Annotated in this window: 175 protein-coding genes and 10 pseudogenes; 128 read left to right on the forward strand and 57 right to left on the reverse strand. The window is 67.3% G+C overall.

What is annotated here, in order from left to right; genetic code table 11:
* From BJF87_RS22765 to BJF87_RS22780, 4 genes are all read right to left on the reverse strand, one after another.
* Positions 1-397: hypothetical protein (locus tag BJF87_RS22765; protein WP_075862664.1), on the reverse strand; the 397-nt coding region annotated here is incomplete at its 3' end.
* Between the two features lie 100 nt (positions 398-497).
* Positions 498-2027: an AMP-binding protein gene (locus BJF87_RS22770; RefSeq protein WP_006358686.1), complete on the reverse strand. Its 1530-nt coding sequence runs from the start codon at positions 2025-2027 to the stop codon at positions 498-500.
* On the reverse strand, positions 2024-3145 hold the full coding sequence (locus tag BJF87_RS22775; RefSeq protein WP_006358685.1) for an acyl-CoA dehydrogenase family protein: 1122 nt from the start codon (positions 3143-3145) through the stop codon (positions 2024-2026). The genes BJF87_RS22770 and BJF87_RS22775 overlap by 4 nt, the downstream gene beginning before the upstream one ends.
* 26 nt (positions 3146-3171) lie before the next feature.
* Positions 3172-4377: an acyl-CoA dehydrogenase family protein gene (locus BJF87_RS22780; protein ID WP_035754638.1), complete on the reverse strand. Its 1206-nt coding sequence runs from the start codon at positions 4375-4377 to the stop codon at positions 3172-3174.
* A gap of 145 nt (positions 4378-4522) precedes the next feature.
* Here BJF87_RS22780 and BJF87_RS22785 point away from each other — a divergent pair, with 145 nt between their 5' ends.
* The 13 genes from BJF87_RS22785 (at position 4523) to BJF87_RS22845 (ending at position 17732) form a co-directional block, all read left to right on the forward strand.
* On the forward strand, positions 4523-4717 hold the full coding sequence (locus BJF87_RS22785) for a ferredoxin (RefSeq protein WP_006358683.1): 195 nt from the start codon (positions 4523-4525) through the stop codon (positions 4715-4717).
* Between the two features lie 83 nt (positions 4718-4800).
* Positions 4801-5691 (forward strand): 3-oxoacyl-ACP reductase, encoded by an 891-nt coding sequence (locus tag BJF87_RS22790; RefSeq protein ID WP_006358682.1) that lies wholly within the window; start codon positions 4801-4803, stop codon positions 5689-5691.
* A gap of 63 nt (positions 5692-5754) precedes the next feature.
* Positions 5755-6519, forward strand: a complete 765-nt coding sequence (locus BJF87_RS22795; protein ID WP_075863978.1) for an ABC transporter permease — start codon at positions 5755-5757, stop codon at positions 6517-6519.
* Positions 6520-6522: 3 nt separating this feature from the next.
* Positions 6523-7374 carry an ABC transporter permease gene (locus BJF87_RS22800; RefSeq protein WP_075863979.1) on the forward strand — a complete coding sequence of 284 codons (852 nt, stop codon included), beginning with the start codon at positions 6523-6525 and terminating at the stop codon, positions 7372-7374.
* Between the two features lie 57 nt (positions 7375-7431).
* On the forward strand, positions 7432-8553 hold the full coding sequence (locus tag BJF87_RS22805) for an MCE family protein (RefSeq protein WP_075863980.1): 1122 nt from the start codon (positions 7432-7434) through the stop codon (positions 8551-8553).
* On the forward strand, positions 8546-9604 hold the full coding sequence (locus BJF87_RS22810; protein WP_006358679.1) for an MCE family protein: 1059 nt from the start codon (positions 8546-8548) through the stop codon (positions 9602-9604). Before BJF87_RS22805 ends, BJF87_RS22810 begins: the two co-directional genes overlap by 8 nt.
* A complete protein-coding gene (locus BJF87_RS22815; protein ID WP_006358678.1) occupies positions 9601-10824 on the forward strand; it encodes an MCE family protein in 1224 nt (407 codons plus the stop codon). The genes BJF87_RS22810 and BJF87_RS22815 overlap by 4 nt, the downstream gene beginning before the upstream one ends.
* 2 nt (positions 10825-10826) lie before the next feature.
* Positions 10827-12086, forward strand: coding sequence for an MCE family protein (locus tag BJF87_RS22820; RefSeq protein ID WP_035754644.1), 1260 nt, complete (start codon positions 10827-10829; stop codon positions 12084-12086).
* Positions 12083-13378: an MCE family protein gene (locus BJF87_RS22825; RefSeq protein ID WP_006358676.1), complete on the forward strand. Its 1296-nt coding sequence runs from the start codon at positions 12083-12085 to the stop codon at positions 13376-13378. Before BJF87_RS22820 ends, BJF87_RS22825 begins: the two co-directional genes overlap by 4 nt.
* Positions 13378-14817 carry an MCE family protein gene (locus BJF87_RS22830; RefSeq protein ID WP_006358675.1) on the forward strand — a complete coding sequence of 480 codons (1440 nt, stop codon included), beginning with the start codon at positions 13378-13380 and terminating at the stop codon, positions 14815-14817. Before BJF87_RS22825 ends, BJF87_RS22830 begins: the two co-directional genes overlap by 1 nt.
* On the forward strand, positions 14814-15740 hold the full coding sequence (locus BJF87_RS22835) for a hypothetical protein (RefSeq protein ID WP_006358674.1): 927 nt from the start codon (positions 14814-14816) through the stop codon (positions 15738-15740). The genes BJF87_RS22830 and BJF87_RS22835 overlap by 4 nt, the downstream gene beginning before the upstream one ends.
* On the forward strand, positions 15740-16402 hold the full coding sequence (locus BJF87_RS22840; RefSeq protein WP_006358673.1) for a hypothetical protein: 663 nt from the start codon (positions 15740-15742) through the stop codon (positions 16400-16402). Before BJF87_RS22835 ends, BJF87_RS22840 begins: the two co-directional genes overlap by 1 nt.
* A gap of 406 nt (positions 16403-16808) precedes the next feature.
* Positions 16809-17732, forward strand: a complete 924-nt coding sequence (locus BJF87_RS22845) for a hypothetical protein (RefSeq protein ID WP_006358672.1) — start codon at positions 16809-16811, stop codon at positions 17730-17732.
* A 40-nt stretch (positions 17733-17772) separates the two neighbouring features.
* Here the strand turns inward: BJF87_RS22845 and BJF87_RS22850 are convergent, their stop codons facing one another.
* The 4 genes from BJF87_RS22850 to BJF87_RS22865 all read right to left on the reverse strand — a co-directional run bounded on the left by BJF87_RS22850 (position 17773) and on the right by BJF87_RS22865 (position 21201).
* The gene (locus BJF87_RS22850) at positions 17773-18501 is read right to left on the reverse strand and encodes an FABP family protein (protein WP_042377536.1); all 729 of its coding nucleotides are present in this window, start codon (positions 18499-18501) and stop codon (positions 17773-17775) included.
* A 281-nt stretch (positions 18502-18782) separates the two neighbouring features.
* The gene (locus BJF87_RS22855) at positions 18783-19088 is read right to left on the reverse strand and encodes a DUF1416 domain-containing protein (protein WP_006358670.1); all 306 of its coding nucleotides are present in this window, start codon (positions 19086-19088) and stop codon (positions 18783-18785) included.
* A 5-nt stretch (positions 19089-19093) separates the two neighbouring features.
* Positions 19094-19933, reverse strand: coding sequence for a sulfurtransferase (locus tag BJF87_RS22860; protein ID WP_006358669.1), 840 nt, complete (start codon positions 19931-19933; stop codon positions 19094-19096).
* A gap of 410 nt (positions 19934-20343) precedes the next feature.
* On the reverse strand, positions 20344-21201 hold the full coding sequence (locus BJF87_RS22865) for a DUF2993 domain-containing protein (RefSeq protein ID WP_035755843.1): 858 nt from the start codon (positions 21199-21201) through the stop codon (positions 20344-20346).
* 207 nt (positions 21202-21408) lie between these two features.
* Here BJF87_RS22865 and BJF87_RS22870 point away from each other — a divergent pair, with 207 nt between their 5' ends.
* The 6 genes from BJF87_RS22870 to pstB all read left to right on the forward strand — a co-directional run bounded on the left by BJF87_RS22870 (position 21409) and on the right by pstB (position 27302).
* The gene (locus tag BJF87_RS22870; RefSeq protein ID WP_006358666.1) at positions 21409-22212 is read left to right on the forward strand and encodes a response regulator transcription factor; all 804 of its coding nucleotides are present in this window, start codon (positions 21409-21411) and stop codon (positions 22210-22212) included.
* Positions 22213-22216: 4 nt separating this feature from the next.
* Positions 22217-23098, forward strand: a complete 882-nt coding sequence (gene mshD / locus BJF87_RS22875) for a mycothiol synthase (RefSeq protein ID WP_006358665.1) — start codon at positions 22217-22219, stop codon at positions 23096-23098.
* Positions 23099-23339: 241 nt separating this feature from the next.
* Complete coding sequence (gene pstS / locus BJF87_RS22880; RefSeq protein ID WP_006358664.1) at positions 23340-24413, forward strand: phosphate ABC transporter substrate-binding protein PstS; 1074 nt, start codon at positions 23340-23342, stop codon at positions 24411-24413.
* A gap of 156 nt (positions 24414-24569) precedes the next feature.
* Positions 24570-25598: a phosphate ABC transporter permease subunit PstC gene (gene pstC / locus BJF87_RS22885; protein WP_006358663.1), complete on the forward strand. Its 1029-nt coding sequence runs from the start codon at positions 24570-24572 to the stop codon at positions 25596-25598.
* Positions 25599-25600: 2 nt separating this feature from the next.
* Positions 25601-26500 (forward strand): phosphate ABC transporter permease PstA, encoded by a 900-nt coding sequence (gene pstA / locus BJF87_RS22890; RefSeq protein ID WP_006358662.1) that lies wholly within the window; start codon positions 25601-25603, stop codon positions 26498-26500.
* 25 nt (positions 26501-26525) lie between these two features.
* Positions 26526-27302 carry a phosphate ABC transporter ATP-binding protein PstB gene (pstB, locus tag BJF87_RS22895; protein WP_006358661.1) on the forward strand — a complete coding sequence of 259 codons (777 nt, stop codon included), beginning with the start codon at positions 26526-26528 and terminating at the stop codon, positions 27300-27302.
* Positions 27303-27363: 61 nt separating this feature from the next.
* Here pstB and BJF87_RS26355 read toward each other — a convergent pair whose 3' ends face one another.
* The 6 genes from BJF87_RS26355 to BJF87_RS22920 all read right to left on the reverse strand — a co-directional run bounded on the left by BJF87_RS26355 (position 27364) and on the right by BJF87_RS22920 (position 33997).
* A complete protein-coding gene (locus BJF87_RS26355) occupies positions 27364-27513 on the reverse strand; it encodes a hypothetical protein (RefSeq protein ID WP_164905310.1) in 150 nt (49 codons plus the stop codon).
* Positions 27514-27680: 167 nt separating this feature from the next.
* Positions 27681-28343 carry a phosphate signaling complex protein PhoU gene (gene phoU / locus BJF87_RS22900; protein ID WP_042377541.1) on the reverse strand — a complete coding sequence of 221 codons (663 nt, stop codon included), beginning with the start codon at positions 28341-28343 and terminating at the stop codon, positions 27681-27683.
* Positions 28344-28449: 106 nt separating this feature from the next.
* Entirely contained in the window at positions 28450-30714 is a 2265-nt protein-coding gene (locus BJF87_RS22905; protein ID WP_006358658.1) for an LCP family protein, read from the reverse strand.
* Positions 30715-30889: 175 nt separating this feature from the next.
* Positions 30890-32047 (reverse strand): tRNA dihydrouridine synthase DusB, encoded by a 1158-nt coding sequence (gene dusB, locus BJF87_RS22910; RefSeq protein ID WP_127963798.1) that lies wholly within the window; start codon positions 32045-32047, stop codon positions 30890-30892.
* A gap of 68 nt (positions 32048-32115) precedes the next feature.
* The gene (locus tag BJF87_RS22915; RefSeq protein WP_042377544.1) at positions 32116-33108 is read right to left on the reverse strand and encodes an acyl-ACP desaturase; all 993 of its coding nucleotides are present in this window, start codon (positions 33106-33108) and stop codon (positions 32116-32118) included.
* Between the two features lie 337 nt (positions 33109-33445).
* Positions 33446-33997, reverse strand: a complete 552-nt coding sequence (locus BJF87_RS22920) for a nuclear transport factor 2 family protein (RefSeq protein WP_006358655.1) — start codon at positions 33995-33997, stop codon at positions 33446-33448.
* 116 nt (positions 33998-34113) lie between these two features.
* Between BJF87_RS22920 and BJF87_RS22925 the strand changes: the two genes are divergently transcribed.
* From BJF87_RS22925 to BJF87_RS22935, 3 genes are all read left to right on the forward strand, one after another.
* Positions 34114-36003 (forward strand): protein kinase domain-containing protein, encoded by a 1890-nt coding sequence (locus BJF87_RS22925; RefSeq protein ID WP_035755860.1) that lies wholly within the window; start codon positions 34114-34116, stop codon positions 36001-36003.
* Entirely contained in the window at positions 36003-36839 is an 837-nt protein-coding gene (locus BJF87_RS22930) for a fibronectin type III domain-containing protein (RefSeq protein ID WP_006358653.1), read from the forward strand. Before BJF87_RS22925 ends, BJF87_RS22930 begins: the two co-directional genes overlap by 1 nt.
* 121 nt (positions 36840-36960) lie before the next feature.
* On the forward strand, positions 36961-38361 hold the full coding sequence (locus tag BJF87_RS22935; RefSeq protein WP_006358652.1) for a wax ester/triacylglycerol synthase family O-acyltransferase: 1401 nt from the start codon (positions 36961-36963) through the stop codon (positions 38359-38361).
* 4 nt (positions 38362-38365) lie between these two features.
* Here BJF87_RS22935 and BJF87_RS22940 read toward each other — a convergent pair whose 3' ends face one another.
* From BJF87_RS22940 to BJF87_RS22955, 4 genes are read right to left on the reverse strand one after another with little or no spacing between them, the layout of a single operon-like run.
* Complete coding sequence (locus tag BJF87_RS22940) at positions 38366-40399, reverse strand: NAD(+) synthase (RefSeq protein ID WP_006358651.1); 2034 nt, start codon at positions 40397-40399, stop codon at positions 38366-38368.
* Positions 40400-40447: 48 nt separating this feature from the next.
* Positions 40448-41272: an ammonia-dependent NAD(+) synthetase gene (nadE, locus tag BJF87_RS22945; RefSeq protein WP_006358650.1), complete on the reverse strand. Its 825-nt coding sequence runs from the start codon at positions 41270-41272 to the stop codon at positions 40448-40450.
* 44 nt (positions 41273-41316) lie between these two features.
* Positions 41317-41811: a histidine phosphatase family protein gene (locus BJF87_RS22950; RefSeq protein ID WP_006358649.1), complete on the reverse strand. Its 495-nt coding sequence runs from the start codon at positions 41809-41811 to the stop codon at positions 41317-41319.
* Entirely contained in the window at positions 41808-42095 is a 288-nt protein-coding gene (locus BJF87_RS22955) for a hypothetical protein (RefSeq protein ID WP_006358648.1), read from the reverse strand. Before BJF87_RS22955 ends, BJF87_RS22950 begins: the two co-directional genes overlap by 4 nt.
* Positions 42096-42210: 115 nt before the next feature.
* On the opposite strand from BJF87_RS22955, the gene BJF87_RS22960 reads away from it, so the two are divergent.
* A complete protein-coding gene (locus BJF87_RS22960) occupies positions 42211-43083 on the forward strand; it encodes a DMT family transporter (RefSeq protein WP_035755857.1) in 873 nt (290 codons plus the stop codon).
* Positions 43084-43123: 40 nt separating this feature from the next.
* Here the strand turns inward: BJF87_RS22960 and BJF87_RS22965 are convergent, their stop codons facing one another.
* Entirely contained in the window at positions 43124-43567 is a 444-nt protein-coding gene (locus BJF87_RS22965; protein WP_006358646.1) for a flavodoxin domain-containing protein, read from the reverse strand.
* Between the two features lie 276 nt (positions 43568-43843).
* Here BJF87_RS22965 and BJF87_RS22970 point away from each other — a divergent pair, with 276 nt between their 5' ends.
* The 3 genes from BJF87_RS22970 to mmsB are packed head-to-tail and all read left to right on the forward strand — an operon-like array spanning position 43844 to position 47495.
* The gene (locus BJF87_RS22970) at positions 43844-45376 is read left to right on the forward strand and encodes a CoA-acylating methylmalonate-semialdehyde dehydrogenase (protein WP_006358645.1); all 1533 of its coding nucleotides are present in this window, start codon (positions 43844-43846) and stop codon (positions 45374-45376) included.
* Between the two features lie 14 nt (positions 45377-45390).
* Positions 45391-46566 carry an acyl-CoA dehydrogenase family protein gene (locus BJF87_RS22975; protein WP_035755828.1) on the forward strand — a complete coding sequence of 392 codons (1176 nt, stop codon included), beginning with the start codon at positions 45391-45393 and terminating at the stop codon, positions 46564-46566.
* A 59-nt stretch (positions 46567-46625) separates the two neighbouring features.
* A complete protein-coding gene (gene mmsB / locus BJF87_RS22980; RefSeq protein ID WP_006358643.1) occupies positions 46626-47495 on the forward strand; it encodes a 3-hydroxyisobutyrate dehydrogenase in 870 nt (289 codons plus the stop codon).
* A 68-nt stretch (positions 47496-47563) separates the two neighbouring features.
* Here mmsB and BJF87_RS22985 read toward each other — a convergent pair whose 3' ends face one another.
* Entirely contained in the window at positions 47564-48433 is an 870-nt protein-coding gene (locus BJF87_RS22985) for a type IV toxin-antitoxin system AbiEi family antitoxin domain-containing protein (RefSeq protein ID WP_006358642.1), read from the reverse strand.
* Positions 48434-48533: 100 nt separating this feature from the next.
* Positions 48534-49037: a MarR family transcriptional regulator gene (locus BJF87_RS22990; RefSeq protein ID WP_005201490.1), complete on the reverse strand. Its 504-nt coding sequence runs from the start codon at positions 49035-49037 to the stop codon at positions 48534-48536.
* Between the two features lie 826 nt (positions 49038-49863).
* Between BJF87_RS22990 and BJF87_RS22995 the strand changes: the two genes are divergently transcribed.
* Together BJF87_RS22995 and BJF87_RS23000 are read left to right on the forward strand one after the other, a co-directional pair.
* Positions 49864-68157: an amino acid adenylation domain-containing protein gene (locus BJF87_RS22995; protein ID WP_075863981.1), complete on the forward strand. Its 18294-nt coding sequence runs from the start codon at positions 49864-49866 to the stop codon at positions 68155-68157.
* Between the two features lie 101 nt (positions 68158-68258).
* Positions 68259-69242: a hypothetical protein gene (locus BJF87_RS23000; protein WP_230461835.1), complete on the forward strand. Its 984-nt coding sequence runs from the start codon at positions 68259-68261 to the stop codon at positions 69240-69242.
* A 78-nt stretch (positions 69243-69320) separates the two neighbouring features.
* Here BJF87_RS23000 and BJF87_RS23005 read toward each other — a convergent pair whose 3' ends face one another.
* Complete coding sequence (locus tag BJF87_RS23005; RefSeq protein WP_006358639.1) at positions 69321-69962, reverse strand: TetR/AcrR family transcriptional regulator; 642 nt, start codon at positions 69960-69962, stop codon at positions 69321-69323.
* Between the two features lie 219 nt (positions 69963-70181).
* Between BJF87_RS23005 and BJF87_RS23010 the strand changes: the two genes are divergently transcribed.
* The 9 genes and pseudogenes from BJF87_RS23010 (at position 70182) to BJF87_RS23050 (ending at position 81225) form a co-directional block, all read left to right on the forward strand.
* Positions 70182-71738: an amino acid permease gene (locus BJF87_RS23010; protein WP_075863982.1), complete on the forward strand. Its 1557-nt coding sequence runs from the start codon at positions 70182-70184 to the stop codon at positions 71736-71738.
* A 167-nt stretch (positions 71739-71905) separates the two neighbouring features.
* Positions 71906-72754, forward strand: coding sequence for an urea amidolyase associated protein UAAP1 (locus BJF87_RS23015; protein ID WP_006358637.1), 849 nt, complete (start codon positions 71906-71908; stop codon positions 72752-72754).
* A 29-nt stretch (positions 72755-72783) separates the two neighbouring features.
* The gene (locus BJF87_RS23020) at positions 72784-73452 is read left to right on the forward strand and encodes an urea amidolyase associated protein UAAP2 (protein ID WP_006358636.1); all 669 of its coding nucleotides are present in this window, start codon (positions 72784-72786) and stop codon (positions 73450-73452) included.
* Positions 73453-73505: 53 nt separating this feature from the next.
* Complete coding sequence (locus BJF87_RS23025) at positions 73506-75560, forward strand: 5-oxoprolinase/urea amidolyase family protein (RefSeq protein ID WP_035755822.1); 2055 nt, start codon at positions 73506-73508, stop codon at positions 75558-75560.
* Positions 75557-77227, forward strand: coding sequence for an allophanate hydrolase (gene atzF / locus BJF87_RS23030; RefSeq protein ID WP_075863983.1), 1671 nt, complete (start codon positions 75557-75559; stop codon positions 77225-77227). Before BJF87_RS23025 ends, atzF begins: the two co-directional genes overlap by 4 nt.
* Positions 77228-77458: 231 nt before the next feature.
* Positions 77459-79236: pseudogene (locus BJF87_RS23035) on the forward strand (hypothetical protein).
* Between the two features lie 180 nt (positions 79237-79416).
* Entirely contained in the window at positions 79417-79611 is a 195-nt protein-coding gene (locus BJF87_RS23040; protein ID WP_006358632.1) for a hypothetical protein, read from the forward strand.
* A gap of 182 nt (positions 79612-79793) precedes the next feature.
* Positions 79794-80677: pseudogene (locus BJF87_RS23045) on the forward strand (DUF3558 family protein).
* Positions 80674-81225, forward strand: coding sequence for a DUF3558 domain-containing protein (locus BJF87_RS23050; protein WP_006358630.1), 552 nt, complete (start codon positions 80674-80676; stop codon positions 81223-81225). Before BJF87_RS23045 ends, BJF87_RS23050 begins: the two are co-directional and overlap by 4 nt.
* Before the next feature lie 45 nt (positions 81226-81270).
* On the opposite strand, the gene BJF87_RS23055 is transcribed toward BJF87_RS23050, so the two are convergent.
* Positions 81271-82104, reverse strand: a complete 834-nt coding sequence (locus BJF87_RS23055) for an acyl-[acyl-carrier-protein] thioesterase (protein ID WP_035755815.1) — start codon at positions 82102-82104, stop codon at positions 81271-81273.
* Positions 82105-82204: 100 nt separating this feature from the next.
* On the opposite strand from BJF87_RS23055, the gene BJF87_RS23060 reads away from it, so the two are divergent.
* The 5 genes from BJF87_RS23060 (at position 82205) to BJF87_RS23080 (ending at position 87898) form a co-directional block, all read left to right on the forward strand.
* Complete coding sequence (locus tag BJF87_RS23060; RefSeq protein WP_075863984.1) at positions 82205-83893, forward strand: FAD-dependent oxidoreductase; 1689 nt, start codon at positions 82205-82207, stop codon at positions 83891-83893.
* Between the two features lie 2 nt (positions 83894-83895).
* The gene (locus tag BJF87_RS23065; RefSeq protein WP_005201455.1) at positions 83896-85173 is read left to right on the forward strand and encodes a glycosyltransferase family 4 protein; all 1278 of its coding nucleotides are present in this window, start codon (positions 83896-83898) and stop codon (positions 85171-85173) included.
* The gene (locus tag BJF87_RS23070) at positions 85160-85888 is read left to right on the forward strand and encodes a class I SAM-dependent methyltransferase (protein ID WP_006358627.1); all 729 of its coding nucleotides are present in this window, start codon (positions 85160-85162) and stop codon (positions 85886-85888) included. The genes BJF87_RS23065 and BJF87_RS23070 overlap by 14 nt, the downstream gene beginning before the upstream one ends.
* Positions 85885-86940, forward strand: coding sequence for a prenyltransferase (locus BJF87_RS23075; RefSeq protein ID WP_035755810.1), 1056 nt, complete (start codon positions 85885-85887; stop codon positions 86938-86940). Before BJF87_RS23070 ends, BJF87_RS23075 begins: the two co-directional genes overlap by 4 nt.
* A 100-nt stretch (positions 86941-87040) precedes the next feature.
* Positions 87041-87898, forward strand: coding sequence for an LLM class F420-dependent oxidoreductase (locus BJF87_RS23080; protein ID WP_035755807.1), 858 nt, complete (start codon positions 87041-87043; stop codon positions 87896-87898).
* 7 nt (positions 87899-87905) lie between these two features.
* Here BJF87_RS23080 and BJF87_RS23085 read toward each other — a convergent pair whose 3' ends face one another.
* Positions 87906-88508: a TetR/AcrR family transcriptional regulator gene (locus BJF87_RS23085; RefSeq protein ID WP_006358624.1), complete on the reverse strand. Its 603-nt coding sequence runs from the start codon at positions 88506-88508 to the stop codon at positions 87906-87908.
* Between the two features lie 184 nt (positions 88509-88692).
* Here BJF87_RS23085 and BJF87_RS23090 point away from each other — a divergent pair, with 184 nt between their 5' ends.
* The 3 genes and pseudogenes from BJF87_RS23090 to BJF87_RS23100 all read left to right on the forward strand — a co-directional run bounded on the left by BJF87_RS23090 (position 88693) and on the right by BJF87_RS23100 (position 91791).
* Entirely contained in the window at positions 88693-90084 is a 1392-nt protein-coding gene (locus tag BJF87_RS23090) for an NAD(P)/FAD-dependent oxidoreductase (RefSeq protein WP_187346538.1), read from the forward strand.
* Positions 90081-91037 carry an alpha/beta hydrolase gene (locus BJF87_RS23095; RefSeq protein ID WP_075863986.1) on the forward strand — a complete coding sequence of 319 codons (957 nt, stop codon included), beginning with the start codon at positions 90081-90083 and terminating at the stop codon, positions 91035-91037. Before BJF87_RS23090 ends, BJF87_RS23095 begins: the two co-directional genes overlap by 4 nt.
* Positions 91034-91791, forward strand: a pseudogene (locus BJF87_RS23100) (SDR family NAD(P)-dependent oxidoreductase). The gene BJF87_RS23095 and the pseudogene BJF87_RS23100 overlap by 4 nt, the downstream one beginning before the upstream one ends.
* A gap of 25 nt (positions 91792-91816) precedes the next feature.
* Here BJF87_RS23100 and BJF87_RS23105 read toward each other — a convergent pair.
* Positions 91817-92509, reverse strand: a complete 693-nt coding sequence (locus BJF87_RS23105; protein WP_035755798.1) for a class I SAM-dependent methyltransferase — start codon at positions 92507-92509, stop codon at positions 91817-91819.
* Between the two features lie 49 nt (positions 92510-92558).
* Here BJF87_RS23105 and BJF87_RS23110 point away from each other — a divergent pair, with 49 nt between their 5' ends.
* The 7 genes from BJF87_RS23110 to BJF87_RS23140 all read left to right on the forward strand — a co-directional run bounded on the left by BJF87_RS23110 (position 92559) and on the right by BJF87_RS23140 (position 100258).
* Positions 92559-93533: an NADPH:quinone oxidoreductase family protein gene (locus BJF87_RS23110; protein WP_035755796.1), complete on the forward strand. Its 975-nt coding sequence runs from the start codon at positions 92559-92561 to the stop codon at positions 93531-93533.
* 58 nt (positions 93534-93591) lie between these two features.
* Positions 93592-93861 carry a DUF2277 domain-containing protein gene (locus tag BJF87_RS23115; protein ID WP_075863987.1) on the forward strand — a complete coding sequence of 90 codons (270 nt, stop codon included), beginning with the start codon at positions 93592-93594 and terminating at the stop codon, positions 93859-93861.
* 120 nt (positions 93862-93981) lie between these two features.
* On the forward strand, positions 93982-94350 hold the full coding sequence (locus BJF87_RS23120; protein ID WP_075863988.1) for a hypothetical protein: 369 nt from the start codon (positions 93982-93984) through the stop codon (positions 94348-94350).
* Positions 94350-96749 carry a hypothetical protein gene (locus BJF87_RS23125; protein ID WP_035755847.1) on the forward strand — a complete coding sequence of 800 codons (2400 nt, stop codon included), beginning with the start codon at positions 94350-94352 and terminating at the stop codon, positions 96747-96749. Before BJF87_RS23120 ends, BJF87_RS23125 begins: the two co-directional genes overlap by 1 nt.
* A 112-nt stretch (positions 96750-96861) precedes the next feature.
* On the forward strand, positions 96862-97503 hold the full coding sequence (locus BJF87_RS23130; protein ID WP_262339126.1) for a hypothetical protein: 642 nt from the start codon (positions 96862-96864) through the stop codon (positions 97501-97503).
* 265 nt (positions 97504-97768) lie between these two features.
* On the forward strand, positions 97769-99505 hold the full coding sequence (locus tag BJF87_RS23135) for an ABC transporter substrate-binding protein/permease (RefSeq protein WP_230461971.1): 1737 nt from the start codon (positions 97769-97771) through the stop codon (positions 99503-99505).
* A gap of 3 nt (positions 99506-99508) precedes the next feature.
* Positions 99509-100258 (forward strand): amino acid ABC transporter ATP-binding protein, encoded by a 750-nt coding sequence (locus BJF87_RS23140; RefSeq protein WP_006360327.1) that lies wholly within the window; start codon positions 99509-99511, stop codon positions 100256-100258.
* A 4-nt stretch (positions 100259-100262) separates the two neighbouring features.
* Here the strand turns inward: BJF87_RS23140 and BJF87_RS23145 are convergent, their stop codons facing one another.
* The 4 genes from BJF87_RS23145 to BJF87_RS23160 form a co-directional block, all read right to left on the reverse strand.
* A complete protein-coding gene (locus tag BJF87_RS23145) occupies positions 100263-101063 on the reverse strand; it encodes a FadR/GntR family transcriptional regulator (RefSeq protein ID WP_006360326.1) in 801 nt (266 codons plus the stop codon).
* Positions 101064-101238: 175 nt separating this feature from the next.
* A complete protein-coding gene (locus BJF87_RS23150; protein WP_035753463.1) occupies positions 101239-102159 on the reverse strand; it encodes an amidohydrolase family protein in 921 nt (306 codons plus the stop codon).
* A gap of 46 nt (positions 102160-102205) precedes the next feature.
* Positions 102206-103198 (reverse strand): alcohol dehydrogenase catalytic domain-containing protein, encoded by a 993-nt coding sequence (locus BJF87_RS23155; protein WP_035753466.1) that lies wholly within the window; start codon positions 103196-103198, stop codon positions 102206-102208.
* A 4-nt stretch (positions 103199-103202) separates the two neighbouring features.
* Complete coding sequence (locus BJF87_RS23160) at positions 103203-103844, reverse strand: PaaI family thioesterase (protein WP_035753467.1); 642 nt, start codon at positions 103842-103844, stop codon at positions 103203-103205.
* Between the two features lie 194 nt (positions 103845-104038).
* Here BJF87_RS23160 and BJF87_RS23165 point away from each other — a divergent pair, with 194 nt between their 5' ends.
* The 4 genes from BJF87_RS23165 to BJF87_RS23180 are packed head-to-tail and all read left to right on the forward strand — an operon-like array spanning position 104039 to position 109128.
* Entirely contained in the window at positions 104039-104836 is a 798-nt protein-coding gene (locus BJF87_RS23165) for a 1-acyl-sn-glycerol-3-phosphate acyltransferase (protein ID WP_035753469.1), read from the forward strand.
* A gap of 21 nt (positions 104837-104857) precedes the next feature.
* Positions 104858-106507 (forward strand): AMP-binding protein, encoded by a 1650-nt coding sequence (locus BJF87_RS23170; RefSeq protein WP_075863989.1) that lies wholly within the window; start codon positions 104858-104860, stop codon positions 106505-106507.
* A gap of 3 nt (positions 106508-106510) precedes the next feature.
* Positions 106511-107959: a wax ester/triacylglycerol synthase domain-containing protein gene (locus BJF87_RS23175; protein ID WP_075863990.1), complete on the forward strand. Its 1449-nt coding sequence runs from the start codon at positions 106511-106513 to the stop codon at positions 107957-107959.
* Positions 107956-109128 carry an alpha/beta hydrolase family protein gene (locus BJF87_RS23180; protein WP_075863991.1) on the forward strand — a complete coding sequence of 391 codons (1173 nt, stop codon included), beginning with the start codon at positions 107956-107958 and terminating at the stop codon, positions 109126-109128. Before BJF87_RS23175 ends, BJF87_RS23180 begins: the two co-directional genes overlap by 4 nt.
* Positions 109129-109154: 26 nt before the next feature.
* On the opposite strand, the gene BJF87_RS23185 is transcribed toward BJF87_RS23180, so the two are convergent.
* The 5 genes from BJF87_RS23185 to BJF87_RS23205 form a co-directional block, all read right to left on the reverse strand.
* Positions 109155-110507: an alpha/beta hydrolase domain-containing protein gene (locus BJF87_RS23185; protein WP_035753476.1), complete on the reverse strand. Its 1353-nt coding sequence runs from the start codon at positions 110505-110507 to the stop codon at positions 109155-109157.
* Positions 110504-110893 (reverse strand): carboxymuconolactone decarboxylase family protein, encoded by a 390-nt coding sequence (locus BJF87_RS23190; RefSeq protein WP_035753484.1) that lies wholly within the window; start codon positions 110891-110893, stop codon positions 110504-110506. Before BJF87_RS23190 ends, BJF87_RS23185 begins: the two co-directional genes overlap by 4 nt.
* Positions 110890-111771, reverse strand: a complete 882-nt coding sequence (locus BJF87_RS23195; RefSeq protein WP_006360316.1) for an NAD(P)-dependent oxidoreductase — start codon at positions 111769-111771, stop codon at positions 110890-110892. The genes BJF87_RS23190 and BJF87_RS23195 overlap by 4 nt, the downstream gene beginning before the upstream one ends.
* The gene (locus tag BJF87_RS23200) at positions 111768-112508 is read right to left on the reverse strand and encodes an SDR family oxidoreductase (protein WP_006360315.1); all 741 of its coding nucleotides are present in this window, start codon (positions 112506-112508) and stop codon (positions 111768-111770) included. The genes BJF87_RS23195 and BJF87_RS23200 overlap by 4 nt, the downstream gene beginning before the upstream one ends.
* Before the next feature lie 92 nt (positions 112509-112600).
* Positions 112601-114067: an aldehyde dehydrogenase gene (locus tag BJF87_RS23205; protein ID WP_035753614.1), complete on the reverse strand. Its 1467-nt coding sequence runs from the start codon at positions 114065-114067 to the stop codon at positions 112601-112603.
* A gap of 64 nt (positions 114068-114131) precedes the next feature.
* Here BJF87_RS23205 and BJF87_RS23210 point away from each other — a divergent pair, with 64 nt between their 5' ends.
* From BJF87_RS23210 to BJF87_RS23245, 8 genes are read left to right on the forward strand one after another with little or no spacing between them, the layout of a single operon-like run.
* The gene (locus BJF87_RS23210; RefSeq protein ID WP_075863992.1) at positions 114132-114713 is read left to right on the forward strand and encodes a TetR/AcrR family transcriptional regulator; all 582 of its coding nucleotides are present in this window, start codon (positions 114132-114134) and stop codon (positions 114711-114713) included.
* On the forward strand, positions 114713-115957 hold the full coding sequence (locus BJF87_RS23215; protein WP_006360312.1) for a cytochrome P450: 1245 nt from the start codon (positions 114713-114715) through the stop codon (positions 115955-115957). Before BJF87_RS23210 ends, BJF87_RS23215 begins: the two co-directional genes overlap by 1 nt.
* A complete protein-coding gene (locus BJF87_RS23220) occupies positions 115957-116793 on the forward strand; it encodes an SDR family oxidoreductase (RefSeq protein WP_006360311.1) in 837 nt (278 codons plus the stop codon). Before BJF87_RS23215 ends, BJF87_RS23220 begins: the two co-directional genes overlap by 1 nt.
* Positions 116790-118157, forward strand: coding sequence for a cytochrome P450 (locus BJF87_RS23225; RefSeq protein ID WP_006360310.1), 1368 nt, complete (start codon positions 116790-116792; stop codon positions 118155-118157). The genes BJF87_RS23220 and BJF87_RS23225 overlap by 4 nt, the downstream gene beginning before the upstream one ends.
* Positions 118157-118354, forward strand: a complete 198-nt coding sequence (locus BJF87_RS23230; RefSeq protein ID WP_006360309.1) for a ferredoxin — start codon at positions 118157-118159, stop codon at positions 118352-118354. The genes BJF87_RS23225 and BJF87_RS23230 overlap by 1 nt, the downstream gene beginning before the upstream one ends.
* A gap of 11 nt (positions 118355-118365) precedes the next feature.
* A complete protein-coding gene (locus tag BJF87_RS23235) occupies positions 118366-118911 on the forward strand; it encodes a nuclear transport factor 2 family protein (protein WP_035753617.1) in 546 nt (181 codons plus the stop codon).
* Between the two features lie 6 nt (positions 118912-118917).
* On the forward strand, positions 118918-120186 hold the full coding sequence (locus tag BJF87_RS23240; protein WP_006360307.1) for a hypothetical protein: 1269 nt from the start codon (positions 118918-118920) through the stop codon (positions 120184-120186).
* Positions 120183-121076: an SDR family NAD(P)-dependent oxidoreductase gene (locus BJF87_RS23245; RefSeq protein WP_035753491.1), complete on the forward strand. Its 894-nt coding sequence runs from the start codon at positions 120183-120185 to the stop codon at positions 121074-121076. Before BJF87_RS23240 ends, BJF87_RS23245 begins: the two co-directional genes overlap by 4 nt.
* Before the next feature lie 13 nt (positions 121077-121089).
* Here BJF87_RS23245 and BJF87_RS23250 read toward each other — a convergent pair whose 3' ends face one another.
* The 5 genes from BJF87_RS23250 to BJF87_RS23270 form a co-directional block, all read right to left on the reverse strand.
* Positions 121090-122082 carry an NAD-dependent epimerase/dehydratase family protein gene (locus BJF87_RS23250; protein ID WP_006360305.1) on the reverse strand — a complete coding sequence of 331 codons (993 nt, stop codon included), beginning with the start codon at positions 122080-122082 and terminating at the stop codon, positions 121090-121092.
* Positions 122079-123134, reverse strand: a complete 1056-nt coding sequence (locus tag BJF87_RS23255) for a phosphotransferase family protein (RefSeq protein ID WP_006360304.1) — start codon at positions 123132-123134, stop codon at positions 122079-122081. Before BJF87_RS23255 ends, BJF87_RS23250 begins: the two co-directional genes overlap by 4 nt.
* The gene (locus tag BJF87_RS23260) at positions 123131-124213 is read right to left on the reverse strand and encodes a TIGR03857 family LLM class F420-dependent oxidoreductase (protein ID WP_006360303.1); all 1083 of its coding nucleotides are present in this window, start codon (positions 124211-124213) and stop codon (positions 123131-123133) included. The genes BJF87_RS23255 and BJF87_RS23260 overlap by 4 nt, the downstream gene beginning before the upstream one ends.
* A 4-nt stretch (positions 124214-124217) precedes the next feature.
* Entirely contained in the window at positions 124218-125807 is a 1590-nt protein-coding gene (fadD1, locus tag BJF87_RS23265) for a fatty-acid--CoA ligase FadD1 (RefSeq protein WP_006360302.1), read from the reverse strand.
* A gap of 231 nt (positions 125808-126038) precedes the next feature.
* A complete protein-coding gene (locus BJF87_RS23270) occupies positions 126039-126500 on the reverse strand; it encodes a hypothetical protein (RefSeq protein ID WP_006360301.1) in 462 nt (153 codons plus the stop codon).
* Positions 126501-126603: 103 nt separating this feature from the next.
* Between BJF87_RS23270 and BJF87_RS23275 the strand changes: the two genes are divergently transcribed.
* From BJF87_RS23275 to BJF87_RS23300, 6 genes are all read left to right on the forward strand, one after another.
* Complete coding sequence (locus BJF87_RS23275; protein WP_075863993.1) at positions 126604-127545, forward strand: PaaI family thioesterase; 942 nt, start codon at positions 126604-126606, stop codon at positions 127543-127545.
* 190 nt (positions 127546-127735) lie between these two features.
* A complete protein-coding gene (locus tag BJF87_RS23280) occupies positions 127736-128539 on the forward strand; it encodes a TIGR03084 family metal-binding protein (RefSeq protein WP_075863994.1) in 804 nt (267 codons plus the stop codon).
* A gap of 60 nt (positions 128540-128599) precedes the next feature.
* Positions 128600-129763 carry an acyl-CoA dehydrogenase family protein gene (locus BJF87_RS23285; RefSeq protein ID WP_035753498.1) on the forward strand — a complete coding sequence of 388 codons (1164 nt, stop codon included), beginning with the start codon at positions 128600-128602 and terminating at the stop codon, positions 129761-129763.
* 47 nt (positions 129764-129810) lie between these two features.
* Entirely contained in the window at positions 129811-130983 is a 1173-nt protein-coding gene (locus BJF87_RS23290) for an acyl-CoA dehydrogenase family protein (protein WP_006360297.1), read from the forward strand.
* Between the two features lie 10 nt (positions 130984-130993).
* Positions 130994-131638, forward strand: a complete 645-nt coding sequence (locus BJF87_RS23295; RefSeq protein ID WP_006360296.1) for a TetR/AcrR family transcriptional regulator — start codon at positions 130994-130996, stop codon at positions 131636-131638.
* 112 nt (positions 131639-131750) lie between these two features.
* Complete coding sequence (locus BJF87_RS23300) at positions 131751-133823, forward strand: FUSC family protein (protein WP_006360295.1); 2073 nt, start codon at positions 131751-131753, stop codon at positions 133821-133823.
* Between the two features lie 37 nt (positions 133824-133860).
* On the opposite strand, the gene BJF87_RS23305 is transcribed toward BJF87_RS23300, so the two are convergent.
* Both BJF87_RS23305 and BJF87_RS23310 read right to left on the reverse strand, forming a co-directional pair.
* Positions 133861-134979 carry an NDMA-dependent alcohol dehydrogenase gene (locus BJF87_RS23305; protein ID WP_006360294.1) on the reverse strand — a complete coding sequence of 373 codons (1119 nt, stop codon included), beginning with the start codon at positions 134977-134979 and terminating at the stop codon, positions 133861-133863.
* 50 nt (positions 134980-135029) lie between these two features.
* Complete coding sequence (locus BJF87_RS23310; protein WP_006360293.1) at positions 135030-136526, reverse strand: aldehyde dehydrogenase family protein; 1497 nt, start codon at positions 136524-136526, stop codon at positions 135030-135032.
* A gap of 258 nt (positions 136527-136784) precedes the next feature.
* Here BJF87_RS23310 and BJF87_RS23315 point away from each other — a divergent pair, with 258 nt between their 5' ends.
* On the forward strand, positions 136785-137936 hold the full coding sequence (locus BJF87_RS23315; protein WP_006360292.1) for an HPP family protein: 1152 nt from the start codon (positions 136785-136787) through the stop codon (positions 137934-137936).
* 29 nt (positions 137937-137965) lie between these two features.
* On the opposite strand, the gene BJF87_RS23320 is transcribed toward BJF87_RS23315, so the two are convergent.
* Positions 137966-139636 carry a sigma-54-dependent Fis family transcriptional regulator gene (locus BJF87_RS23320; RefSeq protein WP_035753501.1) on the reverse strand — a complete coding sequence of 557 codons (1671 nt, stop codon included), beginning with the start codon at positions 139634-139636 and terminating at the stop codon, positions 137966-137968.
* A gap of 68 nt (positions 139637-139704) precedes the next feature.
* Between BJF87_RS23320 and BJF87_RS23325 the strand changes: the two genes are divergently transcribed.
* The 9 genes from BJF87_RS23325 to BJF87_RS23365 all read left to right on the forward strand — a co-directional run bounded on the left by BJF87_RS23325 (position 139705) and on the right by BJF87_RS23365 (position 148620).
* Complete coding sequence (locus BJF87_RS23325) at positions 139705-140580, forward strand: exodeoxyribonuclease III (RefSeq protein ID WP_035753502.1); 876 nt, start codon at positions 139705-139707, stop codon at positions 140578-140580.
* Positions 140581-140743: 163 nt separating this feature from the next.
* Entirely contained in the window at positions 140744-141349 is a 606-nt protein-coding gene (locus BJF87_RS23330; protein ID WP_035753503.1) for a hypothetical protein, read from the forward strand.
* A gap of 81 nt (positions 141350-141430) precedes the next feature.
* Entirely contained in the window at positions 141431-141997 is a 567-nt protein-coding gene (locus BJF87_RS23335; protein WP_262339128.1) for a class I SAM-dependent methyltransferase, read from the forward strand.
* Between the two features lie 102 nt (positions 141998-142099).
* On the forward strand, positions 142100-142903 hold the full coding sequence (locus BJF87_RS23340; RefSeq protein ID WP_006360287.1) for a hypothetical protein: 804 nt from the start codon (positions 142100-142102) through the stop codon (positions 142901-142903).
* 408 nt (positions 142904-143311) lie between these two features.
* The gene (gene rpsL / locus BJF87_RS23345) at positions 143312-143683 is read left to right on the forward strand and encodes a 30S ribosomal protein S12 (RefSeq protein WP_004020596.1); all 372 of its coding nucleotides are present in this window, start codon (positions 143312-143314) and stop codon (positions 143681-143683) included.
* A gap of 6 nt (positions 143684-143689) precedes the next feature.
* On the forward strand, positions 143690-144160 hold the full coding sequence (gene rpsG / locus BJF87_RS23350) for a 30S ribosomal protein S7 (protein WP_005199940.1): 471 nt from the start codon (positions 143690-143692) through the stop codon (positions 144158-144160).
* A gap of 86 nt (positions 144161-144246) precedes the next feature.
* Positions 144247-146352: an elongation factor G gene (gene fusA / locus BJF87_RS23355; RefSeq protein ID WP_006360286.1), complete on the forward strand. Its 2106-nt coding sequence runs from the start codon at positions 144247-144249 to the stop codon at positions 146350-146352.
* Positions 146353-146462: 110 nt separating this feature from the next.
* Positions 146463-147653 carry an elongation factor Tu gene (tuf, locus tag BJF87_RS23360; protein ID WP_035753504.1) on the forward strand — a complete coding sequence of 397 codons (1191 nt, stop codon included), beginning with the start codon at positions 146463-146465 and terminating at the stop codon, positions 147651-147653.
* A gap of 220 nt (positions 147654-147873) precedes the next feature.
* On the forward strand, positions 147874-148620 hold the full coding sequence (locus BJF87_RS23365) for an alpha/beta fold hydrolase (RefSeq protein ID WP_035753618.1): 747 nt from the start codon (positions 147874-147876) through the stop codon (positions 148618-148620).
* On the opposite strand, the gene BJF87_RS23370 is transcribed toward BJF87_RS23365, so the two are convergent.
* On the reverse strand, positions 148617-149555 hold the full coding sequence (locus BJF87_RS23370) for an oxygenase MpaB family protein (RefSeq protein WP_006360283.1): 939 nt from the start codon (positions 149553-149555) through the stop codon (positions 148617-148619). The two genes, BJF87_RS23365 and BJF87_RS23370, sit on opposite strands and share 4 nt — an antisense overlap.
* A gap of 100 nt (positions 149556-149655) precedes the next feature.
* On the opposite strand from BJF87_RS23370, the pseudogene BJF87_RS23375 reads away from it, so the two are divergent.
* From BJF87_RS23375 to BJF87_RS23420, 10 genes and pseudogenes are all read left to right on the forward strand, one after another.
* Positions 149656-150641: pseudogene (locus BJF87_RS23375) on the forward strand (o-succinylbenzoate synthase).
* Between the two features lie 93 nt (positions 150642-150734).
* Positions 150735-152072 carry a cytochrome P450 gene (locus BJF87_RS23380; protein ID WP_075863995.1) on the forward strand — a complete coding sequence of 446 codons (1338 nt, stop codon included), beginning with the start codon at positions 150735-150737 and terminating at the stop codon, positions 152070-152072.
* A gap of 5 nt (positions 152073-152077) precedes the next feature.
* Positions 152078-152725 (forward strand): TetR/AcrR family transcriptional regulator, encoded by a 648-nt coding sequence (locus BJF87_RS23385; RefSeq protein WP_075863996.1) that lies wholly within the window; start codon positions 152078-152080, stop codon positions 152723-152725.
* 75 nt (positions 152726-152800) lie between these two features.
* Entirely contained in the window at positions 152801-153700 is a 900-nt protein-coding gene (locus BJF87_RS23390) for an SDR family oxidoreductase (protein ID WP_075863997.1), read from the forward strand.
* 14 nt (positions 153701-153714) lie between these two features.
* Positions 153715-154308, forward strand: coding sequence for a hypothetical protein (locus BJF87_RS23395; protein WP_075864025.1), 594 nt, complete (start codon positions 153715-153717; stop codon positions 154306-154308).
* Positions 154305-154814, forward strand: coding sequence for a hypothetical protein (locus BJF87_RS23400; protein ID WP_075863998.1), 510 nt, complete (start codon positions 154305-154307; stop codon positions 154812-154814). Before BJF87_RS23395 ends, BJF87_RS23400 begins: the two co-directional genes overlap by 4 nt.
* Positions 154814-155500 (forward strand): hypothetical protein, encoded by a 687-nt coding sequence (locus tag BJF87_RS23405; RefSeq protein WP_075863999.1) that lies wholly within the window; start codon positions 154814-154816, stop codon positions 155498-155500. Before BJF87_RS23400 ends, BJF87_RS23405 begins: the two co-directional genes overlap by 1 nt.
* A complete protein-coding gene (locus tag BJF87_RS23410) occupies positions 155497-156060 on the forward strand; it encodes a hypothetical protein (RefSeq protein ID WP_035753521.1) in 564 nt (187 codons plus the stop codon). The genes BJF87_RS23405 and BJF87_RS23410 overlap by 4 nt, the downstream gene beginning before the upstream one ends.
* 69 nt (positions 156061-156129) lie before the next feature.
* Complete coding sequence (locus tag BJF87_RS23415) at positions 156130-157335, forward strand: NAD(P)/FAD-dependent oxidoreductase (RefSeq protein WP_035753523.1); 1206 nt, start codon at positions 156130-156132, stop codon at positions 157333-157335.
* Positions 157336-157340: 5 nt separating this feature from the next.
* Positions 157341-158087 carry a DNA alkylation repair protein gene (locus tag BJF87_RS23420; RefSeq protein ID WP_075864000.1) on the forward strand — a complete coding sequence of 249 codons (747 nt, stop codon included), beginning with the start codon at positions 157341-157343 and terminating at the stop codon, positions 158085-158087.
* 4 nt (positions 158088-158091) lie between these two features.
* Here the strand turns inward: BJF87_RS23420 and BJF87_RS23425 are convergent, their stop codons facing one another.
* The 3 genes from BJF87_RS23425 to mftR all read right to left on the reverse strand — a co-directional run bounded on the left by BJF87_RS23425 (position 158092) and on the right by mftR (position 160332).
* On the reverse strand, positions 158092-158481 hold the full coding sequence (locus BJF87_RS23425; RefSeq protein ID WP_084813255.1) for a DoxX-like family protein: 390 nt from the start codon (positions 158479-158481) through the stop codon (positions 158092-158094).
* A 36-nt stretch (positions 158482-158517) separates the two neighbouring features.
* The gene (locus tag BJF87_RS23430) at positions 158518-159576 is read right to left on the reverse strand and encodes a ferredoxin--NADP reductase (protein ID WP_035753527.1); all 1059 of its coding nucleotides are present in this window, start codon (positions 159574-159576) and stop codon (positions 158518-158520) included.
* 126 nt (positions 159577-159702) lie between these two features.
* Positions 159703-160332 (reverse strand): mycofactocin system transcriptional regulator, encoded by a 630-nt coding sequence (mftR, locus tag BJF87_RS23435; protein ID WP_075864001.1) that lies wholly within the window; start codon positions 160330-160332, stop codon positions 159703-159705.
* 160 nt (positions 160333-160492) lie between these two features.
* Between mftR and mftA the strand changes: the two genes are divergently transcribed.
* The 5 genes and pseudogenes from mftA to BJF87_RS23460 all read left to right on the forward strand — a co-directional run bounded on the left by mftA (position 160493) and on the right by BJF87_RS23460 (position 164555).
* Positions 160493-160600, forward strand: coding sequence for a mycofactocin precursor MftA (gene mftA / locus BJF87_RS23440; RefSeq protein WP_035753529.1), 108 nt, complete (start codon positions 160493-160495; stop codon positions 160598-160600).
* A complete protein-coding gene (mftB, locus tag BJF87_RS23445; protein ID WP_075864002.1) occupies positions 160600-160959 on the forward strand; it encodes a mycofactocin biosynthesis chaperone MftB in 360 nt (119 codons plus the stop codon). The genes mftA and mftB overlap by 1 nt, the downstream gene beginning before the upstream one ends.
* A 69-nt stretch (positions 160960-161028) precedes the next feature.
* Positions 161029-162318, forward strand: coding sequence for a mycofactocin radical SAM maturase (mftC, locus tag BJF87_RS23450; RefSeq protein ID WP_035753532.1), 1290 nt, complete (start codon positions 161029-161031; stop codon positions 162316-162318).
* 93 nt (positions 162319-162411) lie between these two features.
* Positions 162412-163610, forward strand: a pseudogene (gene mftD / locus BJF87_RS23455) (pre-mycofactocin synthase MftD).
* A 132-nt stretch (positions 163611-163742) separates the two neighbouring features.
* Complete coding sequence (locus BJF87_RS23460; protein WP_075864003.1) at positions 163743-164555, forward strand: mycofactocin-coupled SDR family oxidoreductase; 813 nt, start codon at positions 163743-163745, stop codon at positions 164553-164555.
* Positions 164556-165041: 486 nt separating this feature from the next.
* Here BJF87_RS23460 and BJF87_RS23465 read toward each other — a convergent pair whose 3' ends face one another.
* Complete coding sequence (locus BJF87_RS23465; protein WP_075864004.1) at positions 165042-166151, reverse strand: CaiB/BaiF CoA-transferase family protein; 1110 nt, start codon at positions 166149-166151, stop codon at positions 165042-165044.
* 178 nt (positions 166152-166329) lie between these two features.
* Here BJF87_RS23465 and mftE point away from each other — a divergent pair, with 178 nt between their 5' ends.
* The 6 genes from mftE (at position 166330) to BJF87_RS23495 (ending at position 171706) form a co-directional block, all read left to right on the forward strand.
* Positions 166330-167040, forward strand: a complete 711-nt coding sequence (mftE, locus tag BJF87_RS23470) for a mycofactocin biosynthesis peptidyl-dipeptidase MftE (protein WP_075864005.1) — start codon at positions 166330-166332, stop codon at positions 167038-167040.
* The gene (mftF, locus tag BJF87_RS23475) at positions 167037-168638 is read left to right on the forward strand and encodes a mycofactocin biosynthesis glycosyltransferase MftF (RefSeq protein WP_075864006.1); all 1602 of its coding nucleotides are present in this window, start codon (positions 167037-167039) and stop codon (positions 168636-168638) included. The genes mftE and mftF overlap by 4 nt, the downstream gene beginning before the upstream one ends.
* A gap of 35 nt (positions 168639-168673) precedes the next feature.
* Positions 168674-170011 (forward strand): mycofactocin system GMC family oxidoreductase MftG, encoded by a 1338-nt coding sequence (gene mftG / locus BJF87_RS23480; protein WP_075864027.1) that lies wholly within the window; start codon positions 168674-168676, stop codon positions 170009-170011.
* A 135-nt stretch (positions 170012-170146) separates the two neighbouring features.
* Positions 170147-170578, forward strand: coding sequence for a PPOX class F420-dependent oxidoreductase (locus tag BJF87_RS23485; protein ID WP_075864007.1), 432 nt, complete (start codon positions 170147-170149; stop codon positions 170576-170578).
* Between the two features lie 12 nt (positions 170579-170590).
* The gene (locus tag BJF87_RS23490; RefSeq protein WP_075864008.1) at positions 170591-170839 is read left to right on the forward strand and encodes a hypothetical protein; all 249 of its coding nucleotides are present in this window, start codon (positions 170591-170593) and stop codon (positions 170837-170839) included.
* A gap of 3 nt (positions 170840-170842) precedes the next feature.
* Positions 170843-171706: an LLM class flavin-dependent oxidoreductase gene (locus tag BJF87_RS23495; RefSeq protein WP_075864009.1), complete on the forward strand. Its 864-nt coding sequence runs from the start codon at positions 170843-170845 to the stop codon at positions 171704-171706.
* 91 nt (positions 171707-171797) lie between these two features.
* On the opposite strand, the gene BJF87_RS23500 is transcribed toward BJF87_RS23495, so the two are convergent.
* From BJF87_RS23500 to BJF87_RS23515, 4 genes and pseudogenes are all read right to left on the reverse strand, one after another.
* Complete coding sequence (locus tag BJF87_RS23500) at positions 171798-173426, reverse strand: NCS1 family nucleobase:cation symporter-1 (protein ID WP_075864010.1); 1629 nt, start codon at positions 173424-173426, stop codon at positions 171798-171800.
* 158 nt (positions 173427-173584) lie between these two features.
* Positions 173585-174276, reverse strand: a pseudogene (locus tag BJF87_RS23505) (GntR family transcriptional regulator).
* Between the two features lie 8 nt (positions 174277-174284).
* A complete protein-coding gene (locus tag BJF87_RS23510; protein ID WP_075864011.1) occupies positions 174285-176198 on the reverse strand; it encodes a prolyl oligopeptidase family serine peptidase in 1914 nt (637 codons plus the stop codon).
* Positions 176195-177994, reverse strand: a complete 1800-nt coding sequence (locus BJF87_RS23515) for an N-acetylglutaminylglutamine amidotransferase (RefSeq protein ID WP_035753573.1) — start codon at positions 177992-177994, stop codon at positions 176195-176197. The genes BJF87_RS23510 and BJF87_RS23515 overlap by 4 nt, the downstream gene beginning before the upstream one ends.
* Positions 177995-178245: 251 nt before the next feature.
* On the opposite strand from BJF87_RS23515, the gene BJF87_RS23520 reads away from it, so the two are divergent.
* From BJF87_RS23520 to BJF87_RS23535, 4 genes are all read left to right on the forward strand, one after another.
* Positions 178246-179511, forward strand: a complete 1266-nt coding sequence (locus tag BJF87_RS23520; protein WP_139319579.1) for a hypothetical protein — start codon at positions 178246-178248, stop codon at positions 179509-179511.
* A 114-nt stretch (positions 179512-179625) separates the two neighbouring features.
* Positions 179626-179955, forward strand: coding sequence for a hypothetical protein (locus BJF87_RS23525; RefSeq protein WP_139319580.1), 330 nt, complete (start codon positions 179626-179628; stop codon positions 179953-179955).
* 3 nt (positions 179956-179958) lie between these two features.
* Positions 179959-181215 carry a hypothetical protein gene (locus BJF87_RS23530; RefSeq protein ID WP_075864012.1) on the forward strand — a complete coding sequence of 419 codons (1257 nt, stop codon included), beginning with the start codon at positions 179959-179961 and terminating at the stop codon, positions 181213-181215.
* Complete coding sequence (locus BJF87_RS23535) at positions 181212-181490, forward strand: hypothetical protein (RefSeq protein ID WP_035753582.1); 279 nt, start codon at positions 181212-181214, stop codon at positions 181488-181490. Before BJF87_RS23530 ends, BJF87_RS23535 begins: the two co-directional genes overlap by 4 nt.
* Here BJF87_RS23535 and BJF87_RS23540 read toward each other — a convergent pair.
* Positions 181483-181959, reverse strand: a complete 477-nt coding sequence (locus tag BJF87_RS23540) for a hotdog fold domain-containing protein (RefSeq protein WP_075864013.1) — start codon at positions 181957-181959, stop codon at positions 181483-181485. The genes BJF87_RS23535 and BJF87_RS23540 overlap by 8 nt on opposite strands.
* Before the next feature lie 405 nt (positions 181960-182364).
* Here BJF87_RS23540 and rpsJ point away from each other — a divergent pair, with 405 nt between their 5' ends.
* The 16 genes and pseudogenes from rpsJ (at position 182365) to BJF87_RS23615 (ending at position 192550) form a co-directional block, all read left to right on the forward strand.
* Positions 182365-182670 (forward strand): 30S ribosomal protein S10, encoded by a 306-nt coding sequence (rpsJ, locus tag BJF87_RS23545; RefSeq protein ID WP_003938093.1) that lies wholly within the window; start codon positions 182365-182367, stop codon positions 182668-182670.
* A 19-nt stretch (positions 182671-182689) separates the two neighbouring features.
* Positions 182690-183345, forward strand: a pseudogene (rplC, locus tag BJF87_RS23550) (50S ribosomal protein L3).
* The gene (gene rplD / locus BJF87_RS23555; protein WP_035753588.1) at positions 183345-184034 is read left to right on the forward strand and encodes a 50S ribosomal protein L4; all 690 of its coding nucleotides are present in this window, start codon (positions 183345-183347) and stop codon (positions 184032-184034) included. Before rplC ends, rplD begins: the two are co-directional and overlap by 1 nt.
* Position 184035: 1 nt before the next feature.
* On the forward strand, positions 184036-184341 hold the full coding sequence (gene rplW / locus BJF87_RS23560; protein ID WP_005194638.1) for a 50S ribosomal protein L23: 306 nt from the start codon (positions 184036-184038) through the stop codon (positions 184339-184341).
* Positions 184342-184371: 30 nt separating this feature from the next.
* Positions 184372-185208, forward strand: a complete 837-nt coding sequence (gene rplB / locus BJF87_RS23565; RefSeq protein WP_035753589.1) for a 50S ribosomal protein L2 — start codon at positions 184372-184374, stop codon at positions 185206-185208.
* Between the two features lie 17 nt (positions 185209-185225).
* Positions 185226-185507, forward strand: coding sequence for a 30S ribosomal protein S19 (gene rpsS / locus BJF87_RS23570; RefSeq protein ID WP_004020551.1), 282 nt, complete (start codon positions 185226-185228; stop codon positions 185505-185507).
* Positions 185507-185917 (forward strand): 50S ribosomal protein L22, encoded by a 411-nt coding sequence (gene rplV, locus BJF87_RS23575; RefSeq protein ID WP_005194644.1) that lies wholly within the window; start codon positions 185507-185509, stop codon positions 185915-185917. The genes rpsS and rplV overlap by 1 nt, the downstream gene beginning before the upstream one ends.
* Before the next feature lie 2 nt (positions 185918-185919).
* Positions 185920-186725: pseudogene (gene rpsC / locus BJF87_RS23580) on the forward strand (30S ribosomal protein S3).
* A 3-nt stretch (positions 186726-186728) separates the two neighbouring features.
* A complete protein-coding gene (rplP, locus tag BJF87_RS23585; protein ID WP_004020548.1) occupies positions 186729-187145 on the forward strand; it encodes a 50S ribosomal protein L16 in 417 nt (138 codons plus the stop codon).
* The gene (gene rpmC, locus BJF87_RS23590) at positions 187145-187378 is read left to right on the forward strand and encodes a 50S ribosomal protein L29 (RefSeq protein WP_005194647.1); all 234 of its coding nucleotides are present in this window, start codon (positions 187145-187147) and stop codon (positions 187376-187378) included. The genes rplP and rpmC overlap by 1 nt, the downstream gene beginning before the upstream one ends.
* The gene (rpsQ, locus tag BJF87_RS23595) at positions 187375-187665 is read left to right on the forward strand and encodes a 30S ribosomal protein S17 (protein ID WP_006360249.1); all 291 of its coding nucleotides are present in this window, start codon (positions 187375-187377) and stop codon (positions 187663-187665) included. The genes rpmC and rpsQ overlap by 4 nt, the downstream gene beginning before the upstream one ends.
* A 149-nt stretch (positions 187666-187814) precedes the next feature.
* Complete coding sequence (locus tag BJF87_RS23600) at positions 187815-189062, forward strand: sensor histidine kinase (protein WP_075864014.1); 1248 nt, start codon at positions 187815-187817, stop codon at positions 189060-189062.
* Positions 189059-189580 carry a hypothetical protein gene (locus tag BJF87_RS27030; protein ID WP_262339129.1) on the forward strand — a complete coding sequence of 174 codons (522 nt, stop codon included), beginning with the start codon at positions 189059-189061 and terminating at the stop codon, positions 189578-189580. Before BJF87_RS23600 ends, BJF87_RS27030 begins: the two co-directional genes overlap by 4 nt.
* A gap of 2 nt (positions 189581-189582) precedes the next feature.
* Positions 189583-190161, forward strand: a complete 579-nt coding sequence (locus BJF87_RS27035) for a hypothetical protein (protein WP_262339130.1) — start codon at positions 189583-189585, stop codon at positions 190159-190161.
* A gap of 41 nt (positions 190162-190202) precedes the next feature.
* Positions 190203-191408: a sensor histidine kinase gene (locus BJF87_RS23610; protein WP_230461830.1), complete on the forward strand. Its 1206-nt coding sequence runs from the start codon at positions 190203-190205 to the stop codon at positions 191406-191408.
* Complete coding sequence (locus BJF87_RS23615) at positions 191405-192550, forward strand: hypothetical protein (protein ID WP_075864016.1); 1146 nt, start codon at positions 191405-191407, stop codon at positions 192548-192550. The genes BJF87_RS23610 and BJF87_RS23615 overlap by 4 nt, the downstream gene beginning before the upstream one ends.
* A 10-nt stretch (positions 192551-192560) precedes the next feature.
* Here BJF87_RS23615 and BJF87_RS23620 read toward each other — a convergent pair whose 3' ends face one another.
* A complete protein-coding gene (locus BJF87_RS23620; RefSeq protein WP_075864017.1) occupies positions 192561-192947 on the reverse strand; it encodes a GNAT family N-acetyltransferase in 387 nt (128 codons plus the stop codon).
* Between the two features lie 4 nt (positions 192948-192951).
* Positions 192952-193089: pseudogene (locus tag BJF87_RS27040) on the reverse strand (phosphoribosyltransferase); the annotation flags it as partial.
* Between the two features lie 230 nt (positions 193090-193319).
* Here BJF87_RS27040 and BJF87_RS23630 point away from each other — a divergent pair.
* Positions 193320-194234, forward strand: a complete 915-nt coding sequence (locus tag BJF87_RS23630; protein WP_075864018.1) for a polysaccharide pyruvyl transferase family protein — start codon at positions 193320-193322, stop codon at positions 194232-194234.
* Positions 194235-194355: 121 nt separating this feature from the next.
* Here BJF87_RS23630 and BJF87_RS23635 read toward each other — a convergent pair whose 3' ends face one another.
* From BJF87_RS23635 to BJF87_RS27270, 3 genes are read right to left on the reverse strand one after another with little or no spacing between them, the layout of a single operon-like run.
* Positions 194356-195201 carry an ABC transporter permease gene (locus BJF87_RS23635; RefSeq protein ID WP_187346539.1) on the reverse strand — a complete coding sequence of 282 codons (846 nt, stop codon included), beginning with the start codon at positions 195199-195201 and terminating at the stop codon, positions 194356-194358.
* On the reverse strand, positions 195198-195989 hold the full coding sequence (locus tag BJF87_RS23640) for an ABC transporter permease (RefSeq protein WP_075864020.1): 792 nt from the start codon (positions 195987-195989) through the stop codon (positions 195198-195200). Before BJF87_RS23640 ends, BJF87_RS23635 begins: the two co-directional genes overlap by 4 nt.
* Positions 195986-197575 (reverse strand): ATP-binding cassette domain-containing protein, encoded by a 1590-nt coding sequence (locus BJF87_RS27270; protein ID WP_084813256.1) that lies wholly within the window; start codon positions 197573-197575, stop codon positions 195986-195988. The genes BJF87_RS23640 and BJF87_RS27270 overlap by 4 nt, the downstream gene beginning before the upstream one ends.
* Before the next feature lie 544 nt (positions 197576-198119).
* Here BJF87_RS27270 and BJF87_RS23650 point away from each other — a divergent pair.
* From BJF87_RS23650 to BJF87_RS23670, 6 genes and pseudogenes are all read left to right on the forward strand, one after another.
* Positions 198120-206147 (forward strand): amino acid adenylation domain-containing protein, encoded by an 8028-nt coding sequence (locus BJF87_RS23650; RefSeq protein ID WP_139319583.1) that lies wholly within the window; start codon positions 198120-198122, stop codon positions 206145-206147.
* A gap of 263 nt (positions 206148-206410) precedes the next feature.
* Entirely contained in the window at positions 206411-210013 is a 3603-nt protein-coding gene (locus BJF87_RS23655; RefSeq protein WP_262339131.1) for an amino acid adenylation domain-containing protein, read from the forward strand.
* Positions 209896-211155 (forward strand): annotated as a pseudogene (locus tag BJF87_RS23660) (amino acid adenylation domain-containing protein); the annotation flags it as partial. The gene BJF87_RS23655 and the pseudogene BJF87_RS23660, both read left to right, overlap by 118 nt.
* A 63-nt stretch (positions 211156-211218) precedes the next feature.
* The gene (locus BJF87_RS27045) at positions 211219-211602 is read left to right on the forward strand and encodes an acyl carrier protein (RefSeq protein WP_262339132.1); all 384 of its coding nucleotides are present in this window, start codon (positions 211219-211221) and stop codon (positions 211600-211602) included.
* Positions 211497-211763 (forward strand): hypothetical protein, encoded by a 267-nt coding sequence (locus BJF87_RS27275; RefSeq protein WP_396246872.1) that lies wholly within the window; start codon positions 211497-211499, stop codon positions 211761-211763. The genes BJF87_RS27045 and BJF87_RS27275 overlap by 106 nt, the downstream gene beginning before the upstream one ends.
* Positions 211646-213098, forward strand: a 1453-nt coding sequence (locus BJF87_RS23670; protein ID WP_158037588.1) for a condensation domain-containing protein, incomplete at its 3' end; no start/stop codon positions are given. The genes BJF87_RS27275 and BJF87_RS23670, both read left to right, overlap by 118 nt.

Here is a 213098-nt window from a genome sequence, read left to right on the forward strand (position 1 = left end):
CCTCCTCGCTCGTCGAGCTCGCGGTGATCCCGTCCATGAGCTCGATAGCTTTTCCCATGATCTCTTGAATGGCTTCGGCCTGTTCGACCTTCTTCTTCAGCCGTTGATTCTCGGCGCGTAACCGCGCCAACTCGGCTCGTTCCTGAGCATCCACGCGGCTCGATCCCTTCGACTTCAGCGCTGCCGACACCATCGACGCCTCAAAGTCTCCCCGATCACGCGAGTGCAACCAGCCCCGCACCGTGGCCCGCGACAGACCGTGCTCGCGCAGCAACCGGGCTCGGCCACCGCGTTCCAACGTTGCCGCATCCCACAACTGCAGGAACTCGACCTTGAAACCGAGTGGATACGACCGCTGCCCACGAGGAGTACGGCCGACCTCGACACTGATAGTCATCACCCATTCCGATCCCCACACACCCCGCCAGGTGTCTCACAAACAGCCTGACAGGATGCGTTAGCGAGGGGCGGGTTTACGGAAAAGGGGAGGGTTTGCGTCAGGGGCGGTAGGCGCGACCGTCACGAACCCACGTCGGCGGGGTGGGGTCCGACGCGAGCAGTCGCTTCACGGTCTTGAACGTCGCAGTCTCGGGAAGCGATTCGACGATCCGCACACGGTGCGGCCATTGCTTCGGGCCGAGATCGTCCTGCGCGGAGAGGAACTCGGCGAAGTCGTCGGGGTTCAGGCTTCCGTCTACGACGACCACCGCCTCGATCTCGTCGCCGATCTCCACCGGAACCCCGTGCACCGCGGCCTGTCGGATCGCGGGATGCCGCAGCAGGATTCGTTCGATGGGCCCGGTGCCGAGGTTCTCGCCGTCGACGCGCAGCCAGTCACCGAGTCGGCCGGCGAAGTGCAGGTAGCCGTCGTCGTCGACCCAGGCCAGGTCGCCCGTGTGGTAGATGCCGCCGTGCATGCGTTCGGCGGTGGAATCGGGATCGTTGTAGTAGCCGGCGAACAGTCCCGGCCCGGAGGAGTTCACGATCTCGCCGATCACACCGGTCGGCACGGGTTGTCCGGTCTCGACGTCGACGACGGCCGTCGGTTCACGCAGGGGACCCAGCGCGTCGTGCGGGGTGTCCGGCGTACGCGTGATGGCGACACCGCCTTCGGTGGAACCGAATCCGTCGACGACGCGGCAACCGAACCGCTCGGCGAATCGCTTCCGGTCCACCGCCGACGCCTCGTTGCCGTACATGATCCGCAGTGAACTCGATGCGTCGTCGGGATGCGGGTCGGTGGCGAGGATGTAGTTGAGGGGCTTGCCGACATAGTTGGCGTAGGTCACGCCGTAGCGGTGGAGGTCGGCGACGAAGCCGCGCGCGGAGAAGCTGCGGCGCAACGCGATCGACGCACCGCTGGCCACTGCCACACTCCAGCCCGCGATCATCGCGTTCGAGTGGAACATCGGCATCGACAGATAGACGACGTCGTCGGCGCCGATCTCGAAACGCTCGGCGAGCATCGGTCCGCTGACCGCGAAGGTGCGATGGGTGCAACGCACGGCCTTCGGATCGCCGGTGGTTCCCGACGTGAAGATCAGCATCAGCAGATCGTCGGGTGAAGCCTCGGCAAGCGGCGCCGCAGCAGCGGCAGAGACCGCCGACGACCACTCCCGCCCGTCGACGTCGACGACGCGGACATCGCCGAGGTCGACGTCGGTCAGCAACTCGCGGGTGTCGTTGCCGTACAGCACGATCTGGCAGTCGGCGCGTGCGACATCGGCCGCGAGCGCGGCTCCTCGGCGGGTCGTGTTCAATCCGACGAGGACGAATCCGTGCCGTGCCGCGGCCGCGAACAGGGCGGCGAATTCTGCTGTGTTGGAGAGCAGTACGCCGACGTGTGGAGGTCGCTCCGGCGACAACCACTCGAGCAGGACGCCGGCCCGGACCGCGGCATCGTCCAGATGACGCGCCCAGGGGGTGAATTCGTCCTCGAAGTGCACACCGCGATCGGTCACGGCGGACAGGTCGGCCAGCAGGCCGGCGACCGTGGACCGCTGGGTCACGGCTCCCGAGACGCTCACGCCGGGGTGGCGGCCAACTCGGTGCCGATGGCGCGCACCGACGCGGTCGCCGAACCGTAGGCGAACTCGTTGTGCTTGGCGCGCAGGAAGTACCGGTGGACCGGGTGGCTGGTGTCGAGGCCGACGCCGCCGTGGACGTGCACCGTCGTGTGCGCGACCCGATGACCGGCTTCAGCGGCCCAGAACTTGGCGGTGGCGATCGCATTGTTGATCTCACCGGCATTGTCCGAGTTGGCCAGCAGCCAGGCGGCCTGCGTGGTGGTCAGGGCGAGACCCTGGGCATCGATGTACCCATCGGCCAGACGCTGGGCGACGGCCTGGAACGAGCCGATCGCGCGACCGAACTGCTCACGCTCACGGGCGTATTCGGCGGTCAACTCGAGTGCGCGCCCCACCACGCCCGTCTGCTCGGCGCTGCAGGCCAGCGTCACCCGGACCCGAAGCGCGTCGGCCACGTCCGAACCCGCCAGCACGGCGTCGGAATCGACGGGAACGTCGGCGAACTCGACGTGTGCGGTGGGGATCAGGCCGGTCGCCGGGGTGGCGGTGATCCGGATGCCTTCCGCGGTGGTGGGAACCGCCACCACGACGACTCCGTCGGGGCCGGTTGCGTTGACCAGCAACAGATCCGCTGCCTCGGCGTAGGGCACGCCGACCTTGACGCCGGACAGTCGGGAGCCGTCGGAGGAGAGCGTCGTGGTGGGGGAGTCGGTCGGCGAACCCAGGTCCTCCTCGATGGCCACCGACACGACGAGACCACCCGACGCGGCGGACGCCAGCACCCGGTCGCGCAGACCGGACGAACCGTGTGCGGCGATCACGGGCAGCGCGGCCACCGCGTGCTGGCCGAACGGCACCCGTGCGAGCACCCGGCCGAGTTCGGTTGCGACGAGGGCGTTCTCGATGACGCTCAGGTCGCCACCGGCATCGCCGACGGCCGCCGACGACAGTTCGAGTCCCAGCAGACCGGCGCTGCCTAGTTGCTGCCAGAGATCGGAGTCGATCGGCGCGCGGGTCGACTCGAGGTCGGCGACGCGTTCGGGCGTGCTGACGGAGGTGGCGATGTCGCGGGCCAGGCCGCGGACGTCGTCACCGGATTCGGGGAGGGAGAAGTCCATGGTGGAGAGCCTTTTCGAGGGTGGGGTCAGCGACGCTGGTGCGGCAGGCCGAGGGCGAGCATGGCGATGATGTCGCGCTGGATCTCGTTGGTGCCGCCACCGAAGGTGAGGATCAGCGAGGTGCGCTGGAAGCGTTCGAGGCGACCGTTGATGTGGGCGCCGGGGCTGCCGGCGCGCAGCGTCGCGGCCGGGCCGACGACTTCCATGAGCAGGCGGTAGGCCTCGGTCGCGAACTCGGTGCCGTACACCTTGGTCGCCGAGGCGTCGGCCGGCGACGGCGCGCCGCCGGAACTGGCCGCCGAGGCGATCTTCCAGTTGATGAGCTTGAGGAACTCGACCTTCGCATGCACCCGGGCCAGGTTCTGCTGAACCCACGGGGCGTCGATGACGCGTTGGCCGTCGCCGGTCTTGGTCTGCTGCGCCCAGGCGATCGTCTCGCGCAGAGCGGTCTGGATCGGTGCCGCGCTGCACAGCGCGACCCGCTCGTTGTTGAGCTGGTTGGTGACCAGGGGCCAGCCGCCGCCCACCTCGCCGACCACCGACGATGCCGGCACCCGCACGTCCTGGTAGTAGGTGGCGCTGGTGTCGACCCCGGACATCGTGTGCACCGGCGTGTAGCTGAAGCCCTCGGCGGTCGTCGGCACGATGAGCACCGAGATGCCCTTGTGCTTCTTGCCGCCCTCCTGCAGCGTCGACGGGTCGGTGCGGCAGGCGAGCCAGATGTAGTCGGCGTACGGGACCAGGCTGGTCCACATCTTCTGGCCGTTGATCACGTAGTCGTCGCCGTCGCGGACCGCGGTGGTGCGCAGGGCGGCGAGATCGGTACCGGCGCCCGGCTCGGAGTAGCCGATGGAGAAGTGCAACTTGCCCGCGGCGATGCGCGGCAGGAAGAAGGACTTCTGCTCGTCGGTGCCGTAGTGCATGATCGTCGGCGCCACGGAGTTGATGGTCAGGAACGGTACGGGCGCACCCGCGATGGCGGCCTCGTCGGTGAAGATCAGCTGATCCATCATCGAACGGTTCTGGCCGCCGAACTCGGTGGGCCAGCCCAGGGCGAGCCAACCGTCGGCGCCCATCTGCTCGACGACGTCGCGGTAGGCGTCACCCTCGCCGAGCTCGCCACCGTCGCCGCCGGACAGAGCGGCCCGGCGGTCCTCGGTCATCAGGTTCGAGAAGTACGCGCGGAGCTCCCGCCGGAGCTCGGACTGTTGATCGGTATAGGCGATTCGCATCGAAACTCCATGGGTGGGTGGCTAGCGTCCGGACCCCGCTTGTGGTCAAGTTATGGGGGTAAGGCTCGTCTAGTTTCTGAAACACGTTCTAACCTGTTCTGGCAGCCCCGTCAACAGGCGACGAGCCGGTGAGGAGAAGGTTCTGATGCGTATCAAGGCAGATTTCGACCTGTGCGAGTCCAATGCCATCTGTGTGGGGATGGCGCCGGACTTCTTCGACCTGGACGATGACGATTACCTGGTCATTCTCCAAGAAGAGATCCCCGCGGACCGCGTCGAGGAACTGCGACAGGTGGCGGCGAACTGCCCCAAGTCCGCCCTCACGGTCGTGGAGGACTGACCCAGCTGGAACTCCCGTTCGGTTCCATCCGACGGGGAATCATGCTAGAACAGGTTCTAGTTTCAGCTCAGGAGGAATGTCGGGTGGGTTACTCGTTGGACGGTCGCGTCGCGGTCGTCACCGGTGCAGGTGCAGGTCTCGGGCGGGCGGAGGCCATCGGCCTCGCGGCGGAAGGTGCCACGGTCGTGGTGAACGACCTTCCGGCAGCGCTCGATTCGAGTGATGTCATCGACACGATCACGTCGGCCGGTGGCCGCGCGGTCGCCGTCGGGGGTGACATCAGCGACTCGTCCACCGCCAGTGCCATCATGGCCGCGGCCACCGAGCAGCTCGGCTCACTCGACATCGTCGTGAACAACGCAGGCGTGGTCCGCGACAAGATGCTGTTCAACATGACCGACGACGAGTGGGATCTGGTCATCCGCGTTCACCTGCGGGGCCACTTCCTGCTCAATCGCAATGCGGCGTCGCACTGGCGTGCGGCGTCGAAGGCCGCTGGTGGCCCGGTCTACGGCCGGATCATCAACACCTCCTCGGAGGCCGGGCTGCTCGGCCCCGAGGGACAGGCCAATTACGGTGCCGCCAAGGCCGGCATCACCGCGCTCACGCTGTCCGCGTCGCGAGCACTCAAGCGTTACGGCGTCCGCGCCAACGCCATCTGCCCGCGTGCGCGGACCGCGATGACCGCGGACGTCTTCGGAGACGCGCCGACCGACGGCGTCGATCCGCTCGATCCAGCACATGTGGTCCGGCTCGTGAACTACCTCGCCGGACCCGATTCCGACGGCGTCACCGGCCAGGTGTTCGTCGTATACGGCCCCAAGGTCACCCTCATGGCGGCGCCCACGATCGACGAGGTGTTCACCGCCGACGGCGACGCATGGTCTTCCGACGACCTCGCCAAGACCCTGACCGGCTATTTCGCCGACCGCGATCCGGGACGCACGTTCTCGGCGAGCGCTCTGGTCAACTGACCATTTCGTCAGGTTTCTGCGTGATAGGTTTCGCGATGGTGCGAGGGTGAAGGGGGTCCGCTGGTGCTGAGCAAACTGGCCACGCCCCTTGGGGGGATCGGCGATTTCGTGGCACTCGGCGTCGAATCGGCGCGCGAGTTGTTCCGTCGTCCGTTTCAGTGGCGGGAAACAGTAGAACAATCGTGGGCGATCGCCCGTGTCTCGATGGTGCCGACGCTGCTCGTCGCCATCCCCTTCACGGTGCTCGTCAGCTTCACGCTGAACATCCTGCTGCGCGAGATCGGCGCGCAGGACCTGTCCGGTGCCGGCGCGGCCCTGGGCACCATCACCCAGATCGGCCCGATCGTCACCGTGCTGATCGTGGCGGGTGCGGGTGCCACCGCCATCTGCGCCGACCTCGGTGCGCGCACCATCCGCGAAGAGATCGACGCGATGAAGGTGCTGGGCATCAACCCGATCCACCGGCTCGTCGTGCCGCGCATCGTGGCGTCGACCGGCGTCGCGTTGCTGCTGAACAGCCTCGTGTGCACCATCGGCATCGGCGGCGGCTTCATCTTCTCCGTCTATCTGCAGGACGTGAACCCGGGCGCCTTCGTGGCCAACCTGACGCTGCTCACCGGCTTCGGTGAGCTGATGATCTCCATGGTCAAGGCCGCCTTGTTCGGCCTCTTCGCCGGCATGGTCGGCTGTTACCAGGGACTCAACGTCAAGGGAGGCGCGAAGGGTGTCGGCGACGCCGTCAACGAGACCGTCGTGTACTCGTTCATGGCGCTGTTCGTCGTCAACGTCGTCGTCACCGCGGTCGGACTCAAAGCGACGGCGGGCTGAGCAATGGTACTTCCTTTCACCACCCGCTTCCGGACCGCGCGCGTCGCGGTGAAACGCGCCGGCGAGGACTGGGACCAGATCGGCGATCAGGCACTGTTCTACTGGGACAGCGTCGTGTCGATCCCCCGTGCCGTCAGGCAGTACAAGAAGGAGACCCTCCGGCTCATCGCCGAGATCTCCATGGGTACCGGTGCGCTCGCCATGATCGGCGGCACCGTCGTGGTGGTCGGCTTCCTGACGCTGTTCACCGGCGGCACCATCGCCGTCCAGGGATACAGTTCGCTGGCCAACATCGGTGTCGAGGCGCTCACCGGCTTCTTCTCGGCCTTCATCAACGTGCGCATCGCGGTGCCGGTGATCTCCGGTATCGCCCTCGCGGCGACCATCGGTGCCGGCGCCACCGCGCAGCTCGGCGCCATGCGGGTGTCGGAGGAGATCGACGCCCTCGAGACGATGGCCATCTCCTCGATCCCGTACCTCGTCAGCACCCGCATCGTCGCCGGCCTCATCGCGATCATCCCGCTCTACGCACTGGCCTCGCTCGCCTCGTTCCTCGCGAGCCGCTCGGCGACGGTGTTCCTCTACGGACAGTCGCCGGGTGTGTACGACCACTACTTCGACACCTTCCTGATCCCGTCGGACATCCTCTGGTCCTTCGTGCAGGCGATCTGTATGGCGGTGGCGGTCATGCTCATCCACACCTACTACGGCTACAACGCCTCCGGCGGTCCCGTCGGCGTCGGCGTCGCGGTCGGCAACGCGGTGCGTGCCTCGCTGGTCGTGGTCGTCGTCATCACCCTGCTCACCTCCCTCGCCATCTACGGCGCGGACGGCAAGTTCAACCTGGCGGGCTGAACCATGAGCAGAAAACAAGAACGCACACGGACCACCCGTCGCCTGGCGGCAGTCGCCATGGTCGCGACGCTGCTGTTCCTGATCATCGGCGCCAGCGCATCGTTCCTCGGCGCGTTCAAGGGCACCCAGCAGGTCACGCTGGTCGCCCCGCGCGCCGGTCTGGTGATGAACCCCGACGCCAAGGTCAAGCTGCGCGGGGTCGAGGTCGGACGCGTCGGCAAGATCGAGGAACAGGGCGGCAACGCGATCCTCACCCTCGACATCGCGGACGATTCGATGTCGAAGATCCCGGGCAACGTGGTCGCCGATATCAAGTCCAACACCATCTTCGGTGCCAAGGCCGTCAACTTCTTCGTACCCGGTGAAGCCGAGGGCGAGCTCAAAGCGGGTGCGGAGATCCCGGCCGACCGCGTGGTCGTCGAACTCAACACCGTCTTCCAGCAACTCGTCTCGGTGCTCGCCGACCTGCAGCCGGAGAAGCTCAATGCGACGCTCGGCGCAGTCGACACCGCGCTGTCGGGTCAGGGAGAGGACATCGGTGTGGCGCTCGAGCAGCTGACCACCCTGTTGGGCAAGACCAATCCGCATCTGCCGGCGCTGAACCGGCTGTTCCGCGAGGGCGCGACGGTCACCAACGTCTACGCCGACTCGATGCCCGACCTGATGCGCACCGTCGACAACTTCACCACCGTCGGGAACACGTTGGTGGACAACACCTCCAACCTCGACGCGCTGCTGATCAACGCCACCGGGATGGCCAACACCATCGACGGCGTCATCGCACCGACGAAGAAGACCCTCATCGGTGCGCTGTCGGATCTGAATCCCATTGCGGCGCTGCTCGGTTACAACTCGCCGGGCATCAAGTGCTTCCTCACCGCGGGCGCCATCGCCTCCGAGGTCGCCGCGCCGTTCATGGGCGGCCGCAACGGTATGCTGATGCTCGACGCCGGTCTGCTGCCCGGTAGGGACCCCTACGCCTACCCGTACGACCTGCCCGAGGTCGGGGTCGAGGCACCGCCCACCTGTGCGGGTGGCCTGTCCGACCCGGGCACCACCGATCACGCCCCGTTCTTCGTGGGCGACAATGCACCTCAGCCCTACCAGCCCAGGACCGAGCCGAAGGCGAACTCGAAGAAGCTGTTCCAGATCTTGTTCGGGGAGCCGCCCCGTGGATAACCGCGCACGCGCATTCCGCGCGATCCTCATCAAGCTCGGCGCGTTCACCGTGGTGATGATCCTGGTGTTCGTCGCGCTGGTCGTGGTCTTCAGCCGCTACCGCTCCGGGGCGTCGAACGAGTTTTCCGCGGTCTTCACCAGTGCCTCGGCCATGAAGTCGGGCAGCAAGGTCAAGATCGCCGGCGTCGAGGTCGGGGCCGTCGGCGACGTGGGGCTGAACCGTGCCAACGAGGCAGTGATCACCTTCTCCGTCGACGAGCAGTACCCGCTCCCGAAATCCGTTCGGGCACTGATCCGTTACGAGAACCTCACCGGTGACCGCTATCTCGAGCTCCAGCAGGGGGCCGGCGACACCTCGACCTTCCTCGGCGGCGGCGCGCAGATCCCGGTCACCCAGACCGAACCGGCGCTCGATCTCGACAAGCTCGTCGGTGGCTTCAAGCCGCTGTTCCGCACCCTCAACGCCGACGAGGTCAACGCGCTCACCAGCTCGCTGATCGCGGTGTTCCAGGGACAGGGCGGGGCGCTGAACACCCTGCTGTCCAACACCGCGTCGTTCACCGATGCCCTCGCCGACCGGGATCAGCTCATCGGTGACGTCATCGACAACCTGAACACCACGCTCGCGACGCTCGACGGCGACCGCGCGGGACTCGACACCAGCGTCGACCTGCTGCAGCAGCTGGTGACCGGGCTCGCCGAGCAGAAGGGCACGATCGGCAACGCTCTCACGCAGACGTCTCGGGTCACCAACGGTCTCTCCGACCTCCTCTCGACGACCCGGCCCACGCTGCAGTCGATGGTCACCAACACCGGCCGGGTGTCGGAGGAGCTGCTGGCTGCCGAGCCGTTCGTCCGGAACCTGCTCACGCGCCTGCCGGAGGACTACAAGACCCTGTCCAACCTCGGTTCCTACGGGGCGTGGCTGCAGATCTACTTCTGCCGCCTGCGTCTCCTGCTCCCCGCACCCGGTGGGCAGACGATCATCTACACCTCGAACAACGTGATGGGTGACACCACCCGTGCGGGCGGAAGGTGTGACGGCTCATGAGCCTTCCCTTCGGCGGCATGTTCTCCAGCCGCAGAACAGAATCGGACCAGGCCGACATCGCGCGCGAGGAGAAGCACGGCGGACGCACCCGCGCCCAGGTCGGTGTCATCGGCATCGTCGTCATCGCCTTGGTGGTCATCACCGCGATGCAGATGGACAAGCTGCCCTACCTGGCGCCCATCAGCACCTACAGCGCGTACTTCGACGACGCCGGCGGGTTGGCCAAGGGCGACATCGTGTCGGTCTCCGGTGTGCAGGTGGGGACGGTCGAGGGCATCGAACTCGCCGGCACCGACCAGGGCACCAAGGTGAAGGTGTCCTTCCGGATGGACGACACCATCGAGATGGGCGACGAGACACAGGCCGCCATCCGCACCGAGACCGTGCTGGGCCGCCGCAACCTGACGGTCATCCCGCACGGCGGCGAACGCATCAAACCGGGCGGATCGATCACGCTGGGCAACACCATCGCGCCGTACTCGCTGCAGGACGCGCTCGAAGGTGCCACCGACACGATCTCCGGAACCGACACCGACCAGCTCAACACCGCGCTGAACACCCTCACGGTCACCTTCTCCGAGACCCCGGATCAGGTGCAGGGCGCGGTCGACGGCGTCGCCCGACTGTCGAAGGCCGTCGCCGACCGCGACGACGAACTCCGGGCCCTGCTCGCCAAGGCCAACCAGGTCAGCAAGATCGTCGGGGACCGCAACGACCAGATCAACCGACTGCTCATCGACGCCAACGCACTCGTCGGCGAGATCGAGATGCGCCGGTATGCGCTCGATCAGCTGATCAAGGGGATCGGCGACGTCACCACGCAGCTGCGCGGCTTCATCGCCGAGAACAACGCCCAGCTGACACCGGTGCTCGAGAAGTTCGACCGCGTGGCGAACATCCTCACCGACAACGAGAAGAACCTGAAGGAGACGATCGACCGGTTGGGTCCGTTCGCCAACACCCTCGGTGAAGCCGTCGCATCCGGTCCCAACTTCGATTCCCTGGTCGGCCTGAACACCTTCGGCGACTACACCGCCATCTTCCTGAACGCGCTGCGCGGCCGGTACCCGCAGGTCTGGCAGTCGCTGATGTACTCGGCTTTCCCGCTGATCCCGGACAACTACAAGCTGGGCCCGCCGGACAACACCGACACCCCGCGCGGTCCGCTGCCGTCCCCGACCTATCCCAAACCGGCACCGACCACGAGAGGAGGACGGTGACCATGACCATCGGACGCAAAGTCCTGCTCGGCGTGCTCGCCGTCGTGCTCGCCATCGCCCTGGTCGTCGTCGGGCGGACGGTCTTCCTGAAGTCCACGACCAACACCTTCACCGCCTACTTCGGCTCGGTCGCCAGCCTCTACGAGGGCGACCCGGTGCGGGTGCTGGGCGTCAACGTCGGCAGCGTCTCGAAGATCACGCCGCGCGAGAACGACGTCAAAGTCGAACTGCGCGTGGACAAGAGCATCGACATCCCCCAGGACGCGAAAGCGGTCATCGTCGCGCAGAGCCTGGTGTCGGGGCGGTTCCTCCAGCTGACCCCGGTCTACTCGGGCGGACCGACCATGCCCGACGGCCACGACATCCCGATGGATCGCACCGCCGTCCCGATGGAATGGGACGACATCAAGGCCCAGCTCACCAAGCTGACCGAGGCAATCGGTCCGGAGGGACCGGATCAGGGCTCGGCGGCCAAGGCGGTCAACGTCTTCGACGAGAACCTCGCGGGCAACGGTGCCGCGATCAACAAGTCGATCCGTGAGGTGTCCGATGTGATCGGCACCCTCGCGGCCGGACGCGGAGATCTGTTCTCGACCATCCAGAACCTGCAGAAACTGACCGATGCCCTCGCGGGCAGTCACGAGCAGCTCGTGCAGTTCAACGGCCGGATCGCCTCGGTCAGTTCGGTTCTCGCCGACAACACGACCGAACTCGACGAGGCGCTCAAGGGTCTGGACTCGGCCATGACCGACGTACAGGTCTTCATCGACACCAACAAGGATTCGCTGTCGTCGTCGGTGGAGCGTCTGGCGTCGACGACCAAGATCGTCGCCGACAAGAACGAGCAGGTCGAGGGTGTGCTGCACTCCGCACCCAACCAGCTCGCGAACTTCTACAACATCTACAACCCGCTCTCCGGTTCCCTGTCGGGTGTCTTCGGCCTCGCGAACGGCACCAACCTGATCACGCTGCTCTGCGGCTCGATGGATGCCACCAACCGGCCGGGGACGTCCAAAGTGGACATCGACAAGTGTGTGGAGATCCTCGCGCCGGTGCTGTCGTCGATCTCGATGAATTACCCGCCGTTCCTCGCCAACCCGGTGCAGGGAGCGAATGCGTTGCCGAGCCAGCTGCAGTACCAGAACGCGGACGTGAAGGCCCGCGCCCAGGCCGGTGTGCGTCGCATCGACAACGAGACCCGGCGGGACAACGCCGGCTCTCCGCTCGGAAACCTGCTGGTGCCGTTCGGGGGTGACCGATGATGTCGTCCCGCCTGCGGGGCGGACTCGCGGCGGGCGCGGTGGCGCTCACGACGCTGCTCGCCGGATGTTCCTTCGACGGACCGAATTCGCTGCCCGTCCCCGGTGCGGCCGGAACCGGCAGCGGGTCGTACCAGATCACCGCGCTCATCCCGTCGGCCGCAGGCCTTGTCAACAACGCACCGGTCCTCATCGACGACTCGACCGTCGGCAGCGTCGGCGACATCGAGGTCCAGGACTGGAACGCACTCGTGACGATCCGCCTCAACGAGGGCGTCATCATCCCGCGCGGATCGCATGTGATGGTCGGGATGACCAGCGTGCTGGGGTCGACGCACCTCGAGATCGTCCAGCCCGCCGAACCGGAGGGCGGACGCCTAGAAGAGGGCGACGAGATCCCGCTGACCAAGTGCCCCGAGCAGTCCAACATCGTCACCGATCCGAAGGTGCCGGCGGTGCCCGACATCAACGCCGCACAACAGGTTGCGGCCTGCACCTACCCCAGCACCGAACAGGTACTCAGCTCGCTGTCGGTGGTCCTCAATGGCGGCGGACTGTCGCAGGTCGGCGACATCGTGCACGAGATGAGCGAGGTGTTCGGCGGACGCGAGGACCAGATCAAGAAGCTCATCCCGCGACTGAACACCCTCGTCGCGGATCTGGATGCGCAGAAGGACAACATCATCCGCGCCACCGAAGGACTCGATCGGTTGTCCCGCACGATGAACGAGCAGAAGGACACAATCGAACGCGCACTCGACGCCAGCCCGCAGATCCTGCAACTGCTCGTCGACCAGCGTCAGCAGTTCCTCGACACCCTCGCCTCGGTGTCGAAGCTGTCGAAGACCGCCAACGACATCCTCGACGCCAACACCGAGGACATCGTCACGATCGTCGAGGGTATCGAACCCGCCCTCGACCAGCTGCAGGCCTCGGGACCGGCGATGACGCAGTCGCTGAACATCCTGCTGACCTTCCCGTTCTACGAGCCGACCATCCGGACGATCGTCAAGGGCGACTTCGTGAACTCCGACCTCGTACTCGATCTCACGGTGGACCGCCTGAGCGAGACCATGTTCGCCAGCCTCGGCGTCACCGGACCCGAAGGCGTCTTCGGTAAGCCGGCCGGTGCGGCCGCCCGCGGACTCAATCCGTTCACCGCGCCGCTGATCCCCGGCGGGGAAAAGCTCCCGGACACCGCGGAACCGGTTCCGGCGAACCTCATCCCGCCGGTGCAGGTGCCTTCGCCCACCGCCCCGCCGACGGTGCCCGCCGATCAGAAGGGCGGCCGCTGATGAAGATCACCAGATTCGTCCGGATGCAGCTGATCATCTTCTCGATCGTCACCGTGGTCGCGATGGTCGTGATGGCGCTGTTCTACATCCGCATCCCGTCGATGTTCGGCGTCGGCAGTTATCGCGTGCAGCTGAACATGGAGACCAGCGGCGGGCTGTACCAGAACGCCAACGTCAGCTACCGCGGCGTCTACGTGGGCAAGGTCGACTCGGTGAAGCTCACCGACGACGGCGTGCAGGCCACGCTCGTCATCGACTCCGGCACCGACATCCCAGCATCGGCCAAGGCATCGGTACGCAGCGTCTCCGCGATCGGCGAGCAGTTCGTCGAGTTCACCCCGAACCCGGATCCGCCTGCCGATGCCCCGACCGGTTACCTGCACAACGACTCCGAGGTCACCGTCTCCGAAGTGCCCGTGGAGATCTCGACGATGCTGGACCAGGCCGATGCGCTCCTGAAGGAGATCGGCGACACCAAACTCCGCTCGCTCGTCGACGAGGCCTTCGTCGCTTTCAACGGCACCGGTGAGTCGCTGCAGCGCCTCCTCGATTCGATGACCCTGTTCATCGGCGAGGCCAACAAGAACACCGACACCACGATTTCGTTGATCGAACAGGGTGCACCTCTGCTGGGCACACAGTCCCGCACGGCCGACGACATCCGGGCGTGGACCCGCAACGTCACCGCGTTCACCGATCAGCTCCGGGCCGACCGCCCCGAGATCGGCGACATCCTCCGCAAGGGACCGTCGACGACGTCGAAGGCGCAGGACCTGTTCGAATCGCTCGGCGGGTCATACCCGCTGCTGGTGTCGAACCTGGGCACGATCGCCCACACCCAGGTGGTCTACCTGCCGAACTGGAAACAGATCCTGGTGCTCTACCCGCGCCTGATCAACTCGTTGATCACCGCCCTGAACACCGGCACCAACAACTTCGGGCCGAACGTGAACTTCTCCCTGAGCTTCCAGGACCGGCCAGGGTGCAACATCGGCTTCCTGCCCAAGGAGGAGTGGCGGTGGCCGTCCGAACAGACCGCTCGCGAGCTGCCCCCGGGCATGCTGTGCCGCGTCCCGCAGAACTCCAACATCGCCGTGCGCGGCGCCCGCAACTACCCCTGTGCCGAGTTCCCCGGCCGCCGTGCGCCCACGCCGGCGGAATGCCGGACCGGGTACAAGCCGAACCCCGGCTCGGTGGATCCCTTCCAGAACGGCCTGCCGTTCGGCCTGAAATGGGAGCCCGCGTCCTCCGGTACCGTGACACCGGGCACACCGAAGGACTTCGAGGCAGAGCCTGCGGTGTACGCCACGACATACGATCCGGAGTCGGGCAACTTCATCGGACCCGACGGCAAGACGTACAACGCCGGCACGGGGCGTGAAGGGCAGGGACAGAGCAGTACATGGCAGACGATGATCAGCGGGACGGTCAGTCCGTGACCCCTGAGGGCACCGGCACCACCACCCCGGTCACCAGGAACCCGACCGACACCACACCGAACCGCACCGGCTCCACCGACCGTCGGGCGGCCAAGCGTCCGGTCCGATCGGCACCCATTCGCCGCGGCCGCTCGGGGGGAAAGAAGCCGTCACAGCGCTCAGCGGCAACCCCGGTGACCGAGACGGCCGTCGAGGACACAGCCACCCCCAATGCAGCCGCCCCGGATGCCGTGGAGACCCCGGCCGACCGGAACGCGGAGACCGCGACCGGTGCGGTGTCGCTCACGAAGCCGGACGCCGGGGAGGAGATCGCCCCCGATCCGTCAGAGGTCGAGAAAACCGTCAGCTACCGGGAGCGGCGTCGCAACCGACTGGCGTCGAAGACCCCGGAGAAGACGGGCAAGGGCAAGGTCCGCTACCGCGGCTCCGGCCGGCGGTCGTCGCGGACCGTGGTCGGCGTCGTCGTCGGGATCGTGCTCATCGCCGTCTGCGCGGTGGCGTCGGTGGTGTTCGCCCTCGGCATCGCCCGCCAGGACCAGCAGAACGACCTGCGGGCCGAGTACTCGGCATTCGCCTCGCAGGTGTTGATCAACCTGACGAGCATGAACCCCGACACCGTAGACCAGACACTGAAATCGGTGCAGGACGACACCTCCGGCAAGGTCAAGCAGGAGGTCCAGAACAACATCCAGCAGGTCGCCTCGCTCGTCCGCGACGGGAAGCTCGAGACCAAGTCGATCATCCTCAGCTCGGCGGTCACCAAGTCCGAACCCGACGAGGGATCGGTGATCATGGTGTTCGGCTGGCATCAGCAATCGCTCGACGGCCAGACCCCCGCCCAGGACAAGGTGTTCCGCTGGCGCGTCGACATGACCCGCATCAACGGTGAGCTGAAGATGACCGACTTCGAGTGGGTGGCGTGATGGCCGACAAGAAGCCCGGAACCGACAAGGGACGCCTCGGACTGATCGTGCTCACGGTGCTCGTCGTCGCGGCTCTCGCGGCCACCGCGTTCCTCGGCTACCGGTACATCGAGGGTCGATCGGTGGAGGATGCGCGCGAGTCCTCGCTCGCCGCCGCACGCGACTACGCGAACACCATGTTCGGCTACAACGCCGAGAACGTCAGCGACCACATCGACCAGTCCATGAGCGTGCTGACCGGCCCGGCCAAACCCGAGTACACCAAACTGATCACCGAGAACAACCTCGCCGCGGAGGTCCGCAAGCAGCAGGTCGTGTCCGAGGTGACCATCCAGGACGCCGGCGTGGTCACCAACACCGCCGACACCTCGAACGTGCTGATCTTCATGAACCAGTCGGTCACCCGCGGTCAGAAGGAACTCGTCAGCATCAACCCGTCACGGCTGACCTTCAACATGGAACTCCAGGGTGACCGCTGGATGATCAACAACATCGAGGTCATCACCGACGACACCTTCCGCTCCAAGCTCGAGGTCGTCGAGTCCCTGCCCCCGGACGCCAAGCCGTTGCCCGGGCAGTCACCGGCCCCGTCTCAGGCGCCGTCCGCACCGCCCGCGGCTCCGGCCCCCGAATCGGGCGCACCCGCGGTTCCCGTGCCCTGACACTCCTCCGAAATCCCGTTGCGGGACGCCGGAATCGGGCGTACTTTCGCGGGTACACAGGGAAGGAGGTGGTCTGATAGTGATATCTCATCGGACATGTGAGGTGACCATCCGTTAGCAGCTGACCGTGTGGCATTCGTGTCGCCGGAGGTGGATCCCCGCCTCGTCAGCGCCGACGAATACCAGGTGGTCACCCGGCCCCCGCATCCCGACCCGGTCCGGTCGGCACGAGGCTCGTATGAGCGATGCGGGGGCCGTTCCATGTCCGGGCATCGTGTCCGGACATTGTCGTTCGGGTGGTGGACTACTCGAGAGTTCGGGGTGCGGGCGTTATGAACCGGAGCAGTCCGGCGATGTACCTGTCACGAATACCTGCCACAGGGGACACCCGCCCGAGGAGAGAACGATGGTCGCCACGAACGCAGTCCGCGAACAGTCGGTCGGTCCTGGTCTCGGAGGTGCTGTCGCCGACGACGCCGCTGCTCGCGACGGCCGGTGGGACGATCTGTACTGGGGTCCCGGCGATCCCGACTTCGGAACCACGACGCCGCCCCGCTTCACCTTTGCCGACCCCCACGAGGCCGGACTCTTCCATGCCGACGACGAACACGTGTCCATCCACAACCGGGGTGCCGGCCCCGCGGCCGCGCTGATCTTCTTCGTCGACGGCCGCGTCGAGCTCCGGCGTCTCGGACCCGGCGAGATGATCATCCTGCCCGACGAGGATTCGTTCACCTACGTGCAGGCGCCTCGACGCGCCGACGGTCGTCCGATGGTCTATGGCGGGGTGTGGGTCCAGCAGGGGAAGGCGAGGCCGGTGACCATCCCGATCCCGACCGAGCGGGAGTTCCTCGCTCAGCGTTACCTGACCCCGTGGAGCACGGATTGGGTCGGCGGACTCGCCGGCTGCCGCCTACGGGACCCGGCGGAGGATCGGATCTCATACCAATACCGGTCCGGTGGAACGACTTTCACTGTTCGCAATGCCGGCGACAGCTGGGTTGCGGTCGTTCATCGGGCCGGGACGGAGTACAGCGTCGTCGAATGTGGTCCGCGTGAGCGGGTCGACTTCCCGGTCTCCCCGCACTCAGCGCAGAGCGACGTGTTCTCGGTGGTGGGACAACGGCAGACCGGTTCGCCCGGACGTGGCCCCTACGTCTCGGCGTCGGGAACCGTGCACCCCGGATGGGCGGGTCGCCCCGGAGCCGCCACGGCATACGGATCGGTTGTGGTCATGCTCGGATCGCTGGTGTACAGCGCGCTACCGAAGCGCAACCTGTACGTGGCGTTCTCGGATCGCCGACGCGGCTGCAGCCGGGTGCATCGCTGAGCGACGCCCAGGAAGCGCGTCGAGAAGAGTGCGGCCGGGCTCAGCCGACGTGGCGTCGTAGTTTGGCCGACAGTCGGGGGAAGAGGTCACCGTCGGTGCCGACCCGTTCTTCGACGTAGGCGAGGTCGCCGTCGGGAACCAGACCGTAGAGCCGCTTGGCACCGCCGGCGCGACGTCCGGACTGGGACTTGATGACGACGTCGGTCGCAAGTTCCCACGAGGTCTGATTGAGAGGCGTGCCGTAGAAGAGTTCGACCGACCCTTCGGCGTGGGCGAGGAGCAACTCGATGGTGTCGTCCTCACCGATGCGCCAGAATCCCGATTCGCGAAGGTCGGGCCGCACGAAGGCGGCGTCGTCGTCGATGACCCACGAGCGGGACTCCCAGGTGAGGAAGTTCTGGCCGTCGTGCGAGACGACGATCTGCTGCGCGAAGTGGTAGTCGGTGTCGGCGTCGACGTCGTGGCCTTCGCCCTCGCCGCGCCATACACCGACCAGCGGCAGCAGTGCCAGCAGGCCGGGATGGAGGTCGGCGCCGAGACGGAGGTTCGCGGTGTCCGCGGGCAGCGGGAGGTCGTCCCACGTAGGGATGTTGCGCTCACGGCTACCGGACTCGACGGCGCGTGCCTCGGCCTGGTTGATCGCCTCGTCGCCTGAGCGATGGGCGCCACCGTCGGCGACGACACCGTCGCCAGAAGGCACACCGTCCCCGGAGGAGGCGGCGCCGACTGGCTCGTTGCCGGCGTCACCGGCTCCCGGGTGGGACGTCACGACTCGTCGGTGACCAGGCGGTAGAGGGTGTAGACACCAAACCAGGTGATCAGCACGGCGGCCAGGATCAGCAGGATTTCGAAGAAGAGGACCACGACGCAAATTCTAACCCGGGGATGTCCGGGAAGTTCAGGGGGTCACCCTTCGAAACGCTTCGCTCCTCAGGGGACGGAAGGGGTGGACACCCACCCCTTCCAACCCTCGGAAACGACGAACCCGGTCACCGCAATGCGGTGACCGGGTTCGTCGTGGGGTGTCAGACGCCCACGATCAGGATTGCATCACTTGGAGACGATGATGTCCTGCTCGTGGATGCCGGGACCCTCGGGGCTGATCGACGCATCGCCGTTGCCCACGGAAGACAGGGCGCGAACCGTCCAGGTTCCGGGAGCGGCGAAGAACCGGAAGTCACCGGTGGGCGAGGCGACGACCTCGGCGGTGAATTCACCGGTCGAATCGAGCAGACGCACGAAGGCGCCGGCAACCGGGTTGCCCGAGCCGTCGGTGACCTGTCCGGTGAGGACGGTCTCCTTCTCCACGTCGACGCCCGCAGGCAGCTTCTGTCCCTGCTTGGGTGCAGCACACATAGTTGTTACTTTCCTTCTCCGAGTTCGATCGGGGCGCCGACCAGCGAGCCGTACTCGACCCAGCTTCCGTCGTAGTTCTTGACGTTCTTCTTGCCGAGCAGCTCGGTCAGCACGAACCAGGTGTGGCTCGAGCGCTCGCCGATGCGGCAGTACGCGATGGTCTCGCGGCTGTCGTCGAATCCCTTGTCCGCGTACAGAGCGGTGAGCTCCTCGTCGGACTTGAAGGTGCCGTCCTCGTTCGCGGTGGTCGACCACGGGATGTTGATGGCGCCGGGGACGTGGCCACGCTGCTGCGCCTGCTCCTGCGGGAGGTGCGCCGGCGCGAGGATCTTGCCGGAGAACTCGTCAGGGCTGCGCACGTCGACCAGGTTCTTGGTGCCGATGGCGTCGATGACCTCGTCGCGGAACGCGCGGATGCTCAGGTCGGGCGAGGAGGCCTTGTACTCGGTGGCCGGACGGGTGACCGCATCCGAGGACAGCGGACGGCCGTCGAGCTCCCACTTCTTGCGGCCGCCGTCGATCAGCTTGACGTCGTTGTGGCCGTACAGCTTGAAGTACCAGTAGGCGTAGGCCGCGAACCAGTTGTTGTTGCCGCCGTAGAGGATCACGGTGTCGTCGTTGGCGACGCCACGCTCGGACAGCAGCTTGGAGAAGCGGTCGGCGTCGACGAAGTCGCGACGGACGCCGTCCTGCAGATCCTGCTTCCAGTCGAGCTTGATCGCGCCCGGGATGTGGCCGCCATCGTAAGCCGAGGTGTCTTCGTCGACCTCGACGAAGACCGTGTTGTCGGCGTTGAGGTTCTGCTCAGCCCACTCGGCGCTGACCAGGACGTCGGAACGTGCCATGTCTGGTTCCTTTCGGATGAATAACTGGTGATGGATGGATCGGATGGTGCGGAATAGCGGCGAGGCGCGGACGGCGCCCGCGGCTCTGTCTGTGATGAACGAGGAGGCGCATGGAGAAGACACTCAGGCCTCGGGAGAAACGCACCCCGTCGTCATCGGCGGTGCGCATGGCGCGGCTGCGGGGCAGCGCTTGTCATGGCACACCGTCAGCGGTGCGTGCGACAGCAACAATCGGCGACACGACAGAAGTCGATCGCCCGGCGACGTGTGAGCATGTACTCACGGCGCTGTTGCATGCCAACGAGGGTACAACAGTGCCGAACAGAGTCCGAAACCCCGGGTGGATTGCACTCTGACCTGCGAGAAAAGGCTGCGAACGGAATGTGCGCGAGTCTGGTCGCGGCGTCGGGTCAGAACCGGTCCGGACGCACGTCGGTGACGCCCGATTCGGACACCAGCTGGACGTCACCGCCGAAGCTCTCCGCGCGCTGGGCGACGAGCCCCCAGGCCATCGGGAGTCGGGGGAGGACCATGCTGAACCGGTCGAGCACGGCCGCGCGCATGTCCTCGCCGACATCGGCGTCCACGTGACGTTCGGGTCCGGTGTAGAAGTCGGTGGCCCGGATCTGCAGCGCACCGTTGGTCACCGAGAGGTCGACCGCGACGCTGACTCGAACCTTCGGACCGGTGTATGCCGACGCGGACGGCGGATCGTCGGCGTCGAGGCCGTCGTCGGGCGGCAGTGCCACCGTCCCGGTGAAGACGACCCCCTCCGACCGTGAGACGACCCCGTCCTGGGGGCCACCGCTGCCGGCCTTCCCGTCGGGGCCGGGCGTGCTGACGGTCAGGTCGGTGATGTGCAGATACCGCGCGAGGGTGACCGCATCGAGGCGGGTGTAGGCCGAGATCGAGTCGGTGTGCAGAACATCACTCGCGGAGAAATCGCCTCGTCCGGGACCCCGGAATCGGCCGAGTACGGCGCCGAGTTCGCCGCGACAGACGCCGCGTACGGGTTCACAACCCGGGAGTTCGACGCCGCGGGCGGCGATCGTCGCTCCCGAGTACTCACCGTTCGCGGCCTGCGTGAGAAAGGGGAACCCGGCGAGCGTGACCTCGGGATCGAATGGGACGCGGGGGGATTCGGCGAGGGCCCGGGACAGTCGGTGTTCGCCGCGGATTGCCGCGCCGACGTCGACGAGAAGCGCGGCCGCTGCGGCGACGACCGCCACGGTCACCGCCACGACGAGGATCTTCCGCATGCCCGGCATATCGGACGACCACCCTCCCCGTCATCTGCAGCGTTGCCCCGGCCGGCTTGTTAACAGCGAAGTGCGGCGGTGGCGCTATTCTGTCATCTATCTCGCACACGTTGGTAAGGCAGCGTAAACAATCCTCGGTGACGTGTGCGTAGTCGTTCACAGCGTGGTGAGCAGATCGGAAGGTCCGGGACGGGACGAACGAGATCGGAGTTCTAGGTGGATCTCTTGTTGTTGACGGCCGACCCCAATCCGGAGTCGGTCCTGCCGTCGCTGTCGCTGCTCGCCCACAACGTGCGTGTCGCTCCGACGGAGGTGTCCTCCCTCATGGAGGCGGGCAACGCGGATGTGGCATTGGTCGATGCGCGCGCAGACCTCGCTGCGGCGCGGGGACTGTGCCGACTGTTGGGTAGCACCGGTTCGTCGGTGCCGGTGGCGGCTGTACTGACCGAGGGTGGGCTGGTCGCGGTCAATGCGGACTGGGGCATCGACGAGTTCCTGCTGCCGGGTACGGGGCCGGCGGAACTCGACGCGCGATTGCGTCTGCTGGTGGCACGCACCCGTGGCGTGGCGGCAGAGGAGACGTCGGGCAAGGTCACGCTGGGGGAGCTGGTCATCGATGAGGGGACGTACACCGCGCGACTGCGTGGACGTCCCCTCGACCTCACTTACAAGGAGTTCGAACTCCTGAAGTACCTGGCGCAGAACGCGGGTCGCGTGTTCACGCGCGCCCAGCTGCTCCAGGAGGTGTGGGGGTACGACTTCTTCGGTGGCACACGCACGGTCGACGTGCACGTGCGTCGTCTGCGTGCCAAGCTCGGCAGCGAACACGAGTCGCTCATCGGTACGGTTCGCAACGTCGGATACAAGGCGGTGCGGCCGACGCGCGGCCGGGCATCGGCTGCCGAAATCGCGGACACGGCGGAAGGTGTTGCGGCGGATGTCGACTCGGCCGACTTCGACCACGATCTCGACGGACCCGATCCCTTCGACGAGGAGTTCAGTGCCAGCGCCGGAAACTGACGAGATGCAGGTACGACGAGGCGCCGCTCCGGCGGAGGTGGCCGCCGAAGCGCACCGCATGGTGTGTGCGGCGACGTCCGCCGACGGTGTCGGACCGCTGTCGGACGACGCGGTCAAAGCGATTGACGCAGCACCGGATTCGCCTGTCGTCCACGTGTGGTCGAAGGGTGCCTACGCGAACATCGTGCCCGGTCGTGACGGCGAGCCGTCGATGATCGAGGTGGTCGTCGACCCGGAGCGGCGACGGCGGGGGCTGGGCCGATCGTTGCTCGACACCGCGTTCGCCGCGGCGCGACAGGACGGCCTCGAGGCGCGGGTGTGGGCGCACGGCGATCTTCCCGGTGCGGTGGTCCTCGCCTCGGCGATGGGGCTGCAGAAGCGTCGGGAACTGCTGCAGCTACGACGCCCCGTCGGGGAGGGACACGAACTCCCCGAGCTGGCAGTCGATCCGGGACTCACACTCCGGACCTACGCCGGGCCGGCGGACGATGCGGAGATCCTGCGCGTCAACAACGCCGCCTTCGACTGGCATCCCGAACAGGGCGGCTGGGAGCTGGATCAGATCACCGAGCGGGTTGCGGCCGACTGGTTCGACCCGGAGGGTCTCTTCCTGGCGTTCGACACCGAGGACCCGACACGGCTTCTCGGCTTCCACTGGACCAAACAACACGACGCCGATCTCGGCGAGGTGTACATCGTCGGCGTCGATCCGCAGGCTCAGGGGCGCGGGCTCGGTCGGCTGCTGACGCTGGCCGGACTCCACCACCTCGCACAGCGTGGTGTCGCCGAGATCAACCTCTATGTCGAAGGCGACAACACGGCGGCGTTGCACACGTATGAACGCCTGGGCTTCACCAGGTTTGCCGTCGACGTCGCCTACGGCTGAGTCGCGATCTCCCGCGCGCGGTGCTGCGCTGTGTGCTGATGCCGACCGTTCCGTAGCGCAGATCACTCCGGGGCGGGGTGCCGAGGTCACGGAGATATCCGCACCGGACTGCCTTGGTCGGTTCACCTGTCGTTCACCTTCTGGCGGGGATTCGGCCACCCGGCGCGCATAGCTTTCCCTTCGGACACTCCGGACACCCGAGCCTCGGGACGGAGCACGAGACGGAAAGGCAACACCTGCGGTGAGAATCAAGCGGAACGGCGCTCTGGCGGCGGTGTCGACGATCGCGGCATTGACCCTGGTGACGGCGTGTGGTGGGGGAGACACCCAGACGGTGAGTGGAGAGGGTTCCACTGCCCAGCAGAAGGCCATGGAGCACTTCAGCCAGATCCTCTCGGACGACAGCGACATCGTCCTCGACTACACCGGCAGCGGCTCCGGTGACGGCATCAAGAAGTTCATCGCCGGCGACGTCGACTTCGCGGGTTCGGACTCGGCCCTGAAGGGCGACGAGATCACCCAGGCCAAGGAACGCTGCAACGGTAACGATCCCTGGCATCTGCCGCTGGTCGTCGGACCGGTTGCGATCGCCTACAACCTCGAGGGCGTCGACAACCTCAAGCTCGACTCCGCCGTGATCGCCAAGATCTTCAACGGCAAGATCACCAAGTGGAACGATCCGGCGATCGCCGCACTCAACCCGGGTGTGCAGCTGCCCGGTGGCGACATCGTCCCGGTCTACCGCTCCGACAGCTCGGGCACGACCGACAACTTCCAGCGGTTCCTGCAGAACTCGGCGCCGAACGACTGGCCGTATGAGCACAGCAAGGAGTTCGCTCCCAAGAACGTCGGTTCGGGTGCGTCCAAGTCGACCGGAGTCGGTGACACCGTCAAGAAGACCCCCGGCTCGATCACCTACGTCGAGTGGGGCTTCGCCACCGAGAACGACCTCGGCGTCGCCGACATCGACTTCGGAGCAGGTCCGGTGGAGCTGAACGCCGCCAGCGCCGGCAAAGCCCTCGACGAGCTGGCCTTCAAGAACCCGGACAGCAAGGACCTGGTCGTCGACACCGACGCGCTGTTCGCGTCGAAGGCCCCGGGTGCCTACCCGCTGCTGCTGACGCCGTACTCCATCGTCTGCTCGGCGGGCTACTCCGACGATGCGACCAGCACCACCCTCAAGGACGCGTTCACGAAGATCCTCGGCGACGGCCAGACCGGCCTCGAGGAGATCGGCTACGTGCCGGTGCCGCAGAACTTCAAGGCCAAGCTGCAGGGCAGCATCGACGCGCTCGCCGGCAGCGGCAACGCCTGACGTGACACAACTGAACAGCGCGTGCGGGGCCGCCACGGTTTGCGGCCCCGCACGCGCGGTTGACACACTGACACGACTCTTCGCGTGTTGCACGGACTGTGAGCGGTGGACCGGGAAGTGGCCCCAATGACCAGAGCGGAAGCACAAGAGGGACGCATGACGTCGCTGAGCAAAGAGGATGGCGCGGTCTCGCCGGATTCGGACGGGCCGGCCCTTCACGGGCCGCCGGACGGAGCCGCACCCGGCGGCCTGGATTCGGCCGCCCGTCACCGCGTGGCCGACCAGGTCTTCCGCACCCTGGCGGTCGGTTCGGGATTCGTGGTCTCGCTCGTCATCGGACTCATCGCACTGTTCCTCCTCGCACAGGCCGCCCCGTCGCTGGCGAAGAACGAGGAGAACTTCTTCACCTACACCGGTGACTGGATCACGAGCGGCAGCCAGCTCGCATTCGGCATTCCGCAGCTGTTCTACGCGACGGTCGTCGTCGCCGTCATCGCTCTCCTGATCGCGATGCCGGTCGCGCTCGGGATCTCGATCTTCCTCACCGAGTACGCCCCCAAGCGCCTGGTCGGACCGATCACCTACACCGTCGACCTGCTGGCCGCGGTGCCCTCGATCGTGTACGGCCTCTGGGGCATCCTCGTTCTTGGTCCGGCGTTGGTCCCGGTGAACGAGTGGCTCGTCGGCCACCTCGGCTTCCTGCCGTTCTTCCAGCAGCCCACGCAGGTCGCGAACATGTCCACCGGCGGCACGCTGCTCACCGCGGGCATCGTGCTCGCCGTCATGATCCTCCCGATCATCACCGCGGTCACCCGCGAGGTCTTCATGCAGACGCCGAAGGGTCACCGCGAGGCGGCCCTCGCGCTCGGCGCGACGAAGTTCGAGGTCGTGAAGCTCGCGGTGCTCCCGTTCGGCTTCTCCGGCTACATCTCCGGGTCGATGCTCGGCCTCGGTCGCGCGCTCGGCGAGACCATGGCGCTGCTGCTGATCATCTCCACGGCCGGCCCGATGAACTTCAACCTCATGGAGAGCGGCGAGACCTTCGCGACCAAGATCGCGAACAACGCGGCCGAGTTCGACTCGCCCGCCAAGACCGGCGCCTACATCTCCGCCGGCCTCACCCTCTTCGTCCTGACCTTCGTCGTCAACGCCGCCGCCCGCGCGGTCGTCGCCGGAAAGAAGTGACCATGACCGTCACCACCTCGTCGCCCACGGCCGACCCGGTAAAGAAGCCCTCGGGCTTCACCCCGCTGGCCAAGCGTCGGCGCCTCACCGATCACGTCGTGCGCGTGACCGTCATCGCCGCGCTGCTCGTCGCGCTGGTGCCCCTGGTGTGGCTGGTCTCGACACTGGTCATCCGGGGCATCGAACCGCTGCTCGACATCGACTGGTGGACGCTGCCGGAACGCAAGGGCGGCGCCGCGAACGCCATCGTCGGCACGCTCATGCAGACCGCGCTGGCGGCCGTGATCTCGATCCCGCTCGGCATCTTCGTCGCCATCTACCTCGTCGAGTACGCCACCAAGAAGTCGGTGCTGGCCCGGGTCACCACCTTCATGGTCGACATCCTCTCCGGTGTCCCGTCGATCGTGGCGGCCCTGTTCGTCTACGCGGTCTGGCGCACCACCCTCGGCCTCCCGCGCTCCGGTTTCGTCGTGGCGATCGCGTTGGTGCTGCTGATGGTCCCGCTGGTGGTCCGCGCGACCGAGGAGATGCTCAAGATCGTCCCGCAGGACCTGCGTGAGGCGTCGTATGCACTGGGCATCCCGAAGTGGAAGACCATCGTGAAAATCGTGCTGCCGACGGCACTCTCGGGAATCGTGACCGGCGTGATGCTGGCCATCGCCCGCGTGATGGGGGAGTCGGCACCCGTGCTCATCCTGGTCGGCTCGACGCGAGCGATGAACTGGAATCCCTTCGACGGCAATCAGGAATCGCTACCGCTGATGATGGTGCAGCAGTACAACAACGGGCCCGGCGCCTTCGACAAGGTCTGGGGCGCGGCCCTGTGCCTGGTCATCCTCGTGGCCATCGTCTACTTCGGGGCCAAGATCGTCTCGAAGATCTTCGCGCCCAAGACCTCCTGAACACCTCTGTAGAAACGGAAAAGTCATGGCGAAGCGCCTCGACATCAAAGACCTGAACATCTACTACGGCGACTTCCACGCGGTGAAGGACGTGACCCTCGAGGTGCCGCCGCGCTGCATCACCGCCTTCATCGGCCCGTCCGGCTGCGGCAAGTCGACGGTGCTGCGCACCCTCAACCGCATGCACGAGGTCACCCCGGGGGCGTACGCCGAGGGCAGCGTGTTGCTCGACGGCGAGGACATCTACGGGCGCAACGTCGACCCGGTGAGCGTCCGGGCCACGATCGGGATGGTGTTCCAGCGGCCCAACCCGTTCCCGACGATGTCCATCAAGGACAACGTGGTCGCCGGTCTGCGTTTGCAGGGCGTGCGCAACAGGGCCGAGCTCGACGAGGTCGCGGAGCGCAGCCTGCGTGGTGCGAATCTGTGGGAAGAGGTCAAGGACCGCCTCGACAAGCCGGGCGGCGGCCTGTCCGGCGGTCAGCAGCAGCGCCTGTGCATCGCGCGGGCCATCGCGGTCTCGCCCGATGTGTTGCTGATGGACGAGCCGTGCTCAGCGCTCGACCCCATCTCGACCCTCGCGATCGAGGACCTGATGGGTGAACTCAAGAAGGAGTACACGATCGTCATCGTGACCCACAACATGCAGCAGGCCGCGCGCGTGAGCGACCAGACCGCTTTCTTCAACCTGGAGGGCGTCGGCCAGCCCGGGCAGCTCGTGGAGATCAGCGACACCGAGACGATGTTCTCGAATCCGTCGAAGAAGGCGACCGAGGACTACATCTCGGGTCGTTTCGGCTAGATCTGCGGCGATTTCACTCCGACAGGGTCCTTCCCGCCACGGGAGGGGCCCTGTCTGCATCTCACATGTTGATCAGAAGGATGACGAGCAGAGCGGCGAGCGAGGCGATGACACCGAGGTAGGTGATGATCTGCCGGCGGTGAGCGGCGGCCGCGGCGTCCTCGTCGGTCATCGCATTGAAGTCGGGTTCGATCGGCTGATGCTGGCCCATGCCCGCCACCATAACGGGGACCTGTGTGGCTGCGAAATCGTTTCCGGGCACAAACGGCCCCAGATGTTCACTGATATGAAGAGAGGCCGAGTTCAGTTCGTCGAACTGAATTCTCGGCCTCTCGAGATGTGTGCCCTCGCTCGCCCCGGGGAGGTGAGCGAGGAAGATCACCCGACGTTCTGGAACTGCTCGGGCGTCTTGCCGGTCGCGGTGAACACCACCCGGCGACCGATCAGCACGGCGTGATCGGCGAAGCGTTCGTAGTAACGGCCGAGCAGGGTCACATCGACGGCGGCGGCGACGCCGTGCTGCCATTCGCGGTCCATCAGGACGGTGAACAGGTGGCGGTGGAGGTCGTCCATCGCGTCGTCGTCCTCCTGCAGGCGCAGCGCGGCCTGGGGATCGCGGGTCTCGAGGACCTCGTGAGCGCTCTTCGCGAGGGTCACCGCGAGCCGGCCCATCTCCGCGAAGTACCCGTTGACCTCCTCGGGGAGGGCCTTCGCGGGATGGCGTCGACGGGCGACCTTGGCGACGTGCAGGGCCAGCGCGCCCATCCGGTCGGCGTCGGCGACGATCTGGAAACCGCTGACGACGCCGCGGAGGTCCCCGGCGACGGGCGCCTGGAGTGCGAGAAGGGCGAAGGACTGCTCCTCGGCGCGGGCCGACAACTGCGTCATCCGCTCGGCGTCGCCGATGACCTCTTCGGCAACGGCGAGGTCGGCTTGCAGCAGTGCCTGGGTGGCTCGCGACATCGCGGTGCCCGCGAGTTCACACATCTCACCCAGGACGTGGGTCAGCGCCTCGAGTTGCTCTTGGTAGGCGGTACGCATGTTCCCAGGATACGTCGGGAATCGGTCCAGCCCGCCCACGGCCGATGAACGCAGCGTGAACGCCCGGTGCAGAACCTTCGATGTCGGTTCGTCCGGACCGGCCGGACTAGGTGCAGGTGGTGTCGCCCGCGTTGGTGACGGCGAGGTCGTTGGGCAGGTCACCGGAGTTCTCGGCCGGCGCGAGCTGCTCGACGTTCACTGTGGCGCCGGCGTCGGGCACCGACCCCAGCTCGCCGGTGAAGTCGGACCCGAGGATGAGTTCGACACCCGACTTGACCGTCCGGTCGAGCTGGATCTCGGCGCCGGGGAACATCGCGGCCAGCGTGGCGGCCGCGTTCTGCTGTCCCGGGCCGTACCGCACGACGGTGTCGTCCCGGTCCTCCGACGCGTCGGCGACGCCGCGGACGTCGAAGCCGTACGGGGTGAGCTGCTCGGAGACCTCGGCGGCCAGACCGGTGGTGGAGGTGCCGTTGAGCACGCGGACACCGACGTTGCCGGGGTTCTGCGCGGTGGCGTTGATCCGTCCCGGGGTCTCGGTCGAGTTCCGCGAACTCGGAGCCCGTGAGGGGGCCTTCGATGTCGGCTTCTTCTTCTCGACCTTCTCACCGGGCAGTGGGAGGTCGTCGATGATCGCGTTGAAGATCGCGTCGATGTCGTCGGTGCGCGGGATCTCGTTGTTCTGACCGTCCTCGGAGGTGCCGGAGGTGGGGATGGTCAGGAAGGAGACGCGGCCGGCCTCGATGCCCTGCATCGACTCGGCGAGATTGATCAGCGACTGGGTGTCCACACCGTCGACGTAGCTGTACTCGATGAAGGTGTTGACGATGCTGTTGAGCTTGTTCGGGTTGGACAGCACGTTGCCCGACAGTGTCGACCGCAGCAGCGACGACATGAACAGCTGCTGGCGCTTGATGCGGCCGTAGTCGCCGTTGCCCTCCGAGGCGATGTTGCGGGCGCGGACGTAGTTGAGCGCGCGGCGACCGGTCAACTTCTGCTTGCCGGGCTTACGGAGGATGTGGCCGATCTCGTAGTCGTAGAGCGGGACGGTCGAACAGACCTCCACGCCACCGATCGCACGGACGACCTTCTCGAAACCGTAGAAATCCATGCCGATGAAGTGGTTGATGTTGAGACCACTCATCTGGGTGATCACGCGGACCAGGCACTGCGGGCCGCCGTAGAAGTAGACGCTGTTCAGCTTCACGCCGGTCTGTGCCGGCATCTCCGCGCCGTACTCACCGGATTCGTTGTCCCACGAGTTGCAGGCGGGCTGGTCCACTTGGAGATCGCGCGGAAAGGACACCGCGACGACGCGCTCGCGGTTGGCCGGGACGTTGACCAGGATGACGGTGTCCGAACGCGCACCCTCGGCGTCGGCAGTGGTTCCCGCACCCACCTTCGCGTTGTTGCCGCCGCGCGTGTCGGTGCCGACGATCAGGTAGGTCTCGTCACCGTTCTGGGCGTCTTTGTTGCGGATGTTCTTGTCTTCGGCGTCGACGGCGGTGACGTTGCGCCAGTTGCCGTTCCACGACTGCAGGTAGTTCCAGACGAAACCGGTGCCGACCAGGGCGGTCACACACGCGATGGCCACCAGGATGCGTCCGGTGGCGGTGGTCTTGCGGACGAGTGAGCCGCGGCGGTCGCCGTCGCCGCGTCCCGGATGGCGGCGAGGGGTCTGGCGGAGTTGCAGCGGACCGGTCAGGTCGGGGGTTCGTTCGAGCGGTTCACGCCGGGCGGGCGGCTCGCTCGGGGTGGCGGGCGGCACCATGGCGTCCTGGGCGCGCGACTCCTCGATGGCCCGCTTCGCGGTGGCCCGGTCCGACAGGTCGGGTGCGGGGTCGCCGGGCTTGTCACCGATCGTGGGGATCTTCTGGGTGACGTCGTTGCCGAAGTGATGGATCTCGGTGGGACGATCGTCGCCCGCGGGCTGGCCCCGGTCGCTCCGTCCGAGCGGGGGACGCGGGGGCGGGACCTGGTCGGGTTGCGCCGGGTCGAAGCGACGCGACCGGCCGCGGGTGGTGGGCGGGATGGACGCGGATCGACCGGCCGGGGGTGCCTGGTCGGGGGCGTCGGCGCGGGAACGTCCACGACGCGGGGTGTCGGTCGGAGGTGTCCGCGGCTCCTCCGCGTTCATCTGCTCCATGAGCTCGCGGACGGTCAGACGCGTCCGCCCGCGGACGAAACGATCGCTGGCACGCGGTTCACGGAGACTCGGGTGCGCACTCGACGCGGAGGCATCCTGGGCGCGTGGTTCCAGCGGGGGACGGCGGTCGTTCGCATCGTCCGGGCGCCCGGCACGACGGCCACGACGAGACCTGTTGGCCTCGTCCCCCGCCTCCGGTTCGTCCGGGCCCGATGTCCAACGACTCAATGCACGTTCCTCATGCCCCGAGGTCTACAAAGCGCCAACCGCGCGTCGGGGCTGGTCGACGCGGTGCGCACGCACGTACGGACCCGGCAGGCCGGGACCTCCGCGCCATCTTACTGATCACACCTGAGAAGAGGCCTCAGCCAGAGGTGCGTTGTGACGGTTTTCGCAGAACGTGTCAGCCGCCGGAGTGCATGATCTCCGCGCCGGCGGGCACGACGTCCTCGTCGGGATCGTCGAGCCAGCCGTCGGGCAGCGCGACCTTCGCCGGCGAACCCTGACGGCCTCGCGGACCGTGGCCGTCGCTGGGGAACGGCGCGTCGGCGGGCAGTTCGGACAGCAGTTCCCGTAGCTCGTCGACGCTGCCGACGAGTGCCATCCGCCGCCGGATCTCCGAGCCGGCCGGGAATCCCCGCAGGTACCACGCCACGTGCTTGCGGATCTCGCGGCAGCCCTTCATCTCCCCGTGGTGGTCGACGAGCAGCTGGCAGTGCCGGACCATGATCTCGGCGACCTCGCCCAGGTTCGGAGGAGTGGGTGCGTCGAATCCGTTGAGCTCGGCGGCGAGTTCGGCGAACAGCCACGGGCGTCCGAGGCAGCCGCGGCCGACGACGACACCGTCGCAGCCGGTCCGGTTCATCATCGCGACAGCGTCGGCGGGCTCGAAGATGTCACCGTTGCCCAGGACCGGCACCGAGGTGACGTGCTCCTTCAGACGGGCGATCTCGTTCCAGTCGGCCTCGCCGGAGTACCGCTGTGACGCGGTCCGGGCATGCAGGGCGACCGCCGCGGCACCCTCCTCGGCGGCGATGCGGCCGGCGTCGAGGTGCGTGCGGTGGTCGTCGTCGATGCCGATGCGGAACTTGACGGTGACCGGGATGTCGGTGCCCTCGGTGGCCCGGACGGCAGCCGCGACGATCTTGCGGAACAGCGTCCGCTTGTAGGGGATGGCCGAGCCACCGCCCTTCCGTGTCACCTTGGGCACGGGGCAGCCGAAGTTCATGTCGATGTGGTCGGCGAGGTTCTCGTCGACGATCATCTTCGCGGCCTGGTAGGTGTACTCCGGATCGACGGTGTACAGCTGCATCGACCGCGGGTTCTCGTCGGGTCCGAAGGTCGTCATGTGCATCGTGACCGGGTGGCGTTCGACGAGCGCCCGGGCGGTCACCATCTCGCAGACGTAGAGCCCGGAGACGGTACCGGTGCGTGCGAGTTCGAGCTCACGGCACAGGGTGCGGAACGCGACATTGGTGACCCCGGCCATCGGGGCGAGGACGACGGGGCTCGCCAGCTCGATCGAGCCGATGCGCAGCGCAGAACCGGCGCCTTCGGTGATCGAAGGCGCCGGGCTGTCGCTGCTCCCTGAGGTGTGAGCGGAGCGAGCCTCGAAGGGGAGGGTCGTGCTCAGGATGCCTGCTGCTCCCGCTTCTTGGCCTCGCGGGCGAGCGAACGATCGCGCATCTCCTCGAAGCGGATGGTGTCCTTCTCGAGCTGCTCGAGGAAGGCGGCCAGCTCCTCGCGGACCTTCTCGCCCTCGGCGGTGAAGTCGTCGCGCTCGAAGACGTTCCACTTGCGCAGAACCGGCATGACGACCTCTTCGAGGTGCTGACGGAGGTCGTAGATGCCGTGCTTGGCCATCAGCACGCCGTGGCGACGGAAGTTGGGCATACCGGCGCCGGGCATCTGGAAGTTGGTCACGATGTCGGTGACCGCGCGCAGCGTCTGGTCGGGGGCGATGTCGAAGCCCGCGCCGCAGATGTTGCGGTAGAAGATCATGTGCAGGTTCTCGTCGGCCGCGATGCGCTGCAGCATCTTGTCGGCGATCGGGTCGTTGCAGGCCTTGCCGGTGTTGCGGTGGCTGACGCGGGTCGCGAGTTCCTGGAAGGTCACGTATGCGACCGAGTGCAGGAGGCCGAGCTCGTCGGCGTGCTCCTCGCGTTCGTCGACGCGACCTGCGGCCGCCAGCATCGGGTCGTAGCCGTTGGTCATGTGGATCATCCGGGCCTCTTCGAGGGCGACCGGATCGACACCGCGGGTGACGACGAGGTAGTCGCGCATGACGATGCCGTGACGGTTCTCCTCGGCGGTCCAGCGACCGACCCAGTGGCCCCATGCGGAGTCCATCGAGAAGTTGTCGGCGATGACGCGGTGGTACGAGGGCAGGTTGTCCTCGGTCAGCAGGTTGGTGATCATCGCGGCCTTGGCGACCTCGCCGAGCTGCGACTGCTCGGGGTCGTAGTCGACGCCACCGAGGGCGGCGAAGTTGCGGCCCTCGTCCCACGGGACGTAGTCGTGCGGGTTCCAGTCCTTGGCGATCTTCAGGTGACGGTTGACGTTGTCCTCGGCAACCGGGGCGAGCTCCTTGAGAAGCTCGAGTTGCGTCAGCTCGCGTGCCATATAGATGTCCTCCGAAACGGTGTCCGCGTGTGTCGTACGTGTGTCGTCTTCTTCTCACGCCTCGCGGCGGTGCCACGAGTGTGTTCGCGACGTCGTCGTGGGCGGGTCCCGCCCACCCGGGCGGACCTTTGATGGTCTCGGACGCGCGGCGCGCAGCCCTACCCCCACTGGTCAAAGCTCTAGCCTACGGCACTCGGGACTGCGTCCCAAGTCCGTCTGTGATGCTGTCGTGTCCTGATGGTGCCGACGTTACGAACGCGCCCGGTGGTGTCGGTCACGGTCGTCGTGGCCGGCCGCCCGGCGGTCTCGTCGCAGGTGGGCAGGGTCCCTGCCGGTGTCAGTCCTTGCTGCGGGGCCGGGCGAAGAAGGCGCCGGTGGTCGTCATCCACTGTTCGGCGGCCTCGTCGAGGTTGCCGAATTCGCGGGCCTTCTCACACCACCGCATCGCCGCCCGGCCGAACTCCATCGGGTTGTAGACGTCTTCCTCCTTGTTCCACAGGCCGTCGCCCGCATAGGTGAGGATGGTGATGTTGGTGGCGGTGATGAGGCTCTGGTCGCCGGGGTCGCGCATCGGGTTGTCGACCTCGCAGATCACCCGGCTCGTCGGGGCGTCGACGACGTGCCACAGCGAAGGAAACGACGTCATGTGGCTGCCGGGGAAGGCCGTCATGGTGCGCCAGGCCCAGGCCCGGATCTCCTCGCGGCCCCGCATCGTGCCCAGCGCGTGCTCTACGAAGTCGGCGTCCTCGGTGAACATGTCGGCGTAGCGGTCCCAGTCTCCGCCGGCCGCGACCTCGGCGACCGTGCGCTGGAACCCTGCAAACGCCTCGTTCAGTTCGTCGGCGCTGAAGGTCCCGGTGGTGTCGGTGACTTTCTCGGTGGATTTCATCGTCGCCGATCCTAGGGTTCGGATGGTGTCCTCCGGCCGCGTTTCGCGACACTCGGTAGCATTCGGTGCCTACGCATCCGCCCGAAGGCATGGGTGCAAGGGCCGATGAGGACGACATGTACCAGGTAGGGGACCTGATCGCGGGGTACCGCGTCCTCGACGTGCTCGGACGAGGCGGCATGGGCGACGTCTACAAGGCGGCCCATCCCCGGCTCCCACGGTCGGACGCTCTCAAGGTCCTGCGGTCGGGTCATGCCACGGACCCGGTCTTCCGCGCCCGGTTCGAGCGGGAGGCCGACATCGTCGCGCCGTTGCACCATCCCAATGTCGTGACCGTCTACGACCGCGGTGTCTTCGACGGGCAGCTCTGGATCGCGATGGAGTACGTACCCGGTATCGACGTCGCGCGGATGCTCGCGGCCGACTCGCCGCTCGACCCCCGGCTGGCGTGCACGATCGTCACCGGGGTGGCGGCCGGACTCGACGCCGCCCACCGTCGCGGGATCATGCACCGCGACATCAAACCCGCCAACATCCTCGTCACCCCCGGCGTCGGTGGCGGTCCCGGCAACACCGGGTCGCTGCCCCCGGAGGCGGTGAAGGTCACCGACTTCGGCATCGCGCAGGTGCTCGACGAGGTCACGAACCTGACCGGCACCGGCATCACGATCGGGACGATGCACTACGCGTCGCCCGAGCAGATCGAGGGTCGCCGAGTCGACGCCCGCAGCGACATCTACTCGCTCGGGGCGACCGCCTACGAACTCCTGACCGGTGCACCGCCTTTCGACTCCCCGTCGTTGCACGGCCTGATGACTGCGCACATGTACCACGAGCCGCCGGCGGCGAGCAGTCGCAACGGGGCGTTGCCGACCGCGGTCGACGGGGTGCTCGCACGGGCGATGGCCAAGAACCCCGACGACCGGTATCCGGCCGCGGGTGAGTTCGCCGACGCCCTCCGCGATGCCTTCGACACCCGCCAGACCCTCGTCGGGTCGGGTCTGCAGCCGACTCCCGGTGGCTATCGGTCTTCTTCGGGGCAGGCCCCGGTGGCGCCGGCCACCGGACACCCGACATCGTCTGCGGCGCCTCATGATCAACCGACCGATCCGACGACCCGAGCGCGATTGGGGCCACCGCGGAGCGTCTCGGCAGAGACCCTGCACGGATGGTCGCCCGCGCCCGCCGCGGAACCGGCCCGGCCGGCCCGCCGTGGTGTCGCCACGGTGGTCGCGATCGGGGCGTCGCTGGCGCTGATCGCCGGAATCCTCGGTGCCGGAGCGGCATTCGTGAGCACCTCCGCGGGGAATCTGGAGACCCCCAGTCCGCCCGATGCGGAGGTGTCGACGACGGCGGTCGAACTGTCCTGGAGCCACGTCGACGATGCGACGAACTACGTGGTCACCCAGAACGACGAGGTGATCTACTCCGGTCCGGGCACCAAGTTCACCGCGCCGCGTCCCGTACCGGGGACCTACACCTATCAGGTCGCCGCGCAGGACGAGGACGGCCGGACCTCCGAGTTCTCCCGCAACTCCGAGGCGGTCGACGTCTTCATGACGTGGGGCGAACTGCAACCCATCGCCGACCTCTACCACGACCTGGTGCCGGCATCACCGTTGAGCACCAACGGTTTCGACGGCATGCGGTGCTGGGGCGAGGACGGCGACCTCGCGTTCGAGTCGTCCAAGCGCACGGTCTGGTGCACCCGCTACCTCGACGAGGAGGCCAAGAACGCCGACTACCAGGTGATCATCGACGTGTACGACACCCCCGAGGAGGCGCGGGCCGCGGCCGACGTGACCGCGTACAACCTGCGCGGGACCGGTTACACGACGGCCCAGGGCCACACCGGCACGCTGTATCTCTCGGACAAGCAGCGCGATCAGGGGCAGGCCATCCTCGCCCACGACACCGGTGACCGCGCGAAATCGGTTGTGTGGGTAGTGGTTCCCGGCAAGACGGCCGCAGCCGCGGCCGATCTGCTGAAGAGGCTGCCGATCTGATGGCGCAACCGGTCACCACCCAGCCCGCGGGGCCGCCCACCACCCCGCCGCGTACGCCGACCCTGCGGCCGTGGACCATCGCGTTGATCGTCCTCGCCGTGCTGTTGACGGCGGTCGGCTCGTTCTTCTCCGTGCGGGCGTTCACCAGCGTCGACGTGCCGGACACGCCCACCGGTCTGACACTCGACGCCGGTACGGGACGCCTCGTCGCGACCTGGGAACCGGTTCCGGGGGCGACGGGTTATCAGCTCGTCCGCGACGACGGGTTCGTCGTCTACCGCGGTACGGAGACCGAGGTCCTCGACGCGGCCGTGCCCGCGGGTGAGCACACCTACCGGGTGGCCGCACTGGACGGGAACGCCGTCTCGCCGCCGAGCCCGCCGCAGTCGGTACGGACCGGCGCGAGCTGGGGTGTCTACGCGCCACTCGTCGAGCAGTTCCCCGAACTCCTCCCGCAGACGCCGGACACCGCCGCGAAGTGGAACGACACCGAGTGCGTCCGCCGATACGCCGGTGGCCGCGACGAGGTCGGCCCGTCGGAGACCGGAAACGGCAAGGTGCGCACCGTGTTCGTGGTGCGCTGTGCCGCCGGGGCCGTCGACCGCCCCTTCGGCGTGTTCTGGTTCGCCTCGAGGGATGCGCTCAACGCCGAGTACTCCCGGTCGTCGGCGACCTCGCGTCCGGTGCGGTGGAGGCACGGCACCGGCCTGATCGACGAGAACGGTCGCGGCGTCTTCAAGATCACCGACGACCCGGCCCGGGAACTGGCGATGATCGTGGTGTTGCAGACCCCCGCCCAGAACGTCCTCGAGATGGTCGATTCGATGCCGATCTGAGTCCTCCTCGAGGGGATCGGTGGCAACCTGGACGAGCGACTGAGACGAACACACATCCGGGGTCTCCCGCGTGCGGCATGATGGCGTGGGGGCCCGGGGCCGGGACGGAAAGGCTGGTGTCATGCAGCGGTTGAGTGGTTTGGATGCGTCGTTCCTCTACCTGGAGACCCGCAGCCAGCTGATGCACGTCATCGGTCTCGTGGAGATCGATCCGAGCACCATGCCGGACGGGTACGACTTCGCCAAGCTGCGTGCGGAGATGGAGCGGCGCGTCGCCGCGATCCCGGCCTTCCGCCGCAAACTCGACAACTCCGTCTTCAACATCGACCACCCCGTGTGGATCGAGGACGAGGACTTCGACATCGAGCGTCACGTCCATCGGGTGGCCGTGCCCGCACCGGGCGGTGCCGGTGAGGTCGCCGAACTGTGCGGTCATCTCGCCGGTCAGACCCTCGACCGGGGCAAGCCGCTATGGGAACTGTGGATCATCGAGGGACTGTCCAACGGCCGTATCTGCGCGATGCTGCGCATGCACCACGCCGGCACGGACGGTGTCACCAGCGCCGAGATGCTCGCCCAGATGTGCACCCTCACACCGGAACCACCTGAACTCGACTCGTCGAAGATCCGCGAGTCGGCCGGTCCGCCGTCGCGCGCGACGATCGCCGCGACGGGGGCGCTCAACTACTTCGTCCAGCGCCCGCTGGCGATGGCCAAACTGCTGCCGCGAACGGTCAGCGTGCCGGTCGGGTGGCTGCGCCGCGCCCAGCACCAGTCGGCCATGCCCGCTCCGTTCATGGCGCCCCGGACGCGGTTCAACTCGACGATCACGCCCCATCGCAGCATCGGCCTCAGCCAACTGTCGCTCGACGACGTCAAGCGGGTGAAGAACCACTTCGGGGTGAAGATCAACGACGTCGTCCTGGCCTTGGTCGGCGGTGCGCTGCGCACCTACCTTCTCGAACACGACGAACTGCCCGACAAACCGCTCGTCGGGATGGTGCCGGTGTCGGTGCACGATGCCGACGAGAAAGATCTCGTGGTCGAGGGGACCAACAAGGTGACCGGGATGTTCACCCAGTTGCCCACCGACATCGAGGATCCAGTGGAGCGACTCGAGAAGCAGGCGGAGTTCAGCCGTACGTCGAAGGAACACCACGCCGAGATCGACGCCAACATCCTGCGATCCTGGGCGCAGTTCGCGCCCGGGACCACGTTGTCGACGGCGATGAAGGTCTACGGCAACCGGAAGCTGGCGTCGGCGCATCCGCCGATCTTCAATGTCCTCGTGTCGAACGTCGCCGGTCCCGACTTCCCGTTGTACTTCCTCGGTTGTCGGGTCACCGCGGTCTACCCGCTCGGACCGATCTTCCACGGACTCGGCCTGAACATCACGGTGTTCTCCGCCGACGGGAACCTCAACATCGGCATCCTGGCGTGCACCGATCAGACCCCCGACCCGTGGGAGATCGCCAACGCGTTCGACGATCAGCTCAAGCAGCTGCTCGCCGCCTGCGACTGAACGTCTACTCTCCCCGTCCGCCCGCGAGCTGGTCCAGCCAGACGCGTGCGGACGCGTCGGACGGCGACCGCCAGTCGCCGCGGGGCGACAACGAACCGCCCGAACCGATCTTGGGGCCGTTGGGCATCGCGGTGCGCTTGAACTGGTTGCCCATGAAACGCTTCAGGAAGACGCCGAGCCAGTGCTCGATGGTCGCGGCGTCGTACTCGTTGCGCTTGTCCTCGACGAGCAGCTCCGACCACGGCCCGCTCGAGCGGTCACCCCAGGCCTGCCGGGCGAGGTAGACGACCTTGGTCGGCCGGTACCCGAATCGAGTGACGTGGTAGAGGAAGAAGTCGTGGAGCTCGTACGGCCCGACGGTGTCCTCGGTGGACTGGATCTTGCCGTCGTCGCCGGCCGGGACGAGCTCGGGGGAGATGACGTCGTCGAGGATCTCGGCGAGCACCTCGGTGGTCTCCGCCGAATGGTGGCTGTTGCTGATCATCCACCGGATCAGGTGCTGGATCAGGGTTTTCGGCACCGACCCGTTGACGTTGTAGTGGGACATCTGGTCGCCGACACCGTAGGTGCACCAGCCGAGCGCGAGCTCGGACAGGTCGCCGGTGCCGAGGACGATGGCGCCGTGATGGTTCGCCAGCCGGAACAGGTGCGATGTGCGTTCGCCCGCCTGCACGTTCTCGAACGTGACGTCGTAGACCTTCTCGCCGCGGGAGTACGGGTGGTCGAGATCGGCGAGCATCTGCTCGCACGACGGCCGGATGTCGATCTCCTTGCCGCTCACGCCGAGTGAGTTCATCAACACGTGTGAGCGACGCAGCGTCGCGCCGCCGGTGGCGAAACCGGGCATCGTGTAACCCAGGATGTTGGTGCGGGGCAGGCCGAGTCGGTCGAAGGTGTCGACCGCGACGAGCAGGGCGAGGGTCGAGTCGAGGCCGCCGGAGACGCCGATGACGATCTTGTCGATACCTGTCGATCGCAGGCGCTGGGCGAGTCCCTGCACCTGGATGTGGCGGACCTCGGCACACCGCTCGTCGCGGTCGGCGGAATCGGCCGGTACATAGGGGAACCGGGGCACGACACGGCGCAGCACATCGTCGTCGCCGCCCAGCTCGCCGAATGAGAAACCGATGCGGCGCAACGACTTCAGGCGATCGGAGTAGTCGCCGGCCTGGTCGCGCAGGCTGATCATCCGCATGCGTTCCTGCCGGATCCGATCGAGGTCGATGTCGGCGGAGATCACCTGATCGGTGGTCGCGAACTGTTCGCTCCGTGCGAGTAGGGAACCGTTCTCGGTGATGAGGGCGTCACCGTCCCAGGCGAGATCGGTCGTGGACTCGCCGTAACCCGCAGCGACATAGACGTGCCCGGAGATCGTGCGCGCGGAATGGCCGGTGCACAGGTTCTTCCGGTAGGACTCCTTGCCGACGGTGACCGGGCTGCCGGAGAGATTGGCCAGCACGGTTGCGCCACCGAGAGCGGCCCAGGTGCTCGGCGGGATCGCCACCCAACCGTCCTCACAGATCTCCACATGCAGTGCGAAGCCGGGCAGATCGGCGGCCTCGAAGATCAGATCGGCCCCGAACGGGACCTCCTCGCCTTCGACGGTCACCGTGGTGGGCACCGCGTCGCGGGCCGCGGAGAAGAACCGCTGCTCGTAGAACTCGCGATAGTTCGGCAGATACGACTTCGGGACCACGCCCAGCACCGCCCCGTCGCGGATCACGGCCGCGCAGTTGAACAGTCCGTCGCCGACGACCATCGGCAGACCCACGACGACCAGCGGCCGGAGACCCCTGCTGGCCGCGACGATCTCACCGAGCGCGACGCGGCAGCCGTCGATCAGCGCGTCCTGGTGGAACAGGTCGTCGACGCTGTAGCCGCACAGCCCGAGTTCGGGGAAGACCACCAGCGCGGCGCCGTCGTCGGCGGCCTGCCGCATCAACTCGATGGTGCGTGCGGCGTTCGCGGCGGGTTCGGCGATCGTGAGGACGGGCACGGCACCCGCGACCCGAACGAAGCCGTTTGCGTAGACAGACACGTCGACAACAGTAAACGGCGCGGTGTGCGGTGGGCGCGATGTCTGTCGTCAGGCCCGCCACCACGTGTCGTCGAGTTCGACCGGCGTCGTGCGCTTGTGGCGATTGCGGTGCCAGGCCGCCTCGATCCTCTCCGCCGTCTCGACCGGGACCTCGCGGCCCTCGAGGTAGTCGTCGATGTGCTCGTAGGTCAGGCCCAACTCGTCCTCGTCGGTCTGGCCCGCCTTCTCGTCGAGCAGGTCGGCGGTCGGGACCTTCGCCCACAGTTGCCGCGGCGCGCCGAGGTGACGCAGCAGCGACCGGCCCTGGCGTTTGTTCAGACCGGCCAGCGGCAGGATGTCCGCGGCGCCGTCGCCGTACTTGGTGAAGAAGCCGGTGACGTTCTCCGAGGCATGGTCGGCGCCGACGACCAGGAGCCCGCGATCGCCGGCCACCGCGTACTGGGCGACCATGCGGTGGCGTGCCTTGGCGTTGCCCTTGGTGAAGTCGGTGAGCGCGGTGCCCGTCGCCTCCGAGATCTCGTCGTTGAGGGCGTCCACCCCGGGCGCGACGTTGACGGTCAGCGTCTCGTCGGCCGCCACGAACTCGACGGCCGCCGCGGCGTCGTCCTCGTCGTGCTGCATCCGGTAGGGCAGGCGCATGCCCACGAACACCGCGTCACCACCGTCGGCGCGGACGCGCTCGACCGCGATCTGGGCCAGGCGTCCGGCGAGGGTCGAGTCGACGCCGCCGGAGATGCCGAGCACATACCCCGAGGCGCCGATCGTGCCCAGGTAGTCGGTGAGGAATCGCACCCGCCGCTCGACCTCGTCGGCCGGATCGATCGAGGGTTTGACCCCCAGGACGTCGATGATGGTCCGCTGGGTCTCACGCATTCGCGCTCCAATGCTCGCTCGGGGTCTCCGTCGACCAGCCGAGGTCACTCCTCGCGGGGTATCCGGACGCCGACGAGGTGGGCGTCGGGGTCCGGGGTCATACCGAGTCGATCCCAGGGCTGCGACACGGTGAGTACCGCATAAGCGGATGTCGGAAACCGATCTATGGGACCGGAGGGGTCGAGCGTGAGCGCGGTCTGCGGCATCCCGGGTTCGTGACCGACGACGAGCAGCGTGGACGCCTCGACAGGCGCATGGATGCGGATGGCCTCCAGCACGTCGTCGGCGTCGCCGCCGTAGATGTCCTCGACGTAGGCGACCGGCGCCCGGACGCCGGTCCGCTCGAGGGTCTGGCGGGTCCGGGTCGACGTCGAGCACAGCACCGCGTCGACGCGCAGGCCCTCGTCGGACATCCACCGTCCCGCGAGAGCGGCCTGGCGATCGCCGCGTTCGGCCAGTGGACGGTCGTGGTCACGCGTCGCCGGGGGATAGCCCGACTTGCCGTGACGCATCAGGATCAGCGTCCGCATGCCGCTCATGCGATCCCGGTGCGCCGGGATCCGGCCGGATAGGCGTCGGGGTCGGCGGCGATGGTGCGCAGCAGGCGGACGGTCGCGCGCCACGCCGCGGCCTCCTGGCGGAGGAAGGCGGCGTGCTCGTGCTCGTCGTGCAACTCGGCCTCGTCGGCCAGCGCATCGAACTCGAGATGTTCGTCGACGGCACAACCGATGAGTTCGTCCAGAGTCGTGCAGTCGGCGCAGGCCCGCTCGATCGCGGCCGCGTCGAGGGTGGCCAGGCGTTCCAGATCCGACCGATACCGCATGGTTGTCGAATGTACGCCGTCGGCGCTGGTTGCCGGCGTTGCGACACCGGGTGCAGCGTCGCCGACCGGTGCCCGATTCGGGCGCGGGGTCCGCGACGCCCTTACCCTTGTGGACGTGCACACCTGGGTACCCGCGCTCCTGGCGGTGCTGGCGGCGTTGTTGATCGCGGCCGGCACCGTGCTGCGGCAGCGTGCGTCGCGGGTCAGCGGGGCGATCACCGCCGGATGGTGGGTGGGTGCCGTCATCGCGCTCTGCGGCTTCGGCCTACAGGCGTCCGCGCTGGGTCTCGGGTCGATCCTGCTGGTGCAGCCCCTCGTCGTGCTGGCCGTGCTGTTCGCGCTGCCACTGGAGGCCTGGGCCGATCACCGGCATCCCGCGCGGATCGAGTGGGCGTGGGGTGGGGTGCTGGTCGCCTGCGTCGCGACCTTCCTCCTCGTCTCCCGGCCGGAGCCGTCACTCCGAAGACCGGATGCGCTCCTGCTGTGGGCCACGGTCGGGGCAGTCGTCGGGATCGTCGTCGGCCTGGTGTTGCTGGCACGGCGCTCCAGCCCGCACTACAAGGCACTGTTCTACGGGCTCGTCGCAGGCACGATGTTCGGGGTCTCGGCGCTGCTGGTCAAGGCGGTGATCTATCAGATCACCCACGAGTTCTGGCGCACCTTCGTCCAGCCGGAGATCTACCTGTTCGTGCTGGTCGTGGTCGGTGCGGTGGTGGCGCAGCAGCTCGGTTTCGGAGCGGGTGACCTGCAGACCTCGTTCCCGTCGATGACGGTCGCCGAGCCTGCGGTCGCGATGGTGCTCGGCGTGCTGCTGCTCGGCGAGAACCTCAACGTCTCCGTGCCCACTGCGATGTTCCTGGGCATCGTGCTCGCGATCATGATCCGGGCGGTGTGCGAGCTGGCGAAACTGTCGGCCGTCCGCGGATACGAACAGGCGGTCGCCGCAGAAGCGGAGATGCCGCCGACCGCTGGGCGGTCGGCGGCATGATCGAGCCGTGATCAGACGGTACTGAGCCCGCCTGCTCCGATCAGCCCTCGACCAGCTCCGCGATGCCCTCGGCCCACTCCTCGGCCTGCTTGGCGGGCTTGACCGACGACGAGCTGTCGTGGCGGGCGTGCTCGCCGACCTGAACCGCGCCACGCTTCGTCAGCATCTCGGCGACGATCTCGCCGCCGCGGTTGAAGGTGTCGTAGATCGAGTCGCCGAGCCCGAACACGGCGAAGCGCAGTCCGCTCAGGTCGGGGTTGACGCTCTCGAGCTCGTCGGCGAACGGCTCGGCGCCGGTGGGCAGCTCGCCCTCGCCGTAGGTCGAGCAGACGATCACCAGGAAGTCGGCGGGATCGAGGTCCTCGACCGCGTACTCACTCATGTCGTAGATCGAGGGATCGTGCTGGTTGAGCGCGTCCGCGATCGCGTCCGCGACGAGCTCACCCGTTCCGGTCTCGGTTCCGTAGAGGATGACGACCGACATATGCAGAACTCCTCTCGACGTCGGCTTTTCGCCAGAGAGGCTAGCCTAACCCGCTCTCCGTGGCTAAATCGCAGGTGGGAAGGGGGTTGGAAGAAATACTTGGATGTCCTACTATGTGGTGACAGAGGCCATAACCCCGAACTCCCGGATCGGGGCGCTCGCCGCCGGCTCACAGGCCGGCGAGGCAGGTCCGAAAGCTCCGAATACACGTCAAGGCCGTCGAGGCCGGAAGACCCGACCAGACAACCCCCAGAGAAGAATCAAAGGTGATCTGAAGTGTCCGCTCCCGCTGTCCCGTCCATCCCGCACTTCCTGAACGGCAAGCGCGTCACCGCCGAGGGCGGCCGCTTCGCCGACGTCTTCAACCCCAGTACCGGTGCCGTGCAGGCCCAGGTGCCGCTCGCCTCGACCGACGAGGTCGCCGCCGCCATCGCCACCGCGTCCGAGGCACAGAAGGAATGGGCCGCGTGGAACCCGCAGCGTCGCGCGCGCGTCCTCATGCGCTTCGTCGACCTGGTCAACAAGAACGCCGACGAGCTCGCGACCACCCTGTCGCTCGAGCACGGCAAGACCCACGCCGACGCCCTCGGCGACATCCAGCGCGGCATCGAGGTCATCGAATTCGCCATCGGCATCCCGCATCTCATCAAGGGTGAGTTCACCGAAGGTGCCGGCGGCGGCATCGACGTGCACTCGATCCGCCAGCCGCTCGGTGTGGTCGCCGGCATCACGCCGTTCAACTTCCCGGCCATGATCCCGCTGTGGAAGGCCGGCCCCGCGCTCGCCTGCGGTAACGCCTTCATCCTCAAGCCGAGTGAGCGCGACCCCTCCGTGCCGGTCCGCCTCGCCGAATTGTTCACCGAGGCAGGGCTTCCCGACGGCGTCTTCCAGGTCGTCCACGGTGACAAGGAAGCGGTCGACGCGCTGCTCACCCACCCGGACGTCAAGGCCCTCGGCTTCGTCGGCAGCTCCGACATCGCGCAGTACATCTACTCGACCGCCGCCGCCCACGGCAAGCGTTCGCAGTGCTTCGGTGGCGCCAAGAACCACGCGATCATCATGCCCGACGCCAACCTGGACCAGGTCGTCGATGCGCTGATCGGTGCCGGTTACGGCAGCGCCGGCGAGCGTTGCATGGCCATCTCGGTCGCGGTCCCGGTCGGTGAGGAGACCGCAGACCGTCTGCGCGCCAAGCTGATCGATCGCGTCAACGCGCTGCGCGTCGGCCACAGCCTCGACCCGAAGGCCGACTACGGTCCGCTGGTCACCGCCGCCGCTCTCGAGCGCGTCCGCGGTTACATCACCAAGGGCGTCGACGAGGGCGCCGAGATCGTCATCGACGGCCGCGAGCGCACCAGCAACGAGCAGACCTTCGGGGATGACGACATCTCGAAGGGCTTCTTCATCGGCCCGACCCTGTTCGACCGGGTCACCAAGGACATGTCGATCTACACCGACGAGATCTTCGGTCCGGTGCTCACCATCGTCCGCGCCGGCGACTACGAAGAGGCTCTCGCTCTCGCGTCGGATCACCAGTACGGCAACGGTGTTGCGATCTTCACCCAGGACGGCGACGCTGCCCGCGACTTCACCGCGCGGGTCGAGGTCGGCATGGTCGGCGTGAACGTGCCGATCCCGGTTCCGGTGGCGTACTACACCTTCGGTGGCTGGAAGCGTTCGGGCTTCGGCGATCTCAACCAGCACGGCCCGGCGTCGATCCAGTTCTACACCAAGACCAAGACGGTCACGACCCGTTGGCCGTCCGGCATCAAGGACGGCGCCGAGTTCGTCATCCCGACGATGGACTGAGTGCGGCCACAGATATGACCACACTTGCCGAGGCCGCAGTCGCGCGGCTCGACGGTGACGAACGCGTCATCGTCGAGACCGCCGCGGCGTTCGCGACCAAGAAACTGGCGCCGTATGCGCTGGAATGGGATGCGTCCAAACACTTCCCGGTTGCCGAGCTCCGCGAGGCGGCCGAACTGGGGATGGGTGCCATCTACTGTTCCGAGGATGCCGGGGGCAGCGGACTCCGTCGTCTCGACGGCGTGCGGATCTTCGAGCAGTTGGCCTACGCCGATCCGGCGGTCGCGTCGTTCCTGTCCATCCACAACATGTGCGCCTGGATGATCGACCACTACGGCACCGACGAGCAGCGCAACAAGTGGGTGCCGCGGCTGGCGACGATGGAGACCATCGCCAGCTACTGCCTGACCGAACCCGGAGCCGGGTCGGATGCGGCGGCGCTCGCCACCCGCGCCGAACGTCAGGGTGACGAGTACGTCCTCACCGGCGTCAAGCAGTTCATCTCCGGTGCCGGGTCGTCGGACCTGTACGTGGTGATGGCCCGCACCGGCGACGCCGGACCCAAGGGCATCTCCACCTTCCTGGTCGAGAAGGACACCCCGGGACTGAGTTTCGGTGCGCAGGAACACAAGATGGGCTGGCACGCGCAGCCCACCGCGCAGGTCATCCTCGACGAGGTGCGGGTCCCGGCGTCGAACCTTCTCGCCGAGACCGAGGGCATCGGGTTCGGCATCGCGATGAACGGCCTCAACGGCGGCCGGCTCAACATCGCGGCGTCGTCGCTCGGTGGCGCCCAGGCGGCCTTCGACAAGGCGGCCGCCTACGTCTCGAGTCGTCGTGCGTTCGGCAACTCGCTGCTCGACGAGCCGACCATCCGGTTCACGCTCGCCGACATGGCGACGTCGCTGCAGACCTCGCGGCTCATGCTGTGGCACGCGGCGACCGCTCTCGACGACAACTCCCCCGACAAGGTGGAGCAGTGTGCGATGGCCAAGCGATTCGTCACCGACAGCTGCTACGACGTCGCAGACAAGGCACTGCAGCTGCACGGCGGCTACGGGTATCTGTCCGAGTACGGAATCGAGAAAATCGTCCGCGACCTCCGTGTGCACCGCATCCTGGAAGGGACCAACGAGATCATGCGGGTCGTCCTCGGCCGTTCGATCGCGTCCCGCTACCGGGAGAGCTGACGCGAACTCGCGCCCAACGCAATGGTTTTCGCAGGCAAACACTTTAGGGAGCAATGACAATGACGACGATCGCTTTCCTCGGTCTCGGCAACATGGGTGGCCCGATGGCCGCCAATCTGGTCAAGGCCGGCCACACCGTCCGCGGGTTCGACCTGTCGCCCGAGGCGATCGAGACCGCCAAGTCCAACGGGATCGAGACGTTTCCCGCGGCCATCGAGGCGGTGTCCGGATCCGAGGTCGTGATCACCATGCTGCCCAACGGCGGCATCGTGAAGAAGGTCTACGACGAGGTCCTGCCGGCCGCCCAGACCGGTGCGCTCTTCATCGACTCGTCGACCATCTCGGTCGACGATGCGCGGGAGATCCACCGCCGGGCCGTCGACCACGGTTTCGCGCAGGTCGACGCCCCGGTGTCGGGTGGCGTCAAGGGGGCCACCGCGGGCACGCTGGCCTTCATGGTCGGCGGCGAGGACGAGGCCTTCTCCGCGGCGCGGGGAACCCTCGACCCGATGGCCGGCAAGATCATCCACTGCGGTGCGGCGGGTGCCGGCCAGGCGGCGAAGGTGTGCAACAACATGCTGCTCGCCGTCCAGCAGATCGCCGTCGGCGAGGCCTTTGTCCTGGCCCAGAAGCTGGGTCTCGACGAGCAGGCGCTCTACGACGTCGTGACCGGTGCCACCGGCAACTGCTGGGCCATCGAGACCAACTGCCCGGTCCCGGGCCCGGTCCCGACCTCGCCGGCGAACAACGACTTCAAGCCGGGGTTCGCCACCGCACTGATGAACAAGGACCTCGGTCTCGCGATGGACGCCGTCGCCAGCACCGGTGCCCGCGCCCCGCTCGGTTCCCACGCCGCTCAGCTGTACCGCGGCTTCGCCGAGCAGCACGGTGACCTCGACTTCAGCGCGATCATCACCTCGCTGCACTAGGTCGCAGCACCTGCTCTGGTTCTCTATGACGTTGTGCCCGGTTTACGGGCACAACGTCATACTGCTTTTCAGCTGGCGGCGCGCTGACGAGCGGCTCTGACCTCGTCCACGATCTCTGTCGGGCGTTCGACGAGGTCGGCCCAGGTGAAATTGAGGACGGTCCACCCGTTCGCGACCAGTAGGTTCCGCTTCAACCGGTCTCGCCGGAACGCGGCTGCGTCGCGGTGGAATGCGAAGCCGTCGATCTCCACTGCGACCTTCACGTGCGGGATCGCGAAGTCGATGATGTACCCGTAGGCGGGCATGTTCGCGATCCAGCCGGAGACGCCACCGGCCGACAGCAGGTTCGCGGTCAGTCTCTCGGCTTCCGACCTCGCGCCATCTCCCAGGAGCCGCAGATAGGACGCTGCGCTTGTCGCGCCATGGCGCCTCGGGTAGCGGGCGTGCGCCGCCTCGAGGTCTTCCACCGTGACTCGCTTGGTCAACAGGGCCGAGTCGAGGATGCTCATCCCGATGTCGAGCGACGCGTCGAGGACGGTCAGCGAGGGTGCTGTGGTCCGCAGCCCTTCGTGCACCGTGATGTCCGCGTCATCGAGAGGCCGGTATCGGGCCAGCGCCGTCGCCGACGACCGCCGGGCGGCGCCACGCGTCTTGGTGAACACGACGTGCTTGCGGGGCTCTGCATCGTGGAGACCCAGCCACCACGCGGCAGCAGCACCACCCAGTACCGCGTCGTTGTGCACCGACAGCACTGCGATCCGTGCCTGCGCCCGCGCCGACCGTGCGTGCCCGCTGACGAGGTAGACGCCTCGCGCCACGGCCTTCCATTCGCCGACGGCCACCTTGCGCTGGATCGATGAGGAGCTGACGCCGCACTCGCGTGCCTCCTGGGCCGAGAACACACCGTCTCGACGAACGGTCAGTTCGGTGATGTCCACGATGGATTGGACGCGAGCGGCGCCGAATCGGTTCCCGCGTTATGAGCCGCGGTGTTCCGTATGACGTTGAGCCCGGAAGCCGGGCACAACGTCATACACATCAGAAGTCGCCGTTGTGCTTCCGCAACGACTGGATGGCGCCGACGAGGCCGGCCATCTCGTCGTCGGTCATGCCCACGTCGGCGAAGACCTTCTCGTTGAGGGTCTTGGTGGCGTCTTCGACGGTGGAGCGGCCGAGGTCGGTGATCTCGACGAGGGTGGTGCGGCCGTCCGTCGGGTGTGGGACGCGGCGGACGAGGCCGCCTTCCTCGAGGCGACGGATCGCGTGGGTGACGCTGGTGACGTGGACCTGGAGGCGGTCGCTGGCCTTGGTGATCGGGAGCGCGCCCTGGCGAGAGAACGCCAGCAGTCGGAGGAGCTCGAACCGGGAGAAGCTCAGATCGAAGGGGCGCAACGTGGCCTCGACACGGGCCAGCAGGATCTGGTGGGCACGCATCACCGAGGTCACCGCGACCATGCCGTCGGCGACGTCGCCCCACCCGGCCTCGGTCCAGTTGTCCCGTGCCTCGGCGATGGGATCGAAGTCCATGCTGCGCCCTGCCATGAATCCACCCTAATCGGGTTGTCGCGTCACCGATCGACGGCGCGCCAGCCATCGCCGAGGCCGGCCCGACGGAGGCCGGACGGGCTCGGGCGGGGCAGGAGCCGGCCGATGACGCCGCCGTGTCCCGTGACCGACGACCCTCACCGGGTGACCAAAGTCCCTCGGTGAGTGACAGATGGCCTCGGCGGCAACGTAACAATATGTTCGCCATGCCAGGGCAATTGCTTGACTCGGTGTCGTTTCCTGAAACGACAACCCCCGAATCGAGACCAACTGTGCTGATTTGGAATGAAGGTGTAGCTTCAATATCGAAATGATCACGGCGCCGTTAGCAGAATTCTCCATACCCTTTAGCTACGCAATCTAAAGAAATCGCGATTTGAGCCCTATGGGCGATTTGTGGCAATTATCCAAGTCGGGTTGCCACTCGAAATCGATACCCCTGCAGGCAGATTCAGTACCATACCTGGTCGGATGTGAATCTGGATCCGAATCTGCTTCTGTCGCGCGCGATATGCAGAGGTGTCCGGGAAAAACACCCGGTCCGGAGAATGTCATCCGATCGGACCAATCGGCGGATGTCATCATTCCGAGACCTTTCTCTCCTGGGTCGTATGACCGATCTAGCTTCTCGGAAATCGTTGTGGCGGAAAGTTTCGCGAGAGTACGGTCAGTTCTTGTCGGCGGGGCGACAACTATCCAGGGGGGCTGCATTGCCCATTCTCGCTTCAGGCGCGAGACGGGCAATTTGTGGTCTGACGATTCCGCCCGGGCTGTGCCCCCAGGCTCGGCGGGTGCAGTCGATGAGGACGCATGGGGAGGCCGCGTGACCATCTCAGAGAAGAACTTCGAGTCAACCTTCGACGATGACTCGGGTGCTCGGTCACGGGTCGGCACCTTGCCGCTGTCCGCGGCGCAGCGGGGCATCTGGTTCGCGCAGCACGTGGCGGGTGACCTGCCGATCTCGGTGGCGCAGTACGTGGAGATCGAAGGCGAACTCGACACCGACGTGCTGGAGGACGCCGCACGGACGACCGGAACAGAGTTCGGTTCCGGATACCTGCGGCTGATCGAGGTCGACGGCGAGCCGCGACAGTACGTCGACGAGGCGTACGGGGCCCCGGTGTACACCCTTGATCTGCGTGAAGAGCCCGACCCGGTCGGGACCGCGCATCGTCTGATGTCCGAGGACTATTCGCGGCCGCTGGATCTCCTCGTGGACCACCTCATGACTAGCGTCGTCTATCGGGTCGGGACGAACCACTACTTCTGGTATCTGCGTGCACACCACATCGCTCTCGACGGATTCGGTGCGGTCACGATGGTCCGGCGGATCACCGAGCGGTACAACGCCGGCATCCACGGTGAGGAGCCGCCACCCTGCAAGGCAAGCGATCTCGCCGACATCATCGAGCAGGACGCGTCCTATCCCGGGTCGACCCGCTACGAGAACGACCGGAAGTACTGGAGCGAACACCTCGAAGGTGCCCCGCCGGTGGTCAGTCTCGCCGGCCGACTCGGTAAGCCCACGCTGCACCCGACCCTCGTGAGCACGCCGCTGCCGGAGGAGACCGCGCGTCTCCTCGACGACGCGTCGCACGACGGTGGGGTCACCCCGGTGATCGTCGCCGCCTTCGCCGTCTACCTCGCCCGGATGACCGGAAGTCCCGAGGTCCTCCTGAGCCTGCCGGTCTCGGGGCGGCATTCGGCAGTCCTGCGACGCTCCGGCGGCATGGTCGCGAACGTCGTGCCTTTGCGGGTCCCGGTCGCGGGCTGCACGCTCGACGAGGTCGTCACCGCCGTGAAGGGGGAGCTGCTGAGCGCACTCCGGCGGCAGCGCTACCGCCAAGAAGACATCTTCCGCGACATGGGGATCGCGCGCGACGAGGCGTCGTCGTTCGGTCCGGCCGTCAACCTGATGATGATCGACAGCGAGGTCGTGTTCGGCGACGTGGCGGGTCGCCTGCACGTGCTGACGTCCGGCCCGACCTCCGACCTCTTCGTCAACATCTATCCCGGTGCGGGTCACGACAGCACGCACATCGACTTCCAGGGCAATCCGAACGTCTACACGCCCGCCGAGCTCGCCGACCATCACCGTCGGTTCCTGATGTTCCTGCACGAGTTCCTCGAAGGCGCGTCGGACGACCAGGTGGGCCTGCTCGAGCTGCTCGACGAGCACGAGCGTGACGCGCTCCTGCCCGTGCGCGGTTCGGAAGATGTTGCGCCGCAGCTTCTCCCGGACATCCTCGCCGACAGTGTGGCGCGTAACGGCGACCACGTCGCGATCGCGTCGGACGGCCGCCGGCTGACCTACCGGGAACTCGACGCCGTGTCGTCCCGGATGGCGCGCCGCCTGATCGACATGGGCTGCGGGCCGGACACGTCGGTCGCGATTCTTCTCAGACGGTCTGCCGAGTCCGTCGCCGCCGCGTGGGCGGTTGCGAAGTCCGGGGCTGCCATCGTTCAGGTGGACCCGGACTACCCACGCAAGCGTATCGAGCACATCGTCGCCGACAGCGGCGCCGAAGTGGCCATCACAGGCGACGAATTCACCGACCGGCTCCCAGAGTCGATGCCCACGGTGATCGTCGACGGCGAGGGCGGTCTCGGGGAGGGGGCCGCCCTCGCCCCGGACGAAGTGATCGGGGACCGCGACCGCATCCGTCCGCTGCGTGCGGACAACGTCGCGTACATCACCTACACCTCCGGATCGACCGGTGTGCCGAAGGGCGTCCAGGTCACGCACAACGGCCTCGCGAACCTCATCTCCGACCGATCCGAGGTCTACGGCCTGGACTCGGGATCACGGGTGTCCTATGCCCTTTCCCCGAGTTTCGACGCGTCGATGGAACAGCTGCTGACCTGCTTCGCGAACGGGTCCGCGTTGATCGTCGTGCCGCCGGACGTGATCGGCGGGGAGCGCCTCACCCGCCTGCTGGCCGACGAGGGTGTCACCCACCTGACGCTGACGCCGGCGATGCTGGCCACCGTCGAGCCGGAAGCCCTGACCGACCTGCGGGCCGTCATGGTCGGCGGCGACAAGACCGCGCCGCGCATCGTCGAACGCTGGACGCGGTGTGCGCGGATGATCAACGAGTACGGGCCGACCGAGGCGACCATCACCGCGGCGAGCAGTGTCATCGACCCGGCCGAGGACCTGACGGTCGGCCGTCCGGTGCGCGGTGCGTCGATGATGATCCTCGACCCCGCGCTGCAGCCGGTCCCGATGGGTACCGCAGGCGAGCTGTATCTGGCGGGGCCGGGTCTCGCGCGCGGTTACGCGAATCTGTTCGCGCAGACCGCGGGCCGGTTCGTCGCCAACCCCCACGGCGAGCCCGGCGAACGGATGTACCGCACCGGCGATCTCGCCCGCTGGGTCGGCAGTCCGGCCGCGCTGTCGTTGGAACTGTTGGGTCGCACCGACTTCCAGCTGAAGATCCGTGGCTACCGGATCGAGCCCGGCGAGATCGACGCGGCTCTCGTCGGCCACCCCGACGTAGAGGCGTCGATCACCGTGCCGGTTCGCAACAACGCCGGCGCGACGGTGCTCGCGTCGTACGTGTCGCCCGTCCGCGACCATCGGATCGATGTCTCCGAGCTGAGTCGGTTCGCCCGCGAATCGCTTCCGCCGCACATGGTCCCGGCGGTGATCACCACGCTCGACGCGTTGCCGCTCAACGCGTTCGGCAAGGTCGACCGGAAGGCGTTGCCTGCTCCGGTCTTCGCGGCCGCCCGCACCGGACGGCCACCGTCGACGCCCGGGGAATACCGGCTGGCACAGCTGTTCGCCGAGGTCCTCGGTGTCGACGAGGTCGGTGCCGACGACAGCTTCTTCGTCCTCGGCGGCGACAGCATCTCCTCGATCGAACTCGTGGGCCGGGCCAAGGCCGCCGGGCTGGCGTTCTCGACCCAGGACGTGTTCGAGTGCAAGACCGTCGCGGCTCTCGCGGTACGGGCGACCGACGCGTCGGCCGACGACACCCTTCGGGAACTCCCCGGCGCAGGCGTGGGTTCGTTCCCGCTGGCGCCGATCATGCACGCGATGCTCGAGCGGGGACACATCGACCGTTTCGCACAGGCCGCGCTGATCGAGCTCCCCGACGATCTCCGGCGACCCGACCTCGTGCGCGCTCTCGGCGCTCTCGTCGACCGCCACGACATCTTGCGCGCGGTCCTGCGCGACCACGCCGGCGAGGGGTTCGTCGAGGTCCGGGAGCACGGGTCGGTCGACGTCGAGGAGACGCTGACCGAGGTGTGGCTGGAGCGTCGCGACGCCGACGAGATCGACCGGGAACTACAAGCGGCCGCCGATCTGCTGGACCCGCGCGCCGGGTTGCTGACGCGATTCGTCTGGCTGCGCGACCGCGACGGCTCGAAGCCGGACCTGCTGTGGCTGGTCATCCACCACCTCGCTGTCGACGGCGTGTCGTGGCGCATCCTGCTGAGCGACCTCGCGGTCGCCCACGGTCAGATCGCCGCGGGCGGCGAACCACAGCTCAGCACGCCGACGACCTCCGTGCGTCGCTGGGTCCACGGCCTGGTCGAGCGGTCCTCCGGCCGTACCGCCGCCGAGCTCGACCTCTGGTCGAACACCCTCGCGGCCGGCGACCGCCCGCTCGGGGACCGCGCACTCCAACCCGACCGGGACGTCACCGCCACCGCGGGACGCGTGCGGATGCGCATCCCCGCCGACGTCACCGAGACGATCGTCACGACCATCCCCGGCCGGTTCCACGGCAGCCCCAACGACCCGCTGCTCGCGGCGCTGGGACTCGCGCTCGCCCGCTGGCGCTCGTTGCACGGCGAGGCTCTGGGCGGCGAACTGATCGCACTCGAAGGACACGGCCGTGAGGAGTCGGCCGTCCCCGGCGCCGATCTGACCGGGACGGTCGGCTGGTTCACCTCGCGGTTCCCCGTCCGGCTCGACCTGGACGACCTCGACCTCGACGACGCCTTCGCCGGCGGGACGGCCGCCGGTACGGCGATCAAGCGGGTCAAGGAGTCCCTGCGCGCGGTGCCCGACAACGGCATCGGCTACGGCATGGTGCGGCACCTGGACCCGGTCGGTTGCAACGCACTCCAGAACCGTCCCGAACCGCAGATCAGCTTCAACTACCTGGGCCGCGCGGGCACCCGCGACGTCTTCGGGCCGTGGACGCCGTCGCGTGAATTCGACGCGCTGGCCGGCACCGCCGACCCGTGGATGGCCCTCCCGGCGATCCTGGACATCAACGCGATCGCCGAGCCGGGTTCGGACGGCCTCGAACTCGACGCGGTGTGGGAGTTCGCCTCGCTGGTGCTCGACCGCGCCGCGGTCGAAGAACTGTCGCAGTTGTGGGTGCAGGCACTCGAGGCACTCGCCCGCCATGCCCGGGCCGACGACGCCGGCGGGTACACCCCGTCGGACTTCCCGCTCGTCGAGACCACGCAAAACGAGATCGACGGCTGGCTGCGCGATCACCCCTCGATGGTCGACGTCTGGCCGCTGACGGCACTGCAGGCCGGGCTCCTGTTCCACGCCACCTACGACGGTATCGACACCAACGCCGCCGGCGGTGTCAGCGGCGCGGACGGCTACGTCGTGCAGGCCGAACTGACCCTCGGCGGATCGCTGCGGCCGGAGCGGATGCGGCGCGCCGCACAGGCGCTCATCGACCGTCACGACAGCCTGCGCGTCGCCTTCGTCGAGACCGCCGCCGGTCCGCGCCAGCTCCTGCTGCATGACGTGGCCGTCGACTGGACGGACTCCGACCTCACCGGCATCGCCGATCCCGGGGAGCGGCACCGCGAACTGCGTCGGCTGATCACCGAGTCGGCGACCCCCTTCGACCTGACACGGCCACCGCTGATGCGGTTCCACCTCATCCGGGTCGACGACGACGAGTTCATGCTCCTGCTGACCAATCACCACATCGTGCTCGACGGCTGGTCGATGCCGCTGGTCGTCCAGGAGTTGCTGGCGCTCTACATCACCGACTCGACGGACGGCGCCGCGGTCGGGCTGCCCACACCGCGGTCCTTCCGGGACTACCTGCAGTGGCTGGATTCCCAGGATCACGCGGCGACGGTCGAGGCCTGGGAGGAGATGCTGGCCGACATCGAGAGCCCGACGCGACTGACCGGCAATCCGGAGCGGGTCGCCACCGCCGAGGTCGCACAGGTCGACCTCGACCTCGATGCCGCAACCACCGACGCGGTGCTCGGACTCGGTCGCGCCCACGGCGTCACCCCCAACACCGCCATCCAGGTGGCCTGGGCGCTGCTGCTCTCCGCCATGACCGGTCGGTCGGACGTGGTGTTCGGCAACACGGTCTCCGATCGTCCGGCCCACATCGCGGGGATCGAGCGGATGATCGGCCTGTTCATCAACACCCTGCCGGTGCGGGTCCGGCTCGATCCCGACGAGACCGTCACCGAGCTGCTCACGCGGGCGCAGGCCGAACAGGCCGCCATGCTCGATCACCGCAACATCGGCCTCGCCGAGCTCCAGCGGGCCGCGGGGATGGCCGACATCTTCGACACCGCTACGGTTCTGGAGTCCTATCCCATCGACGCCGAAGGTGTGGCGGGTGCGCTCGCGGATGCCGGGCTGCAGTGGAAGGGCGTCGTCGCTCACGATGCGACGCCGTATCCGGTCAGCCTCCAGGTCACGCCGCCGCGGCCGTCGCGGGCCGGAAGCGAGCCGGGGCAGTACGAGCTGATCCTGAAGTACGCCTCCGATCGTCTCGACGCGCAGTCCGCAGGGCTGTTGCTCGAGCGCTTCGTCATGCTGCTGGGTCAGATCGCGGCGGACCCGGGCCGGAAGGTCGCGACGGTCTCTCCGTGCTGGGACACCGAATGGGCGGAGTTGGCCCGCGTCGAGGGGCCGCCGGCCATGACACCGCGGACACTCCGGGGCATCCTGTCCGACACCGCGCGCCGCCACCCCGACATGCCGGCCGTGCGTTCGAGAGAGAACACGCTGACGTACCGGGAGCTCGACCGACGGGCCGATCGTGTCGCCCGTGAACTCATGCGCCGCGGCGCCGGACCCGAGGGTTTCGTCGCGCTGGCGCTCCCGCGGTCGGTCGAGTTGATCGTTGCCATGTGGGCGGTGGCCAAGTCGGGCGCGGCCTTCGTCGCCCTCGATCCCGGCAACCCCGCATACCGCCTGGCCGAGTTGCTGGCCGATTCTCACTGCACGCTCGGCATCACGGTCGAGGAGGTCACGAAGAACCTCCCGGATTCCGTGGACTGGCTCGTCCTCGACGCCGCCGGCCGGTCGGATGACGAAGGGGCGAAGGCGGAGTGGTCGACGACCCCGGTGGAGGCCGACAGCAGTGCGTACCTGATCTTCACCTCCGGGTCGACCGGGCGGCCGAAGGCGGTCCACATCGCCCATCGGGGGCTGCGGGACCGGGTCACCGCACTCGCCGACTATTTCGGTGTACTGCCAGGTTCGGCAGTCCTGCAGGTGGCCTCCCCGGGTTTCGACGCCTGCGTCTCCGAGGTCCTGCTCGCCCATGGCAACGGGGCCTGCCTGGTGGTGGCGCCCCAGGATGTCTACGGCGGCGTCGATCTCGAGGAACTGGTTCGGGCCGAACAGATCTCGCACGCGATCATCACGCCGACCGCCCTCAACACGATGGACCCCGCACGGGTGCCGTCGCTGGCGACGATCGCGGTGGTCGGCGAGGCCACCGGCGCGGACATCGTGAACCGCTGGGCACCCGGCCGCCGGTTGATGAACCATTACGGACCCACCGAGACCACCATCTGGGCCACCGCGGCCGACGATCTGCAGCCCGGGGAGCCGGTGACCATCGGCGAACCGGTCCGCGGAGTGTCCGCGGTGGTGCTCGACGCGTGGCTGCGTCCGGTTCCGGTCGGCGTGGCCGGCGAACTGTACCTGGGCGGACCGGGTCTGGCCCGCGGGTACTTCGGCCGCCCCGGCCTCACCGCATCCCGGTTCGTCGCCGATCCGCGGTCGGCGACCGGCGAACGCATCTACCGCACCGGTGACCAGGTGCGGTGGATCCGCGGGCGCGACGGACTCGAACTGGACTACCTGGGACGCAACGACCAGCAGGTCAAGATCCACGGACTGCGGATCGAAACCGGGGACATCGACGCCCATCTCGCGCGGCACGACGCCGTGGCGCAGACCGCCACCCTGGTCCAGCCGGGCCCGACCGGCCAGCCGGTCATCGTGTCCTACGTCGTCGGTACGCCGGGGGAGCAGCTCGACGTCACCGCGTTACGAGCGGATCTCGCGGAATCGCTGCCGCGCTACATGGTTCCGACCGCCATTCTCGAGCTACCGGCGATGCCGGTGACCCGCACCGGCAAGGTCGACCGGAAGGCCCTCCCCGCGTGGGACTTCCGCGCCGAGAGTGCCGGCGGCCGAGCGCCGTCGACACCCACCGAGGAGCTCATCGCACGACTCTTCGCCGAGGCACTGAACCTCGAGACGGTGACCGCCGACGACAACTTCTTCGCCCTCGGCGGCGACTCCATCGTCTCGATGCAACTGGTGGCCCTGGCCAAGTCGGCCGGACTGGACATCACCGGCCGCCAGGTCTTCGAGGCCAAGACGGTCGCCGCGCTGGCAGCGCTGGTGGACCCGGACAGCGCCGGACATGACGACGCCGGCCGGCCGGTCGCCGCGGTGGGGTCCCGTCTCGACGATCACGATGTGCTCTCCGCCGGCGACTTCGCTGACGTGTGCGACTCGGATGCGGAGCTCCTCCATCACCGCTACCCGGAACTGTCGGAGATCTGGCCGCTGTCGCCGACGCAGTCCGGCATCCACTTCCACTCCACGCTCGACCCGGACACGGCGGACAACTACACCGTGCAGTCGACGATCCGGTTGTCCGGGTACCTCGACGGGTCGCGGCTGCGTCGAGCCGCGCAGGCACTGGTCGACCGGCACGACATCCTGCGTGCGGGTTTCGTCGAGACCTCCCGTGGCCCACGCCAGGTCGTGGTCGGCCACGCCGAGGTCGCCTTCCGCGAGATCGACCTGTCCGACCGGCCCGCCGACCGGGCCGGGGAGGAGGCCGAGCGCATCGCCGTGGAGGACGCGGATGCAGGCTTCGACCTGAGCATCCCGTCGCTCATCCGGTTCACCCTCATCCGTCTCGACGCCGAGGCGTTCGAACTGCACATCACCAATCACCACGTGATCCTCGACGGCTGGTCGATGCCGCTGCTCATCGGCGAACTCCTCGAGTTCTACGGCGAGCCGGAGCGGATCGAGCACGCCGGGTCCGCGCCCTCGTACCGCGACTACCTGCGCTGGCTGGCCCGGCAGGACCACGAGGCGTCCATCGCCGCATGGACTCGGGCCTACGCCGACGTCGAGGGAGCCACCCGCGTCAGCCGGCGCGACCCGGCGATGTCGGGTGATCTGGCCGGCGAGGTCGGCGCGGAGCTGCCCGCCCAGGAGTTCCTGCGGTTGCGTTCCGTGGCAGCCGATTCCGCGGTGACCGTCGGCACCGCGGTGTCGACGGCGTGGGCACTCGTCCTGCGTGTGCTGACCGGCGAGACCGACGTGATCCTCGGCTCGGCCGTCGCCGGACGACCGCCGGAACTGCCGGGCGTCGAGCAGGCCCTCGGCATGTTCCTGAACACCGTCCCGGTCCGGGTCCGGCTCGATCCCGCGGCGTCGTTGCGCGACCTGCTGGTCGGTGCCCAGGACAGCAACGCCGAACTGCTCGACCATCACTACGTGGGACTCCCGGCCATCCACCGGGCGGTGGGGCACTCGGAGATGTTCGACACCGCGCTCGCCTTCCAGTCCTTCCCGCTTCGCGAGTCGACCCTGCAGGAGCTCGTGTCCTCGGCGGGACTCCGCGTCGACGGGATCACCGGCGTCGATGCCACCCCGTATCCGCTGAGTCTCGTCGTCGCACCGAAGAACGATGTGGGAGAGGGGGAGCCGGGTCTGTCGATCACGTTGCGCTTCCGCCGCAGCGACTACGACCCCACCCGGGCGCGGGAGATCCTCGACCTCTTCGTCGAGTGCCTGGCCCGGATCGCCGACGACCCGGACACCCGCCTGGGTGTGCTCGCGCACGGCGGTGGCGAACTGGATCTGCCTGCGTCACCGCGGAATCTCCGGCCGGCGACGCTGCCCGACATCCTCGCCGCATCCGTTGCCCGCCAACCGAACGCCATCGCGGTGACGTGTGGCGCGTCGGTGTCGTACCGCTGGCTCGACGAGCGGTCGAACCGAATGGCCAGACTCCTCCTGCGCCGGGGAGTCGGATCACAAGATGTGGTCGCCAGTGTGTTGCCGAGATCGCTCGACGCGGTCGTCGCCATCTGGGCGGTGGCCAAGACGGGCGCGGCATTCCTGCCGGTGGACCCGACCCTGCCTGCTGAACGGATCGGATACCTGCTCTCCGATGCCGATGTCAGGCTGGGTCTCACGCACGCCGGGACCGCTACCCTGGACGGTCCCGGCGTGCCCCCCGGCATCGAGTGGCTCGAACTCGACGACGAACGGCACCCGTGCCTGCTCGACGCCGAATCGGACGCACCGATCACCGACGCGGAGCGCGGTGGTCCGATCCGGATCGGTCAGACGGCCTACGTGATCTACACCTCCGGTTCGACCGGGATGCCGAAGGGTGTGCTGATCAGCCACCGCGGTCTCGCCCGGCTCGTCGAGGCGCAGCACCGCGTCCTGTTCGCCGACGACACCGCGAGTGTTCTCCAGGTGGCCTCGCCGAGCTTCGATGCCTCGGTGTTCGAGCTGCTGATGGCCCACGGTGCCGGCGGACGCCTGGTGGTCTCACCACCCGACGTGTACGGCGGCCCCGAGCTGGCCGAACTGATCCGCCGCGAACACGTGACGCACGCGGTGGTGACGCCGTCGGCTCTGTCGACCGTGCCCGAGGCGGATCTCGACACGCTGCGCGTGCTCGCACCCGCCGGTGAGGCGGTCGGCCCGGAGCTGGTCGCCCGGTGGGCGCCGGGACGCAAGATGATCAACATCTACGGTCCCACCGAGATCACCATCTGGGCCACGGCGAGCGAACCGCTCGATACGCACGGCCCGGTGACCATCGGCCGCGCGATCGGACCGGTCGCCGGTGCCGTGCTCGACACGTGGCTGCGCCCGGTACCCCAGGGTGTCGTCGGCGAGCTCTACCTCTTCGGGCCCGGACTGGCCGACGGCTACGTCGGGAAGCCGACGACGACTGCGGCCAGGTTCGTCGCCTGCCCGTTCGGTGACACCGGCGAGCGGATGTACCGCACCGGCGACCTGGTCCGGCGAACCGTCGACGATCAGCTGGAGTACCTGGGACGCAACGATTTCCAGGTCAAGATCCGCGGCACCCGGATCGAGATCGGCGAGATCGACGCGGCTCTCGGCGGCCGGTCCGACGTCGCCTACGCGGTCACCGTCGCCCGCAGCGACAACGGGATGCCGCAGATGCTGGTGTCCTACGTGGTGGCCGCGCCGGACGAGGAACTGTCCGGCGACGAACTGCGGGATTTCCTGTCGCAGAGTCTGCCGGCGTACATGGTCCCGGCCGCGGTCGTCGTACTCGATGAGGTCCCGCGGACCCCGACCGGCAAGCTGGACCGGGGTCGGCTGCCCGAACCCGCGTTCGCGGCAACCGAATTCCGGGCACCGTCGAATCCCGCGGAGTCCGCGGTGGCCACCGCCTTCGAAGAGGTGCTGGAGATCGACCGGGTCGGTGCCGACGACGACTTCTTCGCCCTCGGCGGCGATTCGCTGAGCGCGTCGGTGGTGGCGGCGCGGGTGGGTGCGGCGCTGGGAGTCCGTGTCCCGGTGCGTACCCTGTTCGAGGCCCCCACCGTGTCGGCCCTGGCCGCCCTGGCCGGATCGCTGCAGGAAGGACAGCGTGCCCCGCTGATCCCCGGTCCGCGACCGGAGCGGATTCCGCTGTCGCTCGCACAGCAGCGCATGTGGTTCCTCAACCGCATGGAGCCGGAGTCGCCCGCCTACAACATCCCGGTGCTGCTGAAGCTGACCGGACGCCTCGACATCGCGGCGCTGGAGGACGCGCTCGCCGACGTGATCGGCCGCCACGAGGTGTTGCGGACGATCTACCCCGACGACGCCGGTGAACCGCACCAGGTGGTGTTGGACCACGTCGCGGCCGCCGTCGAGGTGCGGTACGTGCCCGAGAGTGCGGTCGAAGAAGTGGTGACCGAGTTCGTGCGTCGCGGCTTCGACGTGACCACCAGGGTGCCGATCCGGGTGGGCCTCCTGCGTATCGACGAGCCCGGCAAGGCTGTCGGAGGCCGGTTGCACCAGGCCGGAGAGTTCCTGCTGGTCCTCGTCGTCCACCACATCGCGGGTGACGGGCAGTCCATGGCGCCGCTGGCACGAGATGTCATGGTCGCCTACGCGGCCCGGCTCGAAGGCCAGGAACCCGCCTGGGAACCGCTCGAGGTCCAGTACGCCGATTACGCGCTGTGGCAGCGGCGGGTCCTCGGGGAGCCCGACGATCCGCAGTCCCTCATGCACGCCCAGCTGGACTACTGGCGGTCGACGCTGGCGGAGATCCCGGATGTGCTGGATCTGCCCACCGACCGTCCGCGGCCCGCGGTCGCGAGCCTGTCCGGCGGTCACGTCCCGGTGGAGATCGACGCGCGACTGCACAACCGCCTCGTGGAACTCGCACGGTCGCGGAACGCGTCTTTGTTCATGGTCCTGCACGCCGCGCTCGCAACGCTTCTCGGCCGCTTGAGTGGTGGTGACGACATCGTCATCGGCACCCCGGTCGCCGGTCGTGGTGAGCCCGGACTCGAACCGCTGGTCGGGATGTTCGTGAACACTCTCGCCCTCCGCACGCCGCTCGACCGTGAGCAGTCCTTCGTCGACCTGCTGGGTCAGGTCAGGGACACCGACCTGCACGCCTATGAGCACGGTGACGTCCCGTTCGAGCGGATCGTCGAAGAACTGAATCCCCAGCGCTCGACGGCGCACCATCCGCTGTTCCAGGTGGCGCTGGCCTTCCAGAACCTCTCGAAGGTCGACGTCGCGCTACCCGAGGTGACCGTGTCCCGCGCGCAGGCCGACACCGGTGTCTGCCAGTTCGACCTGCAACTCGTGGTCGCCGACTCCTACGGCGAGAACGGTGCCGCCAAGGGCATCTCCGGCGCGATGATGTTCGCGAACGACCTCTTCGACCCCGAGACGGTCCAGGGCTTCGTCAAGCGACTGTGCCGGGTGCTGGAAGCGATCGTCGACGATCCGGACGCCCCCGTCGGCGAGATCGACTGGCTCGACGCCGCGGAACGTACCGACCTGCTGTCCCGCGTCGGCCGCCCGCGGCTCGCCGCCGAGGGACCGCCGCCGGTGCTCCTGCCGGAGGTCTTCGCCGCCGCCGTCCGCCGCAACCCGCGCGGTCCCGCGATCGTTGCCGGCGGAGTCGAGTTGACCTACACCGAACTCGACCGTCGCTCGAATCGCCTGGCGCGCCACCTCATCCGACTGGGTGCGGCGCCGGAACGGCCGGTCGCCGTCGCGGTCGAGAGGTCCCTGGACTCCGTGGTCGCCTGGTGGGCCGTGGTCAAGTCCGGTGCCGCCTACGTGCCGGTCGACCCGCACTACCCGACTGCCCGCATCGACCAGATGGTCACCGATTCCGGTGCGTCGCTGGGCATCACGACGCTCGGCGCACGCGCGGGACTCCCCGGGACCATCGACTGGGTCGTCGTCGACGATCCGGCCGACGCCGCGCGCATCGACGCGCTCGACGACGGCGAGGTCGGGCAGGCCGATCGCATCCGGCCGGTACGTGCGGAGAACACGGCCTGGGTCGTCTTCACCTCCGGATCGACCGGTGTGCCCAAGGGAGTCGCGGTCAGCCACGCCGGGGTCGCCGACTACCTGTCCTCGCTGTTCGTCGATCCCGAGAGCGGTCCCACCTCCCGGGTCCTGCATTTCGCGTCGCCGTCCTTCGACGCCTCCCTGCTCGAGATCCTGCTGTCGATCAGTTCGTCCTCGGCGCTCGTGGTGGCGCCCACCGACGTCCGCGGCGGCAACGAGCTCGGCGACTTCCTCCGCGATCAGCGCGTCACCCACGCGTTCGTGACGCCCGCCGCCCTGGCGTCGGTCGATCCCGAGGGCCTCGACGACCTGCGCGAGGTGATGTCCGGCGGCGACGAGGTGCCGACGGATCTGATCACCCGCTGGGTGGGCGACGATCCGGCCCGTGCCCGCCGGTTCCGCGTGCTGTACGGCCCCACCGAGACCACGATCGTCGCGACCGCGACCGAACCGCTGAACGCGGGGGAGCGCTCGACGATCGGCACGCCGTTGGCCGGGATGCAGGCACTGGTCCTGGATCCGCGGATGCAGCCCGTGCCGGTCGGCGTGGCCGGCGAGCTCTACCTGGCCGGTCCGGCACTGGCCCGGGGCTACCTGAACCGCCCCGGTGTCTCCGCGTCGCGGTACGTGGCCCATCCCTTCGGCGAGCCCGGCGACCGGATGTACCGTACCGGCGATGTCGTCCGCTGGAATGCGGAAGGATCGCTGGAGTTCCTGGGACGCAACGACTTCCAGGTGAAGATTCACGGTTTCCGGGTGGAGCTCGGCGAGATCGACTCGGCACTGGGTGAGCATCCCGGGGTGTCGTTCGCGGTCACGGTGCCGCGGCGCGACAGCGGGGTCGGCATGCGCCTGGTCTCCTACGTCGTGCCCGCTCCCGGTGAGGTCATCTCGGGGGAGAAGCTGCGTGCGCTTCTCCTGGACTCGCTGCCGCCCTACATGGTCCCGGCCGCGGTCATGGTGCTCGACGAGATCCCGCTGACGCCGAGCGGCAAACTCGACCGCAAGGCCCTCCCCGCACCCCTCATCGCGACCCGTCGCTTCCGCGCCCCGGCGTCCCCGGTGGAGGAGATCGTGGCGGGTGTCTTCGCCGATGTCCTCGGGATCGAGGGCGGCGTCGGTGCCGACGACGACTTCTTCGATCTCGGCGGCAACAGCCTCGCCGCGACCCGCGTCGTGTCGAGGATCGGCGCGGCCCTGGGCACCAACGTCGGAGTGTCGATGATCTTCGAGGCGTCGACGGTGTCGAAGCTGGCGGTCCGAGCCGAATCCCACACGGCCATCGGCCGGATCCCGCTGGGATCGCTGGATCGGCCGGACCGCATCCCGCTCTCGTACGCGCAGCAGCGGATGTGGTTCCTCAGCCGGATCGAGCCCGACTCGCCGGCGTACAGCATCCCGATCGTCGTCCGGCTGTCCGGGCACCTGGACGTCGACGCCCTTCAGGCGGCGATCGGCGACGTGGTCGCCCGCCACGAGATCCTGCGCACGGTCTACCCGTACATGGATGCCGAACCGACACAGGTGATCCTGCCGCCGGCCACCGACCGCGTGCCCGTGGTCGTCGCCTCGGTGCCCGAATCGGAGTTGCCGCGGGCGATGTCGCAGCTGCTGGCCCAGCCCTTCGACGTCACGTCGGAGGTCCCGGTGCGGATCAGGCTGTTCTCGCCCGGCGACGACGAGTGGGTGCTCGCGGTGGTCATCCACCACATCGGTGCCGACGGTTCCTCGTTGACGCCCCTCGCCCGGGACCTGATGAACGCGTACGCGGCACGCTCCAACGGTGACGAACCCGGCTGGGAACCGCTGCCGGTGCAGTACGCGGACTACGCGATCTGGCAGCGTGTGGTCCTCGGTGCCACCGACGACCCCGACTCGCTGCTCCGCGCCCAGATCGACTACTGGACAAAGCAACTGGCAGACGCGCCAGCCCTGCTCGAACTGCCCGCCGACCGTCCGCGGCCGCCGACGCAGTCCTACACCGGTGGCAACGTCCCGCTGACGGTGGACGCCGGCCTGCACGCTGCTCTGCAGCAGGTCGCCCGTGCACACAACACGACGCTGTTCATGGTCTTCCATGCGGCGCTGGCCGCACTGCTGGCGCGACTCGCGGCGACCGACGACGTGGCGATCGGCACCCCGTACGCCGGTCGCGGCGAACGCGAACTCGACGACCTGATCGGCATGTTCGTCAACACGCTCGTCCTCCGCACTCAACTGCGCCAGGACATGACCCTGCGCGAGCTGATCGACGACGTGCGGGACACCGATCTGGCGGCCTTCGGGCACGCGGACGTCCCGTTCGAACGACTTGTGCAGGAACTCAATCCGGTTCGGTCCGACGCCTACAACCCGCTGTTCCAGGTGATGCTGGCGTTCCAGAACATCTCTTCGGCGGACATCGAACTGCCGGAGCTGTCGGTGTCCGCCGTCGAGCCAGACACCGGGATGTCCCTGTTCGACCTGCAGGTCACGGTGTCGGACACCTACGACGCGAGCGGAGCGCCGGCCGGACTCCGCGGCGGGATCACCTTCGCCACCGACCTGTTCGACGCGTCGACGGTCGCCGGCTTCGGCGAACGCCTGGTGCGGATGCTCAGCGCGCTCGCCGAGGATCCCGCACGGCTGGTCCACGAGGTCGACCTCCTCGACGACACCGAACGCGATGCGGTCCTGCTGCGGTGCAACGAGACCGCGCACGCCGTCGACTCCACCGCCACACTCGCGTCGCTCTTCGCCGACTCCGCGGCCCGGTTCGCCGACAGCCCGGCGATCACGGCCGGCGACGTCACCCTGACCTACGCGGAGTTCGGCGGCCGCGTCAACCGGCTGGCGAGGTGGCTCGTCTCCCGCGGGGTCGGACCCGATTCCCTGGTGGCGCTGCGGATGCGGCGTTCGCTGGACCAGGTCACCGCGATGTACGCGGTGCACGCCGCCGGTGGCGCGTACGTGCCGATCGATCCCGGTCACCCGGTCGAGCGGATCGACTACATGCTCGAGTGCGCCGATCCGGTCGTGGTCCTCACCTCGCTCGACGGTGTCGATCTCGAGGGCTTCGACGATGCGCCGCTGACCGACGCTGACCGGCACGGTCCGCTCACCCCGGCGAATCTCGCCTACGTCCTGTTCACCTCCGGGTCCACCGGTAGGCCGAAGGGCGTTGCGGTATCGCACCGCTCGGTGGTGAACCAGGTGCTCTGGATCAGCGACGAATACGACCTGAACATCGCGGACGTCGTTCTCCAGAAGACCCCGGCCACCTTCGACGTCTCGGTGTGGGAGCTCTTCGCCACTCTCGCGGTGGGGGCGCGGCTGGTGATCGCACGGTCGGACGGTCATACCGACCCCGACTACCTGACCGACACGATCGCCCGGGAACGCGTGACCATCACCTCGTTCGTTCCGTCGATGCTCGCGGTGTTCGCCGACTCCGCGAGAACTGTTGCGCTGGACTCGCTGCGGGCACTACTCGTGGCGGGTGAGGCGTTCGGCCCGGACGTCGTGGCCGCGGCGCGACGGATGCTGCCGGGGGTGGAGCTGCACAACCTCTACGGTCCGACGGAGTTCACGGTGCACGCCACCGCGTATGCAGCCCATCCCGGTGACACCGGTGCCGTGCCGATGGGCCGGCCGGTGTGGAACGCCCGTGCCTACGTGCTCGATTCGAGGCTGCGGCCCGTGCCCATGGGGGTGACCGGCGATCTGTACCTGTCGGGGACCCAGGTGGCCCGCGGTTACCACGGCCGCCCCGGCCTGACCGCGGAACGGTTCGTGGCCGACCCGTTCGCGCCGGGCGAGCGGATGTACCGAACCGGCGACCTCGTTCGTCGACGCCCGACCGGCGACCTGGAGTACCTGGGCCGCAGCGACTTCCAGGTCAAACTGCGCGGTCTGCGCATCGAACTCGGTGAGATAGAGGCGGTGTTCGCCGAACACCCGAAGGTGGCCCGCGCGGTCGCCACGGTCACCTCGACCGAGACTGTCGAGTTCCTCGCGGTCTACCTCGTGCCGGCGAGCGGAGACGCCGAATCGCTGGACACCGACGAGGTGATGGCCTTCGCGTCGACGGAGCTGCCGGGCTACATGATGCCGACCGCCGTGCTGGTGCTGGAGACGGTGCCGCTGACCGCGTCGGGCAAGCTCGACCGCAAGCGACTGCCCAAGCCGACGTTGAACACCGCGGAGTTCCGCGAACCGTCCACGTGGCTGGAAGGTGAGATCGTCCGCACCTTCGAACACGTCCTGGGCGTGCAGCGGGTGGGTGTCGACGACGACTTCTACGAACTCGGCGGCAACTCGCTGAGGTCGGTGCAGGTGGTCAACGATCTGAAGAGCGAACTGCACATGGACATCCCGGTCCGGTGGATGCTCTCCGCCTCGAGCCCGGCCGATCTGGCCCGGCGGATCGAGGACTGGATGGGCAACGGCGAGGGCGCCGACGAATCCATGGAGTTCGACGCCTTGCCGCCGCTCGGTCTCGACGTCCTGCTGCCCATCCGGCCGGGTGGGGAGAAGCCGCCGCTGTTCTGCGTCCATCCCGCATCCGGTCTCTCGTGGGCCTACCACACCCTCGGCCGGCACCTCGCGTCCGGACGGCCGGTATACGGCCTGCAGGCACCGCAGATCGGTGGCGAGAACGATGGTCCCACAACGGTGTCGGGTCTCGCACGTCGCTACTTCGACGAGATCCGGACCGTGCAGCCGCACGGGCCGTACCACCTGATGGGGTGGTCGCTCGGCGGCACGATCGCTCATGCGGTGGCCGCCGAGATGCGGGCCGCCGGGGAAGAGGTCGCGTTGCTCGCGATGCTCGACACCGAGGCCGACGCCGTCGACACCGACGCGATCCAGACGATCACGGCCGGTGAACTGATCAGCAACCTCGGACCGGTCCTCGGCATCGACTTCGTCAGCGCCGACGCGACCGCGGAAGAGGCGGCCGAACAGATCGCCGAGCGTCTCGGGACCGGGCTCGGCATCGATGCCGACTCCATCGAGAACCTCACCGAGGCATACAACATGCTGATCCGGGCACTGGGTGACTGGCAGCCACCCGTCGTCGACGTCGACCTGCGGTACTTCACCGCGGTTCGCGATCGGCGAGCGGATGCGGTCGGCCACGACGGGTGGGCACCCTATGTCCGCGGCGACATCTCGAATGTCGACGTCGACGTGCACCACCTCGGAATGACCGAGAACGAGGCGATCATCCGGATCGCCGGGATTCTCGACGAGTACATGACTCGCGCAAACGGTCACGAAGCCGGCCGTTCCGGGTCTAGCGTTTTCAACAATGGGAGATTCACCATCAAGAAATGAGGTAGTCCATGAGCAGGTCAGGGACTTCGACCGAGCTACGCCGAACGCGCTTCCAGGGCTTGCGTGTTCGACGCCCAGCGGTCGCGATGTTGGGGTGTGCGATGGCCGCGTCGTTCGCGGTTACCGTGCCCGCCCACGCCGCCACCCCGGCGGCCGGCCCGCCGACACCGGGGATCGCGACGGTGGGGATCCCCACGATGGCGCTTCCGGCGGGGGCATTGCCGGACCTCCGCCCGGTGTCCCAGGTGGTGGTGTCCACTTCCGTTGGGCCCAAACAGGAATCGGTGGTGACATCGACCTGGCCGCGGGTCAGCGCGGGGGACAACACGATCCACCCGACGCCCCTGGGGCCCGCCCGTCGGGTCGCCGACCAGACCGCCGCGGCCGGCGACGTCGTGCGGATCGGAAACCTCGAACTCCGCCGCCCGCGCGCCGTGTCTCCGCAACTCGCCTCGGACATCAGCGCTGGGTCCGGTGAACTCGTCGCTGGGATCTCCGATGTTCTTCGGAGTAACGGGGTTTCGACCGCCCGCGCCGACAAGGTCGCCGAACAGATGGTCGGGGACGCCGCGGTCGGCGGCGTGATCGGCGCCGGGGTGGCGGCTCCGCTCGCCCTCGCCGTCGGCGGTGTCGTCGGTGGTGGGCTCGGGCTTCTCCTCACGCTTCCGCTCTGGCCCACCGGTCTGGTGTTCGGGCCGCTCATCGGAACAGCCGTGGTCGCGACTCTCGTAGCGCTCCCGGCCGTCGCGGCCGGTGTCGCCATCGGCGCGGCGCACGGCTACGACAAGGGATGGAAGGTGCCGCTCAACCGCAAGCCGGCCAAGCGGCCCCAGCCGACGACGGCCTCGCTCGATCGGGCCCCGGCGCTGGTGGCGCCATCGGTACCGGCGACCTCCATCAAGCGGCTGACCCCGATGCCCGCCGTCAAGCAGGTGGCCTCGGCGCCCGTGGTGAAGCGCGTGACGCCGACACCGGCGGTGAAGCAGATCGCGCCGTCGGCGCCCGCCCGTCGTGATGCGTTGCCGTGCACGTGGGCACGGATTGCCGAGGTCGCACTACAGGGAGGTGCCATCGGCAGCTGCTGAGCGCACGCGAGAGATCGGCCCTGACGCAGTCGCGGACTGCGTCAGGGCCGATCTCTGCTCTGGCTGCTTTCGTTCTCGCTAAGGCCGATGCTCGATCAGCATCCGGACCGCGCCGACGATCGTGTCGACGAGACCCTCGGCGGTGTGGCCGCCGAGTTCGCCGCGCTGTTCGTCGGCGCGCATCATGATGACCGACTCGACGAGGCGGAAGGGCAGCAGACAGCGCTTGTCTGCCGGATCGCCCAGCACCGCCGAGGTAAGGGCCGCGTAGGCGGCCGCGAGTTCCTGTCGCGCGGAGCGAAATTCAACGAAGCGCGGTTCCCCGACCTCGGGCAGCAGGTAGAGCGCCCCGAGGTTCCAGCGTGCGCGGGCGAGCTGTTCCACGTCGTAGCGGGCCAGGGTGAGCAGTCGCTCCAGCGCCGGTCCGTCGGCATCGAGCAGCGTGCGGGCCTGCTCGACCGAGCCGACGACCGTGGTCTCCAAGAGGTGCGCCAGGATGTCGTCCTTGGTGCTGAAGTGGTGGTACATCGAGGCCTGCCTGATGCCCACCGCCTCGGCGATCATCCGGGTCGACGTCCCGGTGTATCCGTGGCGGGTGAAGAGCTCGGCCGCGGCGTCGAGGATCTCGTCGCGAGCGGTCTCGCCCCGGCGCCTCGACGGCACCAGGCGTGGGCGCCCGGGGCTGCCGGACGTGGTGGCCGTGCGCGTGCCGGTCGCCATGATTCCTCCTGCGTTGGTGGATGTTCTCGACCTAGTTGACCATGCTCGAGAGTCCCCGGATGGCCGTGCGATCCCGCGACCTGCGCCGATTAACGCAGTCGTTACCGACGTTTTCGCAGACGGAACAGAACGGTCAATCGAAAGAAACGTGCGTTCGCTTATCTGTCACCTGACAGATAAGCGCTCAACGAGGAGCTCCTCGAGAAGAAAGAACGCATCATGACCTCAACCCCGGAAAAGACCGTCGCGCAACCGGTCACCGCCCCGGCCGGTGACTTCGACGCCGACGACCTCTCCGATCTCGGTTACGACCAGCAGCTGCACCGGTCGCTCGGCAAGTTCGCCTCCTTCGCGGCCGGCTTCTCCTTCGTCTCGATCCTGACCACGGTCTTCCAGTTCTTCGGCCTGGGTTTCGGGTTCGGCGGCCCGGCCTTCTTCTGGACGTGGCCGATCGTCTACGCGGGTCAGTTCCTGGTGGCTCTGTGCTTCGCCGAAATCGCTGCGCGCTATCCGATCTCGGGTGCGATCTACCAGTGGTCGCGCCGCATGGGTGGTGAGGTCATCGGCTGGTTCGGCGGCTGGTTCATGATGATCGCGCAGGTCGTCACGGCGGCCGCGGCGGCCATCGCCCTCCAGGTGGTGCTGCCGTCGGTGTGGATGGGCTTCCAGATCGTCGGCGACGATCCCACGCTCACCAGCACCAGCGGGGCGTCGAATGCGGTCCTGTTGGGTTCGATCCTGCTGGTGATCGTCACCGCCATCAACTGTGTCGGCGTCACCTGGATGAGCCGCGTCAACAGCATCGGCGTGGTCTGCGAACTCGTCGGCGTGATCGCGGTGATCCTGGCGCTGTTCACCCACGCCCAGCGCGGTCCGGGTGTCGTCTTCGACACCGGCGTCCCCGGTCAGCAGCCCGGTTACATCTGGGCGTTCATCGTCTCGGGGCTGATGGCCGCCTACGTGATGGTCGGATTCGGCTCGGCCGGTGAACTCGCCGAGGAGACCCGCGACCCGCGCCGCGTCGCACCGCGCACCATCCGGATGGCACTGACGGTCTCGGCCATCGGCGGCGGCCTGATGCTGCTGGGCGCGCTCATGGCCGCGCCGACGCTCAGCGAGGAACTCGCCATCGGCGGCCTGCCCTACGTGCTGGACTCGGTGCTCGGAAGCTTCTGGGGCAAGGTCCTGCTCTGCGACGTCGCGGTGGCGATCTTCATCTGCACCCTCGCCATCCAGACCGCATGCTCCCGCCTGATGTTCTCGATGGCACGCGACGGCCGGCTCCCGTTCTCGAAGCAACTGGCACACGTCAATTCGCGGACGGGCACCCCGATCGCGCCATCGATCCTCATCGGCGTGCTCTGCATCGGCGTCCTGGTGGTCAACGTTGGCAACTCCGCGATCTTCGCGACGCTCGCCAGCGTGTGCATCATCCTGATCTACCTGATCTACCTGGCCTACCTCGCCGTCACCGGTCCGATGCTCTACCGCCGGTTCCAGGGCTGGCCGCACACCGGCGGTGTCGACGCCGGCGGCCGGAAACTGTTCAGCCTCGGCCGCTTCGGGATCGTGGTGAACCTCCTCGCCGTGCTCTACGGGGCACTGATGGTCGTCAACCTCGCCTGGCCACGTGCCGAGGTCTTCGATCCCGCCGGCGACATGCCGATCCTGCGCTGGGCCGGACCGATCGTCATCGCGGTGACCGTCCTCGCCGGCATCGCGTGCTTCCCTCGCGGCAAGGAACATCCGAAGCCCGTCGACCCCGCCAAGTCCTGACTCGGGCCGAGGGTTGCGCCCACCCTTGCTGCCTGAGGTGCGAGGAGCGCAAGCCGCCGGGCTGAGTAAGCGACGAAGGAGCGCATCGAAGTCGACGAGCCACGAAGGCCCGGTGACCCGAGCTCCACAAACCCCGACCACACCCACATTCCGAGGAGACATCCGACATGACCATCACCGCCACCGGCACCGGGACCACCGCGGGAGCCCGCGAACACGCCCGGTCGCAGGCCGGTCGCATCACCGACAGCATGCCGGTCGTCCCGGCGTCGAACTGGCCGAACCCGCCCGCCGATGTGGATCCCGCTTCCCTCACCTGGGCCGAGACCGTGCCCGGGGGGAGGTACACGAGCAAGGTCCTGGCCCGCGGCACGCGGCTGAGGCTGCACGACGTCGCCGGCTCGGCCTGCGCACACATCCTGCTGTGGCGCGCCGACGCACCGTGGGAGCGGCTCAATGCGGCCGACACCGTGAAGGTTCCGTGGCAGGCCTACCTCGGTTCCGGGCATCCGCTGCTCAGTGACCAGGGACGCGTCCTGGCAACGATCGTCGCCGACGGTTCCGGGCACCACGACGCACTCTGCGGCACCACGACTCTCGCGGCCAACACCGCGAAACACGGGGACGGGAAGGTGCATTCGGCCAGCCCGGCGGGCCGTGAGATGTTCACCCTCGCCGCCGCGAAGCACGGCTTGACCCCGACCGACGTCGCCCCCTCGGTGTCGTTCTTCCACGGTGTGAAGGTCGACGACGACGGGTCGTTGCGCTCCACCGGTTCCGCGGGAGCCGACACATCGGTCGACCTGATCCTGCACCTGCCGTGTGTCGTGGCGATCGCGAACACAGCACATCCCGTCGATCCGTCGCCGACGTTCGACACCACCTCGCTCGAGGTGCTCGCGTGGAAGGCCCAGCCCGATCTCGACGCTCTGCTGGCCGGTGTCGCGGACACCGATCCCGAGTACCAGCGTGCCGTCGCCAACTCCGAAGACGTCTGGGCCGCAGCTCATTTCTGAGCTGCCCAATCTGAGAGAGGACACCACTCGTGACCACCACCATCGATCTCACCGCGGCACCCGCGGCCGATCTCGCCCTCGCTGACGGCACGGTCGTCGACGACGCCATCGTGGGCGAACGCGGCCCCTGGTCGGGCGTCGTCGCCGCCGGCGACATACTCACCATCGTCGACCTCCACGGCAATCAGGCCGTCGACACCCTCTTCTACGGGGCGGCCGATCACGCCAAGCGCTACTCGGCGCAGGCCACGATCGCCGCGCAGGGCAACATCTTCCTGACCACCGGCACCGTCATCCGCGACCAGGAGAGCGAACCGCTGATGACGATCGTCGCCGACGAGGTCGGCAACCACGACACCGTGGGCGGCGCCTGCTCGCAGGAATCCAACACCCTCCGCTACGGCCACCACACCAGGCATCAGCACGCGTGCGTCGAGAACTTCCTGATCGAGGGCAGCCGCCACGGACTCGGCAAGGCCGATCTGGTCGGCAACGTCAACTTCTTCATGAATGTGCCGGTCGATCCCGACGGCTCCCTCGGCATCGTCGACGGCCTGTCGGCCCCGGGCAAGCGCCTGGCACTCCGGGCCGAGGTCGACACCCTGGTGCTGATCTCCAACTGCCCGCAGATCAACAACCCCTGCAACGGATTCGATCCGACCGCGGTCCGCGTCATCGTGACCCGGCCCGTGGTCTGACGGCCAGTCGCGTCGATTTCCGCACCGCACAACGACCTTCGAGGAACCACACCATGACTGCCTCCACCGGGGCCGCCACGCCCGCCCCCGTCACCGTCCTGCGGTCCGGTCCGCTCACCACCATCCAGGACTGGCCCGGTCGTATCGGGTACTGGAAGGTCGGCGTCCCACCCTCCGGGCCCATGGACGACCTGTCGTTCCGCCTCGCCAACCTCGCGGTCGGCAACCCCGAGACAGCTGCTGGTCTCGAGGTCACCCTGATGGGTCCGGCGCTGCGGTTCGACGCCGACGCCGTCGTGGCCGTCACCGGCGCACCGGTGACCGTCACCGTCAACGGACGGACTGTGTCGCAATGGGTTCCGCTGTCGGTGTCGTCAGGTGACGTCCTCGACGTCGGAACAGTGGGGACGCTCGGCATGCGGGCGTACATCGCGGTGTCCGGCGGGCTCGACGCCGAGGACTACCTCGGAAGCCGTTCCACGTTCACGATGGGCCGCTTCGGGGGTCTCGACGGCCGTCCGCTCGCGGCCGGTGATCAGCTCACCCTGCTCGGCGGATCGACCGGCCCGGCGCGGCGCATCCTCGGCGACGAGCAGCCCGCCTTCACCAACACCTGGCAACTGGCGGTGACCGTCGGTCCGCACGGTGCGCCGGAGTTCTTCACCGAGGCCGACATCGGCGACGTCTTCGCCACCGACTACGAGGTGCACTTCAACTCCGACCGGACCGGCATCCGGCTGATCGGTCCCAAGCCGCGATGGGCGCGCAACGACGGAGGCGAGGCCGGACTGCACCCGTCGAACATCCACGACAACGCGTATTCCGTCGGCGCCCTGGATTTCACCGGCGACACCCCGATCCTGCTCGGGCCCGACGGCCCGAGTCTCGGCGGGTTCGTGTGCCCGGTGACGGTCGTGACCGCCCAGCGGTGGAAGCTCGGTCAGCTCAAGCCCGGTGACACGATCCGGTTCGTGGCCGTTCGCAGCGAGGCGACCGCCTCGCCGAAGGAGACCGGTCTCGGCCGGCGTGCCAGCTTCGTCGACGTTCTGTCCGCGGGCGGCGACGCCGACAACGGCATCCTCGGCTCGACGACGACCGCCGACGGATCGACGGCGGTGACCTACCGCCGCTCCGGTGACGACAACATCCTCGTCGAATACGGTGACATGCAACTGGATCTGGCCCTGCGCGCCCGCGTGCACGCGCTGAGCGAACGCATCGCCGCCGAGAAGCCCCGGGGCCTCATCGATCTCACGCCCGGCATCCGGTCGCTGCAGGTCAAAGCCGACCCGGACATGTGGTCGCAGTCCCGGATGCTCCAGTGGCTCATCGAATGTGAGAGCCAGCTGCCCGCGGCCGAGGATCTCGTGGTCCCCAGCCGAACGGTGCACCTGCCCCTGTCGTGGGACGACCCGGCCACCCGCGAGGCCATCAAGCGTTACATGCTCGGCGTGCGCTCCGACGCTCCGTGGTGCCCGTGGAACATCGAGTTCATCCGCCGCATGAACGGTCTCGACTCCGTCGACGACGTCCACCGCACGGTCTTCGACGCCAGCTACCTGGTGCTCGGCCTGGGCGACGTGTATCTCGGTGCGCCGGTTGCGGTCCCGCTGGACCCGCGGCATCGGCTCGTCACCACGAAGTACAACCCCGCCCGGACCTGGACCCCGGAGAACGCGGTCGGCATCGGCGGAGCCTACCTGTGCATCTACGGCATGGAGGGCCCCGGCGGTTATCAGTTCGTCGGACGCACCACGCAGGTGTGGAACCACCGGCACCCACAGTCGGCGCCCGGCTTCGATCCCCAGCATCCCTGGCTGCTGCGCTTCTTCGACCGCATCTCCTGGTATCCGGTCAGTGCCGAGGAACTCCTCGACATGCGCGCCGATGTCGCGGCCGGGCGCGGGGACAGCACGAAGATCGTCGACGGTGTCTTCTCGCTCGCCGAGCACCAGCAATACCTCGACGACAATGCCGCCGACATCGCCCTCCGGCGCGAGAAGATGGAGATCGCCCGCGCCGAGGAGCGTCAGAGATGGTCCGCGCAGGGCGAGTTCGCCGCCGACCTGAGCGCGGTCGGGGCCGAGAACGAGGAGCGGGTGGCATGAGCAGGGTCGACGAGATCTACATGCGGATCGCCGAGGCGGACCGTCCCGAGGTACTCATCGCGCTGCGTCCGCAGGCGGAGGTCGCTGCCGAGTACGACGCGGCTCTCGCGGCCGGCGGGCCACTGGCCGGCACCGTCCTCGCGGTCAAGGACAATGTCGACGTCGCCGGGTTGCCGACCACGGCAGCGTGCCCGGGCTACGCCTACACGCCCGCGGCCGACGCCCCGGCGGTCGCGGCATTGCGGGCCGCCGGTGCGGTGATGATCGGGAAGACGAACCTCGACCAGTTCGCCACCGGCCTCGTCGGAACACGAAGTCCGTTCGGTGCCGTTCGGGATTCGCGACGGCCCGAATACATCTCGGGCGGTTCGAGTTCGGGGTCCGCGGTGGCCGTGGCACTCGGGTTCGCCGACATCGCGATCGGCACCGACACCGCCGGTTCCGGCCGCGTGCCCGCCGGACTCCAGGGACTTGTCGGGATCAAGCCGACGGTCGGGTCGATCTCCACCGACGGCGTCGTGCCAGCGTGTGCCAGCTATGACACCGTGACGATCTTCGCGGCCGACCTGCCACTGGCGAACCGTGCGATGGCAGCGATGTCCGCCGCGCAGGGACCACGGCCGTTCGGCACGTCGGCGCCCCTGGCCGCACCGGAACGACCCGTCGTCGCCGTACCCGCCGAACTGCCGGACCTCGACGAGGCGTGGCGTGCCGCATTCGCCGAGGCGGTGCTGCGGGCCGAGGACGCCGGACTCGTGATCAAGACCATCGACCTGTCGCCCTTCCTTGCGGCGGCGAAGCTGCTGTACGAGGATGCGCTCGTCGCCGAACGACACGACGCCGTCGGCGACTTCCTGGATGCGACGGACGCGGACGACGTCGGGCTCGATCCCACCGTCGCCGGGATCATCGGTGCTGCTTCCCGATTCACCGCCGTCGACCTCCTGCGCGCACGCCGACGCCTCACCGAACTCCGTGCGGAGGCCATGGGGGAGTGGGGCGACGCGACCGTGCTGATGGTCCCGACCGCGCCGGGGCACCCGACGATCGCCGAGGTCGCCGCCGACCCGGTCGGCGTCAACTCGCGAATGGGCACGTACACCAACTTCTGCAATCTCTTCGACCTCTGCGGAATCGCCGTGCCGAGTGGCGTCGTGGCCGAAACCCAGGGCAGCGAAGCACAATTCGGTGTCACCCTGCTGGGTGCGGCGCACGAGGACGCGGTTCTCATCGAAGTGGCGGCCCGGTTCCTCGGCGTCCCCGATGTCGGGGCGTCGTGGGTGGAGACCGAGGAGTCGGTCGAGCTCGCGGTCTTCGGTGCGCACATGCGGGGCGGTCCGCTCACGCACGAACTCAGCGAACGGGGTGCCCGCTGGGCGGGGGAGATCGCGACGACGCCGACCTACCGCCTCGTCGCGCTCGACACCACTCCGCCGAAGCCCGGTCTGATCCGCGATCCTGTTGTGGGACAGGCGATCCGGGGTGAGGTCTGGCGACTGTCTGCGTCCGCGCTGGGCGAGTTCCTCGCTGCTCTCCCGGAACCGATGATGCTGGGCAAGGTCGAGGTGGCCGCCGGGGAGACCGGTCCCGCACGATGGATCGTCGGCTTCGGCTGCGCGGCCGACGCCGGTGCTGCCGGAACGGAACTCGACCGCGACCGCTGGTAGTCACGGCGTAACCGCCCGCTCCTCATCGGTATGACATCGAACCCGCAAACCGGGCTCGATGTCATACGGAACCGAGCGCCTCGCGCGATGACTGTCGACGTCCGACCTGGTCGTTTGTCCAACCCGGTGGTTTTGTGACAGGCCTCGTTTCGGCTACCAATTTTCGATTTCCGATGCTTAACTTGCTCAGCGCAAGGGGTGGGGAGAAAGAAAGTTGGACGAGTGACCAGCATGGGGCGGAACCGAACTCAGCGTTCGGAGAAGGTCGCGCGGCGCGCGGACCGCAAGCAGAAGCGTCAGCACCGCGTCGTCGCGGGCGCGGCCGCGATCGCCACGGTGGCCGCGATCGGCGCCGGGCAGGCGATGGAGCCGGCGGCCGCGGAGGCGTCCGCGATCAGTGACCTCCGAGACTGGTCGAACAGCTTCAACAAGGGGAATCCTCTCGGCGAGCTGGTGAGCGGTGTCGGAAACGGCGCGCTCGCGGACATCGCCGAAGCCTGGCGCATCGAATCCTGTGTCTCCGACGGCGCCCGCGGCGGCGCCGACTGCTCGCAGTCCAGTACCGACTTCGGCGGGATCGGCATCGCATCGTGCTTCCCGACCGGATCGAGATCGTTCCCATCGGCGTTTACGACCCCCTGAAGAACGTGTACGACGACATCTTCTCGGGCACATTCGGTTCGATCCTGAGGACGATCGTCGGCAATCTCGGCGTGAACCTGCCGGCGACGCTTGCCGACGCCCCTGCCACCGAGGGCTCGGCAAAGGTCATCGGCAACGGTTTCCAGCTGGCGGTGGCGTTTCGCAAAGGCGACGCGACCGCCATCTCGTACCTCCCGCTCAGCATCGCGACCGCGGGCGCGAGTGACGGCCGCACGGCCAAGTCCTTCGCGCTCCTCGGCATGGCTCATGCCTGGAACACCGGCGACCTCCCGGTCACCGTGCTGGGCAAGGAGATCCTCGAGATCCCCGGTATCAAGGGCGTCGGCTGCTACGGCGGCCTCACCGGCGCCTACGCCGACGGCGTCGGAGCCTGCGCGAATGTGCTGGGCACCTTCGACTTCCGTTACCAGCAGCCCAACGGTGAGGTGCAGTTCGCGCTCACCGACCCGACGGCGCTGCTGTCAGACCCGACGGGTGTCCTCGGCGACGCCGGTCAGGAAGCGCTGCAGGGAATCCTGGCGTCGATTCTGAGCGGTTCCGGCATCGACTTCGACGGCGACTGGATGTCCCTCTCCAAGGACTTCTCCCGCCTGAGCATCGGCGGCGACTACGACCTGTTCAGCGGCAACTTCCTCCGCCTCACCAGTGACTACGGCTTCACCGGGCCGATCACCGTCGACTGGCTGGGTTCCCAGGTAACGTTCCGCCCGCTGGTCGAGGTGAACGGCGAGTACCGTCCGAACCGCCTCGGCCTCCCGGTCATCACCTTCGGGCAGCTCGACACCGGCGAGATCGTCCCGGTCATCCACATTCCGAGCTATGAGTTCCCCTTCGGCATCCCGGCGACCGGCGGCGCGGTGATCCCGCAGTCGAACGCCGTCGCCCGGGTCGCGGCCTCGGCTCCCACCGCGTTCGCGGCGTCGACCTTCGCGGAGCCGGAAGCCGCAGAGTTCGTGGGCCCCGATCTCGTGGCGGCGCCCGAGATCGCATCCGACGACTCGGGCAGCGACGTCGTCGACGAGTACGTCGGCAAGCATCGGGCGGCCGATGACGGCTACGAAGGCAAGCACCGCGCCCCTGAGGCCTCCGACGCCGGGGATTCCGACGCCGGCCCGGACAACGGCTCTGACAACGGCTCCGACAACGGTGACTCGGATTCGGACGGCGGCTCGGACTCCGCGAGCTCCGGCGGCGACGCCGGCTCGGACAGCGGTTCCAGCTCGGCCGGTGACTCCGGTTCGGACAGCGGCAGCGGCAGCTCCGGCGCCGGCCGCGACGCCGACTCGGGCAGTGGTTCCGGCAGCGACTCGGGCTCGTCGAGCGGCTCCGGCGCCGAAGCGGCCTGACACCGGCCGCCCACAGACCGGCGCCCCGGCATTGGACTCGATCCGTGCCGGGCGTCGACCATTCTCCAGCCCCCGACCGGGGAGTCAGGGCTCACGGTCGGTCGACGGATCGACCTCCGGCCGACCCGGACGACAAATGACTACGCTGGTCGAAAAGCGGAGCCGACCAGGGAGGCCGTGATGGCGATCGATCGCGACAGAAGCAGAGCAGTGTCGGAGGTCGTCCGGCAGCATCCGGTGATGAGCCTGGTCGCGGTGTCACCGGGCGTCGCCGTGTTCGTGGTCCTGCTGGTGCTCGACCAGACGTTCCTGGCGATCCTCTTCGCCATCCTGGCCGTCGGCGGCGGGGTGTACCTGCTGTCCCGCAAGCGGTGAGCACGACGCCCGCGCGGTGAACCCCGACTCGACGATCCGCGCGGCTACAGTGGTGGCCAATGAGCCCGACCGCATCGCTGCGCGGTGCCGGCGGGCACATGCGGGTGAAGGGAGTGTGGGCGCATGATCGACGATTCGGGACGTCACCACGGCCGGACGGCCGGGCGGCCGGGTCACTGACCATGTCCACGCGCGTCGATGCCTACATCTGGGCCATCCGCCTGACCAAGACCCGATCCGCGGCGGGTGCCGCATGCCGTGGGGGCCATGTCCGCGTCAACGGCGTGACGGCCAAGCCGCCCAGCCGGTGGTTCCGGGTGACGAGGTCCGCGTCCGGCTCGACGGGCGCGAACGCATCGTCGAGGTCACCAAGACCATCAACAAGCGGGTGTCGGCGCCGATGGCCGCCGAGTGCTTCATCGACCGGTCGCCGCCACCGCCGCCCAGGGAGATCCTGGCGAGTCAGCCGCGTCGTGACCGCGGTGCCGGCCGACCCACCAAACGCGAACGGCGACAACTCGATCGGCTCCGCGACTCGAGCTTCCTCGTCGCCTTCCTCGCCGTCGTCGTGCTGCTCGTCGGTGGTTGTTCGGACGACGAGCCGTCCGACCCGAACAGGCCGAACACCCCCGAGGCGCCCGCGCAGGCCGGTTCCGGGCCGTTCTTCGGCAAATGCGGCGGCGTGACGCTGGAAGAGGTCACCCGCATCACCGGCTTCGGCGGACTCACCGAGACCGTCAACAACACGTCGGTGTGCGAATGGGACACCACCGGCTCGCGGACAGGGGCCGTCGCCTCGTTCAACTGGTACCGCGGTTCGCCGATCGGCCGCGAAGAGGCCAACGTGAAGCTGTCGCGCGACGTGACCAACAAACTCGAGATCGACGGTCACCAGGGGTTCATCGGCTATACCCAGTCAGGCCAGATCTGTGAGGTCGGTATGGGATTCGGCGCCGACTTCTTCGAGTGGTCGATCCGGGGCGACGCGGTCGAGGCGCGGCCCATCGAGCAGATCTGCGACGCCGCACGGGAGTTGGCGAAGCTGTCCATCGAGCGTGCCTCATGAGGCGGTCACTCGCAGTCCTCGTCGCGCTCCTCCTCGGCCTGACCGCACTCGTCGGTTGCGCGCGCACGGTCGACGGTGAGCCGGTGCCGGTGGGCGCCGCCGGACAGTCCGGCAGCAGCGACATCGACACCGATCAATTCGACAAACTGCTCCTCGAGTGCGACGTGCTACCCGACGCGATGATCGCCGACGTGGTGGCCGGCGGTGGGTTCGCCGAACGGTCCTTCAGCGGTGCCATCTGCCGGTGGCTGGTGTCCGGTGCCACCGACGTCGTCAGCGTGACGTTCAACTGGTTCGAGTGGGGCAACGTCAACCTCGAGAAGGAGACGGCCAAAAAGCTCGGCTTCCAGACCGAGAACATCAAGGTCGCCAGCCAGTCCGCCTTCACCCAGCGCAGCCCCGACCGACCCGGAGTCTGCGGCGTCACCGCGAGGGCTCCGAGTCGCGGGATCTTCACCTGGTTCGTCGAACCCCGCAGCGCGCCCGCGGGCGACCCGTGCGAGGCGCCGATCAAGCTGATGGAGCTGTTGCTCCAGGGCGGTCAGTAGCCCCGGGATTTCGTAGAAGAAATGCGTGCTATGCACGCGTTTCTTCTACCGATTGGTGGGTAGCGGACCCACCGCCACGCTCGCCGCAACGACGAGCTCGTCGCCGGTACCGGGCATCATCAGCCACACGGTCAGCTGGTCGCCCTCGCGGACACGACGCAGGGTGAGGCGCGTCCCCGGCACGATCGGCCGCAGGTACTCGATGACGACGCGGTGCGGCATGTCGACGAGATCGGGGTGCTCGACCAGCTCGTCCTCGATGGCCTCGAGGTAGGCGGCGTTGTTGAGGTGCTTGAAGGGGTCGAAGTCGGTGATCCGCAGGACGTGCTCACGGTCGGGGAAGGGGATGTCCTCGGCGGCCGGGGCCTTCTCGGGGTTCATCGACTTCCATCGCAGACGGTGCTCGTCGGTCATCGACGACAACATCTCGAAGGCCTCGTCGGACAGCCGTGACGGCACGCCCTTGTCGTTGACGTTGATCCAGAACGCCTCGGTCTCGATGAGGCCGGCGGGGCGGTGGTCGGGATTGAACCGGTTGGTCTCGTGCTCGGAGGTGAGCCGCACCCGCATGTTGGTCCAGCGGGTCGACAGCGCGCCGCACCAGCGCTGGGCGGTCACCGTCGCCGGCCAGGTGATCGGCCGGATGACGTCGATGATGGTGCGCCGGACGATCCAGAAGGGCTCGGTCCTGCCGAACTCGGTGGCCTCGAGATTGTCGTTGGCGACGTCCTGCAGGTACCGCGCGACGGCGTCGAGCCGCACCCGCATGTCCTGGTCGACATCACCGGTCCGGACCCGGTATCCCGCCTGGTAGAACCGGGCGCCCTCCTTGCGGTCGGGTAGTGATCCCGCTCTCTCGCCTGACGTAACCTGGCTCACTCGGGTCCCTTCGATGGGTCGCAGGTATCTTTGCAGTTAAGATACAGTCAAGACTGAAACTAGAACACGTTCTACGTGTGGAATTACGGAGAAACAGCAGATGGCGCATGTGATTACCCGTCCATGTTGCAACGACGCCAGTTGCGTGAGCGTGTGTCCGGTGAACTGCATCCACCCGACGCCCGACGAGCCGGAGTTCTTGACTGCCGAGGCTCTGTACATCGACCCGGAGACCTGTATCGACTGCGGCGCGTGCATCGACGAGTGCCCGGTCGAGGCGATCGTCCCCGACGATCAGCTCACCGAGCGCGACGAGCCGTACCTGCAGATCAACGCGGACTACTACAAGGACCACGACGTCGAGGGCGGGCTCGTCCCGCCACGCAAGGCGCCGCAGCTGCCCGACCGGGAACTGCACGTCGCGATCGTCGGTGCCGGTCCGGCCGCCTTCTACGCCGCCGAGGAACTCGTCCGCAAACCGGCCATCAAGGTCGACATGTTCGACCGTCTGCCCACGCCCTACGGCCTGGTCCGCGCGGGCGTCGCCCCGGACCACGCCGCCACGAAGGGGGTCGAGAAGACCTTCGCGTCGGTCGCCGCCAAGAAGAACTTCGACTACTACCTCAACGTCGAGGTCGGCAAGCACATCAGCCACGACGAGCTCGTCGCCCGCTACCACGCGGTCATCTACGCGGTGGGCGCCGCGACCGACAAGCGGCTGAACATCGAGGGTGAGGACCTGCGCAACTCCGTCGCGGCCACCCAGTTCGTCGCCTGGTACAACGGCCACCCGGACTTCGCCGACCTCGACGTCGACCTGTCCTCGGAACGGGCTGTCGTCGTCGGCAACGGCAACGTCGCGCTCGACGTGGCGCGCATCCTCGTCACCGACCCCGACGAACTGGCCAAGACCGACATCGCCGACCACGCCCTGGCGAAGCTGCGCGAATCGAACATCACCGAAGTCGTGCTGCTCGGCCGCCGCGGCGTCGCCCAGGCGGCCTACACCAACAGCGAGTTCCTCGCTCTCGGCGACGTCGAGGGCGTCGACGTGGTCATCGATCCCGAGGATCTGGTCCTCGACGAGGGTTCCGAGGCTGCCCTGGCCGATGACACGCTCGACTCGACGATCGCCACCAAGATCCGGCTGGCCCGCGAGTTCGCCGAACGTCCGCAGACACCGGGCAACAAGCGCATCGTCTTCCGTTTCCTGGCATCTCCCGCCGGAATTGCCGGTGACGGCGAAGTGACTACGCTGACGTGCGTGCGCAACGCCTACACCGAAGCCGACGCCGACGCCGCCGGCCGCGTGGCCGTGAAGGCCACCGACGAGCGATTCGACCTCGAGACCGGCCTCCTTCTGCGGGCCATCGGATACCGCGGCGTCCCGGTCACCGACCTCCCCTTCGACGAGGGGCGCGGCGTCGTCCCGAACGCCGGGGGACGCGTGCAGGCCGCGACCGAGGGCGACGTGATGCCGGGGCTGTACGTCACCGGCTGGATCAAACGCGGAGCGACAGGTGGCATCGGCATGAATCGTCTGTGCGGTCAGGAGACGGCACGTGCCGTGATCGACGACTTCGTCGCCGGCGCCATCGGCGATCCGTCGACCCCGCGTGACGATGTCGCCGCACTGTGCGCCGACCGCGGTGCCAACCGCATCGACCTCGCGGGATGGAAGGCCATCGACGCAGCGGAGAAGTCCGCGGGCAAGGCCGCCGGCCGTGCACGGGCGAAGTTCGTCAGCATCTCCGAGTTCGAGGCGGCGGCCGCCGCCGGAGCGCAGTAACCGTGCGGGTTGCACTGCTGTCCTACCGCAGCAAACCTCATTGCGGTGGGCAGGGCGTCTACGTCCGTCACCTCTCCCGCGAGCTCGCGCTGCTCGGGCACAGCGTCGAGATCTTCTCGGGACAGCCGTATCCGGAGCTCGACCAGTCGGCGATCGACGCCGGCGTCACGATCACCAAGGTGCCCAGCCTCGGGCTCTACGACGAGCCGGACCCGTTCCGTACGCCGAAGCTGAGCGAGTACCGCGACTGGATCGACATGCTCGAGGTCGGATCGATGTGGACGGCGAGCTTCGGCGAGCCGCTCACCTTCAGCCTGCGGGTCGCCCGGCTGCTGAAGGAACGGCGCGACGACTTCGACATCGTGCACGACAACCAGTGCCTCGGGTACGGACTGCTCGAGATCCAGAAGGCGGGCTTCCCGCTCATCGCGACGATCCACCACCCGATCACGCGTGACCGCACCCTCGCGGTCAAGGCGGCCAAGGGCTGGCGCAAGATCACCGCGTGGCGCTGGCACTCCTTCCTGCGTATGCAGGGACGCGTCTCGCGCCGGATCCCGGAGCTGCTCACCGTTTCTCGCAGCAGCGAGGTCGACATCCGCAAGGCGTTCGACATCCCGTCGGGCCGCATCACCACGATCCCGCTCGGCGTCGACACCGAGATCTTCACGCCCGGTGCCGACCGCGTCCCGGGCCGGATCGTCTGTGTCGCCAGCGCCGACGCGCCGCTCAAGGGTGTGTCGTACCTTCTGGAGGCGGTTGCGAAGCTCGCTGCCGAGCGTGACGACGTCAAACTGGTACTGGTGTCCAAGTTGGACCCTAATGGGCCGTCTGCCAAGATGATCGAGGATCTCGCGATCGCCGACCGGGTGTCGGTGGTCTCGGGGCTCGAGGACGCCGAGATCGCGGAGCTCCTGGCCTCGGCCGAGGTTGCCTGCGTTCCGTCGCTGTACGAGGGCTTCTCGTTGCCGGCCGTCGAGGCGATGAGCTGTGGGACACCGCTCGTGGCCACTCGCGCCGGTGCGATCCCGGAAGTCGTCGGCACGAGTGAAGAGGCCGCGTTGCTGGTGCCGCCGCGGGATTCCGGGCGCCTCGCACAGGCGATCGGACGACTGTTCGACGACGCCGAACTGCGTGCGCGTCTGGGCTCGGGAGGACGCCGCCGCGCCGAGGAGAACTACAGCTGGGCGGCGGTGGCCGCGAAGACTGCGGCCCACTACGAAACCGTGCTCGCCGGACACCGGCGAGCAACAGAAGGGACATCGAGTGCTGACAGTTGATTTCGACCGTCTGGGCGTGGGCCCGGGCACCAAGGCGATCGACATCGGGGCGGGTCAGGGACGACACTCTTTCGAGATGTTCCGTCGGGGAGCGGATGTCATCGCCTTCGACATGTCGGAGAGTGACATGGCCGACGTCGCGGAGATGTTCGACGCCATGACGGCCGAAGGGCATGTGCCCGCCTCGGCCAAGGCGCGCGCCGAGGTCGGAGATGCGCTGCGTCTTCCTTACGCGGACAACAGCTTCGACGTGGTCCTCATGTCCGAGATCCTTGAGCACATCCCGACGGACGAGGGTGCGATCAGCGAGATGGTCCGCGTCCTCAAGCCCGGTGGCGTGGCCGCCGTGACGGTGCCGCGGTACTGGCCGGAGAAGGTCTGCTGGGCCCTTTCGGACGAATACCACGAGGTCGAGGGCGGACACGTCCGTATCTACAAGGCCTCGGAACTGGCCGACAAGCTGCGCAAGGCGGGCCTCGAGGTCACCGGCATCGATCACGCACACGCCCTTCACGCTCCGTACTGGTGGCTGAAATGTGCTGTCGGCGTGGAGAACAACGACAACCTGCTGGTCAAGGGATATCATCAGCTGCTCGTCTGGGACATGATGAGCAAGCCGTGGCTGACCCGTGTGGGTGAGCAGGTGCTCAACCCGATGATCGGCAAGTCCGTGGCCCTGTATCTCCGTAAGCCCGAGACTGCCGCGTCTTCATGACGGCCGCTCCGGCTGTCCCTGGAGTGGTCACCGCCGAGCAGATGCGCGCCACCGGCGCGGCCATCGTCGGCATGCAGGAGGAATCCGGCGCACTGCCCTGGTTCCCCGGTGGGCAGACCGATCCGTGGGATCACATCGAATCGGCGATGGCGTTGTCGGTGACCGGCTTTCACGCCGAGGCCGAGGCGGCATACGAATGGTCGCGGCGTAAACAGCGAGCCGACGGCTCGTGGCCGATCCGCACCGTGTGCGGCAAGGTCGAAGACGCCGGCACCGACTCCAACTTCTGCGCCTACATCGCGGTCGGGGTCTGGCACCACTACCTGATCACCGGTGACGACGCCTTCCTGCAGCGGATGTGGCCGGTCGTCTGGTCGGCCATCGACTGTGTCCTGCGCTTCCAGCGGGACGACGGCGCGTTCCGGTGGGGCGGCGACCACCGCACCGGCGCGATGTTCGGTGAGGCCCTGATCACCGGCAACGCCAGCATTTTTCAGGCTATCGACTGCGCGATCCGGATCGCGGCCGAGCTGGATCAGCCCGACGCCGCGTGGATCGCCGCGCACACCAAACTCGGTGACGCCATCCGTACGGACACCGCGCGCGACGCCGAGTGGGAGATCTTCACACCTCCGTCCGAACATTCGATGGACTGGTACTACCCGATCCTCGGCGGCGCGGTGCGTGGGGAAGAGGGGCAGAAGCTGATCGCCCGCCGCTGGAACGAGTTCGTCGTCCCCGGCAAGGGTGTGCGTTGCGTCGACCACCGTCCGTGGGTCACCGGTGCCGAAACCTGCGAGCTGGCATTGGCTCTCGACTCGCTCGGCGACACCGCCGACGCCATCGAGCTCATCGCCTCGATTCAGCATCTGCGCGATCCCGACGGATCGTATTGGACCGGACTGGTTTTCGCCGACGGCAAACGCTGGCCGGTGGAGAAGAGCTGCTGGACCTCTGCTGCCGTCGTCCTGGCGGCCGATGCCGTGAGTCGCACCAGTGTCGCCAACGGCATCTTCCGCGATGTCCGTCAGCGGCTGGCCGTCGCGCCCTGATCGCACCCCCTGGTCTCTGTGGCGCCCATCACCTAGACTGGTGTCCAGTCAACCGTCCGATTCTGTTCCGGGCGGCCGCAACGGTGCCCGGGGAGGCCTCATGGAGTTCGGAATCGTGCAGTTCACCAGCGATCGCGGGCTCAAGCCGCACGTGCTCGCGCCGCTGATCGAGAACGCCGGCTTCGCGTCGTACTACGTGCCCGAGCACGGCCACATCCCCACCCGCCGTGACGCCGCGCACCCGCAGACCGGTGACGAGACCCTTCCCGATGACCGGTACATGCGCACCCTCGATCCGTGGACGTCGCTCGCCGCCGCCGCTGCGGTCACCGAGCGCATCCGTCTGGCGACTGCCGTGGCGCTCCCGGTCCAGTCGGACCCGATCACCCTGGCCAAGACGATCGCCACCCTCGACCACATCTCCGGGGGCCGGGTGACCCTCGGCGTGGGATTCGGTTGGAACCTGGACGAACTCGCCGACCACAACGTGCCGCCGAAGCGGCGTCGAACCATGCTGCGCGAGTACCTCGAGGCGATGCGTGCCCTGTGGACGCAGGAAGAAGCCGAGTACAGCGGCGAATTCGTGAACTTCGGGCCGAGCTGGGCGTGGCCCAAGTCGACGCAGGGACACATCCCCGTTCAGGTCGGTGCGGCCGGCAACGAGAAGAACTTCAAGTGGATCGCCCGCAGCGCAGACGGCTGGATCACCACCCCGGGCGAGGAGGACATCGAGGGTTCCGTTGCACTGCTCAAGCGCATCTGGTCCGATGCCGGTCGCGAGGGTGAGCCGGAGATCGTCGTCCTCGACTTCAGGCCGGTGCCGGAGAAGCTCGTGAAGTGGCGCGAGATCGGCGTGACCACAGTGCTTTACGGCTTGCCCGACGACTCGGTGGAACGCGCGACAGGCTACCTGGCGAAGCTGGCCGGAAAACTCGACCTCGCGCCGGCAGCCGTCTAGCGCCGGGTCAGGCGAGCGGGTCGGTACGCAGACCGGGTATCACGAACCGGTCGAGATGGCGCCGGACCTGCTCGGCGTCGTCGATGTCGATCGTCTCGCCCGGCGATGTGCCGAGGCTGATCAGCACGCGCGCAACCCATTCGGCGACCTCGTGCAGGTCGTGTCCGGCGTGGATCTCCCCGCGTCGGGCGGCGGCCTCGATGTACGGGAACCAGAAGCCGGCGAGGTCGGGTACCAGTTTCACGACGCCGACGCCCGCGCATTCGGCGAACTCCGTCGGTTCCTCGGTGCGCAATCGCATGAGGAGGGTTCCGGGGTCATCGTAGGCGCCGCGCCCGATCCGTACGCCGGCGGTCAGCTGGCCGGCCAGATCGCCGATGTCGTCGAGCGTCGCTCGTGCGTCGCGCCAGAACGATTCCGTCAGCCGCACGATGGTCGCGCCGATCATCGACGGTTTGTCGGGGTAGTGCCGGTACAGCCACGCCCGGGAGACCCCGGCGGACTCGGCGACCTGCTGCATCGTCGTCGCCCGAATGCCTTTTTCGGCCAGCAACTTCTCGGTGGCGTCGAGCAACCGGTCGTGAACCGACGGGTTGGTCGTCTCGGTCACGGGGTCTCCTGCGTCGCTCGTCGCCTGGGTCTGCTCTGTCGTCAGCGCTCCGGCGAAGACTAACAAGCCCGTAGACAGTTCGTGGAATCTGTGTACACGGTTCAGGTCATGGTGTAGACACAAACCAGATTGTGTCTACACCGCGATGTTCGATCATCACCGAAGTTTGTCCAGAGGGGGCAGCGTGCCTTTACCAACCACCGCGATCATCGGCGCCGGGATCAGCGGCCTGACCGCGGGCAAGATGCTCACCGACTACGGCGTCCCGTACACCTGCTTCGAGAGCTCCGACCGCATCGGCGGCAACTGGGCATTCGGCAACCCGAACGGCCACAGCAGCGCGTACCGGTCGCTGCACATCGACACCTCCAAGCATCAGTTGTCCTTCCGGGACTTCCCGATGCCGGATGATTACCCGGACTTCCCGCACCACACGCAGATCAAGGCGTACCTCGACTCCTACGCGGAGGCCTTCGACCTCACCTCGTCGATCGAGTTCACCAACGGCGTCGAGCACGCCCGTCGACTCGACGGTGGAGGCTGGGAGCTGGAGACCCAACGAGGTGAACGACGCCGCTTCGATCTCCTCGTCGTCGCCAACGGGCACCACTGGGACCCGCGGTTCCCGAGCTTCCCGGGTGAGTTCGACGGCATCGAGATGCATGCGCACCACTACATCGATCCGCGGACGCCGCATGACTTCATGGGCAAGCGCATCCTGGTCGTCGGCCTGGGGAACAGCGCTGCCGACATCGCGGTGGAGTTGTCGTCGAAGGCGCTCGACAACAAGCTGACCCTGTCCACCCGCTCCGGTGCGTGGATCGTGCCGAAGTATTTCGGCGGCAAGCCCGCCGACAAGTACTACAAGACCTCGCCGCACATCCCGATGGCGTGGCAGCGCAAGTTCGTGCAGATCATGCAACCGGTGACAGCCGGCCGTCCGGAGGACTACGGTCTCCCGACTCCGAATCACAAGTTCTTCGAGGCGCATCCGACGCAGTCGGTGGAGCTGCCGCTACGCCTGGGCTCCGGCGACGTCATCGCCAAGCCGAACGTCAGCCGGCTCGACGGATCGACGGTCCACTTCGACGACGGTACCTCCGACGACTTCGACATCATCATCTATGCAACGGGATACAACATCACCTTCCCGTTCTTCGACCCCGACTTCATCTCCGCCCCGGACAACCGGATCGACCTCTACAAGCGGATGTTCTACCCCGGTATCGACGACCTCGTCTTCGCCGGGTTCGCGCAGGCCGTCCCGACGCTGTTCCCGTTCGTCGAGTGCCAGGCGCGCCTGATCGGTGCGTACGCGACGGGCCACTATCGTCCGCCATCGGTTGCCCAGATGCGGGACACGATCGCGGCGGACACAGAGTTCTTCACCGGCCACATGGTCCAGAGCGCGCGACACACGCAGCAACTCGACCACTACCTCTACGAACACAACATGCGTACCAAAGAGATTCCCGACGGTCGACGCCGCGCGCAGGAGCAGGGGCCGATGACCTGGGCCGGTGTCGCGGAAGCCGTGCCCGTCGGCACCGTCTCGGAAGCGGGGGCCTCAGCATGACCGCAGCGGGCACGACCACAACGTCCGGGGCGGAGACCGTCCGCTTCCCGTCGTCCGGCACCGACTGCGACGCATGGTTTTTCGCTGGTTCGTCGGCTTCGCCCTTCGAGGTCGACGGCAAACGGCCCGTCGTCGTGATGGCGCATGGTTTCGCGGGCGCCAAGGACTCGGGTCTCGAACCGTTCGCCCGGCGTTTCGCGGAGGCTGGACTCGCGGTCTTCGCGTTCGACTACCGCGGTTTCGGGTTGTCCGAAGGTCAACCGAGACAGCAGATCTCGCTGGAACGCCAAGCCGACGACTATCGCGCGGCGATCGTTGCTGCGAAGAAGCAGCCCGGCGTCGACCCGAATCGGGTGATCCTCTGGGGAGTTTCGCAGTCGGGCGGTCACGTCCTGACTGTCTCCGGTGGCCGAACCGACATCGCCGCGGTGATCTCGGTGATCCCCCTCGTCAACGGGCTCGCGGCCGGTCGCGTCGCCTACGACCAGGTCGGGGGTGCGGCGATCGCCCGATCCACCGCGACCGCGGTGGCGAGTGCGCTGTCGGCGAAGCTGGGGCGCGGCCCGAAGATGATGCGCGTCGTCGGCAAGCCGGGGGACCGTGATGCGGCACTGACAGCGCCGGGGTTCCTCGAGAGCTACCTGGCGATCGCCGGACCGTCCTGGCGCAACGAGGTCGATGCGTCGGTGGGTCTGGAGATCGGCGGTTTCCGTGCCGACAAGCATGTCCACGAGCTCGACGCGCCGGTGCTCGTGCAGATCGCCGACTACGACTCGGCCGCGCCTCCTCACGCCGCGGCGAAGGCGGCGTTCAAGGCACGCGCCGAGGTCCGGCACTACCCGTGTGATCACTTCGACGTCTTCGCGGGCAACGACTGGTTCGAACCGTGTGTGGGCCACGCGATCGCGTTCCTCACCCGCAAGCTCGCGGTCGAGACGGTGACCGCCCGGTGAAGCGCGCGATCGTCATCGGGGGAGCGTCGGGAATCGGGCTCGCGACGGTCGATGCGCTGACGGCCGGGGGAGTGGAGGTCGTCGTCGCCGATGTCGACGCCGAGCGTGCCGAAAAGGTTGCGGCCGAGCGTCTCGGCACCGTCCGCGCACTGCGGCTCGACGTCACCGACGAGGATTCGGTGGTCGCGGCGTTCGACGCGGTCGGAGAGTTCGACACGGTGGTGAACTGCGCCGGACTGTCTGATCCGGGAGCCCTGACCGAACTCGAGTTGAATGCCTGGCGTCACACCGTCGACGTCTGCCTCACGGGCACGTTCCTGGTGATCAAACACGCCGGCCGACGGATCGCCGACGGCGGTTCGATCACCTGCATCGCGTCGCTCAACGGTCGGCAGCCGGGTGCGGGATGGGTTCGTACTGCGCGTCGAAGGCGGGTGTGCTGATGCTCGTCGAGGTCGCGGCCCTGGAGTTGGCGGAACGGGGGATACGGGTCAACGCCGTATCGCCGGGTCTGGTGTCGACGCCGCTGACCGAGGGCATCGGATTCGTGCCGGGTCTCACCGAGGAGTACATCGAGAACACACCGCTCGGACGCAGCGGCGAACCCGCCGAGATCGCCGACACCATCGTCTTTCTCGCCTCCGACAAGGCGCGATGGATCACCGGAGCAGCGTTCGACGTGAACGGCGGCGCACACCTCAAGCGGTATCCCGACGTCCTCGGGAAAGCGCGCGCGATGTTGGAGCAGGCATAGGGCGCCAACGCCTTTCGGTGCAGGGTCAGGCCTGCAGCGGCGCTCCGACCTCACCCGAGTCGCGTCGGAGCACGCGCAGCGATCCTTCCGCCCGGACCTCGGTGAACTGGCCGGTTTCCAAAGCCTGGCAATAGATCTCGTAGGGCGGACGTCCGCCGTCGGCGGGGTCGGGGAAGACGTCGTGGATCAGCAGGGCGCCGCCGATGCGCACCCACGGAGCCCAGCCGTCGAGGTCGTTCTGGGCGGCTTCCATGCTGTGGCCGCCGTCGATGAACACGAAGTCGGCAGGCTTGCCCCAGATGCGGGCGGCGACTTTCGACGGTGCGAGGAGTCCGACGACGGTCTTCTCGAGTCCGGCGTCGAACATGGTGCGGCGGAAACGTGCCGAGGTGTCGAGCGTGCCGGTGTGTGGGTCGACCAGCGATTCGTCGTGGTACTCCCAGCCGGGTTGGTGCTCCTCGGAGCCGCGGTGGTGGTCGACGGTGACGAGGACGGCGTCGTTCGCCTCGGCGGCGGAACCCAGGAACACCGTGGACTTTCCGCAGTAGGTGCCGATCTCCACGCCGACCTTCGTCGAATCTGGTTGGGACAGATACTCTCCGGCGATCTCGAACAGCGTCTGGGCCTCGTCGAGCGGCATGAAGCCGGGCGCCTCGTCGGCGACTTTGCGACGTTCGGGGGACGGTGCGTTCGGCGACGGTGCCGTGGACTGTGACATGGCACAGATCCTATCGGGTGTGTGAGGGGCGCCGCGTAGGGTGACCGTTATGAAAGCTCAGGTACTCAGTGCAGAGACAGGCCCTTCCGGACTCGAATTGACCGAGGTCCCCGACCCCACTCCCGCCGACGGCCAGGTCGTCGTCGACGTCAAGTCCTGTGGAGTGTGTTTCCCGGACCTCCTGATGAGCCAGGGCAAGTACCAGCTCCGCGTGCCGACCCCGTTCACCCCGGGTACCGAGGTCGCGGGCGTGGTGCGGTCGGCACCCGAGGGATCGTCGGTGAAGGTGGGGGACAAGGTCCTCGTCGCCTCGATCGTCGGCGGTTTCGCCGAGCAGGTGGCGGCCGCGCCGGAACAGCTGCTGCCGCTGCCCGAGGGGCTCAGCTTCGAGCAGGGCTCTGCGATGGGCATCAATTATCAGACCGCGCTGTTCGCGCTGAAGACCCGCGCACACACCCAGCCGGGTGAGGTCGTCGGTGTGCTGGGTGCCGCCGGCGGTGTCGGCACCGCGTCGATCATGGTCGCCAAGGCCATGGGTGCGAAGGTCGTGGCCATCGTCCACCGCAAGGGTGCCGAGGAACTGCTTCGCAGCGCCGGCGCCGACGAGATCGTGCAGCTCGAGGAGGGCTGGGGCGACATGCTCCGGGAGGTCGCGCCCAAGGGTGTCGACGTCATGATCGATCCGTCCGGAGGTGAGGTCTTCGACGAGGCGCTGCGCCAGGTCGCGCCGGACGGTCGCTACGTGGTCGTCGGCTTCGCGGCGGGCGGGATCCCGACGGTCAAGCTCAACCGCGTTCTCTTCCGCAACATCGCGGTCGTCGGCGCGGCCTGGGGCGAGTACGTGCGCACCCATCCCGAGCTGAATCTCCCCGCGAAGCTGCACGAGGAGCTGAGCCAGATGATCGCCGACGGCATGACCCCGCAGGTCAACGTCACCTACTCGCTGGATCAGCTGCCCGAGGCGTTGACCGATCTCGCCGAGGGGCGGATTCTGGGTAAGGCGGTCGTGAAGATCGGCGACTGAGGACATCGGCTCGGCCGGCGACGATCGCAGGAGACAGCCACCTGCGAAGGGAACCGCCATGCGCCGCAACATCACCGAACTCCGCGGACTGGAACCGCCCGCCACGGCCGACGAGGTCGAGGCAGCCGCGCGGCAATACGTCCGCAAGGTGAGCGGTGTTCGGCACCCGTCGCCGGCCAACGCCGAGGCCTTCGAGGCCGCGGTCGTCGCCGTCACCGCAGCGACCCGCACCCTGCTCGACGCCCTGCCCGAGCGTCGTCAACCGCCGAAGACGGTTCCCCCGCTTCGACGCCCCGAGGTACAAGCGCGGATCGCCGCGCGGGGATAGGCACCCGGTTCAGCAATAGGTATCGCTCAGCGATACCTATTGCTGACTGCGTTCTGCTCTACCTGTGGAGTACCTGACAGCATCCCCATCCGTGAGCGGTTAGGATCGCGAGGATGTTTGATGCTGATCGTGGCTGCGCGCATGGTGGTCATCAGATTGGGTGGGGGAAGAGTGACACCGAAGCCTGTAGAGGTGAACCCGGGCAGTCTCGCTGACGCGGCGACGCACTTGCATTCGTACGGTACGTCGATTCGGGGGATTGAATCGCCGACTTTCGGAGCGATCCGAAATTCACTGGTTGGCTTTGAGACTGCATCAGCCACTGGCAGCGTCGATGCGTCAGTGAAGCAGGCGCTGACGACGATTGCAGGCCGACACGAACAGTTTGGCGATGCGCTGAAGTCCGCCTCGAGCGTGATGGTCAATGTCGACTACGTTGCCGCTCGACTACTAGAGCCGCTTGGCAATCTCAACCAGCGTCCTGAGTGATGGCGGCAAAGACACGCAGTGTTGTTCGCGATGCGCACCCCGAGGTTCTCGCTCATGCGGCGTCCGCCTTGGTACCGGTGTCGACCGCAATCGAGAGAAAAGCCGGGGAACTCCATGCGAAGGTAACTGGCCTCGATTGGAAGGGGGCCGCTCGTGACGGGGCGGTGACCCTCGCCGACTGGGAGAAAACGCAGATGACCCGTGTCGCGGACGCTGTCGAGGAACTCGGCGAAGCGTTCAAGTCGGGGGGCAGTCGAATGGCCCCGATGGTCGAGAACCTTAATACGTCAGCTACCAATCTCGAGAACGACCAGTTCTCCGTCTCTGAGGATTGGACCGTCCGTGACCTGAGAGACCACGCATCCGAAGAGAAGCGCAACGAGGGTGACTCCACGGCACTGTCTGAGATAGCCGAAGCTCGTCGCATCCGCGGCGAAGAAGCAACCAACGAGACCATCCGACTCCAGAGGCTTGCGCAGGAGTTGCACACTGCTGACGTCGACACGAAGCGCGCGATCAGTGAAGCAGAGGAACTCATCAGAACGCTCGCGCCCGTCACAGCGGGACTCAGTGTTCGTCAGTCCGAGCTAGACCTGAAGGCGCTCAAGGATGGCAAATTGTCGCCGGTGGCCCGAGAGCGACTGAGGCAAGCGACATCCTTGAGTCCCGAGCAGCTCGAAGCGCTCCGAGGTGGGCAGGCCACGGAGATCCCCCAGGGGCAGTACAACTACCTCAGCAGCATCATGACCGAGCTCAAGACAGCGAACATGGACGAGCTTCTCAAGGTTCATAACGCTGCGCCAGGCCTGCTCGGAGACGCCTTCCGCATCATGTCGTCTCCCAACGTACACACGAAAGCGGGCTCAACCGGCGGCCTTGACCGCTTGCCTGACTCGGTTGTGTCACTGCTTCGCGAGAATCCGATCAAGCGGACGACCGCAGGTATGTCGACGGGATACCCGTACTCCTTCGCAGGGGTTCCGCGTCTCGATGACTTCAAGGCTCTGAACACGATCTTGAGTGACCGTACCGACCGTGGTCTGCAGTTGGGCACTGACGTCGATCGAGGAATGCTCAAGCAGGCATCTGAAATCGCTGGAGCTCTTCCGGACGACGAAGATAAGCTCTTTGGTCTGTACGACGAAAATCAGCGCGTCGAGGACGTGCGAAAGCTCGCGAGCTCGATGCTCACCAACTCGAGTCACGACCGGCAAGCTGTCACCGATTTCCTGACCGGGGAACGGATGGGCGTGACGGTTGCCGAGGGGCATAGATACGACGCCGATGCGCACGTGCTGAACATTCTTTCTGAACGGTGGTCTGTCGACGGTGTGAAACTCGGTGCCGAAGGCGATTTGTCTGGCGGTAGAGATCTTTTCGATTGGATCGGGGCGGCGGCACCATCCGAGGGCTACGAAGGGCAGCTCGGTGGTAGGGCCGCCAATGCATTGGCGCGCATTCTGATCGATCACGAGAACGAACTCGATTCCTTGGTCGTCGAACGAGACTCAACAGGAAATAACAAGTACGAAACCTTCGGTGACCGGAATGCTCTGCTGTCGCAGGTACTTGCCAAGAACCTCGCGCCGTATTTCGGTAACTTCGCCGGTGCTCCGGATGGGGTCTTGGTCAACCACACAGCCGGTCCGCTCGAAGACACGGTGGAGTTCTCAAAACTCATCGGGGTGCTCTCCACGGATCCCGGTGCGGGTCGAGTTGCGTTGAGCGCAGCCGTGCAATGGGAGAATTTCCTCGCGCACGAGTACGGCAGCGACCCGGAAAACTCGGAGCTCGCCACTGCCGCTGCCAAAATACACAGGTCAATGGACGACGGCTTGACCAACGCGCTCTCAACCCTCGCCGACAACGACCACTGGGAGAGATTGCGGGAGTACAACGAGAAGTCCTTCTTGATCGACTCGGCCGGAGGGCTTTTGGCCGCTGGTGGGTTGAAGATCCCTGGGCTCTCCGAGGTCGCCGGCATGGCCGTGCCACTCGTGAAGATGGATGAGGTTGCGTTGCCGACCGCTGATCCGCAGGACAACGAATCTGCATGGAAGACAGAGCTTGAGAATCTAGGGACCGGCCTCGACAAGATGACGGCCGGGCATGATCGGGTTGTTCATGTGACGTCCGGCTATCTCGAGGATCGACCCGACCTCTGGGGTAAGGTGTGGACTGCGCGCGACGGTGCTCAGATAACATTTGTGAAGCCAGGCGGGTCTCTTGACCTGGAAGTGGTTCAGGCCAACGGCCGAGAATTCACGAGATTCTCGAAGGAAATCGGCGCGGAGAGTATTCGTTTCGAATACAACGACCACTTCGGTGAATCACTCGAAGATCCGACCATTAACGATTCCGACCAGTCCATGGAGGTAGTGGACCGTGCGCCGCGCTGACGTTGTCGCAGTTGCATTTCTGTGCCTTGGGCTTGTGACTTCCTGCAGTGACATCGGTATATCTCCACCCCCGGGATCTTCGGGCAATACCGCGTCCAGTTCGGTCCGATCTATGTCCCCCTCGGAAGCCCGGGCAGCAGACCGTCTGCAGTGGAGAATGCGCTGGCGTGAGGACGGGGCTGTTGACCTGTCATCACCGACTGGGACGTTCATTCGAGGGGTCATCGAAGGAGAAACCCTTCTGCTCTTCGATTGGGATGTTGAGGGTGAGTTTCCAGGCATCAAAGATGCGATTCCCAGCCGGAAGGATTGGATGCCGCCTCTGGGCAGCAACGACTACCAGACGGTGGATGAGATCTATAAGATTGCCAATATCCGTGACATCGGCGACAACTCTGCTGTCGCGCTTGTGTGCACAACCGGGCAGGTGAGTACCGATGAAGCGGCCTTTCCGCCCTACTTCGATTCGCAGGATGTCCCTGATGCCCGCGACAGGTTTGTGGCGGTCGAGCGCTTGACGTTTCATCGCGAGGGCGAGTCGCCGCCTGAAAGCCGGCCCGGTCCCAAGCTGTTTCCCGGGTATGACGTATTCGGAGATTGGTGGGTCTCGGAGTACACGGATTCGTGGGCGCCGCCGTCGGGTCCCGACGAGTGGGGGAGGGAACCGATGCCCGACCCGAGTATTTGCGGTGACATGGGCGACCTGACATCTCCAGGCCCGTCGTTCCCGGGCTGGTCGGGCGCTGGAGTCTGAGACGCCCGAACCCGTAGCGGGTCAGTCAGCAATAGGTTTCGCTGAGCGATACATATCGCTGATCCGTGCCGCCGCCAAACCTGGCGATTCAAAATAACCCCAGCTCACCGGGGTTAGGCTCACCGGTGAGCAAAAATTTGGGACGTGACCGCGGGGTCGGGCTAGGGTCCGAGTGGTGTCCAACCACCGATCTCACCGCGCTCATCAAGCCGCTCCGCGCGTGGTTCGCCTCCTCGCACTCGCGCTGACCGCCGCCATCGTCGGCATGCTGGCCATCCTCGGCGGACCTGCGCCCCGCGCGCAGGCCGCACCTGACGACAGCTGTGCGCCGGCCGGGCTCGCGTCCGCGTCGGCCGCGCCGGTCAATCTGGCCGCGGCGGAACAGGGCGGGGAGGACAAATACACCACCCCGAACACCACGCAGATCGACCAGCTCGACCTGAATGCGCTCGAGTTGCTCGCGCCGGGAAAGCTCTCCGTCGGCACCCTCTCCGACGCCGGGCCCAGCATCTGCGTGAACAGCGCCGGAGACTTCACCGGCTTCGACAACGAACTCCTGAAGGCCGTCGCCGCGAAGCTGGGTCTGCAGATCGAGTTCAACGGCACCGAGTTCGCGGGTCTGCTCTCGCAGGTCGCCAACAACCGGTTCGACGTCGGGTCGTCGTCGATCACCACCACCGACGACCGTCGTAAGACCGTCGACTTCACCAACGGCTACGACTTCGGCTACTTCTCGCTCGTCGCGCCCGAGGGCGGTTCGATCAAGGGATTCGGCGACCTGTCGGACTCCACGCGTATCGCCGTCGTACAGGGCACCGTGCAGGACGACTACGTGATCAACACCCTCGGCCTCGACCCGGTCAAGTTCCCGGACTATGCAACGGCTTACGCGAACCTCAAGAGCGGTCAGGTCGACGCGTGGGTCGCGCCGTCGCAGCAGGCGGAAGGAGCTGTCCGCGAGGGTGACGGCACCGCGATCGTCGAGAACACCTTCAGCGTCAACAACTTCGTCGCGTGGGCGGTCGGCAAGAACAAGCCCAATCTCGTCGAGGCGTTGAACTCCGGACTCGACGCCATCATCGCCGACGGCACCTACGCGAAGCTGTACGAGGACTGGGTGCCGCGAGAACTGCCGGCGGGCTGGAAGCCGGGCAGCAAGGCCGCGCCGGCACCCGAACTCTCCGACATCGCCGCGATCGCCGCGGAGAACGCCGAGAAGGCCGGCCCGACCGAGGCCACCAAGCCGAAGAGCACGCTCCAGCAGCTCGGTGACACCTTCTTCAACTGGGACCTGTACGAGAAGTCCTTCCCGGAACTGATCAAGACCGGTCTGGTGAACACGCTGATCCTCTCGGTCGTGTCCGGTGTGCTCGGCACCATCCTGGGCATGATCCTGGCGATCTGCGGCATCTCCCGTTCCCGCTGGTTACGCTGGCCCGCACGGGTGTACACCGACATCTTCCGCGGCCTGCCGGCGGTGGTCGTCATCCTGATCGTCGGCCTTGGCGTCGGGCCGGTGGTCAAGGGGATCACCGGTAACAACCCGTACTGGCTCGGCGCGGTCGCCCTGGCGCTCCTCGCGGCGGCCTACATCGGCGAGATTTTCCGATCCGGCATCCAGAGCGTCGACGACGGTCAGCTCGAGGCGTCCCGGGCGATCGGCTTCAGCTATCGGCAGTCGATGCGATTGGTGGTGGTACCGCAGGGTGTGCGACGTGTGTTGCCGGCCCTGATGAACCAGTTCATCAGCCTCATCAAGGACAGCTCCCTGGTCTACTTCCTCGGACTGCTCGCCAGCCAGCGCGAACTGTTCGCCGTCGGCCGAGACCTCAACGCGCAGACCGGAAACCTGTCGCCGCTGGTCGCCGCGGGCATCATGTATCTCATCCTGACGATCCCGCTGACGCACCTGGTCAACTACATCGACCGTCGCCTCCGTACCGGCAGGCCCGCAGATGTCCACGATGACCCGTTGCCCGTCACCGCCGTCGAGAAGGGATAGGCCATGCCTGCCACCACCACCACACGAAAAGCGGTGTCGCTGACCGGCACCGACCTACACCTGTCGTTCGCGAAGCACCATGTGCTGCGCGGCGTCGACATCCAGGTCGACGCCGGGACGACGACGACCGTCATCGGACCGTCGGGGTCGGGCAAGTCGACGCTGCTGCGGGTGCTCAACCGCCTGCACGAGCCCGACCAGGGAGACATCCTGCTCGACGGCCGGTCCGTCCTCGAGGACAACCCGGATGAGCTGCGCCGCCGAATCGGCATGGTGTTCCAGCACTTCAACCTCTTCCCGCACAAGACGGTCGTCGAGAACGTTGCGCTCGGCCCCCGGAAACTCAAGGGGCTCAGCAAGGACGAGGCCCGCGAGGTCGCGCTGAAGCAGCTGGAGATCGTCGGGCTGACCCAGAAGGCCGACGTTCGGCCGGCGCGCCTGTCGGGCGGTCAGCAGCAGCGCGTGGCCATCGCACGGGCGCTCGCCATGACGCCGGAGGTCATGTTCTTCGACGAGGCGACGTCGGCCCTCGACCCCGAGCTCGTCAAGGGCGTGCTCGCGCTCATGGCCGACCTCGCCTCCGAGGGGATGACGATGGTCGTCGTCACCCACGAGATGGGCTTCGCGCGCAACGTGAGTGACAACGTCCTGTTCATGGACCACGGCGCCGTGGTGGAGACCGGTGAACCCGGGCAGGTCTTCGACGACGCCAAGTCGGACCGCCTGCGCACCTTTCTGTCTCAGGTGCTCTGAGACCTCACATCCACTGGACGAGTTCGTCGGACCGTTCCGGGTGACGTTCCCGGAACCGTTCGACGACCTCGCTGATGTGGTCGTGCATCAGCGTCTCGGCCTTGCGCGGCCGGCCTGCGATGATCGCCTTGGCGATGTCGGCGTGGTCGTGGCTCATCGCGTCGTCCTCGGGGATGGTGTCGCGGCCCGTTCCGAGCACGTGTTCGACGACGATGTGGTCGATGGCTTGGGTCAGCAGGGTGAGCACCCGGTTGCCGCTGAGTTCGGCGATCACTGCGTGAAAGTTGTTGAGGTCGCTGAAGATCTCGCTCTCCTCATGCTCCTCGACATCGTAATCGAGGAACCGCGCGAAGGCCGCCTCCTTCAATCTGCGGTCCTCCAGCCGGGCGACCTTGGCCGACAGCTGCGGCTCGAGGATCTTCCAGGTGTCGAAGACCTCGTCGTACGTCGCGCCGGCGAGGTGGAAGTACAGGGTCGCGGTGCGCGCGAGGTAGGACGCATTGAGCGCGCTCACGAACGGGCCTCCACCCGGACCGCGCTTGAGCGTGATCAGACCCTGGACCTCGAGGATGCGCAACGCCTCACGCAGCGTCTCGCGGCTCACCGAGTAGTTGGCGAGCATGTCGCTCTCGGCAGGGAGTCGGTCGCCCCGTCGTAGGCCGAGACTGACGATGTCGGAGACGATCGCCGCGGCGGTGGTTTCCGACGCCTTCGGGGCACGCGTGGTCTCGGACCTCGCCGAGGAATGCATCTCTCCCGGGTTGTAGATGATCGGGAGGCCGGTGCGGGCCAGTTCGCGTGTCATCATCGACCTCTTCAATTGCGGTGAAACTGGCCCGGAGCCGCTGGCTGGAATCCGATCGGTTGCACTTTACGTGGTTGCCGGGACAAGACTCGGACAAATCGTACGAGTGAATGAAACCCCGCTACGTGTTCTAACACGCGGTCGGCATCGGCGCAGGGGAGCGCATGTCTGCGGTTCAGTGCTGCTCGATCGCGAACAACCGAGCCCCGTTGCGGTAGAACACATTGCGCAACCAGTCGTCGTCCATGCCGAGGCCGGTGATCACCTCGAGGGCATGCGTGTAGCCGTAGGGGATGTTGGGGAAATCGCTACCGAAGAGGATCTTGTCCCCGGCGTCGGCGAGGCGTGACCGCAGATCGGCGGGGAACGGGGCGTTCTCCTCGGCGAAGTCGGTGAACGCCATCGTGGTGTCGAGGTGGACGTTCGGGTATTCGAGTGCGAAGTCCAGGAAGGGCTCGTACTCGGGCATGCCCATGTGCGCAATGATCAGCGGCAGCGACGGGAACCGGTGCAGCAGAGCGCGAATCGGTTCCGGTCCGGTGTGGTTTCCGGGTGCGGGACCCGAACCGCAGTGGATGATCACCGGCACCTGCGTGTCGGCGATCTGCGACCACACGCCGTCGAGCAGCGAATCCATGGGGGAGTAGTCGCCGACCTGGATGTGGGACTTGAACACCCGTGTCCCGGCCTGGATGGCACGGGATACGTACGCGGTGGCCGATTCCTCCGGGTAGAAGGTCGCGGTGTGCAGACAGTCCTCGTGGTGGGCGGCGAAATCGTTGGCCCAGCCATTGAGCCACTCCGCCATGTCGGGCTTGTGTGGGTAGACGAGCGACGAGTAGGCGCGGATCCCGAAATCGCGCAGTGTCGACACCCGGACGTCTTCGTCGGCGCGGTAGGTGATGGGCCACTCGCGTCCGACGAGCGGGCCCGCGGAGTCGAAGTAGGCCCACACCTTGTCCATCACCGGACGTGGCATGAAATGCGTGTGGACGTCGACGATGCCCGGGAGGTCGAGGTCCTGCCAGACCGCGCGCACGCGATCCGCCTCGTGGGAACTGAACGGCACTGGGGACTCCGGAACGGCACTGTTCACCTGTACGACGGTACGCCCGGCGTCGGGCCTGGGGCACGGCGGCCGGTCAGCCGACGGCGGGGGAGATCAGCACCTTCCGATGGTCGTTGGGCGCCGACAGTTCGGTGAACACACGATGCACCGCATCGAGCCCGACGATCTCGCTGACCAGTGTCGACGACCCCACCGCGCCGCGGTTCAGTTCACCGGCAGCGGTGTCGAACTCGGCCTTCGTGTAGTAGGAGACGAAGTCCATCGACGCCTCCTTGACGATACCGGCGACGGGCATGAAGTGGTCGTCGCTCAGGCACACGCCGGCGACGACGATTCGTCCGTGCGTGCTCACCGCGTCGAGAGCCGCGGCGATCATCCCGGGTTTGCCGACGCATTCGATCACCACGTCGAATCCGTCCCGGATCTGCTCGATCACCGACTCCGGTGTGTGGACCTCGGACGCGCCGGCATCGAGTGCCGCGGCGCGACGACCGGGGGAGGGGTCGGAACAGATGACCTCGCCCGCGGTCCCGCGCGACAACCAGTGCAGCACAGCTGTCCCCACCGGACCGGCACCGAGGACGAGGACGCGGTCGCCGGATTCGACCGCAGCGCGCGTCACGGCGTGCAGGCCGACCGCGAGGGGTTCGACCAGTGCGCCTTCGACCGGGTCGATGCCGTCGATGCGCACGCTCTCGGCGGCACCGACGACGACGTACTCGGCCAAGGCGCCCGGCAACACACCCAGTCCGAGCGTGCGCGCGGACGGGCACCGCGCGACGTCGCCGGTCAGACAGGCGCGACACCGGTGGCAGCCTCGGACAGGCATCGACGCGACCTGGTCACCGACGCGGAACCCCGGCGCCGCGTCGGGGCCGACCGCTGCGACCTCACCCGCGAACTCGTGACCCATCACGGTGCCGGCGGGCAGGAACGGTGCGGTCGACAGATCGGAGCCGCAGATGCCGTTCGCGGCGACCCGGAGCACGAGTTCGCCGGGGCCGGGCGTCGGATCGGGGAGTTCCACGATCTCGAATCCGTCCGCCGAGGTGACCGCCGCCCTCATGGCCTCAGCCCGCCGACCAGCGCACCGGCGGGGCGTCGAGCGCCGATCGCGGCACGATGAAGACGCCCTCGGCCTCACAGGTCACACCCTCGGCGTCGGAGATGGTGCCGCGCGCGATGCGTTTGCGGCCGGTCTGCTCGGTGACCCAGGCCCGCGCGGTCAGCGCGCCCAGCCGGGTCGGACGGAGGTAGCGGATGGTGATGGTCCCGGTGTAGCAGGCGCTCTCGTAGCTGGCGGCGTTGCCGAGGAGGTGGTCCAGAAGCATCGCGCAGACACCGCCGTGCACACATCCCGGCGGGCCCTCGTAGGCCGCGCCCAGGGTGAACTCACAGCGCACCCCGTCGTCGACATGTTCGACGTTCAGCGGCGGCGCGAGGGCGTTGCGTACCCCGATGACCGCGTTTCCCCAGGCCATACCGGTGTTCTCGCGCGTGTGCCGCACCCCGTACGGCCCGTCCATCTGCTCTGACCGCAGATCGGCGACGATCTCGGCGATCCTCCGCTGGGCGACGGCGAGGGCGTCCTCACCGACTTCGGTCCTGATCACCGCGTCGACCAGGTCGCGGACGGTGTCGGTCAGGGGTGTGTAGACCCCGCGACGGCGCTCGACCTCGGCTTCGGCGATGTCCTCGAGGATGAACTGCATATGGCTACCCATCAGTAGGTGTGGCATAGGTAACGCCGACTGGCGACGTGCACTAGAACGTGTTCTAATTCAACACTAGAACGTGTTCTAGTTTTCCGCTTTCGCGGACATCGACCACCAGGTCATCCAGCCCGAGGTGACACGTCAGGAGCGGTGATCCGCCACCCGGAGACACAACCACAGGAGTTACGACGATGAGCGCCGGCACCTTCGACCTCACCGCCCGCGACGAGACCTGGGTCAAGCGGGTCCTGCCCGTCCTGAGACTCGTGGCCAAGAAGTACTTCCGGTCCGAGGTCCGTGGCATGGACAAGGTCCCCGACGGGGGTGTCCTGCTGGTCTCCAACCATTCCGGTGGCCTGATGGCCTTCGACGTCCCGGTGATCAGCGTGGCCTTCGCCGACGAGTTCGGAGCCGAACGGCCGCTGTACACGCTCGCGCACGACCTGATCTTCACCGGCGCGGGCAAGGACGTCTTCGGCAAGTTCGGCTTCCTGCCGGCCCATCCCAAGAACGCCGTCGCCGCGCTCGAGGCGGGCGCCGCGACCATCGTGTTCCCCGGCGGTGAGTGGGAGGTGCTGCGTCCCACCAGCGAGTCCGCGACCATCGACTTCCACGGTCGCACCGGCTACATCCGCACGGCCCTCGAGGCGGGCGTCCCGATCGTCCCCATCGTCACCATCGGCGGCCAGGAGACCCAGCTCTTCCTCAACCGCGGTGACGCCCTCGCCAAACTGCTCAAGCTGGACAAGCTGCTGCGCATCGACAGTGCGCCATTCGCCTTCGGCTTCCCGTTCGGGCTCACCGCTCATTTCCCGCCCAACATCCCGTTGCCCTCGAAGCTCGTCACCGAGGTCCTCGACCCCATCGACATCACCGCCGAGTTCGGGACGAATCCCGACCACGACGAGGTGGACCAGATGATCCGCAAGCGCATGCAGCACGCCCTCGACGGGCTCGCCCGCGAGCGCCGGTTCCCGGTTCTCGGCTGACCACAACAAAGGAGATCGACGATGATCAACCAGCTCCGCGATCGCGTCACCACCTACACGTGGCTCGTTCGCACCCTCATCCGCAGTGGCTTCCTCGGCTCACTGCGACTCGACCGGTACATCCGGATGGGTCTCAACCTGCGTCGCCACGGCGGCGCCTCCCCGGTCAGCGGCATCGGTCTCGCCGCAGCTCGCGCCCCGAAGGGGCTCGCCCTCGTCGATGAGGCGGGTGAGCTGACGTGGGGAGAGCTCGACGCCCGCTGCGACGCACTGGCCGTCGGACTGCGCGAGCTCCCCGGCGCTTCGGTGAACACCGTCGCCATCCTCTGCCGCAACCACCGCGGCCTCATCGAGTCCCTTGCCGCGACATCGCGTCTCGGCGCCGACGCGGTGCTGCTCAACACCGGTTTCGCCGGACCGCAGCTCGCCGACGTCCTCGAACGCGAGGGCGCCGACGTCCTGATCGCCGACGACGAGTTCGAGGCGGTCATCGCCCCTGCGGCAGACCGTCTTCCGGAGCTCCGTCGCGTCCACGCCTGGACCGAGACCAGTCCGGTGTCCGGAGACACGACCTACTCGCTCATCGACGCGAACCTCGGCCGACGCCCCGCTCGCCCCGAGCGTGCCGGCCGCATCGTGCTGCTGACCTCGGGTACCACCGGCGCCCCCAAGGGTGCACGCCGGGGTGGCAGCACAGACATCGCCTCGCTGGCCGCGATGCTCGACCGCATCCCTTGGCGCGCAGGCGAATCCACGGTCATCGCCGCACCGATCTTCCATGCCTGGGGCTTCGGGCAGGTGGCCATCTCGGCGACCATGACGTGCACGATGATCATGCGTCGGCGCTTCGACCCGGAGGCCACCCTCGACCTCGTCCGCGAGCACGAGGCGACCGGACTCGCCGTCGTGCCGGTGATGCTCGAACGCATCATGGATCTCCCCGACGAGGTCCTCGACACCCATCCGATGCCGAGTCTGCGGTTCGCCACCGCGAGCGGTTCACGGATGCGCACCGACGCCCTGGTCGCCTTCCTCGACCGTTTCGGCGACGTCGTCTACAACAGCTACAACGCCACCGAGGCCGGACTGATCAGTACCGCCACACCTGAGGACCTGCGCGTCGCCCCGGACACCGCAGGACGACCGCTGACGGGCACCAGCGTCCGCATCCTCGACGACGACGACCGCGAACTGCCGACCGGCGAGATCGGCCGCATCGTGGTCGCCAACAACTCCGGTTTCGACGGCTACACCACCGCCGACACCAAGGCGTTCAGCGACGGGCACATGGTGTCCGGCGACGTCGGACGGATCGACGAGAACGGCCGCCTGTTCGTCGTCGGCCGCGACGACGAGATGATCGTGTCCGGTGGCGAAAACGTCTACCCACTCGAGGTCGAGCAGGTCATCGGAGTCCTCGACGAGGTCCACGAGGTCGTGGTGATCGGCGTCGACGACGAGAAGTTCGGTCAGCGCCTGGCCGCCTATGTGGTGCGCGCCCCGCAGACCCTCATCGGCGCCGACCAGATCCGGCAGCACGTCAAGGAACAGCTGGCCGGGTTCAAGGTCCCCCGCGACGTCCACTTCCTCGACGAGCTGCCCCGCAACGCCACCGGCAAGATCCTCAAGCGCGACCTGCAGTCCGCCACCCCGGAACGAAAGGTGAGCTGAACGATGAACGCACGTAACACACTCCGCGTCACCGAGCTGTTGGCCGGCACCGACGCCACCCCGCACGACGCCGAGCGCATGACCGGTCCGGATGCACTGATGCTCAATATGGAGTCCCCGTCGAATCCGATGCACACGCTGAAGGTCGCGGTGCTCGACACGACCCGACGGGGCCGTCCGCTCACACTCGACGAGATCGCCGATGTGGTCCCGTGCTACCTCGGGATGTTCCCTCGCGCCACCCAGCGGGTGCGCTGGGTTCCCGGATGTTCTGCACGCCCGTTCTGGGTGCAGGACAACGACTTCGACGTCACCCGTCACATCGATGAGATGGAGATCGCGGCTCCGGGAGGGCGTGCCCAACTCGACGCGATGCTGTCCGAACTCGCCGTGCGGCAGCTGGACCGCGAACGGCCGCTCTGGGGGCTCACCCTGGTCCACGGTCTGGAGGGCGGTCGTCAGGCTGTCGTGGTCCGCGTCCATCACGCGGTGGCCGATGGGCTGGCGGCGCTCAACACGTTCATGGCGGCCACCGCCGAACCCGGCGAGCGGATTCACCCGGCACCCATCTCCGAGGCCCTCGAGCAGGACACGAGGACCCTCACGAAGGCGGCACGCGCGGAGTCGCGGCGCCTGGTCCGTCGACTCCCGTCCGTGGTCTCGGCGGGGCGGCGCGCGGTGCGGGCGCGACGCGAGGCGGCCAACGGTGACCTGATCCCCAAGCCGCTGACGGTGCGTCGCACCAGCTTCAACGCCCGCAGCGGGGCCGACCGCGTGTGTGCGTCGGCCGACATCGCACTCGCAGACGTCCAGCGGATCGCGCTGGCCGCGGGCACCACGGTGAACGGTGCGCTCCACGGCGTGATCGCCGGAGCGATCCGCAACGAGCTCCTCGCCCGGGGTGAGGAACCCGGTGACTCCGTGACCATCTTCGGGGTCTGCAAGGACCTCGCGTCGAATCGGGTGCACGGCAACGAGATCGCCGCCGCCATGGCGTATCTGCGCTCCGACCTGGCCGATCCGGTGGAACGGATCGTCGCGACGGGCGAGAGCTGCGGAGCCACCGTCGCGTGTCGTCGGGAGGTCGGTTTCGAACTGACCGAGAAGCTCGCCACCTACACCGGCCGGCTCGGCCCGCTGTTCCGCGGGCTGGCCGCCCATCAGATGCCGGTGGTGATGAACAACATCACCACCGCCAACATGCCCGGCCCGCGGACGACGCGCTGGATCGGTGACATCGAAGTGGTCGACTGGATCTCGTTCGCACTGGCCATTGCGCCCGCGGATGTGAACCTGACGACCTACAGTTACGCCGGACGGCTCAGCATGGGACTCATCGCGACACCGGAATCCATGCCTGATCCGGCCGGGTTTCTCCGCCGGGTCGTCGAGGCCGTCGACGAGGCGACCGATGCTCTCGGTATCGGCGCCATGGCACAGGAGGCCAGTTGATCGACTGGGAGACCGAGCGGGCCCGGCTGGGATTGTTCGCGGGCGTGCTGCCTCGCGCGGTCGGCAGCTCGTTGGCCGCGAGACGGGGAAATCCGGAGACGGGTGTCCCGGCGGCCGGCTGCGGACCGCGGCAGATCGGGGAGACCGCGATCGACGAGATGTTCATCGCGATCAACTCCGTGATCCGGGACATTCCGCCGATGGAGTCGGTCGAGGACATGGTGGCGCGATGCGCCGACGTCGCCGAGGAGTTCGTACGCCTCGGACCCGCTGGGATTCATCGGGATCCGGGTCTGCCCCGCATACTCTCGCGCGACCGCAAGGTCTTCGGTACCACGTCGTTCGAGCACATCGACTTCTCCGTCGACGCGAAGCTGCCGGCGTCGGTGGCGTCCCTGGACCCGTATGCCGACGGCATCTCGTCGGTCCGGGTGATGACCAAGAACCGGGCCGGTACCCGATGGCTCATCTGGGTACACGGCGCGGCGCAGGGGCGGCCGGACGATCTGTACGCCTTCCGGGCGGCCCACCTGCACAAGAAGCTCGGCTACGACGTCGCCTTCCCGGTGCTGCCCGCACACGGTGGTCGGCGCGTGACGAAGGTGTCCTACCCGGGTTTCGACCCCCTCGTGAACACGCTCATCACCATCCGCGCCGTCGCCGAGATCCGGTCGTTGATCAGCTGGATCGAGCAGCACGACCCCGCCGAGATCGCCATCGCCGGGACATCTCTGGGTGGGCCGATCGCCGCGCTGGTCGCCTCGATGGACCCGCGCGTCGCCACCGTTCTCGCGGTGGTGCCGATGCTGGACATGCACGCGACGCTGGCCCACCACATGTCCCGCGGCGGACCCAAGGGTGAGCACCTCGCATCGTTGATGCGCGACGAGTCGGTGCGGGAAGTCGCAAGTGTCATCAGCCCGCTGCGGGTCCAACCGATAGCGCCGCCCGATCGCCGGATGGTCGTCGCCGCTCTCAACGACCGCGTGACCTGGGTGTCGGCGGCACAGCAACTCCACCAACACTGGGGCGGTCGCATCCACTGGTACCCCGGAAGCCATGTCGGTCACGCCATCTCGACCGGCATCCGGCACGCGACGGACGGTTTCCTCAGCGAACCCGCCCGCCCCGCCGGCCCGGCGGCGGAAGGCCGGCGCGCGGCGTTCTGAGTCGGTTTCCCGTGACGGGGTGCGCGCTACTCGGGCACCGACTCCGGGTTCGCGTCGGCGATCAGTTCGTCACGGTCTTCGACGAGCACGAATCCTGCGGCGATGGCCGCATCGGCGGCGTCGCGGTAGTGCTTCTCGTATTCGTCGCGGGTGCCGTAGCGTTCGGCGAGGAGATGTTCCGGCACCGGGTGGGTCGACCCGAACAGCAGACAGAGTCGGGAGATCGGTTCGGAGACAACGCCGCTCAGTACCTGGGTCGGTGCGTCGACGCAGGGGGTGCGGACGCCGCCGAGAACGTTGCCGATGTCGTCGACCTCGAACTCGGGCTCGGGAGTCGTGACGCCTCGGAGACGCAACGGGTCGGCGGCGGGTGGCGGATTCCCGCCGCCGGCCCACGCACGGAGGTGGCGGAGGCCGGCGCGCAGCACGAAGCGCTGCTGACCGCGGTTCACCGGGTCGGGGCAGCCGAGGAATTCCTCGAAGTCACCGATCTGATGCAGGTCGGCATGCGAGGTGCCGGCGATCTCCCACGCCCGCAGACGACCGGTGTCCGGTTGGCGCACGAGGTGGTAGCGGAAGTTGGTCAGCACATCGGTCTCGGTCTGGACGACGAGAACCGGCGCGTCGAGATCGGTGCGGATCGTGGTGGGTTCGCCGCTGAACACGGTGCTCACGTCGATCCCGGTACCGACCTCGCCCGCGGGAAGCCCTGCAGCAGCGCGACTGTGGATGAGGAACCCGTCGAAATCCCCATCTCCGGCAACCGCATTGACGTAGGTGGTCAGTGCCATCGCAGACTGGGATTCGCCGACCGCGAGCACCGAGCCGACGGTGAGCCCGGCGAGCGGGTGGTCCGGGGTCGGGCTCTCTCCGGAGTGGTCACCGCGGACCGCGAGGCCGATCGAACGGAAGATGTCGTAGCAGTACGCATCACCGGGATGATGCAGGCCTGCGTAGCGATCGGGGTCCTTGGCGGCGAGGCTCTGGGGTTCACCGGTGGCGACGCCCACTGATCCGGTGCCGCCCTCGATGCCGACGTACTGCGCCGACACTCCCACCCAGGCATAGCCGGCACGCACCAGCTCTGCGGCGACATACGAGTACTCCGGTGCGGCATCGCTGCCGCTGCTCACGTTCAGCCACTCCACGACGGCGCAGCCGTTGAACGCGGCCGCGTCGGCGGGGCGTCGGACGACGAGCCGCGTCGTGAACTCGGCTGGTGGCGTGTCCGCGTCGCCGACGAGCCGCCGGGCCAGTCCCGACGCCGCGTACTCGGTGTCGGTGTATCCGGCGGCCACGAGGTCGGGGACCGGCGAGGCGCTCAGGAGCGACGAACCCTTGCCGTCGGTCAGGGGGCGAAACGTGATCTGCTGGTTCACTTCTGCTTCCGGTGCTTCTTGATGACCTCACCGAACATGAAGTGCATTTTGGTTCCCTGGGGCCAGCCGATGTAGTAGCAGAGGAAGAGGCTGATCTCCTCGAGCTGCTCGGGCGTGAGTTCGCCGTTGCCGAGTGCGGCACCGGCCTGGATCTCGGCGACGTCGATGTTGTTGCTCGCCGCGAGTGCACCGAGCAGTAAAAGTCGCCGATCCCGGTCGGAGAGGCCCTCGCGCGCCCACACGTTGCCGAACACCTGGTCGGCGGTGTGGGCGAAGTAGTCGCCTGGACCGTCGCTCATCTCCCAGCCGTAGACCTCGGACATCCGCTTGAGGCCGCGTTTGCGCACCTCGTCGGGTGCTTCGTCGGAGATGTTGGAGCGGGTCATGCGGTTTCTCCTTCGAGGTGGGGGACACCGAGCCCGGGGGCCAGCTCGCGGAGTGCGATCTGGCCGAGGGGCAGATCGACGCCGAGGTCGTCGGCGAGTGCGAGTGCTAACGACAGGTCCTTCTCGCCCAGTGTACGAACGCCGGTGAAGATGCCGTACCACGGATCGTCGGCGTCGAGTGTCGCCGTGGTCTCGCGCAGCATGATGGCGCCGGCACCGCCGGTGATGGCGTCGGTGTGCCGAACGACCCTGCCCAGCTTGGTGATGTCGAGCCCGGCGGCCTCGGCGAGTCGCGCGGCTTCGGTGGTGGCGGTGAACGAGATGAAGTGCAGGAGGTTGCGGGCGAGCTTCATCTTGGTGCCCGCGCCGACCTCGGCTCCCGCGTGCACGAGCATGTCCGAGGTGAGCCGGAAGGGCTCCTTCAGCTTCTCGTAGGCGTCGCGCGGGCCGCCGACCATGATCGCCAGCCGTCCCGACGCCGCGCCCATCGCGCCGCCGGAGATCGGGGCGTCGAGAAGGATGACATCGCGTTCTGCGCACTGCTTCGCGAGATCGATCGCGGTGTCCGGGCCGATGGTCGAGTGGACGGTGATGATGGTGCCCGGGCGGGCCGTCGACAGGAGTCCGTCGGCACCGGTGACCACCGACCGGACCTGCTCGTCGTTCAGGACGCAGATACCGATGATGTCGGCGGCGGAGGCGAGTTCGGCGAGCGAACCGGCCGCCTTCGCACCCTTGTCGACGACCTTGGCGATCGCCTCCTCCGACAGGTCGAACACCGTGAGGCCGCCCGGCCAGGCGGCCAGGCTGCCGGCCATCGGGCCACCGATGTTGCCGAGGCCGACGTACCCCAGCCGGATCGGGGTCTCCTCTGTCATGACCGGATGACCTGCCCGCCGTCCACGTTGAAGATCTGCCCGGTGATCCAGCCGGCCTCCTCGGACAGCAGGAACAGGCACATCCCGACGAGATCTTCCGGCGTGCCGAACCGCTTGAGCGGCAGACGGTTCACGATGTCGGCGACCATCTCCTTGGGCGTGGTGGTGCGGGTGGCCTCGGTGTCGATGGGGCCGGGGGCGATCGCGTTGACGCGGATGTTCTGGCCGCCGAGTTCGGTCGCGAGCTGCTGGGTCAGGCCGTTGACGCCGACCTTCGCCAGACCGTAGAAGCCGCTGTACAGCCATGCGGCGGTGGAGGACTGGTTGACGATCGCCCCGCCGCCGTTGGTCATGTGCGGGTAGACCGCGCGGGTCACGTTGAGCGCACCGTCGAGGTTCACGCTCATGAACTTCTTGTAGTAGTCCCACGGCACGGTGATGAGGAAATCGAGCTTCATCCCGCCGTAGATCGCAGCGTTGTTGACCAGGCCGTCGATCGAACCGTAGGCGTCGACAGTCGCCGCGGCGAGAGCTTTCGCCGACTCCTCGTCGGCGACATCGGTGCTGACGTACAGGCCACCGATGTCGGCGGCGACCTGCTTGCCCTTCTCGTCGGCGAGGTCGGCGACCACGACGTTGGCGCCCTCGGCGGCCAGTGCCCGTGCGTAGGCCTCACCGATACCGCCGGCGGCGCCGGTCACGATGATGGTCTTGTTCTCGAAACGCTTGGAACTCATTGTCCTGCTTCCTGTATTGGTATTGCTCCCTGAGGTGCGAGCTTGCGAGTGTTTCTCGCTCCCTGAGGTGCGAGCTTGCGAGCCACGAAGGGTCAGGCGGGCCGCGCGACGGCCTTGGTCTCCAGGTATTCCTCGAATCCGGCGACGCCCATCTCGCGACCGATGCCGGACTGTTTGTAGCCGCCGAACGGGACGTCGGCGGAATACCAGATGCCGCCGTTGACGCCCATGGTGCCGGTGCGAACACCGTTGACCACCTTGTTGATCCGATTCTCGTCGGTGCCGTAGACCATGCCCGACAGTCCGTAGGGGGAGTCGTTGGCGATGCGGATCGCGTCGTCGTCGCCGTCGTGGGCGATGATCACCAGGACTGGACCGAAGATCTCCTCCTGCGCGACGCGTGCCGAGTTGTCGAGTCCGGAGATCAGCGTCGGTTCGACGAAGAAGCCCCTGGATTTGTCGGCCGGACGGCCGCCGCCGATCTCGATCGTGCCGCCTTCCTGCTTGGCGATCTCGATGTAGGACTCGACGCGTTGACGCTGGCGCTCGGAGATCAGCGGCCCGCAGATCGTGCCCGAACTCGTCGGGTCACCGGCCGGCAGACCGGCCAATGCGTCGCGGGTCGCGGTGATCGCCTCGTCGAGCTTGGTGCGCGGGACCACGAGTCGCGTGGTGATCGCACAGCCCTGACCGGCGTGGGTGACGACGTTGAAAGCGGCCATCGCGCAGGCCGAACCGATGTCGGCGTCGTCGAGCACGATGAACGCGGACTTACCGCCCAGCTCGAGGAAGACCTTCTTCAACGACTCCGACGCCGCGGCCATCACCTTCTTGCCGGTCGCGGTGGAGCCGGTGAAAGAGACGAGGTCGACGCGGGGATCGGTGGACAGCTGCTCGCCGAGCCGGTGGTCGGTGGAGGTGACGATGTTCAGGACGCCGGGCGGGAAGTCGGTCTCCTCGGCGACGACCTTGCCGACCAGTGCTGCGCACCACGGGGTGTCGGGTGCGGGTTTGAGGACGACGGTGCACCCGGCGGCGAGGGCCGGCCCGATCTTGGCGAAGTTGATCTGGTGCGGGAAGTTCCACGGGGTGATCGCCCCGACGACGCCGATCGCTTCCGACCGCAGCTCGCGATGGTTCTTGATGCCCATCGGCTTGGCCGTGCCGAGATCGCGTGTCCACTCGTAACTCTCGGCGAGATCGGCGAAGTAGCCGAGATCGGTGACGGGACCCTCGAATTGCGGGCCGTGGGTGAGGAACGACGGGCAGCCGACCTCGGCGATCGTCAGCTCCCGGAACTCGTCGGTGTGGGCGAGCAGGGCGTCGCGGAGCTGGCGAAGGCAGCGGGCACGGAAGGCGTGGTCCCGCGACCAGTCGGTGGTGTCGAAGGCGGTGCGCGCGGCGGCGATCGCGGCGTCCATGTCGGCGGCGGTGGCCTCGGCAGCCTGCCCGATGACCTCCTCGGTCGCCGGGTTGACGACGTCGAAGACACCACCGCTGCCGGGGGTGAGTTTGCCGTCGATCAACAGGTCCGACGCGGATTCGGGGCGAAGGGTCATGAGCTGGAACTCCATCTGGACAGGTGTCTGGACTCGCGTTCAAACCTAGTGTAGCGTGGCTCACATGTCCAGCCCCGTGTCCCAGGAATCCACACGTCGCCGCCTGACACAGCAGCAGGCCGAGACGGTCGCGCGACTCACCGACGCGGCGGTCGACGTGTTGAACGCCGAGGGATTCGACGGGCTCACCGTGCGTTCGGTGGCCAAGCTCGCGGGCGTCGCACCCGCCACGGCGTACATGTACTTCTCGTCGAAGAGCCACCTGGTGGCCGAGGTCTTCTGGCGTCGGCTGTCCGCGGGCGTCTCCGAACCCGACCCGGCCGCCACGCCGGCCGAGCGGGTCGCCCAGGTGCTTCGCGAGGTCGCCCTCGTCGTCGCCGGAGAGGGGCAGCTCGGCGGCGCGGTCACCGTTGCGCTGCTGGGAACCGATCCCGACGTCGAGCATCTGCGCGTTCGCATCGGCGCGTTCATCCGTCGGCGTCTGGCGGCCGCGCTCGAGGAAGACCCGGAGAATCCGGGTCCATTGCTCGACACCCTGGAGATGATCTACTCCGGCGGCCTCGTCTACGCCGGCATGGGGCACATGACCTATGAGCAGACATCCGAACGTCTTGTCGCCGCAGCACATCTACTGATGGAGAAGTGATGACCGAAACGACATCGGTGCCGGGGATGGAGCGGGCGCTCCCCTTCGACCCGTATGCCTACGACTTTCACGAGGATCCGTATCCGACCTATGCGCGGCTCCGCCGGGAGTCGCCGGTCTACTACAACGCCGAGATGAACTTCTGGGCCCTGGCCAACCACGCCGACGTCCGCGCGGGATTCCGTGATGTGCAACGGTTCTCGAACAGCTGGGGCGTGTCGATGGACCCCTCGGCGTACGGGCCCGACGCGCACAAGTCGATGTCCTTCCTCGCGATGGACGACCCCAAGCACATGCGGATCCGCAAGCTCGTGTCGAAGGGCTTCACGCCGCGCCGTGTCAACGACCTGACCGGCCGGATCACCGCGCTGACGCACCAGCACTGGAGCAAGTGCCTCGACATGGGCGAGTTCGACTACGTCCACGACTTCGCCGCGCTCCTGCCGATGGATGTGGTCTCCGAGCTGCTGGGCGTTCCCGAGGCCGACCGTACGGATCTGCGTCACCAGTCCGATCTGCTCCTGCATCGCGAGGACGGCGTCCTCGACATCCCCGAGGCCGCGATCTACGCCTACATCGAACTGCACAAGTACTACTCGGAACTCATCGCCGACCGGCGGAAGAATCCCGGCGAGGATCTGGTCTCGGCCCTGATCGAGGCCGAGATCGACGACGACGAGACCGGGGAGAAGATCAAGCTCACCGAGGACGAGATCGTCGGCTTCATGGTGCTGATGGTGGTCGCGGGCAACGAGACGACCACCAAACTGCTTGCCAACGCCCTGTATTGGGGCTGGCGCAATCCCGACGAGCTCGCCAAGGTGTTCGCCGACCCCGAACTCGCGGTCCCGCAGTGGACCGAGGAGACGCTGCGCTACGACAACTCGACGCAGATCGTCGTGCGTCGCGTGGTCGAGGACGCACCGTACGGGGACTACGTGATCCCGGCCGGCGACCGCGTACTCCTCCTCGTCGGCTCGGCGAACCGCGATGAAGAGGTCTTCGGTCCGGACGCCGACAAGTACGACATCGGTCGCGACAACGGGCAGGCGCTGATGAGCTTCGGCCTCGGCGCGCACTTCTGCCTCGGCGCCCATCTCGCTCGCCTGGAGGCCAACATCGGTCTCGGCGAGGTGATCCGGTCGATCCGCTCGGTCGACATCGACATCGACAGGGCGGTCCGTGTGCACTCGGTCAACGTGCGCGGCTTCGCCGAACTCCCCGTGAAAGTGACGGTGCGCTGATGGCTTTTCGTCCTCATCCCGAACGTCGACCGGTTCTGGTCGCAGGAGCGTCGTCGGGAATCGGAGCGGCAACCGCCGAACACCTCGCCGCCGCAGGCCATCCGGTCGCCCTCGCGGCCCGGCGCGTCGAGAAGCTGCAGGAGTTGGCCGACAAGATCATCGCCGCGGGTGGCGAAGCGGTTGCGGTGCCGCTCGACGTGACCGACGAACAGTCGGTCATCGACTGTGTCGCGAAGGCGGAGGCCGCGCTGGGTGAACTCGAGATCGTGGTCGCCGGTGCCGGTGACCTCGCGGTCGGACTCTCCTATGAGACGAGCCCGGAGCACTTCGCCGATCAGGTCAACATCCACCTCACCGGCGCCTACCGCATCTACCGTGCGGTCATCGGCGGCATGATCGACCGTGCGCGAGGTGATTTCGTATTCATCGGCTCCGATGTCGTGCTCCATCCGCGGCCCTGGTCGTCGGCCTATGTGGCCGCGAAGTCGGGTATCGACGGACTGGTCTCGACCATCCAGCTCGAACTCGAGGGCACCGGCGTGCGTGCGGGTGTGGTCCGGCCGGGACAGACCTTGACCGGCATGGGCATGAATCTCGACCCGAAGACCACCGAGGACATGCTCAACGACTGGATCAAGCACGGTCTGGCGCGGCACGGCAACTTCCTCGAACCGCGCCACATCGCGCTCGCCGTCGCGGCCATGGTCACCATGCCGCGCGGCGCCCACATGCGCGCGGTCGAGGTGGAGGCCGAAGGGGCCGTCTCCCGCGACCGGAGTTCCGGCAAGACACAGCAAGACACACAGTCGACGAAGGACAAGGGGACCGATCGATGACCGCGATCACCGAATCAGGCCTGAAGAAGCCGCCTCGCGTTTCCGGGGGCGAGGGCGAACACGGACATCTCGACGAGCTCGCCACCGACCCGATCTCGCTGTTCTGGCGCGTCCGGGAGGAATGCGGCGACGTCGGCCTGTTCCAACTCGCCGACCGCGAGGTGGTGTTGGTGTCCGGGGCCGCGGCGAACGAGGAGTTCTTCCGCGCCCCCGAGGAGGACCTCGACCAGGCGGCCGCCTACCCGTTCATGACGCCGGTGTTCGGCGAGGGGGTCGTCTTCGACGCGAGTCCCGAGGAACGCTCCAAGGCGATCCACAACTCGGCCCTCAAGGGCGCCCACATGAAGCAGCACGCGGTGACGATCCCCAACGAGGTGGAGCGCATCATCGCCGAGTGGGGCGACGAGGGTGAGATCGACCTGCTCGACTTCTTCTCCGAACTGACGCTGTACACCTCGTCGGCGTGCCTTATCGGACGCAAGTTCCGCGAGCGTCTCAGCGCCCACATCGCCCACCTCTTCCACGACCTGGAGAAGGGCACCGACCCGATCGCCTACGTCGACTACAACGCCGACATCGAGAGCTTCCGCAAGCGCGACGAGGCACGCGCCGAGCTCGTCGAGTTCATCCAGGGCGTGATGGACGAGCGCATCGCGAACCCGACTCAGGACAAAGAAGATCGCGACCTGATGGACGTGCTCGTCCAGGTCGGCTTCGACGCGAACACGGTCACCGGCATGTTCATCTCGATGATGTTCGCCGGCCATCACACCACATCGGGCACCGCGGCCTGGACGCTGATCGAGTTGCTGCGCAACCCGGATTACATGAAGCGCGTCTACGACGAACTCGACGAGATCTACGGCGACACCCCCGACGGCGAACGTCCCGAGTACACCTTTGCCCACACCCGGCAGATGCCGCAGCTCGAGAACGCGCTGAAGGAGGCGCTGCGACTGCACCCGCCGCTGATCATCCTGATGCGCGTGGTGCAGAGAAACTTCCATGTCGAGGACTACGAGATCGCCGCCGGTCAGTCGATCGCGGTGTCGCCCGCGGTCTCCAACCGTCTGCCCGAGGACTTCCCGGATGCCGACGCCTTCGACCCCGACCGGTACGAGAAGCCGCGGCAGGAGGATCTGGTCAACCGCTGGACCTGGATTCCGTTCGGCGCCGGCCGACACCGTTGTGTCGGTGCGCAGTTCGCGATCATGCAGCTGAAGGCGATCTTCTCGGTGCTGTTCCAGAACTACGAGTTCGAGATGTTGCAGCCGTCCGAGAGTTACCAGAACGACCACTCGAAGATGGTGGTTCAGCTGCAGCAGCCCTGCCGCGTTGCCTACCGCAAGCGTCAGGATCGCTGATGCGCGTCGAGGTCGATCTGGATCTGTGCCAGGGGCACGGCATGTGCGAGCTCGAGGCCCCCGAGGTCTTCGCCGCCCATATGGACCATGTGGAGATCCTCGACGCCAACCCCGACGAATCCCGGCGAGCCGAGGTCGAGGCCGCCGTGCAGTACTGCCCGACGCAAGCGTTGCGTCTCATCGAAGATGACGAGTGAAGGTGGAACACATGTCTTTTGACCGTGCGGAACTGGAAGAGATGAAGGAACGGTGGCTGGCCGCCAACATCGAGGCGGAGAAGGCGGGGGACTGGAAGCCGCTCGCCGAGTTCTACACCGAGGACGCCACCTACGGCTGGAACTACGGCCCCAAGAAGGACTTCATGGCCGTGGGCCGCGAAGAGATCCGCGAGCTCGCGCTCGGTCAGGAGATGGAGGGCCTCGAGGGCTGGGAGTATCCGTATCAGGCATGGGTCATCGACGAGAAGACCGGCGACATGATCGGCCTCTGGAAGCAGGTCTACGAGGGCACCCGTGAGGACGGCAGCCATTACGCGCTCGAGGGCATCCAGGGCAGCTGGTTCAAGTACGGCGGCAACTTCCAGTTCTCCTGGCAGCGTGACTTCTTCGACTACGGCAACGTCTCCGCCCTGTTCATCGAGATGATGAAGAACAACGCGATGAGCGACGGAATGCTCAAGCGGGTGGAGAAGGCGGCGCCGGGCAACCTGCCGGGGTGGTACGACTTCGGTAAGGCGCCGGTCGCGTTCTGGTGACCTGACATGACTTCCACAGCCCCGACCTATCAAGGTCTGAGTCAGGCGCAGCTCGCCGTCCTGGTCCCCGAACTCCTGCTGTCCGGTCAGATGATCGACCGCAGCGGTATGGCCCACCTCATCAGCGCTTTCGGTCGAGATGTGATGGGCAGGATCGCCATCGAGGAATGGATGGCCGCGAGCCCGGTGTACACGCATCGCGTTCGGACGGCACTCGGAGTCGACGGTGACGGCGTTGAGGACATGTTCAAATGTCTCCAGCTCGACATCGGTGCACCGCCGCAGTTCATGGACTTCCGGTACCGCGTCGACGACAAGTACCACGGATCATTCATCCTCGATCATTGCGGCGCCCTGCTCGACGTCGAACCGCTCGGCGACGAGTACGTCACGACGATGTGCCACGACATCGAGGACCCGACCTTCGACGCGACGGCCATCGCGACCAACCGCCGGGCGCGTATCCGACCGGTGCATCGGCCACCTCGACGCCCCGTCGACCGGACTCCGCACTGCGAGTGGACGGTCACCATCGAACCGGACCGCGACGAACTGCCGCTTCCCCCGGATGCCGAGGAGATGTTCGGGACGCGCGCCGGCCAGATCGAGCTGTCCGCGATCGACGCGGCGTCGACCGACGGCTGGGTCGACTACCGAGGGCCACTCGTCGAGGATCTGCAGTTCGCGGAGTGGTCGACGTCGGCACTGGCGCGGATCGCGGAAGAGGTTGCGCTGCAACATCAGCTGCTGTCCCTCGGCTTCCTGATCAGCCTGCGGCGGTATGCGGAGAGCGAAGATCAGGTCGTCGAGATCTTCCGTAAGCAGCTGATCGGGATCGCCGGTCTCGCGGCGGACCGGATTCGCGCGGCCCTCGAGCTGTCGACAGACGCCGAAGGCCTGGCGCAGGTGCTGGCGCTGCATCCGTGCTTCGGGCCGGCGCAGTACACCGGTCTGACCGCGACCGCCGACGGCGACACCGTCTCCGTCCGGCTGCCCAGGGAATCCGACGCCATGACCGACGGCGGATGGATGTCGCTTCTCACGCCGGATCATCTGGAACCACTGCAGGCCGCCGCGACGGCGGTGAGTCCGTACCTGCGTGTCGAGGGTGCCGTCGAGACCGAGGATGCGCTCGAGATCCGGATCGTCACCTCGGACACGGCGCAGAAGGAGAGCGGCGAGGTGGCGATCGCACGGTTCAGCGGCGGCGCGAGTTTCGAGTTCGTCGATCGAGGCCGCTCGATCCCGATCACGCCGGTCGGCAGCTCGGCGTGAATCCGGACGGCGGCTGGTCTCCCGGGGCTGCCGGACTGGGCGGCCGGGTCGCCGTGATCGCGGGCGCCACCCGCGGGATCGGCCTCGCGGTGGCGTATGCGCTGGCAGGCCAGGGAGTTTCGGTCGTCGTCAACGGACGTGACGGAGATGCGCTCGAGGAGACCGTCGCGGAGATCCGCGGCGGCGGGGGACAGGCCGTCGGCGTCCGCGGCTCGGCCGGTGACGACGCCGTCGCCCAGCAGATGGTCGACGCCGCGCTCGGCGAGTTCGGCGCACTCGACATCGCCATCAACTGCGCGGGCATCGCCGAACCCGCCGGGTCGACGGTCCTGACCATCACCCCCGACGAGTTCCGGGCCCAGGTGGACGGACACCTCATGTCTGCGTTCCACCTCCTCCAGGCCGCGGGACGGGTCTTCGTCGAGCAGGGTTCGGGGTCGATCGTGCTCACCGGCTCGGCTGCGTCGCTCGGGATGTTCGGCGGCAGCGGCTATCCCGCGGCGAAGGGCGGCGTCAACGCGCTGGCCCTCGCCGCCGCCGCGGACCTGGCCGAACACCACGTCCGGGTCAACGTCGTGATGCCCGGCGCCAAGTCGCGGCTGTCGACCGGCGACGACTATGTCGCCCACATCGAGGGCCTGCATCGTCGGGGGATTCTCGATGACCTGACCCGGGAGGCCGCCCTCGATCCGGCGCCGCCGGAATACGTGGCACCGCTGTACGTCTTCCTGGCCAGCGATGTCGCCGAGCACGTCACCGGCAGCATCTTCAGCGCCGCAGGCGGTTTCATCGGACGGTTCGAGACACAGCAGGCGAGCTTCATCGCCTACCGCGATCACAAGGACACCTCGCCGTACAGCCTCGGCGAGCTGGCGGAACTCCTCGGCTGACCTGAATTTTTCGTCAGGACCGGCGGGCGGCCCGTCGCTCCAGCCAGAACCGTGCGCCCTCGGCGATCGCCTCGGTCACCGGTCTCGGCCGCCAGCCCAGGTCGCGCTCGGCCTTGCCGTGGTCCATCTCGGACATGAAGTGCATCAGCCGCACCGACGGGACGGTCAGCTGGACGGGCTTGCGGGTGAGGGCGGCCCGCGCCGAGCCCGCCGCACCGGCCGCGTACAGCGCAGGGCGGTTGAGCACGAGCCGGGGAGGCTCCCGGCCGGCGGTGCGGGCGGCGATCTCCACGATCTCGCCGGTGTCGATGGACCGCTCGGCGACGATGTACCGCTCGCCCACCTCACCCCGCTCGGCCGCCAGGGCGAGTGCGCGTGCAGCGTCGTCGATGCCCACCGACTCGGCCCGGCAGCCGCGAATGGTGAACGGCAGCTTGCCCAAAGCCGCACCGGCGACGAAAGACCCGTGTGGCGTCGGCTGCCAGTCGCCGGGACCGTAGGTGTTGGCGACGCACATCACGACGCCCGGCACGGCCCCGTCGCGGGAGTAGTCCATCAGTAGGTTCTCGGCGGCGACGCGACTCTTCACGTACCCGGGTGCGTGCTTCGGCCAGTTGAACGCATCGTCCTCGGTGGCCAGACGCCCCTGGACCCGCCCGATGGTGGCGGCGGTACTGGTGAAGACGAACCTGCGCAGCGGCTGTGTGGCGGCGACGTCCAGCACCGCCCGCAGGCCGTCGACATTTGTTCGGTACAGCGGTGCCGGATCCCGCAGCCAGGCACGGGTGTCGACGGCGCAGTGGAACACCACGTCGCAACCGTCCATCGCCGCGCGCACCGAGTCGGCGTCGAAGAGGTCGCCGGTGACGTGCTCGAAGTCCAGGCCGGACAGCGTGCGGAGATCGCTGGTCGGACGCGTGAGGACGCGTACGTCGTCCTCGTTCCCGACGAGATGACGGACCAGTCGGGCACCGAGGAAACCGTTGCCGCCGACGACGAGCTTCATCGTCCGGCCAGACCGCCCGGCACGAGATCCTCGATCGCGGCCGCGCTGCGGGACAGCATCGCGTCGAACATGGCGGTGCCGCGTTCGGTGGGTTGCGCGGCGGCCGAACCGAAGACGATGATCAGCGGCGCCTGGATGAGGTTGGCGACGTAGTCGTCCCAGCACTCGTCGAGCGTGTAGTCGGTGACGCCCTCGGTGACCACCGCACGGTGATACGACGCGACGATGCCGCGTTCGTGCTTTCGACGATCCTCGGTGGTCAGGCTGGTGCTGAGTAGAAAGGCGATGTCGCGCAGCGGGTTACCGGTGGTGATGGTCTGCCAGTCGATGACCGTCACCTCGCCGGTCGGGCTGAACAGCACGTTGTCCACACGTAGGTCTCCGTGGATGAGTGCGGTGTTCCGCAGAGGCGCGACCAGCCAGTCGCCGGCCTCGCGGACCAGCCAGTCGATGGCCGCCGAACTCTGCAGGTCGGGCGAGAAGCGGTCGCGGTAGACGTCGGCCATCGGGGCGAGGATCGTCTCCATCATCTCGCGTTCGGCGGCACCGGGCAGCGGCATCTCCTCGAGCAGTGCGGCGTCGTTCCAGCGGGGTGCGTGCAGACCGGCCGCCGCCACGGCGACCGACTCCGCCTGTGCCGGCGTGCATCCGGTGATCTGGTCGCCCTGCACCGCGTCGCCCATGTCCTCGAGCAGGAGCACGAACTCGGTGGCCGGGTCGGAGATGGTGGCGGCGTAACACCGCGGGATCGGGACGGTGAAGCCCGCGGCCAGATCACGGTAGAACCGGACCTCGTTGCGGAACACCCCGGACCCGAACTCCCGCTGCTCGGGAGCGCCGGTGGCCAGCTTGGCGACCATGGTGGCGGGCAGATCCGTCGGACCGTAGTGTTCGAGTGTCAGCCGATACGACCCGGCCATCTGCCCGGTCCCGACAGCCTCGGCGGTGACCGCGGTGATCGACGCGTCGTGGCCGTTCTCGCCGAGGAAATCCGTGAGCCACGTCGCCGTGAGTTGCTCGACGCTCGTGGGTATCTCGAGGGTTTCCGTCACGAGGGCATCCTTCCGGGGTTGGCCGGTAGTCCGACCGCGCGGTCGGGACGAATGTCGCGGTACGCCGAGACCACCGGTGCCAGTTCGGTCGGCGTCGCGCCATGCAGTATCACCGAGTCGACGCCGAGGTCGAACTGTTCGGCGATGGTCTTCGCGCAGTCCGACGGCGAACCGGTCGCGGAGTCGGCGACCCACGCCTCGGGGATGGTCTCGGCCAGTTCGGCGAGTTCGTTGTCAGTCGCGGTGGCATCGATCGGCCCGCGGGCGCCGGTGAAAGCGGTTGTCGCCCGCACTCGTTCGAGATCGGCGGGGTCCCATTGATTGGCACCCATGAGCTGGTCGGGGTAGCCCTGCAGGTAGGTCGCGAGGCGCCCGTACAACCGGCGCATCCGGTCGGCCGGGTCCAGGTCGTCGGACACCGTCGCCACGACCGACCAGATCCGGATCGACGCCGGGTCGCGGCCGGTGCGTTCGGCTGTCTCGCGCACGTGGGCGACGGCCCGTCGGGTGGCGTCCGCGCTGAAATAGGTGTGCAGGACGACGCCGTCGGCGATCTCACCGGCCAGTTCGAGGGTCTTGCGACTCATGGTCACCAGCATGATCGGCGGTGGGGAATCCAGGGTCACGCCGAGATTTAGCAACGGGTACGAGCCGATGGGTCCGTCGTGACCGACGACCATCTCACCCGCCCACAGCCTGCGGAGCAGCCCGGTGATGTCGCGCAGGGCCGCGCCGGTGACGAGCGGGACGCCGAGGATCTGCCACTGCGGGGTTATCCCGCGTCCGAGTCCGAGAGCGAAGCGACCGCCGGACACCTCGGCCAGGGTGGCGCCCATCGTCGCGGTGATGATGGGGTGCCGGGTGTTGTGGTTTGTTGCCGCCGTGGCGATCCCGAGGTTCTCGGTCGCACCGGCGAGAGCACCGCACAGGGCGGCCGCGTCCTTGACGTTGAACCGCTCCGAGACGAAGGCCGTCCCGAGTCCGATCTCGTCGGCGAACCGCGCCTCGCCGGCGAGCTCGCGGGGGGTGACCGGGTGCCGGGAGAGTGCGTAGTAGCCGAGCTCGGTGAGCTGTTCCATGGGCTCAGGCGCTCGCGCTGACGGCCTCGCGGTATTCCTGCGACCGCGCCTCGCGCACCCAGAGGGTGCCGTCGCCGGCGGTCGCACCTTCTTGCTTCAGGGTGCGCTTGAGGATCTTGTTGGTGGCGGTGGTGGGCAGGTCGTCGGCGATCCGGACGTATCGCGGCCAGGCCTTCGGCGACAGGTCCGCCTGTGCGGCAAGCTGTTCGGCGAAGGACTCCGGGCTCAGTTCGACGCCGTCCTGCAGCACGACGGCGGCCATCACGGCGTCACCGACGTGTTCGTCGGGCACCGCGTACACCGCGACGCGGTTGATCTCGGGCACCCGCAGAAGTATTCGCTCGATCGGCCCGGCGGCGAGGTTCTCGCCGTCGACCCGCATCCAGTCGCCGGTCCGGCCGGCCAGGTAGATCCACCCGTCGGCGTCCTTGTAGGCGAGGTCGCCGGACCAGTACATCCCGTGACGCAGACGCTCGTTGGTGGCAGCGGAGTCGTTGTAGTACCCCATGAACATCCCGCCGCCCTCGACGTTCACCAGCTCACCGATCGCCTCGTCGGGATTGAGAAGTGCTCCGGTGCCGTCGAATTCGGCTGCGGGACACTCGGTGATCGTGGAGGAGTCGTAGACCGCGACGTTGGGGAAGCCGCGGCCGATCGAACCGTGCGGGGTGCCCGGTTCGCGGGTGATGATGATCGCGAGCTCGGTGGAGCCGAAACCGTCCCAGACCGTGCAGCCGAAGCGGCGCGAGAACTCGTCGATGTCACGGTCGGTGGCCTCGTTGCCGAAGGCGACGCGCAGGGGATTGTCGGCGTCGTCGGGCTTCTCCTCGGTGGCGAGGATGTAGGCGAGAGGCTTGCCGACGTAGTTCATGTACGTCGCGTTGTAGCGGCGGATGTCGTCGAGGAAGGTCGACGCGGAGAACTTGGCGGGCGCGATCGCGGCCCCGCCGCACAGTGCGACGCAGTAGCCGCCCATCAGTGCGGCGCTGTGGAAGAGCGGCATCGACAGGTAGCAGACGTCGCCGGGGCCGATGTCGTACTTGTCGGAGAGGACGGGACCGGCGAACGGGATCATCATGTGCGCGAACTGAACCGGCTTGGGGTTGCCGCTGGTGCCCGAGGTGAAGATCAGCATGAACGTGTCCATCGCGCCCGGCACGGAGTGCGGGGTGAGGTCACCCGCCCCGGCGATGAGGTCGGTCCACTGCGGGGTCGAGGTGTCCAGGACCGTCACGCCGGGGAGTTCTAGGCCCTCGAGCAGGGGGCGGTGCTCGGCGTCGGTGATGAGGATCTGGCAGTCGGCGCGCAGGATGTCGGCGGTCAGGCCGTCGCCGCGTCGGGTGTTGTTGATGCCGGCGGTGACGTAGCCGCCGAGGGCTCCGGCCGCGAGGGCGATGAGCATGTCCGGGGTGTTCCCCAGCAGGGTGCCGATGTGCATCGGTCGAGAGGCGTCGGCCACGGACAGTATTGCGGCAGCGGTCTTCTCCGCATCGCGGACGTACTCGCGCCACGTCCAGCGGCGTCCCTCGTAGGTGATCGCCAGGTTGTCGTCGTCGGCTCGTGCCTGGAGGAGCTGGGTCACTGTCTCGGCCATGCGGCCAAATCTAGAACGTGTTCACCAGGTGCGTGTACAGATCTGAAATATTGTCTACTGCGCCGCGTCGGAGACGCCTGGGTGTGGCCGTCGGAGACGCCTGGGCATGACAGTCCGAGACGCCTGGGCATGACAGGCGGAGACGTTCGCGCACCACGGCCGGGGTTCCCGGAAACAACTCGGTCGGGGACGCCGAAGCGTCCCCGACCGAACGGGTGTTGCTGTCTGCCGCTAGCGCTTGAACGAGCCGCTACCGGGCACGACGGTGAACGTGCGGTCGTTCTTGCCGATGATCGTCGTGGTGAACTCGATCGAGCCGGCACCGGTCGCGAGGGCCACGCCGTCCGACGGGCGTGCGTCGCTGCAGGCATCGAAGACGTCGCTGCCGGACTGGCCGGTGGACTTGTTGGTCCAGCTGATGCCGACGCGTGCGTCCTTGAGGTTGGTTGCGCAGGCCTCGGTCGGCGTCGTGTTCAGTGCGACCTGGGTAACACCCGGTTCGGTCGCGGATGCGAGGATCGAGGCGAGGAAGCCTCCGCTGACGCCGTTCGAGCCGACGGTGATGCCCGTGTTCGGGACCTGTTCAACGCTCAGCGCCTGCTCACCCGGGGCGGCCTGCGCGGTCGCAGCGCCCAGCGTCATCGCACCGAATGCCGCAACGGCTCCGAGTCCAGCAATGGTCTTGCGTCCCATGTGTATCTCCCGTCACTTTGGACACTTCGAATCCACAGCGTACGGGAGTGATGTTGGACTCCTCAAGGTGAGGTCGGCGGCATTCTGCTGATACAGAAGACGTATGAGCGATCCGCATCACGCCGAGTCATCGAACCCGGGGCCACACGACCCGCTGTCCGCCTTCCATCTCGGCGACCTCGCCGTCGAGGGCAAGGGCGTGCGCGCCGCTCAGTTGCTCTGCTCGCAGTTCGCCGACCATCGCGGCCTGATCGAGCTGCCCGCGCTCGCCGTTCTGTTCGATCACTGCGGAGGCATCCCGTTCCATCGCACCCACGACGACCCGGCGGCCGCCACGCTGCAGGCGCGGTTGTCGTTGTCGACGCACGGTCGCGCGAACATCGGTGACCTGCTCGCGGCGCGTGCCGAGGTGGTGATGCACGACGACGGCTGGGGCTCGACATACGTCGAGATCCGCTCCGGGGCAGGGCAACTGTGTTGTGTGGGCACCGCCCGCAATGTTCGCGTCGGGCGCGCCCTGACGGGTCAGACTCCGTCCGCCGAGATCGGGATGGCGATGCCCAGCTGCGACGACGACCACGGCGTGACGCTCCCGGCCGCCATCCCCGCGGATCTGACCGGGCGGGCGGTGGTCGAGGAGATCGCCACCAAGCAGCGGGACCCCGGACCGCTGGTCGAGATGCTCAACGGCACGGTCGAGGTGCTCGACGGGGCCATCGAGTGCGACGCCGGTATTCGGTTCCGCAGCGCCACCGACCCCTGGATGGGCAACATGTTCGGCACCATGCACGGCGGCGTCATCGCGACGATCGTCGGCCAGGCGGGGTCCTTCGCCGGGCACCTGCACGCCGGGGCAGGGCAGGAGTACTCGATCGGTGACATGGCGATCGGCTTCTACCGATCGCCGGCGGTCGACGGCAGCGAGGTCACCGTCGAGGTGACGCCGATCAAGACCGGGCGTCGGATCTCCTCCTTCGAGGCGACCATGACCTCATACGACGATGTCCTGCTGAGCCGCGCCACGCTGGACGTTCACTACCACTGACGGCGGTTGCTCCGCTCCGATAACCAACCCTGATGACCGCCCCTGGGATCTGCCCCCGGTAGCGGAGTCGCCGACATATCGTCGGCGGACTCGCTTTGAGGGTTGATCGCAGGGGCGGTTCACTGTGCGTCGCCAAAGAAACAATCAAGCGCGCTTGATTCTTCTACGGTCCTGTGTGACGCTATGGCGCATGACCGATCGAGCAGCGGCCGTGTACGGCGTCGTGGCAGACCTCGAAGCCGAGTCCGACCAGCTCGATGCGCTGGTCGCCGACCTCGACGACGCGGGATGGGCCACGCCGACGCCGGCCCCGGGGTGGACCATCGCCCACCAGATCGCGCACCTTGCGTGGACCGACGAGGTCGCCGCCATCGCGGCGACCGATCCCGAGCGCTTCACCGAGCTGGTGACCGAGGCTCTGCAGAACAGCCCCGAGACCTACGTCGACGATGCCGCCGAGGCCGGGGCGGGTGCCCCGGTCGAGGAGATCCTCGCGGGCTGGCGACTCGCGCGAGCAATGCTGGCGGACGCGCTCCGGGAAGTGCCCCAGGGTGTGAAGATCCCGTGGTTCGGCCCGCCGATGTCGGCGGCGTCCATGGCGACCGCGCGGCTGATGGAGACGTGGGCGCACGGTCTCGACGTCGCCGACGCCCTCGGGGTGACGGTGCTGCCCAGCGACCGCATCCGCCACGTCGCGCACATCGGTGTGCGCACACGCGATTTCGCCTACATCGTCAACAACAAGGTCCCGCCGGCCGAACCGTTCCACTACGCCCTGACCTCGCCGTCGGGTGAGCTGTGGACCTGGGGTCCCGAGGACGCGTCGAACATCGTGCGCGGCTCGGCACTGGACTTCTGCCAGCTCGTCACGCAGCGACGTGCCGTCGCCGACCTCGACCTGGAGTTCGTCGGCGAGGATGCGCTCGAATGGTCCGGTATCGCACAGTGTTTCGCCGGGCCTCCGGGCGCCGGCCGCGAGCCGCGCGGCGCCTGAACGCCGCGTCGAACCCTCCACTCGTTCCACACCACGGTCACATCACCTAAGGAGCCTCGGGTGCCCATCACCAGCCCCAACGTCTGGGACACGCCGGAACGTCTCGAACTGCGTTCGATGGTCCGCAAGTTCGTCGAGAAGCACATCGTGCCCTTCCAGGACGACTGGGAGCGCGACGGCGAGATCCCGCGTTCGCTTCACCTCGAGGCCGCCAGGCTCGGCCTGTTCGGCCTCGGGGTGCCCGAGGAGGTCGGCGGCTCCGGCGGCGACGTCATCGACACGACGATCCTCGCCGAGGAACTGCACTACGCCGGTGCGGCCGGCGGTATCTTCGCGGGCCTGTTCACCCACGGCATCGCCCTGCCGCACCTGATCGCCGCCGGCGATCCGGAGCAGATCGACCGCTGGGTCCGCCCGACTCTCGCCGGTGAGAAGATCGGCTCGCTCGCGATCACCGAACCCGGCGGTGGCAGCGATGTCGGCCACCTGACCACCAAGGCCGAGCGCGACGGCGACTTCTTTGTCGTCAACGGCTCGAAGACCTACATCACCTCGGCCGTCCGGGCCGACTTCGTCGTGGCGGCCGTCCGCACCGGCGGACCGGGCGCCGGCGGCGTGTCCCTCCTCGTCATCGACAAGGACACCCCCGGATTCACCGTCACCCGCAAACTCGACAAGATGGGCTGGCGCTGCTCGGACACCGCGGAGCTGTCCTTCGTCGACGCACGCGTCCCGGTGAAGAACCTCGTCGGACCGGAGAACTCCGGATTCGCCCAGATCGCCATGGCTTTCGTCACCGAGCGGTCGGGTCTGGCCGTCCAGGCCTACGCCAGCGCCCAGCGGTGTCTCGACCTCACCGTGCAGTGGGCCCGTGATCGCGAGACCTTCGGCAAGCCGATCATCGCGCGTCAGTCGGTCCAGGACACCCTGACCGAGATGGCGCGTCGTATCGACATCGCCCGCGTCTACACCCGCGCCGTGGTGGAGCGGAAGGTGACCTCGCACGACGACCTCATCGCCGAGGTGTGCTTCGCCAAGAACACCGCGGTCGAGGCCGGAGAATGGGTGGCCAACAAGGCCGTTCAGCTGCACGGTGGACTCGGTTACATGACCGGCACCGAGGTCGAACGCCAGTACCGCGACATGCGCATCATCGGCATCGGCGGCGGCACCACCGAGATTCTCAACGGTCTGGCAGCCAAGCGACTCGGCTTCCACGCCTGAGTCGACGCCCCCATCCGAACCCGAACCCACACAGAGGAAAAGACGCGATGACAGCCTTGGAGAACCCCTTCGTCGAGACCCCGGAGCGCGCCGCGCTGCGTTCCGCGGTCGCCGGTCTGGCCGCGAAGTACGGCCAGGAGTACTTCCGGGATTGCGCCCGCGAGGGACGCAAGACCGATGAGCTCTGGCAGGAGGCGGGCAAGCTCGGCTTCATCGGCGTCAACCTCCCGGAGGAGTACGGCGGCGGCGGTGCGGGCATGTACGAGCTCGCGATCGTCATGGAGGAGATCGCCGCCTCCGGCACCGGTCTGCTGATGCTGGTGGTCTCGCCGGCCATCTGCGGCAACGTGATCGCACGTTTCGGCACCGACGAGCAGAAGCAGCGGTGGCTGCCAGGCCTCGCGGACGGCTCGATCACGATGGCGTTCGGCATCACCGAACCCGACGCCGGGTCGAACTCGCACAACATCACCACCACGGCCCGCCGTGACGGTTCGGACTGGCTGCTGTCCGGTCAGAAGGTCTACATCTCCGGTGTCGACCAGGCTCAGGCAGTTCTGATCGTGGCGCGCACCGAAGACGCGAAGACCGGCAAGCTGAAGCCGGCGCTGTTCATCGTGCCGACCGACGCGGAGAACTTCTCGTACACCATGATCGACATGGAACTGCAGAACCCGGAGAAGCAGTTCCAGCTGTTCCTCGACGACGTCCGGCTGCCGGCCGACGCACTCGTCGGCGACGAGGACGCGGCACTCAGTCAGCTGTTCGCCGGGTTGAACCCGGAACGGATCATGGCCGCGGCGTCGGCGGTCGGCATGGGGCGGTTCGCGCTCGACAAGGCCGTGTCGTATGTCAAGGAGCGCACGGTGTGGAAGACGCCGATCGGCGCACACCAGGCCATCGCCCATCCGTTGGCGCAGGGCAAGATCGAGCTCGAGATGGCCAAACTCATGATGCAGAAGGCCGCGACGATGTACGACGCGGGCGACGACTGGGGTGCCGCCGAGCCGGCGAACATGGCGAAGTACGCCGCCGCCGAGGCCGCGGTGAAGCTCGTCGATCAGGCCGTGCACTCGATGGGCGGCAACGGGCTGACGACCGAATACGGCATCGCGCCGATGCTGAGCCTCGTCCGCATCGCCCGCGTCGCACCGGTCAGCCGGGAGATGATCCTCAACTTCGTCGCGCAGGCCAGCCTCGGCCTCCCGAAGTCGTACTGAGGCACTACCGATGGTGTCCACGCGTGTGTCGTCGAATCGTCGTGAACCGCAGCAGGAACGCTCACGCCTGACGCGTGAGCGCCTGCTGCGGGCGACGATCGACGCACTCGCGGCGGATGGTTGGGCGGCGGCCACCGTCGCCGCGGTCGCCGAACGCGCCGGCGTTTCGCGAGGCGCTGCGCAGCACCACTTCCCGACGCGGGAGTCGCTCATCACCGCTGCACTCGAGCAGGTCTTCGACGACCTGACGACGGCGGCGGACAGCAGGTTCGGGACGTCGGCCGCGCCGGGCGAGCCGATCACCCCTGCACGAGTGCTGGCAGCCGTTCAACGCGTGGTCGACGTCTACACCGGAACGGAATTCAAGGCGGCCCTGCAGGTGTGGGCGGCCGCGGCCTCCGATCCCGCTCTGCGCACCTTGATCCTGCCGCTGGAGGCGAAGTTCGCCCGCGCAGCCCATCAGCGCACGATGGCGGCGATGGGGGTCTCGCCGGCCGACGAGAAGGGGCATCGTCTCGTGCAGGCGACGCTCGACTTCGCGCGGGGGCTCGGCCTGGCCGACACCCTGACCGACGACTCGGCGCGACGAGCGCAGGTCGTCGACACCTGGTGCGAGCAGCTCGCGGTGTCGTTCGGGGTCGACGAGACCGACTGACGAGCAGACGGGTTCAGGCCGACGCCCGCCGCGCGTGCACCCCGCCGTCGGTGGCACGAACATGCGTCGCCGCCATCCTGCGGTCCGACGCGACGATGAGAAGATTCCTCCCATGGCACCGCCCTTCGCACTGACCGCACTGCTGACGACGCACGACCCTGGTGCGGCGAGGTTGCGCAAAGCCGCGCGCGGCGCGTCGGCGATGGCCATCGGTGCCCTGGTGGTTCTCGCGATCCGATCGGTGGTGAGCATCCCGGTCGCGGCCGAGCTCTCGGCCGGCTTCCTCTCGCTGTGGGCGACGGTCGGTGCGGTCAAGGACACGACCGCGCGGGCTCGGATCCTCACGACCGTAGCGCTACTCGTCCCCGGCTTCGCGGCGGCACTCCTCGCCTGCCTCCTACATCCGTGGCCGGTCGCGCGGGCGGTCGCCTTCGTGGCGATCGCCGGTCTCGCCGCCTGGACGACGCGGTACGGGCCGCGGGGGAGTGCGCTCGGGTTCTTCGGGTTCTTCGCGTTCTTCTTCGCGGTGGTGATGGGGGCCGACCTGCACACGTTGCCGGTGCTGTGCGGCCTCGTCGTCATCGCCGTGGCGAGCGCACTCTTCGTGCGACTGGTGCTGGTCCCGGACCGGCCGGGTGGGGAACTGGTGCGCCTCCTGCGGAGCGTGGAGGTCTGCGCCGACGATCTGCTCCGGGTCGCGAGCGAACCGGCGGCGGGGCCGCAGCGGGTGGCGGCGGCGGTGACCCGGCTGTCGGCGGCGACGAGTGCGGTTGCCGGATGGCAGGAGAACTACGATGCGGCACACTACTCGGATGTGGATGACACGACCCTGTCACGACGGGTCTCCATGCTCCATCTGTCCTGTGAACAGGCAGCCTTCCGGGTGGTCGAGCACCGAGCGGATCCCGCCGTCGCCCAGTCGGTGTCGCAGGTCCGTGGTGCGCTGAGGTCGTCGGGCGACGCCGCCCCGGCGCTCGTCGGAACGGGTCAGATCATCGAGACGTTGCGCATCGTCGTGGGGGCGACAGCCGATCTGCGCGCGATCGCCGTCGGGCGCCAGAAGCCGACCACGCCGGCGACATCCACGGAGGCGACATCCACCGGCAAGACGTCGACGCCGGCAAAGACGACACCGAGGCCCGACACCACCCGATTCGCGCTCCAGGTCGTGGTCGCCTGCTCGGTGGCCCTCGCCGTCGGCGAGCTCATCTCGGCGAGCCGCTGGTACTGGGCGGTGCTCAGCGCCTTCATGGTCTTCAACGGGATGGCCACGCGCGGAGCCATTCTCACCAAGGCCGTCAAACGGGTGCAGGGCACGGTGGTCGGGCTGGTGATCGGTGTCGCCGCCGTGCTGATCATCGGCGAACACCCCGCGGTGCAGTACGTGATCGTGGTCTGCGCGGTCTTTTTCGCCTTCTACCTCGGCGCGATCTCCTACACCTGGACGATCCTGTTCATCACGATCGTCCTCACCAACAGCTACGACCTGCTCGGTGTCCTGGACCGCCACGTCCTCGAGTGGCGCATCGAGGAGACCCTGTGCGGTGCCCTCGTCGGCGCGGCCGCGGCCTTTCTCATTCTGAGTACGCCGACCTCACCCGTCCTCGACACCAAGCTGCGGGCGTATTTCGACGCCCTGGTCAACATGGCCTCGGTTGCCCTTCGCAGAGGCGAGAACAGGCCGGGGGAGCCCGACTCCGACGCGGCCCTTGCCGCCGTCCGAGTGCTCGACGGGGCCGAAGCCGCGATGCTCGACGCCGCGACCTCGGCAGTGTTCTCGCTCAGCCGATTCCATCGATCGACGTTGCGCCGTCTGCGGCCGCATCTTTACGAGACGACACGTGAGGCAAGAGGACTCGCGTGGTCGGCGACCGGCCTGACGCGGTCGGAGGACACCGGGAACGGCGACCGGGTCGATCCGGGGATCGAGCAGGACCTCGTCGAGGAGCTCCGGGGAGCCGCCGACGCGACGGTGTCGGCGATCGAACACGGCGGTGTGCCGTCGAGGATCGCGAAGTCGACCAGGGACGTGGAGGTCGAGTACACCTTTCAGGCAACCGAGCCCGCCGACGACTCGCCGGCCCGGCAGGCCCGACGACTCATCGCATCGGTGCAGCGCATGCGCGCGGCGATCGCCGGGCCCGTCCGAACTCCTCGTGCAGACGAACAGCTCGCCGGCGAATGACCTGCCGGCGAGCTGTTCGAGTGTTCCGGTTGTCGGCTCATTCGCCGTGGATGATGACCCCGCGCAGGTTCTTTCCGTCACGGAGGTCCTGGTAACCCTCGTTGACCTGGTCGAGGGTGTAGGTCGTGGTGACCAGCTCGTCGAGCTTGAGCTGACCCTGATCGTAGAGACGCAACAGTTTGACGATGTCGTACTGCGGGTTGGCCGAGCCGAACAGGCTGCCCTTGATCGTCTTCTGGTTCAGCGTCAGGTCGGTGCCCGACACGTGCACGGTGAGCTTGGCCGGATCGGCCAGCCCGGTGATGACCACGGTGCCGCCCTTGCCGACGACGGCCGTCGCGTTGGACACGACCTCCTCGTCGACCGTGCCCACCAGGATGAGGGCCTGATCGGCCCCCTGCCCCCACGTCAGCTCGTTGACCTTGGCAGCGGCCTCCTGCGGATCGGAGTAGGCATGCGTCGCACCGAATTTCAGTGCGGCGTCACGCTTCATGTCGACCGGGTCGACGACGACGATGAACTTGGCGCCGGCCGACACCGCGCCCTGGACGGCGTTGATGCCGAGACCGCCGATGCCGTAGATCACCACGGTGTCACCGGCCCGCACACCACCGGCGTACACCGACGTGCCCCAACCGGACGGCACACCGCAGCCGACGAGCACAGCCTTGTCCAACGGCAGCCAGTCGTCGACCTTCACCACCGAGTGCTGGGAGATGGTGGCCCGTTCGGAGAAGGTGCCCAGCATGCACATCGCACCGAAATCGTCCTTGCCCGAATGGAATCGGAAAGTGCCGTCGGGCATCGAGCCCTCGAGGATGGTCGCGCCCATGTCGCACAGGTTCTGTCGTCCCGTCGAGCAGTAACGACAGGTGCCGCAGTTGGGGATGAAGCTGCACACGACGTGGTCGCCCGGCTTCACCTTGGTCACGCCGGGGCCGACGGCCTCGATGATCCCGGAACCCTCGTGACCACCCACGATCGGGTAGCGGGGCGGCAGATCGCCGTCGGTGAGGTGGAGGTCGGAATGACACAGTCCGGCGGCGGTGTACTTGATCAGGACCTCACCCTCGCGGGGCTCGTCGAGATCGAGTTCCACGATCTCGAAAGGCTTTCCGGGGGCGGTGAGAACGGCGGCCTTGGTGGTGAGTGTCATGACGTGCTCCTTTGCACTTGGGGAAACTCTGAAGGAAAGCGGGACGCCGGTCACAGCGCGATGTTCACGGCCTTCGTCTGGGTGTAGAGGTCGATGGCCGAGGACCCGAGTTCGCGGCCCCAGCCCGACTGCTTGTAGCCGCCGAAAGGCATCGCGGTGTCGAAGCCGTTGTACTGGTTGACCCAGACCGAACCGGCCTTGATCTGACGGGCCGTCCGATGGGCCTTCGACAGGTCGGTGGTCCAGATCCCGGCGGCGAGACCGTAGATGGAGTCGTTCGCGGCGGCCGCGACCCCGGTGTCGGCGTCGAACGGCAGCGCGGCGACCACCGGCCCGAAGATCTCCTCCCGCACGATGGAGAAGTCCGGTTCGACGTCGACGAACACCGTCGGCTCGATGAAGAATCCCTCGTCGCCCCAACGCTTTCCGCCGGTCAGCGCACGAGCTCCGTCCGCGATACCGGCCGCGAGATAACCGGACACGCGGTCGAACTGTTCCTGACTCACCAGCGGACCGAGTTCGGTGGCGGGATCGAGACCCGGGCCGATCTTCGCCTGGGACGCCGCCTCGGCGACCGCCGCGGTGAAGTCGTCGAAGATCGGCCGCTCGACGAAGAGCCGGGTGCCGGCGACGCAGCACTGGCCGTGATTGAACATCCATGCGGCCACCGAACCGGCGACCGCCTTCTCGAAATCGGCATCGGCGAAGACGATGTTGGGGCTCTTGCCGCCCAATTCGAGCGAGACCTTCTTGAGGTTGCCCTTGGCCGCCTCGACGATCTTCTTGCCGACCTCGGTGGAACCGGTGAAGGCGATCTTGTCGACGTCGTCGTGCGCTGCGAGCGCGGCACCCGCCTCGCCGAATCCGGTGACGATGTTGACCACACCCGGCGGGAACCCGGCCTCGTCGAAGATCTCGCCGAGCAGGAGCGCGGTGAGCGGTGTCTGCTCGGCGGGCTTGAGGATGACGGTGTTGCCCGCGGCCAGCGCCGGTGCCAGCTTGAAGGCGGCCATCAGCAACGGGAAGTTCCACGGGACGATCAGTCCGCACACCCCGACCGGCTCGCGGAGCGTGTAGGCGTGGAACTCGCCTCCCGGCACGAACGGCATCGACACGTCGACCGTCGAACCGGTGATCTTGGTGGCCAGGCCCGCGTTGTAGCGGAAGATGTCGGCGGCCCAGGCGGTGTCGACGGCGGCGGCGATGGTCGCGGCCTTGCCGTTGTCGAGTGCTTCGAGCTGACCGAACTCGGCCGCCCGTTCGGTGAGGAGATCGCCGACGCGCCACAGCAGCCGTTCGCGTTCGTTCGGCTTCATCCGCGTCCACGGGCCGGAGTCGAAGGCCTCGCGGGCGGCGCGGACCGCGCGGTCGATGTCGGTGGCGTCGCCGTGGGCGACCGAGGTGAGCGGACGGGCGGTGGCGGGGTCGATGGTCTCGAAGGTGCGGCCCGACGCCGACCACACCCAGTCACCGCCGATCAGCATCGGGCGGTCGGAGCCGATGAAATCACGGACCTTCGGGAGCAGCTCGGTGGCGACTGCGGTCATGGGTACCTCCTGGTGAAGCGCTCGACGCGGGGGAGAGGCGAGCGGGCAGAGATGAGACGGTCAGGGGTGATCTGGGTCATAGCTGTGACCTGACTCATTTCTGCCACCTATCGGGGTGGTCGCCGTGTCCAGAAACTGAACAGTCCGCTTTGTCGTGAACGAATGACGTGAACAGGAGGTCGCGAAAGGCGAGTTGCGCGGCGTCGCTAGCGTGTCCGGGGGCAGCGATCGCTGCCTGTTCACGCAGAGAGGGAACCGATGGCAGCGCGCATGGCCGATCGTTTCAGCGGTGCGCTGCAGTCGTGGGGGCCGTCGGGGGCGTCCGTGCCGACGCGCGAGTCGGTGCGTGCCGGGGTCGGCTCGGCCCTGGGTCTCGGGCTCGTCGGACTCGTCCTCGCCACGTCCGGCGTCGACCTGAACGCGGGCCTGTTCCTGATCGCGCCGTTCGGGGCGTCGGCGGTCCTGCTGTTTGCCGCACCCAACAGTCCGCTCGCCCAGCCGTGGTCGGCGGTCGTCGGCAACACCGTGTCGGCGTTCGCCGCCGTGGCGGTGACACTGCTGGTCTCGCCGAGTCAGCTGCGCGTCCCGCTCGCGGTCGGTGCGGCGGTCGTGGCCATGGTGATCTGCCGGGCGGTGCATCCGCCGGGTGGTGCGGTCGCGATGACCGCCGGGCTCAGTCCGGACCTGGTCCACGCTCTCGGATTCCGGTTCGCCCTGGCTCCCGTCGCGGTCGGGACGATCGCGCTGGTCGCGCTCGCGGCGGTGTACGCACGCCTGACCGGACGCCGGTATCCGTACCGCCGGTTCGACGACGAGTCGTCGGCCACCGCACGGATCGGGCTGGACGAGGACGAGTTGACCGACATCCTCAACCGCTACAGCCAGTCCCTCAACCTCGGGGTCGCCGACCTCGCGCGACTCATCGGGGCCGCCGAACTCCAGGTCGCCGGCCATCGCGCCGACCCTCTCGTCACCGGTGACGTCATGTCCCGGGACCTCGTGACGGTGGGACCGGACTCGACCCTCACCGAACTGGCGCAGATGTTCGACACCCACCGGTTCACCTCGCTGCCCGTGGTGACGCGCGGAGGCCGGTTCCTGGGTGTCGTCTTCCAGATCCATCTCGTCTCCCGGCTACGCGGAGGTGCGACACGACGTGGGTCGGACCGCATGTTCGGCCGACTGCTGCGCCGCGACGGCAGCGTGCTTACCGCTGCCGACGTGATGGACACGACCTTGCCGATCGCGTCCCCCGACGCTCCGGTGACCGCGGTGCTCCCGATGCTCGCCGGCAGTGGCTGTGGCGCCGTGCCCGTGCTCGACGGGGATCTTCTGGTCGGCATCATCACGCAAACGGATCTCATCGCCGCCCTCGCGCGGCACACGCTGGCCGATCCGCTCGTCGACTGACGTCCGGCGCGGCAACATCGCGGTGTCTCCTAGATCCCGAGGGCTCGCATCCGCGCGTACAGCGTGGTGCGGCTGATCCCGAGGTCCCGCGCGGCGTGGACCTTGTTGCCGCCGGCACGGTCGAGTGCGTCGACGATCGCCGCGCGCTCGGCCTGCTCCCGTCCGGAGAGATGGGCCGCCCGGCTCGTCGTCCGATAGCCAGACGGCAGGTCGGTCGCCTCGATCACGCGTGCCATCCGATCCCGGCACGCTGCCGCGGCCTCCCGCAGGACCGCGATCAGCTCGGCGAAGTTGCCCGGCCAGTCCTGGCTGAGCAGGGCATCGGTCGCCGGGCCGGAGAGAGTGAGTTCCGGATCGATCTGACCGAGGACGCCGCTCGCGATGGCCGCCAGCTCGGAGCTGCGGTGACGTAGAGGCGCGGGATCGACGCGCCGCGCACACCGCCCGAGCAGGGCGGCGACCGCGGGAGACGCCTGCGCACGAGGACCGCTGACGAGGAGCAACGGAGAGGCCGCCGGCGTCGACGCCGTGGCGTGCGTGAGCAGCGCGATCGACCGGTCGTCGAGCAGATCCACGCCGTCGATCACGAGCGGGACGCCGGACGATCGAGCTCGGGTGAGGTCGGCGGCGACGTCCACCCGCCGGCCGTTGATCAGCGCGTCCGCGACGTCGACGACCACGGCCGCGGCCTCGGTGTCGAGCGCGTCGGTCCCCAGCGCTTCGGCGGCCAGTTCGAGGGCCAGCGTCGTGCGCCCGGTGCCCGGCTCACCGGATACGGCGACGGTCGTCGACGACGGCCGGACCGGGGTCGAGCGGGTCGGTGTCGGCGTGAGGAAGGGGCGGAAGCGGAACAGCGCGGCTCCGCGGGTACCGGCCACCGGTTCGACGGCGATCTCGACCTCGGCGCCCGAGACGAGTGTCAACGGCAGCGTCGTCGAACGCAGCGCCGGGTCGGTGGCGATCGCCCGCAGCGCGCCGATGTCGGTGGGGGAGAGCAGTTCGGCGGCCAGGGCATTGGTGAGCTGCAGGTCGTCGCCGATCGCGGCCACCGCGACGTCCCGGCGCGGGGCGGCGCGCTGGAAGGCGTCGAGCACGCGGCGCTGGTGCGCACGGGACCGGTCGAGCAACCGGTCGGCGATGTCGGCCACGATGCCGTTGACGACCGGGACCGCGAGCGGGTTGATGCGATCGGCGATCTCGGACATGCAGATGATCCCGGCCAGGCGCCGCGTCGCGGGATGGATGATCGGCTGCCCGAAGCAGCTGATCGTCCGGAACTGTTCGAGGTAGTGCTCGGTGCTGTTCACGATCACCCCGCCGCGCGTCTCCGCGGGTGTGCCGAGCGCGGTGGTCCCGACCATGTCCTCCCCGAACGGGACGCCGGGCGCCGCGCCGATCGCGTCGAGCCGACGTTCGACGGTCGTTCCGAACGCCACCCGCGTCACCATGCGGCACTCGTGATCGACGAGCAGCAGGGACACGTCGGTGTCGGCGAGACGAGCCGCCGCGTCGTCGAGGACGGGGCGCGCTGCGTCGAGCAGGGGGTCGGCGGAACCGATGTCGTGCGTACGTGCGGGAGTGTTGTCCTCCGGCCGCACTCCCGACATCGCCGACCGACGCCACGAGTGCTCGATGACGGGGCGCTGCGGCGTTCGATCGGGACGGGAAGGGAGAGTGTCGATGAGACCAACGTGACACACATCACCGACGAAGGAAAGCCCGGACGCCGCCTCGGATCGGCGTCGGTGTGTCGTACTACCGTGGGCCCATGCGCGTCGCGACCTGGAACGTGAACTCGGTGAAACAGCGGATTCCGCGCCTCCTCCCATGGCTCGACGAACGTCGCCCCGACGTCGTCTGCCTGCAGGAGACCAAGCTCTCCGACGACGCCTTCCACGAGGTCCTCGGCGCCGATCTCGCCGAACGTGGCTACGAGATCGCGCACGCGGGGCAGGGCCAGTGGAACGGTGTCGCGCTGCTCTCGCGGGTCGGGCTCGAGGACGTGCGCGTCGGCTTCGCCGGCATGCCGGGTTATCCGACGCCGGAGACGCTCGAGGCCCGCGCGATTTCTGCGGTGTGCGGCGGTCTGCGCATCCACTCCCTTTACGTGCCGAACGGCCGCAGCCCCGACTCGGATCACTACACGTACAAACTCGAATGGCTCGCCGCTCTCGCGAAGGCGGTCGCCGACCCGTCGACGACGCTCCTCTGCGGCGACATGAACATCGCGCCCGCCGACGCGGATCTGTTCGATCCCGACGCCTTCGCCGGGCACACGCACGTCACCCCTCCGGAACGTGCCGCGCTCGCCGAGTTCGCGGCGCTGGGTCTGCGCGACGTGGTCCGTGACCGCTGGCCGGATGACCGGGTCTTCAGCTACTGGGACTACCGTGCCGGAATGTTCCACAAGGACCTGGGCATGCGGATCGATCTCATCCTGGCGGGTGAGTCGGCCGCCGGCCGGGTCGAGGCGGCCTGGATCGACCGCAAGGCGCGCAAGGGCAGCAAGCCCAGTGATCACGCGCCGGTCATCGTCGACCTCGACGAGGCGCCCGACGGCGACATCGGTCCGGTGGTCCCGCCGCCGTCGAATCCGGCGAAACCCGGTGGCGCGAAGGTGAAACTGCCCCAGACCCCGGAGTGATCCCGCTCACGATTCTCAATCTTTCTGCGCGGCAATGTGATTCGTCGACCCGTTGGGCAGGATTGGCCTGTTGAGACGATTGCGGGGAGGTGTCTCTTCTCCGATATGATCATCGCGGCCCGAGCACGGGCCGAAAGATCCTCGTGAGAGAGAGAATCCACACATGAAGCACCTCAGGGCAGGGATCATGGCGCTGGCCATGATGGGTGCAGTACTCATCGCCGTTCCCGTTGCGACGGCACATGCGGTACCGGCGACGGTGGCGCTCCCGACGGCGTCCGCGGCGATCGCCGGGGACCACAAGAGCGTGATCGTCGACGTGCGCGGGGGCAGCGTCGTGGTCAGCCCGGCGGGGGCGCTGCAGATCCTCGATTCCCGCGGTCGCACCGTGTCGTCGATGCCGCTGTCGGGGCAGATGGACGGGTTCACCGTTCCGCTGCGCGCCGCGGTCAGCGTGGACCGGTCGCGGGTCACTCTGACCCCCACGGTCAGCCCGGACCTCCGTGCGCTGCTCGACTCGGCAGCCACCGACGCAGCCAAGCAGAAGCGTCTGACCAAGGCTCAGCGCTACGACATCATGTGGGCGGAACTGAACAAGGGCTGGCGGGGGAACACGCCCCTCTACACGCTGATCGGTGGCCTCATCGGGTTCATCGTCTTCGGTTGGATCGGTGCCGGCGTGGGTGCGTTCATCGGTGCGTACATCGGGTACGGCGAGTCGAACCCGAAGGCATGGCCGTCGGTCGTCGCCTGGTTCAACACTCCGTAGGCGCACGGCTTTCCACGACCCGCCCCCTGCCCGGATCCCCGGACAGGGGGCGGCGTCGTACCCGGGTCATATCGTGGGCGCATGCGCGCCGACCCCGTTGATCGACCGGCCGACCTCGACGCTGTCCGTGAGTCCTACGACCGTGTGGCCGACGACTACGTCCGACTGGTGGTGGACACCGGAATCGGCGACCCTCGCTGCCGTCCGTGGCTGAAGGCCGCACTCGATGCGTTCATCGATTCGGTGGCGGGCATCGGTCCCGTGCTCGACGTCGGCTGCGGACCCGGGACCGTGACCGCCTATCTCGCCGACCGCGGACTCGACGTGACCGGCGTGGACCTCTCGCCGCGCATGATCGAGAACGCGCGTCGCCTGCACCCGTCCTGCCGATTCGAGGTCGGCTCGGCGACCGAGCTGGATCTCGCCGATTCATCGCTGGGTGGTGTCCTGGGGTGGTGGTCGTTGTTCAATCTCCCGCGGGACGTTCTCCCGCAGGTGCTGGCCTCATTTGCCCGCGCATTGATGCCGGGCGGCTGCTTCATCACCGGTACCCACTCGGGCGACGAGGACGTGCGACGCACCGAGCCTACGGCGGTCCTGTCGAGTGGACGACCCATCAGTGGTCGCCGGAGAAGTACGTCGGATTGATCGAGCAGGCCGGTCTGCGCCCCGTCGCCGAGCTCCGGCTGCCCGCCGACGAGCACGTCGGCCCCGGCCTGGTCGTCATGGCCGTGCGGGACTGAGACACTGATGCGCCGACGACTCCTCATCCACGTGGCTCGCGGTTACGGCCGGTTCCTCGGTGTCGTGCTGTCGCTCGCTCATCGAGTCGGAGGTGTACGTCTACCGGCGGGACCGGCGTCGACCGACGGAGTCCTCGTCGCCGCGCACGTCGCGATCGCCACGGTCTGGTTCGGGCCTCTGGGTCTCGTGATCGCCGGGATGGCCGGCGCCGCCGCAGGGATCGTCGCCCGCCTCAGTTTTCGGCACCGCCCCCTGTGCGATGAGGAACGGCGAACCGCCGAGCTCGTCTTCGGGCCCGCCGGATGGCTCGACGACGTCATCCTCACCGATCTCGCCGGACGAAGGGGACGCGCGTTCACCGTGCCCGGGGTCGATGGGCGCATCCTCTGCAATCTCGGCGCGATGTTCGACGCGCCCCTCGGGGCCGGTCCCGGGGCCTATCCAGTGCCCGGCCAACTGCTGGTCCATGAACTCGTGCACGCCCGGCAGATCGTTGGCGCCCGGTCCGCGGCGTCGTTCCTGGCCGATGCGCTCGCGGTTCAGGCGCGGCACGAACTCGGCGAGAACGTCTACGGCATCCGGGGGACGGGTGATGCTCACCACGCGTGGGCCGACCACAACCTCGAACGCCAGGCGACGATCGTCGACCGGTGGTTCGGCGGCCAGAGTTCGCCGATTGGGCGGCCGATGGATCCGGACAGTCCGTTCGCGGCATCGATCGCGAAGGTCCGGGCCCAGGTCGGAGCGCCGGCGGGTACCGGTCGGGCGGCGGTTCGCCGAAGGCTCGACGCGTCGGGTTCGGGGGTGTAAGAGTGGACAAGGTAATGCCATGTCTCAGCGTCGCCGGACCCCAGCGCACACGACCTGTTCACCTGCAGGTCGCGCGGAGGATCCGTTTTTTGACCTGTGCAAACCCGATCGGTAGAGTGGATCGTCGGTGCCCGGCCCATGCTGGGCCAGTCCGCATGCCCGGCCAACGGCTCTCGAGCCGGCCCTGAGATCGACCGACTCGGGGCACGGGCGGTCCGTGGGCTGACAAGCGAATCCGCTGTCGAGTGTATGACACGCCCGACCTCGGGGTAGCGAAAATGTACTGACCAGTGTGAATGCACTGGTGGGGCGAGTTGTGGAAGCACGCCGGAGGCGGCGTAGAGCCGAGATCCGTGAGCTTGCCCGGAGCACCAACCACAACTGACAACAAAGAGGAATGAACACCTAGTGCCAACAATCAACCAGCTGGTCCGCAAGGGCCGTCATGACAAGGCTGCAAAGACCAAGACCGCGGCCCTCAAGGGAAGCCCGCAGCGTCGTGGCGTGTGCACCCGCGTCTACACCACCACCCCCAAGAAGCCGAACTCGGCTCTTCGTAAGGTCGCCCGTGTGCGTCTGACCAGCTCTGTCGAGGTCACCGCGTACATCCCCGGTGAAGGCCACAACCTGCAGGAGCACTCGATGGTGCTCGTCCGCGGCGGTCGTGTGAAGGACCTCCCGGGTGTGCGCTACAAGATCATCCGCGGCTCGCTCGACACCCAGGGTGTCAAGGACCGCAAGCAGGCCCGTAGCCGCTACGGCGCGAAGAAGGGGAACTGATAAGTCATGCCACGTAAAGGACCCGCACCCAAGCGCCCCCTGATCAACGACCCGGTCTACGGTTCGCCGCTGGTCACCCAGCTGGTCAACAAGATCCTGCTGGACGGCAAGAAGTCGACCGCCGAGCGCATCGTCTACGGCGCCCTCGAGCAGGCCCGCGAGAAGACGGGCACCGACCCCGTCGTCACCCTCAAGCGCGCGCTCGACAACGTCAAGCCCACCCTCGAGGTGAAGAGCCGCCGCGTCGGTGGCGCCACCTACCAGGTGCCGATCGAGGTCAAGCCGAACCGCGCCAACACCCTGGCGCTCCGCTGGCTGGTGACCTTCAGCCGTCAGCGTCGCGAGAAGACGATGGTCGAGCGCCTGGCCAACGAGCTGCTCGACGCCTCCAACGGCCTCGGTGCTTCGGTGAAGCGCCGCGAGGACACCCACAAGATGGCCGAGGCCAACCGGGCGTTCGCGCACTACCGCTGGTGATCACTGCCGGCCGCGGCGGCCTTCGGGTCGCCGCGGCCGGACCCACCTCAGACCCAACAGCTCTAGCGAAATTGCGAGGCGAATAAGTGGCACAGGAAGTGCTCAGCGACCTGAACAAGGTTCGCAACATCGGCATCATGGCCCACATCGATGCCGGCAAGACCACCACGACCGAGCGAATCCTCTTCTACACCGGTGTGAACTACAAGATCGGTGAAACCCACGACGGTGCCTCGACCACCGACTGGATGGAGCAGGAGAAGGAGCGTGGTATCACCATCACCTCCGCGGCCGTGACCTGTTTCTGGAACAAGAACCAGATCAACATCATCGACACCCCCGGACACGTCGACTTCACCGTCGAGGTGGAGCGCAGCCTCCGCGTCCTCGACGGCGCGGTTGCGGTCTTCGACGGCAAGGAAGGCGTCGAGCCGCAGTCCGAGCAGGTGTGGCGTCAGGCCGAGAAGTACGAAGTCCCCCGTATCTGCTTCGTCAACAAGATGGACAAGCTGGGCGCGGACTTCTACTTCACCGTCCAGACCATCAAGGACCGTCTCGGCGCCAAGCCGCTGGTCCTGCAGCTCCCGATCGGTGCCGAGGACAACTTCGACGGCGTCGTCGACCTCATCGAGCAGAAGGCCATCACCTGGCGCGGCGTCGTGCCGACCGGTGCCGAGCCGACGATCGAGGAGATCCCGGCCGACCTGGTCGAGAAGGCTGCCGAGTACCGCGAGGCGCTGCTCGAGACGGTTGCCGAGTCCGACGAAGCCCTCATGGAGAAGTACTTCGGCGGCGAAGAGCTCACCGTCGAGGAGATCAAGGGAGCTATCCGCAAGCTGACCGTGAGCCGTGAGCTCTACCCGGTCATCTGTGGTTCGGCGTTCAAGAACAAGGGCGTCCAGCCCATGCTCGACGCGGTCATCGACTACCTGCCGTCCCCGCTGGACGTGCCGTCGGTCGAGGGTCACGCCGTGGGCGACGAGGAAGAGATCCTCTCGCGCAAGCCGTCCGCCGACGAGCCGTTCTCGGCTCTCGCGTTCAAGATCGCGGCTCACCCGTTCTTCGGCAAGCTGACCTTCGTGCGTGTCTACTCGGGCCACATCACCGCGGGCACCCAGGTGCTCAACGCGACCAAGGGCAAGAAAGAGCGCATCGGCAAGCTCTTCCAGATGCACGCCAACAAGGAGATGCCGGTCGAGGACGCCACCGCGGGTCACATCTACGCGATGATCGGTCTCAAGGACACCACCACCGGTGACACCCTCTGCGACTCGGCGAACCCGATCGTGCTCGAGTCCATGAGCTTCCCGGACCCGGTCATCAACGTCTCGATCGAGCCGAAGACCAAGTCCGACCAGGAGAAGCTGGGCACCGCGATCCAGAAGCTGGCCGAAGAGGACCCGACCTTCTCGGTCAAGCTCGACGAGGAGACCGGCCAGACCGTCATCGGCGGTATGGGCGAGCTCCACCTCGACATCCTGGTCGACCGCATGAAGCGCGAGTTCAAGGTCGAGGCCAACGTCGGCAAGCCGCAGGTGGCGTACCGCGAGACCATCCGCAAGACGGTCGAGAAGCACGAGTACACCCACAAGAAGCAGACCGGTGGTTCGGGTCAGTTCGCGAAGGTCATCATCAAGCTCGAGCCCCTCGTGGACGCCGAGGACGGTGCGACCTACGAATTCGACAACGCCGTCACCGGTGGTCGAGTCCCGCGCGAGTACATCCCGTCGGTGGATGCCGGCGCCCAGGACGCCATGCAGTACGGTGTCCTCGCCGGTTACCCGCTGGTCAATCTGAAGGTCACTCTGCTCGACGGTCAGTACCACGACGTCGACTCGTCGGAAATGGCCTTCAAGATCGCCGGCTCGCAGGCCCTCAAGGAAGCTGCGAAGATGGCCGGCCCGGTCATCCTGGAGCCGATCATGGCCGTCGAGGTCACGACTCCCGAGGATTACATGGGCGACGTCATCGGCGACCTGAACTCCCGCCGTGGCCAGATCCAGGCCATGGAGGAGCGCAGCGGTGCTCGTGTCGTGAAGGCACAGGTTCCGCTGTCGGAGATGTTCGGCTACATCGGAGACCTCCGGTCGAAGACCCAGGGCCGGGCAAACTACTCCATGGTGTTCGACTCGTACGCGGAAGTTCCCGCGAACGTGTCGAAGGAGATCATCGCGAAGGCAACCGGCGAGTAATCGCCTCGAGCTCGAGCAATCCGCGCTGGCCGACAAAGCGGGCGCACATCGTAAATCAGTAAATCTCCTGCTGGGATCCGCCCAGCAGCAACAGTCCAGGAGGACACAAAGTGGCGAAGGCGAAGTTCGAGCGGACCAAGCCGCACGTGAACATCGGCACCATCGGTCACGTCGACCACGGCAAGACCACCCTGACCGCGGCCATCACCAAGGTGCTTCACGACAAGTACCCGGATCTCAACAAGAGCTTTGCGTTCGATCAGATCGACAAGGCTCCTGAGGAGAAGGCCCGCGGCATCACGATCAACATCTCGCACGTCGAGTACGAGACCGAGAAGCGTCACTACGCCCACGTCGACGCCCCCGGTCACGCCGACTACATCAAGAACATGATCACCGGTGCTGCCCAGATGGACGGCGCGATCCTCGTGGTCGCCGCCACCGACGGCCCGATGCCGCAGACCCGCGAGCACGTGCTGCTGGCCCGCCAGGTCGGTGTGCCCTACATCCTGGTCGCCCTGAACAAGGCCGACATGGTCGACGACGACGAGATCATCGAGCTCGTCGAGATGGAGGTCCGCGAACTGCTGGCCGCCCAGGACTTCGACGAGGAAGCTCCCGTCGTCAAGGTCTCGGCTCTCAAGGCTCTCGAGGGTGACCCCGAGTGGGCCAAGTCGGTCGAGGAGCTCATGGCTGCCGTCGACGAGTCGATCCCGGATCCGGTTCGCGAGACCGAGAAGCCGTTCCTCATGCCCGTCGAGGACGTATTCACCATCACCGGCCGCGGCACCGTGGTCACCGGTCGTGTGGAGCGTGGCGAGGTCAACGTGAACGAGGAAGTCGAGATCGTCGGCATCCGCGAGAAGAGCACCAAGACCACCGTCACCGGTATCGAGATGTTCCACAAGCTCCTCGATTCCGCACAGGCAGGCGACAACGCCGGTCTGCTGCTCCGCGGCCTCAAGCGCGAGGACGTCGAGCGCGGTCAGGTCATCGTGAAGCCGGGCACCACGACCCCGCACACCGAGTTCGAGGGCCAGGCATACATCCTGTCCAAGGACGAGGGCGGCCGTCACACCCCGTTCTTCAACAACTACCGTCCGCAGTTCTACTTCCGTACCACGGACGTGACCGGCGTCGTGACCCTCCCCGAGGGCACCGAGATGGTCATGCCGGGCGACAACACCGAGATGAGCGTCAAGCTCATCCAGCCGGTGGCCATGGACGAGGGCCTGCGTTTCGCCATCCGCGAGGGTGGCCGCACCGTTGGTGCGGGTCGAGTCACCAAGATCACCAAGTGATCTTGTCCTGACGCACTGACTCACTGAGTCAAGGAGGCGCCCGGTCACGAAAGTGGCCGGGCGCCTTTGTCATCCCGGCACCGCCGAACCTCGATTCGACGACGCGACCTCGATCGACGTCGCATCGTCGAACTGGGGTCTGCCGGTCGTGATACGTGGGTACTGCACGAATCCCGAGTGTGACGAGGCGCGCAGGGCCGCCTTTCGTAGGCTCGAGGGCATGCGTGTGCTCAGTCGACGTGCCGAACCCGACCTGGCGGTCCGGGTGGCCGGTGAACCCGACCGTGGCGTGCCGGTGGTCCTCGTCCACGGGATGGCGTCGGATCATTCGACCTGGCGGCCGCTTGCCGCGTCGTTGCGACGGCAGGGTCGTGGTGTGGTCAGCGTCGATCTGCGCGGGCACGGCCGCAGCGGACGCCCCGACGGCCCGTACCGTCTCGACGATTTTCGTGACGACCTGGTGTACGTGCTCGACAATCTGGGGATTCACGTGGCCGACGTGGTCGGGCATTCGCTCGGAGCCCACACCGCGTTGCGGCTGGCGATGTACGAACCGTCCCGTGTGCGTCGGATGGTCCTCGAGGAGGTCCCGCCGATGCCGCGGGACGAGGCCGATCTCTCCGAGGGAATCACCATGAAAGCGACGCTCGGCGAGCAGATCCGTGGGCTCGTCGCGCTGGCGCGCAACCCCTTCCCGGTCTTCCGGTTCGACGGACGGATGGGCGACGAGATCGTCGCCGAGTTCGATGTCTGCGCACCGCAGTGGTGGTCGGAACTGCCTCGCGTCAGCGCCTCCACGATGGTCATCTCGGGCGGGGAGCGCAGCTTCCTGCCGCCCCGCCACCTGCGGACGGTCAGCGAGGCGCTGCCGGACTCACGGTTCGTCATCCTCGACGCCGGGCACAGCGTGCACCGCGACCGCCGTGCGGAGTTCATCCGGCACGTCGAGGGATTCCTGGGGCGTTAGGCCGCGGGCTTGTTGTGCAACGGGCGGGGGTCGATGCCGACCTTTTCCCACGCCTCGTACGCCCACGGGACGTAGAGGTACTTGAGTGGGAGCCTGTTGACCAGCGGGTTGATCGCACGCATGAAAGCGGCGAAGCGCTGGAAATTCTTCTCCTTCTTGTCGTTCCACTCCAGGTCGCAGACATCGCGCATCTGCTGGGGGAGTGTCCCCACGATGACCGTGCGGATGAACGCATTGAGCGGAGCCGACAGGACGTTCCACACCGGGGCCGGGATCTTCTTGGGTCGGGGCAGTCCCTGGCGGATGTAACCGGTCGCGTAGACGATCGTCTTGTGGGGGACGAAACGGTTGAGCATGTCCTCCCAGTAGGCGACGAACTCCTCGTACGTCTGGGGCTGGCCGCGGTCGCTGACACCGTAGAGCTGGTACCAGACCTTGCTTTCTTCGAAGATCTGGACCTTCTCGGCATAGGTGAGGCGACGGATGAACGTGTCGGTGATGTAGAGAACCTGGTCGACGAAGGTTGCGTGGGCCCAGTAGAACAGCTCCGGGTTCAGCGCGTGGTAGCGCGAACCGTCGCTGATGGTGCCCTTGATGTCGCGATGGAAGTCGCGCACCGTGCGGCCCCATTTCTCGGGTTCGGTGCTATACACGGTCTTCATCACCGGCGGTCCGGTGCGCTTGGCGCGGCCGAGGAAGTCGCTGAAGATCACCGAGTGGTCGAGGACGGCCTGCCCGAGCTGCTCGATGCAGTTCTCGGTGCCGGCCAGGCGCTGAAAGCCGAGGATGCCCCGCGAGTCGCCGTAGAACTTCCACACGAGTGAGTCGGCTCCGAGCCGAGGCCGCACGATCTCGCCGGCGGTGTCCGGGGTGTCGTCGACGATCATCGGTTCCGCCTCGCGGATACCGGCATCGAATCCCTGGTTGACTGACATGAGAGCGAGGGTAGCGGACTTGGAACAAAGTGAAAAGGTTGTTCCATCGAATTCACACAACCCTCGTTCAAGGTTGACGCCAGCGACTCAGGAGGAAGCGATGCCCGGCGGCATGAGGGGCGAGTGGGAGCTCCCGGACGTGGAGGACCTGCTCGCGACGGCCGTGGTGGTCCGCCTCCCCATGCGGACCAGGTTCCGTGGCTGACCTTCCGCGAGACGATGGTCTTCGCCGGGCCGGCGGGGTGGGGCGAGTTCGGCCCCTTCGTCGAGTACGAGGACGCCGAGGCCTCCGCGTGGCTGCGCGCCGGTATCGAGGCCGCCTATCTCGGTCCGCCACCCGCGGTCCGGGACACCGTGCCGGTCAACGCGACCGTGCCCGCCATCCCGGCCGACGAGGTGCCCGACCTGCTGAAGCGATATCCGGGCGCGGGGACCGCGAAGGTGAAGGTCGCAGAACCGGGTCAGACGCTCGACGACGACGTCGCGCGGGTCGCGGCGACACGTGAGCTGATCGGGAGGGTGCGGGTCGACGCCAACGGCGGCTGGTCGGTGGACGAGGCGATCACCGCCCTACGTGCGATCGGCGACGTCGAGTACGCCGAACAGCCCTGCCGCACGGTCGAGGAGCTCGCGCAGGTGCGGCGTGCGGTCGAGGTCCCGATCGCCGCCGACGAATCCATCCGCAAGGCCGACGACCCATTGCGCGTGGTCGCCGCGGATGCCGCCGATGTCGCCGTGGTGAAGGTGGCGCCCCTCGGGGGGATGCGTGCCACGCTCGAACTGGCCGACACCCTGGGTCTCGACGTGGTGGTGTCGAGTGCGCTCGACAGCGCAGTCGGCATGGCGGCCGGGGTCGCCGCGGCGGCGGCGCTGCCTCGGCTCGACCTCGCCTGCGGACTCGGCACGGGCTCGCTGTTCACCGCCGACGTCGCACCGTCGTTCCTGATGCGTGACGGTGTCGTCGAACCGCGCTGGTTCGGTCCCGATGCCGACGTCGACGCCGTTGCGCATGCCGCCCCGGAGGGCCGCAGACAGTGGTGGCGGGATCGGCTGCGGCGGTGTCATCGCCTGCTCGTCGAGGAGTGAGTTAGGAACGCTTTTACCGAATCGTCTCAACATGGTCTAGTATGCGATGTGGATCACATTCCGTAGGGCTCTCTGTTCGGAAGGAGACGGTCGATGGCATCGGTACTGGCGACCCCGCCGGCGGGTAGCGACCTGCAGGCCATCCCGTGCTCCGGCCGCAACAGCTCCCTCGAGATCATGTCGATGCGGCGTGACCCGTTCGGCTTCGCCGACCGTCGCCGGGCGCAGTTCGGCAACGTGTCCGGGCTGAACGCCTTCGGTGTGCAGATGGTCATGACCGGAAACCCGCGGGCCGCCCAGGAACTCCTGATGAACAAGGACCGGGCCTTCGCCAACGGTCCGGCGTGGAGCTATTTCATCGGTCCCTTCTTCAACCGCGGCGTCATGCTCCTCGACTTCGACGAGCACCGTCATCACCGGCAGATACTGCAGCAGGCGTTCGGCACCACCGCGCTCAAGGGTTACCTGCAGGAGATGCAGCCGATGATCGCCGAGCGCGTCGCGGAGTTCCCGGTCGGTTCGGTGAAGCTGTTCGACCAGTTCAAGGCACTCACCCTCGACCTCGCGCTCGAGGTCTTCCTCGGGTTGAACCTGCCCCGGGACGAGGCCGACCGGATCAACAAGGCATTCATCGACACCGTCCGCGCAGGCGTTGCCTACGTGCGCAAACCCCTGCCCGGTGGACGCTGGTGGAAGGGCCTGCGTTCACGCAAGGTCCTCGAGGAGTTCTTCTACGCCAACATCGCGGCCAAGCGCGCGCGGGAGACGCCGGATCTCTTCTCGGTCCTGTGCCACGCGGAAACCGATGAGGGGCACAGCTTCGCCGACGAGGACGTGGTCAACCACATGATCTTCGTGCTCATGGCCGCGCACGACACCTCGACCATCACGATGACCCAGATGGCCTACAACATGGCCAAGCATCCCGAGTGGCAGGACCGCGCCCGCGCCGAGTCCCTCGAACTCGGACCGGAACTCGGCTACGACGCTCTCGCCGGCATGACGGCCCTGGATCTGGTGATGAAGGAGTCGCTCCGACTGTGCCCGCCGGTCCCGGCGCAGCCCCGTATGGCGGTCAAGGACACCTCGATCGAGGGCTTCTACGTCCCCGAGGGCACCATCGTCACCACGTCATCCCTGTCCAGTCATCGGGATCCCGAGTTCTTCACCAACCCTGACATGTTCGACCCGGAGAGGTTCGGTCCCGAACGCGCCGAGGACAAGTCCCACCGCTTCGCCTGGATGCCATTTGGTGGTGGCGTTCACAAATGTATCGGCCTGTATTTTGGCCAGATGGAGATCAAGACGATCATGCACCACCTGCTCCGCGGGTACGAGTGGTCGGTTCCGGCCGACTACGTCCTGCCCATGGACTACAGCGCGCTGCCCGTGCCCAAGGACAGGCTCCCCGTGACCCTCCGGCGTCGGTGAGTCGCGTGTCGGACAATCTCGTGAAGGACACCGTGAACAGCGCTGCAAAGGGGAAGGGCGTTCGCTCGTCCAACCGCAAGGTGCGCAACACCGCCAGCCCGGCCGACCAGGAGGCCGCGATCCTCGCCGCCGCGGGCTCGGAGTTCGCCGAGGTCGGGGTGCGGCGCGCCAACATCGACGAGGTCGCGGCCCGTGCGGGCGTCAGCCGCAGCACGCTCTACCGCCGCTTCCCCAACAAGGAGGCCCTCCTTTACGCCGTCGCCAACGACGCCTACGAGCGGGGCATGAAGAAACTCGAGGAATCGGTCAAGGGGATGGGCCCCAAGGATGCCCTGGTCGAGGCCTTCGCGGTGGGCGCCGAGCTGGTCAAGTCCGATCCGTCGCTGAGCCGGATCGTCCTCACCGACTCCGAGATCAAGAGCGTCACCGCGAAGATGACGTCGCTGTTCATCGACATGGTCACCGATCGGGTCGCCGCCACCCTGCGCGACGAGGGTGCGCAGATGCCGGTGGAGGACCTGCTCGAGGCCGTCGAGATCCATGTGCGACTGGTGATCTCGCTCCTGGAGACCCCGCCGTCGGACCCTGCCCGTACCGATCCGCAACAGGCCCGTGCGTTCGCCACGAAGTTCCTCGCCCCGATGATCTGGTGACCCACGCCTGACTCTCGGGCCCGTGACGCCGTCACTCGCTTTCGATTCAACCAACAACCACCCGAGGGGGAACCAATGAGCCTGCGCGACAAGCTGTCCCGGACGCCCGATCACGACACCATCCGAACGGCGCTGAAAGGCAAGGTCGTCGTCATCACCGGTGGTGCACGCGGAATCGGCTTCGAGACCGCGACGCAACTGTTCCAGGCGGGCGCGAGGGTTGCCATCGGTGACGTCGACGGCGAGGCGGTGGGCAAGGCCGCCGCCGACCTCGGCATCGAGGGCATCGAGGTCGACGTCACCAAGCGCGAATCCTTCGACGCGTTTCTCTCCGAGGTCGAGTCCCGGCTCGGACCGATCGACGTCCTGGTGAACAACGCCGGCATCATGCCGGTCGGTCCGTTCCTCTCCTACGACGACACGATCATCCGACGCACCTACGACATCGACGTCCTCGGCGTCATCATCGGCTGCCAGGAAGCGGCCCGCCGGATGGCCCCGCGTCGCACCGGCCACATCGTCAACATTGCGTCGACGGCCGGCCGCATCCCGACCCCGGGTCTGACCATCTACAACGGCGCAAAGGCCGCGGTGATCGAGTTCTCCGAGGCACTCGGCGCGGAGCTGGAGCCGGAGGGCGTCACCGTCAGCGCCGTCCTCCCGACCTTCACCCGCACCGCCCTGATCTCCGGTCTGCAAACCAACAGGTTCATCCAGACCGTCGCGCCCGAGGAGGTCGCGGCGATCGTGGTCGAGACCATCGCCCGCCCGGTGACCCGGGTCTACGCCCCGCGATCGATGCGATGGGCCGACTCCAGTCCGCTGTTCCCGCAGGCGATGAAGCGGTTCACCCGGAAGCTCACCAAGCTGGACTCGATCTTCCTGCGCCCCGACCAGGAGGCGCGCGCCGCCTACTCGAGCCGTATCCGCGGGGAGAAGATCGAGAACAAGCCGAACACGCGCCTGTCGTCGTAGAGGAGAGCGTGGCGTTGAGGGAAGGGGCGCGGCCGGGCGCCGCAGAGATCGCCGCGGAGCGCAGTGCTCGGCGTCAACTGGGCGAGGCGCTCGAAGAGTTGCACGCGCGCGAGGTCGACGCCGGCCTTCGCCGGCCGGTGCCGCGGCGCCGGTGGATTCTGGCGATGCTGGTGGCGTTCGTCGCCGTCGTCCTCGCCGGCGTCGCGGTGGTGGCGTGGTCCGGCGCTCGGAATGCCCCGACCGACGACGACTTCGAGCGCGCGGCGGCCGACCGTGTCGCCGTGCTGATCGCGCCGGACCATCGCGATCCGAGTCGCGCGCGCAAGATCCTCGCCGGTGCCACCGGCACCTTCTATGACGAGTTCGCCCAATCCGCCGACAGTTACAGCGCTTTCGTGCAGGCCAACGGATCGGTGTCGGAATCCTCGGTCGACGGCACCGGGGTCTCCGCGCGGGACGGTGACAGTGCCACTGTTCTCGTCGCAGCGACCGTCGTTTTCGACGCCGGTGAGACCGGGGAAGGGCAGGCACGCCGGTTCCGGCTTCGTGTGCTCGTGACCCCGGACGACGGTGCGCTGAAACTCGGGGCGGTGCAATACCTTCCATGACCTCATCCGGATACATCTCGGTGCGCGCCGGAGCTCTCCGAATGCTGGTGGCAGCGCTGGTTCTGGCCGCGGCGCTCGTCGCGGTGGGATTCGCGTGGCGTGCACACGCTGCGGGAGATGCGCTCCAGCAGAGCCGCGAACAACTCCGCGAACGCGCGGGCACGATCGTCGCCGACGTCTTCTCGGTGGATTCCACGCGGTGGCAACAGGATCGGTCGCGGGCTCGTGCGCTCGTCGCCCGCGACTTCCTCGACAGTTACGGCGCACAGCTCTCCCGGCCGCCGGAGCAGGGGACGGCCGCGGTCGTGTGGCGGCCGGAGGTCGTCAGCGTGGTCGACGCCGACGCCACCGAGGGGCAGGCGCTCCTCCGGGTGGCGGTGACGGTACGGTCCGACGCTCCCGCCCGGTCCGAAGCCGCCGCGACGACGGTCCGCCGATCGGTGCTGGCCCGCTTCGTCCGTGCCGACGACGCGTGGCTCCTCGCCGCTGCCGATGTGATCGGGTGATGGCGGTGACCGATGCTGCGAGAACCGAGTCTGTGACGACCGGCACGGCGACCACGGCCCGTGTGCAACTCGCGCGGGATCGGGTCGACGAGGCGCGAAGGGAAGCACGCACGACCAGGATCGCCGCAGCACCCGCGCTGCGGGCGCGTGCCGTGCGACGGACACGCCTGCTACGGACAGCCCTCATCGCCTCGGCGGGCGCCCTCGCGATCCTGGTGATCGCGGGTGCTGTCCTGGGATGGCAGATCCGCGGACAGCGGGCCGAGGTCGATCATCAAGCCGAGGTGCTGGATTCGGCGCGGGCGGGGGTCACGGCCATGCTCACCGCCGACCCGGCCGATGCGGACGGCTTCGTCGACGGCGTGCTCGCCGTGAGCACCGGCGCGCAGCGCGACCGCATCGACAGCGCGCGTGAAGCACTGGTCGCCGAGGTGCGCACGCAGACCGGACGCAGTGTCGGACAGGTGGTCTCGGCCGGGCTGGTGACCGACCCGACGTCGGACGACGCCGGCACCACCGTGGATGTGCTCGTCGTCGCGGACGCCACCAACCCGCTGCTGCTCGGTTCCGGAGGAACGGATGGGCAGGCCGCGGCCGTCGACACGACCGCCGAACGGATCACCGCGCTGATCACCATGGAACGCACCGGTGACGGCTGGAAGATCGCGGGGGCACGTCAGCCGTGAGCGACCTCCTGGAACCGCGCCCCACTCGCCGCCAACGCCACCGTCTCGCCGTCCTGGCCGCCGTCACGGTGACTGCACTCGTCGTCGCACTGATCGCCTGGATCGGGGTGCTGCGATCGGACCCGGGGCCCGCAGAGGACGAGCGCGCCGCCATCCTGTCCGCGGCGGGCGGGGCGGTCGCCGCACTCATGACCTTCGGGCCGGACGACCCACCCGACCAGCGTCGCCGAACCGACGCATTGCTCGCCGATCCATTGCGACTCGAGTACCGCAATCGTGGTGTCGACGTGGTGGTCCCGGGAGCGCGGGCCGCCTCGGTGTGGATGGTCGGACGCGTCGTCGGAGCCGGTCTGAACGACAGCATCACCGAACGGGCGAGGGTCCTCGTGTTCGTCGACCAGACGGTCTCGGTCCGAGACGACGGAAAATCTACGGGGTTTAGGGAACCGGCCGACGCGGGGGACGAGACGACCCCTATCGCGAGGTGGGCACTTATGCGTAAGGTCGACGGGAATTGGCTGTTGTCCGACCTGCAACCGGTCGGAGACGTAACCCGTTGAGGCGAGTCGCCGGGATGTCATCGGGCATCCCGGGCGGGACGGTGTCCGCGGGGTGAGAGGGGACGGAAGATGAGTGGATCAGTCGCGGGCGTCGTGATCGTCGGGGCGGGCCTGGGCGGGATCAGGATCGCGGAGAACCTGCGCAACAACGGGTTCACCGATCCGATCACCCTGGTGGGGGCCGAAGACCATCCGCCCTATGATCGTCCGCCTCTGTCGAAGTCGGTACTCCTGGGCAAGGACGATCGCGTCGACCTCAAACCGGCGGAGTTCTACGGCGAATCCGACATCACCCTGCGTCTGGGCTCCGCGGTGACCTCGGTGTCGCCGGCGGAGAAGACCATCACCCTGGCGTCCGGGGACACACTCGCCTACGACACTCTGGTGCTGGCCACCGGTCTTGATCCCCGTCCGTTCCCGGGTCTCGCCGACGCCGTCGCCGGCGTACACATGATCCGCACCTACGACGACGCGGTCGCTCTGCGCGAGGAGATCGATTCCGCCTCGACCGCCGTGGTCATCGGCGCCGGCTTCATCGGCTGCGAAGTGGCCGCGAGCCTCACCTCGCGCGGGTTGAGCGTCAGCCTCGTCGAACCCGCCCCCACCCCGCTGGCGGTGGCGCTCGGCGAGGAGATCGGCATGCTGGTGTCCCGGCTCCACACCGACAACGGCGTGGACCTGCGCACCGGGGTCGGCGTGGCCGAGATCGTCGTCGCCGACGATGCCGGCGGACCGAGGGTCACCGCGGTCAAACTCGCCGACGGCACCGAACTCCCGGCTGATCTCGTGGTCGTCGGCATCGGTTCCACGCCCGTCACGGGTTACCTCGAGGGCTCCGGGATCGAACTCGCGCCGCGTGAGGTGGGCGGTGGAATCGCCTGCGATGCAACCGGACACACCAGTGTCGACGATGTCTACGCGCTCGGCGACGTCGCCAACTGGCGTGACGACGACGGCACCCCGCATCGCGTCGAGCACTGGAATCACACGGTCGAACAGGCGTCGGTCGTCGCCCACCAGATCGCTGGTGGTGACGCGGTGACCGCGGCGGTCTCGTACTTCTGGAGCGACCAGTTCGATGTGAAGATCCAGGTTCTCGGCGCCCCTCGGGCCGACGACACCGTCCACGTCGTCGACGACGACGGCAAGAAGTTCGTGGCCTACTACAGCAGGGACGGCATCCTCACCGCGGTCGTCGGCGCCGGCAAGGTCGGTGCGGTGATGAAGACCCGGCCGAAGCTGCTGACGCCGACACCCATCGCCGACCTGCTGTAGCACCGGTGGGTGCCGAGCTGACGGCTGCAGCGGTGCGCGCGGCCGCTGCCGAGGTCGCCGACCCGCAACGCGCCGTCGACCTCGCCAGGTTCTTCCAGGTGCGCCCCGGCGGCTACGGCGAGGGCGACGAGTTCATCGGCCTGCGCGTGCCGCAGCAGCGGGCCATCGCCAAGCGGTTCCGTGGCATCGACGCCGGTGAGGTTGTCGCGCTGTTGGATTCGCCGGTCCACGAGCATCGGTTCATCGCGTTGGCCCTGCTGCGGGGTGAGTTCGAACGTGCCCTACGGCCGCGATCGGGCCCGGACCGGGACGAGGCTGCGAGGTGGGTCGAGCTGTACCTCGACGCGGTTCGCCGGGGCCGGGTGAACAACTGGGATCTCGTGGACTCCTCGGCCGATCCGGTACTCGGTGAGTACTGCCGCCTGCGCGGCGACTCCGGCGTCATCGTCGATCACGCCGCCGACGACGACCTGTGGCGGCGTCGGGTGGGGATCATCGCGACCTTCGCCCACATCAAACACGAGGACGCATCGGTCCTTCTGTCGGTGGCGCCACTCGTCCGCGACGACCGTCGGGACCTCATCCAGAAAGCTTTCGGATGGATGCTCCGGGAGACCGGCAAACGCGTCGACGATCGGATACTCCTGACGTACCTCGAGGAGAACGCCGGCCGAATGGGCCGCACCGCACTGAGTTACGCGATCGAGCACCGGAGCCCGGAGGAACGCGCGTACTTCCGTGCGTTGAGGTGAGGGGTCAGCCCTCGCGCGCCACGCGGATCGCCGCCCAGATCATCGGGAACTGGAACGGCAGGCGTGCCAGGGCGACGATCCGGTAGGGCAGTGGCTTGTCCCACCAGAGGCGCACCATGTTGAGGTTGGCGGGATAGACGGCGAGGAACAACAGCGCCGACAAAGCCGCGGAGAGACGACGGGTCCGCGGCACGAGAAGTCCGGCGCCCAAGCCGATCTCGGCGACACCGGACAGGTAGGTCAGGGTCCGCGGATCGCCGGGGATCTCCTCCGGGATGATCTCGTCGAACGGTTTGGGTGCGACGAAGTGAAGCACGCCGATGCCGAGGAGCATCACCGCCAGGCCGCGGGCGAGTTGGAGCGGATTCAGCCGAGACTTCCGGATGGTGGTCACGTCGTCGTGCTCCTTCGCGTTGGTCGGAACTGCCTGTCAGAACTCGATCTTGAGCGAGTCCGAGGTCGGGTGGGCCTGGCAGCCCAGGATGTACCCGTCCTCGATGTCCTCGGGGTCGAGGGCGCCGGCGTTGTCCATGTCGACGGTGCCCTCGGTGAGGGTGCAGGCGCACGAACCGCATTCGCCCTCCTGGCACGAGTACGGGGCGTCGAGACCAGCCGCCAGCATCACGTCGATGAGCGTCCGCTTGCGCGGCCAGCTGAGGGTGTGGGTCTCACCGTCGAGTTCCACCTCGACCGTGGCGGCGGAGGCTTGGTCCTCTTCGCTGACCTCTTCGAGTTCGACGTCGGCGAACGGGTCGCCGGACAGCGAGTTGTACACCTCGGTGTGGACGTTGTGATGCGGGAAGTTCGCCTGTGTCAACGCTTTGTGGACGGCGTCCATGAAGGGGCCGGGGCCGCACATGTAGGCGGTGTGGGTGGTCGAGTACGGCGCGAACACCGACGCGAGAGCCGCTGCGCTGGGCAGCCCCTGCAGGCTCTCCAGCCAGTGGACGACGGTGAGCCGGTCGGCGTGCGCGTGGAGCAGGTCGCGCAGCTCGGCGGCGAAGATGACGTCGCCCTCACTGCGGTTCGCGTAGAAGAAGACGACCGGAGCGCTGCTCTTCTTCAGTGCCGCCTTGAGGATCGACATCACCGGTGTCACGCCGCTGCCCGCGGCGATCAGGAGCAGTGGGTCGTCGTAGGACTTGGGTGTGAAGACGCCCGACGGCGGCAGCACCTCGACCTGGGAGCCGGGGGCGAGGTTGTCGCAGACCCAGTTGGAGCCGTAGCCGTCGACGGTGCGCTTCACGGTCACCTTGGGGCGTGCATCGGTGTACGGCGACGACGCCAGTGAGTAGCAGCGGGCGACCGAGCCGGTCTTCTCGCTCGGGATGCGCAGGGTGAGGAACTGTCCCGGCTTGTAGTCGGTGAAGGCGGCCGACGACGCCTCGGGGACCTCGAATGCGATGGACTTGGCATCGGACGTCTCATCGATCACCTCGGCCACCGTGAGGATCACGCTTCGTGAGCCGTGAGGGGTCAGGTCAGACATGTAGCAGCTCTCCGACGTCGAGGACCGGGGCGAACCGGCCGAATTAGAACACGTTCTACTTCAGGATAGCCCAATCGGTGGGTGTCCCACGAGGCCCTGTTGGAGCCGGTGTGGTCACGCCGCCGATCATGGCACGCGGGACAGCGATGCGACTCCGTTCGCGACGGTCCGCGCGCCGTCGGAGATCAGTTCCTCGAGGTCGGCGTCGGGGTCCGCGAGCCACTGCTCGTAGGCGGCGAGCGCCGCGCCCAGGCACAACCACCCGATGGTCTGGGGCAGGTGATCGTTCTCGTCGAGGCCGAGCCGGGCCGCGCAGAACTCGGCGATGACGTGACGCCAGTCGGCGTACATGATCATCGAGTGTGCCTGGAGCGCAGGAACTCCCAGCAGCAAGGACATGCGTCGGCGGTGGTTCTCCAGTTCCTCCGGCGGCACCCGGTTGAACACCACCAGGGCGTCCACGAGAGCGTCGGCCATGGGGATGTCGGTGGGTATCTGGGCGAGCAGTCCGCGTAGCTCGCCGAGGTGGTCGTCGAACTCTCCCCATGGGATCTCGTTCTTCGACGAGTAGTACCGGAACAGCGTGCGGCGCGCGATGCCGGCGGCTTCGGCGATGTCGTCGACGCTGGTCTCCTCGAACCCCCGGGTGGTGAACAGGGCGATCGCGAGGGCGCTGATCCGGGCGCGCGAAGAGATCGGGCGTCGCCCGGGCGCGGCCCGCCCCGGGCTCGCGTCCTGCTGTGTTGTTGGAGTCATCGAGACCTCACCATATGGGATGCGCGCTCGCGCAGCGGGTGGATCGTGCCCGAATCGCCTGTCCGATCGGGCAGTTTTGCTCTACCGGTGGAAATCTGCACCGAGTGCCACTATAGTCCTTCGTGATCCCAGTCACTTAGTAGATCAGGAGGTATGGATCATGGCCGACCAGTCCGCCGTTACCGCGGCAAACTCGAACGAGACCGAGCTCATCGCCGAGTCGCTCGTCGAAGAGGTGTCGATCGATGGGATGTGCGGGGTCTACTGATGTCAGCCCCGACATCGAATCCGACCTCCGGCGACCGTTCTGCGGTCGCCGGGGTCCGGTTCGACACCTCAGCCCCCGATGCCCCCGCAGGCTTCGACACGTTCGCCGCGTGGGAGCTCAACCCGAAGGTGGCGCTGCGCCCCGAGCCGTTCGGCGCGCTGCTGTACCACTTCGGTACCCGCAAGCTCTCGTTCCTCAAGAACCTCACCGTGGTCGGGATCGTCCAGTCCCTCGCCGATCACGACTCCGCCGAGGCGGCCCTCCTGGCCGCGGGTGTCACGCCCGCCCAGCGGCCCCTGTACGTGCAGGCGCTCACGGCGCTGGCCGACAGCGCGATGATCACGCCCCGCGCGGCCTGACCGAGCTCCACCCCCGATCGACAGCCCCGATCGGCTCCCCGCTTCCGCCCAGACCCTAGGACCGACACGATGACGACCATCGAGATGCCGCCCACTGCAGCCGAACTCGTGACCTCACAGCGTGCGAGCGCGCCCGCCGACCAGGTGCCCAAGGTCGGCCGCCTCGTAGACCAGTTCGAGCGCGGCCTCGACGCGCCGATCTGCCTGACGTGGGAACTCACGTACGCCTGCAACCTGGCGTGTGTGCACTGCCTGTCGTCGTCGGGCAAGCGCGACCCGCGCGAGCTGTCGACCGAACAGTGCAAGGCGATCATCGACGAACTGCAGCGCATGCAGGTCTTCTACGTGAACATCGGCGGTGGTGAGCCGACCGTGCGCCCCGACTTCTGGGAGCTCGTCGACTACGCCACCAGCCACCAGGTGGGAGTCAAGTTCTCCACCAACGGTTTGCGCATCGACAAGAAGGTTGCCGCACGCCTCGCCGCGTCGGACTACGTCGACGTCCAGATCTCGCTCGACGGTGCCACCGCTGAGGTCAACGACGCCGTGCGCGGTCCCGGTTCCTTCGACATGGCGGTCCGGGCGCTCGAGAACCTCGCCGAGGCCGGCTTCGCCGACGCCAAGATCAGCGTCGTCATGACGCGGCAGAACGTCGCGCAGCTCGACGAGTTCAAGGCGCTTGCCGACCGCTACAACGCAACCCTGCGCATCACCCGCCTGCGTCCGTCCGGCCGTGGCGCCGACGTGTGGGACGACCTGCACCCGCTGCCCGAGCAGCAGCGTGAACTCTACGATTGGCTTGTCGCACACGGCGATCGCGTGCTCACCGGCGATTCGTTCTTCCACCTCTCGGCCTTCGGCGGGGATTCCGGCGGCGGCCTGCCCGGCCTCAACCTCTGTGGCGCGGGACGCGTCGTGTGCCTCATCGACCCGGTCGGCGACGTGTACGCCTGCCCGTTCGCGATCCACGAGAACTTCCTCGCCGGGAACATCTTGTCGGACGGCGGATTCCAGGAGATCTGGCAGCGTTCGGATCTGTTCACCGAACTGCGCGAACCGCAGAACGCCGGTGCCTGCACCAAGTGTGCGCACTTCGACGCCTGCCGCGGTGGCTGCATGGCGGCCAAGTTCTTCACCGGCCTGCCGCTGGCCGGACCGGACCCCGAGTGCGTGCAGGGTTACGGCGAGGAGCTCCTCGCCGGGGAGCGCACCAAACCGACGGCGAACAAGGATCATTCGCGCGGTACCCCGCTGACGCTGATGACCCGTCGACCCGACGGGGACCTCACCCCGGTCGGTCGGCCCACCAAGTCCTGTGATGAGAACCCGCTCGCCGGGTTCGCCCCTGCTGCGCGGTAATCCGCCCCGCGGCCCAACAGTGTCGAGTCCTCCCCGGGGTACACGGGGACCGCGGGCGATGGCACGCATCCGAATAGTGAGTGAGTAGGAGAAATGGCTCTCAACCCCTGGGCGAAAAACCCCTGGTTCGAAACGGTCACCGAGGCCCAGCGTCGGGCGAAGAAGCGACTGCCGAAGTCGGTCTACTCGTCGCTGGTCGCCGGCACGCAGGCCGGTGTGACCCTCGACGACAATGTGCAGGCCTTCAATGAACTGGGTTGGGCGCCACACGTTGTCGGCGCACAGCCGGAGCGTGAGATGACCACCTCGGTCATGGGGCAGGAGTTGTCCTTCCCGGTGATGATCTCGCCGACCGGTGTGCAGGCCGTCGACCCCGACGGCGAGGTTGCCGTCGCACGTGCCGCGGCGGCGCGTGGCACCGCGATGGGCCTGTCGAGCTTCGCCTCGCACGCCGTCGAGGAGGTCACCGCGGTCAACGACAAGGTGTTCTTCCAGATCTACTGGCTCGGCAGTCGCGAGGACATCCTCCGCCGCGCCGAGCGTGCAAGGGCCGCGGGCGCAAAGGGTCTCATCGTCACGACCGACTGGGTGTTCAACGTCGGCCGCGACTGGGGCAGCCCGGAGATCCCCGAGAAGGTGAACCTGAAGGCGCTGGTGCGTCTCGGCCCGGAGATCGCGGTCAAGCCGCGGTACGCGCTGGACTGGGTCAAGGGCGGCAAGGTCATCATCCCCGACCTCACCGCGCCGAACCTCACCCCGCAGGGTGTCCCCGGCCCGACCTTCTTCGGCGCCTACGGCGAGTGGATGGGCACCCCGCCGCCCACGTGGGAGGACCTGCAGTGGCTGCGTGAGCAGTGGGGCGGACCGTTCATGGTCAAGGGCATCACCCGTCTGGACGACGCCAAGCGCGCCGTCGACATCGGTGCGACGGCGATCTCGGTCTCCAATCACGGCGGCAACAACCTCGACGGCACCCCGGCGACGATCCGTCTGCTACCCGACATCGCCGATGCGGTCGGCAACGACATCGAGGTGCTGCTCGACGGCGGCATCCGCCGCGGTAGCGACGTCGCCAAGGCGCTGGCCCTCGGCGCCCGCGCGTGATGATCGGCCGTGCCTACCTGTGGGGTCTCGCCGCCAACGGCCAGGCAGGTGTCGAGAACGTCCTCGATCTCATGCGTATGGGCCTAGACGGCGCGCTGATGGGTCTGGGGCACAAGAGCGTGCACGACCTCTCTGCCGACGATCTGATCATCCCGGACGACTTCAAGCGGTCCTTCGGACACGTCTGATCCGAGCAGACAAACACTCCCGCCCGCCGCCGGACATCCGGTCGGCGGGCGGGAGCGTCTCGGCCCTGTTGCCGGGCAGAACCCGCGGGAAACAGCACCCGCGACAGAACTAGAACGTGTTACAGTTCTGCCATGGGACAGTTCGACGGCAAGGTCGTCTACATCACCGGCATCGCCCGTGGTCAGGGCCGTAATCACGCGGTCCGGTTCGCCCGTGAGGGCGCCGCGATCGTGGGTCTCGACATCGCGGGTCCGATCATCGACCACGCGACCTATCCGCCCGCCACGGCCGACGATCTCGAGGAGACGATCCGGCTCGTCGAGGGTGTGGGCGGCAAGATCCTTGCCCGGCAAGGTGATACGCGGGATCTCGCGTTCCAGCAGCAGCTCGTCGCGGATGCGGTCGAGCAGTTCGGCCGCCTCGATCACGTCGTCGCCAACGCTGGTGTGCTCACCTGGGGCAAGGTGTGGGAGCTGACCGAAGAGCAGTTCACCGATGTCGTCGACATCAACCTCGTCGGCGCATGGAAGACGCTCAGGGCCACCGTCCCGGCGATGCTCGAAGCCGGCAACGGCGGCTCGATCACCATCATCAGCTCGGTCGCCGGATTGAAGGCGATGCCGATGCAGGCGTCGTACACGGCGTCCAAGCACGGCCTGGTCGGTCTGACGCAGACCGCGGCCAAGGAACTCGGCCACTACCGGATTCGCGTCAACAGCGTCCACCCCTACGCGGTCGACACCCCGATGGGAGTCGCCGACACCGAGGCCCACCGACTCTTCGAAAAGCCGTGGGTGACCCCGCATTTCGTGTCGATGCTGGACTACCACCCGGTCGCGTCGTGCGACGAGATCTCCGACGCCGTCCTGTACCTGTCCTCCGACAGCGCCAAGGGCATCACCGGTGCCGAGTTCCAGATCGACATGGGGCACTCGAAGGTCTAGAAGTCGAGCACCTGACCGACGAACCTCATCTCGACCGACAGACATCGATCGAAGTCTGTCGGTCGGGTTGAAGTCGACCCGTGGTCGGGTGGGTGAGGTTGTCCCACCGGGCCTTCGAGGCTCGTCGACTTTGATGCGCTCTCTCGTCGCTTACTCGGCCCGGCGGCTTGCGCTCCCACGCCTCAGTACCCGCGGTCGGCGGGCCGCCGTCATGGAGGTCGAAGAAGCGGGGCGTTTGGCCGTTCAATGACGTTGTGTTCCGGGTGGCAGGCGATGAATGCCCCACAGCGGGTCGAACGGTCCGAAACTCGCGTCCACCTGAGCGGCTTCGGAGGGCGATATGCCCTCCGAAGCCGCTCACGGGGATGAGTTTCCCAGCGGCTTGCCGCGAGTGGGGAAGGGCGATGTAATCCGCCCTTGTTTCTCGAGCGCAGCGAGCGGTTTGCTGGTTCTTTCGCTTCAGGCGGCGGAGGGTCGACGTCAGGATCAGGCCCAGAGGGTCTTCGGGTCGACGGCCTCGGTCGAGGGGCCGACCGGGGTCTCCGGCCGGGTGCGCGAGAAGCGCGGCGCGACCTGCGCCTGGGTGACGCCGTCGATGTCGATCAGGTTGGCGCGCGCGGCCATGTGCGCGTCGGCGGGCGCCTCGGCGAAGGTCAGCACCGGCGAGGTGCAGGCATCGGTGCCGTCGAAGACCTTGGCCCACTCGTCGCGGGTGCGGGACTTGAAGGTCTCGGTGAAGATCTCCTTCAGCGTGCCCCAGTTCGCGATGTCGTTCTGCGCCGGGAGATCGGCGTCGGCCAGGCCGAGGCCCTTCAGCAGCTCGGTGTAGAACTGCGGCTCGATGGCGCCGACGGCCATGTACTTGCCGTCCGAGGTCTCGTAGACCTCGTAGTAGGGGGCGCCGGTGTCGAGCATGTTGGTGCCGCGGTCGTCGCTCCACAGGCCGGTGCCGCGGAACGCCCACATCATCTGTCCCAGAACGGAAGCGCCGTCGACCATGGCCGCGTCGACGACCTGGCCCTTGCCGGAGATGCCGCGCTCGAGCAGAGCGGCGAGCACGCCCACGACGAGGAACATCGATCCGCCGCCGAAGTCGCCGGCGAGGTTGAGCGGCGGCACCGGACGATCGTCCTTGCGGCCGATGGCGTGGAGCAGGCCGGTGAGCGAGATGTAGTTGATGTCGTGGCCGGCGAGGTTGGCGCGGGGGCCGTCCTGGCCCCAGCCGGTCATACGGCCGTACACGAGGCCGGGGTTGACCTCGGTGAGGTCACCGGGGCCGAAGCCGAGGCGTTCCATGACGCCGGGGCGGAAACCCTCGATGATGACGTCAGCCTTGGCGACGAGATCGAGGATCGTGGCGCGATCGGTCTCGTCCTTCAGGTTGGCCTCGACGACGCGACGGCCGCGCAGCAGCGCGTCGGCGTTCACGCCGGGCTTCGGCAGCGTGCCGGGACGCTGGACACGGACCACGTCGGCGCCGAGATCGGCGAGCAACATGGCCGCGTGGGGTCCCGGGCCGATACCAGCGAACTCGATGACCCGGATGGAGCTGAGTGGGCCGGGTTTTCCGCTGTTGTGGGGTGTCGTACTGCTCATGTGTCGTCCTCCGGTCGTTGTACCGCCACTGTGTCAGGCGTCACGTGTCACGCAATAGCATTCCATAACCGATCGAACGCTCGTCAATGTGGTCGGCACGACGTTTTCGGCCCGTTTTTCTCGCTGTTTTTGGGCCGAGGGGCAGAAGCCTGGGAGCACGATGGCTAGCATTGGTCAGATGACAGGACCGTCGACGCTGGGGCAGTGCAGCTGGCCGGACCTCGATGGAAAGGTGATCACTCTCGTGGTACCTCTCGGTTCTGTCGAGCAGCACGGTCCGCACCTGCCTCTGGACACCGACACGCGTATCGCCGCGGCGGTCTCCGACGTCGTCTGTGAGCGCCTCGGGGATTCCGACATTCTCCGTGCCCCCGACCTCAACTACGGCGCGAGCGGCGAGCACGAGGGCTTTGCCGGGACGATCTCGATCGGACACGACGCCCTGCGCGGGATGCTCATCGAGTACGGCCGCAGTGCCTGCCGATGGGCGCGGCGCATCGTGTTCGTCAACGGACACGGCGGCAACACGCGCACGCTGATCGACGCGGTGACCCGACTCCGCTACGAGGGGCGGGATGCCGCCTGGTTCCCGTGTGCCTTCCCGGGCGCGGACGCACATGCCGGGTTCACGGAAACCTCGGTGCTGCTTCATGTCTCGCCGTCGTCGGTCGACGCGTCGCGGGCAGTCGCCGGCAATCGTGAGCCGGTCGGCGCACTGCTCGGTGCCATGCGCGAGGGTGGTGTCGGGGCGGTCAGCCCGAACGGTGTGCTGGGTGATCCCACCAAGGCCTCCGCCGACGAGGGGCGACGCCTGGTGGCCGAGGTGACCGATCGCCTCGGTGCGGCGCTCGTCTCCTGGGAGGTCGACGACCAGGGGCGACTCGGATGACCGCACTCGACGATTCGGCCCCCCGTGGCAGTGGCTCGGCCCAGGGCATCAGTGGCGACGACGTGACCGAGGGCAGGGACGTGACCGACCGGGACACGATCGACGGCGATGCCGCCAATGAGGGAAACGTCGGCGCACAAGATGTTTCGGAGAGCGACTCTGGTGAGGATGCCGATTCGACGGACGCGAGGGCGACGGGGAACCCCGCCGACCTGCCCGACGGGTTCCAGGTCCAGATCGACTTGCGCTCCGCGCGTGGCGGCGACCTCCGATACCTCGTCGGCGGCTCGCCGACGCGGTTGATGCGCATGTCCGACACCGCGCTCGGCATGACCTCGGACGACGGTCGAATTGAGGTGTGCGACAACGTGACCCGGCGTCTCGCGCGTGCGCTTCTCGACGCCGGGGTCGCCAACCCGCGCCCGATGTTCGGCCCGCGGCCCGCCGACGTCACCGTGGTGATACCGGTCAAGGACAACCAGACCGGCGTCGACCGCCTTCTCGACGCCCTCGACGGGCTGACCGTCGTGGTCGTGGACGACGGGTCGGAGGCCCCGATCGTCGCCGACCGGCCGGGCGTGAGCGTGATCCGATTCGACGAGAATCGCGGTCCGGCGGCTGCCCGGAACGCCGGATCGGCCGCTGCCACCACCGATTTCGTGGCCTTCCTGGACTCCGACGTCGTGCCCGACCCGGACTGGCTGACGGTGCTGCTCACCCACTTCTCCGACCCCACGGTCGGGATCGTGGCCCCGCGTATCGTGGGACTCCGGTCCGCCGACCGGTCGTCCTCGCTGGCCGAGTGCTACGAGAACGGCTGGTCCTCGCTGGATATGGGCCCCGAGGAATCCGCGGTCCTGCCGTCGACCCGGGTCCCGTACGTTCCCAGCGCGGCAATCGTGGTGCGGCGCAGCGCATTCTGCGGTTTCGACGAGTCGCTCAGGGTGGCCGAGGACGTGGATGCGTGCTGGCGTATGCACGCGGCGGGATGGCGGATTCGGTACGACCCGGTCGCACGGGTGGCACATGATCACCGCACCGACATGCGGTCGGTGCTGTCTCGCCGGTGCTTCTACGGAACCGGCGCAGCCCACCTCGCCGCACGTCACGGAAACCGGGCCGCCCCGCTGGTGATGTCGGTGCCGATGGCCGCGGCCGTCGCAGCTCTGCTGACCCGGACCCGCTTCGGCACCGCGCTGGCGATGCTCATCCTGACCCATCTCGCGACCCGGCTCCGCAAACGGTTGGGCGACCTACCGTCGGCCCCGCTCGTCTCGGCGCAACTCACCGGTCGGGCCGCCGGATTCGGCCTACTCCAGGCGGCTGATGCGATCTGCCGGCACTACTGGCCGGTGGCCCTGCTCATGGCGCTCGTGTCGAGACGCTTCCGCACACTCGCGATCCAGGTGGCGATCGTCGAGGGGGTGGTGTCCTGGTTCCGGGATCTCCTCGCGGACCCGACGACCCCACCGGCGCTGGGTCCGTTCCGCTACCTGCTGATGCGCCGCCTCGACGACCTCGCCTACGGCGCAGGTCTGTGGCAGGGCGTCATCACCCATCGAGACGCGGAGGCATTGCGCCCGGTCATCTCGCGATGACGTTGCCGCGCAATGATCGTCTGACGCCCGATGACATGAGCGCCGAAGTCCTGAGCGCCGACGTCGTCATCGTCGGTGCGGGGAGTGCCGGCTGCGTCCTCGCGGAGAAGCTGTCGAGGGAACCCGGGCGGCACGTCGTGCTGCTCGAGCGGGGACCCGGACGGTGGCCGGGGCCGGAGGCGCGGGACCTGCGGCGTCTCCCCATCGACGACCACGCGCCCTACGCGGTCCGGCACGCCACCGATCTCGACGGCCTCACCGCGGCGCGGGGGTCGGCGATCGGGGGGTCCTCCGTGGTCAACGGCGGATACTTCCTGCGTTGGCATCCCGAGGACTTCGCGGACTGGCCGGAAGGCTGGGACCTCGACGCGGTCGAGGCCGCCTACTCCGAACTCGACGGGGGCGGGGACGGGGATGGGGGCACGATGGGGGTCTCGCCGGTGCCCGACGATGAACTCGGTGATGCCGGAACGTCTTTCGAGCGGTACTGGTCGGCGCGAGCGGCTGTCCGTCCGCTCGACGACCGCTGGCCGGTCACCGGCGTGAACCGGGTACTCGGCAACCGATCCGGGATGGAGCGCCGGACCGCGGCTCAGGCCTACCTCGAGCCGGCGCTCGACCGGCCGAATCTCCGCGTGGTGGCCGACTGCGAGGTCCGGCGGCTCGAGGTCTCCGGCGGGCGGCGCGTCACCGGCGTGCGTACCGATCGGGCCACCTTCAGAGCCGGCGAGGTGATCCTCGCCGGCGGCACGCTGGGCACCGCGCAACTACTACTCGCTTCAGACCTCGAGCCGCTCGGCGGGGCCGCATTCCTCGACGCCGGTGAACACCGGGGACTGGCCGTCTCCTATCGCCGAAAGGGACCGGCCGAACCCGGGATGGTGCTGCCGTCGGTGGTGCACACTGTCGATGGTCTCGAGATCCGTTGTTACCGGGATGATTTCGCGGCCTACATCGACGGTCTCCCGTACAGCGGGCCGATGGTCGAGGTGACCGCGATGGACCTATCGCCGGTGCGACTCGTCGCCGACGGCGAGCGCGTCCATCTCGTGTTCGGAGAACCGTCGGCCGAGGTCACCGCCGCGATGCGTGCGGGCGCCGACCGGGTGGTGGAGATGCTGCACTCGACCGAGTTCGCCGGCATCGTCGTTCCGGGCAGCGTCTCGGTGGCCGCGGTGCCGGGGTTCTCGCAGCACACGTGGGGCACGATGCCGATGGGTGTGCGCACCGACGCGCTCGGTGCGGTGCACGGAACCGTGGGCTTACGTATCGTCGACGGATCGATCCTGCCGACCGGCGGCCACAGCGGGCCGCATGCCACGATCATGATGGTGGCCGTCCACATCGGCAACCGATTCTCGGATGAGGGGTGAGCGAGCAATTGTTCGCCCTGGACACCGCAGCTACCCGCGGGACCGCTTCCTCCCCGCGGTGTCAGTTCCCTTCCCGCGGGTGCTATCCGGTAAGCGGGAAGGAATCGGCCACGCGGGAACACCTAGGCTGGATACATGTCTGGAACGTCGCTGTCGGATCCCGCGGTCCGGGAATTCCTGGCCTCCGGTACCAAGACCGGCCACCTCGGTTACACCGCCGCCGATGGCAGGCCCCTGGTGGTCCCGGTCTGGTTCGTCGTTGACGGAGACCGCTTGGCCTTCAACACCGGTGCTACCACCGCGAAAGGTCTTGCGCTCCTCCGTGACCCGCGTGTTGCGATGTCGGTCGACCTGCAGGAACCGCCGTACGGCTTCGTCCAGGTGCAGGGTCGTGCGCTGGTGACCGAGGATCTCGACGACGTGCGTCGGATCGCCACGCTGTGCGGCGCGCGATACATGGGTGCCGAACGGGCCGAGGAGTTCGGCGCGCGCAACGGCGTACCGGGCGAACTGGGCGTCTGGATCGAACCGAGCAAGGTCATCACGGAACTCGATGTCACTGCGTGAGTCCTCCTCGCGATGGACGTCGACACGGCGTCGTGCCTGGCCCACTGCGCCGTTCCCACGGTGCCGAAACAGCGCTGGGGTTTCATGGTCGGGTCCGCCCTGTTCGCCCATCCGGTAGCTGGTGAGCCCCACCTCGTGTGGTCTCCCGACTCCGGTGGCTCGGTTGCCTTCCTGATCAGCGGCGCGGTCGCCTTCGCCGCGTACTCCCGGTCGACGGGTCACGGTCTCGCCAGTCGCCCGCTGAGCCGAAGTACAGTGTGAGCCGTGCGCTACGGCATCTGCATCCTCCCCGATCTGACCTGGGAACAATCCCGGCCGCGGTGGATTCTGGCCGAGGCGATGGGTTTCGACCACGCCTGGACCTACGACCACCTCGTCTGGGGCGGCCTGCCGGACTCGCTCTGGTCCGGCTGCATACCGCTGTTGTCGGCGGCCGCCGTGGTCACGAGCACCATCGAACTCGGCGCGTTCGTGGTCTCGCCCAATTTCCGTCACCCGGTAGCTTTTTCGCGTGAGGTCGAGACCCTCGTCGACATCTCGGACGGTCGCTTCCTGCTGGGTCTGGGCGCCGGAGGCCAACCGGACGACGTCGTGCTCGGGCAGCCGGCGCTCACCGTCGGTCAGCGGGTCGACCGATTCCAGGAGTTCGTCGGACTGCTCGAGATGACCCTGAGCGAGGATCACGTCGACGCGGACGGCCGCTACTTCCGCGCGCGGAACATGCGCCTGGGACGTGGACCGGTACGAGACCGGGTGCCTTTCCTGCTCGCCGGCAACGGTCCACGCTCGGTGCGGTTCGCCGCCCGTCACGGTGACGCGTGGGTGACCACCGGCCAGGCGACGGAGGGCCTCGACGAGTGGTTCGGGTCCGTCGGACGGGCCGTCGCCATCGTCGACGAGGAACTGGGTCGGCGACCGGGCCGTCGGATCGACCGATACCTCAGTCTCGAGGCCGCCCCGCGTAACCCGCTCGAGAGTGTCGGCCTGTTCGACGACATGGTCGGCCGCGCAGCCGAACTCGGCTTCACCGACATCATCGTGCCCTGGCCGCGGGACACCGAACCCTACAAGGCGTCGATGGACGTTCTCGAGGCGATCGCGGAGCGCGGGCTGGGTCAGAGCCGGTAGACCCGGAACGGGCCGCGCGACGAATCGCGCGGCCCGATCGATCAGCGCCGACTTCCTCCCGGGAGGTGTCAGGGTGATGACGTTCGTCGCATCAGTTGCCCGGTGCCTCTTCGGCGGTGACCCCGGCGACCGCCGGCTCCGGGGCCGGGTAGCCCACGGGTTCACCCGTGGCGTCGACCGCGATGTCGGTGGTGGTGTGAGCGGTGAGTGCCGCACCGTAGATCAGATGGGTGGGAACGACTTTCATGCCCAGCCAGTAGACCGCCAGGCCGAGGCCGGCGCCGATGAACCAGGTGAAGCTGGCCTGGTAGGCGGTGCCGAAGATGACGACACAGATCGGCAGGATGGAGGCGACGATGGTCGACGCGACCGCCACCGGATTCCATCCGTTGCGGTACCAGTAAGCGCCTTCCGGCTTCATGGTGAACAGGTCGTCGACGACGATCTTCTGCTTCTTGACCAGGTAGAAATCGGCGATCAGGATGCCGAACAGCGGACCGATCACGGCGCCGAGCGTGTCCATCGTGTAATGGATCGCGGTCGGGTTGTTGAAGAGGTTCCACGGGGTGATCAGGACCGAGCCGACCGCGGCGATCATGCCGCCGGTTCGCCAGCTGATCCTGGTGGGGGCCACATTCGAGAAGTCGAAGGCGGGGGACACGAAGTTGGCGACGATGTTGATGCCGATCGTGGCGATGGCGAAGGTCAGCACACCGAGCACCGCGGCGGTGGTGTTGTCGATCCTGTCGACGATGTGGACCGGGTCGGTGATGATGTTGCCGTCCGCGTCCTTGCCGATGACCGTCACCGCCGCCGAGACCGTGCACACGACGAGCAGCGAGAAGAACAGGAAGTTGACCGGCAGGCCCCAGAAGTTGCCCTTCTTGACCTCGCCGAAACTCTTTCCGTAACGGGAGAAGTCGCCGAAGTTGAGCATCGGGCCGGAGAAGTAGGAGACCACGAGCGCGAACGCGCTGATCATCATCGTGATCGACGACCATCCGGTGAGGCCGTCGCCGACCGAGAGGTCGAGGCTCACGTTGCTCCAGCCCGCCTTGACGATCAGATAGCCGGCGAGCGCGATCATCACGACATAGACAGCGGGACCGCAGAAGTCGATGAACTTGCGGATGGTGTCCATGCCGTTCCAGAAGACGAAGGCCTGCAGGACCCACATCAGGAGGAAACCGGCCCAGCCGAGCAGCGACAGTCCCAGGAAGCCGTGCTGGTCGACGTCACCCCACGGTTCGAGGCCCGGCCAGAACTTCAGCGCGAGCAATCCGAATGCGACCGAGGCGAGATAGGTCTGGATGCCGTACCAGACGACCGCGATCGCGCCGCGGATGATCGCCGGGATGTTGGCGCCCTTGACACCGAAGGACACCCGCGTCGTCACCGGGTACGGGACCCCCGCGATCTGAGACGGTTTGGCGACGAGGTTGCAGAGGATGTTGACGGCGACGATGCCCACCAGCAGGGCGACGAGGACCTGCCACGCGGCGATCCCCAGCGCGAAGAGGCTGCCGGCGAAGACGTAGCCGCCGACGCTGTGCACGTCGGACATCCAGAACGCGAAGATGTTGTACCAGGTCCACTTCTGTTCCTTCAGCGGTGCGAGATCGGTGTTGGTGAGTCGTTCGTCGTAGCTTGCCTTGATGACGCTCTCGCCCGCGGCGCCGTGATGCGACTGGGCCGCCTCGGCAGGGGTCGGTGTGGACATGTGTTCTCCCGGTTCGTCTCTCAGCGTGGAAACCCGCTCTCAGGTGCGGAAATGCTGATGGGACAAAAGTAGGAACGGTTTGTTACCTGACGATGAACGCGCAAGTATATTCCGCTGGGCACATCGACGGGTGCCCGATTCGACGGTCCTGGGACGGGTCAATCGTGGCGGACGTCGAGGAGATCGGCCGCTTCGACGATCGCGCTCTCGAGTCGCTGGTGGTGCCGGCGTGCGACCTCGAGAACCGCCGGGGTGTCGCGGTCGGCGAAGGCATCGAGGAGGTCTTCGTGGTCGGTGTTGAGTGCGGCCTGGGTCTCTGAGGTCACCGCCCGCATCATCTGGAAGGGTTCGGTGAGGTTCCAGGTCGCCTCGAACATGTTGAGCAGTCGCGGCATCGCGCACGGGGTGGTGAGGGCGCGGTGGAACTCGCGGGACACATCGTGGAATGCCTTGCCGTCGTTGTACTTCACCGCGACGAGGAGTCGGCGTGACGGTCCCGGGCGATCTGCAGTGCGGACTCGTCGATGAGCTCGACCGATCGGGTGAGAGCGGCCTGTTCGAGGGTTCCACGGACGAAGTAGATCTCGCGGAGCTCGTCGGTGGACGGCTGGCTGACGTGGTACCCGGCGTTGGGTCGATGGACGACGAGACCCTCACCGACAAGGGTCTTCAGCGCTTCGCGCACGGGTATCGGACTGACCTGGAAGGCGTCGGCGATCTCGGCGGGCGGGATCTGTGTTCCCGGAGGTGCACCACCGGACAGGATGAGCCGACGGAGTTCCTCGAGTATGTTGGCGCGCTCGTTGCCGGTGCGGGTGTCCGCGAGCTGCGCGATCAACCGGTCGGTCATCCGCCGGTTCACCGCATCACCCCGGGCCGCGTCGGATACTTGGCGATCCACTCGGCGACGGCCTCGGTCAGTCGATGCTGATTGCTGCGCTTGACGATCTCGTGGCCCTCGTCGTCGAACATCAGCATCTCGGCGACTGCACCACGTGCCTGCAGCTCGGCGACGATCTGCTGTGACTCGCTGACCGGGACGTTCGTGTCGTGCGCGCCGTGTACGACGAGCAGGGGTGCGCGCACGTCGTCGATGCGGTGGATGGGGGAGAGGTCGGCGAGTAGCTCGCGATCCGATTCGGGGTGCCCGTATTTGGTGTAGGCGGCGACGGCGATCCACGGTTCGGTGTTGCGGAAGAACGACTCGAGGTCACTCATGCCGCAGATGGCGATACCGGCCGCGAACAGGTCGGGGTGGAAGGTCAGGCAGGCCAGGGTCAGGTAGCCCCCGTAGGAGCGGCCCGAGCAGTACACCGCGTCCGGATCGGCGATCCCCAGGCGGCACAGCAGTTCCGCGCAGTCCGCGGCGTCGTCGATGCCGGCATACCGGCCGTAGCGATCGTCTGCGTGGGAGAAGAGTCGGCCGTAACCCGACGAGCCACGGACGTTGGGGGCGAAGACCGTGATCCCGGCATCGACGAGCGGGCCGAAGAGGAACTGGTAGTCAGGTCGGGTTTGTCCCTCGGGGCCGCCGTGGAAGTAGAGCAGCGTCGGGCCGGGTCGCTCGTCGCGGGTCTTCTTCGCGGCCCGATACAGAAAACCCGACAGCGGCATGCCATCCCGTGCGAAGAACTCCACGAGCTCGGGGCGGAGAAGACTCGATGGACCCTCACCGGTGACGACGTCGTCCCGCACCGGCGTCACCCTCCGGTTCGCGACGTCGATCAGGTGGACGAGCGGAGAGTGCTGCGGGCTCGACACCGTCACCGACACCACCGATCCCGCCGCACTGATCGACAGGTCATGGGCAACCTCGCCGGGGAGATCGATCGGCGGGTGCAGCGTCTGGTCGGGCAGCGTCAGGATCTGCAACTGGCTGCGGCCCTTCATATTCCACAAGAGGGCGACGGTGGACTGGTCGTGGCTGACGGCGAACTCGTCGAGCCCGATGTCGACGCGTTGCGCCATCACCCGGAACCGCACGCCGAACTTGCTGACCTCGACGCCGAGGAGCCGAGGGAACTTCGCGTCGAAGTCGCTGCGCACCAACGCCTGGACGCTGTCGAGGTCGCGGATGGGCTCGTTGGGTGCGTGGACGAAGACCAGTGACGCGTGGTCGAAACCCTGGTCGAGCACATAACCCTGATCGGTGACGGCGCCGGGATCCTGGGGGAGCAGCGGCGTCATGGTGATCTCGTCGTCCGGCGCGTCGGGACGGCGTCGGATCAGGAGCATGTCGTGATAGCCCCGCGGGCCGACCCGGACGAGGGTCGCACCCTTCCAGGAGTCGATCAGTTCGCTGCCGACGCGCAGGTCGAGGGTACGGGTGGTCTGGGTTCCAGGGTGGACGCGCAACGCATGCGTGGTGCCGTCGTGGTCGATCGCGGTGAGCAGGACCCAATCGGTGTCCCAGCCGACGAGGCGGACGGTCCCGTAGGACCGGCCGTCCGGGCGGGTGGCCGCGATCCGGTGCGCGGTGTCGTCGTCGGGGTCGGTGGTGACCACCCAGACCTGGTGGTGCTCACCGCCGCTCGGTGCGATCTCGACGGCCAGCCAGCGGCTGTCGGTGGAGTGCACGATCTTTCGGACCGGGCCGGTGGACCGCAGCTTCACCCAGCGCAGGTCGCCGACCCCGTCCCGGGACAGGGATCGTTGCGCCGCACGGGGGTACCCGTTGCCGTCGTCGACGATGTAGGCGAACGCACTCCCGTCCGGTGAGAGGGAGGCTCCGTAGGTCTTCCAACCGCGGTCGTCGAAACGCAGAGCGGTCACCGTCGGGCGTTCGCTTCCATCGTCTGGAGCCACATCTCGAGGAGCGCGACCTGCCAGAGTTCGTTCCCGTCGAGGCGCGTGCGGATGCCGTTGGGGTCGCCGAAGAGCTTGTCGAGCGCCTCGGGCCGGTAGAGGCCGCGGTCGACGGCGGACTGCGACCGGAGGGTGTCGTTGACGAGGTCGAGGACCCCGCCGGTCAGGTGGCGGATGCCGGGCACCGGGAAGTAGCCCTTGGTGCGGTCGATCACCGCCGACGGCAGGAGCGCCCGGCTCGCCTCCTTGAGAACACCCTTGCCTCCGTGCGCGAGTTTGAGTTCGGCCGGGCAGGTGGCGGCGAGTTCGACGAACTCGTGGTCGAGGAAGGGCACTCGGGCCTCGAGACCCCACGCCATCGTCATCGTGTCGACGCGCTTGACCGGGTCATCGACGAGCATGACGGTGGTGTCGAGCCGCAGCGCCGCGTCGACCGAGGTGTCGGCGCCCGGAGCCGACTGGTGTGCTTGGGCGAAGGCGAAACTGGGGTCGTAGCCGGACTCGAGGAGGTACTCGTCGGCGAGGATGCTGCGGATGTCGGCGTCGTCGCGGTCGAAGAAGACGTTCGCGTAGGCGCGGGTCGTGTCCTGGCGCGGCACACCGCGCAGCGGCGGATACCAGCTGTAGCCGCCCAGGATCTCGTCGGCGCCCTGCCCGGACTGGACCACCTTGATGGACTTGCTGACCTCCTGCGACAGGAGATAGAAGGCCACGCAGTCGTGACTGACCATCGGCTCGCCCATCGCGGCGACGGTGTCGGGGATCGCGGGCAGCAACCGGTCGGTACCGATGTGGATCTTGTGATGATCCGTCGCGAAAGTGTCGGCGATCAGGTCGGAGTAGGCGTACTCGTCGCCGGATTCGCCTGCCGCCGAGTCGAATCCGATGCTGAAGGTGGCCAGGTCGGTCTGTCCCTGCTCGGCGAGCAGAGCCACGACGAGCGACGAGTCGACGCCGCCGGACAGGAGCACGCCGACCGGGACGTCGGCGACCATGCGGCGCTTCACCGAGGTGCGTAGGGAGTCCAGGAGCTCGGCATGCCATCGCTGCTCGTCCCAGTCGGCGCGATCGGGGTGGGCCTCGAAGCTCGGCTCCCAGTACTTCCGTTCGGTGCGTCGACCATCGGGATGGACGACCATGACGGTGGCCGGGGGCAGCTTGCGGATGCCGTTGTAGATGGTGTGCGGGGCCGGGACCACCGCGTGGAAGCTGAAATAGTGATGCAGCGCAACACGATCGATCGAGGTGTCCACGTCACCGGCACGGAGGAGTGCCTGTACCGATGATGCGAACCGTAGACGTCCCGGGGTGTCGGCGAGATAGAGCGGCTTGATCCCGAGGCGGTCGCGGCCGAGGGTCACCACGCCGGTGTCGGTGTCGACGATCGCGAAGGCGAACATACCGATGAAGTGGTCCACGCAGTCGGGACCCCAGGCGTGGAAGGCCTTGAGGATCACCTCGCTGTCGGCGTGGGAGAAGAAGGAGTAACCCTTCGCCTCGAGTTCGGCCCGCAGCTCGTGATGGTTGTAGATGCAACCGTTGAAGACGAGCGCCAGTCCCAGGACCGGGTCGATCATCGGTTGGCTGCCCTTCTCGGACAGGTCGATGATCTTCAGGCGCCGATGTCCGAGAGCGACAGACCCTTTCGCGAAGACGCCGCTCCCGTCGGGCCCGCGGCGCGTCATCTCGCAGGTCATCGCGTCGACTGTCGAGACGTCGGGCACGCTACCGTCGAAACGGATCTCGCCGCAGATTCCGCACATGATCTCTGTCCTCCTGCTCGGTGGCGCCTGTCGGTCGGTTCCCCGTCGATACCGTCCCTCTTCGATACTGCCGCACTCCAGGGCCGGGCCCCGGGGTTCTTGCCCCGCTCCGGCAGGAGTGGCGTCGACGGCGGGACCTTCTCCACCCTATGAGCATCGTCGCCGGGAGGCAGGCCGAGACGATATCGCGGGATCGGCCCGGCACGCAGGTGAGCTGTGGCTACGATCGCCGCGAGGCGGAGGGAGAAAACATGTTCACACAGGTCAAGCATCGTGTCGGAGCCATCGTCGGCTTCATCGTCGGTGCGGTGCTCGCGGCGGTGGCCGGCGTGGTGCCTGCCCCGGCATCGGCGGCCCCGCAGGGGTATGCGCCGGGTCCGGGATGCGCGTGGCAGTTGATGTCGAACAGCACTGACCTCAATGTCGCCTTCCCCGACGCCAACGCGACCTACTGGATACTGCCGTATGCGCTCGGCCCGGGGGATTCGATCCGCCTGTCGGGGACCTTCCCGGCTGCCCGGTACTTCTCGCTCAACACCTACGGCACCGATCTCGACACGGTCGACACGCTGCGTGACAACCAGATCCGGTCTGATGCGGGCAGCATCAACCCCTTCGCTGCGCCGGTCCGCATGCCGCCGCCGTCCAAGCGCACATGGCGCGCGACTGTCGTGCCCGGCGCCGCCGACCACTCGCGCAACGAGATTCGCGGGCTCCCCGCCGGTGGGCAGAACGTGCCGGTCGGCTTCCTCATCGTCCGGATCTACGTCCCCGACGATCCGAAATCCCCGAATGGCGGCGTCACCCTGCCGAACGTGACCTTCTCGATCGCCGGGCAGTCCGTCCCTGTCGCGCCGTGCGCGCAGCCGTTCAACCCGCGGAACTACAACGGACCGATCGCGCAGGCGCTCACCAGGGTGTTCGACGATGCGATCGGCAACGCCGCATCGGGGTCGTTCCCCGGCGACGCCGCCGAGGGCACCTTCGTCAATCCAGCGAGCACCTCGGGTCTGTTCCCCAACGGTGACAACAAGTACATCGGCTCGCTGCTCACCTACCGACCCGGCCGCGTCGCGGTGATCCGCGGCAAGGCGCCGAGCTTCCCGAACAGCCGTGCGGGGCAGTCGCCGGCCACCCCGGGCGAACAGCTCCGATACTGGTCGATGTGCCAGAACGACAAGGTGACGCCCTACCCGGTCGTCGCCTGCGCGGCCGACTACGCGACCCGGATCGACGCCGACGGCTATTACACCTATGTGGTCGCGGCGCCGTCGGACCTGACCGCACAGGTGGCCGGCTCCGACCTCACCGTCATCCCGTGGGGCAGCACGTCGGTGTCGAAGGTGGTGTTCCTCCGCAACATGCTGCCGTCGGCGGGCTTCTATCCGAACAGCGTGCAGGCGTCGCAGGCGACCAAGTCCGACCCGGCGTCGACGATGGGTCCTTACTATCCGCGCGCGACCTACTGCGCGGCGGAGACGGTGCGCACCGCCGGATGGCAGGCCTGCTACCGCTGACTACTTGGGGGGGGCGACCCTGGCAATGAACCCTGCGCCGCTCGCACGTTGGACCCGACCGGGTTGTGGATGGCCACGTCGACGTGGCTCAGGGGGCGGATATGCTTCCCACTCGTGACACAGGGGGACAGAGCAAAGAATGTTGCGGTCGATCTCGGGGAGCTCGCAGCGGCGGCACAGTTGACCGGGGTCTGGACCGAAGACTGCGCTGACCGGTTCAGTACCGCCGGCAGACGGATGAACGACAGTCTCAGCGGCTGGGCCGGTACTTCAGGTGCAGCGATGGAAAAGATCACGACCCGCTGGGTTGAAGCCAATCGCCGGCTCGTCGAGCACGTGGGAACCCTCTCAGGCGGACTGCAACTCGCGCACTACGAACTATCGTCCGCTGATCGCGAAAGTGCCGACCGGATCGAGCGCCCCAAACTGCTGAACCTGAACTGACACGTGGTCACTGTTCCAGACATCGACAGGTGGGATGCAGAGCAGGTTCGCGAGGTGTTCCGTCAGACGGAAGCGAACATCCAGAACTGCGACACAATGGTCACACGGTTCGCGAATCTGGCGGTCTTCGAAACCTGGTCCGGGGATTCCGCGGACGCCGCGGGTTCCCGTGTGGCGACGGCGGTGAAGGACTTCACGAACTTCCGCAACGAATCCGCTCTTATAGGTATGGCCGCTCGTCAGGCTGCGGAGTCCATCGATGAAGTCAAGCGACGATTGGAAGCAGTTCGCGAAGGAGCGCGGCAACTGGGACTGACCGTCACCGAGGCGGGGACGATCGACGGACCCACCCCGTCGCCTTCGGACACCACTTTTCCGCTCTTCGAAGTGCTGGCGTTCCTCTCGATGAAGGAAGATCTGCAGGAGCAGCTCTCCCAGCTACTCGCCGACGCCGCTCAAGTCGATCAGGACCTGGCAGCCGTCATCGAGGCAGCAGATGGCGACTTGCCCGTCACCGACGTCGATCCGATCACGGGAACCAGCAGTATCTCGAGGCGAGCCAATCAGACAAAGGTGTTCGAAGACCGGTTCGATCGGCCTCCATCGACGCCGAGCGAGTGGAAGCTTGCGGAAGCCATGGACCCGAACACCTACGATCCTCGGTACAAGGGAACGGACTCTGCCGTCGTCGTGAAGTCGATAGACAAGGTTCCGGGCGGAGGTCTCGTGCGTGTGAACGCATTCATCCCACGTGACAACGTCCACAACATCCCGCACGACAACGCCGGCGACAGCAGGGGATTCGATGGGAGCGCGGGCGCTGAGGACTGCAGGGTATCCATCTACATCGACTACGACAATGGCGTTGTCGTGATGCGTCAGAACCCGTCGGTCGAAATACCGTCTGGGGCTGTGAAGGTCGGTAGCCCCACCCTCGGTGTGGCGCAGGATGGAGAGCGCGTGCAGGTGACCTTCGAAGCGAAGGATCCGTTCATGCCCTTCTACGACCAGGAAGTAGGAAAGTGGGCTTCGAGCACGGTCGGGGCCAGCGTGCGAGGAACCTTGGTCGCAGAGCCATACGACGGTATGGAGCCAAGATTGGAAGGCCAGCTCACCAACTACCCAGCCTGGGAGGTCTACGCCGACTCCGACTCCGGAGTTCCGACGCAGGTCTACGGACACATGCCGGACCCGACCGACCCGTGGGGACCCCTGAGGCACCTGCCGGGGCACCACGACGTGAAGGTAGGCGGCAATTGATCGGACGATGGTTCCGCCCGTACTCGCTCAGGCTCGCGGTCATCTGCCTGCCGCTGAGTTACTTGGTCTTCGTTGCGGCCTTCTGGGGATGGACCTACTGTGCCGCCGCCGAGACCGCCACGACGAGCGCCGCCGATGGGCTGGTTGTTGTCTCTGCCTGGTACGGCATGTCCTTCTACGTCTGGGCGCCGCTGCTGTGGTTCCTCGTCTCGTTGGTGGGGGTCCTGATCGGGCAGTTGCGAGCGCGGAGACGTCGAGCGGAAGCCGTTACCTAGGCGTCACCCAGGTGGTGATGTCGCAGTGGACCACCTCGACGCCCTTGGTGTCGGTGATGCTGACCGACACCGTGACGTCCGTGCCCTCGGTGAGGGTGGCGAAGTCGACCGGCTCGGCCAGGCGGGCCTCGGCGATGAGTCGGGTGGTGGCCTTAGCCAAGTACTGAGTCTCCATCGCCTTCGGGATCCAGCGGTGCGACGTCGGGGTCGTCGCCTCCATCAGCACGCCCATCGCGGCCTCGGCCAGGTTGCACGCGGCAATCGCGTGGAAGGTGCCGATGTGGTTGTGGACCCCGAACCAGTTGGGGGCGGTGACCTTGGCGAAACCCGGCTCCATCTCCTGGACCAGAGGGAAGACGGTCCCGAAGTAAGGGGCCTTGGCGACCAGGCCCACCGAGAACAGGACGTTCCCGAGAGTGTTGTCGGGAAGCTTCTTGCGCAGGGCGTAGGTGGAACCGATAGCAGCCATGCGCGTATCTTACTCACGAGTCAGTTGAGCGGTCCGGGGGTGTGACGAGGTCGGATTTGAATCGGCACCCGTCTCTGTTGCATACTTGTCGGGTTGCCTTGACCGGCAGACGCACGTCGCACTCTGTGCCGACACCGCCGATGTGGTCAGGTGAATGACTCCCAGGCCCGGTTTACGGGGACTGGCGTGTAACGCGTGCTCCGAATCAGGTTCACGGACTCGACACGCCCGACCGCGGGTGCCGGAGCAAACCGGTTCGTTCCAGAGACGAGCCAACGTACAACGACAGATGAACAGCGTCGATTGCCGAATCTCACACGGCGGTCATGTGCTCAGCCGGCGAGAGCCTGCCCCTGGTCACGCGGTGTTTGTCTGTCCAGAACAACTGACGGAAGAGGACACAGCGTGGCGGGACAGAAGATCCGCATCAGGCTCAAGGCCTACGACCACGAGGCGATCGACGCTTCGGCGCGCAAGATCGTGGAGACCGTGACCCGTACGGGTGCACGTGTCGTTGGCCCGGTGCCGTTGCCCACCGAGAAGAACGTGTACTGCGTCATCCGTTCGCCGCATAAGTACAAGGACAGCCGCGAACATTTCGAGATGCGTACCCACAAGCGACTCATCGACATCCTCGACCCGACCCCGAAGACGGTCGACGCGCTCATGCGCATCGACCTGCCGGCCAGTGTCGACGTCAACATCCAGTAGGACGGGGGCGAGATAAATCATGAGCAACCAGAGTTCATCCAAGGGCATCCTGGGCACCAAGCTCGGCATGACCCAGGTTTCGACGAGAACAACCGCGTCGTTCCGGTCACGGTCATCCAGGCCGGCCCGAACGTGATCACCCAGCTCCGTACGCAGGATCGTGACGGCTACACCGCCGTCCAGATCGCCTACGGCGCCATCGATCCCCGCAAGGTGACCAAGCCGGTCGCCGGCCAGTACGAGAAGGCCGGGGTCACCCCGCGCCGCCACCTGGCCGAGATCCGCGTCAACGACGTCAGCGAGTTCGAGATCGGTCAGGAACTGACCGCCGAGATCTTCGCCGACGGCGCGCTGGTCGACGTCACCGGCACCTCGAAGGGCAAGGGTTTCGCCGGCGTCATGAAGCGCCACGGCTTCGCCGGTCTGGGCGCCAGCCACGGCGCTCACCGCGTGCACCGCGCACCGGGCTCGATCGGTGGCTGCGCCACCCCGGGTCGCGTGTTCAAGGGCATGCGGATGGCCGGTCGTATGGGTAACGACAAGGTGACCACGCAGAACCTCACCGTCCACAAGGTGGACGCCGAGGCCGGCCTGCTGCTGATCAAGGGAGCGATCCCGGGTCGCAAGGGCGGCATCGTGGTGGTCCGCGACGCAGTGAAGGGTGGTGCGAAGTAGTGAGCACCGAGACCACGACCAAGTTGACGCTGGACGTCAAGACCGCCGACGGCAAGACCAACGGAACCGTTGACCTGCCGGCCGCGCTGTTCGACGCTCCCGCAAACATCGCGCTGATGCACCAGGTCGTCGTGGCCCAGCAGGCCGCGGCTCGCCAGGGCACGCACTCCACCAAGACCCGCGGCGAAGTCCGCGGCGGTGGCGCCAAGCCGTACCGCCAGAAGGGCACCGGCCGTGCGCGTCAGGGTTCGACCCGTGCACCGCAGTTCACCGGTGGTGGCACCGTCCACGGCCCGCAGCCGCGTGACTACAGCCAGCGCACCCCCAAGAAGATGAAGGCCGCCGCCCTGCGCGGTGCCCTGAGCGATCGCGCTCGCAACGAGCGCATCCACGTGATCACCGAACTGGTTGCGGGGCAGGCCCCCTCGACCAAGTCGGCTCGCGATTTCCTGGAGAGCCTCTCCGATCGTCGCAAGTTCCTGGTCGTTCTCGGCCGTGAGGACCTGACGGCGTGGAAGAGCGTGGCGAACCTGGAGAACGTGCTCCCGATCGCGCCCGATCAGCTCAACACCTACGACGTCCTGGATTCGGACGAGGTGGTGTTCAGCGTCGAGACGCTCAATGCCTTCATCGAGCAGAACACGGCGGATGCCAAGGCTGCCGTCGAGAAGACAGCAGAGGAGGCCTGACATGACGACCGTTGCCGATCCGCGCGACATCATCCTGGCGCCCGTGATCTCCGAGAAGTCCTACGGACTCATGGAGGACAACGTGTACACCTTCCTGGTGCACCCGGAGTCCAACAAGACCGAGATCAAGATCGCGATCGAGAAGATCTTCGGTGTGAAGGTTGCCAGCGTCAACACGGCGAACCGACAGGGCAAGCGCAAGCGGACCCGCTCCGGCTACGGCCAGCGCAAGTCGACCAAGCGCGCCATCGTGTCGCTGACCGCAGACAGCAAGCCCATCGAGATCTTCGGAGGCTCGGTCAGCTGACCGGGGCTCCCAGAGAAGGACTAGATACTCATGGCTATTCGTAAGTACAAGCCGACGACCCCGGGTCGTCGTGGGGCCAGCGGCTCCGACTTCGCCGAGGTCACCCGTGACCATCCGGAGAAGTCGCTGGTGCGTCCGCTGCACGGGCGCGGTGGCCGTAACGCTCACGGCCGCATCACCACTCGTCACAAGGGTGGCGGCCACAAGCGTGCCTACCGTCTGATCGACTTCCGTCGTAACGACAAGGACGGCATCAACGCCAAGGTCGCTCACATCGAGTACGACCCCAACCGCACCGCGCGCATCGCGCTGCTGCACTACGTCGACGGCGAGAAGCGCTACATCATCGCGCCGAAGAACCTGAAGCAGGGCGACATCGTCGAGAGCGGTCCGGCCGCCGACATCAAGCCCGGCAACAACCTGCCGCTGCGCAACATCCCGACCGGTACCCAGGTCCACGCCGTGGAGCTGCGCCCGGGCGGTGGCGCCAAGATGGCACGTAGCGCCGGCGCGTCGATCCAGCTGCTCGGCAAGGAAGGCACCTACGCCACGCTGCGTATGCCTTCCGGCGAGATCCGTCGTGTCGACGTGCGCTGCCGCGCAACCGTCGGCGAGGTGGGCAACGCCGAGCAGAGCAACATCAACTGGGGCAAGGCCGGCCGTATGCGCTGGAAGGGCAAGCGCCCGACCGTCCGCGGTGTCGTCATGAACCCGGTTGACCACCCGCATGGTGGTGGTGAGGGCAAGACCTCCGGTGGTCGCCACCCGGTCTCGCCGTGGGGTAAGCCCGAGGGCCGCACCCGCAAGAACAAGGCCAGCGACAAGCTGATCGTCCGTCGCCGTCGCACCGGCAAGAACAAGCGATAACAGGAGGAGGTAAGAGAATGCCACGCAGCCTCAAGAAGGGCCCGTTCGTCGACGACCACCTCCTGAAGAAGGTGGACGTTCAGAACGAAAAGGGAACCAAGCAGGTCATCAAGACCTGGTCCCGCCGTTCGACCATCATTCCCGACTTCATCGGCCACACCTTTGCCGTCCATGACGGACGCAAGCACGTGCCGGTGTTCATCTCGGACTCGATGGTCGGTCACAAGCTGGGCGAGTTCGCCCCCACCCGCACCTTCAAGGGTCACATCAAGGATGACCGGAAAGCGAAGCGCCGCTGATGACTACGCAGACCGATAATCCGACCGCCAAGGCCACCGCGAAGTTCGTGCGCGTCACGCCGATGAAGGCCCGCCGCGTGCTGGACCTCATCCGCGGCAAGAACGTGGACGAGGCCCTCGACATCCTGCGGTTCGCCCCGCAGTCGGCGTCCGAGCCCGTGTACAAGGTGCTGGCCAGCGCTGTCGCCAACGCAGAGAACAACCTGGATCTGGATCGCCGGACCCTGGTCGTCGCCACCGCGTTCGCCGACGAGGGCCCGACCCTCAAGCGCTTCCAGCCGCGTGCCCAGGGCCGCGCATTCCGTATCCGCAAGCGCACCAGCCACATCACCGTGGTCGTGGAGAGCCTGCCGGAGAAGGCAGCCGGCGGCCGTGGCCGTTCGCGTCAGCCGAAGAAGAAGGGAGCCTAGTAGTGGGCCAGAAAATCAACCCGCACGGCTTCCGTCTGGGCATCACCACCGACTGGAAGTCGCGGTGGTACGCCGACAAGCAGTACGCGACTACGTCAAGGAAGATGTCGCGATCCGCAAGCTCCTCTCGACGGGGCTCGAGCGCGCCGGCATCGCGAAGGTGGAGATCGAGCGCACCCGTGACCGGGTTCGCGTCGACATCCACACCGCGCGTCCGGGCATCGTCATCGGTCGCCGTGGCGCCGAGGCCGATCGCATCCGCGGCGACCTGGAGAAGCTGACCGGTAAGCAGGTCCAGCTGAACATCCTCGAGGTCAAGAACGCAGAGTCCGAGGCCCAGCTGGTGGCCCAGGGCGTCGCCGAGCAGCTGAGCAACCGTGTGGCGTTCCGCCGCGCGATGCGCAAGGCGATCCAGTCGGCGATGCGTCAGCCGAACGTGAAGGGCATCCGGGTCCAGTGCTCGGGTCGTCTGGGCGGCGCTGAGATGAGCCGCAGTGAGTTCTACCGCGAGGGTCGCGTGCCGCTGCACACGCTGCGCGCCGACATCGACTACGGACTCTACGAAGCCAAGACCACCTTCGGCCGGATCGGCGTGAAGGTGTGGATCTACAAGGGCGACATCGTCGGTGGACGCCGCGAGCTGGCTGCGGCCGCTCCGGCAGCCGAGGATCGCCGTCCGCGCCGGCCCAGCCGGCCCCGGCGTAGCGGTGCCTCGGGCACCACTGCGACGAGCACCGACGCCGCTCGCGCGGCCGAGGCCGCTCCCGCCGAGGCCACTGCTGGTGCGGCTGAGAAGCAGGAGGGCTAGGCCATGTTGATCCCACGTCGGGTCAAGCACCGCAAGCAGCATCACCCCAGCCTCAAGGGGCAGGCCAAGGGCGGCACCAAGGTGACGTTCGGCGATTACGGCATCCAGGCTCTGGAAGGCGCGTACATCACCAACCGTCAGATCGAGTCCGCTCGTATCGCGATCAACCGGCACATCAAGCGTGGCGGCAAGGTCTGGATCAACATCTTCCCGGACCGCCCGCTCACCAAGAAGCCGGCCGAAACCCGCATGGGTTCGGGTAAGGGTTCGCCCGAGTGGTGGGTCGCCCCGGTCAAGCCGGGTCGCGTGCTGTTCGAGATGACCTACCCGAATGAGGAGATCGCTCGCGAGGCCCTGCGCCGCGCACAGCACAAGCTCCCCATCAAGACCCGGATCGTGACACGAGAGGAGCAGTTCTGATGTCTCTCGGAGTTGCTGCGAACGAGCTGCGCGAGCTCAACGACGCCGATCTGGTCGACCGCCTGAAGGAGTCGAAGGAAGAGCTCTTCAACCTTCGTTTCCAGATGGCCACCGGCCAGCTCGACAACAACCGCCGTCTGCGCACCGTGCGTCGCGAGATCGCACGTATCTACACCGTCATGCGTGAGCGTGAGCTGGGCCTGGCGTCGGGACCGGAAGGTGAAGACGCATGAGTGAGGACCAGAAAGTGACCGAAACCCAGGCTGCCGAGCGTAACCGCCGCAAGGAGCGGATCGGCTACGTGGTCAGCGACAAGATGCAGAAGACCATCGTGGTCGAGCTGGAAGATCGTAAGAGCCACCCGCTCTACAAGAAGATCATCCGGACCACGAGCAAGGTCAAGGCACACGACGAGAACGGCGATGCCGGCGTCGGTGACCGCGTGCGGATCATGGAGACCCGCCCGCTGTCGGCGACCAAGCACTGGCGTCTGGTCGAGGTGCTGGAGAAGGCCAAGTAAGCCGACTCCCAGCGAGATCTACACCCGAACGGCCCGTTCCCCTCTCGAGGGGGACGGGCCGTTCGTCGTGGTAGGGGGTGCGCACGCGGGTTCCTGTTGGTCCCACCGATGGATTGACCGCGTCACCGGCGGATGTGAGGGTTGACCTGATGGCCGCGACCGATGCATCTCTGACCGACACCCCGATGGACCATCCGGCGTGGATGCGTCGGGTGTTCGAATCCGACTCGGCCGAGCCGGATCTCGACCGTGTCCGACGCGTCGGTGCCCGCTTCCTCGGACTCGGTTTCATCGGCTACCCGCTCGTCTCGATCACCCAGATCGTCGCGGCCGCTCCGCTGACGGCCCCGTGGTGGCCGCCGGTGAGCATCCTCCTGTCTGTCGGACCGGGAATCCTGCTGATCCTGGCCAGTTTCCGACCGGGTACGGCGTGGCTGGGACCGCTGGCGCTGACCACGTGGGGCGGTTATCTCCTCGGCGTCGCCCTCTGGTTCGTGGCCTGGAACGGCACGTCGCTGGCGGATCCGGGAGATTCCGCGCAGTGGATGATCGCGTTCTGCGGGATGCCGAGCATGGTGCTGATGCTCATCCACACCCGACTGGGGCTGATCAGTCTGGCGGTGTCTTCACTCGTCGCCAACATCTCCCAGCAACTCGGACGCTTCGGTGCCGTCAACGCTGATCTGGCGATGGAGATCGTCTGGTCGTTCGTGTTCACCGGCGTGTTCCTCTCTGTCGTGCTGGTGGCGATCCGAACCGGTCGCATGTTGGACGAGACGCGAGAGGCCACGTATCGCGCGGCCGCAAATGCTGCGGCGACGTCGGCGCGCGACGTCGAACAGGCTCGTATCGACGCCATCGTCCACGACCGGGTGATCGCATCGCTGCTCGCGGTCGAACCGGGCCGGCCCGACGCCCGGCTCGCCGCGCAGGCGCGCTCTGCGCTCGAAGAGCTGGCCCGGGTGCCCACGCCGTCGGAGCCGGTCGCCGGGTCGGCGCGGGACGCGATCCGGCGCATGCGCTCTGCGGCAGCCGACATCTCGGAGCGGTTCGACGTCGAGGTCGTGATGGACGAGACCGACGACGGACTGATCGTGTACCCGGCCGAGGTCGTCGACGCGGTCGTCGAAGCGATGTCGGAGGCCCTGCGAAACGCGCTTCGTCACGCGGGTCCGGACGCCGACTGTGCCGCAATCGTGCACATCGCGCCCGACTCGTTGAGCATGGCGGTCGTCGACAACGGCACCGGTTTCGACCCCGGCTCCGTGGCGCCCGGCCGGCTGGGGATCGTGGTGAGTATCCGCGGTCGCCTGGCACGTATTCCGGGCGGCCGGGCACATGTGAGCAGCCGGCCCGGCAGGGGCACCACCGTGTCGATCACCTGGGAGCGGCCGTGACGTGCGACCGCGACCCGGCCGCGCGCGCGGCCGACCGAGGAGCGGTCGTCAACGCCTTCGGGATCGGTTCTCGGCCATTGCGGGTGATGATGGCGGTGTTCGCGGCCAGCTACGTGATGTTGACGGTCAGCGCCAATTTCTCCGAATCCCTCGCGACGTGGCAGTGGGTTGGGCTCACCGCAGGATTCGTCCTGTTCCTCGTCGCCGGTGTCGCTCTGCTCGATGCCCCGGGCGATCCGTTGCCGACTCCGATCACCGTCGTCGTTGCGACACTCGCGGTCGCCGCGGTCGCCGCGACGTTGTTCTCGTTGCCGTTCCCGGTGACCGAGGCGATTCAGTCCGGACCGCCGATGGGCGCATCGGTGATCGTCCTCGCCCTCCTCGCGGTTCGCGGCCGACCGCTCGCGGCGTGGCTCGCGAGCGCGGCGATCACAGTCGTCGCCGCGGTGTGGGGACAGGTCTGCGGGGTCGGGTCCGAGTACGGCGTGTCGATCACACTTCCCGCTACGCCATCATGATCATGGGTTCGCTGTTCTCACTGATGCTGCGCCCGATGGCGCGGCAGATCTACGCCCTGCGCGCGGCGAATGAACGGCAGGTCGCACTAGACGCCGCAGCAGCCGCGGCGGCCGAGGTACGGGACCGGCGACTGGCGGCACTCGATGAACGAGCCCGCCCGATCCTCACCTGGATCGCCGAGGGGCGGCGATTCAGTGCCGACGAGGTGGCCGTCGCCCGCCTCATCGAGGCCCAGCTCAGAGACGGCATCCGGGCGTCCGGTCTGGACGTGCCAGAGGTGCGGGACGCGGCCTGGCGTGCGCGGCAGCGCGGCGTCAGGGTGGTACTCCTCGACGACGGCGGCCTGTCCGTCCTCGCCGAGGAGGAAGCCGCCCTCGCGCGAGAGCGTCTCGGTGCGGCGATCGCCGAGTTGCTCGCGGACGCCGAGAGCGGCCGCGTGACCGTGCGCATTCACCCCCCGGGACGGGAAACCCTGGCGTCGGTGGGGGTCGACACCGATGATCGGGTGGCGTTGGTCGGGTTCACGATCGTTGACATTCGCGATCCTTCCCCACTGCGGGACAAACGGTTCGCGCGATGACGGGGGTCGACGCGCGGCGTGGGTCAGGCGGGACGGACCTTATGGCGGAGTTGATCGATCGCCTCCGCCGAGACCTCGGTCGCGGTATCCGAGAGGACGCATCGGATCTCGACCGGCAGAAGAGGATCGGCTGCCGGTTCGTCGGTTCCGGGTTGCTCGCGTTCTGTGCCGTGATGTTCCCGGTGGCGATCGCCCGGGCAGATCTCGCGGCCGCGTGGTGGACGCCGGTGAGTCTGGTGCTGGTCGTCCTGCCGGCGACCTTGTTGGTGGCTTCCACCTTCCTGACCGTCCCGCGGGCTTTGTTGACACTCGTGTGTGCCTGCGCCCTGGGCTATCTCGTCGCGACGCTGCTGTGGTTCCCGGCCTGGCTCGGTGAACCGGACGAGGAGGCCCGCTGGGCGGTGTGGTTGTTCCAGTTCCCCTCGGTGTCGAGCTTCGGGCTGGTCGTCATGCTCCGCACCGGCATGGCGGTGACGAATCTCGTCGTTGCGACCTTCGCCGTTCACGTGGCGAATCAGATCGCCCGCTACGGTGAGCTCCGGCCGGCTGAACTGTTGAGTGTGCCGCTGTCGGCGGCGCTCGCCGGGGTGTTCCTGGCGGTGGCCGTGTCCGCGGTACGAAACGTCCGTGCCCTCGATGAGCGGCATCCCGCCGTCCTGGCGATGACCGCCCGCGCCGCGGCGAACGCGGCGCAGGAGGCGGAGCGCTCCCGGTTCGACGCGCTAATCCACGATCACGTGATCGCCACCCTCCTGGCGGTGCGCCGGGGGCCGCCGGATCCGCGCCTCGCGGCGCAGGCGGTGTCGGCGCTCGCGGAACTGGACCGCAGCACCGTGCCGCCGTCGGAGTTCACCGCCGCGACGTTCTCCTCCCGTACTGAGGACGCTGTCGTCGCGATGAGCGACCGCGCGTCGTGTACACACGTGATCGCCTCACCCGCGGCGAGCTATCCGGCGCAGGTGGTAGCGGACATGGTCGACTGCGTGGCCGAGGCGACCCGGAACTGGATGCGCCACGGGGGCGCCGGTTCGCGCTGCGAGGTCGCCGCCGAATTCAGGGACGGCTTCGCCCGAGTGTCCGTGGCCGACAACGGGGTGGGCTTCGACCCGGCTCTCGTCGATCCGCGGCGATTCGGCATCGCAGTCGGCATCCGGGCACGGATGGCCGGTCTGCCGGGCGGCAGTGCGGAGATCGACAGCGCGCCTGGAGAGGGCACGGTCGTGACGGTCGAGTGGAGGCGCCCATGACCTCGCAACCGCCGCCGGAGGACCCGATGGACCTCGATACGACGACCCTGAACCTGTTCGGACTCGGTTCGCCGCTGTTAATCAGGGCACTCGTCATCTTCGCGAGCATCTACGTGGTCGCGGTCATCGGCGCGGGTCGGGAGATCCGATCGGCCGCGACGTGGGTCGCGCTGGCGGCGGGTTTCGTCATGTTCGTGTCAGCCGCATCGATGCTCATGCGATACGGCAGGTCGACTCTGCCCAGGCGCACCGCCTTGGCGGTGACGACGCTCACGGTGGCCGGACTCACGACGTCGTTTTGGAGCCTGCCGCTCGACACGTACCTCACGGTGCAGACATCACCCATGACCTCGGCGATGACCATCATCCTGGCGATGGTGGTGCTGTACCGTCGGCCGCTGTTCGCCTGGGTGGGGGCGCTCAGCGCGACCGGACTGGCAGCGGTCGGCGGGCATCTGACCGGCATCGGCTACGCGGTCGGGGCCGGCAACACCATGTTCTGCTATCCGGTCCTGGTGCTGGCGACGCTGTTCGGGCTGATGGCCATCCCGATGCCCGACCGCCTCCGCAGCCTCCGGGAACAGGCGTTCGCGCAGGCTGCGGAGGAGGCCGCGACGACGGCGTCGGCCTCTGAACGTCGACAACAGCTCAAACGACTCGACGCCGGCGCCCGTCCGATCCTGGAGCGGATCGCCGCCGGACACGAGTTCGGCTCAGAGGAGGCGCTCGAGGTGCGGCTGACGGAGGCTCACCTCCGCGACACCATCCGTGCACCCGGGTGGGATGCGCCGGAGGTGGGGGAGTCGGTGCGGGCGGTACGCCGACGCGGCGTCTCCGTGCGGTTGCTCGACGACGGTGGCCTCGACGACCACACATCGGACGACCTCGACGACGAACATTCGCCGGGAAGCCTGGCCCGTCGGATGCTCGTCAACGAGTTGACCGCCGTCGAGGCGACGATGGCGGTTCAGGGCAGCGTGACCGCCCGTATCCTGCCGTCGGGCCGCGAGGTGGTCGCCTCGATCGTCGTCGATGTGGGCTCGCACATGCGCAGGTCGGAAATACTTCGGAACGGCGGTGTCGCCGTCGATGCCACCCCGGTCGGTGACGTGGACACGACGGGGCCCGTCACTCCGGCGTGAGCGTGATCCCTCAGGGTTGCTGACGTCGGAGCCAACCGAGAACATCGGGTGTCACCGGCCGCGTGGCGTCGGTGTACTCCGGATGCTTCCCGAGGAACGCCGCCACCAGCGGGCACACCCCGACGATGGTCAACCCGCGTGACCGGGTGTCGTCGAGCGCCTGGCGGACCAGGATCGTCGCCAGCCCGCGGCCGCCGAACTCCTCGGCGACCTCGGTGTGGAAGAAGACCCGCTCGGTGCCTGTCTCGGGATCGGTGCGGTCGCGGTACTCGGCGAAACCGGCGACGACGCCGTCCGGCGTCCCGTCGATGGTGATCTCATAGCGCCGGCCCGGTGCGTTGTCGCGAACCGTGGTCTGCGCGCCCGTCTTGTCGGCGGTCTGCTCGTGTTGTGTCACGGACTCACCCTCCCACGATCGGGCCCTGGACGGACCACGGGAAGTTGATCCACTTGTCGGTCGTCCGCCACGTGTAGTCGGGGGCCGTGATGGTGTGCGGCTTCTTGTAGAGCACCGCGTCGCGAACTTCGGCGACCCGCCCATACCCTACCGCGGAATGGAAGTGAGGCTTGTCACACAATATCGACCGCTTCGGGTTCGTATGGTTCGGGCGGGGGCGTTCGCGGATCGGCCGAAACCCGCGGTAACTCGTACCGAGCATGATTCGCGTTGTGTACCACGTAATGAAAAGAGACTGGAACGATATCACATAGACGGATGCAGGTCTCCAGTGCATTTCGGCGCGCTATTTTCCTCCGTTAACGTTAGGTCATGATCCCTTACGCTCGGCGCCTGCTGGCGGATAAATTGAACGATCGGCGAGAAGGTGTCAAGACATTTTGGTGGCGCCGAGTCGGATTCGCTCACGACCGCCCGAACTTCGGTGATGAGCTGACCGCGCGACTCGTTCCAGAGATATCGGAGATTTCCTGCACGTGGGCCCATCCTAAACGGAGCGAGTTCATCGGGGCTGGTTCGATCCTCGAGATGGTGCAGGCGGCTGGGGCCCCCCGTGGATTGAAAGTGTGGGGTAGTGGGTTCATACAGGAGCCCAAACGTAAGCGTAAGTACGACTTCCCGGACTTCGACTTCTATGCCGTACGAGGGAAGCTGACTCTGGACCGGGTCCGCGCCGACCGGCGAGTGGCCCTCGGCGACCCGGGCTTGCTCGTCAGCAGGGTCTACCAGCCGGCGCCGGTCGTTCCGGGGCGGGTCGGCTTCGTCTACAACCATGAACACAGAAACGACCGGATTCTTCGCGCGCTGGCCCAAGCTGGACGAGTGGCGACTATCGACCCTTTGAGAGATCCGCGAGATGTGATCGTAGATATCACAAAGTGTGAATTCGTTTTCGCAACCAGTCTTCACGGCCTCGTCGTCGCCGACGCGTTCGGCGTGCCGAATGCGTGGGTTGCTTTGAAAAAACCACTCGGCGGCGGACGTTACAAATTCGAAGATTACTATTCTGCATTTGATGGCAATGCCGTGCAGCACAATGCTGCGATTGTGGAAGACGCTGACGCGATACAACAGCTGAAGGACGAATACACAGGGGTTCCCAACCTGCGGGTGCTGCAGGACGAGCTCTTGGCGGCATTTCCGTACTCGCCTGGACAGCAGGACGCGATCGAGTCGGCTCCCGGTCGTGCGGGCCGCGTCGATGGGTCGGCTCCCACTGGGATCTGATTTCCCGGGAAGGTACTCGAGCCAGGCGACCCCTCGAAGAGGACTCCGGTGCCCGGGCGCCGTCACCAGCAGACCGGACGGATGTCTTAGCGCGACGAGGCCGCACCAGCGTGAGGCCGTACTATCGTGAGGTCGCCGCCTGTCGGTAACCGCGTAGAGCAGGAACCGCGCACACCACCGTGATAGTCAGCGCCCACGCGATCACCTTGAGCATGTTCTCCGTGATCGGTCCCCCGGATGCGAGAGCACGCATGACCTCGATCGCAGGCGTCATCGGCTGATTCTCGACAATCGGCTGGAGCCAGGTCGGATAGGCCTCCACCGGACTGAACCCCGAGTTGAAGAACATCAGCACGCTCGACAGAAGGGACAGCATGGGTACAAGTGTCACGCTGGGCCGAACGTTGACCGCGACCGACAGGACGAATGTCGAGTAGGCGATCCCGAACATCAACGCGACACCGATTATCCCGATCGCCGCAAACGGGCCTTGCGTGAACCGGAACCCGATCAGCATTCCCGCCAACAGCAGGAGGACGGTTGTCACCACGATGCGGACCACCTCGCAGAGCACCCTGGACGTGAGGTCGGCGGCCCGATGGATCGGAAGGACGTAGAGCCTGCCGAGAAGTCCTGTCCCTCGCTCCTTGTTCAACCTGACGGCGCTCGCCAAGGACCCGAACATCGCGCTCACCAGGATGACGAGGGGAACCGTGCCGTAAACGCTGTCCTGGCCCGTCGCCTTTCCGACGGCATCGCCGAGGACCACCTTGAACATGAGCATGGTCAGCGCCGGCATGAGCAAAATCTGAAGGACCGTGGCGCGGTCCCGGACGAGGACGGCCAACTGGCGTCCGGTGAGGACCAGAGCCTGGTCGAGCAATGCGCGCGGTGACCGTTCGCCGGCCATCTCCGACGGCTCGGCGCCGCCGGCGGGAATCGGTGGATTCATCGTGTGAGTCGTCATCGAGCGATCTTCCGAACTCCGAGAGACATGAGCACGACCGCCAGAACCGCCAGTCCGACGCACCACCACAGCGAAGGCATCAGGATCTCACGCGTTGCGGTTCCTTCGTTCAATGCCCGCATGGCTGTCGCGAATTGCGATATCGGTTGATTGCGGACGAAGGGCCCGATCCAGTCCGGGAACTGGTTCTCGGGAACGAAACCTGTCGACAGCATCCCGAGTATCAAGATCGGTAGGGACAGCGCCTGACTCGTGGCTTCCGGACTTCCCGCGAGAAGGCCGATGGCGTCGGCGAGAACCGCGACGAGGAGGCCGACGGCCGCCGCGATGGCGAAGAGTCCGAGAGTCCCGGACACTCCGCCTTCCGCGCGCCACCCGATGACCAGGCTCGCCAATGTTGCGCAGACCAGTGAAATTGCGAGCAACACAGCGTTGACGCTCAAGCGTGCTAATACCGGAACAATCAGGGGCATCGGCATCGTCCGGAAGCGGGTGCTGATCCCCTTGGCCCCATCGAAAGCAGACCGCATCGCCGCAGACGACGCCATAAACCCCACTGCCTGCAATGTGATGATCGGCATGAGGAACTGCGCGTAATCCATTCCCGGGGTTGCGTTCATGATCGAGCGGAGCGGTAGGTAAAAACACACCGCCAAGAAAACAGGTGATATGAGCGCAAACAATACTTCGCCGGTACGGGTCATTCCGGCCAGGCCGCGAACCGTCAAAGCCCACCACTGGCCAAATGCGCTGATTCGCTCAGGAATCGCGTCGATCTGAATCGTCACGTCGCCGTGCTGTCTCGTGCGGGGTCGGTTAGCGACAGGAACACCTCGTCAAGGGACGGGCGTCGCAGCGCGATGTCGGAGAGCTCGATTCCCTCTGCGGTCGTCCGTCGGACAATCTCGACGAGCGTTTCCGCGCCGTGGGGTGCCGGCACCGCCACCGACAACTCGCCTCCCGAGTCGTCGTGGAGCGCGGAGAAGCCGCCGGTGTCGTCGCTGTCGATGATCGGCAAGCGTGCGGCCGGCGTGCGTGTCGGACCGATGAGATCGGCGAGTATTTCGTGGAGTCGGGGCAGGTCGTGAACGTGCTGGGGCGTGACCTGGCAGTACGAAGCGCCGGTCTGCTCCTTGAGCTCGTCCGATGTACCCTCAGCGATCACCCGGCCGCGATCGATGACCACGATCCGGTCGCTCAGGGCATCTGCCTCCTCGAGGTACTGCGTGGTCAACAGAGTGGTGACCCCACGGTCTCGAAGCCCGTTGACGAGACTCCACACTTCCTGCCGGCTTCGGGGATCGAGCCCCGTCGTCGGTTCGTCCAGGAACACGACCTGCGGCATTGTCACGAGGCCGCATGCGATGTCGATGCGGCGACGCATTCCGCCGGAGTATTCGCGGACGCGTCGCCCGGCCGCAGCAGAGAGGCCGAACTGGTCGAGTAGTTCATCGGCGCGAGCCCGTGCCTGGCTTTTCTTCAATCCCAGTAGCCTGCCGAACAGGACCAGGTTCTCCTGGCCGGTCAGCGATTCGTCCAGGGCGGCGAACTGTCCCGTCAGCATGATCGACCGGCGCACGGCTGGTGCGTCCTTGACCACGTCGTGACCCGCAACTGTGGCGGATCCGCCGTCCGGCGCCAGAAGAGTGCACAGCATGTTCACCGTCGTCGTCTTCCCCGCTCCGTTGGGTCCGAGTAGCGCGACGATGGAACCTCTGGGGACCGAGAAACTCACGCTCTCGACCGCGACCATGTCCTTGAACTTCTTGTGGAGGCCGTCGACACCGATCGCGATCACGGAATCTGCCGGCGGTTTCGCGTGCCGGTCCTGCGTCTCCCGGTTCTCGGGTGAAGGGTCGTCAACGGCGACCGTACGGGCCTCTGGCCGCGACGACGCAGGGGCTGGTGGGGCCTGCTGGGGCGCGGTGGACAGGTTGTGGTCCGGCGGATCGCCGGACCACACCGACGCCGGTGCCGGGGTGACGACAGGATCCCCGGACCAGCCCTGGCCGGAAACCGCGCTGTCGGTGTGGAGGGTCCCGGGTACGACAGATGAATGACCTGCGGTCGGGAGAGATGATTCGGGGGCGAGGGAGGGCTGCTGCCCGTCGTTCGCCTCTACCCGGACGCCGAACCCGCCGCGAGGCGCCCGTTCGCTCGTCGGTCGAGCGTCGAACCATGGAGACGGCTCGTGGTCTTGGCGTGCGTGACGCCCTGCCCGCGGACGCGATGGAGACGTAGCGCCGGGTTCGCGTGAGTCGGCACCGTTCCCTGGAGCGGTATCGGCCGGCTGGGGCCGGGGATCACCACGCCACGAGTCAACCGGGCGGGTGCGGTTGGATGACTCGTGTCGCCCCTGTGACACGTCGGACATGTATCTCCTTTTTCCGGCTCCCCGCGGAATCCGCCGGGTCGCCTCTCAACATACGCAGTCGTCAGGCAGCACGCGATCACCTGCGTGTCGTGGCGGGAGTAGTGCCAGAGGTCGAGAGGGGCACGGGCACCGGAACGTTGAGGTGGTCGGCTACGGGATAACGTGGAGGTTCGTAGTTGATTGTTTCAACGGTTGCCGCCAGGGCATTCGTCACATGCCGGATGACGTCGGCTCCAACCGGCGCGTCCATCGGTCGAATGTCACCCGGTGATGTAACGCAGGGAAGCAGGAATCCGAACAAACCACGTGGCGTTCGAGTGCATGGGAGTGTTGACCGCGGAAAATCGGATGATCACGGTTGATAGTTGCGAATCGACGGCGAGGCCGTGGTTGAGTTACGAACTGGACTATACGAAGGGGCGACTGAGTGACATCGCGTGTTACCAATTTGGTTCCGTATGGCTCATAATCAGGAGTTCGTGTGTCCGAATTGGTCACAAGTGACCATGAAATGTCGAGAGATGAGGCGCACCACGTGCACGATATGAACCCGGCGGGAGGTCCGACACAGCCGTCGAAGGTGCCGCTGACCGCGGCGCAGCGCGGAATGTGGTTCGCCGAGCGGCTCTCCTCCGGCTATTCGGTCAACATCGCGCAGTACCTCGACGTCAGGCACGCACCCGGAGGCTTCGACCAGAAGCTGCTGCGAGACTCGCTCGAAGAGGCATCGATCGCCAATCAGTCGCCCTACCTGCGAATCCTCGAGGAGGACGGCGAGCCCTACCAGATAGTGGACCTGGACAACTGGGGCCATGAGATGACGTATGTGGACGTGCGCCACGAATCGGACCCGTTCGAAGCGGCCCGCCGTTGGATGCACGACGATTACCAGCGTCCCCTCGATCTCGCCACCGATCCACTCGTCGTCACGTGCCTGATCCGTGTATCGGACGAGCGCACATTGTGGTACACCCGCGGTCACCACATAGTGATCGACGGTTACGGGGCGCTGACACTCATCCGCCAGACGGTCGAGATCTACAACGCGAAGATCGAAGGCCGCGAGTTCGACGAGAAACCGCCCGCAACCATCGCGGAGATCGTCGCTGACGACGAGAAATATCGCGCGTCCTCACGTCGCCAGACCGACGGTGAGCACTGGCGGGCCCGGACGGCCGACCTGCCCGAGCGCGTCACCCTCTCGACTCGCGGCGCCACAGCTCCGCTGACCCCCGTCAACCTGGTCTCATCGACCACGCTTCCGGCCGACGAGCAACGCCGTCTCGAGGTCCGCACCTCCGAACTCAACACGTCGGCCGCGGTCGTCCTCACAGCGGCGTTCAGCGCGTTCCTGGCCCGGATGACCGGGAAGGACGATGTGGTACTGACCCTCCCGGTGACCGGCCGCGCCAGTGCGAAGGTCAAACGCGGAGGCGGCATGGTCGCCAACCTTCTGCCGGTCCGGACCGCCGATGTCACCGAGGGCTCCGTACGGTCGTTGATCGAGAAGGTACAGATCGAACTGACCGGCGCACTTCGTCATCAGCGGTACCGCATCGAGGACATCCGTCGGGACGCGGGCCAGCTGGACTCGGCGTCGGCGTCGTTCGGCCCCGTCGTGAACATGATGTTCTTCGACAAGCCGATTGCGATCGCCGGTGCGACCACCGGTTATCACATCCTGAGCTCGGGGATTCTCGAGGACATGCTGCTGAATCTGTACCAGAGCAGCCCCGGTGCGCCGCTGGTGATAGACCTGCACGGCAACCCCGGCCTATACACCCAGGACGAGTTGGATGCGCTCCATTCCCGCTTCGTCAATTTCCTCGGCGAATTCCTGCGGCCCGAGGCCACGGATCGTCCGGTGGACGACATCGCCATCCTGACCGATTCCGATCGTCGTCTGCTCGAGACGCTTCCCCGCCCCGTCAGCCCGACCGCCAACGCCGACCGGACGATCATCGAGGTGTTCGGCGAGATCGCGCGACTTCATCCCGATCGGGGTGCGGTGACCGATTCTTCCGGCGTCACCCTCACCTATGGCGAGCTCGACGCCCGTTCCGATGTCGTGGCCCACGGCCTCGTCGCCCGTGGCGCGGGGCCGGGTGCGCTGGTGGGTGTCGCGACCGCGCGCGACGCGGGTCTGGTCGTGGCGATCATGGCCGTCCTCAAGAGCGGTGCGGCCTACCTGCCGCTCGACACGACCAATCCCGAGGACCGGTTGAGTTACATCGTCGGTGACGCCGCACCGGTTTGCGTGATCACAGATGGTCAGGACGGCGCGTGGCTCGGCGATGCGCCCGCGGTCACGCTGGAGCAGTTGACCGAATCCGGGCCCGGCGCATCGCCGTCGGCGGGAGTCCACTCCGGCAGTGGTGCCTATGTGATCTACACCTCGGGCTCCACGGGGCGTCCCAAAGGTGTCGCGGTGTCGCACCGTAACGTCCTCACTCTGCTGGACGCCGCGAACGAGGACTTCGACTTCTCGCCGGAGGACGTCTGGACCGTATTCCATTCGTACGCATTCGACTTTTCCGTGTGGGAGATGTTCGGTCCGCTGCTGAGCGGTGGCCGGACGGTGATCGTGCCGCGCGACGTGGCACGGGCTCCCGAGGAGTTCTTGGCGCTGTTGGACCGCGAGCGGGTCACCGTTGCGTCGCTGACCCCGTCCGCGTTCTACGTGCTCACCGACGCCCGGCGCCGGGCGCCGGCACATCTTTCCCTGCGGTACATCGTCTTCGGCGGTGAGGAACTGCGGTTTGACGAGGTCGCCCGCTGGTATGACAGCTTCGGTGACGACATCGCGCTGGTGAACATGTACGGCATCACCGAGACGACGGTGCACGTCACGTTCCGGCCGCTGGATCCAGAACTGGTGCGCGGATACAGCGGCAGCATGATCGGGCGACCGCTGTCGTCCTTGGCGCTGAAGGTCCTCGACCGCCGACTGCGTCCGGTGCCGCAGCATGCGGTGGGTGAGATCTACGTCGCCGGTGAGCAGCTGGCTCACGGCTATCGGGGTCGGCCCGGTCTGACCGCCACCCGGTTCGTCGCGAATCCCGATGGCTCGGGAACGAGGCTGTATCGCACCGGTGACCTCGGGCGTCGCATCAATGACGATGTCGAATACCTCGGTCGCGCCGACGATCAGGTTCAGCTTCGCGGGTTCCGGATCGAACTCGGGGAGGTGGAGACGGCACTGCGCGGGGTCGATGGAGTCACCGCGGCCGCGGCGGTCGTCGTCGACGGCAACGAGAGCGGCGGTGCCAAGCTCGTCGGATATGTCAGTGTCGAAGAGGGTTCGGCGCTCGACGCGCCTGCCGTGCGAGAAGGCGTCCGCAACCGCGTCCCGCAATACATGGTCCCAGACGTCGTGATGATGGTGGACGCCCTGCCGTTGACGGCGAACGGCAAGCTGGATCGCCGGGCGTTGCCGGCGCCGGTCCTCGCCGCGACCGCCGAATACGTCGCCCCCGAGACCGAGACCGAGACCGAACTCGCGGCACTGGTCACCGACGTCCTGCAGGTTCCGCGCGTCGGGATGCGGGACAACCTGTTCTCGGCCGGCGGGGACTCGCTCGACGCGGCCCGCCTGGCGGCGCGCATCCGCGACAATTTCCACACGTCGCTGCCGCTCAGCGAACTGTTCGAGAGCGAGGATTTCGCCGACCTCGCCCGTCGTATCGACCGCGCCGGTTCCGTACGGCTGCCCTCGGCAGCCGCCCGCGTCAAAGAACGTCCGGCGGTCCTGCCGCTGTCACCGGCGCAGACCCGGCTGTGGTTCATCAACCGGATGGATCCCGAGGCCGCGACCTACAACATGGCGGGCGCCGTCGCACTCGGGCCAGGTCATGATGCCGAGGCACTGCGCGCGGCCTTCGAAGCCGTCGTCGCGCGACACGAGCCGCTGCGTACCCGGTATCCCGCCGTGCACGGTGAGCCGACGCAGGAGATCCTGGATGTCGCCGACGTCGTCGGCGACATCATCGATCAGGTCCGCCGGGTCGCCGACGATGAGATCGACACCGTCATCGCCGAGGTGTCGGCCACCGGTTTCGACCTGGTTCGTGAAGTTCCCGTCCGGTGTGCCGTGATCGAGTCGCCATCAGGTCACACCGTGGTGATCGTCCTGCACCATGTGTGCGGCGACGGCCTGTCGCTGACCCCGCTGGTCCGTGACCTGATGCACGCCTACGACGCGGTGAGGCGCGGTACGGAGCCGGAATGGCAGCCGCTGCCGCTCCAATACGTCGACTACACCCTGTGGCAACGAGACGTCCTCGGCGATCGTGCTCAGCAGGGCTCGGTGGCCCATGACGAACTGGAGTTCTGGACCACCGAGCTCGCCGGACTGGACGACATGGTGGACCTCCCGACCGACCGCCCGCGCCCCGCGGTTCCAACCGGGGAAGGTGCGTACCTGGACCGCGAGATCGGCACCGATACGGTCTCGGCCATCGCGCAGCTAGCGGCCCGCAACCGGTCCACCCCGTTCCACGTGCTCCATGGCGCGCTGTCGGTGCTTCTCTCAAGGCTGTGGGGCGGCCAGGACGTGACCGTCGGGACGGCAGTGGCCGGCCGGGACGATCCTGCCGTCATCGACCTGGTCGGCATGTTCGTCAACACGGTGGTACTGCGGAGCCAAGTCCGTGCGTACGACTCCGCAGACGAGATCGTTGCGAAGAGCCGTCAGGTCAGTGCCCGCGCCCTCGCACACGCTCACGTTCCCTTCGAGCAGGTCGTCGAAGCCGTCGCACCCGAGCGCGCCCTGAACCATTCGCCGCTCTTCCAGGTGATGATGACCTGGAACCACGACCGCCTCGGCGCGGTCGAGGGCGGCTTCGGCGCCCGATTGCTCGACGCCCGGGTGCCTGCCGCGAAGTACGACCTCCACATCGCTTTCACCCAGGTCGATCGTCCCGACGGGTCGCGCATCGTCGCGGAGTTCGGTTATGCGACTGATCTCTTCGATCGCTCGACGATCGCCGAGGTCGCCGCGGAGTTCGAGCGCGTCCTGAACGCGATGGTGTCGAATCCGACATCACCGGTCGGTCGCATCGATCTGCTGGACGCGCGTCGGGCCGCCGAGGTGACGGCGGTGGAGGCGCCGGCTCGCCCGCGCACCTTCCGTGACGTCCTGGGGGATGCGGCCCGGGAACCGGGCCGGTCGGTGGTTGCCCTGTCGGGGGACACGACCGTCACCCGGGAGGTCTTCGAGGCACGGACCAACCAGATCGCGCGTGAGCTCATCAGGCTGGGCGCACGTCCGGGCGACGTCGTGGCAGTCGAGATGCGCCGATCGGTGTTGTCGATAGTCGCGACGGTTGCGGTCATCAAGTCGGGTGCGGCCTTCGTGCTCGTCGACCCGACCTATCCGGCGGATCGTCGCGAAATGCTCCTCGAGACCGCTGGTGCGCGAATCGGCCTCGCCAAGGCCGGGCACGCACCGACACAGCGCACCGGTATGCAATGGCTCGAGCTCGACGGTCCGGGCACCGAGATGCAGGTCGCCGGGCACAGCGGTGCACCCATCTCGGATTCGGAGATGCCGGTACCTGCGGGTCTCGACCATCTCGCGTACCTCGTGTTCACGTCCGGATCCACCGGCCGCCCGAAAGCGACGGCGGTGAGCAATCGCCAGGTGGCGAACCTCGCGGTCAGCGCGTTGAAGCGTTTCGGAGTCGATTCGCAGAGCAAAGTCCTCCACGTCGCCGCACCGAGTTTCGACGTCTCGATCCTCGAACTGCTGTTGGCGATGTGCGCCGGCGCCGAACTCGTCGTGGCGGGAGCAGACGACTATGCGGGTGCGGCACTGACGAAGGTGATCAACGACGGTGGTGTCACCCATTCGATGATGACCCCGTCTGTGCTGACGACGATCAACCCGGCCGACGTCCCGACGCTGCAGACGATCATGGCCGCCGGTGAAGCGTGCAGCGTGGAACTGGTCCGTCGCTGGGCGGGCCGACGATTCTTCAACGCGTACGGGCCCACGGAGGCGACGGTCATCGCGACAGTGGACGGCCCGATGTCCCTCGACGACCACGTGACCATCGGCCGGGCGTGGACCGGCGTCGGAGCCCTGGTCCTGGACTCCGCACTGCGCCCCGCCCCGGATGGGGTCGCAGGCGAGCTCTATCTCACCGGCGATCAGGTGGCGCTCGGCTATCTTCACCAGACGCCGTTGACCGCAACGCGTTTTGTGGCCAACCCGTTCGGTTCGGGACGGATGTACCGAACCGGCGACCGGGTGACCCGACGTCCCGACGGACGCATCGTCTACCACGGACGCAACGATTTCCAGATCAAGATCCGTGGTCTGCGCATCGAACCCGGCGAGGTGGACGCCGTGCTCGAGGACCATCCGGACGTGGTCACCTGCCTCAGCGTGGGCATGCCGGGACCGGGCGGGGAGACCCTGCTGGTCACCTACGCGACCACGACGCCCGGGTCCTGGGTGGGTCCGGATGCGCTGCTGGAGTTCGCTGCCGAGCGCCTGCCGCGTCACATGGTCCCGCACACCGTGGTGCTTGTCGACGAGTTCGAACTGACCCCGGTGGGCAAGATCAACCGCAAGGCACTCCCGCCTGTCGACCTGAGCTCGACAGCCGAGTACGTCGCCCCGCGGACCCAGATGGAGTCGGTGATCGCCGGGGTGTTCGCCGAGGTGACCGGCGGGGACCGGGTCGGTGCGACCGACGACTTCTTCGGTCTGGGCGGCACGTCGTTGTCGGCGGTGAAGGTCACCACCCGTCTCGGGGAGGTGCTCGACCGCACCATCTCCGTCCGGGAACTCTTCGAAGCCGCCACGGTCGCGGAGCTCGCCGAGCACCTCTCGACCCCCGAGGCGGGCGAGGCACCGCCGCCTCTGCGCCCGCGCAGCCGGGCCGAGCTCGTTCCGGTGTCGACGATCCAGCGCGGCATGTGGCTGCTGAACCAGGCCGCACCCGAGTCCGCCGCGTACAACGTGGCGCTGGCCCTGCGTGCCGAGGGTGAGTTCGACCACGAGGCGATGCGGCTGGCGGTCATCGACGTCCTGACGCGGCATGAGTCCCTTCGCACCACCTACCCGATGATCTCGGGTGAACCGGCGCAGGTGATCATCCCACCGGAGTCGGTGGTGGGTCAGATGGACTTCCGGACGATCCGGGTCGAGGGATCTGTCGAGGCGGCCATCGCAGCCGTGACCGGCGAAGGCTTCGACGTGACGAGCCAGCCGCCGGTTCGGGTTGCAGTGCTCGAGGTCTCGCCGACCGACCACGTGCTCGTCGCGGTCGTCCACCACATCTGTGGTGACGGTTCCTCGATGGCACCGATGGCCCGTGATCTGATGGCGGCGTACACGGCGCGTCGTCACCGTCGCGCGCCCCAGTGGTCGCCGTTGGAGGTGCAGTATGCCGACTTCACGTTGTGGCAACTGGAGAAGCTCGGCCGGGTCAACACCGACGGGCGTACCGAGGCGCAGTCCCAGCTCGACTACTGGACGGGCCGGCTCGCCGGTGCGCCGGAAGTGATCACCCTGGCGACAGACCGCCCGCGGCCGAAGACGCCATCGTATGAGGGTGGTCTCGTCGAGTTCGAGGTCGAGCCCGAACTCGTGCGTTCGCTCGAGAAACTGGCACGGGAGAACAACAGCACCCTGTTCATGGTCGCGCACGCAGCCTTCGCAGCCCTTCTCACGCGGCTCTCCGGACAGGACGAGGTCGTCATCGGCACGCCCTATGCCGGACGAGACGATCGGGCACTCGACGATGTCGTGGGCATGTTCGTCAACACGCTGGCGCTACGCACGCGGGTGGAGCCCGACGAGACCTTTGCCGGCCTGCTGGAACGGGTTCGCCGTCAGGATCTGGCCGACATGGCGAACGCAGACGTGTCCTTCGAGACGATCGCATCGGCGGTGCTGCCGGCGCCCCCGACAGCCTACAATCCGATCTACCAGGTCATGTTCGCATTCCAGAATCTGGAGTTCCCCACCATCGAACTCGAGGGCCTGCGGGTGTCGCACATTCCCGAGGAACTCGTCAGCGCGAAGGTCGATCTCCAGCTCACCGTGTACCCGGCAGGGTCGCCCGCCTGGGGAGATGCCGACGGCCCCATGCGAGGCCAAATCCACTACGCGACTGACTTGTTCGACGCTGCGACGGTGGACAAGCTGGCACAACGATTCGTGCAGGTTCTCGAGGCGGTGGCCGCGGACGTCGACTGTATAGTCGGAGACATCGTGATCCACACCCTTTCCGAGCTCGTCGACTCCGCCGAAGACAGCCGTGTCGACCTGAGTCTTCCGGCGCTGGTGGCGTCGGCGGCACAGCTCGAGCCCACTGCCGAAGCGATCGAGAACAACGGCTCGCAGATCCAGTTCGGGCAGTTGTCGTCGGCGGCGACCGCGATGATGGGCGTGATCCCCGGTTCCGATGAAGATGCGGCGCTGACGATGGCGTTGATGAGCAGTGTGCCCGGCCTGGCGGCCCAGGGGCCGGCAGCGCTCGACACCGTCCTCGCGCAACTACGTGACAACGCCGAGCGAATCGTGAGTGCGGGCCGACCACAACAGACCACTACGCAGTGACCGCCGCTGAATCAGGAGGATCAGAAATTTCTCGTCCATGGGGATCCAGCCCGGCGACACTGAACCTGGTGGCTTCCGCGGCCGCCCTCGATCCGGACGCCACCGCATTCGAAGGTGCGGCGGGTCCGGTTGCTTTCGGTCAACTGCACGCCCAGGCGTCGATGACCGCCGGCATCCTGGCGGCGCAGGGGCTCGATTCGGAGGCCGCCGTCGCGGCCGCGGTAACCGGTCTGGTGGTGGCACCCGGGAGTTCACCCGCCGAGATGGCGACTGCGACGCAGCGAGCGATCTCGACCATCCGGGATTCGGCGTCAGCCGTGCTCGGAACCGACGACTGGGCGAGCCTGCCCGGGGTTTTCCGGTCGTCCGTGCACCGTTTCGGCGATCGCGTCGCGGTCACCGATTTGGAGGGCGTGTCCCTGACCTACCGGGAACTGGACGAACGCTCCAACCGCGTGGCGGCGGGCCTGGTGGCGGCCGGTGCCGGTCCCGAGAAGCTCGTCGGCGTCGCGCTCAGCCGTGACGCCGAACTGATCGTCGCACTTCTGGGCGTCGTCAAGTCAGGTGCGGCATACCTTCCCCTGGATCGATCGCATCCGATGGAGCGGCTGCAATCGGTGGTCACCGATGCCGAACCGGTTCGGATCATCACCGACGCAGACACCGCGAACGACTGGCGTTCGGAGTTCGACGTCGATTTGTGCACGGTGGAGGAGATCTCCACCGCCGAGGGGCACGAGCGTATCCCGGCTCGGATCGACCCGCGCCATCCCGCTTATGTGATGTACACGTCGGGGTCGACAGGTAAGCCCAAGGGCGTGGTCGTGCACCACGAGGGCGTGATCCATCTGATGTCCGCGATGGAGCAGATGTACGAGTTGTCCGATCGCGATGTCTGGGCGATGTTCCAGTCGTACGCGTTCGATGTCTCGGTCGCCGAGATCTGGGTGTCGCTGATGTTCGGCGGTCGTCTGGTGGTCCTCGACTTCTTCACCACGCGATCGCCCGGCGATTTCATCGACGTCGTCAATCGCGAGCGGATCACCTTTGTCAACATGACGCCGTCGGCGTTCTACCAGCTGGCCGCAGCGTTGCGCCCGCCGGCTCTCGGCCGCCTCGCCGGCTCGCTCCGCTACCTCGTGCTGATGGGCGAGGCCCTCGACTTCGAACAGGTTAGACGCTGGTACGAGGACCGTCAGGAGATCGACGGCGGGACCGGTCCCGAGCTGAACAACATGTACGGGCCCACCGAGGTTACTGTTTACGCTACGCGACGCGACTGTACTCCCGAATTCGTCTCTCGCACAGCGGCATCGGATATCGGCGGTGCGCTTCCGGGGCTGACCGCGCATGTCCTCGACCGACGCCTGGCACCCGTTCCCGAGGGCGTCCCCGGCGAGCTCTACCTCACCGGCCCACAGGTGACTCGGGGTTATCTGGGACGTTCGGAGCTCAATGCCGCGCGGTTCGTGGCGAATCCGTTCGGCACCGGCGACCGCATGTACCGAACCGGTGACGTCGCCATCGTGCGCGGGGACGGACTGGAGTATCTCGGCCGCAGCGACGCGCAGGTCAAGCTCCGTGGTTTCCGTATCGAACTCGGTGAGGTGGAGGCGGCGCTGATGGCCGCGCCGGGCGTCAACGCCGCGGCCGCCGCCGTCCGCCAGCGGGAGAACAAGCTCGACTATCTCGTCGGTTACGTGACCGGTGCCGGTGCGGATGGCGCCGAACTCGACACGGCCGCAGTCCGTTCCGCGGTTGCCGAGCTGGTTCCCGACTACATGGTGCCCGACGTCATCATGGTCCTGGAACAACTGCCGCTCAACGTCAACGGCAAGCTCGACCGGGCGGCGCTGCCCATGCCCGCGCTCGACAAGGCCACGGTCGAGTTCGTCGAGCCGGCCGACGAACTCGAGCGACGGCTGGCCGAGGTGTTCGCCGAGCTGCTCGGCGTCGAGTCGATCAGCGTCACCGAGTCGGCCTTCAACCTGGGCGGCAACTCACTGGTCGCGGCGCAGATCGCCGCTCGCGCAACCGAGGTCCTCGAACTGCGGGTCGGCGTCCGGGACATCTTCGAGTGCCCGTCGGTGCGGACCCTCGGTGAGCGGGTCCGCGACCGCGCCCACGTCGAGATCCCGGAGCTGACGGTGATCGACCGTCCCGGGGATATTCCGCTTTCTTATGCGCAGCAACGGCTCTGGTTCCTGGCCGAGCTCGAGCCGGAAAGCGGGGTCTACAACATCCCGCTCGTCATGCGGTTCTCCGGTGTGCTCGAGTCCCGGCACCTGGCGGCGGCCATCGACGACGTCATCCGTCGGCACGAGGCGCTGCGCACCCGGTTCCCGTCCGTCGACGGTGTCCCGCAGCAGTTGGTCTGCGAAGTCGAGGACACCCCACCGGATGTCGTGGTCGACCCGCCGGTGCCGGTGGCTGCGCACGCGATCGACGAGACCGTCGACGCGCTGGTGCGTGCCCCCTTCGACCTGCACGCGGCACCGCCGCTGCGGGTGCGGTTGCTGCAGCTGTCGCGCACCGAGTACGTCCTGGTCTTCGTCGTTCACCACGTCATCGCGGACGGCGCCTCGATCGTGCCGCTCGCACGTGACGTGATGGTGGCCTACCGTGCACGGCACGGTGGCTCGGCACCCGACTTCGACAAGCTCCCGGTCCAGTACGTCGACTATGCGCTCTGGCAACGGGACGTGCTCGGTGATCCGGCCTCGACCGACACCGTCGCGGGCGCACAGCTGGCATTCTGGCGAGACGCCCTCGCCGGCGCGCCCGAGATCATCGACCTTCCGCTCGACCACGTTCGTCCGCGTGTGCAGACCAAGCGTTCCGCGCGCCACGCGTTCACCATCGGAGCGGGAATGGCAGCCGAGCTCGAGGAGCTCGCGCATCGCCATGGCGTCTCGCTGTTCATGGTGCTCCATGCGTTGTGGCTCGTGGTCCTGAACCGGATCACGGGCAGCCACGACATCAGCGTCGGGACTCCGTACGCCGGTCGTGGAGAGCGTGCGCTCGACAATCTGATCGGCATGTTCGTCAACACTCTGGTGCTGCGTACGGAGTTCGAATCCGACACGCGGTTCGACGAACTCCTGCGAGTCGTCCGCGACCGCGATCTGGCTGCGATGTCGAACGCCGATGTGCCGTTCGAGCTGGTCGTCGATGCCTTGCAGGTGCCGCGATCCGAATCGCACGCACCGCTGTTCCAGGTGGCTCTGGCCTTGCAGGACGCGACCGCGACCCAGTTCGAATTGCCCGGAGTGGCAGCGGAATTCGTCGACCAGACGCGCGCGCTGACCGACTACGATCTCAACATCACCTTTGTCGAAGGGCTGGCAGGGGAGCAGGCCGGCGGTGATTACCTCTCGGGCACGATCGATTTCGCGGTCGACCTGTTCGAGCCGTCGACGATCGCCCGATTCGTCGACCATTTCGAGCATGTGGCGCGTCAGGCCGTCGACTCACCCGACCGGCCGGTCCGTGACTTCGACATCATGGAGGCGGCCGGCCGCGACGCGATGGTGGTCGCCGGGCCCGACGCCGCTCCGCCGGTGAACCTGTCGGAGATCTTCCGCGCAGCCGCCGTGCACCGCGACCGCCCCGCTGCGGTCATGGGTTCGGCGCAGCTCACCTATGGCGAACTGGACACGGCATCGACGGCGTTGGCGCACAGGCTGATCGCCGCGGGCGCGGACCTGAGCGGCCGGTCATCAGCGCGCTTCCCCGGGGCCTGGCGGGGCAGATCGTCCTGTGGGCGATCGCCAAGACCGGTGCGGTCTACTGTCCGGTCGATCCCGGGTATCCCGCCGAGCGGATCGCCGCGATCGTGGAGGACTCCGGTTCGACGATCGGCGTAGTCGGACGTTCACACCACGCCGCGATGCCGGCGGGGCCGAACTGGACGGTGCTGGACGACGACCTGGACACGCTCCTGCGAGCCCTGCAAGGGGAGACCGGCAGCGCACTTCCCGAAACAGGTGTCCTCACCGCGGATTCCGCCGCCTATCTGATCTTCACGTCCGGTTCCACCGGTCGTCCCAAGGGAGTGGTGGTCACCCACCGCGCCCTGGCGAACGTCGCCGATCTGGCAGCACGGGACTACGGCCTCGCCGCCGGGTCCCGCATGCTGTCGGTGAGCTCGCCGAGTTTCGACGCCTCCGTCTTTGAGTATCTACTCGCCTACGGAAATGCGGCAACTCTCGTCCTGTCGCCCCCCGACATCTACGGCGGGCCCGAACTCGCGGACATGATCGTCGCCCATGGGGTCACCCACGCCGTGATCGTGCCCAGCGTCCTGGCCACCCTCCCGGAACTCCCGGCGCAGGCGCTCCCCGTCCTGATGACCGCCGGCGAGGCGTTGCCGGAATCCGAGATCGCCCGGCGCACACTGGGACCGGACTCCGGCGGCCGGACGATGTTCAACCTGTACGGCCCGTCCGAGACCACGATCATCGCGACCGGCACCGGACCGCTACGGCCCGGTGCGCCGGTCACGATCGGTGCGCCTGTCCAGGGCATCACGACCCTTGTGCTCGACGAGTCGTTGCGGCCTGTCCCCATCGGAGTGGTCGGCGAGCTCTACCTCGCGGGTCCGCCGTTGGCCCGCGGATACGCGCACCAGCCCGCCCGGACCGCCGAGAGGTTCGTCGCGAACCCGTTCGGTGCCACAGGTGAGCGCATGTACCGCACAGGCGACCTCGTGCGATGGACCTCGTCGATGACCCTCGAATACGTCGGTCGTTCCGACTTCCAGGTCAAGATCCGTGGTCTGCGAATCGAACTCGGTGACATCGAGGCTGCGCTTCGTGACCTGCCGGAGGTCGCGTCGGCCGTCGTCGTCGGCATACCGACCCCGGCAGGTACCCGGCTGGCCGCGTATGTGACCGCCGAACCCGGTCGTTCGGTGTCACCCGACGATGCGCTCGCCGCCGTGTCGCGGTCGCTGCCGCCGTACATGGTGCCCGAGGCGCTCGTCGTCCTCGACTCGATCCCGCTCAACCCGACCGGCAAGGCTGATCGAAAAGCGCTGCCGCAACCGGAATTCCGCTCGACGGCCGAGTTCGTGCCGCCCGCTGATGAAGCCGAACGGCTGGTCGCGGCTGCATTCGCCGACGTGCTGGGTGCCGAGGAGATCAGCGTCGCCGGGTCCTTCTTCGACCTCGGCGGCAACTCGTTGTCGGCAACTCGCCTCGCCGCGCGCGTCGGCGAGGCCATGGATGCCGAGGTGTCGGTGCGCATGGTCTTCGAGCGCCGACAGTGCGCGATCTGGTGGCCCGGATCCGTCCCGGGAGCGGAACTCTCGAACCGATCGTCGCGGGGCCGCGGCCCGACCGGGTCCCCCTGTCGTTCGCACAGCAGCGCGTCTGGTTCATCAACCGTCTCGACACCGCTTCTCCCGCATACAATCTCCCCGCGGCTCTGCGACTCCGCGGCAATCTCGACGTAGAGGCCCTCCGGGGGCGATCGGCGACGTCCTGGCGCGGCATGAGGTGCTGCGCACCGTCTTCCCCGCAGTGGAGGGCGTCCCGTACCAGTCCGTGCAGTCGGTTGCCGACGCCCTTCAGGGACTCGACTTCGGGGTCGTCGACGGCGAGGCCGACTTGTTGAAGGCGGCGATGACGGGCTTCGACGTCACCGTAGATCTGCCGATCCGGGTACGCCTGCTGCGCGAATCCGAGGACACGCACCTGCTCCTGGCAGTCATCCATCACATTGCCGGCGACGGTGAGTCGATCGGCCCGTTGGTACGGGACATGGTCGTCGCCTACCAGGCCCGCCGGGACGGCGGTGCTCCCGAGTTGCCGCCTCTGCCGGTTCAATTCGCAGACTTCGCGCTGTGGCAGCGCCGGGTCTTCGGCGACGTCGACGACCCCACTTCGGTGCTGGGTTCGCAACTGGCGTATTGGGAGCAGCAGCTCGCTGACCTACCCGATGTCATCGAGTTGCCGACGGACCGGCCGAGGCCTCCGGTGGCGTCGCTTCGCGGCGAAGCCATCGACTTCACGGTTCCCGCCCACACCGCTTCGCGCATCGCCGATCTCGCCCGTGCGTACGGCGTCACCGAATTCATGTTGACCCATGCGGTCCTCGCCGTGCTGCTGTCCAGGCTCACCGGTTCCGGCGACATCGCCATCGCGACGCCGATCGCCGGCCGCGGCCGGCAGGTGCTCGACGAACTCGTCGGCATGTTCGTCAACACGCTGGTGTTGCGTACCCGGTTGAGCGAGGACGACGGATTCGAGGCCGTTCTGGACCAGGTCCGCGCCACCGACCTCGATGCGCTGGCGCATGCGGATGTCCCTTTCGAGTACCTCGTCGAGCGGCTCGACCCGGTGCGTTCGGAAGCGTTCGCCCCGCTGAGTCAGGTCATGCTGTCGTTCGATCAGCACGACTTCGGACTGACGGGGGAGCCCGGCGTCGGGCTCGTCGCCGAGTTGCCCGGCCTGACCCTCGAGACCGTCAATCCCGGTACCGACTCGGCGAAGGTCGATCTCACCTTCAGCGTGGGCACCGCGACGCAGGACGGTTCATGGCGCGGTCAGATCGTCTACGCGACTGACCTTTTCGACGGTCCTTCGATCGAGGCGATCGCCGGCACGTTCGTCGCACTCCTCGACGATCTGACGACGGATCCGTCGCTCACCGTCGGTTCCGTCAGCCTGCTGTCGGACACCGCTCGCGCCGATCTGGTCTCTGTGTCGACGGGTGAGTCGCGGGAGTTGGTGCCGGAGACGGTTGCTGATGTGTTGGCGGCGGGTGTGGCTCGTGATCGGGATGCGGTGGCTCTGGTGTTCGAGGGCCGGTCGGTGTCGTACGGCGAGTTGTCTGATCGTGTGGCGGTGTTGGCGCGTGCGTTGATCGATGCCGGTGTGGGTCCGGATGTGGCTGTGGGTGTGTGTGTTCCGCGGTCGGTGGACATGGTTGTGGCGATTCATGCGGTGG

It is taken from the genome of Gordonia sp. CNJ-863 (assembly GCF_001942325.1).
Lineage (GTDB): Bacteria > Actinomycetota > Actinomycetes > Mycobacteriales > Mycobacteriaceae > Gordonia > Gordonia alkanivorans.

Coding starts and splice junctions, on each gene's coding strand:
- rplV (WP_005194644.1), top strand. CDS start 185,507: ATGACTACGCAGACCGATAATCCGACCGCCAAGGCCACCGCGAAGTTC.
- BJF87_RS22955 (WP_006358648.1), bottom strand. CDS start 42,095: ATGCGGTATCGGTCGGATCTGGAACGCCTGGCCACCCTCGACGCGGCC.
- BJF87_RS23130 (WP_262339126.1), top strand. CDS start 96,862: ATGTCCCCCTCGGAAGCCCGGGCAGCAGACCGTCTGCAGTGGAGAATG.
- BJF87_RS23040 (WP_006358632.1), top strand. CDS start 79,417: ATGGCGATCGATCGCGACAGAAGCAGAGCAGTGTCGGAGGTCGTCCGG.
- fadD1 (WP_006360302.1), bottom strand. CDS start 125,807: ATGGCCGAGACAGTGACCCAGCTCCTCCAGGCACGAGCCGACGACGAC.
- BJF87_RS23120 (WP_075863988.1), top strand. CDS start 93,982: ATGCTGATCGTGGCTGCGCGCATGGTGGTCATCAGATTGGGTGGGGGA.
- BJF87_RS22800 (WP_075863979.1), top strand. CDS start 6,523: ATGGTACTTCCTTTCACCACCCGCTTCCGGACCGCGCGCGTCGCGGTG.
- BJF87_RS22815 (WP_006358678.1), top strand. CDS start 9,601: ATGAGCCTTCCCTTCGGCGGCATGTTCTCCAGCCGCAGAACAGAATCG.
- BJF87_RS23600 (WP_075864014.1), top strand. CDS start 187,815: ATGGCCGCGACCGATGCATCTCTGACCGACACCCCGATGGACCATCCG.
- BJF87_RS23115 (WP_075863987.1), top strand. CDS start 93,592: ATGCGCCGCAACATCACCGAACTCCGCGGACTGGAACCGCCCGCCACG.
- BJF87_RS23195 (WP_006360316.1), bottom strand. CDS start 111,771: ATGACAGAGGAGACCCCGATCCGGCTGGGGTACGTCGGCCTCGGCAAC.
- BJF87_RS23000 (WP_230461835.1), top strand. CDS start 68,259: ATGGCCGCGTCGTTCGCGGTTACCGTGCCCGCCCACGCCGCCACCCCG.
- BJF87_RS23310 (WP_006360293.1), bottom strand. CDS start 136,526: ATGACCGCAGTCGCCACCGAGCTGCTCCCGAAGGTCCGTGATTTCATC.
- rpsQ (WP_006360249.1), top strand. CDS start 187,375: ATGAGTGAGGACCAGAAAGTGACCGAAACCCAGGCTGCCGAGCGTAAC.
- BJF87_RS23280 (WP_075863994.1), top strand. CDS start 127,736: ATGACCGATCGAGCAGCGGCCGTGTACGGCGTCGTGGCAGACCTCGAA.
- BJF87_RS22990 (WP_005201490.1), bottom strand. CDS start 49,037: ATGGCAGGGCGCAGCATGGACTTCGATCCCATCGCCGAGGCACGGGAC.
- BJF87_RS23380 (WP_075863995.1), top strand. CDS start 150,735: ATGGCATCGGTACTGGCGACCCCGCCGGCGGGTAGCGACCTGCAGGCC.
- BJF87_RS22930 (WP_006358653.1), top strand. CDS start 36,003: ATGGCGCAACCGGTCACCACCCAGCCCGCGGGGCCGCCCACCACCCCG.
- BJF87_RS23400 (WP_075863998.1), top strand. CDS start 154,305: ATGACCTCATCCGGATACATCTCGGTGCGCGCCGGAGCTCTCCGAATG.
- BJF87_RS23215 (WP_006360312.1), top strand. CDS start 114,713: ATGACCGAAACGACATCGGTGCCGGGGATGGAGCGGGCGCTCCCCTTC.
- BJF87_RS23170 (WP_075863989.1), top strand. CDS start 104,858: ATGATCAACCAGCTCCGCGATCGCGTCACCACCTACACGTGGCTCGTT.
- BJF87_RS22915 (WP_042377544.1), bottom strand. CDS start 33,108: ATGGCACGCGAGCTGACGCAACTCGAGCTTCTCAAGGAGCTCGCCCCG.
- BJF87_RS23060 (WP_075863984.1), top strand. CDS start 82,205: ATGGCGCATGTGATTACCCGTCCATGTTGCAACGACGCCAGTTGCGTG.
- BJF87_RS23485 (WP_075864007.1), top strand. CDS start 170,147: ATGTCTGGAACGTCGCTGTCGGATCCCGCGGTCCGGGAATTCCTGGCC.
- BJF87_RS23025 (WP_035755822.1), top strand. CDS start 73,506: ATGACTGCCTCCACCGGGGCCGCCACGCCCGCCCCCGTCACCGTCCTG.
- BJF87_RS22825 (WP_006358676.1), top strand. CDS start 12,083: ATGATGTCGTCCCGCCTGCGGGGCGGACTCGCGGCGGGCGCGGTGGCG.
- BJF87_RS22920 (WP_006358655.1), bottom strand. CDS start 33,997: ATGAAATCCACCGAGAAAGTCACCGACACCACCGGGACCTTCAGCGCC.
- BJF87_RS23240 (WP_006360307.1), top strand. CDS start 118,918: ATGACTTCCACAGCCCCGACCTATCAAGGTCTGAGTCAGGCGCAGCTC.
- mftG (WP_075864027.1), top strand. CDS start 168,674: ATGAGCGCCGAAGTCCTGAGCGCCGACGTCGTCATCGTCGGTGCGGGG.
- BJF87_RS23415 (WP_035753523.1), top strand. CDS start 156,130: ATGAGTGGATCAGTCGCGGGCGTCGTGATCGTCGGGGCGGGCCTGGGC.
- BJF87_RS22775 (WP_006358685.1), bottom strand. CDS start 3,145: ATGGACTTCTCCCTCCCCGAATCCGGTGACGACGTCCGCGGCCTGGCC.
- mftA (WP_035753529.1), top strand. CDS start 160,493: ATGGCCGACCAGTCCGCCGTTACCGCGGCAAACTCGAACGAGACCGAG.
- BJF87_RS23405 (WP_075863999.1), top strand. CDS start 154,814: ATGGCGGTGACCGATGCTGCGAGAACCGAGTCTGTGACGACCGGCACG.
- BJF87_RS23515 (WP_035753573.1), bottom strand. CDS start 177,994: ATGTGCGGAATCTGCGGCGAGATCCGTTTCGACGGTAGCGTGCCCGAC.
- BJF87_RS23160 (WP_035753467.1), bottom strand. CDS start 103,844: ATGCAGTTCATCCTCGAGGACATCGCCGAAGCCGAGGTCGAGCGCCGT.
- BJF87_RS23015 (WP_006358637.1), top strand. CDS start 71,906: ATGACCATCACCGCCACCGGCACCGGGACCACCGCGGGAGCCCGCGAA.
- BJF87_RS23650 (WP_139319583.1), top strand. CDS start 198,120: ATGAACCCGGCGGGAGGTCCGACACAGCCGTCGAAGGTGCCGCTGACC.
- rplP (WP_004020548.1), top strand. CDS start 186,729: ATGTTGATCCCACGTCGGGTCAAGCACCGCAAGCAGCATCACCCCAGC.
- BJF87_RS23370 (WP_006360283.1), bottom strand. CDS start 149,555: ATGTCAGTCAACCAGGGATTCGATGCCGGTATCCGCGAGGCGGAACCG.
- BJF87_RS23330 (WP_035753503.1), top strand. CDS start 140,744: ATGAAGCACCTCAGGGCAGGGATCATGGCGCTGGCCATGATGGGTGCA.
- BJF87_RS22935 (WP_006358652.1), top strand. CDS start 36,961: ATGCAGCGGTTGAGTGGTTTGGATGCGTCGTTCCTCTACCTGGAGACC.
- BJF87_RS23390 (WP_075863997.1), top strand. CDS start 152,801: ATGAGCCTGCGCGACAAGCTGTCCCGGACGCCCGATCACGACACCATC.
- BJF87_RS23635 (WP_187346539.1), bottom strand. CDS start 195,201: ATGACGACTCACACGATGAATCCACCGATTCCCGCCGGCGGCGCCGAG.
- BJF87_RS23050 (WP_006358630.1), top strand. CDS start 80,674: ATGAGGCGGTCACTCGCAGTCCTCGTCGCGCTCCTCCTCGGCCTGACC.
- BJF87_RS23075 (WP_035755810.1), top strand. CDS start 85,885: ATGACGGCCGCTCCGGCTGTCCCTGGAGTGGTCACCGCCGAGCAGATG.
- BJF87_RS23225 (WP_006360310.1), top strand. CDS start 116,790: ATGACCGCGATCACCGAATCAGGCCTGAAGAAGCCGCCTCGCGTTTCC.
- BJF87_RS23110 (WP_035755796.1), top strand. CDS start 92,559: ATGAAAGCTCAGGTACTCAGTGCAGAGACAGGCCCTTCCGGACTCGAA.
- BJF87_RS22865 (WP_035755843.1), bottom strand. CDS start 21,201: ATGCCGGGCATGCGGAAGATCCTCGTCGTGGCGGTGACCGTGGCGGTC.
- BJF87_RS22805 (WP_075863980.1), top strand. CDS start 7,432: ATGGTCGCGACGCTGCTGTTCCTGATCATCGGCGCCAGCGCATCGTTC.
- rplW (WP_005194638.1), top strand. CDS start 184,036: ATGACGACCGTTGCCGATCCGCGCGACATCATCCTGGCGCCCGTGATC.
- BJF87_RS23125 (WP_035755847.1), top strand. CDS start 94,350: ATGGCGGCAAAGACACGCAGTGTTGTTCGCGATGCGCACCCCGAGGTT.
- BJF87_RS23260 (WP_006360303.1), bottom strand. CDS start 124,213: ATGGAACAGCTCACCGAGCTCGGCTACTACGCACTCTCCCGGCACCCG.
- nadE (WP_006358650.1), bottom strand. CDS start 41,272: ATGCGTGAGACCCAGCGGACCATCATCGACGTCCTGGGGGTCAAACCC.
- BJF87_RS23140 (WP_006360327.1), top strand. CDS start 99,509: ATGCCTGCCACCACCACCACACGAAAAGCGGTGTCGCTGACCGGCACC.
- BJF87_RS23300 (WP_006360295.1), top strand. CDS start 131,751: ATGGCACCGCCCTTCGCACTGACCGCACTGCTGACGACGCACGACCCT.
- BJF87_RS23460 (WP_075864003.1), top strand. CDS start 163,743: ATGGGACAGTTCGACGGCAAGGTCGTCTACATCACCGGCATCGCCCGT.
- mmsB (WP_006358643.1), top strand. CDS start 46,626: ATGACGACGATCGCTTTCCTCGGTCTCGGCAACATGGGTGGCCCGATG.
- BJF87_RS23210 (WP_075863992.1), top strand. CDS start 114,132: ATGTCCAGCCCCGTGTCCCAGGAATCCACACGTCGCCGCCTGACACAG.
- BJF87_RS23465 (WP_075864004.1), bottom strand. CDS start 166,151: ATGAGCAGTACGACACCCCACAACAGCGGAAAACCCGGCCCACTCAGC.
- rpsG (WP_005199940.1), top strand. CDS start 143,690: ATGCCACGTAAAGGACCCGCACCCAAGCGCCCCCTGATCAACGACCCG.
- BJF87_RS27035 (WP_262339130.1), top strand. CDS start 189,583: ATGGGTTCGCTGTTCTCACTGATGCTGCGCCCGATGGCGCGGCAGATC.
- pstC (WP_006358663.1), top strand. CDS start 24,570: ATGACGTCGCTGAGCAAAGAGGATGGCGCGGTCTCGCCGGATTCGGAC.
- mftF (WP_075864006.1), top strand. CDS start 167,037: ATGACCGCACTCGACGATTCGGCCCCCCGTGGCAGTGGCTCGGCCCAG.
- BJF87_RS22860 (WP_006358669.1), bottom strand. CDS start 19,933: ATGGCACGTTCCGACGTCCTGGTCAGCGCCGAGTGGGCTGAGCAGAAC.
- BJF87_RS23155 (WP_035753466.1), bottom strand. CDS start 103,198: ATGAGGGCGGCGGTCACCTCGGCGGACGGATTCGAGATCGTGGAACTC.
- BJF87_RS23500 (WP_075864010.1), bottom strand. CDS start 173,426: ATGTCCACACCGACCCCTGCCGAGGCGGCCCAGTCGCATCACGGCGCC.
- mftC (WP_035753532.1), top strand. CDS start 161,029: ATGACGACCATCGAGATGCCGCCCACTGCAGCCGAACTCGTGACCTCA.
- BJF87_RS27270 (WP_084813256.1), bottom strand. CDS start 197,575: ATGTCCGACGTGTCACAGGGGCGACACGAGTCATCCAACCGCACCCGC.
- BJF87_RS23175 (WP_075863990.1), top strand. CDS start 106,511: ATGAACGCACGTAACACACTCCGCGTCACCGAGCTGTTGGCCGGCACC.
- BJF87_RS23220 (WP_006360311.1), top strand. CDS start 115,957: ATGGCTTTTCGTCCTCATCCCGAACGTCGACCGGTTCTGGTCGCAGGA.
- BJF87_RS22840 (WP_006358673.1), top strand. CDS start 15,740: ATGGCCGACAAGAAGCCCGGAACCGACAAGGGACGCCTCGGACTGATC.
- BJF87_RS23205 (WP_035753614.1), bottom strand. CDS start 114,067: ATGACCCTTCGCCCCGAATCCGCGTCGGACCTGTTGATCGACGGCAAA.
- BJF87_RS23080 (WP_035755807.1), top strand. CDS start 87,041: ATGGAGTTCGGAATCGTGCAGTTCACCAGCGATCGCGGGCTCAAGCCG.
- BJF87_RS23520 (WP_139319579.1), top strand. CDS start 178,246: ATGTTCACACAGGTCAAGCATCGTGTCGGAGCCATCGTCGGCTTCATC.
- BJF87_RS23105 (WP_035755798.1), bottom strand. CDS start 92,509: ATGTCACAGTCCACGGCACCGTCGCCGAACGCACCGTCCCCCGAACGT.
- BJF87_RS22820 (WP_035754644.1), top strand. CDS start 10,827: ATGACCATCGGACGCAAAGTCCTGCTCGGCGTGCTCGCCGTCGTGCTC.
- BJF87_RS23655 (WP_262339131.1), top strand. CDS start 206,411: ATGGCGACTGCGACGCAGCGAGCGATCTCGACCATCCGGGATTCGGCG.
- BJF87_RS22975 (WP_035755828.1), top strand. CDS start 45,391: ATGACCACACTTGCCGAGGCCGCAGTCGCGCGGCTCGACGGTGACGAA.
- BJF87_RS23490 (WP_075864008.1), top strand. CDS start 170,591: ATGGACGTCGACACGGCGTCGTGCCTGGCCCACTGCGCCGTTCCCACG.
- BJF87_RS23335 (WP_262339128.1), top strand. CDS start 141,431: ATGCGCGCCGACCCCGTTGATCGACCGGCCGACCTCGACGCTGTCCGT.
- rpsS (WP_004020551.1), top strand. CDS start 185,226: ATGCCACGCAGCCTCAAGAAGGGCCCGTTCGTCGACGACCACCTCCTG.
- mftB (WP_075864002.1), top strand. CDS start 160,600: ATGTCAGCCCCGACATCGAATCCGACCTCCGGCGACCGTTCTGCGGTC.
- BJF87_RS23305 (WP_006360294.1), bottom strand. CDS start 134,979: ATGACACTCACCACCAAGGCCGCCGTTCTCACCGCCCCCGGAAAGCCT.
- BJF87_RS23165 (WP_035753469.1), top strand. CDS start 104,039: ATGAGCGCCGGCACCTTCGACCTCACCGCCCGCGACGAGACCTGGGTC.
- BJF87_RS23275 (WP_075863993.1), top strand. CDS start 126,604: ATGAGCGATCCGCATCACGCCGAGTCATCGAACCCGGGGCCACACGAC.
- BJF87_RS23430 (WP_035753527.1), bottom strand. CDS start 159,576: ATGTCTGACCTGACCCCTCACGGCTCACGAAGCGTGATCCTCACGGTG.
- BJF87_RS22855 (WP_006358670.1), bottom strand. CDS start 19,088: ATGTGTGCTGCACCCAAGCAGGGACAGAAGCTGCCTGCGGGCGTCGAC.
- BJF87_RS22785 (WP_006358683.1), top strand. CDS start 4,523: ATGCGTATCAAGGCAGATTTCGACCTGTGCGAGTCCAATGCCATCTGT.
- BJF87_RS23270 (WP_006360301.1), bottom strand. CDS start 126,500: ATGGGACGCAAGACCATTGCTGGACTCGGAGCCGTTGCGGCATTCGGT.
- BJF87_RS23135 (WP_230461971.1), top strand. CDS start 97,769: ATGCTGGCCATCCTCGGCGGACCTGCGCCCCGCGCGCAGGCCGCACCT.
- BJF87_RS23540 (WP_075864013.1), bottom strand. CDS start 181,959: ATGGCTGCTATCGGTTCCACCTACGCCCTGCGCAAGAAGCTTCCCGAC.
- BJF87_RS23340 (WP_006360287.1), top strand. CDS start 142,100: ATGCGCCGACGACTCCTCATCCACGTGGCTCGCGGTTACGGCCGGTTC.
- mshD (WP_006358665.1), top strand. CDS start 22,217: ATGCAGGTACGACGAGGCGCCGCTCCGGCGGAGGTGGCCGCCGAAGCG.
- rpmC (WP_005194647.1), top strand. CDS start 187,145: ATGTCTCTCGGAGTTGCTGCGAACGAGCTGCGCGAGCTCAACGACGCC.
- BJF87_RS26355 (WP_164905310.1), bottom strand. CDS start 27,513: ATGGGCCAGCATCAGCCGATCGAACCCGACTTCAATGCGATGACCGAC.
- atzF (WP_075863983.1), top strand. CDS start 75,557: ATGAGCAGGGTCGACGAGATCTACATGCGGATCGCCGAGGCGGACCGT.
- BJF87_RS23095 (WP_075863986.1), top strand. CDS start 90,081: ATGACCGCAGCGGGCACGACCACAACGTCCGGGGCGGAGACCGTCCGC.
- BJF87_RS23250 (WP_006360305.1), bottom strand. CDS start 122,082: ATGAAGCTCGTCGTCGGCGGCAACGGTTTCCTCGGTGCCCGACTGGTC.
- BJF87_RS22925 (WP_035755860.1), top strand. CDS start 34,114: ATGTACCAGGTAGGGGACCTGATCGCGGGGTACCGCGTCCTCGACGTG.
- BJF87_RS23230 (WP_006360309.1), top strand. CDS start 118,157: ATGCGCGTCGAGGTCGATCTGGATCTGTGCCAGGGGCACGGCATGTGC.
- BJF87_RS22965 (WP_006358646.1), bottom strand. CDS start 43,567: ATGTCGGTCGTCATCCTCTACGGAACCGAGACCGGAACGGGTGAGCTC.
- BJF87_RS23630 (WP_075864018.1), top strand. CDS start 193,320: ATGATCCCTTACGCTCGGCGCCTGCTGGCGGATAAATTGAACGATCGG.
- BJF87_RS23010 (WP_075863982.1), top strand. CDS start 70,182: ATGACCTCAACCCCGGAAAAGACCGTCGCGCAACCGGTCACCGCCCCG.
- BJF87_RS23190 (WP_035753484.1), bottom strand. CDS start 110,893: ATGACCCGCTCCAACATCTCCGACGAAGCACCCGACGAGGTGCGCAAA.
- BJF87_RS23325 (WP_035753502.1), top strand. CDS start 139,705: ATGCGCGTCGCGACCTGGAACGTGAACTCGGTGAAACAGCGGATTCCG.
- BJF87_RS22780 (WP_035754638.1), bottom strand. CDS start 4,377: ATGCGAATCGCCTATACCGATCAACAGTCCGAGCTCCGGCGGGAGCTC.
- BJF87_RS22845 (WP_006358672.1), top strand. CDS start 16,809: ATGGTCGCCACGAACGCAGTCCGCGAACAGTCGGTCGGTCCTGGTCTC.
- BJF87_RS23365 (WP_035753618.1), top strand. CDS start 147,874: ATGCGTGTGCTCAGTCGACGTGCCGAACCCGACCTGGCGGTCCGGGTG.
- BJF87_RS22950 (WP_006358649.1), bottom strand. CDS start 41,811: ATGAGCGGCATGCGGACGCTGATCCTGATGCGTCACGGCAAGTCGGGC.
- BJF87_RS23610 (WP_230461830.1), top strand. CDS start 190,203: ATGGCGGAGTTGATCGATCGCCTCCGCCGAGACCTCGGTCGCGGTATC.
- mftE (WP_075864005.1), top strand. CDS start 166,330: ATGACAGGACCGTCGACGCTGGGGCAGTGCAGCTGGCCGGACCTCGAT.
- BJF87_RS23290 (WP_006360297.1), top strand. CDS start 129,811: ATGACAGCCTTGGAGAACCCCTTCGTCGAGACCCCGGAGCGCGCCGCG.
- mftR (WP_075864001.1), bottom strand. CDS start 160,332: ATGACTCCAACAACACAGCAGGACGCGAGCCCGGGGCGGGCCGCGCCC.
- BJF87_RS23145 (WP_006360326.1), bottom strand. CDS start 101,063: ATGACACGCGAACTGGCCCGCACCGGCCTCCCGATCATCTACAACCCG.
- pstB (WP_006358661.1), top strand. CDS start 26,526: ATGGCGAAGCGCCTCGACATCAAAGACCTGAACATCTACTACGGCGAC.
- BJF87_RS23295 (WP_006360296.1), top strand. CDS start 130,994: ATGGTGTCCACGCGTGTGTCGTCGAATCGTCGTGAACCGCAGCAGGAA.
- pstA (WP_006358662.1), top strand. CDS start 25,601: ATGACCGTCACCACCTCGTCGCCCACGGCCGACCCGGTAAAGAAGCCC.
- phoU (WP_042377541.1), bottom strand. CDS start 28,343: ATGCGTACCGCCTACCAAGAGCAACTCGAGGCGCTGACCCACGTCCTG.
- BJF87_RS23315 (WP_006360292.1), top strand. CDS start 136,785: ATGGCAGCGCGCATGGCCGATCGTTTCAGCGGTGCGCTGCAGTCGTGG.
- BJF87_RS23005 (WP_006358639.1), bottom strand. CDS start 69,962: ATGGCGACCGGCACGCGCACGGCCACCACGTCCGGCAGCCCCGGGCGC.
- BJF87_RS22830 (WP_006358675.1), top strand. CDS start 13,378: ATGAAGATCACCAGATTCGTCCGGATGCAGCTGATCATCTTCTCGATC.
- BJF87_RS23615 (WP_075864016.1), top strand. CDS start 191,405: ATGACCTCGCAACCGCCGCCGGAGGACCCGATGGACCTCGATACGACG.
- BJF87_RS23235 (WP_035753617.1), top strand. CDS start 118,366: ATGTCTTTTGACCGTGCGGAACTGGAAGAGATGAAGGAACGGTGGCTG.
- rplB (WP_035753589.1), top strand. CDS start 184,372: ATGGCTATTCGTAAGTACAAGCCGACGACCCCGGGTCGTCGTGGGGCC.
- BJF87_RS23200 (WP_006360315.1), bottom strand. CDS start 112,508: ATGAGTTCCAAGCGTTTCGAGAACAAGACCATCATCGTGACCGGCGCC.